Below are 221268 nucleotides of genomic sequence, written 5' to 3' on the forward strand. Positions count from 1 at the left end.
AACTCCAAGGCCGGCCAGGCCATCTTCGCCCTCGACAACATCAAGCCCGGCGACACCGTCAACGGCACCCTGACCCTAAAGAACACCGGCTCCCTCGACGCCAACTTCGGCCTCACCGAGGTCTCCTCCACCAACACCTTCGTCGCCAGCAACCTCACCCTCGTCATCACCGACGCCGCCGGCGGCGAGCCCGTCTACACCGGCACCTTCGGCGGACTCGCCGACGGCATCCGCAAGGACCTCGGCACCATCGCCGCCGACAAGAGCCGCACCTACACCTTCACCGTCGCCCTCGCCCCCAACGCCGGCAACGACAACCAGGGCAAGACCGCCAACGCCGTCTACACCTGGGACTCCGTCCAGCTGGCCGCCCCCACCGGCCAGTGAGCCGCAGCCGCGCCTAGCTCGTCCGCACCAGCCCGCCACGCACCCAGCACCGCAGACCAGGAGTCCCCGTGAACAAGCTCGGCAAGGCCCTCCGCCGGCCCGTACGACTGCTCAACACGGTGCTGCTGGTCGCCGTGATGGCGGGCTGCACCGCCTACCTGGTGCCGTCGTTCTTCGGCTACGAGCGCTACATCATCACGGGCGGCTCCATGGCCGGGACCATCGAGAAGGGCTCGATCGTCTTCGAGAAGGAGGTGCCGGTCGACCAGCTCGCCGTCGGCGACGTCATCACCTACCTCCCGCCGTCCGACAGCGGGGTGACGACGCTGGTCACCCACCGCATCAGCTCCATCGGCACCGACGAGAAGGGCGTCCGGGTCTACCGCACCAAGGGCGACGCCAACCCCGACGTCGACCCCTGGAAGTTCAGCCTGCTGGCCGAGACCCAGCCGGTCGCGAGCTACGACATCCCCTACCTCGGCTACGCCTTCATCTTCCTCGCCGACCCCGACCACCGGAAGCTGGTCATCGGGGTCCCCGCCGGGATCATCGCGCTGATGGCCCTGCGCGACCTGGTCGCCGCCCTGCGCCGCAAGGACGGTCACCCGGACGACGACCGGCAGGCCGACGACCCGGAGCCGGGCGTCGAGCTCGCCGACGTCCGGTCGCTGCGCTCCGCCCCGTCGGAGCGCCTCTCCGCGTAGCAAACGGTGGAACTCCCGGGGTCGTCCTGTGGAAGAGCGGTGGTGGGTCATTCACTAGCGTGGGACCCAGCGCCAGAGACCCACCCCGCTCCGCCCCCACCAGTCCAGCCCCGAGAGGAGGACGCATGAGCAAGGCCTTCCGCCCCGTGAACCTGGTCGGTGCCCTCCTCCTGGCCGGCGTCCTCGCGATCGCCTTCCCCGGCTTCTCCGCCGCGGTGTTCTCGGCGAAGACGCAGAGCACCGCGTCGGTCTCGGCCGCCCACGACTGGACCCCGCCCACCGTCTCGCTCACCGCGCCGACCGCGCCGTTCGTCAGCGGCACCGTCCCGGTCACCGCCACCGCCGCCGACGCCCGCTCCGGGATCGCGAAGGTCACCGTCGAGCTGCTGCCCCCCGGCGGCAGCTGGACCGTGCTCTGCGCGCCCACCGCCGCGCCGTACTCCTGCTCCTGGGACACCACCTCGCGGGGCGCCGGCCAGTACTCCCTGCGCGCGCAGGCGGTCGACAAGGCCGGCTACCAGGCCACCTCGACGGTGGTGCGCACCACGGCGGACAACCTCGGTCCCACCGTCACCATGGTCGACCCGGGCGCCACCATCACCGGGGCCAGGACCTTCGCGGTCACCGGCGTCGCCGACGCCGGCTCGGGGGTCCAGGACGTGGTCATCCAGCACGCCCCCACCGGGACCCAGAGCTACCAGGACCTCTGCTCCGTCACCGCCCCCTCGTGGAGCTGCACCATCGCCTCCCCCCCGCTGGCCGACGGCCACTACGACTTCCGCGCCGTGGCCACCGACAAGGTCGGCAACTCGACCACCTCGACCCCGGTCACCAACCGGACCGTCGACGTCGGCTCACCGCTGGCCGCGGCCGACGTGCAGACGGCGAACGGCGGCGGGACCCCCGGCCAGATCGACGCCGGCGACAGCATCACCTTCACCTTCAACCGGCAGGTCGACCTCACCAGCATCTCGTCGGGGTGGAACGGCAACCCCCTCCCGGTCCAGACGCGGTTCGGCATCGGCTTCTTCACCAGCGACAAGCTCGAGGTCCTCGACGTCAAGCTCGGGGAGGTCAACCTCGCCCAGGACTACGTCTTCCTCCCCTTCACCCTGCGCTCCACCATGACCGCCAGGACCGAGCTCTCCGGTGGCAAGTACCGCACCGTGGTGACGGTGGTCTTCGAGGACTCCTCCGGCCTGGTCAGCGGGGTCGTCACCCGCAGCACGCACATGGTGTGGTCGCCCTCCAACCAGGTCCGCGACCTGCTCGGCCGCCCCTCGTCCAGCGCCTCGGTCACCGAGTCCGGCACGCCCGACCGGGAGTTCTGATGACACGACACCACCCCACCCTGGCCTCGCGGCTCGCGGCCGCGACCACCCTGCTCATCGGGCTCCTGCTGGTGCCGCCGATGCTGGCCGGCCCGAGCACCACCGTCCTCCTGCTGGAGGGCATCGGCCTCGTGGTCTCCGTCGTCGCCGCCACCGCGGTCTGGCTCACCAACTCCTTCGAGTCACGCTTCTTCGCGGCGGTGCTCTCGCTGGCGGTCCTGGGCGGGGTCGTGCTCACCCTGACCTTGGGCATGCCCGGCGCCTCCGGGCCCGAGGAGCTGAACGCCGTCCGCGTGCTGTTGGTCGCCGCGTGCGCGCTGCTCCCCGTGCTGCTCCTCGTGGACTCCCGCGTCCGCCGGGAGCGGAGACAGTCGGCGCGCCGCCCGTATCCTCTCTGACCATGCCCACCCACGTGCTCGTCGTCGAGGACGACGACAAGATCGCCGCTCCGCTGGTCCGCACCCTCGAGCGCGAGGGCTACCAGGTGGAACGGCTCGCCGAGGGGCTGCCCGCCCTGCCTCGCCTCGCCAGCGGCGAGATCGACCTCCTGCTGCTCGACCTCGGTCTCCCCGACGCCGACGGGCTCGACGTCTGCCGTCGTGCCCGCGAGGAGGGCTTCGTCGGCGGGATCATCATCCTCACCGCCCGTGACGGCGAGCTGGACCGGGTGGTCGGGCTCGACGTCGGCGCCGACGACTACCTGGCCAAGCCCTTCGGGCTGGCCGAGCTCCTCGCCCGGGCGCGCGCCCTGCTCCGTCGCAGCGGTCACGGCTCCGGCGCCCGCGCCGAGTCGCCCTCGCAGCCGGCCGCGCCGGCCACGGGCTTCCGCGTCGACGTGGCGGCCCGGCGCATCTGGATCGCCGACCACGAGCTCGCGGCCACCACCAAGGAGTTCGACGTGCTCGCGGTGCTCGACGCGACCCGCGGTGCCGTGGTGGGGCGCGAGCAGCTGATCAACGAGGTCTGGGACGCGAACTGGTTCGGCTCCACCAAGACGCTGGACGCCACCGTCGGCCGCCTGCGCCAGAAGCTCGACGAGGCCTCGGCCCCGGTGGAGATCACCACGGTGCGCGGAGTCGGGTTCCGGCTCGAGGACCGCCCGCATGCGTGAACGGCTCATCGCCGGGTTCATCGGCCTCGCGGTCGCGGTGGTGCTCCTCTACGGGATCCCGCGTGCCTACCTGCTGGCCGACATGGTGCGTGACCAGGAGACCCGCCTCACCACGAACTCCGCCGAGCTCTTCAGCCTGGCCATCTCGGAACGCTCCGCCCGGGACGAGCCCACCACCGAGGAGTTCCTCGAGACCCACCGCAAGCCCGGCTTCACCGTCGAGTACGTCGACCCGGCGGGCCAGGTGCTCCGCGCGGGCCCGGCCCCGAGCGCCGACGACATCGTGGCCTCCCGGCCCGTCGCCGGGGGCGGCACCGTCACCGTCTCGGAGTCCGGGGAGCTGGTCGACGAGCGGGTCTCGGAGGCGCTGCTGCCGCTGGTGCTCATCGGGCTCGGTCTGGTCTCGGTCGCCGGGGCGGTCGGCTACTTCCTGGCCCGGCGCCTCTCCCGGCCCTTCGGGGAGCTCGCCCAGGCTGCCGAGCACCTGGGGCGCGGTCGCTTCGACGTGCACTTCCCGCACTACCGCATCCCCGAGGCGGAGGCGATCGGCGAGGCGCTGCGCCGCGGCTCCAGCCAGCTCGACGAGCTGGTCACCCGGGAGCGTGAGTTCGCCGCCAACGCCTCCCACCAGCTGCGCACCCCGATCACCGCGCTGCGCCTCCAGCTCGAGGACCTCTCCATGTGGCCGGAGACCCCGCCCCAGGTCGCCGACGAGCTGGTCAGCTACCTCTCCGAGCTCGACCGGCTCAGCGGCTCGATCACCGAGATCCTGGAGCTGGCCCGCGGGCGCCGGCTGGGCGACGCCGTCGAGCTGGACCTCGACGTGCTGCTGGAGGACGTGGCGAACCGCTGGCAGCGCCAGGTGGAGGAGCACGGCCACACCCTCGTCCACGAGGAGTCCGTCCCCACCCCGGCCAAGGTGGTGCCGGGCCCGGTGATCCAGGTGCTCGACGTGCTCATCGAGAACGCGTGCTCCCACGGGCGCGGCCGGATCACGCTGAGCCTGCGCGACCGGGGCGACTTTCACCAGCTGCTGGTCTCCGACGAGGGCCCGCGGACCATCGACGACACGGTCTTCCACCGCGGCGCGACGTCGTCGCAGGCGGAGGGACGTGGCCTGGGCCTGGCGATCGCGGCGGACCTCGCCTCGTCGCTGGGCGGGCACCTCGCGCTGGTCGACCACCCCACGACCACCTTCGGCCTCGCGTTGCCGAAGAGCGCGGGCTGAGCGCGCCTAGACTCCGCGCATGCACGGCTACCAGCACGAGGACCTCTCCCCCGACGAGCTCGCACGCCGCGAGGCGCTCTACGGCCCGTTCACCCAGAGCGTGCGGGAGCTGGCCGACGCCACCCTGCGCACCACCGTCGCCGAGGACGAGCTCCGCCGCGCCCAGGCGGAGATCGAGGCGATCACCGCGCGGCTGCGCGCCAGCCAGCTGGACGGCGCGTTCGGCGTCCACTACAGCAGCGACGGCAGCACCCGCGCCTGGGGCAACGCGGTGGTGGGCCTGCGGAACCCGGTGGCTCCGCCCCTGGACTTCGTCCGCGACCCCGAGGGCCGCGCCACCTCCGACTTCGAGCTCGGGGCCGTCTACGAGGGCCCGCCCGGCCTGGTCCACGGCGGCGTCAGCGCCCTGATCCTGGACCAGGCGCTCGGGGAGGCCTGCGGAGCCGGAGGGCGGCCCGGGATGACGGGAGGCCTCACGATCCGCTACAAGCGGCCCACCCGGCTCGGCACGCTGCGCTGCGAGGCGTGGATCGCCGAGCGTGACGGCTACAAGACCGTGGCGCGCGGCACCATCGGCGACCAGGACGGTCCCACGATCGAGGCCGAGGGCGTCTTCATCGTCCCCAAGTGGGCCCGTGGCCTCTTCGACGCCGCCACCGCCGAGAAGCCCGACCGCTTCGAGTAGCCCCGCTCAGCCCGCAACCCGGCTGGGTGCCGCGGTGCCGCGCTGCCCGTCGTCGGTGAGCCGCGCCTCCTCGCGGGCCTGCTCCTCCAGCTCGCTGCGCCGCCGCTCCTCGGCGTCGCGCCGGGCGGCGTCGTACTCGCCCGGCTCGGAGACCAGCCCGGCCACCCCACCATCGAGCCGGGAGAGCGCGGTGCGGGCGAAGATCTGCTGCTCGGTGGTGGTCCGCTCCTGGCGACCGCGGCCCACGAACGAGATGGCCCAGTGCAGCAGCGCGGTGATCCGGTTCTTGAACCCGGTGATGTAGAAGAGGTGGACGAAGAGCCACATCAGCCAGGCCGTCACCCCGGTCAGCCGGAGCCGGCCGACCATCGCGACCGCGTTGAAGCGGCTGATGATCGCCATCGACCCCTTGTCGAAGTACTTGAAGGGCCCCTGCGACGCCTTGCCGCGCAGCCGGCCGTCGATCTCCTTGGCCGCGTGCTTCGCGCCCTGGATCGCCACCTGGGCGACGCCGGGCAGGTTGTCGAGGGAGATCATGTCGCCGACGACGAAGACCTCCGGGTGGCCCGGCAGCGTCAGGTCGGGGTTGACCTTGATCCGGCCGGCCCGGTCGAGCCCGGCGCCGGTCTGCTCCGAGAGCTGCTTGCCGAGGGGCGAGGCCTGCACCCCCGCGGCCCAGATCTTGGTGACCGCGTCGATCCGGTGGGTGCGGCCGTCCTTGTACTTCAGCACCAGTCCGCGCTCGTCGACGTCGGTCACCATCGCGCCGAGCATCACCTCGACCCCCAGCTCCTCGAGCTCGCGGCGGGCGTTGTCGCCCAGCTTGGCGCCGAACGGCGGGAGCACCTGCGGGGCCGCGTCGACGAGGATCACCCGGGCCTGCCGGGTGTTGATCGAGCGGAAGTCCTTGCGCAGCGTGCGATGGGCCAGCTCGGCGATCTGGCCGGCCATCTCCACACCGGTCGGGCCTGCACCGACCACCACGAAGTTGAGCAGGTGGTCGACCGACTCGCCCCGCTTGGCCCCCAGCTCGGCGAGCTCGAAGGCACCGAAGATGCGGCCCCTGAGCTCGAGGGCGTCGTCGATGCTCTTCATGCCCGGGGCGTGCTCGGCGAACTGGTCGTTGCCGAAGTAGGACTGGGCGGCGCCGGCGGCCACGATCAGCGAGTCGTAGGGGGTGACCGACGAGCGGCCGAGCACCTGGGAGGTGACCGTGCGGGCGGTCAGGTCGATCTCGGTGACCTCGCCCAGCAGCACCTGGGCGTTGCGCTGGCTGGAGAGGACCTCGCGGGTCGGCGGTGCGATCTCGCCCTCGGAGAGGATGCCGGTCGCCACCTGGTAGAGGAGGGGCTGGAAGAGGTGGTGGGTGGTCTTGGCGACCAGGGTGACCTCGACGTCGCAGCGACGCAGCGCCTTGGTCCCGAAGAGCCCGCCGAACCCGGAGCCGATCACCACGACACGGTGGCGGTGGGGGGACGCGTCCTCGGCGGACGCGTGGTCGGGGGACTCGTGGGGGGGCACGGCGTGACCTTCCTGGGGAAGAGGCGGGGCCTGGCTGGACGCGTCAGGACGGGATAAGTACCCATTCTCCCGCGCGGGAGCGCCGACACCGAAACGTGGGACGAGTCTTCTCGCTCACAGCGGACGGGCGACTGAGCCGTTATGTTGAAACTTGCAACACGGGGTTCACACCCCCGATGTTTGCGCGGCACGCGACACGGGTAAGCGCGCCTTGCTGGGCTACACCACCATCACCGTCTGCCACTCGAGGACCGACCACTTGCCCCTGAACAAGGATGCGTTGCCTCTCGACCCGGCACCGAGCGCCGTCGCGGACGCTCGGCGCTGGGTGCTGGGGCTGTGCAGGGAGCTGGGGCGCGACGACCTCCTCGACTGCGCCGAGCTGGGCGTCTCCGAGCTGGTGACCAACGCGATCCTGCACGGGCAGGACCCGATCAGCGTCCGGGTCCGTGGCACCCGCGACCATCCCCGCATCGAGGTCTTCGACGGGTCCAGGCGTCCACCGGTCATGGGTGCACCCTCGATGGACGACGCGGGTGACAGCGACCTCGACGAGTTCCTCACCACCTTCGGTCGCGGCCTGTCGATCGTGGCCATGTCGTCGGTGGCGTGGGGGGCCTCGATCGAGCGGGACGGCAAGGTCGTCTGGTTCGAACCGGCCTCGAACCTCGAGGAGGCCGGTCAGCGCGAAGGCGTCATCGACATCGTCGCCGACCCCGACACCGAATGGCGCCAGCCTCCGGGGGCGGTCACCGTCCGGCTGCTCGACGTCGACCTCAAGCTGTTCCTGAGCGTGCTCACCCAGTACAACAACCTGCGCCGCGAGCTGCGCCTCCTCGCGCTCGCCCACGAGGCCGACTACCCGCTGGCCCGCGACCTCTCGCACATGTTCTCCACATTCGAGCGGCAGTTCCCCCCCGAGATGCTCGACCGGGTCGGCCAGGCCCTGCGCACCGGCGACCGCCGGGGCGACCTCACCTTCCAGGCCTCGCCGGAGTCGGCGCAGATCTTCGGCACCATGCTGGAGATGTTCGACCTCGCCGACGCGTTCTGCCGCGCCCAGCGGCTGCTGTCCCTGGCCCGCTCCCCCGAGCAGCGCAACCTCCAGGAGTGGCTGCTCGACCAGTTCATCCAGCAGGTCAGCGGCAAGCCGCCGGTCCCGTGGACCGCCCAGAACGCCCCGGCCGCCAACAGCAACGTCTCCTGACCCGGGCGTCGCACCCCCTGCCGTCCCTGCCGTCCCTGCCGCCCGCGGGGGGCCACACGCCGCTCAGGCGTAGCCGAGCTCGTGCAGCCGCGCGTCGTCGATGCCGAAGTGGTGGGCCACCTCGTGGACCACGGTGATCCGGATCTCCTCGACGAGCTCCTCGGCGTCGACGCACATGTCCAGCAGCGGAGCGCGGAAGAGCAGGATCCGGTCGGGCAGCGCGGCGGAGTGGTTGGCTGGCCGCTCGGTCAGGGAGACCCCGTCGTAGTAGCCGAGCAGGTCGGGGTCGTCGGGGGGCGGCTCGTCCTCGACCAGCACCACCACGTTGTCGATCAGCGCGGTCAGCTCGGCTGGGATCTCGTCGAGGGCCTTCTCCACCAACGAGTCGAACACGTCACGGGAGACCTGCATGGCACCACCCTACGCGGGACGAGAAGATGCCCCGGACCATGTGGTCCGGGGCATCTGGTGGCGACCCTGACGAGACTCGAACTCGCGACCTCCGCCGTGACAGGGCGGCGCGCTAACCAACTGCGCTACAGGGCCAAGCTGTGTAGTTTTCTTTCTCCTTGCGGAGCGGGGGAAACTCTAACCCATCCCCCGGCGGGACTCACAATCGAGGCCGCCCCGGGTCTGGACCGCACCCCCAACGGGATTCGAACCCGTGCTACCGCCGTGAAAGGGCGACGTCCTAGGCCGCTAGACGATGGGGGCCAGCGTGCGCACGCCATCCTAGGGCGCCGCGCGTGGCGCACCCAAATGTCGCCCCCCTGGTGTGCCCCCGCGGCCACCGACTGTTGTAGGCTTCCCTGCGCTTGGGCAGGTAGCTCAGTTGGTACGAGCGTCCGCCTGAAAAGTGGAAGGTCGGCGGTTCGACCCCGCCCCTGCCCACAAGCAAGCGAAGCGCCCGGTTCACGTCCCGAACCGGGCGCTTCGCCGTGGTGGCCCCGGGACCGGCGCCGGGTGGCTGCGATGATGTGCGCGTGCTGCCGCCCCTGGAGATCGTCGCGCGCCAGCGGCCCTTCGCCCTCGTCTCGCCCGCCACCGCGACCACGCTCCCGGTGGACGGCACCTCCTCGTGGTTCGCCGCGCCGCGTCCGGCGCCGTACGCCGCACTCGTGGCCGAGCTCGGCGAGCCGGCCGGCCCCGGGCCCGCCGGGCCGCCGGCCGGGAGCGCCGGCCGGGCCGGTGACCGCGACCGGGTGGAGCTGACCCTCGGCTCCGGACAGACCCGGCTGCGCGGCTGGTACGTCCCCGGGACCGGCGCCGTCGGCCTGGACGTCGTCGACACGGCACTGCGCTCGACCACCCACCGCAGCCGCCGGCACGGCCGGGCCCAGGGGCGGCCCTCGGCCCTGGCGCTCACCCTGACCGGCCTCCACCTGACCCTGCTGTGCCGCGAGGACGGCCGCTGGACCGCACGCGGCCGGGTCGACCTCGCCGGTCGCCTCGACACCCACGACGAGGACTGGCTCGCCGGGATCCACCTGGGCCACCGCTCCGACAGCGCCCTGGTCACCAGCCTGGAGAGCGGCGGGTTCGGCCACCTCGGGCTGCGCGACGTGCGGGTGGTCACCGAGGCCGACGGCAGCCCGGTGCGCCACCGGGGCGACTGGCTGCTGACCGCGACCTCGGCCGGGCCCGGCTTCTTCGACACCGCCCACACCAGCGTGTGGCGCCTGGCCCCCGACTCCTCGCAGCTGACCCACAGCGCCGACCTCTACTTCCGGCGCCCGGACCGGCCGGGGGTCTACGGCGACCACGCCGTCCACCTGCTCCGCGACGACGACCGGTGGCTGGTCGCCACCAGCACCTGGGGCGACTTCGACCGGGTGCGGAACCCGGCGGTGCGCTGCACCCTGGCCGAGACCGACGCCGGGGTGATCGCCGGCGAGCACGTCCTGGACACCCGCGAGCTCCCGCTGCCCACCGACGGCCTGACCTCGGTCGGGGTGTGGGACCCCCACCTGCTGCGCGACGGCGACACCTGGCTCGTCGGCTTCGCCAGCGCCCGGCGGTTCTTCCGTTTCCACCCGTGCCTGGCCACGGGCCCCTCGCTGGAGCGGCTCTCCCTGCGGGCCGCCGCCACCGGTCGGCGGGCCACCGAGGGGGTGACCCTGCTGCGCCTCGACGGCGCCGAGGGGCCGGTCCGGGTGCTGGCCAGCGACGGCCGCGACAACCGGCGCGAGCACCGGGCCCGCTTCCCCGTCTTCGACCTCGACCTGCGCGAGGTCGGCGAGCTCGACGCGCCCTACCCGACCAACCTGCCGTGGCCCACCCTGCTGCCCGGCGGGCAGGGCTGGCGGATGGTGACCTTCAACGGCCGGGGGGCGGGCGGCCAGCTGCTCGGCTACGGCACGCACGGCGACGTGGTCCTGATGGCGCAGACCGGCGCGGGGAGCACCCCGTGTGACCCCGCGGCGGAGCCGCACTAGGCTTCGTGAGGCAGGCCACACACCCCGTGGCCGACCACCCAGCGCCACACCACCGATGTGGCCGCGACGAACCGGCCCTGCCGGAGGAAGCGGGACCTCCCGTGACCAGTCCCTCGATCAGCCCCGACTCCCCCACCACGCCGGGGACGTCCACGCCCGGCGGCGTCGACGTCTTCGCCGAGGGCTCGCACGAGCAGGTGGTCTTCTGCCACGACCCGGCCTCCGGGCTGCGCGCGGTGATCGCCCTCCACTCCACCGCGCTGGGCCCGGGCCTGGGCGGCACCCGCTTCCACCCCTACGCCTCGACCGACGACGCGGTCCGCGACGTGCTGGCCCTCTCCCGGGGGATGTCCTACAAGAACGCGCTGGCCGGCCTCGACCTCGGCGGCGGCAAGGCCGTGATCATCGGCGACCCCCGCACCGACAAGTCCGAGGCGCTGCTGCGAGCCTACGGCCGCTTCGTGCAGTCGCTGCACGGCCGCTACCTCACCGCCTGCGACGTGGGCACCACCTCCGAGGACATGGACCACATCGCCCGGGAGTGCGACTTCGTCACCGGCCGCACCGTCGCCCACGGCGGCGCCGGCGACTCCTCGGTGCTCACCGCCTACGGCGTCTTCCAGGGCATGCGGGCCAGCGCCGAGCACGTGTGGGGCTCGACCTCGCTGGCCGGCCGTACGGTCGGCGTCGCCGGGGTGGGCAAGGTCGGGCGCCACCTCGTGGCCCACCTGCTCGAGGACGGGGCCGACGTCGTGGTGACCGACGTGTGGGCCCCGGCGATCGAGCGGATCCGCCAGGAGCACCCGACCGTGCGGGTGGTGGCCTCGACCGAGGCCCTGGTCGTCGAGGAGCTCGACGTCTACGCCCCGTGCGCGCTCGGCGGCGCGCTCGACGACACGGTGGTCGAGGCGCTGAGCGCGCGCGTGGTCTGCGGCGCCGCCAACAACCAGCTCGCCCACCCGGGGGTGGAGAAGACGCTCCAGGAGCGCGGGATCCTCTACGCCCCCGACTACTGCGTCAACTCCGGCGGCGTGATCCAGGTCGCCGACGAGCTCGAGGGGTTCTCCTTCGAACGCGCCGAGCAGCGCGCAGCCGGCATCTTCGACACCACCCGCTCGGTCTTCGAGCTGGCCGCGCGCGACGGCGTGCCGCCGGCGGTCGCCGCGGACCGGCTGGCCGAACGGCGCATGCGCGACGTCGGCCGCCTGCGCGGCATCCACCTGCCCTGAGAGTCCGTCCTGAGAGCCGGACCTCTGGCCCGCCCTGGCAGTGCCTGGCAGATGCCAGCCAGGCCAGGGCGCGCGTTCTCAGACCTGCCGTGACCGGCGGATCAGGGAGAACCCGGTGACCGCGGTGGCCGCGGCGGCCTCAGTCGCGCCGCGGCGGATCCGCGTAGTCGGACCAGTCGTCGAGATAGTCCACCTCCGCGTCGTCCGCGGTGGCGGTACTACTGCTGTCCGGTTCGCCATGCAGCTCCTTGGCCAGCGCCCCGAAGTCCGTCTCGTGAGTACGGTACTTCAGGTCGCGGGCGACCTTCGTCTGCTTGGCCTTCGCTCGGCCGCGCCCCATAGGGTCCGACCCCCTCGCACGCTTGGCCGGGGCTCTTGGCCCATAGGCCGCGGCGCCCGGTCTCTTGACTGGATACTCGTGGGGATCACGCTACCCGGTGGTGGGGCGTTCTCGCACACCCGGCCCGGCGTTTGGGCGCTCGGAGACCGCGGCGTTCGCTCGCAGCGCAATCCGCGAGCGCCTTCTCACCAGCCCGGGTGCTGCCCCTCCATCAGGACGCGCCCCGCCTCGCCGCTGCCCTGGGCGGCCCGGACGTCGCCGGCGACCCAGGCGCGCATCCCGTGCCGGCCGAGGGTCGCCACGGCGGTGTCCACGTCGTCGGGGTGCACCAGCGCGATCATCCCGACCCCGCAGTTGAGCGTCGCCTCCAGGTCGGGCTGGGAGATCCCGCCGACCCGGCGGACCAGGTCGAAGACCGGCTGGGGCGTCCACGTCGACCGGTCGACCCGGGCGGCCAGCTCCTCGGGCAGCACCCGCTCCAGGTTGGCCGCGAGCCCACCGCCCGTCACGTGGGACATCGCGTGGGTGCGGGTGACGTCGGCCAGTTCGAGGCAGGCCTTGGCATAGATCCGGGTCGGGGTGAGCAGCTCCTCGCCCAGGGTGCCCCCCAGCTCGGGGACCTCCCGGTCCAGCGCCCAGCCGGCACCGCCGTCGGCGGGGTCGCCGAGCAGCACGTGGCGCACCAGCGAGTAGCCGTTGGAGTGGAGCCCGGAGGCCTCGATGGCGACCACCACGTCGCCCGGCCGGACCCGGCCCGGGCCGAGCAGCCGGTCCGCCTCCACCACGCCGGTGGTCGCCCCCGCCACGTCGTACTCGTCGGGGGCCAGCAGCCCGGGGTGCTCGGCCGTCTCGCCGCCGATCAGCGCGCAGCCGGCCTCCACGCACGCCTCGGCGATGCCCTTGACGATCGCCGCGATCCGCTCCGGCACCACCCGGCCGGTCGCGATGTAGTCGGTCATGAAGAGCGGCTCGGCGCCGCAGACGACCAGGTCGTCGACGACCATCCCGACCAGGTCGTAGCCGATGGTGTCGTGGACGTCCATGGCCTGCGCGATCGCCACCTTGGTGCCGACCCCGTCGGTGGAGGTGGCCAGCAGCGGCCGGGTGTAGCGGGTCAGCGCCGAGGCGTCGAAGAGCCCGGCGAAGCCACCCAGCCCGCCGATCATCTCGGGTCGTCGGGCCTTCTCCACCCAGGTCTTCATCAGGTCGATCGCCCGGTCGGCCGCCTCGATGGAGACTCCGGCGGCGGCGTAGGCGTTCTGCCCGGGGGTGGGCTGGGCGTCGGTCACGGCGTACTCCTGGCGGACGGGGCTGGGCTGAGGAGGGGGCTCGGTGTCACGGGCGGCGCAGGGCGTCGGCCGCGCCGGCGCCGCTCAGCGACGCGGTGAGGCCGTCGACGTCGGTCGGGCCGGCGACCGCGAAGCCGCCGCAGGCGTCCCCCGTCTTCTCCAGCACGCCCTTGCCACGCAGCGTCGGGTCGGGCAGCGCGATCGGGTAGTGACCGTCGAAGCACGCCCGGCACAGGTCGTCCTTGGGCACCGTGGTGGCCTCGACGAGCGTGTCGAGGCCGATGAAGCCCAGGGAGTCGGCGTCGATGGAGCGCTGGATCTCTTCGGTGGTCAACCCGTTGGCGATCAGCTCGGCGCGGCTGGCGAAGTCGATCCCGTAGAAGCAGGGCCACTTCACCGGCGGGGAGGAGATCCGCACGTGGACCTCCCGGGCGCCCGCCTCCCGCAGCATCCGGATCAGGGCCCGCTGGGTGTTGCCGCGGACGATGGAGTCGTCGACGACGACCAGGCGCTTGCCCTCGATGACGTCGCGCAGCGGGTTGAGCTTGAGGCGGATGCCGAGCTGGCGGATGGTCTGCGAGGGCTGGATGAACGTGCGCCCGACGTAGGAGTTCTTGACCAGGCCGACGCCGTACGGGATGCCGGACTCCTCGGCGTACCCGATGGCGGCCGGGGTGCCCGACTCGGGCACCGGCATCACCAGGTCGGCCTCGGCCGGGAACTCCCGGGCCAGCCGCCGGCCGATGTCGACCCGCACGCTGTGCACCCGCTGGTCGTTCATCAGGGTGTCGGGACGCGCCAGGTAGACGAACTCGAAGAGGCAGTGCTTGGGGGCGGCCTCGGCGAACCTGCGGGTGCGCAGCCCACCCTCGTCGACGGCGATCAGCTCGCCCGGCTCGACCTCGCGGATGAAGGAGGCGCCCACGATGTCGAGGGCGGCGGTCTCTGAGGCGACCACCCAGCCGCGCTCCAGCCGGCCCAGCACCAGCGGCCGCACCCCCTGGGGGTCGCGGGCGGCGTAGAGGGTGTGCTCGTCCATCCAGACGAAGGAGAAGGCGCCCTTGACCTGGGGCAGCAGCTCCATCGCCCGCTCCTCGACGGTGGAGTCGGGGTGGTGCGCCAGCAGGGCGGTGACCACGCTGGTGTCGTTGGTCGAGACCGGGACCCGCACGTCGAGGAGCCCCTCGAGCTCGCCGGCGGTGACCATCTCGGCGAGCTCGGCGGTGTTGATCAGGTTGCCGTTGTGGGCCAGCGCGATCGAGCCGCTCTCCGTGGGGTGGAAGGTCGGCTGCGCGTTGTGCCAGGTGCTGGCGCCGGTGGTGGAGTAGCGCGCGTGGCCGATGGCCAGGTGGCCGCGCAGGGACTCCAGCGTCGACTCGTCGAAGACCTGGGAGACCAGCCCCATGTCCTTGTAGACGAGGATCTGGCGACCGTTGCTCACCGCGATGCCGGCCGACTCCTGGCCGCGGTGCTGCAGGGCGTAGATGCCGAAGTAGGTGAGCTTGGCGACGTCCTCACCGGGGGCCCAGACGCCGAAGACGCCGCACGCGTCCTGGGGGCCCAGCTCCTGGGGGTCGAGGGCCTGGGAGAGACGACCGTCCCCACCCTTGCGCGTGCTGCTGGACTGGGCCACGGGTCCAGTGTACGGCGGAACGCGGGTGTCGCATGACACAGCCGAATATCGCGATCACGGGGTTGAGAACCCGTTCCGATGGGCACACGTGCGGCGGCGGCGTCAATGTTCGTAATCGGCCGCCCGCTCTCGGGAAGCGCCCTTACTATTCAGTAGGGCATTATCGCAAGAGCCGTACTGCGGCGTTGAGACCGGGAGAACCATCCGCATGAGCGAGACACACGCTGAGGCCGTGTTCGTCGACGCCCTGCACAACATCGCCGTCGGCGTCACCGAGGTGGTCGGCTTCGAGGTCGCCGCCATCAGCGTGGCGCGCGAGGACCGGACCCTGGAGATGGTCGCCGTCGCGGGCAGCATCGAGGCACGCGAGCAGCTGCTCGGCCACCGCACCCCGATCGACGAGATCGAGCTCGAGCTGGCGACCTCGGAGGAGTGGGGCGCGCTGCGCTTCGTCCCGCAGGAGCGGATGAGCCTCGACATCGAGACGCTCGGCTGGGTGCCGGACCTGGAGATCCCCAAGGACCCGGACATGTGGCACCCCCTCGACCTGCTGATGGCGCCCATCTACGACGACGAGGGCGTCCTGCGCGGCCTGCTCTCCGTCGACCTGCCGCTCGACCGCCGCCGTCCCGGCCCCGAGAAGCGCGAGGAGCTGCGCCGCTACGCCGAGCAGACCCGCCGCGCCGTCCTGACCGCCTTCGAGCGCGCCGAGCTCGCCGAGCAGGTGCGGCTGGCCGACGCGGCCCGGATGATCGTGCGGGAGGTGAGCTCGGAGCTCTCCATGGACCGGATCATCGAGGTCTCCCAGCCCGCCCTGACCACCGCCTTCAACTCCTTCGGCATGTGGATCCAGACCTTCGACGAGGACGGCGAGGGCAGCGGCGCGGTCTACGCCTCCAACGGCGCCGAGATCCGGCTCGAGGACGAGCTCAAGGAGATCGCCCGCGCGTCGGCGCGGATGCTGTGGAAGATCCAGGACGTCGTGGTGCTCAACGACGTCATCCCCGCGCTGGGGGTGATGTCGCCGGAGCAGGAGCAGCACATCACCGAGTTCATGAGGACCATCGACGTCACCTCGATGCTCTTCGTGCCGCTGGGCGCGGGCCCGGAGTGCCTGGGCAACCTGGTGCTGACCCGGCGCGGCGGCCGGCTGGACTGGTCGCCGATCGAGAAGCAGGCCGCCCTCGACATCGGTCACGACCTGGGCCGCGCCCTGCTCAACGCGCGCACCTTCGAGCGCGAGCGGCGCCTGATCGACGAGCTCCGCGAGCTCAACGGCTACAAGAGCCGGCTGATCGCCACGATCGCCCACGAGCTGAAGAACCCGCTGACCTCGATCCTGGGCCACGTGGAGATGCTGGAGTCGGTACCGGGGCTGGTCGGCAACGTGCGTGGCTCCATCTCCTCGATGGAGCGCGGGGCGGTGCGGATGCAGCGCCTCATCGACGACCTGCTGGTGCTCGCCCGGGTCGGCGACCCGCACGTGGAGTTCAAGCCGGTGCCGGTCAACGTCACCGACATCGTGCACGACGTGCTCGACCTGCTCCGGGTGACGCTGGAGCGCAAGGAGCTCAAGGTCGTCGTCGAGGCGCCGCGGGAGCCGGTGCTGGCGCTGGCCGAGGAGTCGGGCCTGGACCGGATCTGCGCCAACCTGATCAGCAACGCCGCCAAGTACACCCCCGAGGGCGGCACCGTGACCGTCTCGCTCGAGGCCAAGCGGCGCATCGTCGAGCTGAAGGTCTCCGACACCGGGCTCGGCATCTCCCCCGAGGACCAGGAGAAGCTCTTCCAGGAGTTCTTCCGCTCCACCAACCCGACCGCCGTCGCCCAGCCGGGCACCGGCCTGGGCCTGACCATCGTGCAGCGGATCGTCGAGCGGCACCGCGGCCGGATCACCTTCGAGTCGACCCTGGGCGAGGGCACCACCTTCACCGTCACCCTGCCGCTGGCCCGCTGAAGCGGGCGATCCTCAGCCGGCGAGCTCGGCGAGCTTGGCGAGCATCAGCGCCTCGGCCAGCACCACTCGCTCGAACTCGGCCAGGTGCAGGCCCTCGTTGGCGCCGTGCGCCCGGGTGTCGGGGTCCTCGACGCCGGTGACCAGCACGCTGGCCTGCGGGAAGGTCTCGAGGAACTCCGCGATGAAGGGGATCGAGCCGCCCACGCCCATGTCGACCGGGGCCGTGCCGTCCCAGGCCTCGGTGAAGGCGGCGCGGGCCGCGTCGTAGGCCGGGCCGGTGGCGTCGATCTGGGTCGCCTCGCCGGTGTCGACGACGGTGACGGTGAGCTCCGCACCCCAGGGCAGGTGCCGCTCCAGGTGGGCACGCAGGCACTGCGCCGCGTTGGCGGTGGTGTCGCCGGGGGCGATGCGCATGCTGACCATCGCCCGGGCGGCGGGCACCAGGGTGTTGGAGGCGCCCTCGACCCGGGGAGCGTCCAGGCCGGTGATGCTCAGCGCCGGCTTGGTCCACAGGCGCTCCACCGCGGAGCCGGAGCCGATCCACCCGAGGCCGGGGACGGCCCCGGACTCGGCGCGCAGCCGCTCCTCGGGATAGTCCACGTCGGCGGCGGGCCCGGAGTGGAGGCCCTCGACCGCCAGGTTGCCCTGGTCGTCGTGGAGGCTGGCGATCAGCCGGGAGAGGGTCATCAGCGAGTCGGGGACCAACCCGCCCCACATGCCGGAGTGGACCGCGTGCGTCAGGGTGCGGACCTCGACGGTGGCGCGGACCAGGCCGCGCAGGCTGGTGGTCAGCGCCGGGACGCCGATGTCCCAGTTGCCGGAGTCGGCGATCACGATCACGTCGGCGGCCAGCTCGTCGGCGTGCTGGCGCAGCAGCGGCACCAGCGTCTCGGAGCCGACCTCCTCCTCGCCCTCGATGAAGACGACGACGTTGACCGGGAGGTCGTCGCCGAAGATCCGCAGGGCGGCCAGGTGGGCGACGATGCCGGCCTTGTCGTCGGCCGCTCCGCGACCGTAGAGGCGGCCGTCGCGCTCGGTCGGCTCCCACGGCGGGGAGTCCCAGTCGGCGTGGTCGTTCTCGGGCTGCACGTCGTGGTGGGCGTAGAGCAGCACGGTCGGCGCGCCCTCGGGCCCGGACTTGTGCGCGATCACCGCCGGAGCGCCGTCGTCGCCGTAGCGGGTGACCCGCGCGGTGCAGCCCTCGGCCTCGAAGAGGGCGCGGACGGCCTCCGCGCTCCGCTCGACCTCGCCGGCCCGCTCCGGGTCGGCACTGACCGACTGGATCCGGACCAGGTCCTCCAGGTCGCGGCGGATGCCGGGGAGGACCTGCTGGACCTTGTCACGCAGCTGAGCAGTCATGCCCACCACGATACGTTCAGGGCAGTTGCTCGAGCTCGGTGGTCTGCTCGGTCCCCTCGAAGCCCAGCGACCGGTAGAGCCGGATCGCGTCGTCGTCGGCGTCGGCGACGATCACCAGCCGACCCGCGCCCAGCTCACAGAGCCCGTGCTCGCCGACCCGGTGGACCAGGCTGCCGGCGAGCCCCTGACGGCGGAAGTCGGGGTGGGTCTCCACGACCTGGAAGCGGGCCAGGTCGTGGGTGACCTTGAAGAGGGCTGCGGTGGCGACCAGCCGGTCGTCGAGGAAGGCGCCCCACCGCTGGCCGAGGCCCTGCTGCTCGAGGGCACGCTCGGCGGCGACGCGGCCCCGGGCGTAGGGCTCCACGGTGCGGCGCGACAGCTCGGTGACTGCGAGCGCGAGCGCCACCCGCTGCTCCCAGTCGTCGTCGCCGGCCAGCGGCCGCAGCACGGCGTCGGGGTGCGGGTGGGCCGGCGGCACCAGGGCGGTCGCGGTGAGCGCGACCGAGGTGCTCGCGGTCATCCCGGCGTCCACGAACTCGGCCAGCACCGGGTCGTCGCCGAGCGGCTCGGTGAGGTCGAAGGTGATCGAGCGGTGCCGCGACTGGGGGAACTCGGTGAAGCAGGCCCCCATCACCTCCCGGGCGCCGCCCGGCAGCGGCAGCGCGCGGAGCACCAGGAAGTTGCCCCAGTAGAAGTCGGGGTTGCCAGGGGTGCGGACCACCAGGTGGGTGCCACGGTCCTCCACTTCGGAGCCGCTGCGCTCGAGGAGCGCCAGCTCGGTGCGGAGGTGGAGGGAGCGCAGCGAGAGCACGGGCGAGGTGGGCATGGCTCAATCCTCCACGAGGGGCAGGTAGGGGGTGAGGTCGGCCCGCTGCCCGCTGGCCCGCAGCGAGCCCGCTCCCTCGGCGTCGGCCCAGTGGAGCTTGCCGGTGGCCAGCGCGACCCAGGTGGCGGCGTCCATCTCGACCACCGCGGGCGGGGTGCCGCGGGTGTGCCGGACGCCGGGGATCACCTGCACCGCGGCGTACGGCGGGACCCGCACCTCGACCGAGTTGCCGGGTTCCCGCTCGGCCAGCACCGCCATGAAGTGCTTGGTCAGCAGCTTGAGGTCCGCGGCCGTCGGCTCGGGACGGGCCAGCGCCTCCGCCACGGCTGCGGGGTCGGCTCGGCGGAGTCGGGCGGGCATGGCGTCGACCCTAGCCGTCGGGGCCGGGAGCCGGCGCGCGGAGCCCGCGTCAGCTCGCCCGCGCGAGCGGGAAGCCCGCCCGCGCCAGCATCCGCTCGACGCGCTCGCGCTCCAGGTCGTGCAGGGTGCCCGCGGGGAGCTCGCTGAGCCGCTCCTCGAGCTCGAGCACCCGGCACGCGGTGACCAGCACGTCGTCGTAGGCGGCCAGCCAGCCGCGCATCCGGGCGACGGGCGCGCCCGGTGGGGCCTGCTTGATCTCGGTGCCGATGCGCTGGGCGTCCGCCGCGATCCGCTCGATCGGCGGGTTGACCGGCGTGGGCGGCTCCGGGTCGACGAGGTGGAGCGAGCGGCCCACCCGCCGCGCCCGCTCGCGGTAGCGGGCCCAGTCGGCCAGCACCCAGACCAGACCGAGGACGACGGCCAGGACGACCAGCTTGATCACGAGGTCGGTGTCCATGTCTCGATGATGTGTCGTGCGCGGGCGGAGGACAAGGGCTGGCAGGATCGCGGTCGTGACCGCCTTCCTCGCCTGGACCTCGGAGCCGCCCGAGGACCTCGACGGTCCCTGGCTGGAGGCCAGGGAGATCGCGCCCGGACTGCTGGCCATCGAGAGCACCGAGACTCTCTCGGTCGTCTACCACGCCCTGAAGTGGGCGCTGCCGCAGGAGGCGGCCCTCATCGTGGTGCCGGCACCGCAGACGCCGAAGTCGCGCGGGATGGCACCGGGCACCACGACCTGGTTCCGAGAGCGGACGACGCCGCCCGGCCCGTGACCCGGTGGTGACTCGTCAGGCCCCGGCGGGGTCGTGCACCACGTTGCGAAGCGGGCGCCCGGCCACGTAGGCCTCGATCTGGGCGCGCGCCAGGTCCGCCATCCGCGGCAGCATCGCGGTGGTGCCGCCGGCCAGGTGCGGGGTGACCAGCACCCCGGGGGCCGTCCACAGCGGGTGGTCGGGCGGCAACGGCTCCGGATCGGTGACGTCGAGGGCGAAGGAGAGTCGTCCGGCATGGGCCAGCACGGCCTCGGTGTCGAGCAGCGGCCCGCGGCCGACGTTGACCACCAGCGCACCGTCGGGCAGGCGGGCGAGGAACCCGTCGTCGACCATCCGGCGGGTGTCGTCGGTGAGCGGCAGCACCACCACGACCACGTCCTGGTCCGGCAGCAGGCCGGGCAGCTCCGCGACGCCGTGCACCTCACCGAGCAGGTCGTCGGCCCTCGGGCGGCTCGCCACCGCGGTCACCACGGCCTTGCAGGCGAGCATGCGCTCCGCGATCGCCCGGCCGATGGAGCCGTAGCCCAGCACCAGCACCCGGCTGTCGGCGAGCGAGCGGCGCCCCAGGTCGCGGACCCCCCACTGCCCGCGGTCGCGCACCGCGTCGCCGATCCCCCGCAGGCTGGCCAGGGTGAGCCCGAGCGCCATCTCGGCGGTCGCGTCGTCGTGGACGCCGGTGGCGTTGCACAGCACCACGCCCTCGCCGTGCGCCGGCGACGGCAGCTGCGCGACCATCCCGTCGTAGCCGGCCGACTGCACCTGCACCACCCGCAGGGCGGGGAGGCCGGAGAGGTCCGGGAGCCCACCCGTGTCGTACGGCGCCACCACCAGCTCGACCTCGTCGGCGCGCGGCGGCGGGTCTGCGCCGGCCCAGACCACCACCTCGGCGCCCTCGACCTCGCCCACCGCCTCGCGCAGGGCCGGGGTGGGGAGGACGACGACGGTCATGGCCGGCCCCGTCAGCCCAGCACGGCCGGGAGGGTCGCCGCCCAGGCGTCGCGCAGCTGCGAGACGGGCACGCTGAACTCGCCGTCCACGGCCAGCTCGGCACCGCCGGTGACCCCCAGCCCGGTGAGGCTCACGCCGTGCCGCTCGGCCAGCACCTGCAGGGCCTCGGCCCGGTCGGCGGGTGCGGTGACCAGCACCCGGGCCGCGGACTCGGAGAACAGGGCCACGAAGGGGTCGCCGACCTCGCCCAGCGAGACCTGCGCGCCGATGCCTCGGCCGAACGTCGCCTCGGCCAGCGCCTGGGCCAGGCCCCCGTCGGAGAGGTCGTGCGCGCTGCTCAGCACGCCGCTCCCGACCGCCTCGGCGAGCAGCGCCGCCAGCGCGCGCTCGGCCGCCAGGTCGACGCGCGGCGGGATGCCACCGAGGTGGCCGTGCACGACGTGGGCCCACTCGGAGCCGGAGAGCTCCTCGCGCGTCTCGCCGAGCAGGAAGACCTGCTCGTCCTCGGCGGTGAAGTGGCTCGGCACCCGCTTGGTGACGTCGTCGACCACACCGAGCACCGCCACCACCGGGGTCGGCAGGATCGCGGTCTCGCCGGTCTGGTTGTAGAGGCTCACGTTGCCGCCGGTGACCGGGATCCCCAGCTCGAGGCAGCCGTCCTTGAGGCCGCGGCAGGCCTCGGCGAACTGCCACATCACGTCGGGGTCCTCGGGGCTGCCGAAGTTGAGGCAGTCCGACACCGCGGCCGGGCGGGCCCCGCCGGTGGCGACGTTGCGGTAGCTCTCGGCGAGCGCCAGCTGCGCGCCGGTGTAGGGGTCGAGCTTGGCAAAGCGGCCGTTGCAGTCGGTGGAGACCGCGACACCGAGGTTGGTGTCGGGGTCGATGCGGATCATCCCGCTGTCCGACGGCTGGGCGAGCACCGTGTTGCCGCGCACGTAGCGGTCGTACTGGTCGGTGATCCACGACTTGTCGCAGAGGTTGGGGCTGGCCACCATGCGCAGCAGGGTCTCGCGCAGCTCCTCGCCGCCGGCCGGCCGCGGCAGGGCCTCGGCACCGTCGGCCTGGAGGGCGTCCTGCCAGGACGGACGGGCGAAGGGGCGCTGGTAGGTGGGACCGTCGTGGGCCACGCTGCGCGGCGGGACGTCGACCACCCGCTCGCCGTGCCAGTCGATCTCCAGCCGTCCGGTGTCGGTGACCTCGCCGACCACGACCGCCTCGACGTCCCACTTGGCGCAGATGCCCAGGAAGGTCGCCACGTCCGCGGGCTCGACGACCGCCATCATCCGCTCCTGCGACTCGCTCATCAGGATCTCCTCGGGGGCCAGCGAGGAGTCGCGGAGCGGGACCCGGTCGAGGTGGACGTGCATCCCACCGTCGCCGGCGCTGGCCAGCTCGGAGGTGGCGCAGCTGAGCCCGGCGCCGCCGAGGTCCTGGATGCCGGCGACCACGCCGGCGGCGAAGAGCTCGAGGGTGCACTCGATGAGCAGCTTCTCCATGAAGGGGTCGCCCACCTGGACGCTGGGCCGCTTGGCGGGGCCGGAGCTGCCGTCGTCGTTGGCGTCGAAGGTCTCGCTGGCCAGCACGCTGACCCCGCCGATGCCGTCGCCGCCGGTGCGGGCGCCGTAGAGGATGACCTGGTTGCCGACGCCCGAGGCGTTGGCCAGGTGCAGGTCCTCGTGGCGCAGCACGCCGACGCAGAGAGCGTTGACCAGCGGGTTGCCGAGGTAGGTGGGGTCGAAGACCGCCTCGCCGCCGATGTTGGGCAGCCCCAGGCAGTTGCCGTAGCCGCCGACGCCGGCCACGATCCCGGGGAGCACCCGGTGGGTGTCGTCGGCGTCGAGGGGGCCGAAGCGCAGCGGGTCCATCACCGCGACCGGGCGGGCACCCATCGCCAGGATGTCGCGGACGATGCCGCCGATCCCGGTGGCTGCGCCCTGGTAGGGCTCCACGAACGAGGGGTGGTTGTGGCTCTCCACCTTGAAGGTGACCGCGTAGCCCTGGCCGATGTCGATGACGCCCGCGTTCTCGCCGATGCCCGCCAGCATCTTGCCGGCCGTGGTCTCCTGGGGCAGCTCGCCGAACTGCTTGAGGTGGACCTTGGTGGACTTGTAGGAGCAGTGCTCGCTCCACATCACCGAGTACATCGCCAGCTCGCTGCTGGTCGGACGCCGGCCGAGGATCTCGCGGATGCGCGCGTACTCGTCGGCCTTCAGCCCGAGATCGGACCACGGCTGGGACCGCTCGGGGTCCTGTGCGGCGACGGAAACGGTGTCGAGGTTCTCGAATGCAGCGGCCACGGGCCTCAGCGTAGGCGACCCGGGCGGGGTCACCCGCACGTGCCCAGAAGCACCTTCCAGGTGTCCCGGTCGACCCGACCGGTCACGGGCAGCCCCGCGTCGCGCTGGACGTCGCGGACCAGCGCCTCGGTCTCCGGGCCGAAGGACCCGTCGACGCTCACCTCGAGTCCCACCCCGCTGAGCAGCACCTGGACGTCGGAGACGGCGACGCCGCGGCCCACCCCCGCCCCCTCGACGCCCAACGGCCCCAGGTCGGGGAGCTTGCGGGGGGAGATCAGGCAGGCGCAGGCCAGGCGCGGACCCGCGTCGGGAGCCAGCTGGCGCACGTGCACGTCGCTGCCGCCGATCTCGTCGCGCCGGCGGCACGCCGCCCGGGAGCTCCGGAAGGGCCCCTCGTAGGCGGCGACCGCGCCACTCGTCGCCGAGGCCTCCGCCAGCGCCGCCGCTAGCGCCTCGCAGCTGCGGGGCACGGAGGTCGCAGCCGGCGTCACCAGCACGTACTCACCGGTGCACTCCGCCGGGACGAGATCCTCCGCGGGCCCGCCGTCCTGCTGCTCGGACTCGGGCTTCTCCGACCCCGGCTTCTCCGACTCGAGCGGCGACTCCTCGGACGCGGACTCGGCGGGCGCGGCGGGCAGCCCCGCGCCGGGCTCGACCACCCGGGACGCCGGCTCCCCGACGAGGAAGTGCCAGCCGCCGACCAGCAGGGCCAGCACCACCGCCGTCACGCAGACGGCGCCGAGGATCCTCAGCCCGCGACGTGCCGGCCCGACGGAGCCTCCGTTCCCACTGCTGCCGCCGCTGCCGAGCCCAGCGACCGGGGCACCCTCACTGGCCGGCACGTGCTCGGAGACGTCCGAGAGACCCGGGTAGACCCGGTCTGCGGTGTCGTCGGCCTCGTCGGGCACCGGGGTCTGGAACCACAGGAGCGCGCCGCAGGTGGCGCACGTGGGCGCCAGCTGCTCGGGGCCACCGCAGTGCGGGCAGGCCGTCGTGAGCCGCTCCATGGTCCCCCCCTCACCAGCTCCGGACCGGGTCCGCCCCCGAGGACCGCCGGCTGCGGCGCCGGCCCTCCTGCCGGGCGCCGGGCGCCAGCGTAGGTGAGAACCCGGTCCGGGAGCCCGCACGTTCCATCCCCTGAGGCGCGTGGCGGAACTCCCCCGGTGTAGTTCGCGGCGAAGCCTGTGACCAGTGTGACTGCTGAGGTTAGGGTGCCCAGGACTTCCCTCGTTCTGGAGACCTCATGCGCCCCATCCGCCGTCCCGCCCCGCTGACCGCCGGCCTCGCCGCGCTCACCCTCACCGCCGGCCTGCTGGCCGCCGCCTCCCCGATCGCCGGCGCCGACCCGGGTCCGGCCTCTGCCGCCCCGGCTGCCCCGGCCGTCGTGCCGGCCGGCGACCCCGCACGCGCCACCGGCGTGGCGACCGCCGCGAGCGACGGGACCACCGGCGGGGCCCGGAAGAAGCAGAACGTGGTCACCCCCGGGGACTTCACCGGCTACGGCTTCGACCAGTGCGTCGCCCCCACCCAGAAGGCGATGGACGCCTGGCTGGAGCACTCCCCCTTCCTGGCCGTCGGCATCTACATCTCCGGGGACTCCCGGGCCTGCCGCACCCAGCCCAACCTCAACCCCACCTGGATCGCCACCCAGCTGGCCAAGGGATGGCGCCTGCTGCCGATCGCGCTGGGCCCGCAGGCCTCCTGCGAGCCGCGGTTCCCCCGCTACAAGGACGACTTCAAGATCTCCCCCGCCCCCGGCGACGGCACCTACCCGACGGCGCGCGCCCAGGGCGCCACCGAGGCCGACAAGAACGCCGACGACGCCGCGGCCTACGGGATCACCCCGGGCAGCACCCTGTGGTACGACCTCGAGGGCTTCGACCTCGCCAACACCCACTGCCGGGAGTCCGCGCTGGCGTTCGTCCACGGGTGGGTGGAGCGGATCGAGGCCCGCGGCTACGTGAGCGGGTTCTACTCCAGCGCCGGCTCGGGGATCAAGATGCTCGACGACGCCCGGACCGAGCGGCCCGGACAGTTCCGGCTGCCCCAGCGGATCTGGATCGCCCGGTGGGACGGCCTCGCCAACACCTCCACCACCTACATCGGCGAGGACGGGTGGCGTCCCGGTGGCCGGGTCAAGCAGTACCTCGGCGGTCACAACGAGACGTGGGGCGGCGTCACCATCAACATCGACAGCAACTACCTGGAGCTGGGCCGGGGCAGCGTCGCCGCCCCGGAGACCCGGTGCGCCGGGATGCGGACGACCTACCCCCGCTACCACCTGCTCAAGCCGAAGAAGGCGAACCCCAAGCGGGTCAAGATCCTCCAGTGCACCCTGGCCGAGCAGGGCTACTACGCCCACCGGATCAGCGGCAAGTACACCAAGCGGACCCGAGTCGCCGCCATGGCGTTCCAGCAGGCCAAGGGCCTGACCCCCTCGCCGAAGTTCCGCAAGCGTCACTGGGTGGTGCTGCACGCGACCGGCGACGCCCCCGTGCTCAAGGTCGGCTCAGCGGGTGCGGCCGTCTTCCGCCTCCAGCGGGCGCTCAACGCCGCCGGGGCCGGCAAGCTGGCCGGCACCGGGGTCTACGACCTGGCGACCGAGGCAGCCGTCAAGGCCTACCAGGCCCGGCGCGGGATCGCGGCCAGCGGGATCACCAACGCCGCCACCTGGTCGCAGCTGCAGAAGGGCCGCTTCTGAGCGGCGCCTGCGGGCGGACGGCTCAGAGCCAGACCGAGCTCCTCACAGACGGCCGCGACACCCTCTACACCCCGAAGGGCCGCGCGGTCACCCCCGTCACAACCGTCCTCGTGCTCGCCCTGGCGATGTTCTACGCGGCGACCATGACCGTGGCAGGGCGCGTCATCGGCGAGATGCTGCACGGCAATGGGTGGGTCTGGGCGCTGGCGGCGGCCGCGCTGTTCGCGGTGGCCGCGCTGGGGCTGGGTGTGCGCGCCGTCCGTCACAGCCGCGCAACCGTCAAGGAGCTCGCCGGCATCGGGTACACACGGGCGTCCTACCGGGCCGCCTACGCCGCTCAGGGCTGACACGGCACCCCCCGCGACCGGAGGCGGGCAGGAGGCCCGAGGTCCTCAAGAGCGACTACTGGATCCAGCTCGGGCGCCCCGGGACGAATTCGGAGACCGCCGTATCTTGCTATGTGTTCGTCAATCCTTTGCTTATCGGGAAGTGGAAGGAGGTGGCAGCAATGGAGAAGGCTGTAATTCGTGACGTGGGTGAGCACCTGGACACCCTGCTCGAGAGCTGGGGTCCTGACCTGGAGCAGGACGACCTCGGCCGCGTGACCATCCCAGGCCACAACAACATGGTCGCGCCCACTCAGTTCACGTTGAGCGCCGAGTGAACAACCGCGTGTGAGTCACCGCAAGAGGCCGGGAAGATTTTGCTCCCTCCCGGTCGACCACGGGGCTCGCGGGTGCGGTCGGAGGACGGTCCCAGGGGTCTGGACGGGTCCTTCGGCTCCCGATAATCTGCAGCGCCGTACGTTGACCGATTCTCTGAGGTTGCCGTGCTATCACCAGGTGTCTTGCGTGTCCGAGGGAGTACTGCCCGAGCCGGCCGGATCCTTGGCTCCGCCCTGGGCGTACCTGCCGTGGCTGCCCACGACTCGCCCGCCACCGCCGGACCTCCGACCCGATCCCGGCAGGCGCGACCATGAGTGCCACCGGTCAGGAGCTGGCACCGGACGCCAAGCTGCGAGGACGTGCCGCCATCACCCTCGCCGTGGGCGTCGTCGGGCTCGAGTTCGTCTCGGCCGTGTCGACGTTCGTCGCGGGAGCCCTCCTCCCGCTCATCGAGGCCGACCTGGGTGCCGAACGGCAGGTGCCGTTGCTCGTCGCCGGGACGACCATCGGCATGTTCACCGCGCTCCCTCTCGCCTCCCGCATCATCCGCCGCCATTCACCGGCTCGTGTCCTCATGGCGGGACTGGTCCTGTCGGCAGTCGGCTCCGGCGTGGCGGCCGCCGCGCCGACAGCGTGGGCCTTCGCCGGCGGGCGATTCGTGGCGGGATTCGCAGGCGCGGTGCTTGCCGTCTACGGGATCAGCGCAGCGATCAAGCACCTCGAGGACTCGCTGCGCCTCAAGGTGGTCGCGGCGATGTCGGCGATGTGGATCCTGCCCGCCACCGTCGGCCCCTCGCTCACCTTGGCCCTCGAGCACGCCGTCGGGTGGCGCCTGGCGCTGCTGTCGCCCCTGCCCCTCATGATGATCGCGAGGCTGCTGGTCCTGCGGGTGGTCCCGCCGCAGGTACCGGAGTCCACCAAGGAGCGACCCGTGGGCCGCACGTTGCTGGTGCCGCTCGGCGTGACCGCGTTCGTCGTGTTGACCAACTCGCGCTGGTGGTACCTCGCACCGCTCGCTCTGGTGCCTGCTGTGGTCGGCTTCTTGGCGCTGATGCCCGCGGGCACGGCCCGGCTGGTGCGCGGCGCTCCCGCTGCTCTGGCGGGTCTCACCTTGTTCGGAGCCGGCTACTTCGGCGCGAGCAGCCTGATCACTCTGGTGTTCACCCAGACCTTCGGCACCTCGTTGTTCCAAGCGGGCGTCGCCTTGAGCGTGGCACCGATCGCGTGGGCCCTGGGGTCGATGGCCGCCCCCAAGCTGGGCCATGACGGCGCGCCGCCCGGGTACGGCATGACGCTGGCCGCGGCCGGGGTAGCCGCGGTCGGTATCGCTGGCCTGACCGGGTCGTCCTGGGTCGTGGCTCTCGTGGCGTGGACCCTCGTGGGGCTCGGCATCGGTCTGGGCTACCCGGCCCTCTACGTCCGCGCGACCACCTCGGACGGATCCATGACCGCGACCATGCTGGCCGCGGCGGCCATCACGACCGAGTCGTTCGGTGGTCTCGTCGGAAGCACCGCTGCTGGAGGTCTGGGATCCCTGACCGGTGAGCTGGGGCTCGACCGCGCGACCACCTGGTCCCTGGCCCTACTCGGTCTGGCCTGCTTCCTGTCGGCCGCCGCCGTGGCCGCCTCACGGTCGAGGAGCCCTTCGCGCTCAGCGTGATCGCGGAAGGTGAAGGCGACTTTCGCCTGGAGCTCGACGACACCGAGGACTACACCGCGGAACAGGGGGCGGTGATGGAGAACGCGAAGGAAGGGGTAGCCGAAGCGCTGCGCACCTCAACGCCGTCAGCAAGTGACCACCAGCTCCCGCCCACGGCGAGAGCTCACGCGAGACCCTTCCCGGTGGCGCGACGAGAACCCGGGCGGAAGGTGGCCGTCCTCCCGGCCGGGCAGCACGTCGGCTGAGCGTCCCGCAGACGCGTGAGAACCGCCCCTGGTGGCCTGGCATACCAGCTGCGCCACCTCGGGGCCTTGGCTGCGTTGGCGGCGGCTCAGACCCCACCAGTTCTGCACCTTGGCCTGGGGTGGGCGGTTGATGTTGACGACCCGGTCCTCGCGCAGCGCGAAGACCACGGCCTCGGATTCGCTCGGCGGCTTGGTGAAGAACGCCCACCCTTGCGGAAGGGTCCCGATCGACGCCCGCCGTACCGTGCTGCCGTCACGCAGACTCAGCACGTTGCTCGGCAAGGAGAAGAAGATGGACCCGGCGAGGAGGAAGACCACGACGGCAAGCGACACCACGGCGGTGGCCGCCGTGGTGCGCTCGCTCGTTCCTCCGCGGTTGTTCTCGACCACCCGCGCAGTCAGCTGAGTCGAGCGAGGACGTCATGAGCGAGACCAGGTGGTCGCGCTCGAGCTGGGTCTCCTGACCGTCGGAGTCCATCAGGTAGAACCAGGCCAGCACGAGCGTGGCCACGGCGTTGGTGGCCCCTGCCACGTTGGCGTACACGGCGACGTTGGCCGTCACGTAGAGCGTCAGGGCGAAGCAGCCCTTCCACCCGCAGCCCTTCGCGGCGATACGGTTCGAGGGGTCCTCTGTGAGGGCGGCTCGGCTCTGGAGGAAGTCATGGAAGTTGGCCGTGAAGGTGACCAGCGCCGACTCAACGGCCATCGGGTCGCCGGAAGCCATCGCCTTGGCAGTGGCAAGGACCGCAGCGCAACCTGGTCCACGTCCGGCCGGTCCGGGTTGAAACCGAGGAACTGCACGAGGTCCGGGTTCGCCTCTGCCAGCGGGCCGGTGCCCGCGAGGAGAATCTTTGTGCTCATTTCCGCGCTGGAGCGGGCCGTGCAGGCCCGCTCTTTTCTCCCCCATTGGTGATGGCCTGCCGCGCCGCCTTGTTGGCGCGGCGAATAGCGATCCCGAAAAGGACCACGACTGTTGCGGCGGCGACCGCGCAGGCGGCAGTGAACGCCGCCGTGGGCTCCCCATCCGACGAGGCCTGCCAGAACGCCAGTGGCGCCGCGAGGCCCAGACCCGTGACGGCCGCGGTCAGCAGCGCGGGCTGGGCGGCGTCATGGCCGGCCTTCCACGCGCCGTCTGAAGCGAGAGTCGCCTTGGTCTTGATGCCGGCGAGCCGGTTAGGCCCCATGCCGCTTGTTGCGCCGACCTGAGTCAGGACGAACTGCAGCAGGCAAACGACTGACAGTGCTGCTGTGACGGTGAGCAGCGGAATGTACGCAGAAGTCATACCGGTTTCCCCCCGAGAGCTGGACGTCGCGGAGGACGGTATCGACACCGATCGGGCCGCGCCAGCATCCCGCTCAGACTGGGTGTGTCCCTATTGGGGCCGCGATGTCCGCTGCCGGATGGGACGGAGGACTGGCTGCTTGTCGTCCCACCCAACTCGCCCGAACCTCGAGCCGGTCGGCGACGCCCTGCCGGGCCAGGTGCTCCAGCATCACCTCACTGGCCCGGTTCTCGTGGGTAGAGGCGGGCACGAACACTGCGACCACCGGGAGTCCCGTCACGTCGACTGCGACGACGCGCTTGGCGCCCTTGGTTCGGCCGTCGGGTCCGCCACGGTCGTGGAAGGTGAGCCCACCGTTTGAGGCGCCGCGGGCCAGGTGGGTGTCGATGACGACCATCGACGGTGTCTCGTCGGTCCTGCCGTCCTCGATACGTGCGGCCGCGTGCAGAACCGTCAGGCCCCGCGCCCAGGTGCCGTTGCGCGACCACCGGCGGAACTGCGATCAGACTCGCGTCCATGGACCGAACGACGCCGGGAGGTAGCGCCACTGACACCCGGTCCGGGCGATGTAGAGCATGGCGTCCACCACGATTCGCAGGTCATCGGCATGCTTGCGGCCGCGCCTACTCGGTTACTACCCGTGCAATAGGGACACCCAGTCAGACCGGCGGGCCGGCGAACATCGCGCCGGCGAAGAGCACCGCGACCGCGGCGACGCCGACCACGACGCCCTGGAGCGGCTTGCGCACCAGCCAGGCGGCGAGCTTCTCCAGGACACCGGCCGGCTCCTCGGCGCGGAGCCGCCAGGTGTCGCCGAGCAGCCCCTGCTTCTCGGCGTGCGCCTCGAACGGGACGGTGACGAACGGCGGCACCGCGGACAGCAGTCCGAGCACCAGCTGACGCAGCGACCAGCGCTGGTCGACCCAGAGCAGCACGGTGGTCAGGCAGTAGGCGATGAAGACCGCCCCGTGCAGCATGCCGCCGATCCGCACCCCGAGCTCGGTGGTGTCGGTGACGTACTTGAGGAACATGCCGCCCAGCAGCAGCGCCCAGGTCACGGCCTCGGCGCGGGCGACGGCCCGGTAGAGAGTGGTGGGACTCATGCGAAGACGCTTTCCGCGAGACTGGTGAAGAAGCCGAGCCCGTCGGTGCCGGGACCGCAGAGGTCCTCCACCGCGTGCTCGGGGTGGGGCATCAGGCCGACGACGTTGCCACGCTCGTTGGTGACGCCCGCGATGGCGTTGACCGACCCGTTGGGGTTGGGCCCCAGGTAGCGGGCGACCACGCGCCCCTCACCCTCCAGCCGCTCGACCGTGGCGGCGTCGGCGACGTAGTTGCCCTCGCCGTTCTTGAGGGTGATGGTGACCTCCTGGCCCGCCGCGTAGGACGCGGTCCATGGAGTGCGGTCGTTCTCGATCCGGAGCCGCTGGTCGCGGCAGACGAAGCGCTGGGCCTCGTTGCGGATCAGGGCCCCGGGAAGCAGGTGGGACTCGCAGAGGATCTGGAAGCCGTTGCAGATGCCGAGCACCGGCATCCCGCGCTCCGCCGCCGCGACGACCTCGGTCATCACCGGCGCGAACCGGGAGATCGCGCCGCAGCGCAGGTAGTCGCCGTAGGAGAAGCCGCCCGGCAGCACGACCGCGTCGACACCGCGCAGGTCGGCGTCGCCGTGCCAGAGCGCGACCGCCTCGTGGCCGCCGAGCCGGACGGCACGCTGGGCGTCGACGTCGTCGAGGCTGCCGGGGAAGGTGACGACGCCGACCTTCATCGGGTGGCCTCCGTGGCGACCTGGCCGGCGACCTGGGCGACGGTGTGCTCCTCGACGTGGACCTCGAAGTCCTCGATGACCGGGTTGGACAGCAGCGTCTCGGCCATCCGGCGGACCTCCTCGAGCACCGCCTCGGTGATCTCGCCGTCGACCGTGAGCTCGAAGCGCTTGCCCTGGCGCACCTCGCTGACCCCGGAGAACCCGAGCCTCGGGAGGGCGCCGTGGACGGCCTTGCCCTGGGGGTCGAGGATCTCGGGCTTGGGCATGACGTCGACGACGACTGTGGCCACGGGGCAGCTCCTGGTCAGCGGGGGAAGTCCGCCCTCGAGTCTATCGGGGTCCCTTGGCCGCGACGTAGACGAGGGCGACGCCGAGACCGGCCAGCGCGGGCCCGAGCGTGGCCCGGAAGTCCCGCTCCGCGGTCTCGCCGATCCAGCCGAGACCCTGCGCGGTCCACAACGCCCCGGCCACCACCATCAGCAGCCCGAGGACCACCGCCATCCCACGACCCATCAGTCGAGCTCGCGCTTGAGGATCTTGCCCGTCGCGGTCATCGGCAGCGAGTCCCGGAACTCCACGATCCGCGGGTACTTGTAGGCCGCCATCTGCTCCTTGCCCCAGGCGACCAGCTCGTCCTCGGTGAGGCTCGCTCCCGGGTTGAGGATCACCACCGCCTTGATCTCCTCGCCGTGACTGTCGTGCGGGACGCCGATCACCGCGGCGAGCGAGACGTCGGGGTGGGTGAGCAGGACCTCCTCGATCTCGCGCGGGTAGACGTTGAAGCCGCCCCGGATGATCATGTCCTTCGACCGGTCGACGATGTAGTACCAGCCGTCCTCGTCGCGCCGGGCCAGGTCGCCGGTGCGGAACCACCCGTCCTTCAGCGCCTCGGCGGTGGCGTCGGGGCGGCCGTAGTAGCCCTTCATCACGTTGGGGCCCTTGATCGCGATCTCGCCGATCTCGCCCTCCGCGTCGGTCCAGACCCCCGGCTCGGGGTCGATGAGCCTCATCTCGACGCCGGGGATGGCCGGGCCGATCGAGCCGACCCGGGCGGCCTCGCCGTAGACCGAGAAGCTGGCCACCGGCGAGGTCTCGGAGAGCCCGTAGCCCTCCAGGATGGTGACGCCGAAGCGGCGCTCGAACTCCTTGTGCACCTCCACCGGCAGCGCCGCGCCGCCGGAGACCGCGACCCGCAGGTGCGCGGCGAGCTCCTTGGCGTCGACACCGGCGTCGTCCAGGGCGCCGAGCATCCCCCAGAACATGGTGGGCACGCCCGCGAAGAAGGTGATCTTCTCCTTGGCCATCAGCTGCAGTGCGGCCTCCGCCTCGAAGCGGGGCAGCAGCACCACGGTGCCGCCGTAGGCGAAGGCGCCGTTCTGGATGACGGTCTGGCCGAAGGAGTGGAAGAGGGGCAGCACGCACAGGTAGGTGTCGGGCCGCTCGTGGTCGGCATTGAAGAGCTCCTTGCCGGCCAGCGCGTTGGAGAGCATGTTGCTGTGCCGCAGCTCGGCGCCCTTGGGCTGGCCGGTGGTGCCGGAGGTGTAGAGGATGACCGCGGTGTCGTCGTCGTCGACCTCGACGGAGCGGAACTCCGGCGACTGGGTCGCCATCGCCTGGGCCATCGTCTCGACGCCCTCGAGGGGCGAGTCGGCGCCGAGGTCGGCGGTGATGACGAAGAAGTGCTCGCAGCCGTCGGTGGCCTCGAAGCCCTCGTGGCCCGCCTGGGCCATCGGCAGCTCCGGGGTGCCCTCGAAGCAGAAGTAGGCCTTCGCGTCGGAGTCGGCCAGGTGGTAGGCGACCTCGCGGCCCTTGAGCAGGACGTTGAGCGGGACGACGGTCGCGCCGGCCTTGAGGATGCCGAAGTAGACGATCGTGAAGTAGGGCAGGTTGGGGCAGCTCAGCGCCACCTTGTCGCCGGGCCGGATGCCGCGCGAGACCAGCAGGTTGGCGCACATGTTGGCGAACTGGTCGACCTGGGCGTAGGTCAGCCGGGTGTCTCCCAGCACCACCGCGTCACGGTCGGGGTGCTCGGCTACGGAGCCTTCGAGGAGGGACGCGAGATTCGTCATGACATCAACCTAGGCGATGCCCCGGCGGGCCCGGCGCTCCGCACGTCGCAGGTCGCCGCGGGCGCCCCGCGGGCCGACCAGGTCGAGCAGCCTGCCCAGCGGCCGCCGCCAGCCGGGGGCGTGGGTGACGGTGGTGGCCCGCACCCGGGTCCGGTGCTCGTCGAGCGGGGTGAAGACCAGGTCGAGGGTGACCTCCAGGCCCCGCCACCGGCCGTGCTCGACCCACCGGACGTTGCGCTCCCAGGCGGTGATCTCCATCAGCGGGCGCACCCCCGGCCAGGTCACGTCGTACCACCGGGTGCCGACCCCGGGCTCGGTGTCGCCGGGCCCCATCGGTTCGATCCGGCGCAGGCTGGCCTGCCACGCGGGCCGGTTGCGGGGGTCGGCCAGGTAGTCGAAGACCACCCCGACCGGGAGGTCGAAGTCGTGGCCGACGGTGAACCCCACGGCTCAGAACCGCTCGCCGGTGAGCCGCTCGTAGGCCTCCAGGTAGCGCGCCCGGGTGTGGGCCACGACCTCCTCGGGCAGGGGCGGCGGCGCCTCGCCGGAGGTGCGGTCCCAGCCGGAGTCGGGGCCGGTGAGCCAGTTGCGCACGATCTGCTTGTCGTAGGACGGCTGGGTGCGGCCGGGGTGCCACTGGTCGGCCGGCCAGAAGCGGGAGGAGTCGGGGGTGAGCACCTCGTCACCCAGCACGGTGAGGCCGGCGCCGGTGCCGGAGACCCGGCGGCCGAACTCGAGCTTGGTGTCGGCCAGCACGATGCCGCGCTCCCGGGCGACCTGCTCGGCGCGGGCGTAGACGGCCAGGGTGAGCCGGCGCAGCTCGGCGGCCGGCTCCGCGCCGACGGCGGCCACCACCGCGTCGTAGGAGACGTTCTCGTCGTGGTCGCCGAGCGCCGCCTTGGTGGCGGGGGTGAAGACCGGCTCCGGCAGCCGGGAGCCGTCCTCGAGGCCGGCCGGCAGGGCGATCCCGCAGACCTCGCCGGTGGCCCGGTAGTCCGTCAGGCCCGAGCCGGTCAGGTAGCCGCGGGCCACGCACTCCACGGGGAACATCTCCAGCGGTTCGCAGACCACCGCGCGCCCGGCCACGGCGGCCGGCACGTCGGTGGAGACCACGTGGTGGGGCACGAGGTCGGCCAGCTGGTCGAACCACCACAGCGACATCCGGGTGAGGATCTCGCCCTTGTCGGGGATGGTGGTCTCCAGGACGAAGTCGTAGGCCGAGATCCGGTCGCTGGCGACCATCAGCAGGTTGCCGGCGTACTCGCCCACGTCGAGGCGGTAGAGGTCGCGCACCTTGCCGCTGTGCAGGTGCGTCGCCCCCTCGATCGCCGGCGCGCGAGGGATGCCCAGGGACTCGGGGTGCTGAGGATCGGCCACGGCACGGAGCCTAGTCGTCGGCCCGGCCGTCCCGGTCGCCGTCCTGCCCAGGGGTCGCCCGGCTGACCCGGACCCGCAGGATCCTGGTCTCGCTGGCCTCGACCACCTCCAGCAGCACGCCGTCCACCTCGACGACGTCGCCGACGACGCCGAGCCGGCCCAGGCGGTCCACGACGTAGCCGCCGACGGTGTCGTAGGTGGCGCTGGGCAGCTCCAGCCCGGTCAGCTCGCAGAGCTCCTCGATGTTGAGCGAGCCGTCCACGGTGACGGTGTCGCCCTGCTCGAGCATGGTGTCCTCGGGGTCGTAGCCGGTGTCGTACTCGTCGTAGATCTCGCCCACCACCTCCTCGACGAGGTCCTCGAGGGTGATGATCCCCTCGGTGCCGCCGTACTCGTCGACGACCAGCGCGAGGTGCTGCTGCTCGCGGCGCAGCTGGGCGAGCGAGGCGAGCACCTGGTTGGTGCCCGGCAGCACGGTCAGGGGCCGGGCGAGCCCGGCCACCGGGCTCGCCTCCTGCTCCGGCGTCGCGGTGTAGAGGTCGCGCAGGTGCACGAAGCCGATCACGTCGTCGACGTCCTCGCCGAGCACCGGGTAGCGGGAGAAGGAGGAGTCGGCGACCTCGGCGCGGGCGTCGTGGACCGTCCGGTCGCCGTGCACGAAGACGACGTCGGGCCGCGGGGTCATCACCGCGGTCAGCCGCCGGTCACCGGAGCGGAAGACGTCGGTCAGGATCCGCCGGTGGTAGGGGCGCAGGCCGCGGTGCGTCTCGACGGTGTCGCGCAGCTCCTCGGCCGACATCTCCTCCTCGATCGCGTCGGGGTCGCCGCCGAGCACCCGCACCACCGCGTCGGTCGAGCGGGAGAGCAGCCAGATCACCGGCCGCATGGCGGTGGCGAAGACGTTGAGCGGCGGCGCCAGCACCTTGGTGAAGCCGACCGCCCGCTGCATCGCCAGCCGCTTGGGCACCAGCTCGCCCAGCACCAGCGACAGGTAGGCGATGAGCAGCGTCATCAGCACCAGGGCGACCGTGTCGGCGACCGACGCGGGCAGGCCCCAGCCCTCGAGCACCGGGGCCAGGTCGGGGGCGATGGTCGCGCCGCCGTAGGCGGAGGAGAAGAACCCGGCGACGGTGACCCCGATCTGGACCGCGGAGAGGAAGCGGTTGGGGTCCTCGACCAGGTCGGCGGTCCGCTCGCCGCGCGGACCGCCCGCCCGGATCCGGCGCACCTGTCCCGGACGCAGCGAGACGATCGCCATCTCGGTGCCCGCGAAGACCCCCCCGACGAGCACGAACACGAGCACGAGGAACAGGTTGGTCAGGGTGGTGGTGTCCACGTCCCTCACGCTAGCGAGGTGCTGGTTTGTAGGCTCGGACCATGTCCGTCGTGAAGATCAACGCCATCACCGTCCCCGAGGGCTCCACCGACGAACTGGAGCGCCGCTTCGCCGCCCGCGCCGGCTCCGTCGAGGACTCCCCCGGATTCCTCGGCTTCAAGCTGCTGCGGCCGACGGGCGGGGACAACCGCTACTTCGTCCTCACCGAGTGGGCCGACGAGGAGTCCTTCGTCGCCTGGCGCGACGGCGACGCCCGCACGGCGCACGCCGGCGAGCGGGCCAAGCCCGTGGCCACCGGCGCCGACCTGCTCGAGTTCGAGGTCGTGCTGGACGTCAAGCCCGGCGGCTGACGCCCGCCTCGTCCGAGGCGAGCCAGGCCAACCAGCCGCCGCTGGCCGTGATGTCGCGCCCCGCGGCCACCGCGTCCTGGGCTGCGCCGAAGCCCACCACCCAGCGGCCCTCGGCCAGCTCCACCCGTCCCAGCAGCATGGGGTCGGGCAGGGCGGCGAGGAACCGGCCGAGCGCGCCCTGCGAGAGCGCCCACAGGCCCCCCTCGATCGCCCTGCCCCCCGCCTGGCCGCCGACCCGGGTCAGCCCCGGCTTGGGCGGGACGGTCCCGAGCGCGGTCAGGGTGTAGGCGGGCGCCGTGCGCGCCACCCCGAGCCACCTGGCTCCCAGCCTCCGCAGCTCGCCCTCGAGCGGCTGGCCGGGCAGGTGTGCGCCGACCACGAACAGCTCCGCGGTCGGCACCGCGGGCTCCGGTCCGGCCCCGGTGGCCACCGTCGGCCACGGCAGGGCGGGCGCCGGGAGCGGCGCCGCCGCCGCGACGGCGTCGGCGGGTGCCGCGGTCGGCAGCGCGACCCGGCGGGCGAGGTCCAGGGCCACGGCGTCGTGGAACGCCGGCGCCACCACCGTGACCCCGAACTGGGCCGGCCCGGCCTCGCCCTCGTCGACCGTCCCGGAGGGCACCGCGACTGCGGCCAGGTCGAACAGGTTGCAGAAGTTGGTGAACGTGCCGACGCGGGAGTTGGCGGCCACCGGTTCGGCGGCGACCTCGGCCACGGTGGGGTGGAACGGCGCGGTCGGGACGAGCAGGGCGTCGAAGCCGGCCAGCGCCGCCATCGAGACCTGTCGCAGCTCCTCGAGCCGGGCCGTGTCACGCACCAGCCGGGAGCCGGTCACCCGGCCGGCGGCGCTGATGATCGAGGCGACGACCGGGTCGAGCCCGGCCGCGGGATCCTCGAGGTGCGCGTCGACGAAGTCGCCGACCGCGCCGTGCCGCTCGGCCACCAGGCCGCCCTCGTAGAGCAGCCGCGCGGCCGCGAGGAAGGAGTCGAACGGCACCGGCTCGACCGTGCAGCCGTCGGCGCGGAGCCGCTCGGCCGCCTCCTCGAACGCCTCGGTCCAGCCGGGAGCCATCGCCGGCAGGTGGTCCGGAACGGCCACCCGCGCCGCGGGCGGTGCGGCGAGCGGCGCGTCGGCCGGCCAGGGGCGGGTGCCGGGTCCGCCCGCCATCGCGGCCATCGCCACGTCGGCCGTGTCGAGGTCCCGGGCGAAGATCGTGACCGCGTCCCAGGAACGGCAGGCCGGGACGAGCCCCGAGACCGAGACGACGCCCAGCGTGGGCTTCACGCCGACGATCCCGTTGAAGGCCGCGGGCACCCGTCCCGAGCCGGCGGTGTCGGTCCCGATCGCGAGGTCCGCCTCGCCCAGGGCCACGGCCACCGCGGAGCCCGAGCTGGAGCCGCCCGAGACGTGGCCGGCGCGGTGTGCGGAGCGGACCCCGCCGTACGGGCTGCGCTGGCCGACCAGGCCGGTGGCGAACTGGTCGAGGTTGGTGACCCCGACGACGGTGGCCCCGGCGGCCCGCAGCCGGGCCACCGCGACCGCGTCGGTCCCGGCCGGGCCGTCGCCGAAGCCGGGGCAGCCGGCGGTGGTGACGAAGCCGGCGACGTCGACGTTGTTCTTCACCGCCAGCCGGAGCCCGGCGAGCGGGCCGGAGGCGGCGGCGAGGTCGCGCTCGACCTCCGCGGCGTCGCGCCGGGCGAGGAACGCCTCGGGCCGGGCGCTCACGCCGCTCCCTCCTGCGTCGCCGGGGCGAGCACGGCGAGGGCGTCCCCCGGGGCGACCTGCACCCCGGGCCCGGCCGGCAGCGCCTGCACCACTCCGCCCACCGGGGCGGTCACGGCCGTCTCCATCTTCATCGCCTCCAGCACGACCAGCACCTGTCCCGGCTCGACCACGTCACCGACCTCCACGGCGGCCTTCCACACGTTCGCCACGAAGGGCGCGTCCACCCGGGTGCCCCCCTCGGGCACCTCGACCTCCGTCGGCTCGGGGAGCACGGCGGCCTCGGCGGCCGCCGCCCGCTCCAGCTCGCCCGAGGCCACCCACGCCGTGCGCTCCGCCTCGAAAGCGGCCGCCTGGGTCGCGCGGAACCGCGCGATCGACTCGGCGTTGTCGGCCAGGAACCGTTCGTGCTCGGCGAGCGAGAACGTCCCCTCGGTCGCCTCCAGCGAGGACCGGCCGGCGGCCAGGTCGGCGCGCAGGTCGAGCAGCTCCTCGGGGTCGACCGGGTACCAGCTGATCCGGTCGAAGAACCGCAGCAGCCAGGGGTCCTCGCCGGGCCGCGGGTGGGTCCGCCAGACCTGGGTGGTGCGGCCGACGAACTGGTAGCCGCCCGGGCCCTCCATCCCGTAGATGCACAGGTAGGCGCCGCCGATCCCCACCGAGTTCTCCGCGGTCCAGGTCCGCGCGGGGTTGTACTTGGTGGTGACCAGCCGGTGCCGCGGGTCCAGGGGGGTCGCGACCGGTGCGCCCAGGTAGACGTCGCCCAGGCCGAGCACCAGGTAGGAGGCGTCGAAGACGGTGTCGTAGACGTCCGCCACCGAGCCCAGCCCGTTGATCCGGCGGATGAACTCGATGTTCCACGGGCACCAGGGCGCGTCGTCGCGGACCCCCGCCATGTAGCGCTCGATCGCCTCGCGGGTGGCCGGGTCGTCCCAGCTGAGCGGCAGCCGCACCTCCCGGCTCGGCACCACCAGCTCCGAGACCGGCGGCAGCTCCGCCTCGGCCTCGACCAGCAGGCCGAGCAGGCGCGAGGTGGGCAGCACGTCCGGGTCCACGTGCACCTGGAGCGACCGGATCCCCGGGGTCAGGTCCAGGATCCCGGGCAGCGCACGGGCCGCCAGCGCGGTGTGCAGCGCGTGCACCCGGGCCCGGAGCGCGAGGTCGAGCACCGGCTCGCCGTACTCGACCAGGACGGCGTCGTCGCCCTGCCGGCGGTAGGTCACACCCGGGCCGCCGGTGCCGTCCAGGCGGCGCAGGACGCCGTCGTCGGCGTCCCGGGACGCGACCAGGGCGGCGAGGTCCAGCCCGCGGGCCGGCGGCGCCTGCGCGGCGCGCACCGGCACGAACCGGACGGTGTCGCCGGGCCGCAGCTGGCCCAGCTTCCACCGGTCGCCGGAGACGACGGTGAGCGGGCAGACGAAGCCGCCGAGGCTCGGGCCGTCGGGGCCGAGCAGGATCGGGGTGTCGCCGGTGAAGTCCAGGGCGCCGACCGAGTACGGCACGTCGTGGATGTTCGAGGGGTGCAGCCCGGCCTCGCCGCCGTCGGTGCGCGCCCACGTCGGGCGCGGACCGACCAGCCGGACCCCGGTGCGGGCGCTGTTGAAGTGCACCTCGTAGCTGGCCGCGTAGAGCTGGTCGACGTCGTCGCGGGTGAAGAACTCGGGGGCGGCGTGCGGGCCCTCGGTGACCGCCAGCTCCCAGACGTCGCCGAAGTCGACGCGCCGGGCCTCCGGGACGGGCCCGCCGACCGGGCCGACCGCGGGGCCGGGACGCAGCACGTCGCCGGGTCGCAGCGCCCGGCCTCCGTGCCCGCCGAACCCGCCGAGGGTGAAGGTGCTGGCCGAGCCCAGGTAGGCCGGCACGTCCAGGCCGCCGGCCACCGCGAGGTAGGTGCGCAGCCCGGCGGTGGCGTCCCCCACGGCGAGGGTGGCGCCGGCCGGCACGACGACCGGCTCGTGCATGGGCACCTCGCACCCGTCGACGGTCACCGTCGCGGGCGCGCCGGTGACGCAGACGACCGTCTCGTGGCTCATCGTCAGCTCGGGGCCGGTGGCGGTGCACTCCAGCCCGGCCGCGTTCGGCTCGTTGCCGACCGCGAGGTTGGCGAGCCGCAGCGACCGGTCGTCCATCGCCCCGCTCGGGGGGATGCCGACCTGCCAGTAGCCCACGCGCCCGTCGGCGTCCTGCACGGTGGTCATCAGACCGGCCCGGCCGACGGTGATCCGCGGCCCGGGGTCGCGCACCCCGGTCAGGGTGGAGGTGCTGTGGTTGGCGGCCAGCACGTCGGGGTCGCGGACGACCCCGCGCAGCAGCCCGAGGTTGACCTCGACGCCGTCGACCCGGGTCTCCTCCAGGGCCCGGGCGAGGGTGCGGAAGGCGTCCTCGCGGGTCGGCCCGGTGGCCACCACCTTGGCCAGCAACGGGTCGTAGGCGGTCGAGACCTCGGTGCCGGTCTCGGCCCAGCCGTCGACCCGCACCCCGTCGCCGGCCGGCAGCTCGACCCGGGTCAGGGTGCCGGCGCTGGGCCGGAAGTCGGCGGCCGGGTCCTCGGCGCAGACCCGGGCCTCGACCGCGTGGCCGACCACCGGGACCTCGCCGGTGCGCCGGCCGGCGTCGTCGCCGGTGCCGGGGTCCAGGTGCGGCTCCAGGAAGCTGCTGTCACCGCCGGCCAGGCGGAGCATCCAGGCGACCAGGTCAACCCCCGTGACCTGCTCGGTGACCGGGTGCTCGACCTGGAGGCGCGCGTTGACCTCCAGGAACGAGGCCTCCTCGCGCACCGGGTCGTAGACGAACTCCACGGTCCCCGCCGAGCGGTAGTCCAGCGAGGCGACCAGCCGGCGCGCCGAGGAGTGCAGCCGCTCGCGCACCGCCGGCGGCAGCGCGGGCGCCGGCGCCTCCTCCACCACCTTCTGGTGGCGGCGCTGCAGCGAGCAGTCCCGGTCGCCGAGCGAGACGACGCTGCCCCGGCCGTCGCCGAAGACCTGGACCTCCACGTGCCGGGCGTGCTCGACGTAGCGCTCGGCGAAGACCCCCGAGGAGCCGAAGCTGCGCTCGGCGAGGCCGCGGACCCGGCCGTACGCCGTCCGCACCTCCTCCGCGGTGCGGCACACGCTCATCCCGATGCCGCCACCGCCGCCGGTCGCCTTGAGCATCACCGGGTAGCCGATCCGGCCGGCCTCGACGACCGCCTCGTCGGCGTCGGCGAGCAGGCCGGTGCCGTCGAAGACCGGTACGCCGCAGGCCACCGCCGCCGCCCGTGCGGTGTGCTTGTCGCCGAAGGCGCGCAGCTGCGCGGGCGTGGGACCGACGAACGCGAGCCCCGCGCCCTCCACCGCCTCGGCGAAGTCGGCGTCCTCGGCGAGGAAGCCGTAGCCGGGGTGGACGGCGTCGGCGCCGGTCTCCTTGGCGGCCCGCAGCACCGCCTCCACGTCGAGGTAGGAGCGCTCCGGCGCGGCCGGCCCCAGCAGCACCGCCCGGTCGGCGAGCCGCACGTGCGCGGCCGCCCGGTCCGCCTCGGAGAAGACCGCAACCGTGCCCAGGCCCAGGGCCCGGGCCGAGCCGATCACCCGGCAGGCGATCTCGCCGCGGTTCGCCACCAGGACGGTGGCGAGCGGGCCCGCCGCCGGCCCGCTCGGCTCAGGCATGGTCGTGCACGATCATCTCGGCCCGGCTCGGATCGAACCCGTTGCAGGGGTTGTTGACCTGCGGGCAGTTGGAGACGACGACCAGCACGTCGCGCTCGGCCCGCAGCGCCAGCCCCAGGCCAGGGGCGGAGATGCCGTCGACGATGCCCAGGGCACCGTCGGGGTCGACCGGGACGTTCATGAACCAGTTGACGTTGGAGACCTGGTCGCGCTTGCCCAGGCCGTGCCGCGAGAGCTCGTGCAGGAAGTTGTCGGCGCAGGCGTGCTGGGCGTAGGTGTGGTGCCCGTAGCGCAGCGTGTTGGACTCCTTGGAGCAGGCGCCGCCCAGCGTGTCGTGCCGGCCGACCTCGTCGGCGACCACGGTGAGCAGCGGCGCGGACTCGTTGTCGCGCAGGACGCTCCCGGTGGTGAGGAAGATCGACCCCTGCTCCTGCAGGGTCGCCTGGGCGCTGTAGGCGCGCTCGGGGTCGGCGGCGTCGTAGGCCAGGAAGTCGACGGCCTGGTTGCCGTCGAGGTCGACGATCCGCAGCACCTGGCCGGCGGTGAGCACCCGGGACCAGGGCGCGCGGGGCGCGACGATCTCGCGGTGGACCTCGGGGCCCAGGGCGTACGGCGTGCTGGCGGGTGTGGTGGGGGCGCTCATCGGGTGGCCCGTCCCTTCCGGTGGTCGGCGGTGTTCTCGTAGGCGCGGCGACCTTCCGGGGTCGCGGTCCACTGCGGGTCCTCGGGGGCCGTGACCCGGTCCCGCCAGGCGAGGACCTCCAGCGGCCCGCAGGTCCAGTCGGGGCGCGGGTCGAGGGGGTGCGCGGTGTTGGCGACCAGCAGCACGACCGGCAGCTCGGTGCGCAGGGTCAGGCTCCGCCCGGGCCCGGCGCTGCCGGTCCACCCGGGTCGTCCCTCGTCGTCGACCCGCACGCCCTGGAAGAACGAGACGCTCGGGGCGACGTCGCGGCGGGAGAGCCCGTTCTTGGCCGCGCCGAGCACGAGCAGCTCACGCCCGGCAGGGGTCGGCCCCTCGGGGGCGCCGTCGCCGTAGCGGCGCTCGTTCCGGTCCCGGGTGGAGGTGCCGAAGAGGGTGTCGTGGTGCCCCGAGGTGTCGTCGAGCACGGTGGCCAGGACCCGTCCCTGGTCGCTGAGCAGCAGGTAGCCGCCGCCCGGGTAGACCTGCCACTGGATCTTCACCGTGTCGGCCACGTTGAGCCGCTCCCACGGCATGTCCGCATGGTGCAGCAGGACCGAGGCGCAGGCCTCTCCGTCGGGGTCGGTCAGCCGGACCCGGGTGCCGGCGGCGAGCACCCGGTGCCCGTAGCCGCCGGGCGGCAGCCGGTCGGCCCAGACCACGGCGTCGCCGCTCACCCCCGCCGGCAGGTCGGGGGCGGTGCCGGCGGGCACGGTCGGGCCGTGGTCCACCACGGTGCCCTCCTGGGCCCGGGCGTGGGCGCGGGCGCCCTGCGTGGTGCCCGTCTGGCTGGTGCCGGGATCGGCGGGGGCGGTCTCGTCGGCGGTGCGCACGGCGTCCTCCTGCTGCTTTTCTGTCGAGTGACAGATATTCAAGGTGGCCCGGTCGCGCGTCCGGTCACCACGAGGTGAACGCCATGTAACGAACGGGGCCGGGGGCACCCGCTGGGTAGGGTCCGACGCATGGCAACCCGCGGCCGCCCCAGGAGCACCGGTCCGTCCACCTCCGGACTCAGCACCGAGGAGGAGATCCTGGCCGCGGCGGCCCGGCTCTTCTGCAGCGAGGGGTACGGCGGCACCAGCACCTACCGGATCGCCGAGGCCGCGGGGCTCTCCCAGGCCACGATGTACCACTACTTCCGGGGCAAGCACGAGATCCTGCTCGTCCTCCTGCTGCGCACGGTCCGGCCCTCCCGCGAGCTCGCCGCCACGCTCGCTGACGAAGAGGCGGGCCCGGCCGAGCGGCTGCGCAGGCTCTGCGCGTACGACGCCCACCTGCTGGCGACCAGTCCGGAGAACCTCGGCGTCCTCTACCTGCTCCCCGAGCTCGGGGACGAGCGGTTCGCCCCCTTCCACGCCGAGCGCCAGGCCCTCTTCGACGGCTACGTCGACCTGGTCGCCGCCTGCCGCGGCGTCGGGCGGGAGGAGGCGCTGCCCACGGCCGAGCTGGTCTTCGCCCTGGTGGAGAGCGTGGTCATGCAGCGCCGGCGGACCGGCACCGAGGGGCTCCGGGCCGACCTCCCCGACCGGATCGCGGAGGCCGCCCTGATGCTGGTCGCCGCCGGCTGACCCCTCAGGACTGCGCCGCTCAGACCGCGTCGGGCTCCGGCACCCTGGTCCGGTCGAGGGCGAGCAGGTCGCGCTCCTCCTCGTCGTGGCCGGCGGTGAGCAGGGAGGCCACCACGAAGGCGCCGATCCCGACCGCCGCCGCCAGCAGCGTCGCCCAGCCGTCGAAGTCGGCGGTGAAGACGTCGTTGGGCAGGTGCAGCAGGTCGTTGTCGAAGCCGTAGAGGGTCGGCGTCATCACCAGGAAGAAGAGCCGGACCACCAGGCCCGCCCCGGCACCCACCAGCGCCCCGGTGACGGTGGCTCCCCGCCAGAAGAGCCCCAGCACGAAGGGGGCGATCAGGCAGGCGAGCATCAGGTCGAAGGCGAGGGTCAGCAGGATGCCGGTCTGGCTCACCCGCAGGGCCAGCAGCGCCCCGACGACCACGACCGGCACCATCGCCGCGCGGGTCCAGCGCAGCAGCGGGTCGGCGTGGCCCGGCGCCACCTCGCGGCGCACGCCGAAGAGGTTGCGGACCGCGACGGCGCTGGTGGCCAGGATCGCCCCCGACGCGGTGGAGAAGGAGGCCGCCACCACCCCGGAGAGCACGAGGACCGCCAGCAGGGCCGGCGCGTGGCCGTCGAGGAGCTGGTAGATCACCGGTCCCTCGTCGGCGGTGATGCCGAGCTTGTCGACCCCGCTCAGGGCGATCAGCGACCAGACGGTGCCGATCACCGCGGTCGTGCCGGCGCCGATGAAGCAGGCCTTCTGGGCGATCTCGGGGGTCCGGGCGGCGAAGATCCGCTGCATGAAGTCGATGGCGACGAGGTCGCCGATGCCGAGCGAGACCAGGGTGGCCCAGTTGATCGCGGCGCCCTGACCCGGGTCGGTGAGCTGGCCGAGGTCGAACGGGCCCATGCCCTCGGGCACGGAGAGGCCGAAGGTGGAGGTGAACCAGACCAGCAGGACCACGGTCGCGGCCAGGGTCAGCACCGCCTGGACGACCGAGGTGTAGGCGTCGGAGTAGAGCCCGCCGCCGATCGTGTAGCCGAGGATCAGGAGGACGGCGAGCACCACCCCGACGGCGTACGAGAGCCCGGTGAAGTACTCGACCAGGAACCCCATCGCCACCAGGTTGCCCGCGAGCAGGATGGTGAACGAGGCGATCATCAGCACCGAGGCGCAGACCTCGACCCGGCGGTCGTAGCGGCGGGCGAAGAAGTCCCCCAGGGTGAACAGGCCCATCCGGTTCATCGGCTTGGCCAGGAACAGCCCGGCGAGCAGCAGGCAGACGGCCAGGCCCAGGGCCAGCGAGGCGCCGGCCCAGAAGCCTGCGGTGGCGGAGGTGTCGGTGTTGCCGATGGTGGCGTTGCTGTCCACCGCCGCGGTGGTCAGCGCGACCGCGACCAGGGGCAGCCCGAGCTGGCGGCCGGCCACGAGGTAGTTGGCGCTGTCGCCGTCGACCTTGCGCGCCACCGCGATGCCGACGAAGAGGACCAGCGCGACGGTCAGGCCGATTCCGGTGATGATCATGGCGACTCCTGGGACGGCGGCTTTCTGTCGATCGACAGAAAGTGCTCCCATTTGGCTCCCGGAGGATTTCGGGGGCCGGCCCGGTATCGAACAGCCAGGTAAATTCCTGCTCACTCCCCCGCATCCGGCAGGGAGGAAACACAAGCGTCACACGAGCGACCCACGCCCGCGCCTATCCGCTGATAGGAATGGCTCATGTACGGATACGACACCGGGTTCCACGAGGTCGCCGACCGGGTCTGGCTGGCGCGCTACGAGTGGTACGACGTCTCGATCACCGTGGTCGGTGGCGACGAGGGCCTGCTGATGATCGACACGCACTCCTCCGACCGGGCCGCCCGCGGCGTGGTCCAGGACCTGCGTCGCGCCGGCCTGGGCGACGTCGTGGCCGTGGTCAACACCCACGAGCACTTCGACCACACCTTCGGCAACACCGCGCTGCGCGACCTCTACGGCCCGGTGCCGATCTACGCGACCGCGGTCGCCGCCGCCAACACGCTGCCCTCCGCGGCCCGGTTCAAGAAGCGCTTCGAGGTCTCGCCGGTCTCGGGGGCGTCGGGGACCACCGGCACCGACCCCAGGACCCCCGAGGTGCTCGCCACCGAGGTGACCCCCGCCGACCACCCCTTCGAGGGGCGGACCGAGGTCGACCTGGGTGGCCGCACGGTGACGCTGAGCCACCCCGGCCGGGGCCACACGGCGGGCGACCTGGTGGTCACCGTGCCCGACGCCGACCTGGTCCAGGTCGGCGACCTGCTCGAGCAGACCGGGCCGCCGGTCTACTCCGAGGACAGCTATCCGCTGGACTGGCCCGCCACCATCGACCGGGTGCTGGCCGGGATCGGCCCCGACACCTGCGTGCTCCCCGGCCACGGGATCCCCGTCGGGCGCGAGTGGGTCGAGGCGCAGCGCGACGACCTGCGCCAGGTGGCCGACACCATCCGCGCCCTGGTCGCCGACGGGGTGCCCCAGGAGCGGGCCGCGGCCGCGGGACGCTGGCCGTGGCCGGTGGACGACTGGCGGTTCACCGGGGCGATCGCGCGCGGCTACGCGCAGGCCGGCGGCGCGCTGCTGTGACCAGCGAGCCCTCCGGCCCGTCCGCCGGCCAGTCCGCCGCCCGCGGCGGCCGGCAGCGGATCGTCGACGTGGCGACCGAGCTCTTCGTCGCCCAGGGATACGCCCGGACGACCACCCGCGACATCGCCCGGGCCGCCGGGATCAAGCAGCCCTCCCTCTACGCCCACTTCTCGGTCAAGTCCGACATCCTGGTCGAGGTGCTCCAGCAGACCCTGCGTCCGACCCTCGAGAGCGCGCGGGCGCTGCTCGACGACCCTGCGCTGACCGCCCACGAGCGACTCGCCGTCCTGGTCGACTTCGACGTCCGCGGGCTCTGCGAACCGGCGTTCAACATCGGGCTGCTCGGCTACATGCCGGACGTGCGCGACGAGGTCGGCGACACCCTGCTGGGCGTCGGCAGCGACTTCTGGCGTACCTACGAACGGCTCGTCGAGGACGCCCTGGCGGAGTCGGGGCGGCCCCGCGAGGACACCTCCGCGGTGACCAAGGTCGTGCTGACGCTGATCGAGGGCGTGCTCCTGCGCCGGGTCAACGAGCCCGACCTCGACGCCGCGACGGTGGCCGCGCAGACCTGCGAGGCCGTGCTGCGCATCGTCGGCTGAGCGGCCCGGGGAGTCACGCGGTGACGGTGTACGCCGCCCGCGCGGCGGCCCGGCCGGCGCTCTCCCGCTCGGTCCGGGCCCGGCGGCTGAGCGCCAGGGTCAGGCCGGTGAGGAAGAGCACGACCAGGCAGGAGAGCCACAGCCCTTGGGGTCCGAGGGTGGCCAGCGCCACCCCGCCGAGCAGCGAGGCGAGGGTGCGGCCGACGGTCCAGGTCATGCCGTAGAAGCCCTGGTAGGTGGCCAGCAGCCGGGCCGGCGCCAGGTCGGCCACCACGGTGGCCGCGACGGGGAAGACGCCCAGCTCCCCCAGGCTCCACGCGACGACGGCCACCGCGTAGTGCCACCACTCGGTGGCCACCACCTGGACGGCGTACCCCGCCATCGTCAGCGCCACCGCCCAGCTCAGCGCGGTCGTCTTGGTGACCCGTTCCAGCACCCGCACCAGCGGCATCTGCAAGGCGCAGAGCAGCACCCCGTTGAGGCTGAGCAGCAGCCCGTACTGGGAGATCGAGAAGCCCTCCTGGTCCATCACGATCGGCAGCGTGACGGTGCCCTGGATGTAGACCACCATGTAGGCGGTCATGGTCGCGGTGAAGACCAGGAAGACCCGGTCGCGCAGGACCACCGCGTAGGCGGCGCGCAGGCTCATCCGCTGCGTGGCCGCGGGCCGGGGGTCCCCGCGCAGCGCCCACACGAGCACCCCGAGCACCACCATCAGCAGCACCGCCTCCAGGTAGAAGACGACCGCGAACGAGTACCCCGCGAGCCAGCTCGCGAGCAGGGGGCCGGCGGCGAACCCGGCGTTCATCGCCCAGACGTGGAGGCTGTAGGCCCGCTCGCGCTGGTGCGGGGCCACCCGCTCGGTGACCAGCGAGCTCAGCGCCGGGCTGCCCAGGTGCGAGGCGAACCCGTAGGCGAGCAGGACCGCGGAGAGCTTCGCGACGTCCAGCGACTGCGCCAGCACCACCAGCAGCGCCGCGGAGGAGAGCTGGCCGGCGGCGATGACGCGGAGCCGGCCGAACCGGTCGGCGAGGTAGCCCCCGCCCAGGCTGGCCGCCACCCCGCCGAGCCCGTAGGTGGCGGTGACGAGCCCGATGGTCAGCGCGTCCAGACCGCGCTCGCCGCTCAGCCAGGTCGCCAGCAGCGGTGCGACGAACCGGCCCATCGAGAGGACCAGGACGCCGCACCACACCGCCCAGAAGGCCCGGGGCAGCCGCTCACGGAGCGGCCGGCCCGGGCCTTCGGCGATCGGCAGGGTCACGCGGGCACGGGTACCGAGGAGACCCACTCCATGACCTCGTCGGAGGTCACCAGCGCCTTGCGCTGGAGGTAGTTGATCATCTTCAGCGCGTCGTCGTGGGCCGGCTTGCTCGACCCGGCGACCACGTCGGTGACGACGTTGATGAAGAAGTCGCGCTGGTGGGCGTCCACGGCGGTGTAGAGCACGCAGACGTCGGTGAAGCCGCCGATCAGGATGAGGCTGTCGACGTCGTAGGACTTGAGCACGATGTCGAGCTCGGTGGCGAAGAACGCCGAGTAGCGGCGCTTGCGGATGTGGAACTCCTCCGGCCTCGGCTCGAGCCCGTGGGCGATCACGTTGTTGGGGTCGTTCTCCAGGCAGTGCGGCCCCTCGGAGCCGTCGAGCTCCCGGCCGATGTCGGCCAGGTGCGGCTTGTGCACCTCCTGGATCCAGACCACCGGGACGTCGGCGGCGCGGCAGGCGTCCACCATGTCGATGGCCTTGCGCAGCTGCTCGTGGTCGTAGGTGCAGAAGTCGCCGCTCAGGTCACCGCCCTGGAAGTCGACGACGACGAGTGCGGTACGGCCCTGGATGTTCATGCGATCTCCTCAGCGATCTCAGCGGTGGTGACGGGGGTGACGGTCTCGAGCCAGTCGTGAACGGCCTGGCTGGTGACCAGGGAGTCGCGCTGGAGGTACTTCATGGAGCGCAGCGCCGCCTCGTGCAGCTCCTCGCCGGAGCCGACGACGAGGTCGGTGATGGTGCGGAAGTGGTAGTCGTACTGGTGCGCGTCGACCGCGGTGTAGTGCACGCAGACGTCGGTCATCCCGCCGATCAGGACGACCGTCTGCGCCCCGTAGCCGCGCAGCACCAGGTCGAGCTCGCTGCCGAAGAACGCGCTGTAGCGGCGCTTGCGGATCAGGTACTCCTCGGGCTTCGGGTCCAGGCCCGGGTGCAGCTCGGTGCGCGGGTCGCCCTCGACGCAGTGCACGCCCTCGGCGCCGTCGAGCTCGCGGCCGATGTCGACCAGGGAGGGCTTGTGCACCTCCTGGATGAAGACGACGGGCACGTCCTTGGCGCGGAACGCGTCGACCAGCTCGACGGCCCGCCGGTTGCGGTCCTCGCGGTCGGGCATGAACCCCCCTCCGGGCTCGTGGGGGACGAACGGGTTCTCCCCGCCGCCCTGGATGTCGACGACGACGAGCACGACGTTGCCGACGGGCTTGAGGTCCTCGGCGGGTGTCCAGTCGGTCACGGGTCGGATGACGGGTTGGGTCGTCATGGCAGGTCTCCTTGCGGTGCGGTGAGGGAGGGGATGTGGGGTGAGAGGGGTGGGAGGCGCGCCTGCGAGCAGGCGCGACGGACCGGTCAGCGGAGCCGGACCCGCGGGTCGATCGCTCCCTGGGCGAGGTCGACCAGGGTGTTGATGACCACGTAGAAGGCGCCGAGCACCAGGGCGATGGTGGCGACCGAGTTGGTGTCGGAGGCGTTGATGGCGCGGACCAGGTACTGGCCCAGCCCGTTCCAGGAGAAGATCTGCTCGACCACGACGAGGCTGGAGAGCATCATCCCGATCTGCACCCCCAGCAGGCTCATGGCCGGGCTCACCGAGTTGCGCAGCGCGTGCCGGCGCAGCAGCTGGCCCTCGGTCTCGCCCAGGGCGCGGGCGGTCCGGGCGTAGCCGGAGCCCATCGCGGTGCCGAGGCCGTCGGCGAGCACCCTGGCCAGGGCCACGCCCGGGCCGAGCGCCGCCGCGACCGCCGGGATGAGCAGGTGCGCCACCGCGTCCAGCGCGTAGGCCGCGTTCCCGGTGAGCAGCCCGTCCACCACGAAGAGGCCGGTCAGGCCCTCGCTGGGTCCGTACGACGTCCGCCCCGAGACCGGCAGCCAGCCCAGCTGGGCGAAGAAGAGCAGCACCCCGCAGGTGGCGACCAGGAACGAGGGCGCGCTCGCCGCGCTGTAGAGGACGAACCGCAGGACGCCGGCCAGCCGACCGCCCAGCGTGTAGACCCGGGCCAGCAGGACGCCGATGACCACCGAGAGCAGGATCGCCCACAGCGCCAGCTCCAGGGTGGCCGGGACCCGGGCCGCCAGCTCGTCGGCGACGCTGCGCCGGGTGCTGAGGCTGAGCCCGAAGTCCCCGGAGAGCAGGCGGGTCAGGTAGTCCCAGTACTGCACCAGGATCGACCGGTCCAGGCCGAGCTCGGCGCGCATCTCGGCGACCGCGTCGGCCGACGCGTTGGCGCCCAGGTAGGCCCGCACCGGGTCGCCGCCGCCGAAGCGGCTGACCACGAAGACCAGCACGGAGAGGGAGAGCAGCACGGCGACCAGCGAGCCGAGCCGGGAGAGGGTGAAACGGAGCATGGCCTCAGGCCCCCTTCGAGCGCAGGACGCCACGCAGGCCGTCGCCCACGTAGTTGAACACCAGGGCCAGCACGCCGACGGCCAGGCCCGGCATGATCGGGATCCACCAGGCGTTCAGGATGTAGTCGAGACCGGCGGAGGCCATCAGCCCCAGCTCGGGCGTGGGGGCCGGCGAGCCGAGACCGACGAAGGCCAGCGAGGCCAGGACCATGATCACCGCGCCGATGTCCAGGCTGGCGGTGATCAGGACCGTCGGCAGGACCGTGGGCACCACGTGCCGGCGCAGCAGCCGCCAGCCGGAGGTGCCGTTGATCCGCGCGGCCTCCACGTGCAGGCTGGTGGCGACCCGGCGCACCTCGCCGCGCACGATCCGGGCGTAGAGCGGCCACCAGACGATGGTGATGCCGATCATCGAGGAGGAGAGCGAGGGGCCGAGCCCGGCCACGATCGCCATCGCGACGATGGTCGCGGGGAAGGCGAGGAAGAGGTCGGTGACCCGCATCAGCAGGCCGTCGACCCAGCCGCCGTAGTAGCCGGCGACGGTGCCGACCACCAGGCCGGCGAGGGCGGCCACGGCGGTCACCACCACGGCGGCGTACAGGCTGGTCCGGGCACCCTCGAGGACGCGGGTGAGGATGTCGAGGCCCAGGTTGTCGGTGCCCAGCAGGTGACCGGAGGTCAGGGGCGCCAGGTAGGGCGCACCCGACGGCACGGTCGACCCGTACGGCGAGAGCCACGGCCCCAGGACCGCGGCGAGGACGACCAGGCCCAGCACCGCGAACGAGACCCGCTCGGCGGTGACCCGGCGGGGGCCGGCGGGGCGGGGTGCCACGCCGGGCCGTCCGGGGAGGAGCAGGGCCCGGCGGGGGGCCGCCGGGACCGCGTCGGGCGCGGGAAGGGTGTCAGGCGAGGACCGCATCGAGGAGCCTCCTGCCGTAGTCGCTGGTCATGGTGTCGGTGAGCTGCTCGGCGGGCACCCGCTCGACGATCCGGCCCGCCGAGATGACGTCGACGCGGTCGGCGATCACCCGGGCGGCCGCCAGGTCGTGGGTGACGAAGAGCATCGGCAGCCCGAGGTCGTGCCGGAGCAGGTTGAGCAGGTTGAGCACGCTGGCGGCCACGGAGACGTCCAGGGCGCTGGTCGGCTCGTCGCAGAGCAGCAGCGCCGGGGGGACGACCACGGCCCGCGCGATCGCGACCCGCTGCCGCTGACCGCCCGACAGCTGGCCCGGCCGGCGGTCGAGCACCTCGGCCGGGAGCGCGACCCGCTCCAGGGCGAGCCGGACCCGGTCCTCCTTCTCCGCGCGGTCGAGCCGGGCGTGCGTGGGCGAGTTGCCCAGACGCTCGAGCAGCAGGGCCCGCACCGTCATCCAGGGCGTGAGCGAGGAGCCGGCGTCCTGGAAGACGACCTGGACGCCCTCGCCGCGGTTGCGGTCGACGACCACGTCGCCGTCGTCCGCCGTCTCCAGCCCCGCGGCGATCCGCAGGATGGTGGACTTGCCCGAGCCGGACTCCCCCACCAGGGCCACGCTCTCGCGGGCGCCGATGCTCAGGTCGACCCCGTGCAGCACCTCCTTGCGCCGCCGCCGGCCGAGCCCCCCGGCGGCGAAGGACTTCGTCACCTGCACCATCTCCAGGGCGGGCCGGCGCGGCCGGCCGGTCTCCGCCTCGAAGTCGCCCCAGGTGAGCCGTCCCGCCTGCCAGTGCTGCTCGATCTCGGCTGCGGGGTGCCGCCCGGTCTCGGCCATCGCGGCCACCACCGTCGGCTCCGGCTCCCCGATCGGGCGACTCCGGTCGGTGGTCAGGGTCAGCCGGGAGGAGACCAGCCGCCGGGTGTAGTCGGCGCGCGGGGCGTCGAAGACCTGGTCGGCCGTCCCGTGCTCGACCACCCGGCCGCGCCGGAGCACCGTGACCTCCTGGCACATCGCCCGGGCGACCCCGAGGTCGTGGGTGACGAAGAGGACCCCGCAGCCCAGGCCGGAGCGCTCCCGGGTGAGGAGCTTGAGGATCTCCGCCTGGACGCTCACGTCGAGGGCCGTGGTCGGCTCGTCGGCCACCAGGAGCGCGGGCCGGCGGGCCAAGGCCAGCGCGATCATCACCCGCTGCCGCATCCCGCCGGAGAGCTGGTGCGGATAGCTGCCCAGCACCGCCGCGGGGTCCCGGATCTCGACCTCCTCGAGCCACCGCAGGCTCTCCGCGCGATCCCCGGTGACCAGGCCGAGCATCCGGCCGACGGTCATCATCGGGTCCAGCGAGGACATCGGGTCCTGGAAGACCGTGGTCACCTGCTGCCCGCGCACCCCAGCCCAGCCCGCCTCGGCGGACGGGTCCAGCGTCTGCCCGAGCAGGGTGACGGTGCCGCTGGTGCTGACGCCGGGCTCGCGGGTCAGCAGCCCCTGGACGGCCGCCGCGATCGTGCTCTTGCCCGAGCCGCTCTCGCCGACCAGGCCCAGGCACTGGCCAGGCTCGATCGCGAGCGAGACGTCGTCGACCGCGACGGTGACCGCGCCCCGGCCCCGGTAGCCGACGGTGAGGCCGTCCACCGAGAGCACGGGCCGGCCTGCCGACGGGCCTGCCGTCGGTCCGGCTGCCGGGTCCGCCGGCGAGAGGGTCGCGGGTCCCGCGACGGGTGGGGTGGCGGGCATGGCGTCACTCCTCCGGGTGGAGCAGGTTCAGCTCGAGCACGCCGGTGACCACCGGGTGGGTGGCGTCGGCCACGCCCTGCACCTCGGGCTGGGCCACGACCGTGCCGAGCATCGTGCCGACCGAGTACCAGTAGCCCGACCGGCTGACCATCGAGGCGGCCTCGGCGTAGGCGTCCACGTCGTAGGTCTCCACCGCCGTCGCCAGCGTGTCCGCCAGGCCCGGCACGTCGGCGCCGAAGAGGTCCAGGCCACCCGACGGCGTGTAGAACACGAAGCCCCAGGCGTCCGGGTGGGCGGTGTCGGGGTAGCCGGTGAAGAAGGTCATGTCGGGCGCGTCGGCGCCCTTCTCCAGCACGGAGTAGTACGTGCCGGACGCGAAGCCGACGCTCTCCGCGCGGATCCCGGCGGTGTTGAGGACGGCGGCCAGGTTGTCGCTCAGCGCCTTCGCCGCCGGGGTCGACTCGGGGTAGGCGATCCGGATCGTCCTGCCCTCCAGGGCGCCCTCGGCCAGCCGCTCCAGGGCGCCGGGGTCCTCCGGGATCTGCTGCTGGTTGAGGTCGCTGGGGACCAGGCCCTGCGGGAACACCTCGGTGGTCGGCTCGCCGGTCTCGCCGAGCGCGGCCTTGGTGACCGCCGGGAAGTCGATCCCGCCCAGGAACGCGGTCCGGGTCTTCTGGTCGCTGAGGCTGGGGCTCTTCGGGTTCACGAAGAGCGTCGGGGTCTGCATGGTGCGGTAGGTGTAGGTCGCCAGCCCGTCGTCCTTGCTCATCGCGCCGAAGGTCGGGGCGTCGGTGTAGCCGATCAGCCCGTCGAGCTCGTCGTTCTCGAGCTTGAGCTGGATGGTGGACATGCTGGAGATGACGTCGAAGCGGACCTTCTCGTAGCCCGGCTTCTCGCCCCAGTACTCCTCGTAGGCGTCGAGCTCGTAGGAGACGCCCTGCTCGAACGCGCCGTAGGTGTAGGGGCCGGTGCCCGCCTCGTTGGCGTCGAACCAGTCCTCACCCTTGGCGGTGACGGGGTGCTCGGCCAGCGCCGCGGGGCTGATCATCTTCGGGCCGAAGGGCGAGGCGAGCAGGTCGAGGAAGGAGGAGTTGGGCGCCTCGAGCGTGATCACCACCTCGTGCTCGGAGGGGGTCTCGACGCCGGTGACGCCGGCGACCATGTAGGACGGCCCCTCCCCGACCTCGGTCCGCCGCTCGAACGAGGCCTGCACGGCCGAGGAGTCGAACGGGGTGCCGTCGTGGAAGGTGACGCCCTCGCGGAGCTTGAAGGTGAAGACCGTGTTGTCGTCGTTGGCCGACCACTCGGTCGCGAGCTTGCCGGTGAGCTCCGGCTCGGACTGGCCGGGGACGTAGGCCAGGAGGCCCTCGTAGGCGTTGTTGACGAGGTTGAGCTCGGTGCCGTCGTAGGCGGTGTCGGGATCGGGCGTGGGGATGTCGCCGAGCAGGGCGAGGTTGAGCACGGTGTCCTCCGCCCCGGAGGTCGAGCCCGGGGTGGACCCGCTCGCGCAGGCGGTGAGCGAGGCGGTGGCGAGGGCGGAGACGGCGAGGAGCGAGAAGCGCTTGCTGCGAGTCATGGCGGGGACTTTCTCGACGAAGGGGTGTGGCCGGACCGACCGGTCCCGGAGGGGCCGGTCGAGGGGAGGCAGAGCGCGCCCGCGTCGTTGCGAGCGTGTGCCGGGGACTGGTCAGCCGAGAGTTCCGAGCCAGTCGTGGACCGCTCGGCGATGCACCAGGGCGTCGCGTTGCAGGTACTTGATCGCCCGCAGGGCGGCGTCGTGGCGTTCCTGGGAGGACCCGAGGACCAGGTCGGTCACGGTGCGGACGTGGTAGTCGCGCTGGTGCGCGTCGACCGCGGTGTAGTGGATGCAGACGTCGGTCATGCCGCCGACCAGGAGCACGGTCCGGGCCCGGTAGCCGCGCAGCACGAGGTCGAGCTCGGTGCCGAAGAAGGCGCTGTAGCGGCGCTTGCGGATCAGGTACTCCTCGGGCCGCGGGTCCAGGCCGGGGTGCAGCTCGGTGCCGGGCGCGCCCTCGATGCAGTGCACGCCCTCGGCGCCGTCGAGCTCGCGGCCGATGTCGACCAGGGAGGGCTTGTGCACCTCCTGGATGAAGACGACGGGCACGTCCTTGGCGCGGGCCGCGGCCACGAGCTCCACGATGCCCGCGTTCCGGTCCAGCCGGCCCGACATGTAGCCCATGCCGGTGGAGAGGCTGTCGGGGTCGCCCCCGCCCTGGACGTCGACCACCACGAGCACGACGCGACCCACCGGCCGCAGCTCGGCGGCGGGGGTGGTGTCGGTGACTTGGTCCGGCATGGCGGCTCCTCTGGCGGGGTGACAGCCAGGAACCTATCGACCGATAGTTACGGTCCCGTCGCCCTCACGTTACGTCCAGAAGTCGTCGTGTTTCGCCGGGCTCAGCCCCGGGCGTCGCGCCCCGGCTGCAGGAACCACTGCATCCGCCGGGTCGCCCACGGCATGAAGACGTAGGTCATCAGCGGGGTCATCACGCTGATGATCACCAGCACCCGCGGCACCAGCGGCCAGGCGGGGATCAGGTGCGAGGCCGCCCAGTTGGTGCCGAGGCTGAGCGGGAAGAAGACCAGGAAGATCACCACCATCTGCTTCCACCGCGGAGGGGCCGGGGGCGGCGGCTGCTCGCCGGCCACCTCGGTCGAGGCGGGCTCGTCGAACCAGCCCTCGATACCCGTACGGCGCTCGACCCGCCGCTGCTCCACCTTGCCCTCGGCCGAGTCGAGCCACCACCGGCGCTGCGGCGACGTCTCCCACGCCTCCAGCGACGCACGGTCGGCGAACCGGTAGAGCATGTGCCACTCCGTCGACCGCTCCGAGGGCCGCACCCAGCCGCTGCCCAGGAAGCCCGGGAAGCGCTGGGCGAGGCTGTCACCGGCCTGGAGCCAGGCGTGCATCTCGGCCTCGTGGTCGGGGGCGACGTGCCGGGTCACCGCGACGGTGACGGCTTCGGTGGCACTGCGGGCGGCGGAGGCGGACATGACGCCATTGTCGTGGCCCGCGAGGCTCCCGAGAAACCGGCGGCACCACGGGTCGCGGTCCGGTCAGCGGGCGGGACCGCCGGCGACGACGCGGTCGCGGGCCAGCCTGGCGCCGAGCAGGCGGCCCAGGGTCAGGGCGGGGGTGAGCAGCATCCCGGAGCAGAAGCTGTTGCCGCAGGTGGCGCCCGCCCCGATCACCTCGCCCACGGCGTAGAGGTCCCCGATCACCTCGCCCGAGTCCCCGCGCACCGCACAGTCGGGGTCGATGTCGAGGCCCTGGAAGGTGACCAGGGTGATGGCGTGGTTGCGCAGGGCGTAGAACGGACCGCGGGCGATCGGCGCCGGCAGGTGCGTGCGGCCGTGCTCGGGGTCCTCCCCCGCGGCGACGGCCTCGTTGTAGGCGCGCACCGTCGAGGCGAGGCCCTCGGGGTCGATGCCGGCGAGCTCGGCCAGCTCGCGCAGGTCCGCGGCGGCGTGCACCCCGGGCCGGGTGTTGGCCATCGCGCGCACCTCGTCCGGCTCCTTGCCGACCACGATCTGGTGGCTGCCGGTGGCCGCGTCGAGGGCGGCGTCGTCGAAGACGGTCCAGAAGGTCTGGTCGGGCACGCCGGTCAGCGCCCGCTCCTTCTCGTCGATGGACGGCTCGTCCTCGGCGACCCAGCGCCGGCCCGAGCGGTCGACGTAGATCTCCCACGGGGGCCGCTCGCTGGTGAGCCGCTGCCGGTCGTGCCAATTGGCCCGGCCGGGGGCGGTCGGGTCGGGCAGCCCCCCGAAGGTGGGCAGGTAGGTGCCGGCCCCCTGCAGCGCGGCGCCCACCTCCATCCCCAGGTGGAGGCCGTCGCCGGTGGAGGTCCGGGCCGCCGCGGAGACGAGCGGGGCACCCTCGAGCTCGGCGAAGAGCTCCGGGTCGGCGCCGTAGCCGCCGGTGGCCAGCACCACCGCGCCGGCGCGCACCTCCACCTCGCCGCTGCCGCGCTGCACGCTGACCCCCTCGACGGCACCCTCCGGGCCGGTCAGCAGGCCGGTCACCGCCGTGCCGGTCCACACCTCCAGCTCGGCCTGCTCCCGCACCTGGGCCAGCTCGGCCTGCAGCACGTTGAGGATGGAGAGCCCCTCGTCGACCCCGTAGACGGTGCGGGGGGTGAGGTAGGGCTCGTGGCCGTAGACGATCCGCGGTGTCTCCGCGGCGAAGGCGAACCCGCGCGCGGCCAGCCACGCCACGGTGTCGGGCGCGTGCCTGGTCACCAGCTCGACCAGGTCGGCGCGGGCGGTGCCGCGGCTGATCCGCAGCACGTCGTCGCGGTGGGCCGACCAGGAGTCGTCGATCCCGCGCTCCTCCTGCCGCGCCGTGCCGCCGGCCGCCAGGTGGCCGCCGCTGAGGTGCAGCGTGCCGCCCAGCCGGGTGTCCTTCTCCACCAGCAGGACGCTCGCGCCACCCCGCGCCGCCTCGATGCTGCACGACAGCCCGGCAGCCCCGGCTCCGACGACGACCACATCCACTCGCATGGTCGTAGATGATATATGTTCTGTCCATGGGACCGCTGAACGGCGTGCGCGTGCTCGACGCCTCCACCATCCTGGCCGGCCCCCTGGCCTGCCAGATCCTCGGCGACTTCGGGGCCGACGTGATCAAGATCGAGCACCCCACCGCCGGCGACGGGATGCGCGGCCACGGACCGGCCAAGGACGGCGTCCCGATCTGGTGGAAGGAGATCTCGCGCAACAAGCGCACGATCGGCCTGAGCCTCAAGGAGCCGGACGGCGCCGACATCTTCCGCGCCCTGGCCGCCCAGGCCGACGTGGTGGTGGAGAACTTCCGCCCGGGCACCCTGGAGCGCTGGGGGCTCGGCCCCGACGTCCTGCACGCGGACAACCCCGGGCTCGTCCTGCTCCGGATCACCGGCTTCGGCCAGGTCGGCCCCTACGCCTCGCGCGCCGGCTTCGGCACCCTGGCCGAGGCGATGAGCGGGTTCGCCCACCTCACCGGCCCCGCGGACGGCCCCCCGACCCTGCCCGCCTTCGGCCTGGCCGACTCGATCGCCGGGATCGCCGCCTCCTCGGCGGTCTCGATGGCGCTCTACGCCCGCGAGCACAACGGCGGCCGGGGCCAGGTCATCGACCTCAACCTGCTCGACCCGATCATGGCCGCCGTCGGCCCGGGCCCGTCGGTCTACCAGCAGACCGGCGAGGTCGGGATGCGGCACGGCAACCGCTCCACCAACAACGCCCCCCGCAACGCCTACCGCACCGGGGACGACCACTGGGTGGCGATCTCCACCAGCGCCCAGGCGATCGCCGAGCGGGTGATGCGCCTGGTCGGGCACCCCGAGGTGATCGACGAGCCCTGGTTCGCCGCGGGCCACTCGCGCGCCGCGCACGCCGACGAGCTCGACGAGATGGTGGGCTCCTGGATCGCCGCCCGCAGCCGGGACGAGGTGGTCGCGGCGTTCACCGAGGCCGGCGCGGCGATCGCGCCCGTCTACTCGGCCCGCGACCTCGTCGAGGACCCGCACGTGCGTGAGACCGGGATGCTCGTCGAGGTTCCCGACGACGACCTGGGCCCGGTGCTCCAGCACAACGTGATGTGGCGGATGTCCGGCACCCCCGGCGAGATCCGCTTCACCGGCCGGGCGCTCGGCCAGGACACCGACGAGGTGCTCGACGCCCTGGGCCTGGAGGAGGAGGAGCGCAGCCACCTGCGCGCCCGCCACGTGATCGCCTGACCCGCCAGCCCCACCCGGAGGACGCCGCCCCATGACAAGCCAGACAAGCCAGACACCCCAGACCACCACCACGCCCGTCGGCACGCCCGCCACCGGGGAGGTCACCGCGAGGCTGCTCGACGCGGTGCGCTCCGGCCTGGAGGTCCACGACCTGGGTCGCACGCTCACCGTGGGGATGCCCCAGTCCCCCAACCACCCGGCCTACTGGCACGCCATGCCGCGCCGGCACGGCGACATGGTGCGGGCCGACGGCGGGTCGGCCGCCAACGACATGATCTCGATGGGGACCCACGTCGGGACCCACGTGGACGCCCTGGCCCACGTCTCCCAGGACGGCCGGCTGCACGGCGGCGCCGACGCCGCCGCCGCCCAGGTCGGCGGCCGGTTCGCCGAGCACGGCGCGCACACCATCGACCCGATGCTGCGGCGCGGCGTCCTGCTCGACGTGCCCGCGGCGCTCGGCGTGGAGCGGCTGGCGCCCGGCCAGGAGATCACCGTCGCCGACCTGGAGCGGACCCTGGACGGGCAGGGCACCGAGATCGGCGCCGGCGACGTGGTGCTGGTCCGCTCCGGGTGGGGCCAGCACTTCGACGCCGGGGACGGCGACACCTACCGGGGCCTGACCACCGGGGTGCCCGGTGTCTCGGAGGCCGGCGCGACCTTCCTCGCCGGTCTCGGCATCCACGCCACGGGCGCCGACACCATCGCCTACGAGCAGCTGCGGCCCGGCGCCGGGCACGGGCTCCTCCCCGCCCACCGGGTGCTGCTGGTGGAGAGCGGGATCTACATCATCGAGGCCCTCGACCTCGAGGGGGTGGCGGCCGCCGGGGCCCACGAGTTCCTCTTCGTCATGTCGCCCCTGAAGTTCTTCGGGGCCACCGGCTCCCCGGTCCGGCCGCTGGCCGTGGTGGGCCGGTGAGCGGCTACGCGCCCGCCGTCGGCGCGAACCCGGCGGGCAACGCCACCGGCGAGGCGCACGGCGGCCCCACCCTGGCCCAGCAGCTCGCCTCCTTCGCCGCCCACACCGCCCGCCGCGGCGTCCCCGAGGACGTCCGCGACTCGGTCTGCCAGCGCACCCTCGACGTCCTCGGTCTCTGCGTGGCCGCCCACCGGCTGCCCACCTCCGCCGCCGCGATCGGCCACGTGCTCGACCAGGGCGGGCACGCCCAGGCCGGCATCGTGGGCGAGCCCACCCGGGTGACGGCGGCACAGGCCGCCTTCGCCAACGGGGTGCTGGCGCACTCGCTCGACTACGACGACACCCACCTGCCGTCGGTGCTGCACCCCAGCGCCTCGGTGGTCCCCGCGGCACTGGCCGCCGCCGAGCACGCCGGCGCCTCCGGCGAGGCGGCGGTGCGGGCGATCGCGGTCGGCATCGAGGTCGCGGTCCGGCTCGGCATGGCCGGCTACGACGCCGAGCTCGGCAACTCGGTCTTCTTCGAGCACGGCCAGCACGCGACCTCGATCACCGGCGCCATGGGCTCCGCGGTCGCCGCCGCGACGGCCTACGGCCTCGACGAGCGGGGCATCGCCGACGCGCTCGGCCTCACCGCCTCCATGGCCTCGGGCGTGATCGAGGCCAACCGCACCGGCGGCACCGTCAAGCGGCTGCACTGCGGCCTCGCGGCCCAGGCCGGCGTCACCGCCGCCCAGCTGGTCCGCCGCGGCTTCACCGGACCGCCCACCGTGCTGGAGGGGCGGTTCGGGTTCTTCCAGGCCTGGCTGCACGGCCGGTTCCGGGCCGAGGCGGTGACCGAGGGCCTCGGCCAGGAGTGGTCAGTGCCGGGCATCTTCTTCAAGCCCTACCCGGCCAACCACTTCACCCACACCACGGTCGACGCGGGCCGGGCCTTCCGCGCCCGCGGGATCACCCCCGAGCAGGTGGCCCGGGTGGTCGTCGGCGTGGCCGGCTCGACCGTCCGGACGATCGGCGAGCCGATCGAGGTCAAGCGGACCCCCGAGACCGGCTACCAGGCCCAGTTCTCCGGGCCCTACGCGTTCGCCGCCGGCCTGCTCGGCGGGGGCGGGCTCGGCACCAGCCTGGAGGACTACTCCGACGCGCTCGCCCAGGACCCTCTGCGCCGGGAGCTGATGGCCAAGGTCGAGGTCGTCGCCGACGAGCAGTGCGACCGGATCTACCCCTTCCAGTTCCCCGCGGTGGTGACCCTGACCACCACGACCGGGGAGGTGCTGGTCGAGGAGGTGCTGGCCAACCGGGGCGGCCCGGCCCGCCCCCTCTCCGCCGACGAGCTCGCCACCAAGTTCCGCGACAACGTCGCGGGGCGCCTGTCCGCGCGGGCCGCCGACGCCGTGCGCGACGACGTCCTCTCGCTTCACACCGCGACCGACCTGGCCGCGCTCCTCAAGCCGTTGTCCGCCTCCATGCAAGGAGAGTCCCAGTGACCGAGTTCGACGTCCTCCTCACCCACGTGTCGGCGGTGCTGCCCGGCCACGACGCTCCGCAGCCCGTCGACCTGGCCGTCAAGGACGGCCGGTTCGCCCTGATCGAGGCGGGGATCGACCCCGCGCGCGCCGCGCGGGTCGTCGACGGCCGCGGCCGGGTCGCGTTCCCCGGCGTCGTCGACGCCCACCAGCACTGGGGCATCTACAACCCGCTGCCCGACGACGTGACCAGCGAGTCGCGCGCCTGTGCGCAGGGTGGCGTCACCACGTCGCTCTCCTACATGCGCACCGGGCAGTACTACCTCAACAAGGGCGGCTCGTACGCCGACTTCTTCCCCGAGGTGCTCGCCCTGACCGAGGGCCGGGCGCTGGTCGACTACGCCTACCACCTGGCGCCGATGAGCCGCGAGCACATCGACGAGATCGGTTCGCTGGTCACCGACCACGGGGTGACGTCGTTCAAGGTGTTCATGTTCTACGGCAGCCACGGGCTGCACGGGCGCAGCGCCGACCAGTCGCAGTTCCTGATGACCCCCGAGGGCGAGCGGTACGACTACGCGCACTTCGAGTTCGTGATGCGCGGCATCCAGAAGGCACGCGAGGAGAACCCGGAGATCGCCGACCAGATCTCGCTCTCCCTGCACTGCGAGACGGCCGAGATCATGTCGGCCTACACCAAGATGGTGGAGGAGGACGGGACGCTGACCGGGCTCCCGGCCTACAGCGCCTCCCGCCCGCCGCACTCGGAGGGGCTGGCGGTGACCATCGCGTCCTACCTCGCGCACGAGACCGAGCTGCCGACGATCAACCTGCTGCACCTGACCTCGCGGAAGGCCGTCGAGGCGGCGCTGACGATGGCGGCGGCGTTCCCGCACATCGACTTCCGCCGCGAGGTGACCGTCGGCCACCTCCTCGCCGACTGCGACACCGCCCACGGGGTGGGCGGCAAGGTCAACCCGCCGCTGCGCCCCCGGGAGGACGTGGAGGCGCTGTGGGGCTACCTCCTCGACGGGAAGATCGACTGGGTGGTCTCCGACCACGCCTGCTGCAAGGAGGAGCTCAAGTTCGGCGAGCCCAAGGACGACGTCTTCCTGGCCAAGTCCGGCTTCGGCGGCGCCGAGTACCTGCTGGCCGGCATGGTCAGCGAGGGCGGCCGGCGCGGGCTCTCCTACGGCCGGATCGCCGAGCTCACGGCCACCAACCCGGCCCAGCGCTACGGCCTGGGCTCGCGCAAGGGCGCGATCCGGGTCGGGCTGGACGCCGACCTCGCCCTGGTCGACCCCGACTCCACCTGGACGGTGCGCGCCGAGGAGTCGCTCTCCACCCAGGAGTACACGCCGTTCGAGGGCGCCAAGCTCACCGCCCGGGTGACCGACACCTTCCTGCGCGGCACCGCGATCATGACCGACGGCACGGTCACCGACGCCGCTCCGACCGGGAGGTTCCTGTCGCGCCCCGCGGCGGGGTGAGCCTCAGCCGCGCTCGACGACCAGGTGCGGCGCCGCGAAGGGCGGCGTCAGCACGCTGGCCCGGACGACCCCGAACGGGGCCAGGTCGACGGTGACGACCTGCGCCCCGCCCCCGGCGCGGGCCACCAGCGCGTCCAGCTCGTCGGTGAGCACGACGAGGCCGAGCAGCCCGCGCCGCGGTGCCACCGAGCAGCCGAGCAGCGAGCCGCCCTGCTCGGCCTGGCCGTAGTCGACGATGTTGACGTAGGTCTGCTGCCGGCTCGGGCCCACGGTGCTGGACCTGACCCGCAGCTCGGCGTCCACGCCGACCAGCTCGGAGAAGGACGCGTCCACGAAGTCGTACTCGTAGACCACCCCCCACCCGAAGACCCGCTCGTACCAGGCGAGGATGGGCCCGGCGTCGCTGAGCGGCAGCGAGATGCTGACCGGTTCGCTGGAGACCCGGTCGCGGACCTCGGCGAAGTCGGTGAAGAACTCCTCGGGACCGTTCAGGAACGCGGTCACCAGGTGGTCGGCGCCCAGGTGGTGCGCCTCCCGGAAGCCGCCGTCACCGGTCTCGTACGACGCCTCCTTGCCGATCATCGGGAAGCCCGCCTCCCGGGCGTGGGCCAGCGCGCCCTCGAAGTCCCGCGCGTAGAAGTCGATCACCCGGAAGGCGTCGCGGTGGAGCCGGGTCCGGTCGTCGCGGATCGTCTGCGCCGCCTCGGGCAGCTCGGAGTCGAAGCGGCAGAGCACGGCGCCGGCCGCCACGCCGGGAGTGCGCAGCACCACGACGTCGGTCGCGCACGCCGTGCCGAAGAGCGCGCTGGTGGAGGCCGCGGGCAGCCGGGTGCCGCTCTCGACGCGCATCCCGAAGACGTCGGTCAGCAGCGGCACGTGGTCGTCCGGGGAGCCGGTGGAGATCAGCGGACCGTAGATCCGGGAGGAGGACATTCGTATATTATATCTTTATGTCAGCCTCGGCTCCGGCCGCCACCCGTGTCGTCGTCGTCGCCTCGTCACCTCGGGGGGTCCCGGTCGCCGCGGACTTCGCGGTCCGCGAGGAGCCACTCCCCCCGCGTGCGCCCGGCCAGCTCCTGGTGCGCGTCGACGCACTGTCGCTCGACCCCTACCTGCGCTCCCTGCTGGGCCAGGGGCACCTCGACGACCCGCCGCTCGGGCCGGGGCAGGTGATGCCCGGGCGGGCGATCGCCACCGTCGTGGAGTCCGACGACCCGTCGCTGCCGGCGGGCTCGCTGGTGCTGGGTGAGACCGGCTGGCGCGAGCACGCCGTGCTCCCGGCCGCCCTGGCCTCCCCGGTACGCGTCCCCGACGGCGTGCCGGCCTCCGCGGCCCTGGGGCTGCTCGGCATGCCGGGGCTGACCGCCTACGCCGCCCACGTGCGTCACCTCGCGCCCGGTCCCGGGGAGACGATGGTCGTCTCGTCGGCCACCGGCGGCGTGGGCTCGCTGGCCGGACAGCTGGCCTGCCGCAGCGGGGCTCGCACCGTCGGGATCGTCGGCAGCCGCGAGAAGGTCGCGCTGGCGCACGACCTGGGCTACGACGAGGTCGTGGTCCGCACCGAGGCCGACTGGACCGACCAGCTGCACGCCGCCTGCCCCGACAAGGTCGACGCCTACCTGCACATGGGCGACCAGGCCACCTTGGACGGCGTGGTGGAGTACCTCGCCCTGGGCGCCCGAGTCTCGCTCTGCGGCCTGATCGACCAGTCCAACGGAGCGCCGCCCACCCGGATCCGGGCGGGCGCGCTGATGATCGCCCGGGCCACGGTGCGCGGACTCGTCGTCCACGACCACGCCGACCTCGCCGACGAGCACGTCGAGCACGTCGGCACGCTGCTCGCCGCCGGAGCCCTCCGGCTGGTCGAGGACACCTGGAACGGGCTCGAACAGGCCGGCGCCGCGTTCGAGGCACTGATGTCCGGCCGCAACCGCGGCAAGGTCGTGGTCCAACTTCACCGGGAGGGTGAATGACGAAGAACGTCGTAGTCACAGGAAGCACCAAGGGGATCGGCCGGGCGATGGCCCGCGAGCTGCACCGACGCGGGCACCACGTGGTGGTCAGCGGACGTGACGAGGAGGCGCTGCGCTCCGTGGTCGCCGAGCTCGAGGCGGCCGAGGGAGGCACGGTCGTCGGACAGGTCGTCGACGTCAGCGACGCCGACTCCGTCGAGGAGCTGTGGTCCACCGCCGTCGGCAAGCTCGGCAGCGTGGACCTGTGGGTCAACAACGCGGGGGTCGCCCACACCACGCAGCCCATCGTGGAGACGTCCCCGGCGGCCGTGCGCAGCATGGTGGAGACCAACATGCTGGGCACCATCTTCGGCTCCCAGACCGCGGTGCGGGGCATGACCGCACAGGGAGGCGGCCAGCTCTTCAACGTGCTGGGCGGCGGCAGCGACGGCAAGATCCGCCCCGGCATGGGCGTCTACGGCGCGACCAAGCGCGGCCTCGACATGTTCACCCGCGCCCTGGTCAAGGAGGTGGACGGCACCGGCGTGCTGGTGGGGCAGGTGCGCCCCGGCATCCTGATCACGGACGGCTGGCTGCGCGAGGCGGCCGCCGCACCCGAGCAGGTGGCCCAGCAGCGGCGGACGCTCAACATCCTGGTCGACCACGTCGACGAGGTGGCCCCCGAGCTGGTCGCCCGGATGCTGGCCAGCACCCGGAACGGCGACGAGATCGCCTGGCTCACCTCCACGAGGCTGGCCATGCGCTTCATGAACCCCGGCTACGCCAAGAAGAACGACAAGCTCGCCCGCTACGGACTCTGAGCACGACGGCCGGCACACAGCACCGGCAGTCAGCACCGGCACACAGCACTGGCACACAGCACTGGCCCCGACGGAGAACCGTCGGGGCCAGTGTCCTGGAGGGGTCCGGGGGTCAGATCTTGAAGGAGCCCTTGGCCTTCGAGGCCAGGTGAGCGGCGTCGCCGCCGTAGCTCACGTTGACCTTGTAGGCGCCCTTCTTGAGCTTCTTGAGGGTGACCTTGCCCTTGCCGTTCTTGATCGTCACCGTGACGGTCTTGAACTTCTTCTTGCCCAGCTTGATCACGACCTTGGCCTTGCCGGTCGCCTTCGCGTCAGCGCCCTTGACCGAGACCGTGAGGACGGCCTGCTTCTTCTTCTTGTTGGCCTTGATCTTGACCGTCGTCTTGGACGACTGGGCCACCGGCACGGTCGGCGTCGGCGTCGGCGTGGCGGTCGGCTTCGGCGGGGTGGTCGGCGCCGGCGGGGTGGTCGGAGCCGGCGGGGTGGTCGGAGCCGGCGGGGTGGTCGGCGTCGGCGTCGGCGTCGGGGTCGGCGTCGGCGTCGGGGTCGGCGTCGGGGTCGGCGTCGGCGTCGGCGCCGGGGTCGGGGTCGGGGTCGGGGTCGGCGTCGGCGTCGGCGTCGGCTCAGGGACGACCTTGACGCAGGCGATGGGGTTGTCGCTGCCCATGGCGTTCATGGTCAGGGCCAACGTCTCGATGGAGAGCGCCGAAGGAGCGGCGGTGCCGACCCGACTCCCGGTGACGGTGGGCATCTCGAAGGAGCTGCTGCCCGGCAGGGGCGGGGTGTAGGTCTTCGAACCCTCGAGAGCGACCGCCTCGGCGTCGAGCGTGATACCAAGGTCCACATCCATGCGGCTCACGGTGACGAACGCGGGCATGCCCGGCGTGAAGGTGTTCTCGAGCGTGGCGCTGACGCCCGTGCCGTCGACCGACACCTCCGTCTTGACCTCGTAAGGCAGCTTCCACGACTGGAAGGTGCACTCGAACGCCTGGGTGCCGGTCAGGACGACCGGGGCTGCGGACGCGGTGGTGGTCAGGGCCGGCACTGCCAAAGCCCCGAGCACCAGGGCTCCGGATGCTGCTCCGGCGAGTCTTCGAAAACGCATGGGTTCCTCCTCGGTGGCCGCACCCTCGGGTGGTGTGGCCTAGGTCTCAATCAGATAAGATATATGATCGCCCCGGTCAGGAATAGGGCTACACGCAGATTTTTGTGATCCGTAACACTCTCGAAACACTCGAGACCTCGGCGGGCCGCGATAGGGCCGCGTCACCGCCGCCGGGCGAGCACCAGCCGCGCCTGCCGGGCCACGGCCTCGTCGATCATCCGGCCGCGCGCGTCCAGCGCCACGCCGGAGCCGGCGGCCGCCAGCGCCGCCAGCAGCTCCTCGGCGTCGGCCACCGCCTCCGCGGTGGGGGTGAAGACGTCGTTGACCGTGGCCACCTGCGCGGGGTGGATGCAGGCCCGCCCCATGAAGCCCAGCCGCGCCAGCGCCTCGGTCGAGGCGCGGAGGGCGTCGAGGTCGCGGAAGTCGGTGGAGACGGGGGCGATCGGCGGGGCGATGCCGGCGGCCGCGGAGACCAGCACCACCTGGGAGCGCACCCAGAGCAGCTCGCGCTCGTCGGGCCCGAGCGTGACCCCCAGGTCCGCGCGCAGGTCGGCCTCCCCCACCTGGAGCCGGTGCACCCGGGGCGCGGCGGCGATCTCCGCCGCCCGCAGCACGCCCCTGGCGCTCTCCAGCAGCGGCACGATCCGGGCGGGGGAGCCCAGCTCGTCGAGCAGCGCGGCGGCCGCCGCCACCTGCTCGGGCGTCTCCACCTTGGCCAGGGTCACCCCGGCCAGGCCGCTGGCGGCCGCGACGGCACGGATGTCGTCGAGGGCCGCCGTGCCGGAGTTGACCCGCACCCAGACCTCGACGTCGGTGGGCGGGAGCCCGTCGAGCCAGGTGGCCACCAGGTCGCGCGCCAAGGCCTTGCGGTCCGGGGCCACCGCGTCCTCCAGGTCGACGATCAGCTCGTCGGCGCCGCGGCCCAGGGCACTGCGGAGCTTGTCCGGCGCGTCCCCGGGGACGTAGAGCGCGGAGCGCGACAGCCTCGCTCCCTGACCGGGAGCCCGTCCGGTGAGCTCAGCCGACACGGGTCTCCCCCTTGATCAGCGACTTCGCCACCACCGTGCGGAGGATGTCGTTGGTGCCCTCGCCGATGCTCATCAGGATCGAGTCCCGGTAGAGCCGCTCCACCTCGAACTCCGTGGAGTAGCCGTAGCCCCCGTGCACCTTCATCGAGTCGATCGCCGCCTGCAGCGCCACCTCCGAGCAGAAGATCTTCGCCATCCCGGTGGCCCCGTCCGCGCGCCCGCTGCGCACCGCGTCGGCGGCCCAGTAGGCCATCAACCGGGCCGCCTGCACCTGGGTGCCGAGCTCACCCAGCTTGAGCTGGATCGCCTGGAACTCCGCGATCGGCTGGCCGAACGCCTTGCGCTGCTGGGCGTAGGCGAGCGCCTCGTCGTGCGCCCGCTGCGCGATGCCCACCGAGCGGGCGGCGATGTTGACCCGGCCCCACTCCAGGGCGGAGAGCACCTGCTGCATGCCGCGCCCCTCGACGCCCCCGACCAGCTGGGAGACCGGCACCCGCACGTCGTCGAGCACGACCTCGCATGACTCGGTGCCCTTGTAGCCGAGCTTGCCGATGTCCTTGGTGACCTCGAAGCCGGGGGTGCCGGCCTCGACCAGGAGCACGCTCATCCCCCGGTGCGCCGGGGAGGCGGCCGGGTCGGTCTTGACCAGCACGGGCAGCGGGTCGGCGTAGCGGGCGTTGGTGATCCAGGTCTTGGACCCGTTGACCACGTAGTGGTCGCCGTCGAGCCGGGCGGTGGTGCGGATCCCCTGGAGGTCGGTGCCCGCGTCGGGCTCGGTGAGGCCGATCGCGGTACGGCGCTTGCCGGTGGCCAGGTCGGGGAGGTACTTCTCCCGCTGCTCCGGCGTGCCGTGCATGTGGATCAGCCGGCAGGCCAGCGAGTGGCTGCCCAGGATGCCGGCGATGCCCATCCAGCCCCGGGCCAGCTCCTCGAAGACCAGGGCGAAGGAGATCGGGTCCAGGTCGAGACCGCCGTACTCCTCCGGGACGGTGATGCCGAACAGACCCATGTCGGCCATCCCGGCGACGATCTCGGTGGGGTAGCGACCGCTCTGCTCCCACTCCCGGGCGACCGGGATGATCTCCCGATCCACGAAGTGGCGCAGCAGCGCCTTGAACTCCGCCTGGTCCTCGTTGAGCGTGAAGTCCATCTGGTGCCTCTCAGGTCTCGGTGCGGGGGGTGAAGTAGGGGACGGCCCGGCCGTCGTCGAGGTCGGCCCAGGCCACGACGACGGGGTCGTCGATCCGCCAGCCGCCGTCCGCCGGCTCCGCGGGCTCCAGGCGGGCGAGCACGACCGGGCCCTCGGCCAGGCGGACGCGCGCCACCGTGTAGGGCACCTCGACCTCGGGCCGGGGCGCCCGGTGCACCACGGTGAAGGTGTCCACGACCCCGGTGCCCGCGACCTCGGCCTGCGCCAGGTGGTCCATCGAGCCGCAGCCGGTGCACAGCGCCCGCGGCGGGTGCTGCACGTGCCGGCAGGCCGCGCACTGCTGCACCGTGAGCCGGTGGCGCTCGGTCGCCGCCCAGTAGTCGCCCGTGTTCTCGTCGGCGGGCGGGACCGCGCCGGGGGTCCAGGTGACCAGGTGCCGGCTCATCGGTCCACCCCCAGGACGACCGTGGCGTGGGTCGAGAGGATCCCGCCGGTGCCGTGCGCGACGGCCACCTCGGCGCCCTCGACCTGACGGGCGCCGCACTCGCCGCGCAGCTGGCGCACCGCCTCGACGAGGAGCAGGACCCCGAACTGTCCCGGGTGGCAGTAGGAGAGCCCGCCCCCCGAGGTGTTGAGCGGGAGGTCGCCCCCGGGTCGGATCCGGCCTCCCTGGATCAGCTCGAGCGCCTCCCCCTCGCCGCACAGGCCGAGCGCCTCGACGCTGAGCACGGTGGTGAGGGTGAAAGAGTCGTAGACCTGGACGACGTCGACGTCGGCGGCGGTGACGCCGGCGCGGGCGTAGGCGTCCTGGACGGCGCCCCGCGCCCCCGGGACGGTCAGGTCGCTCACCGCGGTGAACGAGGTGTTCGTGGTCCGCTCGCCGTAGCCGAGCACCTCCACCGGCCGCCGGGCCAGGTCGCGGGCGCGCTCCAGGGAGGTCACCACCACCGCTCCCCCGCCGTCGGTGACCAGGCAGCAGTCCGCCGCCGTCAGGGGCGAGGAGATCATCGGGGAGTCGACCACGTCGGCGACGCTCAACGAGCCCTTCTGGTGCCGGAAGGCCTTGGGGTTGAGCAGCGCCCACTCCCGGGCGGCGACGGCGACCTCGGCCAGCTGCTCACGGGTGCCGCCGTAGCGGTGCAGGTAGGCCTGCGCCGCCATCGCGTAGTACGACAGCGGGAACAGCGGGTCGTAGGGCTCCTCGAAGGCCGCCTCCGGCACCCAGGGCTCGTGGACGCCGCCGAGGCGGCGCGAGCGGGCCGAGCGCTGGTTGGAGGCGAAGGAGATCACCACGACGCTGGCCTGGCCCGACTGGATCGCCTGGGTGGCGCGGGCGAGGTACATCTCGAAGGCGCTGCCGCCGGCGAAGGTCGAGTCGGTCCAGGTGGGCACCACGCCGAGGTAGTCGGCGAGCTGGGTCGCGGAGAAGCGGGAGATGCCGTTGGTGGCGAGGCCGTCGACGTCGGCCAGGGTCAGCCCGGCGTCGGCCAGCGCCCGGGTGACCGCCTGGGCCTGCAGCGTCAGGATCGACTTGCCAGTGACTCCCAGGTCGCACTCCGCCGCCCCGGCGATCGCGACGCCGGTGCTCATGCGGCCCCCGGCCCGTCGGGCGTGCCGAGCAGCACCTCGGCGCGGGCCGGCGCGGCGGCCGCCCGCCCGTCGGTCCCGTCCTCGGCGACCACGACGACCTTCAGCTCCACGGTGAGGCGCTCGGCGCCCACCTCGGTGACCGTGCCGCTGCAGCGCAGCCGCTCACCGGCGAAGACCAGGTTGCGGAAGGTGAACTCCAGCCGGTGCACGAACGACTGGGGGCCGAGCCAGTCCTGGAGCATCTCGACCAGCAGCGCGCCGTAGACCTGGCCGTCCACGATCGGGCCGGGGAGTCCCTTCTCCGCGACGTACGCCGTGTCGTAGTGCAGCCGGTGCCAGTCCCAGGTGGCGCCCGCGTAGGCGACCATGTCGGTGAGCCCGATCGTGCGCTCCAGCGGCGGGACCGGGTCGCCGACGGCGATGCTCGCGTGGTCGGCGAAGACGGTCGGGAAGCCCTCGCTCATGCCTGCTCCGTCCCGCTGCGGGCGAGCTCGACGAAGATGATCGTCTCCGCGTTCTCCGCCAGCAGCTCGTCGTCCTGGTTGGTGTAGGTCGCGGTCGAGGCGATGACCAGCATCGCGCTGCCCGAGCCGGTGACCTTCTCGGTGACCGAGGTGATCCGCCAGGTCGCGGTGACCACGTCCTCGGGGCGGATGCGGCGGTGGAAGGTGTAGGAGTTGCCGCCGCGGACCTGGCGGGTGTGCGGGATGTCGAGGTCCCAGGTGTGCCCGGCGTAGCCCTCGTGGTCCATCGGGAGGCCGGCGTACTGGTTGGTCTCGCAGACCAGCGTCAGGGGTGCGGTGACCCCCGCCAGGCCCTGGGCGCGGGCGTAGTCGGGGTCGGAGTACAGGGGGTTGGCGTCGCCGGTCGCGAGCCCGAAGTAGCGGCCCGCGGCGGCCCCGAACGGCTCCGGCGCGGTGTAGACCTTGGTGCGGCCCTCGAGGGCGCGCACCTCGTCGGTGAGCAGGCTCATGGGCGGGCCTCCTGGGTGACGGCCCCGGCGGAGGCCGGGTAGAGCGCGGTCGGGAAGACCTCCAGCAGGAACTCGGGGCGCAGCAGGCTGTGGCACAGCGCCCCGGTCGAGGCCGGCCACGGGGGCCCGAGGAGCCGCTCGCGGACCTCGGCGACCGCCTTGTAGTCGCCGACGGCCGACTCCACGCAGTACTCGGTGGTCTCCAGCAGGTCCGCGGGCCCCAGGCCCGCGTGCTCGAGCAGGTGCAGGATCGCGCCGTAGGTCGCCTCCGCCTGCTTGCCCAGGTCGCCGGCGTGCAGCGCCTGCTGGGACTCCATGTCGAGGGCCGCGAAGCCGGACATGAACAGGGTGCGCCCCGCCTTGACGCCCGGCGCGTAGGTGAGCGTGTCGTAGCGCGACCAGCCGGGGTTCACCAGCTCGAGCGGGTGCCGCGAGGCGGTCACGTCGATGGCCACCAGCGCGCCGGGGGCGTGCAGCCGGCTCATCAGGATGCCGCCGGCTCCCGGGTAGACGCCCCCCTCGTTGTCGCCCAGCAGCTCCTTGCGGACCTTGTGGGTGCCGCGGTAGACCGCGCGAGTCTCCGGGGTCGAGTAGTCGTAGGTGGTGACCGCGTGGCCGAGGGTGAGCCCGACCGACTCCAGCAGCACGCCCGCCCGCTCCAGCACGTAGCGGTACTGGGAGACGAAGTCGCCCTCGAAGACCACGTCGCCGTGCTCGTCCACCGGCGTCACCGTCGGCAGGTAGACGACGCCGTCCTCGCCCTCGGTGATCGAGGAGGCCTGCCAGGTGCCGGCGTCGCGGACCTCGGAGGCCACCCGGAGCTGCCGCCCGCCGCCGCGCACCGCGTGCAGCTCGACCTCGAGCCAGGCGGCACGCCGCACCAGGCGCTCGACCACCACGGTGCGCACGGTCGGCCGGTCCCCCAGCAGCTCGCGGCGCACCCCGGCCGCGTCCTGGTAGGCGTGCAGCCCGGCGATCGTGACGTTCTCGCTCACCCGGGTGACGTCCTCGGGGCCGAAGCCGGCGCCCTCGAGGATCGCCAGGCACTTGGCGTAGGCGATCCGGGCCTGCTGCTCCATGGTGCCCTCGACCGTCATCTTGCCGAGCGCGGGATCGTGGCGCGCCGAGGTGTGCCCGGAGGTCCAGGCGGAGTCGCCCTCGGTGAGACCGAGGCAGAAGGTGTAGCCCTGGTAGGGGAACCAGTCGAACGTGTCGGGCTCGATGGCGGAGAGCGTCATGCGGGGACCTCCAGGGGTGCGTCGGCCGCCGCGGCGGCACGGGTGAGGAGCAGGGTCAGGTCGGTGGCGCCGGGCAGGGCGAGGACCGCCTCGGCCAACGCGTCGGCCAGCGGGCCGGCGTTCCCGGCGAGCTTGGCGCGCAGGTCGGCGTCGGCCAGGGGGGCCGACCCGCCGCCGGGGCTGCGGTCGACGTGGCCGGTGACGGTGCGCCCGTCGGCCAGCGTCAGGACCACGTCGCCGGCGGCGTCGGCGGCGACCCCGTGGCCGGGGGTCTCCTCCCAGGTGATCCGTGCGGCGAGCGCGCTGATCTCCGGCCGCTCGAGCTGGGCGGGTGCGTAGGTCTCCACCCCTACGTGGCCGTCCAGGAGCAGGGCGGCGACGCTCCACGGCAGGCTGAACTTGGCGGCGTACGGGCTGGCGGGGTGGGCCAGGTCGCGGTCGGCGACGCAGACCACCGACGCGGAGTCCGGGTGCACGGAGGCGTGCAGCGCCACCACGTCGTCGGCGCCGGCGCCGGCGCCGGCGAGGCCCTGGGCGGCCGCGGCCATGGTGGCGTGGGCCAGCTGGCAGGTCGGCCACGGCTTGATCCCGATCCGGGTGGTCTCCCACACCGAGCCCAGGTCGCGCAGGATGACCCGGACGTCGACCGGTCCGGTGGCCAGGGCGTCGTAGACCCCGTGCGGGCCGTCGAAGACGGTCTCGGGGCCGGTGGCCCCGGCGGAGGCGAGACGGGCCGCCAGGATGCCGGACTGGGAGGCGAAGCCGGGGTGCAGCTGCTTGGTGCTGGCGCCGGTGGCCAGGAAGGCCAGCAGGCCGCCGGCCTGGCTGCCGGCGATCCCGAGGGCGTGGGTGGTGGTGGCGGCGTCCAGCCCGAGCAGCCTGGCGGCGACCGCCGCGGAGGAGAAGACCCCGGCCACCATCGTCGCGTGCAGACCCGCCGCGTGGAAGCCGTGCGGGGCGGCGGAGGCGACCCGGCAGGCGACCTCGTAGCCCACGACCGCAGCGTCGAGGACCGCGCGGCCGCCGGCACCGACCTGCTCCCCCACCGCGAGCGCGGCAGGGAGCACCACGGCGGTGGCGTGCACCAGGCCGCCGGCGTGCGTGTCGTCGAAGTCGAGCGCGTGCACGAGCGTGCCGTTGGCCAGCGCCGCCGCAGGCGCCGAGATCCGGGTCGAGGTGCCCAGCACGGTGGACTCCGCCGGGCCGCCGAGCCCGGTGGCCACGGCGAGCGCCGGGGCGGCGGCGTCGGCACGTACGGCGGCGACCGCGGTGCCCAGGCCGTCGAGCAGGTGGCGCAGCGCGGCGGCGTCGACCTCGGCGGGCACCGCCAGGTCGCCGGTGACCCAGCGGGCCAGCTCGGCGGCGGTGCTCAGGGTGTGGTGCGCGGGCATCCTCAGGCCTCCGCAGCCCCGGACGCCTGGGCCACGTTCACGTGCTCCTCGGCCTGGGGTGCCGCGCCGAAGGCACCGGCGGCCTCGAGCTCGGCGATCCGGGCCGCGTCGTAGCCGGCGACCTCGGTGAGCACCTCGAGGGCGTGCTCGTTGCGCTGCGGGGCACGGCGGTAGTCGGGCAGCTCGGCGCCCACCCGCACCGGGGAGGCGACCTGGGTGACGGTGCCGTAGCGCGGGTGCTCGGTGGTGACCAGCATGTTGCGGGCGACCAGGTGCTCGTCCTTGAGGGCGGCCTCGACGTCGTTGATCGGGCCGCACGGGATCGCGGCCGGGTAGCACAGCGAGAGCCAGTGGTCGACGGTCTCGGTCGCGAAGATCGCCTCCAGCGCGGCGGTCAGCTCGGCGCGGTTCTGCTGGCGCAGCGTGAAGGTCGCGTACGGCGACCCCTCCTGCGCCCACTCCGGGTGGCCGATGACCTCGGCCAGCCGGACCCAGAACTTCTCCTTGGCGCACCCCACCACGAACCAGCCGTCCCGGGCCTCGAAGGCCTGGAAGGGGACGAGCGAGGGGTGGGCCGAGTGGCTGATCCGCTTCGGCGTGTAGCCGGCGTTGAGGTGCCAGGTGGCGGGATAGGTGAGCATCGCCATCGCCGTGTCGTAGAGCGAGACGTCGCAGTCCATGCCGACGCCGTCGCGCCGGGCGGCGTGCAGGCCGGCCATCAGCGACAGCGCGGCCACGTAGCCGCCGGAGAAGTCGACCAGCGAGAGACCCGACTTCGTCGGCGGGCCGTCCGGCTCCCCGGTGAGCTCCATCCAGCCGGCCAGGCCCTGGAGCACGTAGTCGTAGCCCGGCTCCTGCTGCCGCGGCCCGGTCATCCCGAAGCCGGACAGCGAGCAGCAGACGATCGCGGGGTTGAGGTCCTTGAGCTGGTCGTAGGTGATGCCGATCTTCTCCGGCACGTCGCCGCGCAGGTTGGAGTAGACCGCGTCGGCGTTGCGGACCAGGTCCTCGAAGACCGCCCGCCCCTCGGGCGTCTTGATGTCCAGCGAGATGGACCGCTTGTTGCGGTTGAAGGTCTCGAAGAAGAGCGAGTCCTCGCCCTCGAAGTACGGCGGCACGTAGCGGCCGACGTCGCCGCCCACCCGCGGGTCCTCGATCTTGATCACGTCGGCGCCGAGGTCGGCGAGGTGCACGCTGCCGAAGGGTCCCGCTCCGTACTGCTCGAGCGCGATGATCCTGACGTCCTGGAGCGGCTTCATGCGCTGGTCCGGCTGCTGGCTCATGTGCGTCATCCTTTGGTGAGGGTCTCGATGAGGCCGATGACCTCGTCCTGGCCGGCCCGGACCTGCGCCGGGGTCAGGCCGTGGGTGGGGGCCGACAGCTTCACCGCGTCGGCGAGGCCGCGGTAGCCGTCGATCTGCTCCATCACGCGGTCCCGGTCGCCGTTGAGGGTGATCGCGTCCACCATCTCGGGGGTGACCGCGGCCGCCAGGTGCTCGGCGCCCCGGCCGGAGCCGAAGACCTCGATCACCTCCTGCTGGGCCTCGCCGAGGCCGTGGAACTCGAAGAAGTCCGCGTAGGAGCGGACGCTGGCGTAGAAGCCCACGTGGCCGCGCACCCGGTCGACGGCGACGCGGGGGTCCGGGTCCACCGAGCAGCAGGCCGAGACGACCAGCTCGATGTCGGAGCGGGTGCGCCCCTCGACCGCGGCGAGGCCCGCCTCGATCTCGGGGAGGGTGCGCTCGGCGAGGTACTTCGGGGAGCAGAGCTCGTGGCTGATCCAGCCGTCGCCGATGCGCCCGGCCAGCCGGGTCATCGCCGGGCCCATCGCCGCCAGGTAGACCGGGATGCGGGTCCTGCGGACCGGGTAGGGACGCTCGTAGCCGCGGATCCGCATCGGCTCGTGCTCGCCCTCGAGCCGCATCTCCTCGCCGCGCGTCGCGTGGGAGACGAAGTGCCGGACGTTGCGGACCACCTCGTCCAGGTGACCCACCGGCTTGCCCCAGCGGGCGTGGTGCCACTCCTCGTTGAGGCGCTTCACCCCCGTGCCCAGGCCCAGGATGAACCGGCCGTCGGCCAGCTCGTCGAGGTCCAGGGCCTCCAGGGCGGTGACCATGGGGCTGCGCACGAAGGCCAGCTGGATGGCCGTGCCGACCTGGGCGGTGCTGGTGGCCTGGGCGATCGCGGCCGCGCTCACGCTGGCGCTGCGGTGCAGCTCGGGCACCCAGATCACCTCGGCGCCGGCCTCCTCCGCGCGGCGCGCCGCGTCCACCAGCTCTGCCAGGGTCTCGCCCCACGGGGCGAAGGTGATCCGCATCGTCGTCGCCTCAGTCCTCGGCGAGGTCGGTGCCGGCCAGCAGCGAGCGCTTGCCCTCGGGGAAGATCCCCTCGAGCTGTTCGGCCCCCTGCTTGTAGACGTAGAACATGCGCTTGAAGGAGCACACCTCGTCGCCGTGCTGGTTCAGGGTGCGGGTCTTGACCGTGACGATGCCGGCGTGCGGACGCTTGGCCGACTCGCGCTTGTCCAGCACGACGGACTCGCTGAAGAGGGTGTCCCCGGCGAAGACCGGGTGGGTCATCCGGATGTCGTCCCAGCCGAGGTTGGCGAAGGCGTTCTGGGTGAGGTCGGTGACCGACTGACCCACCGCGATGGCCACCGTCAGCGTCGAGACGACCAGCGGCTTCCCGAACTCCGAGCGGGCGGCGTACTCGCTGTTGAAGTGCATCTGGTTGGTGTTCATCGTGAGCAGCGAGAAGGAGATGTTGTCGTGCTCGGTGAGGGTCCGGCCGAGCGGGTGCTGGTAGACGTCACCCACCTCGAAGTCCTCGAAGAACCGGCCCTGCCACCCGGGCTTGAGGTTGGCTGCGGAGGATCCCTGCTCGGAGGTGGTCATCGGAGACCTTTCGTGATCGGGTGCGTCGTGCTGGTCGGGTGCTGGTCGGAGGGGTCGGGTACCTGCGCCAGGAGCAGGGCGGCGACGAGCTCGGGCGCGGTCAGGGGCGCGTCGTGCCCGGCGTCCAGCACGGTGGGCTCGGCCCCCTGCGCCTCGAGCCGGGCCCGGGTGTGGGTCGAGGGGTAGCCGGCGGGGGTGCGCGCGCAGAAGGCGAAGACCTCGCGGACCTCGGCCGGCACCGCGGGCACCGGGTCCAGCGCCGGACCCACCGGGCTGGCGCTCAGGCGCGCGTCGATCCAGCGGGCCGTCTCCTCGTCGTACTCGCCGGAGTCGGTGGGGACCGGACGCGCCGGGACGAGGTCGCCCCGCTCCGGGAGCCGGGCCGGCGGCGGGCCCAGGTCGACGGCGCGCTCGCCCGCGACGGGCACGGCCGCGTCGAGATGGACCACGCAGGCGATCCGGTCCGGGATCCGGGCCGCCACCGACGAGGTGACGAGACCGCCCTGGCTGTGCCCGACCAGGATCACCTCCCGCAGGTCCTCCAGGAGGATCAGTCGGCTGACCTGGTCCGACCAGACCTTGAGGCCGGTGACCTCCCGGACCCGCTCGTGGTGCTCGCCGGCGCCGACCAGGCTGGGGGCGTGCACGTCGTGACCGGCGGCCACGAGGTGCGGCCGGACTGCGCGCCAGGCCCAGCCGCCGCGGAACGCGCCGTGCACCAGGACGAACGTCGTCATGCCCCCGCCTGGGGGTCGGCCTCGTCGAGGACTACCTCGAGGTACTCGCGGGGGTAGGAGTCGTAGGGCTCGAGGTGCTCGTACATGAGCTCGGTGTGCTCGACGTAGCCCTCGGCCCGCGTGCACGCCTCGTAGCTCTCGACGGAGTCGAACCAGCGCAGGTGGGTGAAGTGCTGGCGGTCCTCCACGCCGCGCACCAGGCGCCTGCCGCGGAAGCCGGGCTGCCCGGTGAAGAACCGTCCGAACTCTCCGCTTAGCGAGATGTAGGCGCTCGCGTGCTCCTCACCCGGCTTGGTGCGGGCCTGACTCACCACCACGATCATCGCGTCCACCTCCTGACAGAATAGATCATATATCTATACTCTGTCGGCATGAGCAGCAGCGCCCAGACCAGGACCATCCACGAGTTCCTCGCAGCCAACCCGGACGTCGACAGCTCCGAGCTCTGGGCCGAGTTCTGGCAGATCCTCGGCGAGGCCAAGGAACGGATCGTGGCCGAGCTCCCGGTGCAGCCCCACCCGGCGAGCGAGGGCCTGGACTACTGGGCCACCGAGGACGAGAGCTACGAGGGCTCGATGAGCACCTTCGTGGGCGATCGTTCCGCAGCGGGTCCGGACGCGGAGGGCCCGGCCGTGGAGTGGCTGGTCCACTCCTGGATCGGCAACCGCAGGAACTCGATCCTCGACATGAACCTGCAGGTCTGGCTCGGGCCGGAGATCGACGTCCCGCACCTGATCCTCGTCTTCGGCACGATCCCGCAGATCTTCTTCTACAGCGAGCTCGTGGCGCGGCGGGACCTGATGGTCGACGCCGACTACCTCGCCCGCTACTACGAGCCGGAGAACGAGAAGTTCCTGGCCCTGCGCGGCGACGACCGGTTCACCTGGTCGGTCAGCCACGGCACCTACATGCGCGCCTTCCTCTCCCCCGTCGCCCACTCCTACGTGGCCGACCGCACCGAGGACGTCGTGGAGACGCTGCGCCAGGTGGTCCGGGACCGGGTGGACACCTGGCTGGGCTGGGTGCGCGAGGCCGTGGCGACCCCGGTGGAGGAGCGCGCCGCGCTCCGTGCCCGTGACCACCGCGTCCGCACCCTCGGATACACCCTCGACCCGATGAACGAGCTGTCCAAGAAGTTCCTGGGCGCCGAGCGGGTCGATGAGCTGGTCGCGGTCCGCGCCGGCTTCACACAGATGGAGGAGAACGCATGAAGGTCCTTGTCATCGGAGCCGGGTTCGTCGGCTCCGCCGCGGCCGACCAGCTGGGCGCGCTCGGGCACGAGGTGACCGTCACGGCCACCAGCCCCGAGAAGGTCGCCACGCTCCGCGAGCGCTTCCCCCGCGCCGTCGTGCTGCGCGGCTCCGACGAGGCGACGGTCCGCGAGGCCGTGGCCGGCCAGGACGTCGTCGTGGTCACCGCCGGCCCCTCGGCGTCGGGCTCCATGACCCCCGAGGGCCGGGCGAAGACCTACCGCGACGTGCTGGTCACGACCGCCGAGAACGTGGTCGCCGCCGCCGACCCCGGGACGCGCCTGGTGGCGCTCTCCTCGCTCTCGGTCTACGGCGACGCCGCCAACCACCTCGACCTCATCGACGAGTCGGCCCCGGTGACCACCTCCGACGACCCGAGCCCGAGCAACTTCCTGGCCATGGAGCGGGTCTACGCCTCGACCGGCGCCCGGGCCACCATCTTCCGGTGCGGTGACATCTTCGGTCCCGGCGACCCGCCGATCGCCGAGAAGGTCGCGATGGCGCACAAGTTCCTGGGCGGGTCCGTGCCGTTCTCCGGTGAGGCCCTGCTCTACCGGCTGCACGTGGCGGACGCCGCCGACGCGGTCGTGCACGCGGTGCACGCCGAGACCGACGGGCTCTTCAACCTGACCCACGCGCAGGTGCCGCCGACCAACGCCGAGCTCTTCGACCGACTCTCGGCCGAGCAGGGGCTGCCGGCCCTGGAGTACCGCGGCGAGATCGCCTCGCCGTCCTCGCCCATCTCGGTGGAGCGGCTCACCGCGAGCGGGTTCGAGGCCTCCCGGTCGTTCGACCCGGCGCTCGCCGCCCTGGCCTGAGGCACGCCGGCCTCAGGCACGCCGGGGCCCGCGGGCCGCGCAGACAAAGACCACCGGGGTGGGCCGTCGGCCCACCCCGGTGGTCTTTGTCGTGGTACTGCGCCTGTCGTGGCGCGCCGGTCAGGCTCCCTGGCGGCGTCGCGGCAGGTGGAGGAACAACGCCACGCCCGCCAGCACGAGCGCGCTGGACCACAGCCCCAGCATCGCCAGCGGCGCGCCCGACCCGGTCTGCGGCAGGGTGCTGGTGCTGGGAGTGCCGCCGGCCGGCGTGCCACCACCCGGCGTGCCACCACCTCCGGGGGTGCCACCACCCGGGCCGGACTCGGCCAGGTCGCCCACGCCGAAGGTGGCCGCGCCCAGGGCGCCGTCGCCCTTCACCGTGCACTCGGCGCTGATCTTCACCCCGGACATCTCGCCGAAGGCGAACGAGAAGCCGGTCACCTCGACGTCCGCCTCGTCGGCCGAGCTGTTCATCTGCGCGGTCAGCGTCGGCACCGGCACCGTGCCGTACGGCTCGGCGTTGACCGTCGAACGTCCCTTCAGCGCCACGGCCGTGCCGCCCATCTTGGCGTTCATGGTGACGTCCATGGTGCCGTTCTCGATCGGCACCGGGGCCAGGCCCGGGATCTCGCTCAGGCTCGCGGCCAGGGAGACCTTCTGGTCACCGTCCTTGGCGCGCGAGCCGGCCAGCCGGACGCTGGGGGTGTAGTCGAAGTCGCTCGCGAAGGGCTGCAGCAGGCAGCCGTAGGTCACCTTCCCCGACGCGGGGCTCCCCTTGCTGCCCGAGCTCTTCGGCTCCTTGCCCTTGCCGGAGTTCTTGGTGGGCTCCGGCTTCTTGCTGGGCTTCTCGGTGGGTGTGGCCGTCGGCGTCGGGGACGCCGACGGGGCCGGGGCCGGGGTCAGCGTCGGGACCGGAGTCGCCGTCGGCAACGGACCGACCGCGCCGTCCACGCCGACATCGCCGACCGCCCAGGCGAGGGTGGTGCCCTCGACCGGGCAGTAGGTGGGCAGCACGTAGCCCATGGCCGCCGCGTCGATCTGGATGTTCGTGACCACCACCGCGAGGGGGGTCGCCGCGCCCGGGATCGTGGCGGACACCTTCGGCACCGGCACCGGCGCGTTGGCCGGGACGTCGACGGGTCCGCCCGCACCCTCCAGCGTGACCGGCGTGCCGTTGACCGTCGCGGTGATCTTGGCGACGGTCTTGGCGTCCTTGAGCCCGATCGGCACGATGCCGGCCCCGCCGGGCTTCGCCAGGTCGTTGGCCTGGATCTCGAGGTAGGTGTTGGTCCCGTCGGTCTGCGCGGCCACCGTGAGGGAGGCCGCCCAGTCGAACGACGGGAAGTAGGGCCGCTCCGGCGTCGGGGCGAGGTGCGCGGTCTGGCACGTGACCGTCTGCGAGGAGGTGACCGGTGCGGCCGAGGCGGGCGCGGCGATGCTCAGGCTGAGGGCGGCCAGCGAGGTGGCGGCTGCGCCGGCCAGCAGGCGACGCGCCCTCACGCGACGCCCCCCAGGCGACGGGCACCGAGGCCCAGACCGGCCCCGGCCAGCAGCAGCACGACCGCGCCGAGCACGGAGAACGCCACGACCTCGCCGGCACCCGTCTTGGGCAGGGTGTCGTCACCACCGACGGGGGCCGCCTCGTTCCCGGTCGCGGTCTCCTCCTCGACCTCCTCGCCACCCGCGTCCTCGGTGGCCGGCTCGGTGGACCCGCCGCCGAAGGTGATCGGGATGACCACCTGGTTGGCCGCGACCGTGGCCGCGTCCTGGACGGTGGGCAGCGGGGCGGCAGCGATCACGCACTGCACCTTGGTGCAGTCGTAGGAGCCGAACTTCTCCTTGACCACGATGGTGAAGGTCCCGATCGAGCCCGATCCGTCGGCGTTGCGGAACGTCGCCCCGCCCTGGAGGTTGCAGTGGCTCGGGCCGGTGTAGCCCTCGATGCACTGCCCGGCTGCGATCTGACCCATCCCGGGTGCGAAGCCCTTGCCGGTGAGTGTCACCTCCTGGCCGTCGGTGAGACCGTCCTTCGCGCTCACGTCGAGCGAGGGGCCGGCGGCGAAGCCCGGCGGGGCGCCGACGAGCGCCACCACGAACAGCGCGATCGTGGCCGCCAGGGCCTTGGCGAGTCTGGCTGTGCTTCGCATGGTGGTTCTCCTCGGGTCGGCCTTGGCTCAGGGGTGGTACTGGGGGGCGTGTGCGGACAGGGGGTCGAGCGGCGTCGTGGGGACGGTCGGGAGCGCGCTCGCGCGGACGGTGGAACGGGAGATCGCGCTCTCGTCGGTGCCGAGGTAGGACCTGATCACCTCGGGATGGTCACGCACCTCGTCCGGGGTGCCGACCGCGACGACCCGGCCGAGGTTCATCGCGACCATCCGGTCGCACAGGTGGGAGAGCAGCGGAAGGTCGTGCTCGATCACGATCATCGTGGTGCCGAGCTCGCGGCGGATCCCGTGCAGCAGCTCGCCGAGCGACTCGCTCTCGCTCTGCGCGATGCCGGCCGACGGCTCGTCGAGGAGCAGCACCCGCGGCTCCAGCGCGAGCAGGCTGGCCAGCTCGACCACCCGGCGCGTGCCGGTCGACAACTCGGAGATCTGCCGGCGGGCGAAGGGGGTGAGGGCCATCCGCTCGAGCAGCTCCGCGGCCTTCTCCTCCTTGCGCCGCTCGGACTCCCGGGCACCCATCATCGCGGTCCAGAGCCGGGACGGCTCGAGCCGCTCCTGGGCCAGCATCAGGGTCTCCTGGACGGTCAGCGTGCCGAAGAGGGCGGCGTCCTGGAACGACCTGACCAGCCCGACGCGGGCCCGTTGCTCGGGCGTGCGGCCGGTCACGTCGCGGCCGCCGTAGCCCACCCGACCGCCGTCGGGGGCGGTGAAGCCCGCGATGATCTCGAAGAGCGTGGTCTTGCCGGCCCCGTTGGGCCCGATGATGCCGACGATCTCGCCCTGGACCGCCTCCAGGCTGACGCCGTCGACGGCCACCACGCCGCCGAAGCGGCGGGAGACGCCGTCCACCGAGAGCACGGGCAGTCCGTCGGGCTGGGGCTCGTGACGACCCTCGGGGCGCAGCCCCTCCAGACGGAGCGTGGAGGAGAGCGGCGAGGGCGGCTTCTCGTCGGTGCCGTACCGGGCCTGCCGCACGTCGATGCCGGCCCGGCGCGCGACGCCGTCCGCCCACCAGTCGCGGGCCCGTGCGATCAGGCCGCCCAACCCGTCGGGCAGCAGCACGACCACCAGGAGCCAGCCGACCGACAGCGCGGCGCTCCCGATAAGGCCCAGGCTGAACATGCTGGGGATGCCGATGATGATGATCGCCCCGAGGATCGGTCCGCCGGTCAGCACGAGCCCGCCCACGACGGCGATCGCCACCACGTCGATGCTCGCCGCGGCCGGGAACGAGTTGACGGTGAGCTGCGTCTGGCCGTGCCCGATCACGGCCCCGCCCAGCCCGGCCACGGCGCCGGAGATCGCGAAGACCTGCAGCTTCCGGATCCGCGCGCTGACCGTGAAGGCCCGCGCCGCGTCCTCGTTGTCACGGATCGCCTGCAGGGTGCGGCCGAAGCCGCTGTGCCGCAGGTTGCCGACCAGCCAGGTGGCCACCACCAGCATCAGCAGCGCGAAGAGGTAGTAGTCGACGGCCAGCGTCAGGGCGTAGCCGAAGACCGTGGGCTTGGATGGCTGGACGCCGAAGCCCAGGAAGCTGTCGAGCCGCAGCAGCCAGCTCGTGGTGGCCAGCGCCAGGGCCAGCGTGGAGACCGCGAGCGCGAGGCCCTGGAGCCGCATCGCCGGGATCCCGACCAGGGCCGAGGAGGCCGCCGCAGCCGCGATGCCGGCGGCCAGGCCGAGGACGAAGCTGCCGGTGTTCTGCACGGCGTGCACCGAGACGGCGGCACCGATGCCGGCGTAGGCGAACTGGCCCAGCGAGAGCTGGCCGGAGACGCCGGTGAGCAGTCCGACGGAGAGGCCGACGAGGGCGAAGCCGACGACGTTGGTCATCGCCGAGGCCGTGGAGTTGGAGACCACGTAGGCGGCGCCGACCGCCGCGCCGATCAGGGTGGCGCCCATGACCCGGGGGAACCAGCGGACCGCCCACAGCCTGCGGTACTCCGCCGGCAGCGGCCTCATCACGATCCGCTGCCAGCCGACCCGTTCGCGGGCGGCGCGGCCCAGGGCGGGCTGGCGGAGCAGCGCGACGACGATGACCAGGCCCAGCGCCAGCGGCACCGCGTTGCGGGTGTCGGGGTTGGAGAGGAGCAGCTGCTCGAGCACGCCGACGCCAAGCGAGGCGACCACGGCGATCGGGATCGAGGACATCCGGGCGATGACGGCACCGGCCAGGCCCTTGAGCAGGATGTCCGGGCCGAGGGTGTCGATCGACTGGCCGGCGGTGGTCGGGGTGACGAGCATGGCGGAGAAGGCCGCGACGGCGCCGGCGATGGCCCAGGCCAGCGTGGCCATCCGACGCGCGGGGATCCCCTCCAGCAGCGCCGCGTCCTCGTCGTCGGCGGCCGCGCGGATGGCGACGCCGATCCGGTGCTCGCGCAGGAACCAGGCCAGCCCGACGAGCAGCACCGGACCGAGGAGGACCATCGCGACGTACGGCGTGCTGATCGTGGTGGCGCCGAGCTCGAACTGCGGCAGGCCGGGCGGGCGCGGGAAGGTGAAGCCGCTGACGCCGTCGGCGTTGATGATGAGCGCGGCGATCAGGATGAACTGGGAGAGCCCCAGCGTGGCGATCATCCCGATCATCGTGGGGCGCCCGGTCAGGCGCCGGACCACCAGCCACTCGATGCCGGCCGCCAGCCCGGCGGCCACCGCCATGGCCAGCACGAAGGAGAGCCAGTACGGCACCCCCCAGTCGGCCGCGAGGAGCCCCAGGATGGAGGCGCCGAAGACGCCGATGGAGCCGTGGGCGAAGTTCACGAACCGGCTCGACCGGTAGACCAGCACCAGGCCGATGGCCAGCAGGCCGTAGGTCAGGCCGGCGAAAAGGCCGAGCAGCAGCCGGTCGACGCCGAAGTCGAAGCCGGCCAGCGAGAACCGCACGTCGGTCACGGCCATCACCAGGGGGACGTCCAGCACGGGACTCATACCGCCTCCGCCACGTGGCCGCCGAGCATCAGCGTCCGGATCCGGTCGGGGTCCGCGGCGAGCGCTGCCGCGGTGTCCTCCGCGATGACCTCGCCCTTCTCCATCACGTAGGCCCGGTGGACCAGGGAGAGGGCGACGTTGACCGACTGCTCGACGACGAGGACCGAGGTGCCCCGTTCGTTGAGCCGGCGCACCAGCTCGCAGAGGCCGCCGACCACGACGGGCGCCAGACCCAGCGAGAACTCGTCGATCACCAGCAGCTCGGGGTCGTTCACGATCGCCTTGGCCAGCGCGAGCATCTGCCGCTCACCGCCGGACAGCGTGGAGGCGGGCTGGTTACGACGGGCGTCGAGCCGCGGGAAGATCACCAGCGCGGCCTCGACGGCCTCCTTGACCCACTTCTTGTCCTTGGCCGCGTAGCCGTGCATCGTCAGGTTGTCCACGACGCTGAGCGAGCCGAAGGTGGACTGCCCCACCACCTGGCTGAGCCCCGCCTGCACCCGCTTGCGCGGCGACCACGAGGTGACGTCGAGACCACCGAGGTGGACCGAACCCGCGCTGGGGGCGAGGAGCCCGCCGATCACCCGGAGGGCGGTGGACTTGCCCACCCCGTTGGGGCCGAGCAGGGCGACCATCTCGCCACGCTCCACCCGGAACGAGGCACCGAAGAGGACCTGGACCGGACCGTAGGACGCGTCGATCCCCTCGCACCTCAGCGCGGGGGCCGCGTCACTTCGTGTCGAAAGGGACATCGTCGCCCTCGTATCGGAAGCACTTGCAGTCCTCGGCGAACCTCATCACCCGGTAGGCCCCCGCGGCGGCGCGGGTGCCGTCGCCCATCGCGTTGCCGAAGCCGGACGCGGTCTGGAAGTCGCCGCCCTCCCGGTCGACGACCTCGCCCCAGGCGGCCGCGTTGAGGGGACCCTCGACGCCGTCCGCGCCGAGCTTGAGCAGCTTGACCGCGTCGCAGTAGGGCAGCGCCACGCGCGCGGCCTCGCGGGTCTCGAAGGTCTCCCCGACCTCGGCGAAGATGTCGAGGCACTCCTGCTCGGCGCCCTCGGCCGGGAACGGCATCACGTCGTCGGCGACGTCCTGGGGCGGGTGGAAGCCGATGCCCACCATGCCCTTCATCGTGTCGCTGGGGACGGTGCCCGGGTTGTTGACGAAGAACGAGGGGTTGTCATAGCTGGAGATCGCGTAGGTGGCGTCGAAGTCCTTCGAGCCGGCGATGGTGGCGAACATCGAGGCCAGCCGGGAACCCCCCAGGAACAGCACCCGGTCGATGCCGGCGGTGGCGAAGGTGATCGCGCCCTGCTCCAGGCCCATGTACAAGGTGCCGATGTCGGTGGTGTCGACCCACGCCACCTCGGCGTCGATCCCGAGCTTCTTCAGCTGCGGCACCCCCTGGTTCTTCACGGTCCGGTCGTTGACCGGCGAGTCGGCCGCCACGATCGCGACCTTGTCGCGGCCCTCGAAGAAGCCCTCCTTGTCGAGCGCCTTGATGTAGGAGGAGACGAAGGCGTCGTACTCGGGGAAGCTCGGGGCCCACAGGTAGGGGGCCAGCTCGTCGTAGAGCGCGCGGTCGTTGGCCACCAGCGAGATGTCGAGCATCAGGGTCTTGCGCTGGGCGTAGCAGGGACGGGCGTTCGACTGGTACTGGCCGGTGAGCACCACCGCGAACGCCTTCTCGTCCTGGGTGACCTCGTTGCAGAGCTGCTCCTCGGTCGCCGGGGAGTCGGTCTCCGCGTCGTACCACCGGAAGACCGCGTCGAGCGAGCGTCCACCGAGGCCGCCGTTGTCGTTGACCCAGTCCTCCAGGGCCTGCACCTGCTTCTCGGGGTCGCCGATCGAGGCGGTCGTGAAGCCGGTCGTCTCCTTGACCTTGTCGAGGTCGACCCCGACGAAGACGACCTTGACCGACTCGTCGGTGGTGCCGGGCCCCGCCGTGGCGGTGTCCACCTCGTCACCACCGCCGGGCATCATGGCGCCGCAGCCCACCAGGGCCAGGGAGAGGGCGGCGCACGTCAGTCCGGAGCGCACTAGCAGCGAGCGGTCTGTGCGTCGTGGACGGCGTTCCCTTGCGTGACCCATGGCTCCCTCTCGATCGGCCGTGGCGAAACTATATACGATATCTGTTTCAGCGCCAGAGCGTCGTCACGCTTTCTGAACAGGCGTGAGCTCCCTGGACGCCATCCACCGGTCCAGGGCTTCGAGATCGATCACCGCGTCGTCCGCGGCCGGGGCAGCATCGGCGGCGGCCCCGACGCCCGTACCGGCGGCACGCGCCGCCTGCAGCTCCCACCACCGCGCGAGGGTGGCCAGGTCGATGACCGCCTCCCCGTCCCGGGCGGGCGGCGCTCCGGCCGCGACCGGGGCCGCGAGGGCCATGGCCAGGTCGGGACTGGTGCGCCGGCTGCGACGCCGCACCGCCCAGGCGATCAGCACCACCCCGAGCAGGTTGACCGCGAGCAGCCCCCAGGGGTAGGTCTGCCAGCTCAGGGCGAAGCCGCCGATCTCGCCGTCACCGATCCGCCCGGTGACCTGGTAGGTCCCGAAGGCACCCGTCGGCAGCGAGATCGGAACCTCGATCACCCGGGTCTCCCCCGGGGCGAGCGTGCCGATCCCGTCGCTGAGGTAGACCGGGTCGGCCTTCTCGTCCTTGCCCACGGCGATGGTCAGCCCCGGAGCACGTGCCTCGTCCTGGCCGACGTTCTCCAGCGTCAGCCTGAGCACCCGCGACGGCGCCCCGCCGAAGAAGTCGCCCAGGTCGGACGAGCCCACCAGCACCGCCTCGGTGACCGCGACCTCCCCGCCTCCGGCCACCGTCTCGGGGGTGCCCGCGACCTCCTCCTCGACCTCCTCCTCGACCTCTCCGTCGACCACGTCGACGTCGAGGTCGAGCGGGGCGGGGATCTCGACCGGCGTCACGACCGACGGGGTCACCGAGCGCGGCACCGTGGTGGGGGGTGCGGCCTGCTGCTGGGGCGGCCCTCCGCCCCCGCCCTTCCGCGGTCCGGCCTTGGCCCCGGGCTCGGAGGCGGTCAGCCCGGCGTCGGCGAGGTCGAGGGTGGCCGAGAGGGCGCCACCCGAGCGCTGCACGGCCCTGATCTCGACGACCTCGCGGCGCGACGCCACCGGGAGCCGGGCGCGGATCCGTCCGCGCGGGCCGGCCTCGACCACCACCCGGGGGCCCATCTGCTTGCCGTCGGCGTCACGCATGGTCAGCCGGACCGGCTTGCCCGGGTCCCACTGGTCCCCCACCAGCCGCCACTTCTTGGGTCCGGCCTTCTCGTGCGGCGAGACCGTCGGCTCACCGAGCAGCTGGACGGGTGTCTCGAGCACCATCGCGACGTCGCCGAGGACCGAGGCGCGCACCAGGCCGTCGCCGGGGACGACGTCGTCCGGCACGGGGATCCAGGCGACCGACGAGCCGTCGGCCGCTGTGGGGACGGTGACCGGGAGTCCGCACGCGGGCGGCACCGCCGGGTCCTCGGCCCCCCCGCACAGCACGAGGTCGACGGGACGCTCGGAGGGGAAGCCGCTCAGGGTCACCCCGATCGTGTCGCCCGCCCGGGCGGCGCCGGCGACCCGCTGGCCGGCGACCTCGGAGACCAGCAGGGCGGTGGCCGGCGAGACGACGAAGGGGGTGGCCACTGCGGGGTCCAGCGGCATGGTGGCCGGATTGACACCGCCGGGCACCCCCTCGGTCTGCCCGTTGCAGACGATCCGCTGCCCGAGGGCCGGCAGGTCGTAGACCACCCCGCGCAGGACCAGGGAGAAGGAGCCCGGCACCGTCAGGGGCAGGGCACCGGTGGCGCTGGTCGCCGGGATCGCGGTCGCCCCGGGGGCGAGCGTGAAGGCCGCGGCCGCCGACGGCAGGGCGGTCCGGACCCCTGCGGAGTCGAGGGCGTCGAGGAGGTACGTCGCCGTCCCCGTCGTCTCCTCCGGCCGGGCGGCGACGGCCGGGCCGCCCGAGGCGGCCACCGTGAGACCCCGGGCGCCGCCCACCGCGGTCGCCCCGCTGGTGGCGAGGCGGACCTCGGGCAGCACCGGCGCGACCGTCCAGGGCTCCAGCTGCGTGCTCACGTCGACGTGTCCGGCAAGGTCCTCGACCCCGGCCATCGGGGCCGGGACGTAGGTCCAGCAGCCACCCGTGGGCACCATCGCGGGCACCTCGGCCGCGGCGCTGCCCGAGGCGAGCCCGGGCACCGCCGAGCCGATGACGACCGCGAGCGCGACGAGGCCGCGGAGACGTCTTTTCGGCATGCACACTCCTGAGCGACTGGACAGCGCGCGGGGACCGGGATCACCCGGGACCGCAGACTCTAGATGATATATTGATGTGGTGTCGAGCACGTGGAAGTCCGCGCCCGCCACCGCCGTGCGTCTCCTCGCCGAGCTGATGCTGACCGCCGGAGCACTCCTCGCGGCCCTCGCCTTCTACCTCCTGGTCTGGACCAACGTGCAGACCAGCTACGCCCAGGCCGGCCACCTCGAGGAGTTCCGCGCCGAGCAGCGCGAGCACCCCCAGGGGCGCAAGGTGGAGCCCCGCACCGGCGACGGCCTCAACGTGCTGCACATCCCCCGGCTCGGCGCCGACTGGGAGTGGGTGGTGGTCGAGGGCGTCGACCTCGAGACGCTCAACGACGGCCCCGGCCACTTCCCCGGCACCGCGCTGCCCGGCAAGGTCGGCAACTACGCCGTCGCCGGCCACCGCGCCACCCACGGCGAGCCGTTCGCCGCCCTCGACCAGCTGGCCGAGGGCGACAAGGTCTACGTGGAGGCGGCGGACGGCTGGTACACCTACCAGGTGACCTGGTCCCGCATCATCGCCCCGACGCAGGTCGACGTCGTCGCCCCGGTGCCCGGCCAGCCCGGCCGCAAGCCCACCGCCCGGACCATGACGCTGGTGACCTGCCATCCACGGTGGGGCTCGACGGAGCGTCTCGTGGTCGGCGCGCAGCTGGTCGAGCGGCGATCCCCCGCGGCCGGTCCCCCGGACGAGCTGGAGGCCTGAGGTGTACGCGTGGATCTGGCGGATGCTGCCGGGCTCGCTCCCGGTCAAGGTCGTGCAGGGCGTGCTGCTGGTGCTGCTCGTGCTGGTGGTCCTCTTCGCGTGGGCCTTCCCCGCCCTCGAGCCCCACCTGCCGATCGACCAGGTCGTCGTGGGCTGAGCCGCGGCCGAGCGGGCGGGTCAGAAGTCCCGCAGCAGAGACCCGTAGCCGTGCAGGCGGTCCTCGATGCCGTTCTCACGCAGCGCCATCCACCAGGTGGCCGCGTTGATCGCGATCACCGGCTTGCCCAGCCAGCGCTCCGCCTCGTCGGCGAGCTCGGTCATGCAGAGGTTGGTGCCGCACTGGACGATCGCGTCCACGTCGTCCTCGTCGACCTCGCACAGCGCCTCGCGCAGGGTCTGCTCGCTCACCTGGGCGATCGACACCGCGCTGGGACAGCTCAGCCCCTTGATGCGACCCACCTCGAAGCCGAGCTCGGTGAAGAAGCGGCGCACGTTCGCGTCCCCGAGGGGGGTGTACGGGGTCACGACCGCGATCTTCCGCGCACCGAACAGGTGCAGCGCGCGCTCGCAGGCCTCCGCGCCGGTGGCCACGCCCAGACCGCCCGACAGCTCCTGGATCTGCTGCACGAACTGGCGGTTGCCCTCCACGCCGTCCCAGAAGGTCTCGGCGCTCATCCCCATCACCAGGTAGTCGGGCTCCATGGTCATGATGCCCTCGACGCAGTCGGCCATCGAGGCCCGGATCTGCTCGAGCAGGGCCTCCATCCCCTCGTCGTCGCCGATCCGACCGTCGCGGATCAGGATCCGCCCGTAGTGGGAGGTCACCCCCGGCACCCGCATCATGTCGAACTCCGGCTGAACGATGGTGTTGGTGCTCGGCGCGATGACGCCGAACTTGCGGCGCCAGCCCAACCGGTCGATCCCGCTCATGCCGTGATCTCCTGCTGCTCGTCGGTGGCCGCCCGTTCGGGACGCCCGGTCAGCTGCTGGTGCAGCCACAGCGCACCCAGCAGGAAGCAGAGCTGCACCGCCGAGTTGGTCAGCTGCTCGGCCCACTGCAGCTCGGCGGACTGGTTCGGTTGCGCGGCCAGGGGCGGGAGCACGTTGGTGCCCAGCACGTAGACCACGAAGAGCACACCCACCGACCTCTTGCCCTGCCGGAAGGCGTGGACCGCCGCCGTCAGCCCCAGGAAGGTGGCGCCCACCGCCGCCGCGATCAGCAGCGGCCAGGTGTCTCCCATCCACAGGGCGCCCACGGCCGCGGCGACGGGGAAGGCGGCGAACGGCCACGGCGTCACCGTGCTGCCGCGGACCGCGCTGAGCAGTGCCCAGGACAGGGCCGCGAACCCGAAGGAGAGGCAGGGGAAGAGGAGGTTCTCCAGGATCGGGTACTCCCAGCACCCGGCGGCCACCAGGAGCTTCCAGACGGCCTTGCCCAGCCCGCCCAGGGTGACCACCAGGGCGCCGGCGAGGGCGACCGGGAAGGCGCTGGGCACCCGCCCGTGCACCGCCCGGGCCACGAAGACCAGGGCCGCGCCGGCCAGCACGACCGGGACGAAGTCCTCGAGGGCGAGCGCGAGGCCGTACTCGGCGCAGACGTCCACCCCGCCGGCGGCCGCCATCAGCGGGCCTCGGCGAAGATGTCGCGCTTGGTGAAGGAGGCCGTCATGAAGCGGCGCGCCGCCTTGCCGCGCGTCAGCCAGGCGACCCGGACGCCGTGCTTGGTCGCGGCCAGGACATGGTCGGCCAGCCAGGGGGTCACCGTCTCGACCCGGTCGCCCAGGATGTTGAAGATCTTCTTGACCTTCTCGAACCCGTCGGGGTCCTCGGCGTAGTCGCCCACCAGCAGGTCGGTGGCCACGATGCCGGGCGAGAGGAACCCGACCTTGACCGGCGTGCCCTTCGTCTGACGCACCAGGGCCTCGGTGAGGTACTGCACGGCTCGCTTGGAGGCGCCGTAGACGGCCATGCCGTCCTGGTGCTCGCCGCGGGAGCCGAAGCCCTCCATGTTCCAGATCCAGCCACCACCGGGCTGCGCGGCCATCCCCTCGGAAGCCACGGCGCAGCCGTTGATCACCCCCGCGACGTTGACCGCCAGCACGGAGTCGACCTCGTCCGGGTCGCTCTCGTGCAGCGGGCCCCGACGGGTGGAGAGACCGGCGTTGTTGATCCACACGTCGACCCGGCCGAAGGTGGCCGCGGCGTGGCCCCAGAGCAGCCGCACGGCCTCCCGGTCGGAGACGTCGGCGGCCAGCCCGGTGGCCCGCTGCCCCGCGCCGAGCTCGGCCAGCGCCTTGGCGACCGCCTCGGGCGTCCGGCCGCAGACGACCACCCGGCACCCGCGGGCCAGCAGCTCACGGGCGAGGCCGAGACCGATGCCACGGGTGCCGCCGGTGACGACGACCACCCGCCCCTCGCCGCTCATCGCGGCTCCCAGGCCAGGGAGCCGTGGACGAAGTGGGTGCTGGTGTCCCCGCGGAACAGCTGCCAGACGACGGCGAGCTCCCGGGTGTCGGGGTCGATGAGGAACTCGCGCCCCTTGATCTTCTCCACCCCCGTCGCGTCCGGACCGACCAGGTGCTGGCTGGTGAAGAGCGCGCGGCCGTAGGCGGTCGCGTTGCCGTAGACCTCGGGACCCTCGTACATCGTGCGCGCCCCGTCGCGGTAGCGGTCGAAGGTGTACTGCCGGTCCAGGTCGCCGACCCAGGTGACGCGCTGGCGTGCGGAGCGCAGCGACGTCGGGTCGTGCTCGATCGTCACCTCGACCTTGCCCTCGCTCACCTGGTCGGCGCCGTTGACGAAGAGCGTCCCGACCCAGGCACCCGCCTGCTTGGTGGGCAGCACCTGGGGCCGCGAGCCGCGCTCCTGCTCCAGCTCGCGCCACTCGTCGACGAACCGCTGCGTCTCCGGGTTGGTCTGCCGGTCCAGGGTCCGCTTGTAGACGCCGTTGAAGACCGCGCACACCGACCAGCCGTCGTGGAGGACCGAGGAGTACACCTGGGTCTCCCCGTCGGCCAGCACCTGGTTCCAGGTGCGCAGGTCGGCCTGCCACCCCGGGGAGTAGTAGTGCGCGTCGACGAAGAGCCCGTAGGGCTGCCCGGTCCCGTAGAAGTCGGGACCGGTGTAGACCCGGTTCTCGTCGGAGTCCACGACGCCGAAGTCGAACTGGGCGCCCAGCTCGAAGCGGCTGCGCAGCGGGCCGGAGCCCGACAGCCTGGACTCCATCCAGTAGCGGGTCCCCTGCTCGGTCACCTCACTGGCACGGGCGATTGACTCGAAGCCGACGTGGTTGCCCTGCGCGTCGAAGAGGCCGGGGATCCCGTGCCACTCCCCCTCGATCCGCTTCTGCCACTCACTGGCCTCGGCCTGTGTCATGCCGGCAGCTCGTTGCTCACCAGCTGCGCCCGGATCCCCTCGGCCACGGGCTCGGTGATGAGGCGGGAGATCTGCGCCCACACCTTGTCCACCTCGGGGCTGAAGAGCAGGGCCCGGTTGCGGGCGTCGCGCGCGGCCAGGTCGGTGTCGGCCAGGTCGGCCTGCACCTCGGCCGGCACCTCGCCCTCGACCAGCGAGAACCAGTGCTCCAGGTAGGCGGCGACCGGCTTGTCGAGCTGGCCGAAGGCCTCCGGGGTGGCGCGGCTCGCCAGCATCCAGGCCGACATCACGGTGAGCTGGCGGTTGTCCAGCTCCGCGCGGGAGAGGCCGTCGAGTGCGACGACCTCCTTGTAGCTGTCGGTCAGCGGGGTGTGCGCCCAGTCGTTGTAGACCATGTGGGTCCCCGCATCGGCCCGCTGGATCAGGTCGAGGTGGAAGGCCAGGTGGCCGCCCGCCGCGACCGAGTCCAGGGTGAAGTGCGGGACCGGGCTGTCCTCGGGCATGAAGGCGAAGACCATGTGGCTGTCGAGCCCGATCTGCGGCACCACGATCCCCACGTAGACGGCCTTGGCGATCCGGTCGCCGGAGAAGATGCGCACCGACCCGACCGGGTCGGGGCCCATCGCGGAGTGCAGGACCTGGTAGGCCCCGCCGTCCGCGCCGGTGACCTCGGTGAGGCCACCGCGGGCGACCAGGGTCTCGAGGGTGCTGGTGCAGAGGGCTTCGGGGAGGCTCATGCCTTCACTTCCTTGTCCTGGGCGGAGTCCTGGGCGGAGTCCTGCGCGGAGTCCTGCGCGGGGTCCTGGATGGGGTCCTGGATGGGTGCCGGGGTCGGCTGGTCGGCGGTCGGCGGCTCCGGGTCGTCCATCACGAGCCGGCGCTCCTTGCGCAGCGGCACCTCGGACTCTCCGCGACCCATCCGCAGCTCGCGGCTGCGGACCTCCTTGTAGTTCCAGGCACTGGCGAGCTCGGGGACCTCCTTGCGCACCGGCGACGGGATGACCCGCGCCTCGACCCGGGCCGGACCCTCACCGACGATGGTGTTGTCCTCCACGCCCCACCCGGCCTCGATCAGCTCCTGGCGGCGACGGCGGTACTTGATCGCGTTGTAGTCGCTCTTGACGTGCAGCTCGGCGGAGAGGTCGAACGGCAGCAGCTCCGGGCGGACGGCGTCGACGATGGCCTGGTCCTCGTAGAGGACCTTGAAGATGCGACGACGGGCGTCGCGGTCGGCCCAGGCGCCCTTGAAGAAGGACCGCAGCGCGACGAACTTGACGAGGGTGGTCTCCTCGTCGATCGGGATGTTGACGTCGAAGATCTTCAGCGCCCCCATCGGGGTGCCGATCTCGAGCAGGATCATGTTGGGCAGCCACCAGGTGGTGGAGACCGGCACCGGAGGCCGGTCGGCCAGGGCCTGCTTGTTCGGGTTGATCATGCCCCACAGGCCCTTGGAGCGCGGCGGGTTGAGCTCGATCGACACCTTGCAGTGCCACTCGGACTCCTCGATCTGGAACTCGGGGACCTCGGGCTTCTCCTTGTTGCCGAAGACGCCGCCGTGCACGAACGGCGTGTGCGCGACGTCCACGCCGTTCTCGAGGATCCGCTCGTAGTTCGACTTCCACAGGAACTGTCCGGTGACGGCGCGGTAGTTGACGTCGTCGTCGATGACCGACCAGTCGGGGAGCGGCGGCCGCTCCTCCTCCGGCAGGTCGCCCATGTAGACCCAGACGAACTTGTACTTCTCCTGGGTCGGGTAGGAGTCGACGCGCGCCTTGCGCGGGATGCCCTTGTCGGGGTGCGCCGGGATCGTCTCCACGACGCCCTCGGGGTTGTACTCCCAGCCGTGGTAGGGGCAGACCACGCAGTCGCCCTTGAGCTCACCGTCGGAGAGCGCCGCACCACGGTGCACGCACAGGTCCGAGAGCGCCACGACGGAGTTGTCGCTGTGCTTGCGGTACAGCACCAGCTGCTGACCCAGGAGCTTGACCTTCATCGGCTTCCCGGGCTTCACGTCGGAGCTGAACTCCACCGCGTACCAGAAGTTCTTGAACATTCGGTTCCTCCTAGCGACGACTTACGTCGGCGATCTCGGGTCTGCGATGGTCGTCCCATCGATCCAGCGCGGCCTTGGACTCGGTGTCACCGATGAGCCCGGCAGCGAAGAATGTGGTCACGAGCTCGGCGAGCACGCCGCGCAGGTGATCCTGGTCGGCGTGGGTGGGCTCCTCCAGGAAGCCGCGCGCCGATGTCGCGTCCTCCGGAGCCGCCGGCAGCATGTGGCCGGCTCCGGCGAGCCTCACCAGCCATGCCTCGGCGGCCAGGGGCAGCGCCTCGCGCCAGGTCCGCTGCACCGGGTCGTGGCCGGGCGCGCCGGCCTCCTCCCCGTAGCGGACGGCACTGGCGGCGACCACGCCGTCGGCCGTGCCGGCGACGAGCATCACGGCCGCCTCGGTCGGGGAGGCCAGCAGCGTGCCCGCCTCGAAGCCGAGCTGCTGGGAGGCCATGGTGTGGGCACCGTAGGTGACCACCGCGCGGATCTGGGGGAACCAGGCCGCGCGAGCCGACTGGAGCGCCACCGTGCCGCCCGCGGAGTGGCCGAAGACGCCGACCCGGTCCAGGTCCAGGAGACCGGCCAGCGGGCCCGCCTCCTGCGCCCCCGACAACGCGGACAGCACGGCACCGAGCGCGGGCGTGGTCGGACGCGATCCGTAGCTCTCGGGCGTGACCGCCTCGAGGTCGACGCCGGGGGTGAGCCCGTGCTGGCCGGGGAAGAGCTCGCCGACCCAGTCGAAGGTCACGCAGACCATGCCGGCCCGGGCGAGCGTGACGGCCAGCTCCAGGTATCCGGAGGAGGCCACGTTGATCCCGGGCAGCACGACGACGACCGGGTAGGGAGCGCCGACCGGGTCGGCGGGCAGCACGCCGCTCATCCGCTCGAGCTCGGTGCGCGCCGCGAGCGCCGGGTAGCGCACCGTGACGTGCATCGTGTCGAACGGCGCCGCCGCGCCCGGCACGCGCACGGCCGTGCGGTGGCTGCGCACCAGTCCCGGGTCGGCGATGTCCATGGAGCTGCCCTCAGCGCTGGTGGGGCCGGGGAAGCTGACGGTCCCCGCCCCAGAGGGCACGCACCAGCTGCTGGGTCATCTCCGGCCCGAAGAACCGGTCCCCCATCTCGTTGGCGGGGTCGCGCTCCGCGATGTTGCGGCGCACCAGCTCGTCCTGGGCGGCGAGCTCGGCCTGCTCCTCGGCGGGGACCTGCCGGGCCTCGTCGACCCATCCCAGCCAGCGGTCGAGGTGACGCTCGGCCAGCTCGGTGACGAGCTCGGTGGTGCGGCTGTCGCCCGGGCCCATCATGCAGTAGGCGGTCGGCGAGAGGCTGGCGCGCACGAAGGCGCTGCGGCTCACGAAGGGCTCCAGCCAGTCGTTCTCCGCCTGGACCCGCTCCCACTCCGCGTTGAGCGGCTCGTAGTAGGCGTCGAAGGACTCGGTGTCGACCAGCAGGTTGGACCGCGGCACGGAGTCGAGGAAGAGCCACCCCTGCGGGAAGGCGCCCAGGGCCATGCCGAAGTGCGGTACCCGCACCTGCGGGCCGAGCCAGATGGTCAGGTGCACGTTGACGAAGCCGGCGGCGGCGTTCTCCATGTGCGAGTGGACCATCCAGTCGATCTCGGGCCCGGAGTAGCCGCGGACGCTGCCCGAGGGCCCGTTCTCGCTGGTGAACGCCTCCAGCTCCAGGGTCGAGGGGTCGCGCTCGAGGGCGAACCGCTCCTGCACCTTGGCGCTGAGCCGGTCGACCAGCGCCTTCCAGTCGGCGAAGAGCGCCGTGACGTCGGTCGGCCCGGCGTCGTCGAAGTACTCCTGCACCGACTTGAGGTTCTGGGTCATGCGTCTCCCTCTCGTGAACTGCCTGCTCAAATAATATATTCTATCAACATCGCCCGTGAGGCAACGGCCCAGCGAACTCGTCTCAATCCCCCGGACTCGGGTACGCGGACGCGGAGAGCCCCGCCGCCCCGGCCCGGAAGGCGCCCGGCAGGTGGGTCACGCACGGCTGGACGTACTCCAGCAGCCCGTCGTCGCCGTACTCCCGGCCCCAGCCCGAGCGCTTGACGCCGCCGAACGGCGCGTGCAGCGCCATCCCCGTGCGGTTGTGGGTGTTGACGAAGGTGAACCCCGCCTCGAGCCGCTCGGCGACCTCGAAGGCCCGCTCCTCGTCGGCCGACCAGACCGAGGCGCCCAGGCCGAGCTCACCGGAGTTGGCACGCGCCACGGCCTCCTCGACCGAGTCGTAGGCCAGCACGGGCAGGGTCGGGCCGAACTGCTCGGCAGCGACCACCGGGCTGTCGTCGTGCGCCCCGAGGACCAGCGTGGGCCGCACGTAGTGCCCGTGCGACAGGTCGCCGGCCACGGTGCCGATCTCGACCACCTCGGCGCCCTCCGCGGCAGCCCGGGCGACCAGCCCGCGGACCCGTTCGGCCGACTCCGCGCTGACCACCGGCCCCATGGTGACTCCGGTGGTCAGCGGATCGCCGACGTGCAGCACGCGGTCGGCCGCCCGCACCAGGCCGGCGACCACCTCCTCGAGCCGCGACGCAGGAACATAGAGGCGCTTCAGCGCCATGCAGACCTGACCGCTGGTGGCGAACGCCGCCATCACCAGGCGCTCGTACGCCGCGTCGTCCAGGTCCGCGTCCGGCAGCAGCAGCGCGGGGTCGTTGCCGCCGAGCTCGAGCACGCTCGGGGTCAGGCTGCGCCCGGCCAGCGACGCGACCGCCCGGCCGGCGACGTCGCCCCCGGTGAAGGCCACCCGGGAGACCAGCTCGTGCCCGACCAGCGCGGTGGCCGTCTCGACCTCCCCGTGCACCACGCTCACCAGGTGCTCCGGCACCACCGCCGCCACCGTCTCCAGGAACCGGCCGACGGCGAACGGCGCCAGCGGCGACGGCTTCACCACGACGGCGTTGCCGGCCACCAGCGCGGGTGCCAGCTTGAGCGCGGCGAGCACCAGGGGCGCGTTCCACGGGGTGATCGCCGCGACCACCCCGAACGGACGGTGCCTGGTCCGCAGCCGGCCGCGGTCGTCGTCCTGGTGCCGGTCGGCCAGCACCTCGACCGCCCGCCCGGCGTACCAGCGCAGCACGGCGACGGCGAACCCGGCCTCGCCGCGGGCGTCGCCCAGCACCTTGCCGGTCTCCCGGGCGGCGAGCTCGGCGACCTCGTCGAGCAGCGGGTCGAGGGCGTCAGCGGCGCTGCGCAGCAGGGCCGCCCGCTCGGCCACCGGGGTCCTGGCCCACTCGACCTGCGCGAGCGCGGCCGCCCGGACCTGGGCGTCCACCTGGGCGGGGGCGGTGACCTCGACCGTCCCGACCACCTCGTCGGGACGGGCCGGGTTGCGGCGGGTGATCACGGCCGCGTCCCACCCACCATCGCCACCGGGCGTCCGCCCCGCAGCGAGTTGATCATCGAGGTGTTGAGCAGGTGCGCGCGCATCCTCGCCGGGTCGGCGGCCAGCGCGCGCAGCTCGTCGTGGTAGGCCCGCTGCGCCTCCGGGTCGTTCTGCCGCAGCCGCTCCCAGTTGTCGTGGGTGATGGTCTTGACGTAGGAGAGCGCCACCTGTCGCCGCGCCTCGCACGCCTCGTCCAGGTCGGCCAGCGTGCCGGCGCCGGTCAGCAGCCGCACCAGGGCGGTGGCCTCCAGGACGGCGTCGTGCAGCCCGCTGTTCATGCCCATCCCGCCGAGGGGGTTGTTGATGTGGGCCGCGTCGCCGACCAGGAGCAGGCGTCCCTTGCGGAAGGTGTCGGCCACCCGCTGGTGCACCCGGTAGAGCGTCGTGTGCAGGACGTCCCAGTCGCGGCCCAGGTCGGCGACGCCGGCCAGGCGCGCCTGGATCCGCGCCGGGTCGATCTCCACCTCGTCGGCGGTGTCGGGGTCCGTCGGGAAGAGGATCCGCCAGTGCTCGGGGGTGCGCAGGAGCACCAGCCACTCGTCGGGGTCGAAGACGTAGTTGACCGCCGCGACGCCCGGCAGGATCGAGGCCAGGTCCTCGGTGGTCGAGGCCACCAGGAAGCGCTCGGGGTAGGTCATCCCGTCGAACTCGAAGCCGGCGCTCTGCCGCACCGCGGAGCTGGCGCCGTCCGCGCCGATCACCCAGTCGGCGGTGAACACGTCGCCGGCGTCGGTGGTGACCCGCGCGCCCTCTTCGAGGGTCTCGGCCCGCACCACCCGCTGGGAGAAGTCCACCCGCACGTGGTCCAGCTCGCCCAGGGCCGCCAGCAGGATCGGGGTCAGCTTGCTCTGCTCGCACTGCACCCGGAACGGGAACCGGGTGTCCTGCGCCAGCACCCCGAGGTCGAGGTCGGCGATCGGACCGGTACGGCGGTCGCGGTACTGGAAGCCGGTGGAGACGAGCCCGCGCTCCATCAGCGGCTCGAGCACCCCGAGGTCGTCGAGCATCTCCAGGCTCGGCGGGTGGTAGGTCGAGGCGCGGGACTCGGCCGCCAGGCCCTCGCCGGCCTCCAGCACCCGCACGCCGATCCCGGCGCGGGCCAGGACGAGGGCCGCCGTCAGGCCGACCGGCCCCGCGCCGACCACGATGACCGTCTGCTGGTCGTCACTCATGCTTCGCTCCTCACACCGGCCGCCACAGGGGCGGCGTAGCGCTGTTCGTCGTCGAGCAGCCCGGGCAGTCCGACGAGGTCGTTCAGCTCGGGCCAGGCCAGGCGGTCGACCCGCCCGGAGTGGCCGGTGGCCAGGATCTGTTCCATGGTGCGGCGCACGGCGTGCGCCGCGGCCAGCAGCGCGGAGACCGGGTGGATCACCAGCCGCACGCCGACCTGGTGGAGCTCGTCGTCACCGGGGCCGGCGTCGATCGCGCCCCCCGCCTCGGACCGGTTGTAGACCTGGGGGATCCGGTGGCCGCGGGCATCCAGGGCGGCGGCGACCTCACCCAGCTCGGCGAGCCCGGCGCCCTCCACGAAGACGGCGTCGGCGCCGGCGTCGGCGAAGGCCAGGCAGCGCTCCACCACCGAGTCCAGCCCCTGCACCGAGAGCGCGTCGGTCCGGGCCACGATCACCAGGCCGGTCCCTGCCTCGACGGCGGCCCGGACCCGGCCGGCGGCCTCGGCCACGTCGACCACCGACTTGCCCGCCAGGTGCCCGCACCGCTTGGGGGACTCCTGGTCCTCCAGGTGCAGCCCGGCGATCCCGGCGGCGGCGTAGGCCCTGGCGGTCTGCTTGGCCTGGAGGGCGTTGCCGTAGCCGGTGTCGGCGTCCGCGAGCAGCGGCACCCCGCCCAGGGACGGCATCAAGGAGGCCGCCCGGTGCGCGATGTCGGTGCCGTGCACGAAGCCGAGGTCGGGGGCCCCCAGGTCGACCGCGGAGACCGTGGCCCCCGAGAGGCAGACCGCGGAGGCACCGGCCCGCGCGGCCAGGGCCGCGCTGACGGCGTCGAAGACGCCGGGGAGCCGGACCACCGTCGGACCGTCGAGAAGGTCCCTCAGCCGCTGGCTGGAGGGAGTCGCGCCAGTCATCTTCCGTGCAGCGCGAAGCCGCCCTCGACGCCGACGACCCGGGCACAGGTGAAGATCCGGATCGTCTCGGTGGTGCCCTCCTCGCCCATCCCCGAGAGCCCCCAGGCCGGACGCGGCGTCATCAGGTGGAGGCTCATGATCGTGGAGCCGTTCACCTTGACCTCGCCGGCGTGGACCTGGCGGGCCACCGCGAGCGCCGCCTCGGTGTCGGTGCCCACGACGTAGCCCTCGAGGCCGAACGGCGTGTCGTTGGCCAGCGCCACCGCCTCGTCCAGGTCGGCATAGGGGTGCACCGTCGCGACGGGTCCGAACATCTCCTCCTCGGCCGCCTCGGCCGGCACGCCGGTGAGCAGCGTGGGGGCCAGGAAGTTGCCCTCCGACGCGGGAACCGGCGTGAAGGAGTGCTCGGTGCCGCCCGCGGCGACCCGGGCCGCGATCTCGGCACGCAGGCGGGCCAGGTGGTCCGGGTGCACGATCGGCCCCAGCTCGGTGGCCGGGTCGAGCGGGTCGCCGACCCGGAGGTCGGCCAGCCGGTGGCCGATCCGCTCGAGCAGGTCGTCGGCCACCTCCTGCGGCACGACCAGGCGGCCCAGCGCCCGGCACCACTGGCCGTTGAGCGTGGTCAGCAGGTCGGCCGCGGCACGCGCCGCGTCGTCGACCTCGGCGTCCGGCATGACGACGAGCGGGTTGTTCCCGCCGAGCTCGAGCTGGAGGGCGGTGAAGTTGGCGGCACAGGCGGCGGCGATCGCGCGACCCGCGGCCAGCCCGCCGGTGAACGAGACCGCGCGCACCCGCCGGTCGTTGACCAGCCGGCCACCGACCGACGCCCCGCCTTGGAGCAGCTGGAACGCCCCGGGGTCCACCTCGTGCTCGGTCAGCACCCGGTTGACCACGCGGGCCAGCTCGGTGGTGCCCCAGGGCGCGTACTCGCTGGGCTTGAGCATCGTCGGCGCACCGGCCGCGAGCGCGGAGGCGATCTTGTGGGCCGCCATCGGGGCGGGGGCGTTCCACGGCACCAGGCAGAGCGCAGGACCCAGCGGGAGCCGGTGCACCTCGACCGGGTGACCGGACTCGCCGACCTGGGTCTCCAGCAGCACGCCCGCGCGCAGCATCTCGGCGGCGAGGTGGAAGGCACCGGGGACGATGACGCCGACGATGCTGGTCTGCGAGATCGGCACGCCGGTGGCGAGCGACTCCAGCGCCGCCAGCCGCGGCAGCTCGGCCGCGAGCGCGCCGCCCACGGCGTCGAGGATCTCGGCCCGCCGCTCCACCGGGACGCCGCTCCACCCGCCGGTGACGTGCACCCGGTGCGCAGCCGCGAGCGCGGTCTCGACGTCGCTCTCGGTGCTGGCGACCGCGTCGCCCAGCGCCTCGCCGGTGAAGGGGTCCACCAGTGCGAGCCCCAGCAGGTCACCGGGCGCGGACCAGACGCCGTCGACGAGCTGCTCCACGGCCGGGACCACCAGGCCGGTGCGTGCCACCGGGCTCACCGCCGTCTGGCTCATGCGCGCTCCCCGGCCGGCTTCTGGAAGCTGTCGGTCGTGGTGAGGCCGGCCCAGCCCTCGTTGTCCACGATCATCTTGGCCAGGTCCAGCTTGCCGCGCTCCGCCGGGAACGCCTGCACCAGGCCCATGGCGGTGTCGCGCACGGCCCGGCCGGTCGTGTTGCCCATCAGGGCGCCGGAGGTGCCGCACATCTTCAGGGCCGCGAGGGCGACGTCGTGGGCGTGCTCGCAGATGGCGCCCTTCGCGAGCTTCCAGGACTGCACGACCTCGTTCTTGGGCAGCAGCGGCGGGTCGCTGGCCTCAAGGTCGACCTGACGGCGCAGCCACAGGTGTGCCTCGGCCAGGTGCCGCTCGCCGTCCCCGATGATCACCTGGTGCATCGGGCTGGACGCGATCGGCTTGCCGGTGTCGGCGAAGGTGGCCCGCATGGTGCGATCGAGCGCGAAGGTCCACGCGCCCTGGGCGATCCCGGCGTAGATGGACGCGATGGCGATCTGGTTGCCGACCCAGGAACCCCGTGACATCTGGGTGGCCCGGGTGAAGGCGCCCGGCACGGCCAGCGCCAGCTCGTCGGGGACGAAGCAGTCCTCCAGGACCAGACCGTTGTTGTCCGAGGCGCGCATGCCCAGGCCGGTCCACGGTGCCCGCGGGCGGGCACCGGCGGTGGCCCGCGGCACCAGGAAGAGCGTCAGCGCGTCCAGCCCCTCGACGTCGTCGCGGCGAGCCGTCACCAGGTAGTAGTCGGCCGACCCGGAGAGGCAGCCGAACGACTTCTCGCCGTTGAGCAGCCAGCCGCCCTCGGTGCGGGTCGCGGTGGTGCGGATCAGCACGTTGGCGTTCGAGGCCTTGACCGCCTCGCTGGCGAAGTTTCCGATGGCCTTCTTCTCCGTCCCCATCAGGTGCAGCACCTTGTGCGCGAAGGCCCGGACCGCCGGGATCTCCTCGTCGCTGTAGAGGCCGGCGTCCAGCGCCGCCAGGGGAAGCATGCCTCGTGAGGAGGACGAGCAGTGGAAGAAGAAGGCAAGTGCGGTGGAACCGCACACGGTGCCGAGGGCGTAGGTCGTGGCCGCGAGGTCGCGCAGCCCTCCCCCCAGACCACCGAACTCCTCGGGCACCACCAGGCCGAGCAGCCCGGCGTCGCCGAGCAGCTTGATGTGCCCCTCGGGCAGCGCACCCGCCTCGTCGGCGGCCTCGGCGGCCGCGGCGATCGTCGGGAGCACGGACTCGACGCGCCGGGCCCGCTCCCGCTCCGCGTCGGTGAGGTCCGGGAACACGAGCTCTGCGGTGGTCTTCGACGTCATCCTGCTGCTCCTACGATCTGGGGGCCGCTGGGCTCTGCCAGCGACGGCGGGGTCAGGGGGGTGGGGGCGCCCGCACGGAGGTCCCGGGCCAGGAGCGTCAGGGCGGCGGAGTCGACGGGGGTGTGGACGTCGACCTCCTCGAGGAGGCGGATCAGGTCCTCGGTGGCCACCGCCCCGTCGATGCCGGCGAGGGTGGTGTCGAAGTGGCGCACCCCGCTCTTGAGGGCGATGATCGCCTTGACCAGTCCGAGACGGTCCCGGTCGTGCAGGCCCATCCGCAGCGGCACGGGACGCGCCAGCGCCACCGCCTCCTGCAGGAAGGCCCGCACCCGCAGCGGGGTGGCGGCGCCCGCCGTGTCGGGGACGGCGATCTCGAGCACGCGCAGTGCCGCGAGCCGCTCGACGGCGTCGAGGACGGCGTCGAGGCGCTCCGGGGCGAACGGGTCCAGGATCCGCACGGCGGCGCGGGCGGCGATGCCGTCCAGCGCCGCGAGCAGCTCCTCGGTCCGGCCGGGCTCCGCGGGGTCGAGCGAGAGCTCCACCGTGCTGACGCCCGCGGAGAGGACGAGGTCGGCCTGGGCCCGGTCGGCGACCAGCACGCTGGCGGTCTCCAGCGGCAGGGTGCGGGGCACCATGGCGCCCGCCTCCTCGAGGCTGGCGGCGCCCGTCAGGTCGGCCACCCGCACCCGGGCGCCGGCGGCTGCCACGCCGGCGGCGACGTGGGCGATCTCCTGGTCCCGCGCGGCGGCTGCCAGGCCGCTGACCACGCCGGAGTCGGAGAGGGTCGCCAGGTCGGGCAGCACGTCGGCGAACTGGCCCCAGCCGCGGGCGTGGAAGAGCAGGGGGGCCGAGCGACGGGCCGCCCTCGCCCCGACCACCTCGCCCACGAAGATCGTGTGGTCCCCGCCCGGGTAGGCGTGGACCACCCGGCAGTCGAACCAGCCCAGCGCCGAGTCGAGCAGCGGCACCCCGGTCTGGTCGGTCGACCACGTCTCCCCGCCGAACCGGTCGGCGCTGTCGTCCAGGCCCGCGAACCGCCTGCCCACATCGGTCTGGTCCTTCGCGAGGACGTTGACGCCGAAGATCCCGCTCGCCGCGATCAGCTCGTGGGAGTAGAGCGTCTTGGTGAGGCAGATCGAGACCAGCGGCGGCTCCAGGCTCACGCTGGAGAACGAGCTGGCCGTCATCCCGTGCCACGCACCGTCGCCCGACAGCGTCGTCACCACGGTGACTCCGCTGGGCCACTGGCTCATGACGTCTCGGAACGTCGTCGTGTCGACCATCTCGGCACCTCCTGGGGACAGAATATACGATATCTGTTTTTGAAGCGAGGGGGTGTCGGGGGATCATGGAGGCGGATCCGGGGCTGCGGAATATATGATCGACGCCGGTGGCTGCCGGAGCACCACACCTACGTTCTTGGGAGCACCAGATGAGTCCTCGAGTCAGCGCTGCCAAGGGAGTCCGTCCGATCGAGCACCACTCGCTCGTCGACCGCGTCACCGACGAGCTGCACCGCGCGATCCTCAACGGCGACCTCGCCCCCGGCTCCACCGTCTCGATCGTCGACCTCTGCCAGCGCTTCGACATCAGCCACATCCCGGTGCGTGAGGCTCTGCGCCGTCTGGAGAGCGAGGGCGTGATCAGCCTCCGGCCGGGTCGGTCCGCCCTGGTGGCGTCCCTGACCAGCGAGGAGCTGGCCAACATCTACGCGCTGCGCAAGCTGATCGAGGGCGACCTGATCTCCCGCGCCGGCAAGGAGTTCTCCGAGGAGCGTCTGGCCGAGGCCGAGGAGGCGCTGGCCGAGTACATCGGCATCGAGCGCGAGCCCGCCGCCCTCGCCGCGAAGCACCACGCCTTCCACGAGGCCGTGCTGCACGACGCGATCGGTCCCGCCGACGCCAACGTGCTGAGCCTGCTCTGGAAGGCCTCCGACCGCTACCTGCACCTGCTCATGCAGGACCTCGACCACCACCCCGAGACCCAGCAGCGACGCATCGACGAGCACCGCGAGCTGCTCGACCTGGCCCGGGCGGGCAAGTCCTCGCAGCTGCGGGAGGCCTGGATCGCCCACCTCGAGAGCACCGAGACCGCGCTCCTCGACGCCCTGGCCGCCCACGAGGCCGCGGCCGCGGGCTGAGCCTCCGGCGCGGGCCCGGCGCTACCGGACCAGCGCGTCGAGCAGGCGCCAGGGACGACCGTCGACCACGTCGGTGCCCCTGCTGACGAACCGGTTCGTCGCACAGGCGGGTCGCAGGACGCCGGTGACCAGCGAGCCCTGGGCCTCGATCGGCTCGGGACGGCTGATCACGCCGGCGAACGGGTTGCGCCAGGCACCCCACAGGGTGAAGTCGGCCGAGAGCGGGATCAGGGCGGCCCCGCCGAAGCGCCCGGCCCGGGCGGAGACGGCGAGGTTCAGCCGGTTCTCCGCCGCCCGCTCCAGCAGCAGCAGGTCCAGGTCGTGCGGCTCGGCCACGGTGAACGGGACGGCGACCACGTCGGCGTCGGCCAGCGCGGCGAGCCGGAAGGTCTCGGGGTAGAGCGCGTCGTCGCCGACCACCACCGCGAGCCGGCCCCAGGGCACCTGGTGCACCACGACGGCCGGGTCGGGAAGCGCCGGCTCCGGCAGCTCGCCGTGGCGGCGGCTGCGGTGCAGCGCCGGCTGCACCAGCTCGACGCCGGCTGCCGAGACCACCACTCCCACATGCGCGCCGCGGGCGTCGAGCACGCTGGTGACGACCAGGGTGCTCGTGCCCGCCAGGGCCTGGCTCAGGGCCTCGGGCGTCAGGGCGGGGTCGACGTGGCCGCCGGCGAGGCCGTCGGCGTGCGCGGCGAGCTCGGGCAGCACCACCAGGTCGGCACCGTCGGCGATCGCCGCGGCCACCAGCGCCGCGACGTCGTCGTCCGGGGACGGCGAGAGGGCGCAGGCCCGGATCTCCTCGGCCCCCGCCGGCGCGCGCCGTCCGTGCGGCTCCGCGGCCAGGGGCGCGTACGCCGCCGGGCGGCGCGCAGCCATCACGTCCGTGCCGTCCGGGCGAGCCTTGTCGTCGGCCAGGGACAGGTCGATGTCCGCCACGACCACGGCCTCGCCGGTGCGCGGCCCGATCGCCACCACGGTGCCGTCGGGGGCCACCACCTGGCTCTCCCCCGCGCCGTGCAGCCGGTCGACCGGGACGCCGACCTGGGCCGCCACCTTCTCGATGCTGTGCTCGGGGACCAACGGGCCGACCTTGTTGGCCGCGACCACCCAGACCTTGTTCTCCGCGGCCCGCACCGGCACGTGCAGGGACGCCTCGTCGAGGGCGAAGGAGTTGAGGCTGTTGAGCAGCAGCTGGGCGCCCTCGACGGCGAGCGTGCGCGGCGTCTCGAAGATCACCCCGTCCATGCAGGAGTAGAGCCCGACCCGGCCGATCGAGGTCTCCACGACGCCGGCCCGGTCGACCGCTCCGTCGAGGTGGTCGCGCTCGGAGCCCATCAGCACCTGCTTGTCGCTGACCGCCAGGACGGCACCGTCCGGCCCGAAGAGGAGGTTGCTGCCCGCCACGCGCCCGTCCTCGCGGGCCAGCGTCACGTTGGCCATCAGGTGGATCGCGTGCTTGCGGGCCCGTTCGGCGAGGGCGGCGACGAACTCGCCGTCGAGGCTCTCGGCGTGCCGGCGGGCGTGCTCGCGGTCGGCGTACCAGGAGACGTGGTTGCCGAACTCCGGCAGCACCACCACCTCGGCGCCCTGCGCGACGGCGCTGTCGATCATCCGTAGCGCGGTCTCGAGGTTGACCCCCGCGTCCTCGCCCACGGCGTACTGCACGGCGGCCACACGCACCATCCTCGGCACCCCAATCCATATATCTTGTACGATTCTCCCATCCTAACGCCGGCCCCCGGCGCTGAGCAGAGGAGATCGTCGTGACGGACATCCAGCCAGACGAGCCCCTGCTCCACCAGGGGGGCACGGCGCGGCTGCGGGTGCACGCCCGTGGCGACGTGCAGGAGGTCGACCTCGACCGCGACGCGCCGTTCGGCTGGTGGCCCGCGATCGCCATCGCCCTGGTCGCCTTCATCGACCGCGTCGAGATCAACCTGATCGCCGGCGCCCTGCCCGTGATCCAGGACCACTTCGGGTTCAGCGACACGGTGGGCGGCCTGATCCCGACCGCGGCCAGCATCGCCGCGGCGGTGCTGCTGCTCCCCGCCGGCCGCCTCGCCGACCGGGCCCCCCGGGTGGGGACGATCGTCATCGTCGTGCTGATCTGGTCGCTCTGCTCGGTGCTCAGCGGCCTGGCCACCACGTTCCTGATGTTCTTCATGGTCCGCATCGCCATCGGCGCCGCCGGCCAGCTCTACAACCCGCCGGCCTCCAGCCTGCTGGCCGACTACTACCCCAACCGCAGTCGCGGGAAGGCGTACGGCTTCGAGCGGGCCGGCTACTACATGGGGCTCCCCGCCGGGGTGATCATCGGCGGGGCCGTCGCGGAGGCCCTGGACTGGCGGGCGGTCTTCTTCATCGCGGCCGTGCCCGGCCTGTTCATCGCCGCCCTGATGCTGACGGTGAAGGAGCCGGTCCGCGGGCTCGGCGACACCATCGACCGGCTGCGCGCCCAGCGCGTCGGCGTCGCCCCGCCCGAGTCCGAGGCCCACGTGGACCTCTCGGCCTCCAGCGCCAGCCTCTTCGCGGACGCCAAGGAGCTGCTCCGGATCCGCACCCTGCGCGGCGTGATCCTGGCCCAGGCGATGCTCGCCCTCGGGGTGGCCGGGCTCTTCTACTGGCTGCCGACCTTCCTCGAGCGGCTCGAGGACCTCGACACCGACACCGCGTCCGGCCTGGCGGGCGGGGTGGGCGGCACCGGCATCGTGATCGGCATCATCATCGGCTCCCGGCTCGGCGACCGGCACGAGTCGGAGGGGTGGCGCATCAAGCTCTCCACCGTCTGCCTGCTGGTGGGCGCGATCGGCCTGAGCCTGGCGGTGCTGCTCCCCGGGGTCGGGCTCCGGATGGCGATGGTGGCGCTGGCCTGCGCCGGCTTCGCCGGGGCCATGCCCAACCTCACCGCGGCCGCCGCCAACGTGGTCCCGGCCGCCAGCCGCGGCATGGGCTTCGCCCTGCTCCAGTTCCTGACGACCCTGGGCGGCGCCTTCGGCCCGCTGCTGGTCGGCGCGATGTCGGACGTGACCGGCTGGATCGGCTACGGGATGCTCTTCCTGATCCCGCCGCTCTTCCTCTCCGTGATCTTCCTGTGGCTGGTGCGCGGCTCCTACGACGCCGACGCGGCGCGGGCCTCGGGGTCGTTCACCGGGTGAGCCCTGCCGCGCCGCGCGCGGGCGGTCAGCGGGTGTGCACGACCGCCGGCCCGGCGACGTCGGGCACCGGGGTGCCGGCCGGGACGTCGGCCCAGCGCCGGGCCTGCGGCCACAGCACGTCCACGTCGGTGTCGAAGACCAGGCCGGCCGCCGAGGCCAGCCCACGCAGGGTGCCGACCAGGCCGTCGCGCGGCCCGCGGTCCAGGGTCTCGTCCGCCGCGAGCACCTCGGCGGTGCCCGGCTGCTCGGCCTCACCGTCGGCCCAGCCGCCACCCGCGCCGGAGAACCACACCACCGCGCGCGTGCCGTCGGCGGTGGAGGTGGCCGACCGGGTGGCGTGCGGCTGGACCACGAGTGCCTGACCGACGCCGCACGTCAGCCCGCTGATCCTCAGCGCGCCGGAGAGCACCACCATCTCCTCGCCGGCGGGCTGGTGCCCGGTGGCCTCGCGGCTCCACCCGTCGGGGAACTCCACCAGCACGGTGCGGGTCCCGGCCGCGGCGTCGGCGCCCAGCATCACGATGCCGGCCGGCTGGGCGGCGCCCGCGATGGCGTGCTGACCGCGCACCAGCTCCTCGGAGTCGAGGTCGACGACGGTGACGGGCTGGCTCATGCGGGCTCCTAGAGGGTGGTGAGATAGTCGAGGACGTCGGACTCGGAGACGACGTCGGCGTACTTCGCGTCGAGGTCGAAGAGGTTCTGGTCGTGCGCGGCGGCGTCCCGGTCACCGCAGGCCTCACGGACCACCAGCGGGCGGAACCCGTGCTGCAGCGCGTCCAGGGCGGTGGCCCGCACGCAGCCGCTGGTGGAGAAGCCCACCACGATCGCGGTGTCCACGCCCGAGGCCCGCAGGGTGCTGGCCAGGCTGGTGCCGAAGAACGCGGAGGCGTACTGCTTGGTCACCATCGTCTCCCCGGGCAGCGGAGCCGGGTCGGGCGGAGGTTCGATCCACTCCGAGCCCTCCTCGAAGGCCGCCAGGCCGGGGACCTTGACCGCGAACCAGCCGGCGTCCCGCCCGCCGGGTGCCAGCACCACCCGGGTGAACACGACCGGACGCCCGGCGGAGCGGGCCGCCGCGACGACCCGGGCCGCGCTGGCCCGGGCCGCCTCGAAGCGGCCCTCGCCGTCGCTGAACGGCCCGCCGGCCAGGTAGGCGCGGCAGACGTCGACGACCACAACCGCCGGGACCCGGCCGGGCCCGATCCTGCTCGCGAAGCCGACCGAGGCGTAGTCCTCGGCGCGCCCGTCGCCTGCGCCTGCACCCGTGGGCGTCATCGGAGTCAGATCACTCCGCGCTCGGCGAGACCGGCGCGCTGCTCGACGCTGAGACCGAGCAGGTCGCCGTAGACCTCGTCGTTGTGCGCCCCGAGCGCCGGTCCGGTCCACCGGATCGAGCCCGGGGTCGCCGACATCTTGGGCACGACGTTCTGCATCCGCAGCTGGCCGAAGGTCTCGTCGGGGACCTGGACGATGGCCTCGCGCGCCTGGAAGTGCGGGTCGCTGATCATGTCCTCGGCCTTGTAGATGCGCCCGGCCGGCACCCCGCCCTCGTGCAGCAGCTTGAGCAGCGTGTCGGCGTCGTACCGTCCGGTCCACTGCGAGATGTGGTCGTCCAGCTCCTGCTGGCGGTCCCCCCGCCCGACGTGGTCGGCGTAGACGCTGCCGGGAGCCGAGAGCTCGGGCTCGCCCATGAGCGCCGCGAGCCGGCTGAAGACCGAGTCCTGGTTGGCCGCGATCAGGATCAGCTGGCCGTCGGAGGTCGGGTAGACGTTGGACGGCGCGACGTTGGGCAGGATCGCGCCGGTGCGCTCACGCTGGTACTTCTGCACGTCCCACTCGGTGACCGTCGACTCCATCATCGCCAGCACCGCCTCGTAGATGGCACTGTCGACCACCTGGCCCTCGCCGGTGACGTCGCGGTGCCGCAGTGCCGCCAGCGCCCCGATGCAGGCGTGCATCGCCGCGAGCGAGTCACCGATCGAGATGCCGGTGCGGGAGGGCTGCCGGTCGGGCTCGCCGGTGATGTAGCGCAGACCGCCCATGGCCTCGCCGATCGAGCCGTAGCCGGCCCGTCGCGAGTAGGGGCCGGTCTGCCCGTAGCCCGAGACGCGGACCAGGATGATCCGCGGGTTGACCTCACGCAGCCGCTCGTAGTCCAGGTTCCACTTCTCCAGCGTGCCCGCGCGGAAGTTCTCCACCACGATGTCGGCCGTCGCGACCAGTCGCAGGAAGAGCTCCTGCCCCTCCTCCTCGCGCAGGTTGAGGGTGACCGAGCGCTTGTTGCGCCCGACCACCGGCCACCAGAGGTAGGCGCCGTCCACGCTCTCCCGGCCCCACTTGCGCATCGGGTCGCCCGTGCCGGGCGACTCCACCTTGATCACGTCTGCGCCCTGGTCGCCCATCAGCGTGGCGGCGAACGGCCCCGCCAAGAGCTGACCCGCCTCGATCACTCGGACGCCGGACAGGGACCCCGTTGCTTGCACCGCACTCTCCATGGGTGGATCATATATCCGATATCTTGTAGTCGACAGCAGCAGTCTCTTCGAGGAGTGGGCAAACGTGCCGCAAGAGCAGAACCGTGCAGCTGTGGTGGAGATCGTCGAGGTGTCCCCGCGCGACGGTCTGCAGAACGAGCGTCGGGTGCTCCCGACCGGCACGAAGGCCGAGCTGGTCCGGCGCAGCATCGCCGCGGGCCTGCGGCGGATCGAGGTCACCGCGTTCGCCCGGCCCGACCGGGTCCCCCAGATGGCCGACGCCGAGGCGCTGCTGGCCGAGCTGCGCGACGAGCCCGGGCTCAGCCGGATCGGCCTGGTGCTGAACCGACGGGGCCTGGACCGGGCGATCGCCGCGGGCTGCGACGAGATCACCGCCGTGGTGGTCGCCTCGGACGGGCTCGCGATGCGCAACCAGGGCGCCGACACCGCCGCCCAGCTGGAGTCCTGGCGCACGATCGCGGCCGACGCCCGGTCGGCCGGCCTGCGCACCAGCGTCATCATCGCGGCCGCGTTCGGCTGCCCCTTCGACGGTGAGGTCGCCACCGAGCGCGTCCTGGAGGTCGCCCGGGGCTGCCTGGACGCCGGTCCCGACGAGCTCGCGATCGCCGACACCATCGGCGTCGGGGTCCCGGCGCAGGTGAGCGAGATCGTCACCGGGTTGCGCGCGCTGGACGCCGACGTGCCCCTGCGTGCCCACTTCCACAACACCCGCAACACCGGCTACGCCAACGCCGTCGCCGCGGTCGCCGCCGGCGTCACGGTGCTCGACGCCTCGGCGGGAGGCATCGGCGGCTGCCCCTTCGCCCCGGGAGCCACCGGCAACATCGCCACCGAGGACCTGCTCTACCTGCTGGCCCGCAGCGGCATCGGCGTCCGCTCCGAGCTGGCCGGTGGCCCCGACCCGGCGCAGGTCGCCGCGACCGGCACCTGGATCGCCGAGGAGCTCGGCCTCCCCCAGGCGCCGGCGATGCTCGGCCGCGCCGGCTGGTTCCCCTCCGCCTGATCCCCCCCGAACCCCCAGGAGCTGCAGATGGTCATCAAGTCAGGCGGATCCCCGTTGTCGATCGTCAGCGGCCTGCGCGAGTACGCCGCGGCCACCCCGGGCGCCACCGCCGTGATCGACGGCGACCGGCGGCTGACCTACGCCGAGGTCCACGACCGCTCCAGCCGGCTGGCGCAGCACCTGCTCTCCCTGGGCCTGGCCACCGGCGACCGGGTGGCGGTCCTGCTCGGCAACCGGCTGGAGTACCCCGAGGTCGCGGCGGGGATCGCCAAGGCCGGGCTGGTGGCCGTGCCCCTCAACCCCCGGCTCACCCCGGCCGAGGCGAGCTACATCCTCGAGCACAGCGGCGGCCGGACGGTGGTGCTCGACGCCGCCCTCGGCCCGATCGTCGCCCAGCACGCCGGGGAGCACGGGCTCACCCTCCTGACCCTGGCCGCTCCGGGCGAGGGCGTGGGCGGCAGCCCCTACGAGTCCGCCCTGGCGGCCGCCTCGCCGAGCGACCCCGCCGTCGAGGTCGCGGAGAGCGACCCGTTCTGCATCACCTACACCTCCGGCACCACCGGCCGCCCCAAGGGCGTGCTGATCTCCCACCGCAGCCGGGCCCTGACCTTCATGATGAGCGCGCTGGAGTGGGGGTTGGCCAACGGCCGCGTCTCGGCGGCGGTCGCCCCGATGTACCACGGCGCCGGCTTCGCGTTCGGCTACGCCCCGGTCCACACCGGCGGCACGGTGAGCATGCTGAGCCGCTGGGACCCGGAGGCCTTCCTCGACCTCGTCGAGCGCGACCGCGTGCAGTCGGCCTTCCTCATCCCGACCCACGCGCAGGGTCTGCGCGCGCTGGGCGAGGAGGCGTTCGCCGGCCGGGACCTCTCCAGCCTGGACACGCTCTACTTCAACGCGGCGGCGCTCCCGTGGGGGCTCAAGCAGTGGGTGATGGAGCGCTTCCCCGCGTGCGGGGTGCACGAGCTCTACGGCTCGACCGAGTCGGGGATCATCACCAACCTGCGTCCGGTGCACATGCGCGAGCGCCCCGGCTCGGTCGGCCACCCGTGGTACCTGACCCAGGTCCGGATCGTCGACGACGCCGGGCAGGAGGTCGGTCCCGGCGAGCCGGGCGAGCTGTTCAGCCGCTCGCCGTTCCTGATGAACGGCTACCTCGGCGACGACGCGGCCACGGCTGCCTGCACCACCGACGACGGCTTCGTGACCTGCGGCGACATCGCGGTGCGCGACGAGGACGGCTTCATCTCGATCGTCGACCGGAAGAAGGACCTGATCATCTCCGGCGGCACCAACGTCTACCCGCGCGAGATCGAGGAGGTGCTCGCCTCGCACCCCAGCGTGCTGGAGAGCGCGGTCGTCGGGGAGCCCGACGAGCGGTGGGGCGAGACGGTGGTCGCCCACGTCGTGCTGCGGCCGGGTGCGGCGCTGGACGCCGCGGCCCTCGAGCAGCACTGCCGCGACCAGCTCGCCGGCTACAAGATCCCGCGGCGCTGGTACCCGATCGCCGTGCTGCCGCGCAACGCGGGCGGCAAGGTGCTCAAGCGGGAGCTCACGGCACCTGTCCTCACCTGATCGGGCCGGGCCGTTCCCGCGGCTCGGGCTGCATGGTTAGATATCATATATTCCCACTTTCGAGCGACGGAGGCGTACGTGCGACCCCATGTGGAACTGATCCAGGAAGACGACTACGTCTGGCATGCCGCCGAGCTGCCCGGTGGTGAGGGGCGCGCCAGCGAGCGCCGCCTCTCCGTCGACGAGGAGGACGGTTCCTCCTCGCTGCGCGTCGACTTCCACACCGACTGGGGCCGCGGCCCGGGCATCCACCACGCCAACACCGAGTACTACGTGCTCGAGGGCGAGATCGACTACGGCGGCCGCAAGATCGGCAAGGGCGGCTACGTCTACGCGCCGAAGGGCGTGCCCAACGACTACCTGCGCATCGCCGAGGGCACCAAGATCCTGCACTACCGCGAGTACGGCGACGCCGGCTTCGACCCGGTCGACTCGCTGGCCGGCGCCACCGCGTGGGCGGACGCACGCGAGGAGGTCATCGTCATCGACTCCGAGGCGATGACGTGGGACGCCGTGCCCAACCCCGGCCCGATGCCCGGGCTCTTCATCAAGTACCTCCACGTCGACCCGACCACCGGGTTCTACACCCGGCTGGTGCACGCGCAGGAGGGCTGGGCCGACCACCGCCTGGCCCACCACCCCTGCTACGAGGAGGCCTACACGACCCAGGGCCACATGGAGTACAACTTCGGCACCCTGGACCTCGGCACCTACTTCTTCCGCCCCGCGCGGGTCAAGCACGGCCACTTCACCACCATGGAGGGCGGCGCCACCTGGTTGCTGCGCTCGGACGGCGAGCTGGCCAACTGGTACACCCAGAACGAGTGGGTGCGCTGGGGCGGCGAGGGCGTCAACTACGGGCCCGAGGGCCTCGACGACAGCCCGCACCCCGCCCTGCGGTGGTCGAGCTCCACCCACGACCTGGCGGAGCCGTGGCGCACCGACGAGGACATGCGCCAGCTGACCGCCTCGTGGCAGTTCCAGAAGGACCAGGGCCGCTACGACACTCCCGTCCGGCACCACGGCTCCGGCGCCGACCGCTCCGCGATCGCGATCGCCAAGGCGCTCGACGCCTTCAACCTCCAGGGCGGGCACGGCGGGCACGAGGGTCACTCGCACGACCACGACCACGACCACGACCACTCGCACGACCACGACCACTCGCACGACCACGCGGACGAGGGGCACACCCACGAGCCGGAGGCGCGCGAGGTGATCGACCTCGACTGGGGCTGGAGCGGCCGGGAGACCGAGCACGCCGACGAGCGCACCGACTCCGGCGCCCACAACTGGGGCCAGGGCCGGCCGTGGAAGAAGGGCGACCCGATCCCCGCCCCGATCATCTCCAGCCTCCCGGTGCGCAGCCGCTCCCGCGGGCGCTGGGACGGCGACGGGATGTGAGGTGGAGGTAGCCCACGGCCTCAACGGACACACCCTGGCGATCCTGCTGCACATCCTGCTCTTCGTGTACTGGCTCGGGGGCGACCTCGGGGTCTACTACTCGAGCCGGTTCATCATCAAGCCGGAGCTGCAGCCGGAGACCCGGGCCATCGCCGCGAAGATCATGGTCGGATGTGACATGGCGCCCCGCGTGTCACTGATCCTGTTCGGCGCCAGCGGCCTGACCCTGATGTACTACGGGCCGCTCGGCGACGAGTTCTTCCTGACCGGCTGGATGCTCGCGCTGGCATGGGTCGGCACGCTCGCCTGGCTGACCGTCTCGCTGCTCGAGGCCCGCGGCGGCAACAGCCGGCGCGGGCACGTCTACCACCAGGCGGACCTCTACGTGCGCTGGGCGCTCTCCTTCGCCCTCGTCGCGGCGGGCGGCTACGCCATGGTCGTGGCGGAGCCGTTCGGGGTCGACACCAACCCGAAGTGGCTGGCCGCCAAGGTGCTGGCCTACGGCCTGTGCATCCTGTGCGGGGTGATGATCCGCCGGGCGCTCCGCCCGTTCGGGCCCGCGTTCGGGGCGCTGATGACGACCGGCTCGACTCCCGAGGTCGAGCAGGGCATCGTCGGCTCCATTCGCCGCAGCGAGCCCTGGGTCTACGGCATCTGGGCCATGGTGGTGCTGGCGGCGGTGCTCGGCGTGATCAAGCCGGGCTCCACCGCCTTCTGAGACGGCGTCCGTTGAGCGCACCGCCTGCTGGCAGGCGGTGCGCTCAACGGCGTCCGGGGCGCCTCGCGACCCCTCAGACGTCGGTGGGCATCAGGTTGGTGCCGCTCTTCATCCGCTCGCGGAAGCTGCCGGTGGGGAACTCCCGGTCCTTGAGCTTCTCCATGAACCCGCGCAGCGTCCGCTCGCCGTACGCCGGGGCGACGTGGTCGACCACCGACCAGTACTTGGCCGCCTCGAGGTAGTAGGCCACCGGCTCCAGCTTCTTGACCACCTTGCCCATCCGGGTGAGCCGGGCGATCTTCTTGTCCCAGGTGGCCATCGGGACGACGTCCCAGTCGGGCTCGCGGCCGGTCACGTCGAACATCATCTGGCCGGCTGCCTTGAGGGTGACCACGTTGTCCGGGTCCCAGGGGCCTCCGACGGGCAGCACCCGGCCGAGCGCGTCGGGGTCCAGGACCTGGTTGACGATGAACTCGGCCAGGTCCTCGCGGGCGATCGGGTTGACCACGTTGTACTCGCCGTGGTCGAAGATCCGGTACTTCTCGCCGTTCTTGACGTCGCCGAACGTCATCGAGAGGTACGGGTAGTAGGCGGTCGGCCGGATGATCGTCCAGGGCAGCGGGCCGTGGTGCTGGCCGATCAGCTCGCCCTCGACCTGCAGCTTGTAGACCTGCGGGATGAGCTCGGGCCGGTAGGCGCCGAAGTCGCTGATGTGGATGAACTGCTCGACCCGGTGCTCGACCGCGGCCTTGATCCCGTTGACCACGGCCTCGTGGTCGACCAGGCGGCACTCCTCGGCGTCGTTGGGGCGACGGCCGCTGAGCAGCGAGATGACCACCGACGTCGGGGCGGAGGCCACCGCGTCCAGCACGTCCTGCGCGCGGGTGGGGTCGCCCACCACGACCTCGACGCCGGCGAACTCGGGCTCGTCCTTCACCGCGGCGGAGCGGGCCAGCACGGCCGGCGCGTAGCCCCGGCGAGCGAGCTCCGGCAGCAGCGCGCGGCCGATGTAGCCGGTGCCGCCGAGGACGAGGACCCGCTGCCCCGTCCCGGAGCCGCGCGGCCCCGTCACGTAGGTCTGGGAGTCGGTGGTGAGCAGGCGGTCGATCAGGGCGCGACTGCGCTCCTGGGCGGATGCCACGTCAAGGTCGGTGATCGTTGAGAAGGCCATTCATAGATCATATATTGTTCTGCTCCCGGCGCCAGGGCCTCAGCCCACCGAGGTCGTCCGCACCGCGGAGTCGTCGTACTGCACGAAGGCCTTGGCGGCCAGCACGGGGGCGATGTGCTCCTTGACCACCGCGACGTGCTCGGGATGGGTCCGGTAGCCCTCCCAGTCGGAGCGGCTGTCGAACCGCATGTGGAACCGCAGGTGGGCGTTGCCCTCGATGAGCCCGGCGTCGCGGACGACCTCGGCGCCCACCAGTCCCGGGATCCGGCCGGGCAGGGCGAGCAGCCCGGCGACCACCCCGTCGACCTGGGCGTCGGTGACGCCGGCGGCGAGGGTCAGGTGACCTACGTGGTTGAACATGGCGCGTCCTCTTCTGTGGGTGGAGCGGGTCAGTGCAGCTCGAGCAGCGAGCCGTGGCCGTGGATCTTGTCGGTGATCTTGTTGACCCGGAACGCGTGCCAGGCGGTGGCCACGTTGATCGCGATCACCGGCTTGCCCAGCTCGCGCTCGAGCTCGGCGGCCACCGCGACGCACTCCAGGTTGGTGCCGCACTGGATCAGCGCGTCGACGTCCGGGCCGTCCACGGAGAGGAAGGCCTCGCGCAGGGTCTCCGGGGTCTCGTCGGCGATCGAGGTGGCCGACTCCGAGCAGAGACCGGTGATCGCGGCGACCTCGTAGCCGAGCTCGGTGAAGTAGGCGACGACCTGCTCGTCCCCCACCGGCTGGTAGGGCGTCACCACCCCGATGCGCCGCGCGCCGAACGCCTTGAGCGCCTCGCCGGCGGCGGTGGCGCCCGTCGTCACCTCGAGCCCGGTCATCTCACGGACGCCCTGCTCGAACGCCGCATTGCCGGCCACCCCGCCCCAGAAGGTCTCCGCCGACATCCCCATCACCACGTAGTCGGGCTTGCAGGTCATCACCACCGACAGCGCGTCGGGCAGCGCCTCGTTGAGGCACTCGCGGAAGGCGCCGAACGCGTCGGCGGAGTCGAGCGCCGGCGCCTTGATCATGATCCGGCCGGTGTGCCAGGAGCAGTCCTGCGGGCGCAGGTGGTGGAGCTCGCGCTCCACCGAGGTGTTGGTCGAGGGCAGGACCAGCGCGAACCGGGTCCCCTTGGTCTCGGGGGTACGCAGCACGGCGCCCTGGGCTTCAGCGACGGTCATCACGAGCTCCTCACCTCGAGCAGCCCGAGGGATCGGCGCCGCAGGTGAATAGATCATATATGCATCACCGCGCGGACGCCGGCGACAGCATGGCGCCGGGCACGTCCCGATGCCGCAGAGCGCGGTGGGCTCAGGCGTCGCGGCTGCGGCGACCGGCGGCCCACGCAGCCGCGGCGACGGCCACCAGGCCCGGGCCCGACCAGAAGGGGAGCAAGTCCCCGAAGCCGACCTCCCCGAAGCCCAGCGACTCCAGGCAGTCGGCGCTAGCCGCGCCCCACAGGAGGAGCAGCCCCGTCACCAGCACCACGACGGCGGCCGCCGGCCGGGCCGCCCTCGCGGAGAGACCCCCGGGCACCAGGAGGGTGAGAGGCACACCGAGGACCAGGCCCAGCACGGCCCCGATGAGCCCGCCGACAACTCCGAAGACCACCATCCCGGTGAGGGTGGAGGCACGCTGTGGGTCCACCACCAGCAGGGGCACCAGCCCGACGATCGGATACAGGGCGCCAAGGACGAACCCGAGGGACAGACCGGTCGGGAGCCACCACGTGTCGGGTCGCCGGGTTGAGGTCATCGCGGGCACGACCTCCACTCTTGAGCATCTGCTCAAATTCGTCAACCACCGGGGCGTACGCCGCGGCCTCGGGGTGCCGCTGCGCCAGCGCGAGCCTCCGCCGACTCCTGGGTCAGGCGTCCTCGGCCGGGCCCTGGTCGCGGCCCTGCTCGAGCTCCTTGGCGGCACGCTTCCTCGCCTTGCGCTCCAGGCGACGCACCTCCTCGGCCACCATGTCCTGGCGGTCGAAGACCGTGCGCCCGTAGTTCAGCCCGGTGCCCAGCAGCACGAACAACGGCCACGGGAAGGCCGGGTCGAAGCTCCAGCCGGACTCGATGCCCGCGGCCGCCCAGATCACCGTGCAGATCAGGGTGGCGGAGAGCATCGACCACAAGGCGTTGCGCCGCTGGTGCTCGTAGTTCTCCAACGCCTTGGCGCGGATCGTCTCGGGCGAGCCCGCGCCGGCCCGCGCGAGCCCGGTGCCGGCGCGGGGAGGCGGGGGGACCAGGTCGGCGACCAGGCCCGGCAGCTCACCCAGGGTGCGGGCGCCGGCGAGCGCCTCCGACCGCTGGTCCAGCTCGTCGCGGTCCATCCGGCCCTCGGCGTAGGCCTGGGCCAGCACCTGCGCGACGGCGTCGCGGTCACGGTCGCCGGCGCGGAGGTGGGCGTGCGCGGGCACGGTCGGGTCCAGGGGCAGCTCCGCCCACGGATCAAGACTCATCGCGGCGCCCCATGCGCCCCATCCTAGGTGGCGCCGATCACGTGCCGCGGTCGCGCTAGAGAATCGCGCCGGGGGCGTACGCCGCGGCCTCGGGGTGCCGCTGCGCCAGCTCGGCCACGCGCCGGCAGACCTCCTGGGCCTGGCCGAGCGCCGCACCGGTGAACTCGAGCGGGTCGGCGACCAGGCCGTCGATCTGCTCGCGCGTCAGGCCCAGGCGGGTGTCGGCGGCGAGCCGGTCGAAGACGTCGTTCTCGACCTGGCCCTTGCGCATGTCGAGGGCGACACCGACGGCGGCCTCCTTGATGGCCTCGTGGGCCACCTCGCGGCCGACGCCGTTGCGGACCGCCGCCATCAGCACCTTGGTGGTGGCCAGGAAGGGCAGGTAGCGGTCGAGCTCGCGCTGGATGACCGCCGGGAAGGCGCCGAACTCGTCGAGCACGGTGAGGAAGGTCTGGAAGAGCCCGTCGGCGGCGAAGAACGCGTCGGGCAGCGCGACCCGGCGGACCACCGAGTCGGAGACGTCGCCCTCGTTCCACTGGTCGCCGGCGAGCTCGCCGATCATCGACAGGTAGCCGCGGGTGACGACCGCGAGACCGTTGACCCGCTCGCAGGAGCGGGTGTTCATCTTGTGCGGCATCGCCGAGGAGCCGACCTGGCCCTCCTTGAACCCCTCGGTGACCAGCTCGATGCCGGCCATCAGCCGGATCGTGGTGGCCAGGTTGGAGGGCGCCGCCACGAGCTGGACGAGCGCGGAGAGGACGTCGAAGTCGAGCGAGCGGGGGTAGACCTGCCCGACCGAGGTGAGCACCTGGTCGAAGCCGAGGTGGGCCGCCACCCGGCCCTCGAGCTCGGCCAGCCGGCCGGCGTCGCCGTCGAGCAGGTCGAGCATGTCCTGCGCGGTGCCCATCGGGCCCTTGATACCGCGCAGCGGGTAGCGGGCCAGCAGCTCCTCGACCCGCCGGACGGCGATCAGCAGCTCGTCGGCGACGGTGGCGAACCGCTTGCCCAGCGTGGTGGCCTGGGCGGCGACGTTGTGGGAGCGGCCGGCCATCACGGTCGTCTCGTGCTCGGCGGCCAGCCGGGCGAGCCGGGCCAGGGCGGCCACCGCCCGGTCGCGGAGCAGCTCGAGGGACTGCTTGAGCTGGAGCTGCTCGACGTTCTCGGTGAGGTCGCGCGAGGTCATCCCCTTGTGGATGTGCTCGTGGCCCGCGAGCGCGCAGAACTCCTCGATCCGGGCCTTCACGTCGTGCCGGGTGACCCTTTCGCGCGCGGCGATGGAGCCCAGGTCGACCTGGTCGACGACGGCCTCGTAGGCCTCGATGACACCCTCGGGCACGTCGATGCCGAGGTCGCGCTGAGCGCGGAGCACCGCGATCCAGAGCTGGCGCTCGAGCACGATCTTGTGCTCGGGCGACCAGATGGCGGCCAGGTCGGCCCCGGCGTAGCGGTTGGCCAGGACGTTGGGGACGGTCATCGGTTCTCCTGATCGGTGGGAGCGAGGGCGGCGGCGCCCTCGACGACGCCGAGCGGCTCGGCGGCGATGTCGCGGCGCCACTGGGCACCCGGGAACGAGACGGTGGCGACCCCCTCGAAGGCCTTGGCCCGGGCGTCGGCGACGTCGGTGCCGACGGCGCGGACCGCCAGCACCCGGCCGCCGGCGGTGACCAGCTCGGTGGCTCCGCCGGCCGTCGGGCGCAGCGCGGTGCCGGCGTGGATCACGTCGACCGCGGGGTCGGCGTCGAGGGTCTCGGTGCCGACGATGACGTCACCGGCCGAGGAGGACTCCGGGTAGCCGGCCGAGGCCATCACCACGCTGACCGCGGCGCCGTCGCGGAAGCGGGGCGGCGCCACCTGGGAGAGCTCGCCGCGGGCCGCGGCCAGCAGCAGCTCGCCGAGACCGGAGTCGAGGAGGGCGAGCACGGGCTGGACGTCGGGGTCGCCGAAGCGGCAGTTGAACTCGATCACCCGCGGCCCGGCCGCGGTGAGCGCGAGGCCGACGTAGAGGCAGCCGCGGAACGGCGTCCCGCGCCGGGCCATCTCGCCGAGCGTCGGGCGGACGACGGTCTCCATCACGGTCTCGGCCAGGTCGGCCGGCGCCCAGGGCAGCGGCGAGTAGGCGCCCATGCCGCCGGTGTTGGGCCCCAGGCCGCCGTCGTAGATCCGCTTGAAGTCCTGGGCCGGCTGCAGCGGGTGGGCGGTGGTGCCGTCGCAGACCGCGAAGAGGGAGACCTCCGGGCCGTCGAGGAACTCCTCGACCACCACCCGGCCGCAGGCCGCGGCGTGGGCCAGCGCCTCGACCCGGTCGCCCGTGACCACCACGCCCTTGCCGGCCGCGAGCGCGTCGTCCTTGACGACGTACGGCGCCCCGAAGGCGTCCAGCGCGGCGGCGGCCTCCTCGGGGGTCTCGCAGACCCGGGAGCCCGCGGTCGGCACCCCGGCGGCGGCCATCACCTCCTTGGAGAACGCCTTCGACCCCTCCAGCCGGGCGGCCTCGCGGCTCGGCCCGAAGCAGGCGATCCCCCGCGCGGTGACCGCGTCGGCGACCCCCGCGACCAGCGGCGCCTCGGGGCCGACCACGACCAGGTCGACGCCCAGCCGGACAGCGAGCTCGGCGACCGCGTCGCCGTTCATCGCGTCGACGGCGTGCAGGGTGGCCACCGCGCCGATCCCGGGGTTGCCCGGCGCGGCGTGCACCTGGCTCACGGCCGGATCCCGGGAGAGGGCGAGTGCCAGGGCGTGCTCGCGGCCGCCGGTGCCGATGACGAGGGTCTTCACGTGGCGCAAGACTACGTGTCCGGGGACCCGCTCGCGTGCGCTGCTCGCGCCGGCGGGCACGAACGGCCGCTACCCTCGCCCCCCGAGGGGGGAGACGATGAGGCACAGACGCAGGACGGTCGTCGCGGTGGTCGTCGCGGCGCTGCTGGGCGGCTGCAGCTCCACGGTCGACGCCCCGGAGGCCCTGGCCGGGGTCTCCGGCGTGGCGGAGGTCGACGAGACCTGCCTCAAGGGCTCCTGCCAGGTCACCCTCGCCCTCGAGCCCACCGCCGGGGTCGACGAGGTCGTCTCCGTGCTGCGGGCCGCCCGCGACCTCGACGCCGACCAGGTCGACGTGACGGCCCAGGCCGTCGGCGGCAGGCCCGCGCAGGTGAGTCTCCTCGCGGGCTCGGCCGACACCTGGGACGCGGCGGTCGCCGAGCTGCTGCTCGACTACCGGAGAGCCTCGACGCTGGAGCGCGCGGAGATCCTCCTCAGCAGCACCGGCGCGGGGGTGGACCTGCGCAGCGACGCCGGTGCCGAGGCCTGGGAGGTGGCCGAGGACCTGTGGCCCGACGCCGACCTCGGGAAGGGGACGGTCGAGTTCTACGGCTCCTTCACCCGTGTCGACCGGTCGGTCGTGGGGCGCAGCGGCGAGTTCCCGGCCGCGCAGGTCGCACTCGCCCGCGACCTGGAGCGCGAGCTGGGCGACGCGCTGACGGGCGTCGCGGTCCGTCCCACGACGACCTACGTCGGGGTGCGCCACGCGCGACTGACCGACCGGGTCCGCAAGCTGGCCGCGCGCACCCCGGGGGCGCAGGACGCCGGGCCGCCGGAGGTCTTCGCCACCGACGCGATCCACGACTTCGCCGAGCTGGCCGACGACCCGGACGACACTCAGGCCTGACGGGCCTCCGCCTCGTAGGAGGCCCGCGCTCCCGCGTCGGCGTGGGTGAGCACCTCGTCGGCCCCCATCAGCCGGCGGGCCGCGGTCTGGAAGGGCCGCGGCAGCGCCTGGGAGAGCTTGGTGACGGGCTGGCCCCACCGCGGCGCCCACGCCTCGGGAACCGGACGGCGGATCACGTCGACGACCACCTCGGCGACCTGCTCGGGGTCGAGCGTCGGCACCCCCCGGGTGCGCGCCACCCCGGCACCCAGAGCGGTGTTGACGATCACCGGCAGCACCATCGAGACCTCCACCCCGGCAGGGGCGAGCTCGGCGCGCATCGCCTCGGTGAAGCCGACGACGGCGTGCTTGGAGGCGGAGTACGACGCCCCGTTGGGCAGGGCCACCCGCCCCACGGCCGAGGCGATGTTGACCACGTGGCCGCGGCCGCGCGCGACCATGCCCGGGGCCACGGCCCGGGTGCCGTTGATGACCCCGAAGGTGTTGACCTCGAAGATCTGCCGGGTGACCGCCGGGTCCTCGGAGAGGAACTCCCCGACCGGCATGATCCCGGCGTTGTTGACCAGCACGTCGATCGGGCCCGCGGCCGCGACGAACCGCTCCCACTCCTCGGGCTTGGTGACGTCGAGGGGGTGCCAGCGCACGCCGAGCTGCTGCGCCGCCTGCTGGAGGTGGGAGATGTCGCGGTCGCCGATGATCACCTCGGCACCGGCCGCCCGGGCCAGCCGGGCGGTCTCGGCGCCGATGCCCCGGGCCCCTCCGGTGATCGCGACGACGCGTCCCTCCAGGAAGCGGGCGCCCCCGCGGCGGCGGGTGCTCGGCGTACGGCTCATGCAGGACTCCTCGGGCGATCTGACAGGGGGCCCTGTCAGTTTCACTGTGACCCAGGTCGCTGTCAACGGGTGTCCACCGGCCGGGTTCGGGCAGGATGGGCACGTGGTCGCACCGGAGCGCAGCTATCGAGGCAGGTCGACGAGCGAGCGCGTGGCGACCAGGCGGGCCCAGCTGGTCGAGGCGACCATCGAGGTGCTCGCCCGGGAGGGCGAGTCCGGCACCACGATGACGGCCATCTGCGTGGAGGCCGGCCTCACCGAGCGCTACTTCTACGAGTCGTTCAGCAACCGCGACGACGCGATGGTCACCGCGCTGGAGACGGTCGCCGCCGAGATCGCCGACACCGCGCTGGCCGCCATGGCCGCCCACTCGCCGGAGCCCACCGCGCAGGTCCGCGCCGCCATCTCCGCGGTGGTCGACCTCCTCGCCGACTCCCCGGCGAAGGGCCGCGTCGCGGTGGTGGAGTCGACCGGGAACGCCGCGCTGCGGGCCCGCCGGCACCAGGTGCTGGCCGGGTTCGCCGACCTGGTCGGCGAGCAGGGCCAGCGGATCTTCGGCGACGCCGCCTGGCCGCCGGCGCGCGCCCGGCTCCACGGTCTCCTCTTCGCCGCGGGCTTCACCGAGGTCCTCGCCTGCTGGCTGACCGACGAGCTGCCCCTGGGCCGCGACGAGCTCGTCGAGCTGGGCAGCGACCTGATCCACGCGGTGCAGCGCCGGTAGCGGGCGAGCCCCCGGGCTCGCCATACTGCGGCGCATGTCCCTCCTCGGTCGCCTCTTCGGCGCGAAGCCCCCGACCCGCACCGCCCCCGCCGCCCCCGAGCCGGCGCTGGACCCTGAGGAGAAGGAGGGTCTGCTGGAGCACCTGCGCGAGCTCGCGGCCGTGGAGTTCCTGACCACGACCGAGCCGCTCGAGGAGCACCTCGCCGAGCTGACCTACGACGCGGTGGCCGAGGGCGTGCCGCGGGCCGAGGCCGAGGCCGCGGTCCGGGAGGAGTGGGACCGGCGGGTGCTGCTGTCCGCCGAGCGCGGCGACCAGGACATGTCCGCGGCCCTGCTGCGGGCCTTCGCCGCGCTGGAGCGCGACGGCGTCCTCGCCCGGGCCCCCCTCGGCTGGGACAACTCCGAGGGCCACCTCCTCGGCACCGAGGCCGCCCAGGAGGCCGGGGCGCACGGCTACGTCTTCTTCCACCACCAGGACGCCACCAGGCTCCTCGACGGCCCCTTCACGCTCTTCCTCCGCTACGGGGCGGCCAGCCACTCCTCCACCGAGCCGGGCAGCCGGCTCGAGGAGGACGCGGCGGTCGGCCGCCAGGTCGCCGCGGCGCTCGCCGCCGAGGGGCTGCCGGTCGACTGGGACGGCCGGGCCGAGGGAGCCATCGAGGTGCCGCAGATGGCCTGGTACGCCGCCCCCGGGCCGCGGTGACCTGGGGCGGTCGCGCTCAGTCCGGGTGGATGACCACGGTCTCCTCGCGACCCGGGCCCACGCCGACGGCCCAGATCCGGGTGCCGCTCATCTCCTCCAGCGCGGTCACGTAGCGCTGGGCGTTGACCGGCAGGTCGGCCAGGGTCCGGCAGCCGGAGATGTCCTCGCTCCACCCGTCGAGGTACTCGTAGACCGGCTTGGCGTGGTGGAACTCGGTCTGGGTCATCGGCATCTCGTCGTGCCGGACGCCGTCGATCTCGTAGGCCACGCAGACCGGGATGCGCTCCCAGCCCGAGAGCACGTCGAGCTTGGTCAGGAAGAGGTCGGTCAGGCCGTTGACCCGGGTGGCGTAGCGGGCGATCACCGCGTCGTACCAGCCGCAGCGGCGGTCCCGCCCGGTGGAGACCCCGACCTCGCCGCCGACCCGCCACAGCTTCTCGCCGTCCTCGTCGAAGAGCTCGGTCGGGAACGGCCCGGAGCCGACCCGGGTGGTGTAGGCCTTGATGACGCCGATGATCCGGTCGATCCGGGTGGGCCCGACCCCCGCGCCCACGCAGACGCCGCCGGCGACCGGGTTGGAGGAGGTCACGAAGGGATAGGTGCCGTGGTCGACGTCGAGCATCGTCGCCTGCGCGCCCTCGAAGAGGACGGTCTTGTCGTCGTCGAGCGCCTTGTTGATGAGCAGCGAGGTGTCGGCCACCATCGGCCGCAGCCGCTCGGCGTACGACGTCAGCTCCTCGACCACCGCGTCGACCTCGATCGCCCGGCGGTTGTAGACCTTGGTCAGCAGCTGGTTGCGCACGTCGAGGGCACCCTCGACCTTCTGGGTCAGGATCTTCTCGTCGAAGAGGTCGGCGATCCGGATGCCGAGGCGGTTGACCTTGTCGGCGTACGCCGGGCCGATGCCGCGACCGGTGGTGCCGATCTTGTTCTTGCCCAGGAACCGCTCGGTCACCTTGTCGATGGTCGAGTGGTAGGACGCGATCACGTGGGCGTTGGCACTGACCACCAGCCGGGCGGGCTCCACGCCGCGCTCCAGCAGGGCGTCGAGCTCGCGGAAGAGCGCCTCCGGGGAGACGACGACCCCGTTGCCGATCACGCAGGTGGCCCCCGGGGTGAGGATGCCGCTGGGCAGCAGGTGCGTGGCGAACTTCTCGCCGCCGACCACGATGGTGTGGCCGGCGTTGTGGCCGCCGCTGGTGCGGACCACGAAGTCGATGTTGTCGGTGGTGGCAGCGAGCAGGTCCGTCGCCTTGCCCTTGCCCTCGTCGCCCCACTGGGCGCCCAGGATGATGATCGCGGGCATCGCAGCCCCCCTGACTCGTAGTGCAGGACGGTTCGCACCGACCCGCACAAAGAAAACAGCTCCGGCACAAGTGCACCGGAGCTCTTGCGCCAGGACTCTACCAAACCGGTCGCAACCCCCGCCCGGGGCGAGGCCGCCGCCGCGGGACGCCGGGCCGCAGCCGTCCCTCTCCGATACTGTCCGACCCCATGGACTCGTTCCTCGTGATCACCAACTCCGGAGCCGGCACCGCCGACCAGGAGGCGCTCGACACCGCCCTCACGGTGCTCCAGGGCAAGGTGTCGGTCGAGGTGACGGCGACCAGCAACCCCGGCGAGCTCGACGGCGTCCTCCACCGCGCCGGCTCCCGGCCGATCGTCGTGGCCGGGGGCGACGGCAGCCTGCACGCGGTGGTCTCGGTGCTGCACCGCCGCAACGAGCTCAAGGACAAGGTGCTGGGCCTGCTGCCGCTCGGCACCGGCAACGACTTCGCCCGCGCCATGGGCATCCCCCTGGACCCGGCCGAGGCGGCCGACGTGCTGGTCTCCGGCTCCGACCGGCCCGTCGACCTGCTGGTCGACGAGGTCGGCGGCGTGGTGGTCAACCAGGTCCACGTCGGCGCGGGCGCCCAGGCCAGCCGCCGTGGCGCCCGCTGGAAGGAGCGGCTCGGCTCGGTGGGGGCCGGCAAGGTCAACCTCGGCAGGCTGGGCTACCCGATCGGCGCCCTCCAGGCGGCCTTCCTGCCCCCGTCGCTGCGGATGCGGGTCGAGGTGGACGGCCGGGTGGTCAACGACTTCGACCGTCCCGTGCTGATGGTGGCCGTGGGCAACGGCACCTCGGTGGGGGGCGGCACCGAGCTGACCCCCGACGCGGACGCCGAGGACGGGCTCATCGACGTGATGATCTCCGGCGCGGTCGGCCCGGTCGAGAAGCTCAGCTACGCCCTCCAGCTGGTCCGCGGGCGCCATCGTCAGCACGACGAGGTCACCTACCTGCGCGGCCGGGTCGTCACCGTCTCGGGCGAGGAGTTCTTCGCCTCCGCCGACGGCGAGATCTACGGCCCGGAGCGGAGCCGCACCTGGCGGCTCGAGCAGGCGGCGTACTCCATGATCCTGCCCTGAGCCTCGCCCCCGGCCCGCTCAGATCCAGCCACGGCGGGCCGCCTCCACCCCCGCCTGGAAGCGGGTGTCGACCCCGAGCTCGATCATCACCTCGGCGATGCGCCGGCGCACCGTGCGCAGGCTGACGCCCAGCGTCCGGGCGATCTGCTCGTCGCGGGCCCCGGCGGCCAGCTCGCTGAGCAGCAGCCGGCGTCCGGGGTGCCTGGCCTCGCCGCCGGTCAGGGCCGGCAGCGGCACGGCCTGGTCCCAGAGCCGGTCGAAGTAGCCGATCAGCAGCTCGACCACCGCCGGGTGACGCATCACGATGCGGCGGTCGTTGGAGACCCCGGGCGGGTCGGGGAAGAGCGCCCGGTCCTCCCCCACGATGGCCAGCCGGGTCGGCACCTCGGGGAGCACCCGCACCTGCTCCCCCGCGGCCAGACGGGCCAGCAGCACCTGCGGCACCTCCTTGACGGCGCGGACCGGATAGATCGTGCGCACCGCCCGGCCCTGGTGCAGCGCCTTGGCCACCGCCGCGAACATCACCGGCTCGCTCGGCAGCTGCCACTGGTCCGGGCGCAGGATGAGCACGTCACCGGTGCCCTGCTCGATCCAGGGCACCAGGACCGAGCCGACCGACGCCCCCTCGAGGACCTCACCGTCGACCCACTCGTGGCCGGCCCTCACCACCTGGCGCGGTCGCTCGACCAGCGAGGTCGGGATCGCCTGGACCAGCTGGTCCAGGCGCGCGGCGGCCGCGGTCAGCGTCCGGCTCTCGTGGAGCAGCAGCTCGGCCACCGCGGCACCCGGCAGGGCGATCCGGAGCACCCCCTCGTCGACGCGCACCATTCCCTGGGCGACCAGCGGGCCGATCTCGGCCAGCAGCTCCCCGGGCTCGCGCATCAGGCTGCGGGCGACGTCGGCCACGTCGGCCCCGTCGGCGGCGCGCAGCTGGTGGTAGAGCCGCAGCGCGGCGGGGGTCAGCTGGAGCGCGGTGGCCAGGGCCCGGTCCTTCATGTTGGCACTTTAGTGCCAATGGCAATAAGTCCCCGAAGGTCGGCGCGCGCCCGTGCTCACAATGGGTTCCACGCGGCTCGTGGGGACAAGCGCCGCGGAGGTCCGGCATCCGGGGGGAGCCGGACCGTCAAACGTCTCGGGGAGCGTGCGCGGCAGCGCCGGAATCGAGCAGGGGACGATTCCGGCGCCGCGACGCCCGCCCGGTAGCGTGAGCGGCCCACCCGCACACAGCAGGAGCAGCCCTCGTGTCACGTCGCACCCCACAGGCAGAGCCCAGGCCCGGGCAGAGCACCGGCCCGGTCGACTGGGTGACCCGCGCCGCCGACGAGGCCGTCCGCCACGCGGGGCCGGAGACGATCAGCGAGGACAACCCGGTGACCTGCGCCTCGGGCGCCTCGCCGTCGGGCCCGGTCCACCTGGGCAACCTGCGCGAGTTCCTCACCGTCCACTTCGTCGCCGACGAGCTGCGCCGCCGCGGCGTCCCGGTGCGCCACCTCCACTCGTGGGACGACTACGACCGTCTCCGCAAGGTGCCGGCCGGCGTCCCGGCCTCCTGGTCGGAGCACATCGGCCGGCCGCTCTCCGCCGTCCCGGACCCGTGGGAGTGCCACGAGTCGTGGGCCGAGCACTTCAAGGCACCGCTGCGCGACGCCCTGGCCGAGATGGGCGTCGAGATGGAGGAGGTCTCCCAGACGCAGATGTACAAGTCGGGCGCCTACCGCGAGCAGATCCTCACCGCCGTCCGCAACCGCGACCGCATCGAGGACGTCCTCTCCCGCTACCGGACCAAGGCGAAGCCGCCCGAGCCGGTCTCCGAGCAGGAGGCCGAGGCGCTCGAGGAGTCGGTGGCCGAGGCCGACGAGACGGCCGCCGCGGAGGCCGCCGTCCCGGGCACCGGTCCCGACCTGGCCCGGTTCCCGTTCAAGCCCTACTGCCGCGAGTGCGGCCGCGACACCACCACCGCCACGTCGTACGACGACGACACCACCGACCTCGCCTACACCTGCTCGTCCTGCGGCTTCACCGGCGTCACCAACCTGGCCACCCAGGACGAGGGCAAGCTCGTCTGGAAGGTCGACTGGCCGATGCGCTGGACCTTCGAGGGCGTCAACTTCGAGCCCGGCGGCGCCGACCACGCCACCCCCGGCTCCTCCTACACCGTCGGCAAGGACGTGGTGAAGGTCTTCGGCGGCAAGGCGCCGTCGTTCGTCGCCTACGGCTTCGTCGGCTTCGCCGGCATGCAGAAGATGTCCTCGTCGGCCGGCGGCGTGCCGACCGCCACCGACGCCCTGCGGGTGCTGGAGGCGCCGATCCTGCGCTGGCTCTACGTGCGCCGCGCGCCCAAGCAGACCTTCAACATCGACTTCGGCCCCGAGGTCGTCCGGCTCTACGACGAGTGGGACGCGCTGGGCCGCAAGGCGGCCGACCCCGCCAAGCGCGACGCCGCGGTGCTCGCCCACGAGCGGGCCGTCGGCCCGGCGAGCGGCCCGCTGCCCACCTCCGCGGTCAACGTGCCCTTCCGCACCCTCTCCTCCGTCGCGGACGTGACCGCCGGGTCGGCCGACCTGATCAGCGCGGTGATCGGGCGCGTCGGGTTCGCCCACGACTCGGTCGCCGACCTCGAGCCGCGCCTGTCCAAGGCCATGCAGTGGACGAGCGAGTTCGTCCCGGCCGAGGACCGCACCGTCGTCCGGGAGACCCCCGACACCGAGCGGCTCGCCGCCCTCGAGCCGCGCGAGCGGCAGTGGCTCGACCTGCTGCTCGAGCACCTGCCCGCCCAGCTGGAGCTGGAGCCGGTCACCACCGTGGTCTACGGCGTGCCCAAGCTGGCCCACGGCCTGGCGGTCGACGCCGCCCCCACCGACGAGGTCAAGGCCGACCAGAAGGAGTTCTTCCGGCTCCTCTACAACCTGCTGGTCGGCAAGGACCGCGGACCGCGCCTGCCCACGCTGATCGTCGCGCTCGGCGCGGAGAAGGTGCGCACGCTGCTCTCCATGCCATCCTGAGGGCCGACGAGCCAGGCCGCAGAGCCAGGCCGAGCGAGGCGAGGAGCACAGCATGGGCGGGGACCCCCTTCACCCCCTCGACGTCCCCGCGGACACCAGCAACGCCGGCGTCTTCGGCTGGATGGCGGAGTCGCTCGGGCGCTCCTACGCCCTGCGGCTGGCCGCCTTCGTCGCCCTCCTCTCGGCCGTCGTGGCTGCCCTGAGCACGGACGCTCCGGGCGCCCTGAGGGTGGCGACCATCGTGGTGGGGGTCGCCCTCACCTTCGCGCTGCTCCTCTCCCAGCTCGGCAGCTGGCGGCGCAGCTACCAGTGGTTCCTCATCCTGGCCGTCCTGCTGACGACCGGGGCGCTCTTCGCCTCCGTCGTCCGCCTGGGCTGAGCGGCGGTCCTCGCCCCTTCCGCCACCGCGGGTTTCAGGCAGCCCGGTGCGGGTATTCCCGGCGCATCGACGATGCGTGACGGGGGAGTCGGATGAGCGCAGGCATGAGAGTCGAGCTGGCCGATCTGCGCGGCTACGCCGACGTGATCGACGAGATCGCCGGGTACCTGAAGAAGATGGCGGCGCACGCGGAGTCGCACTGCTCGCGCACCGACTTCGGCCCGCTCCTCGACCCGATGTACGCCGCCTACGGCTCGCTGGTGCCCCAGATGCACGCGATGCTCGCGGACCAGACCGCCCTGATGGGCTCGTGCGCGAGCGCGGTCGACGCGACGCTGCTCGACCTGCGCAGCACGGACGCGGCCGAGGCCCGGCGCTACGGCGGCACCGGCGCGGTCAGCGACGACGGGCGCAGCGCCGCGTTCTACGGCAACCCCTTCACCGACTTCAAGGCACCCTCGCCGAAGGAGGGAGAGCTGCCGGAGATCAGCCTCGGCTTCCCCTTCGACCAGCTGGCGTGGGCCCTGGAGAAGGTCTGCGGCTTCGACGTGCGTCGCGAGCTCACCGACCTGCTCGTGGGCGACGTCGTCGAGGTCTCCAAGCAGGCCTCGGCCTGGTACGCCGTCGGCTCGGGGGCCTCCAGCTACTCCTGGTACCTGAAGAACGCCAACACCACGATCTCCCGCACCTGGCGGGGCGAGGCCGCCGAGACCACCCGGGCGACCATGCAGACCTGGGTGGAGACCCTGGACCGGCAGGGGGCCGACTTCGACCAGGTGGCCAAGCACCTCGAGGAGGTCGCCGCCGACGCCGTCACCATGGCCCAGCTCGCGGTGGACGTCATCAAGATGGCGATGGACCTGATCGCCAGTGCCTGGTCGGTGCAGTGGATCCCGGTCTACGGGCAGGCCAAGTTCGCGAAGAAGGCGTGGGACGCCTTCCACCTGGTCAAGAAGGGCTGGGACAAGCTCCAGGAGTTCCTCGACGTCCTCGGTCTCGTCGTGGGCGCGCTCGAGGTCCTCTACGACGCGCTCAACCCCGCCGAGCTGCCGAAGGCGGTGGGCCGTGGCTGAGCGGCGGCCCGAGCTGCCCGCCGAGCTCGTGTCGGCCCGGCAGCGGTTCCGCCGCGAGGCCGCGGAGCTGCGCGCGGAGCTGGCTGCCCTCAGGGAGCGCCCGCTCCTCACCGAGGAGGAGAAGGCGCAGCTGACCGAGATCGCCGAGCGCGGCGAGATGGGCGACCGGATGCGCGACTTCGCCCGGGAGGTGCGCGACGGGGAGGCCGACTGGGAGGGCTTCGTGCGGCGTACCGACGGGCGTGCCCCGCTCTTCGAGGACCTCGTCGCAACGTCGGAGGAGCGGTTCCGCGACGAGGTCGAGGAGGCCCTGGTCCGCTCCGAGCCACCGCCGTGGATCGCCGACCCCCGCCCGGCGACGTGGCCGCCCGGCGGGTGACATGCTGGGGCGCATGAACACCGATCTCCCCCGCCAGGACCTGATGGCCGGTCCCCCCGCCACCCGCCTCCCCGAGGACCCGGCCGCCGCCGAGCTCGCCGCCGGTGAGGCCCCGGCCACCGCGGTGCGCCACCACCCCGCCTCCCCCTTCGCCTGGGCGGCGATGGCCGAGCAGGCCCGCGACGCCGGCGCCGACGACGTGACGGTCTACGCCTACTCCCGCGTCGGCTACCACCGCTCGCTGGACATGCTGCGCCGCAACGGCTGGAAGGGCCACGGCCCGGTGCCGTGGGAGCACGAGCCCAACCGCGGCTTCCTCCGCTCGCTCGCCCTGCTGGCTCTCTCGGCTCGCGCGATCGGCGAGACCGAGGAGTGGGAGCGCTGCTCGGAGTTCCTGCGAGACTCCAGCCCCGCGGCGTACGACGCGCTGCTGGGCTGAGGAAACTGGGGGCGGGGGACGGACGTGGTGACGATCACGCGCAGGAATCACGGTGCGGCCCTCCGCGCCTCCCGGCGCGTCGGCGGCGGACTCGTCGTCGGTCTCGTGGCCCTGCTGCTGGGTGCATCGACCGCGCTGCCGGCGGCCGCGACCCGGGCCGAGCCCGGCGACCCGACGTGGCGGAGCACCCCCCGGATCCAGGGCTGGTTCACGCCCGCGCCCCTGTTCGAGGACTCCTCCGCCCCCGCCCTCGACCCGCGCTCCGGGGACCTGTTCGTCCCCACCGTCGAGGGCTCCGGACTTGGCCGACCGACGATCTCTCGGATCGACGGACGCACCGGTCGGGTGGAGTGGACTCGCCGCCACGGCCCCGACGCAGCTCACATCCACCACTTCGTGCTCGACCCCACGCAGCAGCGGCTGGTGGCCGGCGGCACCGAGCCCGACGCAGAGGGCTACGCCCACGGCGCGGTGACGGTGCGCGACCTCGAGGGCCGGCTGCTGTGGCGGGTCGTCGACCCCACGGGCCTCCGCCCGGCCATGACCCACCAGGTGGCCACCGACCCGGTCAGCGGCCAGGTCTGCATGCTCTCCCGGAACTTCTCCCTGATCGCTCACTCGGACCCCACCTGGAGCCTGGCGTGCTTCACCGGCACCGGGTCCCTGGTCTTCGCCCGCACGGGGTTCTCCCCCGACCCCCCGGACCGCCTGGTCATCGACCCCGTGACCCACCGGGTCGTGGTCGTGGGAGGCCCGCGGGGACACCGCCCCGGCGTCATGGTCCTCAGCGCGGACGGCGAGCTGCTGTGGCAGCACGAGCTCGAGCGAGGCTTCTCCGTCCGGGACGTCCGGCTCGACCCCGAGCGCGGCCTGCTCCACGTCGCGGGAGCCCGCGGGCGCGTCGCCCGACTCGTGACGAGCGACCTGGACGGCACGGCCGTCCGCCGCGTCGGACTGCGAGCGGCGGCCTCGCTCGACTCGAGCGTGATCACCGCGTCGGTGCGACCCCGCGACGGTCGCGTCGTCGTGGCCGGCGCCAGCGCGGGGTCGCTGCACCTGCTGACCGTCCGCCCCGGCGGGGGCGTGCGGCGGACTTCGACGCCCGGCTTCACCTGGCAGGCGCGGGTCACTGCCGACCCGGTCACCGGACGGCTCTACGCAGTCGACCGACGGCGCCGCGAGCTCGTCGTCACCGCGCTCAGCCGCTCCGGGCGACGCCTCTGGGAGCACCGGATGCCCGAGGGCAAGAGCTACGGCGGAGCCTCCGGCGGGGTCCTGGACGTGCGACGCGACCGCTTCACCTTCGCCCGCAACCGGACCTACGTCACCGAGCTCGTCCAGCTGCGAAGCTGACCTTCGGGCCCCTCCTCACCGGGGACGAGGCATGATCTGTCGGTGACCCAGACCGTTCGCCCGGCCGCAGCGCCGTCGCTCCCCGAGAACCCCTGGCCCGCCCTGTGGGCCCTCTGCCTGGGGTTCTTCATGATCCTGGTCGACACCACGATCGTCACGGTCGCGACCCCGTCGATCATGGAGGACCTGGACGCCGACGTGAACTCGGTGGTGTGGGTGACCAGCGCCTACCTGCTCGCCTACGCCGTCCCGGTGCTGATCACCGGGCGGCTGGGCGACCGCTACGGCCCCAAGCGGCTCTACCTCGTCGGGCTGGTCGTCTTCACCCTCGCCTCGCTGTGGTGCGGGCTCACCGGCACCATCACCGGCCTGGTGCTCGCCCGGGTCGCGCAGGGGCTGGGGGCGGCGATGATGACGCCGCAGACGATGGCGGTGATCACCCGGATCTTCCCGGCCGACCGCCGGGGCAGCGCGATGGCGCTGTGGGGCGCCACCGCCGGCGTGGCCACCCTGGTCGGCCCGATCCTGGGCGGCGTGCTCGTGGACGCGGCGGGCTGGGAGTGGATCTTCTTCATCAACGTGCCGGTCGGGATCGTCGCCTACGTGCTGGCCTGGCGGCTGGTCCCCCAGTTGGACACCCACCCGCACCGGTTCGACTGGCTCGGCGTCGCGCTCAGCGGGGCGGGAATGTTCCTGCTGGTCTTCGGCCTCCAGGAGGGCCAGACCTACGACTGGGGCACGATCACCGGGCCGATCACGGTGTGGGGGCTGATCATCACCGGGCTGGTGGTGCTGGGCCTCTTCGTCTGGTGGCAGGCCCGCAACCGACGCGAGCCGCTGGTGCCGCTGAGCCTGTTCGCCGACCGCAACTTCTCCCTGGCCAACCTGGCGATCGCCACCGTCAGCTTCGGCTTCACCTCCATGGGCTTCCCGTTGATGCTCTACGCCCAGCTCGTCCGGGGCTGGTCCCCCACCCAGTCCGGCCTGCTCCTGGTCCCGCTGGCCGTGGGCTCGATCCTGCTCGCTCGACCCGTCGGCCGGCTGAGCGACCGGGTGCACCCGCGCCTGCTCACCTCGTTCGGCTTCCTGGCCATGGGTGGGGCGCTGATCTGGCTCGCGACGATCATGGCCCCGCGCACTCCCGTGTGGCAGCTGCTGGTCCCGCTCGCCCTGCTGGGTGTCGGCAGCTCCTTCCTCTGGTCGGTGCTCAGCACCACCGCCAACCGCAACCTGCCGGTCCAGCAGGCCGGCGCCGGGGCGGGCGTCTACAACGCCACCCGCCAGGTCGGCGCCGTGCTGGGCTCGGCCGCGATCGCCGTCCTGATGCAGTCCCGACTCGCGGCCAACGGGCTCGGTGGCCACGGCGGAGGCTCCCCGGAGACCGCGATGGCGGGCGGCGGACTTCCCGAGCAGGCCTGGCCGGCCTTCAGCCAGGCGATGGGTGAGTCGCTGCTGCTGATCCCGGCGGTGCTGGTGCTCGGCCTGCTCGCCGCCGTGTCCTTCGAGGGGATGAAGCACCAGCGCTGAGAGACAGGGACCGGGACGGGTTTTCGACGACCCCGTCCCGGGGACAACCCCTGGGACCACCCGCGAGTCTCCCTGTGACTCGCACCGATCTCGGAGGTTCCGATGAGACCCACCACCGCCCGCACGCTGGTCGCGGCAGCCCTGCTTCCCGGCCTGCTCGGCCTGGGCCTGTCCGGCGTCGCCGCACCCGCGGCCGGGCAGGAGGGCGAGGACCGCGCGCCGCTGTGGCGCACCGATCTTCCCGGCGTCCTGCACTCCTACGACCTGGGGTTCGAGGACGGGGCGGTGCTCGACCCCGCGACCGGCGACGTCCTCGCGCACTTCCACGACACCTCCGTGCCGACCGCCCGCACCCGGGTCCGGCGTACCGACGGGGAGACCGGCGAGACGGTCTGGGAGCTCGGACTCGGAGGCGTCGGGTCCTCCAGCACCGAGATGACGATCGACCCCGACGGGGGCCAGGTCGTGGTCTCGACGGGCTCGAGGGTCTACGGGATCGGGCTGGACGGCGAGGTGCGCTGGACCGTCCGGTCGCGCCTGATGGGATTCGGGGCCGACCTCGTGACCAACCCGGCGACCGGCATCAGCTGCCTGACCGGCCACTACGACAACGCCGAGGTCGGCAGGAGGGCCCGCGCCACCTGGTACCTGGCCTGCTACGACCGGGACGGCAACCCCGTGGTCACCCGCCGCTTCGAGCACCGTGGGCTCACCTCCGGGCCCACCGCACTGGGGGTGGACCCCGAGCGAGGCACCTGGTACGTCGCGGGCACCCACCACGTGGTGGGAGGCGGCTCCCGGACGGTGCTGCTCGCCTATCGCGAGGGCGGCAAGCGCCTGTGGCAGGCGACCCGGGACCACCGAGACCGGCGCGCGCGGGTGACCGACCTCGAGGTCGGCGCCGGCGGCGTGGTCCACGTGGGGGGCGGTCGCCGGGCCGGCGCCACCCTGGTCAGCTGGACCGCCGACGGGCGACCGTGGGGCGAACGGAGCTGGAAGTCGGGCCGCATCGTGGAGGACCTGGCCGCCGACGCCCCTGGCCGGCGCGTCGTCGCCGCGCTGGACACCCGCAGGGGGACGCAGGTGCGGGTGCTGCGCCCGCGCGGCCGGACCCTGAGCACGTTCGAGCAGGTGGACCGCTGGGGCGAGGACGCGGTCCTGGCCCTCGACCCGGGCAGCGGCCGGATCTTCGTCTCCGACGGCCACGTGGCCGCCTACACCTGGGAGGGCACGGCCCAGTGGCAGGGCGCCGAGCGGAGGCTCCGCACCGAGGCGCTTCTGGTCGACCCGGCACGCGACCGGGTGATCGTGCTGGCGAACTCGTTCGACCCGTTCGCCCAGATGCACCTGAGCGCCTACCAGCGCTGACGCGCCGACGCCCCCCGGGAGACCCGGGGGGGCGTCGGCGTGCTGGGGGCCGGTGCGGGCTCAGGCGCCCAGCGTCGTGCCGGCCGAGCGCAGGTTCTCGCAGGCCTCCACGATCCGCGCGGCCATGCCGGCCTCGGCGGCCTTGCCCCAGGCGCGGGGGTCGTACTGCTTCTTGTTGCCGACCTCGCCGTCGACCTTGAGCACGCCGTCGTAGTTCTGGAACATGTGGGCGGCCACCGGCCGGGTGAAGGCGTACTGGGTGTCGGTGTCGACGTTCATCTTGACCACGCCGAAGTCGACCGCCGCGCCGATCTCCTCGGCGGTGGAGCCGGAGCCACCGTGGAAGACCAGGTCGAAGGGCTTGGCGCCGGCCTCCAGGCCGAGCTCGGCCACGACCGCCTCCTGGGCGGACTTGAGGATCTCCGGGCGCAGCTTGACGTTGCCCGGCTTGTAGACGCCGTGCACGTTGCCGAAGGTCAGGGCGGTCAGGTAGCGGCCGTTCTCGCCCGTGCCGAGCGCCCGCACGGTGGCCAGCGCGTCCTCGGGGGTGGTGTAGAGCTGCTCGTTGATCTCGTTGGCGACGCCGTCCTCCTCGCCGCCCACGACGCCGATCTCGACCTCGAGGATGATGTGGGCCGCGGCGCACTTGGCCAGCAGCTCCTCGGCGATCTGCAGGTTCTCCTCCAGCGGCACCGCGGAGCCGTCCCACATGTGCGACTGGAACAGGGGCGACTCGCCGCGCGCGACCCGCTCGGCGGAGATCTCGAGCAGCGGGCGGACGAAGCCGTCCAGCTTGTCCTTCGGGCAGTGGTCGGTGTGCAGCGCGATGTTGACCGGGTAGTTCTTCGCGACCTCGGCGGCGTACGCCGCGAAGGCGACCGAGCCGGTGACCATGTTCTTGACCGACGGGCCGGAGAGGTACTCCGCACCGCCGGTGGAGATCTGGATGATGCCGTCGGAGCCGGCGTCGGCGAAGCCCTTGAGGGCCGCGTTCAGCGTCTGCGACGACGACACGTTGATGGCCGGGTAGGCGAAGCCCTTGGACTTCGCGGCATCGAGCATCTCGGCGTAGCGCTCGGGGGTTGCGATAGGCATCTGCTGGCTCCTCGGATCTCTTCGCGGTCGACGCCACCCAGCCTAGTCGTCCGGCCGTCGCCGCGCTCAGTCGGCGGGCCCGCCGCCCATCCCGAGCTCGTCGCGCAGCCTGCCCGCCCACGCCGGCTCCGCGCCGTACCGCTGGAAGCCGACCAGGATCCCGCGCGAGCAGCAGGCGACCAGCTCGGCCAGCCGCTTGGCCCGGGTCTCCTCCCGCTTGGCCGAGACGACCCAGTGCACGACCGCACGCCGGTAGGACGGGGTCGCGCCCGCCCAGAACGCCGCCGCCACCGGCACCCCCTCCAGCTCGGCCTGCAGCGGGCCGGGCAGCTCGTCGTCGCGGCCGCCCTCGAAGGAGTAGACACCGGTCCGGTCGTCGCGCCGGGCCTCGAACGCGGCCAGCCCGGCGGGGCGCATCCGGCCCTCGGCGACCAGCCGCTCGACGTGGGCGACGTTGACCTTGCTCCAGTTGCTCCCGCGGCGTCGCGGGGTCCAGCGCTGGCGGCGCGCGTCGTCGTCGATGCGCTGGGAGACCGAGTCGATCCAGCCGAAGCAGAGCGCCTCGGGGACGGCCTGCGCCCAGGTCAGCCCGCGATCCGGGACGTGGCTCTTCCACAACCCCATCCAGAGCTCGTCCGCGGTGTCGTGGTGGGCCTCGAGCCAGGCGCGGAACTCCTCCGGCCCGGAGAAGAAGAGGGCCGGCTTCTCGGGCGTTCCCCCTGGTGTGCCGATCATGGGCCCACGCTAGCCCCGCCAGGCGGCCTCGTCGGAGAGGTCGGCGTGCTCCCGGATCCAGCCGTGCATGGCGATCGCCGCCGCGGCACTGGCGTTGATCGACCGGGTGGAGCCGAACTGGGCGATCGAGAAGGTCCCGTCGCAGGCCTCCCGTGCCCCGGCGGAGAGCCCCGGACCCTCCTGGCCGAAGAGGAAGCAGACCCGGCGCGGCATCGCCATGGTCTCCAGGTGCGCCGAGCCGGGCAGGTTGTCGATGCCCAGCAGCCGCACCGGCTCCTCGAGGGAGTGCAGGTATGCGGCCAGCGCCGCGGCGTCCTCGTGGTGGCGCACGTGCTGGTAGCGGTCGGTGACCATGGCGCCGCGCCGGTTCCACCGCTTGCGCCCCACGATGTGCACCTCGGCAGCCAGGAAGGCGTTGGCGGTGCGGACGATGGTGCCGATGTTGAAGTCGTGCTGCCAGTTCTCGATCGCCACGTGGAAGTCGTGGCGGCGGGTGTCGAGGTCGGCGACGATCGCCTCGACGGTCCAGTAGCGGTAGCGGTCGACCACGTTGCGCCGGTCGCCCTCGGCGAGCAGGACCGGGTCGTACTGCGGGCCGGTCGGCCACTCCCCCGGCCACGGACCGACGCCGACCTCGGCCTGCCCGTGGGGCATCGGGTCGTACGGCGCGCGGGGCGCGTCCACCTCTGGGTCCACGCCCGACACGTTAGGCGCCGCGGCCGGCCGGCGGCCGAGCAGGTCCGGGTCTCAGCGGGCATGCGGTTCAGTTGGTGGCCCCGTTAGGGTGGCGCGCGTGACCTTGCTCCTGGACCTCCAGCTCCTTCTCCAGCCCCTTCTCCTGGGCATGGACTGGATGGATCCCGACTGGCTGCTGGACCGCTTCGGCGAGGAGCTGTTCTGGCTGAGCCTCGTGATCATCTTCGTGGAGTGCGGGCTCTTCTTCCCGTTCCTGCCCGGCGACAGCCTGCTCTTCGCGATGGGGCTCTTCATCGCCGGCGAGAAGATCGACATCTTCCCCGGCGGCTCGTTCGTCGAGCTGCTGGTCGCCCTCGGCCTCTTCGCCCTGGCCGGCTTCCTGGGCAACGTCGCCGGCTACGAGATCGGCCGGGCGATCGGGACGCCGCTCTACAACCGGCCGGACGGCAGGATCCTCAAGCGCAAGTACTTCGACCAGACGCAGGCCTTCTTCGACAAGCACGGCAACAAGGCCCTGGTGATCGGCCGGTTCGTGCCCTTCGTGCGGACCTACATCACCGTGGTCGCCGGCGTCACCAAGATGAGCCGCCGCCGGTTCTTCACCTGGAGCGCCGTCGGCGCCGTGCTCTGGGTCGTCAGCATCACCATGCTCGGCTACTTCCTCGGTACGGCGTTCCCCGCGCTCGGCGACAACATCGACAAGGCGATCATCGCGATCATCGCCTTCTCGGTGATCCCGATCGCCTGGGAGTGGTGGCGCCACAAGCGGACCAACGCCCCCGGCGCCGAGATCGGCCCCCAGGACGGCGGCCCCGACCGCGACATCCTGGGCCAGGACGTCGACTGACCTCAGCCCGTCAGGACGTCCAGCAGCACGAACACCCACGCGGCGACGAAGCTGACCACCTGGGGCAGGGCCATCAGCCACCGGTGGGCACCGCCCCCTGCGGCGTCGTCCTGGAGGGGCTCCACCACCGGGTCCTCCTCGACACGTCCGGTGAGGGCGCGGACCAGCTCGGCCACCAGGATCACCAGGCCGACGGCCGCCAGCGGCCAGGCCGGGACACTGACCAGCTCCCGCTCGCCGAGCGCGAGGATCGAGGCCGTCTGCACACCGAGGAGCAGGAAGGACCCGGCGAAGATCTTCCAGGGGGCGGCCCGCATCACCCCCGGCAGCAGCCGGGGGGTGGCCAGCACCAGCACGAGGACGACGAGGACGACCGCGGCGAGCCCGGCGTCGAGGGAGAACTCCTCCCCCCGCCATGCCTCTCCCCCGGCCAGTGCGAACGCGAGGAAGCCGAGGACGCCGATCACCGCGTGCACGATCGTGCCCGTGAGGAGGGTGCGGTCCTCGGGCGCCGGCTGCAGGCCGAGCTCCTCGGCGTAGGTCCGGGGCGAGCCGAACGCCTCCTCCGCCGGCACCCCGGCGTCGGCGAGGAACTCCCGGGCGCTCGCCACCGCGTCCCCGATCCGGTGTCCGTCGACGTCGAGCAGCCGCAGCTCGAGAGTCAGCTCGGCGAGCCAGCGCTGGTGGTCCTTGTGCAGGTCGGCGGTCGTCATGCGGTCCCTCCCGGTCGGCGCAGGTGGTCGCCCACCATGCGGGTGAAGTCGGCCCACTCCTGGCTCTGGCGGCCCAGCTCGGCGGCGCCGGCGGCGGTCAGGGCGAAGTACTTCCGCCCGGGGCCGCCCTCGCCGGCGCGCCACTCGACACTGACCCAGCCGGCGGTCTCGAGGCGGCCGAGGAGGGGGTAGAGGGTCCCTCCCTTGACCGAGCCGAAGCCCGCCTCCTCCAGGGCCCCGGCGACGGCGTAGCCGTAGGTCGGCCCGTCGGCGAGCACGCGCAGCACGCACAGGGCGAGCGTGGCGCGGACCCAGTCACTGGGCCAGGCGTGGGCAGGCATGACTAGATAGTGTCACTAGTTAGTGAGACTGTCTAGCCGCCCCGCAGGAGCCGTCAGCGGGTGACCGCGTCCAGCTGTGCCTTGGTGAGCACCGGCCGCACCTCGAGCCCGACGTCGGCCAGCGGGTTCTCCCCCGCGGGGCTCCGGTCGATGGCACAGATCACGACCTCGACGATCGCGCCGGCGGCGCGCAGCTCGCGCGTCGCGTCACGGACGGCCCCGCCGGTGGTGATCACGTCCTCGATCAGGGTGATCCGGCGCCCCGCCACGTCGGGACCCTCGGCGAGCTTGCAGGTGCCGTACTCCTTGGCCTTCTTGCGCACGAACAGGGCCGGCAGGCCGGTGCGGGCGCTGACCATCGTGGCGATCGGTACGCCGCCGAGCTCGAGGCCGCCGAGCAGCTCGGTGTCCTCGGGTAGCAGCGGCACCATCTGCTCGGCCACCCGGGCGAGCAGGGTGGGCTGGGCCTCGAAGAGGTACTTGTCGAAGTACTCGCTCGCCTGCTGTCCCGACCGGAGGGTGAACTCACCGGTCAGCCGGCAGGTCGCGTCGATGTCGGCGGCCAAGCCGGGGTCGTGCAGCGCGGGGGTGTGGAGGGCGTCGCTCATGCCCCGATCCTCCCACTGCGCGGGGGCTACCCTCGCAGGCATGCGCGCGCAGGCGAGACGGCTCGACGGCATCCCCCCGACCATCTTCACCCGGATGTCGGCGCTGGCGACCCGCACCGGAGCCCTCAACCTGGGCCAGGGGTTCCCCGACGAGGACGGCCCGGCCTCGGTGGTGGAGGCGGCGCGCCGGGCGCTCGCCGAAGGGCGCAACCAGTACGCCCCCGGGCCGGGAGTCCCCGAGCTGCGGGCCGCGATCGCCCGCCACCAGCAGCGCCACTACGGGCTGGAGCCCGACCCCGACGCCGGCGAGGTGGCGGTCACCACGGGCGCCACCGAGGGGATCGCCGCCGCGCTCCTGGGCCTGGTCGACCCGGGCGACGAGGTCGCGGTGCTCGAGCCCTACTACGACTCCTACCTGGCGATGATCCAGATGGCCGGCGGGGTGCGCCGCCCGGTCACCCTGCGGGCTCCCGACTTCCGGCTGGACGCCGCGGCGCTGCGGGCGGCCATCACCCCGCGCACCCGGGTGCTGCTGCTCAACACCCCGCACAACCCGACCGGCACGGTGCTGACCCGCGCGGAGCTGGAGGAGGTGGCCCGGGTCGCGGTCGAGCACGACCTCGTGGTGGTCACCGACGAGGTCTACGAGCACCTGGTCTTCACCGGCCACCAGCACGTCCCGCTGGCCACCCTGCCCGGCATGTGGGAGAGGACCCTGACGCTGTCCAGCGTCGGCAAGAGCTGGTCGTTCACCGGGTGGAAGGTGGGCTGGGCGACCGGCCCGGCCGACCTGGTCGGCGCCCTGGTGGGGGCCAAGCAGTGGCTCACCTTCACCTCCGGCGCCCCGCTGCAGCCGGCGGTGGCCCACGCCCTGGACGCCGAGGCCGGTTGGCCCGCCGAGCTGGCCCGGGCCCTGGAGGGACGCCGCGACCTGCTGGTCGAGGGGCTCGCGGCGGCTGGGCTGGCGCCGTTCACTCCCGAGGGCACCTACTTCGCCCTCACCGACATCCGCGCGCTCGGCTGGCCTGACTCGACGGCCTTCTGCGAGGCGCTCCCCCAGGTGGCGGGCGTGGTCGCGATCCCCCTCCAGCCCTTCTACGACGACGTCGAGGCGGGGCGCCACCTGGTGCGCTGGGCCTTCTGCAAGCAGCCCGAGGTCATCAGCGAGGGGGTACGCCGCCTGGCCGCGGCCGACCTGCACTTCGGGGCCCGGCAGCAGACCGGACCGTCGGCGTCCCGGGTTCAGCGGTAGAGCTGGGCGAAGACCCTGTCCCCGGGGCTCGAGGTCAGGGCGTGGACGAGCACGCTCTGGTCGTGCAGGTAGACGTGGGCGGCGTCCAGGTCGTAGCGGGCCGCCCCCGTGGCGAGGTCGAAGGACCCCACGGACGGCTCGGTCGCGTCGCTCGAGAGGGGACTGACGACCTGGGAGTCGCCCAGGTGCAGCCGAACTCGGGGTTGCCGGGCGCCCGGAGCGCGCCGACCGGCTGGAGCCGCTCGGCCTCCAGGGGTTCGGCGACCATCCCGGTGTGGTCCGCCACGGCGGTCGGCGACGCGGTCGTGGCGTCGGGCCCCCATGGTGTTCCCCCTCGCTGAGACAGCAGGGAGGAGGCTACTGAGGGGGCCGCGGACCTGCGAGCCAGGTCCGGACGTCGGTGCGGCGCAGGATCACCACCACCATCAGGGCGGCGAGCGCCGGCAGGGCCAGCACCGGGTTGGTCAGCGCGGCGATGAAGCAGGCGACCGAGGCACCGATCGAGAGCACCAGCAGGAGCGTGCCGGCCCAGCGCACGCCGCGCACCAGCAGCACGGCGGCGACCACGGCGGCCAGCGACCAGAGCGCGGCCACCGTGCCGAACGCGTAGGTGGTGGTGAGCAGCATGTCCTCGGTGATCCCCTGCTCGAGGAGGTCGGGCTGCTGCCGCTCGACCTCGGCCATCAGCTGGTCGGGCGAGGCGGCCAGCACCGCCACCCCCAGCGCGGTGATGAGGAAGGTGAGCCCGGCGAAGAGCCAGGTCAGCAGGGCGGCGACCAGCACCACGTCGGGGCGCTTGCCGCGCGGCGCCGGCTGACCGGGCGCGCCCGGGGCCTGCTCGGGCAGCCAGCCGGGCCGGTCGCCGAACCCCTGCACGGGGCGGCCCTCGGTCGCCCCGGCCTCACCGCCCGGGACCGAGGGGGCGGAGGGAGTCGGGGGCAGGACGGGCGCCTGAGGGCCGGCCTGGCCCCGGGCGGTCTCCTTGGCGGAGCCGGGCGGGCTCCACTCCTTGCCGTTGAACCAGTCCCGGGCGGGCTGGAGCCAGAGCATCAGCGACGCCGCGGCCACCAGCGAGGACATGAAGCCGCCCGTCACCACGCCGGCCACGAAGAGCGGGCCGGCCAGGACGGTCAGGCCGATCCGGGCGCCGCGGTGGCGGCGCAGCACATGCCACCCGAGCACGGCGGCGGCGGTGGCGCAGCCGGCGGTGACCATGGCGGCGGCCCGCAGGAAGGTCATCACCGTCTCCGGCGTCCAGCCCAGGGTGTCGCCGGGCGGGTCCGAGAGGAAGGAGTCGATCGCCTCCCGGGTCTCGAGCGAGCGCATCCCGGAGACGATCTCGAACACGCTGCCCACCACCAGCACGGAGCCGACGATGATCATCCAACCGGCGAGGGTGACCTGGGGCGGGCGGGGATGGGTTGGAGAGCTCACGCCGCCATTGCACCATGTCGCCCCCAACCCGATCCCGGGCGCGGTCGACGCCCGCCCCGGCCGGTCCCGCTCAGCGGTGCAGGACCAGCCCGCCGTCACCGACGTCGACCCGGACGACGTCGCCGTCGGTGACCTCGCCGGCGATCAGCATCCGGGCCAGCGGGTCGCCGATCGAGGTCTGGATCAGCCGGCGCAGCGGTCGGGCGCCGTAGGCCGGGTCGAAGCCGGTCTCCGCCAGCCACTTGCGCGCCGGGTCGCTGACCTCGATGGTGATCCGCCGGGCCGCCAGCCGCTGCTCGAGCAGCACCAGCTGGAGGTCGACGATGTGCGCGAGCTCCTCGGGGGTGAGCGCCTCGAAGATGACGATCTCGTCGAGGCGGTTGAGGAACTCGGGCTTGAACGAGGAGCGCACCACCGCCATCACCGAGTCGCGCTTGGCGTCGTGCTCCAGGGTCGGGTCGACCAGGAAGTTGGAGCCCAGGTTGGAGGTCAGGATCAGCAGGGTGTTGCGGAAGTCCACGGTGCGCCCCTGGCCGTCGGTGAGGCGGCCGTCGTCGAGCACCTGGAGCAGGATGTCGAAGACCTCGGGGTGCGCCTTCTCCACCTCGTCGAGCAGCACCACGCTGTAGGGGCGACGCCGCACGGCCTCGGTGAGCTGGCCGCCCTCGTCGTAGCCGACGTAGCCGGGAGGGGCGCCCACCAGCCGGGAGACCGAGTGCTTCTCGGAGTACTCGCTCATGTCGATGCGGATGATCGCCCGCTCGTCGTCGAAGAGGAAGTCGGCCAGGCTCTTGGCCAGCTCGGTCTTGCCGGTGCCGGTGGGCCCGAGGAAGAGGAAGGAGCCGGTGGGCCGGTTGGGGTCGGCGATGCCGGCCCGCGAACGGCGCACCGCGTCGCTGACCGCCTCGACCGCCTCGCGCTGGCCGACCAGCCGCTTGCCGATCTCGGCCTCCATGTCGAGCAGCTTGGCGGTCTCCCCCTGGAGCATCCGGCCGGTGGGGATGCCGGTCCAGGCCTCCACCACCTCGGCCACCTGCTCGGCGCCGACCTGGTCGCCGACCAGGGGCTCCGCGGCGGAGCCCTCGGCGTCGACGGAGTCGGCCAGGGCCCGCTCGAGCTGCGGGATCTGGACGTAGAGGATCTCGGAGGCCTTCCGCAGGTTCTCCTCACCGCCCTCGCGCTGCAGCTTCTCGGCCTGCACGCGCACGCTGTCGAGGCGGCGGCGCAGCTCGCCCTCGCCCTCCAGGGACGACTTCTCCCGCTCCCAGCGGGCCTCGAGGGCGCGCAGCTCCTCCTGGACGTCGGCCAGCTCGGTGCGCAGCGCCGCCAGCCGCTCGAGCGAGGCCTCGTCGGTCTCGCGGGCCAGCGCGAACTCCTCCATCCTCATCCGCTCGGCGCGGCGGCGCAGCTCGTCGATCTCCTCCGGGGAGGACTCGATCTCCATCCGGAGCCGGGAGGCGGCCTCGTCGATCAGGTCGATCGCCTTGTCGGGCAGCTGACGACCGGTGATGTAGCGGTCGCTGAGCGTGGCGGCCGCGACCAGGGCGCCGTCGGTGATCCGGACGCCGTGGTGGGCCTCGTACTTCTCCTGGATGCCACGCAGGATCTGGATGGTGTCCTCGACGCTGGGCTCGCCCACGAAGACCTGCTGGAAGCGGCGCTCCAGGGCGGGGTCCTTCTCGATCCGCTCGCGGTACTCGTCGAGCGTGGTCGCGCCGATCATGTGGAGCTCGCCGCGGGCCAGCATCGGCTTGAGCATGTTGCCGGCGTCCATGCTGGAGTCGCCGCCGGCGCCCGCGCCCACGACGGTGTGCAGCTCGTCGATGAAGGTGATGATCTGGCCGCCGGCGTCCTTGATCTCCTCCAGGACCGCCTTAAGCCGCTCCTCGAACTCGCCGCGGTACTTCGCGCCGGCCACCATGGCGGCCAGGTCGAGGCTGAGCACCCGACGCCCCTTGAGGGAGTCGGGGACGTCGCCGTCGACCACCCGCTGGGCCAGGCCCTCCACCACCGCGGTCTTGCCGACGCCGGGCTCGCCGATCAGCACCGGGTTGTTCTTGGTGCGGCGGCTGAGCACCTGCACCACCCGGCGGATCTCCGCGTCGCGGCCGATGACCGGGTCGAGCCGGCCCTCCGAGGCCGCGGCGGTGAGGTCCACGGAGTACTTCTCCAGCGCCTCGTACGTCGACTCCGCGTCCTGGCTGGTCACCCGGCGGTTCCCGCGGACCGCGGTGATGCTCTCGCGCAGGCCGTCGGCGGTGACGCCGAGGTCGGTGAGCACCTTCTGCGCGGTGGACTCCACCGTGACCAGGCCGATCAGCAGGTGCTCGGTGGCGACGTAGTCGTCCTTGAGCGAGCCGGCGAGGTCGATGGCGGAGGCCAGCACCCGGGTGAGCGCGGCCGAGGCGGCCGGCTGCTGCACCGTGGACCCGGTGGCGCGGGGCAGCGCGCTCTCGGCCTGCTCGGCCGCGGCCAGGGCCACGTCGGGCTCGACGCCGGCCTTGGCGAGCAGGCTGCGGGCGATGCCGTCGCCCTGTCGCAGCAGCGCGACCAGCAGGTGGACCGGCTCGGTCTGGCTGTTGCCGGCGGTGGTGGCGGCGAGCTGGGCGGCCTCGATCGCCTCCCGGCTCCTGGTGGTGAACTTGTCGGCTCCGAACTGGCTCACGGGTGACCTCCTGCTGATCTGCGAAAACGGGTCGACGCGGGTGGGACGTCATACTTCTCAACGCGGGAGAAGTTGAGTCTGTTCCACTCAACTTTGTGTTTTAGCCGGATCATCCTGCGGCGGGGGTGCCCACATGGCACCATGGGTCCGCTGACCCACGACACGTGGAGGAATTGGTGAAGCTGTTTCGAGGCAACTCCGAGGCCGGGCGCGTCCCGGAACCGGCGCCGCCCGCTGAGGAGACCCCTGAGTCCCCCCTCGTCCCCGACAACGACCGGGGCCCCATCCGCGTGGTCATCGTGGACGACGACGAGGAGGTCCGCTTCGTGCTGCGCATCGCCCTCGACTCCTCCGGGTTCGAGGTGGCCGGGGACGCCGGCGACGCCGAGTCCGCGATGGCGATGATCGCGACCGAGAAGCCGGACATCGTGCTGCTCGACCTGCACATGCCCGAGATCGGCGGCCTGGAGATCATCCCGCTCATCGCCGAGGACTCCCCCCTGAGCCGCGTCGTGGTCTGCTCGGCCATCAGCGCCACCTACATGACCGAGGCCGCCCTCAAGGAGGGCGCCTGGGGCTACATCGTCAAGGGCGTGTCGGCCAAGACGATCACCGAGCACCTGCTCCGCGTCTACGAGGCCGGCGCCGTCCGCCCCATCCGCCCCTACCCCCTGGGGCGCGACTTCGAGCACCGCGACCACGGGGTCCGCGTCGGTCGGTGAAGCCGCTGGAGCTCGTCGCCGACTGCAGCCGGTGCACCGGGCTCTGCTGCGTCCTGCTCCCCTTCCGGGCCGCTGACGGCTTCGGGGTCGACAAGCCCGGCGGACCGCCCTGCCACCACCTGGCGGCGGACGACCGCTGCTCGATCCACGCCGTCCTGCGCGAGGAGGGGTGGCCCGGCTGCACGGTCTTCGACTGCTTCGGCGCGGGCCAGCACCTCACCGAGGTGACCTACGCCGGGCGGTCCTGGCGCGACCCCGGCGCCGACCGTTCCGAGATGGCGGCGGTGCTGTCGGTGATGCGGCTGCTGCACGAGGCGGCGAGCCACCTCCTCGAGGCGGAGCGCCGCGCGCCCGCCCCCGAGGTCGCGCAGCTGCTGGCGCGGGTCCTGCCGCTCACCGAGGGCACCCCCGAGGAGCTGTTGGCCCTCGACCTCGACGAGGTGATGACCGAGGTCTCCGCGGCGCTCCGGGCGGCCTCCGGCCGGGTCCGCGACCCCGGTGCGGACCTGGCCCGCGCCGACCTGGCCGGCCAGGACCTGCGGGGCCGCGACCTGCGGGGCGCCGACCTGCACGGCGCGCTCCTCATCGCCGCCGACCTGCGCGGGTGCGACCTCGACGGCGCGGACCTCCTCGGCGCCGACCTGCGGGACGCCGACGTGCGCGGGGCCGCACTCGCCGGCGCCCTCTTCCTGACCCGCCCGCAGGTGGCCGCGGCGCGCGGGGACCGCAGCACGACGCTGCCGCCGGGCTTCACCGCGCCCGGCCACTGGCGCTGAGGCGTCAGGAGTAGCGGTGGCTCTTGGCCGCGTGGCCCTTCTCGCGGGTGCACGACTTGCCGCCCATGTTGCGGTGACCGCAGAGCTCCTCGGCGGCGGCGTCGGTCGCCGGAGCGTCCGAGGCAGGCTCCGCCCGCGGCGTCTTGGCCGCGGCCGGCGTCGCCGGGGACTTCGCCTTGGGCTTGGCCGGCGCGCTCCCGGCCCTCTTCATCGTCTGCTCGTAGCGGGCCTCGCGCATCGCCCGCAGGTTGTCCATCTTGCTCATCGGCGTCTCACGGGCTAGAGGCTACGGGAACCCACCGACAGTCCGGGACGCGGCGCGCGACCGGCTCGGTGCCCGGCTCGGTGCCCGGCTCAGTGCCCGGCTCAGTGCGGCGTGCGCCGCCACACCACCACGGCCGCCTGCCGCTGGGGCTGGCGCAGCACCGGCAGCCGGTCGGAGCCGCGGTCCAGGTGGCCGTCGCGGCTCCGGCCGGTGGCGCGCCGCAGCGCCTCGCGGGTCGCGGCCAGCTCGGCCTCCAACCCTTCGGCGCGCGCCTGCAGGGCCAGCACCTGGTCGTCGAGCTCGAGGATGCGGCGTACGCCCTCCAGCCCGATGCCGGCCCGGCTGAGGTCGGCGATGCGCCGCAGCAGCTCGAGGTCGCGGGAGGAGTAGCGGCGTCCGCCGCCACCGGTGCGGCCGGGGGTGATCAGCCCCATCCGCTCATAGCTGCGCAGCGTCTGGGGATGGAGGCCGGTGAGCTCGGCCGCCACGGAGATGACGTAGACGGCCGCCTCGGGGGACGGCGACCCGAATCCGTCCCTCATCCTCAGGCTCCCTCGAACAGGTTCGTCCTCAGCGGCCGGCCGGCCGTCGCGGCCCGGTAGGCCTCGACCGCCTCGCGGGTCGGGCCGTCGACGCTCGCCGGCACGTGCACCTCGACGGTGGCCAGCAGGTCACCGCGAGTGCCGTCGCGCCGGGTGACGCCCTTGCCGCGGACCCGGAAGGTGCGCCCGTTGGGCGTGCCGGCGGGAATCTTGAGCGTGACCGGGGCACCGCCCAGGGTGGGGATCTTGATCTCCGCGCCCAGCACCGCCTCGTCGAAGGAGACCGGCACCTCGAGGGTGAGGTTGTCGCCGGAGCGGCCGAAGACCCGGTGCTTGCCCACCTTGACGGTGACGAAGAGGTCGCCGGCCGGGCCGCCGTTCTCGCCCGGCGCCCCCTTGCCCTTCAGCCGGATGCGCTGGCCGTCCTTGACCCCCGCGGGGATCCGCGCCTGGATGGTGCGCGAGGAGGTACCTCGACCCGACCCGTGGCAGGTCGGGCAGGGCTCGTCGTAGACCAGCTGGCGGCCCCGGCACGCGGGGCACGGCTCGTTCATCGAGAAGGCGCCGCCCACCGAGGAGACCACGAAGCCGGTGCCCTCGCACTCGGGGCAGACGTGGGGCTTGGTGCCCGGCTTGCCGCCGGTGCCCTGACAGGTGGGACAGGCGGCGTCGGAGGTCAGCCGCAGCGAGATGGTGACCCCGTCGATGGCGTCGGTGAAGCCGATCGTCGCGGTCGTCTCGACGTCGGCGCCCTTGCGGGCCCGGCTCTGCGGCCGGGTGCGGGCGCCACCGAAGAGGTCGCTGAAGACGTCCCCGAAGCCGCCGCCCCCGGCGGGCCCACCCCGGCCGCGGTCGCCGAACAGGTCGTTGAAGTCGAACCCGCCGGCGCCGCCCGGGGCGCCGCCGCCGAAGCCCACGCCGGACCCGTAGAGCGAGCGCATCTCGTCGTACTTCTTGCGCTTCTCCGGGTCCCCGATGACGTCGTAGGCCTCGGCGACGGCCTTGAAGGTGTCCTGCTTGGACTGATCACCGGGGTTGGAGTCCGGGTGGTTCTCGCGGGCGAGCTTGCGGTAGGCCTTCTTGATCGCGGCCTGGTCGGCGGTCTTGTCGACGCCCAGCACCTTGTAGAAGTCCTTGCTCGCCCAGTCGGCTCGCATGCCGTCGTTGCTCACGTGCTCACCCTCCTCCCGTCGTCATCGACTGTGATCAGTGGTGCCGTGCGCCCTCAGGCGTCCGGCTCGGCCGGGCCGTCCTCGACGGAGGCGGCCTCGTCCTGTGGTGCGGTGCCGCCGGCCGGCGGGTCGACGACCAGCACCAGGGCGGCGCGGACGACCCGCTCGCCCATCCGGTAGCCCGCCTTGGCGACGACCTTGACCGAGGTCTCGGTGACCTCCGGGTCCTCGCCGAGGTGGCTGAGCGCCTCGTGCAGGTTGGGGTCGAAGGCCTCGCCGGGCGCCCCGAACCTCACCAGGCCCGACTGAGCCACCGCCCGCTGGAGGTGGTCGGCGACCATGGCGAAGCCCCCCTCGACCTCGCCCGCCTCCCGGGCCCGGTCGATGCCGTCGAGGACCTCGATCACCGGGACCAGCGCCTTGTAGGCGGCGTTCTCCGCGACGAGCTGGCGGTCCCGCTCGACCCGGCGCTTGTAGTTGAGGAACTCCGCCTGCAGGCGCTGAAGGTCGGCGGTCAGGGTGACGACGTCCTCCTTGGCCTTGGCGGCCTCGGCGCCGGCCGCCTCCAGGTCGGAGGCGATCGCCTCGTCCGCCGTGCCCGACTGCTCGGCCTCACCCGGGCCGGACCCACCGGCCGGGGCCGGGGCCCCCTCCTGGGAGGGGGCCCCGGCCTGGGAGCCGTCGGTCTCGGGACGGTCCGGCTGGACGCTCGGGTCGGAGGACTGGGTCACTTGGACTCACCCTCGTCGGTGGCGTCGTCGACGATCTCGGCGTCCACGACGTCCTCGTCGGCCTCACCGGTGGAGCCGTCGCTGCCCCCGGCCGCGGCCTGGTCGGCCTCGGCGGCCGCATACATGGCGGCCCCCATCTTCTGGCTGGACTCACCGAGCTTGGTGACTCCCGCCTGGATGGTGTCGGCGCTCGCGGACTCGTCGGCCAGCGTGGCCTTGAGAGCATCCAGGTCGCCCCGGACCTCGGTCTTGACGTCCTCGGGAAGCTTCTCGTCGTTCTCGGAGAGGAACTTCTCGGTGGTGTAGACGAGGCTGTCGGCCTGGTTGCGGGCGTCGACCGCGGCACGCCGCTGGGCGTCCTCCTCGGCGTACTGCTCGGCCTCCTTGACCATCCGGTCGATCTCGTCCTTGCTGAGCGCCGAGCCACCGGAGATGGTCATCGACTGCTCGCGGCCGGACGCGTGGTCCTTGGCGGAGACGTGGACGATGCCGTTGGCGTCGATGTCGAAGGTGACCTCGATCTTCGGCACCCCACGCGGGGCCGGCGGCAGGCCGGTGAGCTCGAAGTTGCCGAGCGGCTGGTTCTGCGCCCACATCTGGCGCTCGCCCTGCGCGACCTTGATCTCCACCGACGGCTGGTTGTCGTCGGCGGTGGTGAAGATCTCCGAGCGCTTGGTCGGGATGGTGGTGTTGCGCTCGATCAGGGTGGTCATCACGCCGCCCTTGGTCTCGATGCCCAGGCTCAGCGGGGTGACGTCGAGGAGCAGCACGTCCTTGACCTCGCCCTTGAGGACGCCGGCCTGCAGCGCCGCACCCAGGGCCACGACCTCGTCGGGGTTGACGCCCTTGTTGGGCTCCTTGCCGCCGAGCAGGTCCTTGACGACCTCGGCCACGGCCGGCATCCGGGTGGAGCCGCCGACGAGGACCACGTGGTCGATGTCCTTGATCGCGACGCCGCCGTCCTTGAGCACCGACTGGAAGGGCTTCTTGGTCCGGTCGAGCAGGTCGGAGGTCATCCGCTGGAACTCGGCGCGGGTCAGCTTCTCCTCGAAGTGGAGCGGGCCGGACTCGCCGTGGGTGATGTAGGGCAGGTGGATCGTGGTCTCGCTGGAGCTCGACAGCTCGATCTTCGCCTTCTCAGCGGCCTCCTGGAGGCGCTGCTTGGCGATCTTGTCGGCGGCCAGGTCGACGCCGTTGTTGTTCTTGAAGCGCTCGACCATCCACTCCACGACGCGGTTGTCCCAGTCGTCACCACCGAGGTGGTTGTCCCCGGAGGTGGCCTTGACCTCGACCACGCCCTCGCCGATCTCCAGCAGCGAGACGTCGAACGTGCCGCCACCGAGGTCGAAGACGAGGATGGTCTGGTCGTCGCCCTTGTCGAGGCCGTAGGCCAGCGCGGCCGCGGTGGGCTCGTTGACGATCCGGGAGACGTTGAGGCCGGCGATCTCGCCCGCCTCCTTGGTGGCCTGGCGCTGGGCGTCGGAGAAGTACGCCGGGACGGTGATCACCGCGTCGGTGACCGGCTCGCCCAGGTAGGCCTCGGCGTCGCGCTTGAGCTTCTGGAGCACGAAGGCGCTGATCTGCTGGGGGGTGAAGGACTTGTCGTCGATCTTGGTGGTCCAGTCGGTGCCCATGTGGCGCTTGACCGAACGGATGGTCCGGTCGACGTTGGTCACCGCCTGGCGCTTGGCGACCTCGCCGACCAGCACCTCGCCGGACTTGGCGAACGCGACGACCGACGGGGTCGTGCGGGCGCCTTCTGCGTTGGCGATGACGGTGGGCTCGCCACCCTCCAGGACGGCGACGACGCTGTTCGTCGTACCGAGGTCGATGCCGACAGCACGTGCCATGTGAGTTACCTCCGTTGTTGCGTTCTCTCCGGGGTCCCCCGGGAAAGTCTGGTGAAGCCATCCTGCGCCACCGACGGCGAGTCTGACAAACTAGTTGAGTCGACTCAACTCAACTTCGCTCACATCACACAACGCAGGAAGGGACCGGGATTGTTCCGGCGCGGAGGAACTATTTCCACACCTAGGCGCGATCACCGGGGCGGGACCGCGGCCGGGCCGCGACCTTGCGGTCGGTGGAGACGATCCAGACCGTCAGCGCGACGCCGGCGAGCACCGCCAGGGTGAAGAAGGTGAGCGCCACCCCGGGCACGCCGAAGATCGTCGGCCCTTCGTCGACCCGCATCATCAGCGAGGCGCCGACCAGCATCGCCGCGATCACCAGACCCAGGGTGAGCCGGTTGGCGACCCGCTGAAGCACCGTGTGGAGCCGCTCCTCGTCGATGGCGTCGACGCGGATCACGAACTCGCCGTCGGCGAGGTTGTCCATGATCCGGTTGGCCCGCTTGGGCAGCAGCTTGGTGAACTCCTTGGCCTCGATCGCCGAGGCCATCAGCCCGCCCGCGCTCACCTTCATCCCGCTGGTCAGGAGGCTGCTGACGTTGTCGCGCAGCGCCGCGGCCGGCGAGAAGTCCGGGTCCAGCCGCAGGGTGGAGGCGTCGAGGTTGAGCAGCGCCTTGCCGATCATCGACATCTCCGCCGGCGGGCGCAGCCCGTGCACGCCGGAGACCCGGCTGAGCTCCACCAGGACCGACCCGGCCTGCAGCTCGGGGCCGGCGTTGACCGCCTCGGAGACCAGGTGGGAGACGTCGTTGCGGAAGGCGCCGGCGTCGTAGTCGGAAAGCTGGTGGCCCATCTCGGCCAGCACGGTGGCGACCTCCTCGCCGTCGCCGTCGGTGATCGCCAGCAGCAGCCGCACCACCTTCTCCTGCAGCTTGGGCGCGACGGTGCTGACCATCCCCAGGTCGAGCAGGGCCAGCCGGTCGTCGTCGGTGAGCAGCAGGTTGCCCGGGTGCGGGTCGGCGTGCAGCACGCCCTCGGAGAGCATCAGCTCGAGGTAGCAGGCGAAGAGCTGCTCGACCACGGGCGTGGTGTCCCGCTCGACCTGGGAGAGCCGGCCCAGGTCGGTCACCTTGCGGCCCTCGATCCGGTCCATGGTGAGCACCCGGCGGGTGCAGTGGGTCGGCACCGGCTGCGGGACGACGAGCAGGTCGTAGCCCGCGGTGAGCTCGCCGAAGCGGACCAGGTTGCGCGCCTCGCGTCGGTAGTCCAGCTCGCCGGCGAGGGTCTTGCGGAACTCGGTGACGAGCTTCTCGAAGCCGTAGCGGCGCCCCACGTCGGTCCGCTTGTCGGCGAGGTGGGCCAGGCTGGTGAGCGTCTCCATGTCGCCGCGGATCGCGTCCCGGGCCTCGGGTCGCTGGACCTTGACCACCACCTCGCGGCCGTTGCGCAGGGTGGCCGCGTGGACCTGGCCGAGCGAGGCCGCGGCCAGCGGCTCGGGGTCGAAGCTGCCGTAGAGGTCCTCCAGCGTCCCGCCGAGCTCCCCCTCGACGATCTCGCGCACCTCCTCGAAGGCGAAGGGCGCGACGTCGTCCTGGAGCCGGGCGAGCGCCTGCGTGTAGGCGGCCGGGAGCAGGTCGAACCGGGTGGAGAGGAGCTGCCCGAGCTTGATGTAGGTCGGCCCCATCGCCTCCAGGTCGCGGGCGAAGGCCTCCGCCCGGGCGTCGTCCCCGCCGGCCAGCGGCTCGTCGTCGACGCTGAACTCGTCGAGCTCCATGCCGCGCAGCAGGTCGGAGCGGCCGTGACGGTAGGCCAGCCGGGCCAGCCGCGCGTAGCGCCGGGCCGGGGAGGGAGGCGTGGTCGCGGTCCGCGGGGAGCTGCTCATGGGCTCAGAGAATGCCACTAAACACCGACTGCCCCGGTTCCCATCCGCCCAGCGGCGCGGCTCGGTACGGTGGCCGGATGGTGGCACGGCTCGGTGGGCGGCCCGCCGCCCTGGCGGGGCTGGTGCTCGTGCTGCTGGCGGGACTCGCCGTGGCGGGCGCCGTCCTGGTCACCCGCGACGGCCGCGCCGACCGGCCCGGCGGACGCGAGGCCACACCGGCCGCCGAGCTCCCGCCCGACCTGCCCGTGGTGGCGCGGTTCGACCTCGACGAGGCACCGGGGGCGCGCGTCTTCCGCGACCGGGTCGGCGGTCTGACGGGGCGGGTGGGCCCCGACGTCACCACCACCGGCCGCCACCACCTCTTCGGATGGGTCCAACCGCACTCGGGGGTCTTCCCCGGCCACACCGACCTGGTGCCGGCGGGACGCCGGCTGCACCGGCTGCTCAACCCCGGCTCGGCGTCGTTCTCCTTCACCATCCGCTACCAGACCCGGCACCGGTTCGGGAACATCATGCAGAAGGGCCAGGGCGAGGCCGAGGGCGGATACTGGAAGCTCGAGAACCCCGAGCGGGCACCGCGCTGCATGTTCCGCGGGGCGGACGGGCGGACCCGCACCGGCTACCTCGACGGCTTCGACGAGGGCGCCCGCCTCTCCCCCGGCTGGCACACCCTGACCTGCGTCCGCACCCCGGAGTGGGTGCAGATGTGGGTGGACGGGGTGGCCCAGCCGCGCGCGTACGGCGCCACCGGGGTGATCCGCAACGACCGGCCGCTCTCCCTCGGCGGCAAGTCGGCCTGCGACGCCCGCCGGATCACCTGCGACTACTTCTCCGGCCGGATCGACTGGATCGAGTTCCGCAAGGGCTGACTCCGGGTGAGGCAGACTTCCCCGGTGCCCTCCGACCAGCCGCCGTTCCGCCTGCGGGACGTCGCCCTCACCGCCTACGGCCCGACGATCGTCAACTCGATCGGCCACGGCGCCGTGCTGCCGGTGCTGGCCCTGCGGGCGCGCGAGCTCGGGGCGGACGTGCCCACCGCCGCACTGGTGGTCGCCCTGGTCGGCCTGGGCAGCCTGGCCACCGCCCTGCCCGTCGGCGCGCTGATCGCCCGGATCGGCGAGCGCCGGGCCCTGGTGCTGTCCGGGTTGCTGGACGCCGCGGCGATGGTCGCCGCGGCGCTGGCCACCTCCTGGCCGGCGCTGGCGGTCGCGGTCACGGTCAGCGGGATGGCCTGGACCACCTTCCTGGTGGCCCGCCAGGGCTACCTGATCGACGTGGTGCCGCAGTCCTACCGCGCCCGGGCCATGTCGGGGCTCGGCGGCAGCCACCGGATCGGGCTGCTCGTCGGCCCGCTGCTCGGCGCCGGGCTCATCCACCTGACCGACCTGCGGGCCGTCTTCGTGCTCGCCGCGGTCGCGTCGCTGGCGAGCGCGGCGATGGCCCGGCTGATGCCCGACCTCGGCGGCGAGGAACGGGCCCGCGCCAAGGAGACCGGTCACCTCTCCGTGCTCGGCGTCGTCCGCCGGCACCGCCGGGTGCTGGCCACCCTGGGCGTGGCGGTGGTGGTGATCAGCGCCAGCCGGGCGCTGCGCACCGCCCTGCTGCCGCTCTGGGCCGAGCACGTCGGGATGAGCGCCAGCACCACCTCGCTGGTCTTCGCCGTCGCGGCGGCGGTCGACGTCGCGTTCTTCCTCCCGGGCGGCTGGCTGATGGACACCCGGGGCCGGACGGCGGTGGCGGTCCCGGTGGTCGGCGCGGTGGCGCTGGCCTGCTTCCTGCTGCCGCTGGCCACCAGCACCTGGTCGGTCGCGGCCGTGATGGTGCTGATCGCGGTCGGCAACGGACTCGGCTCGGGGATCAACATGACCCTCGGCGCGGACGCCGCGCCCACCGCCGGCCGCTCGCAGTTCCTCGGCGCGTGGCGCCTGTGCGGCGACCTCGGGGTCAGCGGCGGCCCGTTGCTGGTCGGGGCGGCCGCCGCGCTGCTGCCGCTGGCCGGCGTGAGCCTGGCGCTCGGGGCGCTGATGAGCGTGGGCACCGTCTGGGTCGGGTACTGGACCGCCCGGGTCGACGCCCGGCGCCGGGCCGACGCCGCCGACGCCGCCGGCGGGGCACGACCCTGAGGCCGGGTCAGCCGACCTGGACGACGACCTCGTTGGACTCCAGCCCGGTCTCGGAGTCGACGACGCGGAACTTGTTCTCCCCGGTCTGGCCGGTCATCACGTAGGTGCCGAAGCTCTCGCCCTCGACCGAGACGGTGACGGGGAAGTTGCTCCACGCGCCGTCCTCGAAGCGCTGCACCTGGAGGATCGACCCGCCGCCCTGCACGTAGGTCCCGGACAGGTCGATCTGCTGCATCGCCCCGACGGCGCTCTGGCTGGCGGTGAGGGTGATCGCCTTCTCCGGGGCCGCGGTCTCCGACGCGGTCTCGGAGGACTCCGGGGCCGCGGTCACCGAACCCGTGGGGACCGGGCCGTTGGGGTCGAGGGTGATCTGCGGGCCGCTCGGGCTGGCCGTCTCGGAGAACTGCGGCAGCGTCAGCGTCTCGCCCGCGGTGGCCCCGACCTTCGTCTGGCCCTCACCGCCGTCCAGGCCGAGCATCTTGGTGCCGACCAGCACCATCACACCGGCCAGCACGCCCACGACCAGCGCGACACCGGCCAGGGCGAGCAGGCCCGTGAGCACGGGGCGCTCCTCGGACTCGGGACGGTCGCTCACCTGGTGCTCCTGATCGATCGGGCGGGTCTGTGCCGCTCTGGCCGGTCTGGCCGGTCTGTGCTCTGCGGGCCCGTGTCGGCGACCCGCGGGTCATTGTTCCATCCCGACGCGAAGGCGGTCACCTGCTCGGACCAGATGGCGCCCGCCCGGCCGCCACCACCTCGTGGACGGAGGCCGGCTTGGCCTTCAGATCGGCGCAGCTGAGCCGGCGCGGCTCGCCCCGCCGGCTGACCACGCCCACCTGCCAGGGCTCGCCGTCGGCCAGCAGCCGGACCACCCCGTCGCGCTCCCCCACGACCACCACGTCGCCCAGCTCGTCGTGGCCGGTCTCCTCGACCACGTGCAGCTGCGCCACCTGGGCCGCCGGGCTGAGCCCCACCCGGCCGCGCGAGAAGCCGACCGGGTGCCGGCCGGCCCCGAGCTCCTCGACCGCCAGGACCGCCGACTCCGGGTCGAGGCGGCCCAGGGTGATCGCGCTGGGGAGGGCCAGCAGGGTGGCGGAGAACCTGTGGCCGCCCAGGTGGGTGGTCTCCCAGGTCTCCTCCGGCCAACGGGCGGCCAGGGCTGCGGTCACGGGGCGGCCGCGCTCGGCGCAGCACAGGTCGCGGCGGCCGTTGGTGCAGACCAGCAGCAGCTCCCCGTCGTACGGCGTGAGCCCGGGGCTGCGCCCCTGCGCGAGGGCCGCCAGGTCGAGGCCCAGCACCTCGGCGGCGTCGGCCAGCACGGTCGTCTCGATGCTCACCCGCTCCGGCTCCACCACGACGGTGAAGACCCGCACCCCAGGCCCCGAGATCCCGCCGTGGCGGCGGATCAGCTGGACCCGCACCCCGGGCAGGCCGTCGAGCCCGGCGCGCACCTCCTCGGGCAGGCGACTCTGGGCGAGCGCCTTGGAGCCCCAGGACCCGGCGTGCTCCAGGAGGAGGAAGGCCCGCTCGGTCGGCGCGGTGCCCGCCAGCGGCTCGCCGTCGCGACGGCTGGCGGTGGTGCAGCGGAAGGTCGGGTCGGGGGCCGGGGAGGGTGGCACCCGGCCGATTCTGCCGGACCTCAGGTGAGCAGCCCGCGGCGGCGGGCCACGGCGACGGCCTCGGTCCGCGAGGCGGCGCCCAGCTTGCCGAGGATGTTGGAGACGTGGACGCTGACCGTCTTGGTGGCGATGAAGAGCTGCTTGCCGATCTCGCCGTTGCTGCGCCCCTCGGCGACCAGCGCGAGGATCTCGCGCTCCCTCGGGGTGAGGGCGGCGCCGGCCCGGCCCGGGGCCCGGGCGCCCTGCGGGGCGGCACCGAGCGCGTGCAGCGCGGCGAGCAGCGGTGGGGCCTCCAGCACCGCGGCCGCCTCACGCACCTGGTCGGCCACCTCCCGGGCAGCCTCCAGGTCGCCCTCGTGGCGGAGCACCTCCACCAGCCGCAGCCGCGCGCGGGCCAGCTCGTGGACATGGCCGAACGCCGCGAGCTCGGTCTCGGCGCGGCGCCAGGCGGCCAGCAGGTCGGCGCAGCGGACCGGCTCGCTCCCGGGCGGGTCCACCTGCGCGAGCCAGCGCCAGCGCAGGTGCTCGGCCTCCAGCCGGACCGCCCAGGCCCGGGTCTCCGGCCCGTAGGTGAGGTCCTCGTCGTGCAGGTAGCCGACCACCTGGCGCCCGTCGTCGAGGAGCCGGTCGGCGGCGGCCCGGTGCTCCTCACGCTCGGCCGCGGACTGCCGGGACGCGGCGGTGCCCAGCACGCCGAGCGTCTGCGCGGCGAGCCGCAGCCGGGCCTGGAAGAGCTCGCGCCACAGCCGGCCGAGGTTGGCCACGACCTGGCCGTAGGTGGCCAGGGCGGCCGCGGCGTCGCCGGCCTGCTCGGCCAGCTCCAGCTCCGCACCGGCCGCGTGCAGGGCGACCAGCCCGTCCTGGCCCCAGAAGTCGCGCAGCTCGGCCAGCCGCTCGGCCGTGCCGGAGAGCCCCCGGGCGGCGCCCACTCCCGCCCCGAAGGTGTCGAGGGTCGCGGCGATCAGCGGCGAGGGGGCCTGCCGGGACTGCGCCGCCGCCTCCAGGACCTCCGCCCAGCGGCCCCGCACGTAGCGCGCGGCGGTGGCCATCACCAGCGCGTCGAAGGAGTACGGCGCCCAGCGCAGGCCCACCTCGCGCCCGAGCGCGAGACCCGCGTCGAAGAGCTCAACCGCCTCCTCGAGCTCGCCGCGATCCTGGTGCAGCCGCCCGAGCGTGTAGTGACCGCGCATCTCGGCCTTGACCGCGCCGCTGGCCCGGGCCTGGGCGATGACCTCGCCCATCGCCTCGACCACGTCGTCGCCGAGGTGCTCCTGGCGCAGGCCGGCCAGGGTGGTCAGGATGTCGGCGCTGAGCCTCGGCAGGTCGAGCCGCTGGGTCATCGCCAGGGCGGCGGTGCCGACCTCGCGGGCCTCGTCCTCGAAGCGGTGGCCGGAGAGGATGCGGGCGTAGATCGCGTGGGTGCGCACCTGCTGGGCCTCGGTGCCGTCGGCGACGAGCGCCATCGCCTGGCGGATCATCCCGAGCTCGTCGTCGTTCTCCTCGAACTGGTAGACGTTGATCGCCAACTGGGCGAGGATCCGGCCCTTGTCCACGGCGCCGACGCCGTCGGGCAGGTCGGCCAGCGTGGAGCGGAGCAGCGCCTGGGCACGCTGGGCGTGGCCGGCGCCGGTGAGGGCGTCGCTGGCCCGGAGCACCAGGTCGGCGTGGTTGATCCCGACCTCCTGCTCCAGCGCGGCCACCAGCGCCGGGTCGGCGGCCAGCTCGAGCGCCTGCAGGTAGTGCTGGGCCGCCTCGTCGGGGCCACCCACCTGCATGGCGGCCGCTCCCGCCTCGACGCTGGCGCGCAGCGCGGTCGGGAGGTCCTGGCCGAGGCGGGCGTGCCGGGCCAGCTCCGCGGAGGTCCCGGGAGTCTGCCCCTGCTGGAGGACCCGGGCGTACGCGGCGTGCCGGCGCACCCGCTCACCGGGGAGCAGGTCGTCGTAGACCGCCTCGGCCAGCAGCGCGTGGCGGAAGGAGTAGGTGTCGTCGCGCTCCGCCTCGAGCACGTGGCGCTCGACGGCCGTGCGCAGCGCCTCCTCCAGCGCCCGCTGGTCGAGCCCCGAGACCGCGGCGAGCAGCTCGTGCCCCACCCGGCGGCCGGCGACCGCGGCGGTGCGCACCACCTCCTGGGTGTCGGCGTCGAGCCGGTCGAGCCGGACCAGCAGCAGGTCGGCGAGGTCGGCCGGCACACCTCCGGTGGCCCAGGTCGCGCCCACCAGCTCCTCCACGAAGAAGGCGTTGCCCTCCGCCCGGTCGACGATGTCGTCGACGTCGGTCGCGGTGATCGGGTCGGGGTGCAGGGCGTGCACCAGCGAGCGCACCGCACCGGCGTCCAGCGGCTCCAGCACCATCCGGTCGACCCGCAGCCGCGACCACTCCGCCACCTGCCGGCGCAGCGGGTGGCGGCGGTGCAGGTCGTCGACCCGGTAGGAGACGACGACGGCGACCCGGCCGGTGAAGGTCCGCGCGAAGAGGAAGCTGAGCAGGTCCCGGGTGGACTGGTCGGCCCAGTGCGCGTCCTCGACGACCACCAGCAGCGGCTGGCTCTGCGCGGCCCGGTCCAGCAGGAGGTGCATCGCCTCGTAGAGGTCGCCCCGCTCGAGCGAGCCGTCGGCTCCCGTGTCGCCGCCCGCACGCACCCGGCGGCCGGGTTGGAGCCGGCGCAGCACGGGCCGGTCGCTCGTCGTCGCCTCGACGACGGCCGGGGCCTCGGCGGAGAGCCGGCCCAGGATCTCGGAGAACGGGAGATAGGGCAGCGCCGAGTCGGAGAGGTCGAGGCAGTGCCCGGCCACCACCTGCCAGCCCGCCCCCACGGCCCGGTCGCGCAGCTCGGTCAGCAGCCTGGTCTTGCCCACGCCGGCGTCGCCGCCGAGCAGGAGCGCGGTCGTGGGAGAGGCGGGGGGCGTGGCCGGTGCGGCGATGCCGAGCCGGGCGCAGAGCTCTCCCAGCTCGGCCTCGCGTCCGACCATCTCGACGCTTCGATGAGGCACGTCGTCCATCATGGCGTGCCGCGCCGACACGCGCTGACTCAGCGCATGTCCTCGGAGCCGCGCAGCGGCCCCTGCCAGCGGCGGAGGCGGCGAGACCCCTTCCTGCGACCCTGGCCGAAGGTGCGGCGCGCCCGCTCGGTGCGGTAGGCGACCTCGCTCTGGATGAAGTAGTCGTTGGTCTGCATGACGGGTTCCCTTCCTCGTGGTGACGAGGACGAATCTCCGCTCCTGAGGTAGGGCGTCACATCGGGCTGGTGCCCTAACCGCGGCGGCCGCCCCTGCCCCACGCGCTGCCCCCGCTACCTCAGAGCCGCCTCACGGCTACCTCAGCGCTGCCTCAGGCGAGCAGGCGGCGGACCACCGCGTCGAGCTCGTGGCCCACCTCGGCGACCTCCCGCGCGACGACCCAGCCGTCGACGACCACGTGGGTGACGTCGGCCGCCGCGGCGGCGAAGACGACGGTGGCTGCGTCCGCACCGGTGCCCGCGGTCCGGACGCTGCGGCTGTCGAGGGTGACCAGGTCGGCCCGGCGACCCACCGCGATCTCACCCGCGTCGTCCCAGCCCAGGGCGGCGTGGCCCCCCACCGCGGCGGCCACCAGCTCCTCGGCCCGCCAGTGGCCCCGCCGCTGGGTGGCGAGCCGCTCGTGCAGCTCCACCGCCCGCATCTCCTCGAAGAGGTCGACCACCGCCTGGCTGCCGGAGCCCAGGGTGACCGGGGAGCCGGCCTCGAGGATGCGGCGGGCCGGCCCCACCCCGTCGGCCAGGTCTCGCTCGGTGGTCGGGCACAGCGACACGGAGGTGCCGGTGACGCCGAGCAGGCCGACGTCCCAGGTGTCCACGTGGGTGGCGTGCACGGCGGTGGTGCGGGTGCCCAGCACCCCGGCCTCGTGCAGCAGCCGCGTCGGGGAGACGCCGTACGCCGCCCGGCAGGCCTCGTTCTCCGCCGCCCGCGCCGAGAGGTGGACGTGGAGCGGCCGGCCTGCCGCCGCCTCCGCGACGAGACGCAGCTGGTCGCGCGGGACCGCCCGCACGGAGTGGATCGCCGCACCGACCCGTGCGTGGTCGAGCCCGGAGAGGGACTTCGCCTGCGCCTCCATCCGCAGCGCCCACCGGTCGGCGTCACCGTCGCTGCAACGGAGCCGGGCCCCCTGCACCGGCTCGCCGAAGTCGCCGGCGAGGTAGCAGGAGTCGAGCAGGGTGATCCGGATGCCGGCCTCGCGGGCCGCCTCCACCAGCGCCGTCCCCATCACGTTGGGGTCCTCGTAGGGCCCGCCCCCGGGCTGGTGGTGCAGGTGGTGGAACTCCCCCACCGCGGTGATCCCGGCCGCCGCCATCTCCCGGTAGACCCCCCGTGCCAGCTCGAACATCGAGTCGGGGTCCAGCCGCTCGGCGACGTCGTGCACCTGCTCGCGCCACCCGGGAAGTCCGCCCCCGCGGTGCGTGCGGCCGCGCAGCGCCCGGTGGAAGGCGTGGCTGTGGGTGTTGGCCAGGCCGGGCAGGGTCAGCCCGGCGCGCGGGGTGGGGTCCGTCTCCCCGGCCGACTCCGAGGAGCCCGGGGAGACCTCCACCCGGGAGAAGCGGCCGCCCGTCACCTCCACCAGCACGTCGTCCTGGAACCGGCCACCGACCCAGGCCCGCTCCAGCAGGTAGGAGGTGTCGGGGCCGGGTGCCGGCGTCGGCCACGTCTCCTCGAAGGTCACAAGCCCAGTGCACCGCGCGCGGCGACCGGGGTCAATCGACACGACGGAGCGCGGACCGGGAGGATGGAGGGGTGGAGTTCTCCGAGGTCGTACGCCGTCGCCGCATGGTCCGCCGCTACGCCGACGCCCCGGTGGCCCCGGAGCAGGTCGACCGGATGCTCGCGCACGCCGTCCGGGCCCCCAGCGCCGGCTTCTCCCAGGGCTGGGCGTTCCTGCGGCTGGACCGCCCCGAGGACGTCGCGCGGTTCTGGCGCGCCACCTCGCCCGACCCCGGCGCCACCAGCGCCTGGCTGGAGGGGATGCGCACCGCGCCGGTGGTGCTGGTGCCGCTGGCCTGCCGCGACGCCTACGTGGCGCGCTACGCCGAGCCCGACAAGGGGTGGGACCCCGGCGCCGAGGAGCGCTGGCCGGTCCCGTGGTGGTTCACCGACACCGCGATGGCCTCGCTGCTGATCCTGCAGACCGCGGTCGACGAGGGCCTGGGCGCCTGCTTCTTCGGCATCCCACCGGAGCGGGTGGCGGCGTTCCGCGAGGAGTTCGGGGTGCCGGCCGACCACGCCCCGCTGGGGGCGATCACCGTCGGGCACCCCGACCCCACGACCCCGCCCGGCGGCTCCCCGACCCGCCGGCGGCGCCGGCCGCTCGACGACGTGGTGCACCGCGGCCACTGGTGAGGCGCGGATCCCCGCCTCAGGGCGCCCCGCGCCCGCCGTCCCAGTCGTGCTGGTTCTCGGTGAGCTCGTCGACGACGAGCAGGTCCTCGCGCACCTGACCGGCCCGGAACGAGGCCCGGCCCACCATGTGGCTGGAGACCACGCTGGTGGCCATCTGCAGGATCACCACCAGGGCCAGCATTCCGAGCACCGACGGGTCGCGCAGCCGCAGCGCCAGCCCGAGCACCACGAAGGAGAGGCCGATCACCTGCGGCTTCGTCGCGGCGTGCATCCGGCTCAGCAGGTCGGGCAGCCGGACCACGCCGATCGCGGCCACCAGGGCGAACCCGGCCCCCACCAGCAGGCAGACCGCGGAGGCGACGTCCAGCACCGTCTCGAGGCTCATGGCTGACCACCCTCCTCCTGCTGGTCGTTCTCGGCCTCCACGTCGTCCACGCCGCTGGCGTAGCGGGCCACCGCGACCGACCCGACGAAGCCGACGGCGGCCAGGCACAGGAGCGCGGGCAGCGCCACGACGCTCTCCTGCTGCGCCGACCACACCGCCATCCCGCAGACCATCACCGACATCATCACGTCGAGCGCCATGCTGCGGTCCAGGATGGTGGGGCCGACCGTCACCCGGACGATCAGCAGGCCGGCGGCCACCACCAGGATCCCCGCGGCGACCATGAGGACGACCGTCATCGGGCCTCCTCCTCCTCGGTGATCGGCTCGAAAGCCGCCAGGAAGCGCGCCTCGACCGCCAGGGCCTCGCGCCGGAAGCGCTCCACGGCCTCGAGGTCGGGCACGTCGAGCACGTGCAGGTAGAGGGTGTGGGTGGAGCGTCGCGCCTCCACCACCACGGAGCCCGGCACCAGGCTCAGCATGGCCGCGACGCCGGTGAGCACGAAGTCGGAGGAGCTGTGCAGGTCGACCGCGATCACCGCGTTGCGGACCTGGCGGCGCCGCAGCACCACCAGGGTGACGTCGATGCTGGCCCGGACCACGTCGACCACGAACCGCAGCGCCAGCAGGAGCAGGCGGAACGGGTGGACCCTGGCCTCCAGCCGCACCGGCGGCAGCGGGAACGCGAGGCAGACCAGCACCGCCACGAGCAGCCCGGAGACGACCAGCAGCGGCGACACGTCGCCCCACAGCGCCAGCCAGACCAGCGTCAGCCAGATCAGGGCGAACGGCTGGAGCGGGCGGTAGCGGGCCGGCCGCACCGATCCGTCGCGGCGCACGCGCGTGCGGGGGCTCACCGGCCACTCTCCGGGAGGACGGCCGAGAGGTACGGCGTCCGCTCGACGAGGTCGCGGGCGGCCCGGTCGGTGAACTCGAAGAGCGGCCCGGCCACCACGGTCAGCAGCACCGAGAGCGCCACCAGGGCGGCCGCCGGCGCGGTCATGCTGGGCGGGGTGGTGCGGCTGTCCTCACCGGCCTCGATCAGCTGGTAGAAGTCCCGCTCGGGCTCGTCGTCGTCGGCGAGCCGTCGCGACTCCGAGAGCACCTGGGCGCTGAGCACGCCACCGGAGGTGTGCACGTGGCCGCGGTGCTCGACCCGGGGCCGGGTGTCGTGGCCCGGCAGCGGGTCGGCGCCGACGTCCTCGATGTCGGCGAGCGCCTCGTGGGCCTCCAGCGGCGTGCGCCAGAAGGCGACCGCCCAGGTCTTGGCCACGGCGTACAGGGTGAGCAGGCTGGTGGCCACGCCCGCGACGATCAGCGTCCAGGCCAGCGGGGTGCCGAGGTCCTGGGCGGCCTGGAGCAGCCCGACCTTGCCGATGAAGCCGGAGAACGGCGGGATGCCGGCCAGGTTCATCGCCGGGATGAAGAAGAGCACCCCGAGCAGCGGCGCGATCCGGGCGAGGCCGCCGATCCGCACCAGGGAGGTGCTGCCGGCGCGGCGTTCGACCAGGCCGATGACGAGGAACAGCGCCGTCTGCACCGTGATGTGGTGGACGACGTAGAACATCGTCGCCGACGCCCCGGCGACCCCCGCCACCGCGATGCCGAGCACCAGGTAGCCGATGTGGCTGACCAGGGTGAAGGAGAGCATGCGCTTGACGTCGGACTGCGCGATGGCGCCGAGGATGCCGACGACCAGGGTCAGCAGGGCCACCCAGAGCAGCATGTCGGTCAGCGGGCTGTGCGGGAAGATCAGCATCTGCATGCGCAGGATGGCGTAGATGCCGACCTTGGTCAGGAGGCCGGCGAAGACGGCCGTGACGGGTGCCGGCGCGGTGGGATAGCTGTCGGGCAACCAGAACGACAGCGGGAAGATCGCCGCCTTGATGGCGAAGGTGGTCAGCAGCAGCAGCTGGAGCATCAGCGAGACGTGCGGCGGCAGCTCGGCGACCCGCTCGGCCAGGTGGGCCATGGTCAGGGTGCCGGTGGCGGCGTAGGTCGCGGCGATCGAGATCAGGAACAGCGACGAGGAGAGCAGCGCCACCAGGACGTAGATGGTGCCGGCCCGGATCCGGGGGCCGGTGCCGCCGAGCGTCAGCAGCACGTAGCTGGCGAAGAGCAGCATCTCGAAGCTGACGAAGAGGTTGAAGAGGTCGCCGGCCAGGAAGGCGTTGGCCACGCCGGCGACCAGCACCAGGAACGTCGGGTGGTAGATCGACAGCGGCGCGGACTCCTCGTCCTCGACCATGCCCTGGCCGATCGAGTAGCCGAGGACGGCCAGGGTCACCAGGGAGCTGACCAGCACCATCAGCGCGGCCAGCCGGTCGGCGACGAGCACGATGCCCACCGTCTCGGGCCACTGCCCCACCCACATCACCTGCGGGCCGGACTGGTCGGCCTCGACCAGGAGCACCGCGGCGATCACGGCGTTGGCCACCAGCACGACCAGGCTGAGCCAGCGCTGGAGCCGGGGCTTGTGGGTCATCACCAGGCTGATGCCGGCTCCGAGGAGGGGCAGCAGGACCGGCAGCGGGACCAGGAGGCTCATGAGTGACCCACCCCGTCCTCCTCCTCGCGCCGGGCCACGACGGCCACGTCGCCCTCGGCGCCGAGGCCGGGCTCCGGCTCGTCCACGAGCTCTCCTTCTGCGAAGTCGCTGGACTGGTCGACCTCGTCGGGGTCGTCGCTCGCCGCCGAGTAGGCCTGCGAGGTGACGTCGGAGGCCGCGAGCCGCCGGATCATGGCGTCCTCGACGTCGTCCTGGACGTCGTCGTGGCCGGTCAGCTGCCAGCTCCGGTAGGCCATGGCCAGCACGAAGGAGACGGTGGCCAGGGTGATCACGATGGCGGTCAGCACCAGGGCCTGGGGAAGCGGGTCCGAGATCGTCTCCTCGGACCCCTCGACCACGATCGGGGCGGCCCCGCCGGGCCCCCCGGAGACCAGGAAGGCCAGGCTGACCCCGTTGCCCATCATCATCAGGCCGACCAGGACCCGCGACAGGCTCCGCTCGAGCAGCAGGTAGACCCCGCAGCCGATCAGCGCCGAGGAGGTCAGCACCAGGGTCAGGTTGACGTCGTTCATCGGCCCTCGCTCTCCGCGGTCTCGGCCGCTCGCAGGTCGCGGATCACGTGCCGGTCGATCTGGGAGCCGAGGGCGCGCAGCAGGTCCAGGACCAGCCCGACCACGACGAGGTAGACCCCGATGTCGAAGAAGACCGAGGTGACCAGGTGGATCTTGCCCAGCAGCGGGACCGTGAGGTCCACGATCGCGGTCTGCAGCACCGCGGCACCGAAGGCCAGCGGCACGATGGCGGCCACCGCGGCCACCGCCAGGCCCCCGCCGATCAGCTTGCCGGCGTCGACCGGGGCGGCCTCGTCGAGCTCGTAGCGGCCACCGGCGAGGTAGCGCAGCACCAGCGCCAGCCCGGTCACCATCCCGGCCGCGAACCCACCGCCGGGATCGTTGTGGCCGGCCAGCAGCAGGTAGATCGAGATCATCAGGATGGTGTGGAAGACCAGCCGGGTGATGACCTCGAAGATGATCGAGCGGTTCTCCGGCGCGAGGGTGCGCGGGGCGGGGAGCCAGGCGCGCTTGCCGGCGACCTTGGGCTCCTTGCGGACGCCCGCGGGGTAGGGGATCTCGTGCACCCGGCGGATGCCGGTCCCCCGGGTGTCGAGGAAGACCAGGCTGGCCACGCCGGTCGCGGCGGCCACCAGCACGGCGATCTCGCCGAGGGTGTCCCAGGCCCGGACGTCGACCAGGATGACGTTGACGATGTTGTGGCCACCGCCGTAGTCGACGGCAAGCTCGGGCAGGACCGACGAGACCGGCTCGGCGGTCCGGGACGAGGCCCCGACCAGCAGGAACCCGGCGACCGAGACAGCCACGCCGAGGCCCAGCGCCATCCGCAGGTAGCGGCGGCGGGTCAGCGGGCGGTCGGTGAAGTACTCCGGGAGGCGGCGCAGCGCCAGGACGGCGACCACGACCGTGACGGTCTCGACCAGCACCTGGGTCAGCGCCAGGTCGGGCGCTCCCTGGAGGATGAAGAAGAGCGCGGTGCCGTAGCCCGTCGCCCCGGCCAGCAGCACCGCCCGGAGCCGGCGCCGGGCGCGGGTCGCCATCACGGCCGCGACGGCGATCACCACGCCGATCCCCGCCTGAGCCGGTGTCTGCCAGGCGGTCACGTGGATCACGTCGGTGGTCTGCAGCAGCGTGGACCCCGGGACCAGCACCACGACGAGCAGGATCAACGCCAGGTAGGCGGCGGCCGAGCCCCGCTGGACCACACCGGTGACCTCCACCGCCGTCCGGTCGACCGAGCGCATGGTCCACCGGTAGGCACGCTCGAAGGAGAGCTGGTGGGTGAAGGAGAGCTGCCAGCGCAGCACCGCCCCGCGGGCCGCGAAGAGGAGGCCGCCGAGGAGCAGGGCGACTGCGGTGGCGCCCAGCGGGAGCCCGACCCCGTGCCACAGCGAGAGCTCGGCGGTGTGCGCGCCGGGCGGGAACAGGTCGGCCTGCAGCCCGAGCAGCTCGGTGAGCGGCCGGCCGGCGAAGCCCAGGACCAGGGTGAGCGCCGCCAGCAGCACGGGCCCGGCGGCGAAGCCCCAGGGGACGGCCCGCACGGCGGGCTCCTCGGCGACCTCGCGGTTGCCGAAGGCGCCCCACACGAAGCGGGCCGAGTAGGCGACGGTGAGCACCGAGCCCAGCACCACGCCGGCCAGGACGAGCCAGCCCACCGCGGGCGGCAGCCCGGTGCCGTCGCCCTTCTCCGCGACGTCGACCAGGGCGACGAAGACGCTCTCCTTGGCCACGTATCCCAGCAGCGGCGGCACCCCGGCCATCGAGGCGGCCGCCACGGTGGCGGCGACCGCCACCACCGGCATCCGCCGGGCGAGACCGGTGAGGCGGCGCAGGTCGCGGGTGCCGGTGGTGCGGTCGACGAGGCCGACCACCAGGAAGAGGCAGGCCTTGAAGAGGGCGTGGGCCAGCAGCAGTGCCAGGCCGGCCAGCGTCGCGCTGCGGGTGCCGACGCCCAGCACCAGGATCATGAAGCCGAGCTGGCTGACCGTGCCGAAGGCCAGCAGCAGCTTGAGGTCGTGCTGGACCAGCGCCCTGATCCCGCCGAGCAGCATGGTGGCCAGACCCAGGACGATCAGCACCGAGCGCCACCCGGGCACGTCGGCGAAGGCCGGGGCGAGCAGCGCCACCAGGAAGACGCCCGCCTTCACCATGGAGGCGGCGTGCAGGTAGGCCGAGACCGGTGTGGGGGCGGCCATCGCGGCGGGGAGCCAGAAGTGGAAGGGCACCAGCGCCGACTTGCTGATCGCCCCGACCAGCAGCAGGTGGACCGCGACGGTGACCGCCGTCCCGGCCGGCGGGTCGGCCAGGATGGCGCTGATCTGGTAGGTGCCCGCGGCGTTGCCGAGCATGATCGCGCCCACCAGCATCGCCAGGCCGCCGAGCGTGGTCACCAGCAGCGCCTGGATGGCCGCCTGCCGGCTGCTGCGGCGCGTCGGGTCGTGGCCGATGAGCAGGAAGGAGAAGACCGTGGTCAGTTCCCAGAAGACGTAGGTGAGCAGCAGGTCGTCGGAGAGGACCAGGCCCAGCATCGCCGCGACGAAGGCGGTCAGCACGCCGGCGAAGCGGGGCACGCCCGCACTGTCGTCGTGGAAGTACCAGGTGCAGTAGGCCAGCACCACGGCGCCGATGCCCAGCACCACCATCGCGAGCACCCACTGGAGCGCGCCCAGCGAGAAGGACATCTCCATCCCGATGCTCGGCACCCAGCTCCAGCTCTCGGCCCGGTGACTGCCGTCGAGCACGTCCGGACCCAGGGTGGCCATCCAGGCCGTGCCGGCCAGCACCACCGCCGCGATCGGCGCGAACGCACGACGGCCCCACGCCAGGACCATGGGAGGGCTCACCAACGAGAGACCGAAGAGTCCGGCGATCAGGATCAGCAACAGGGTCGCCCGTCGGGTGGTGGGTGGCTCGTTGGCGTGCGCGCCGCGGCGCGTGGGGTGATTCTACTGAGGCGGCGCTCAACCGCTGCGGCGGTACCGTCCGCCGCGAGGTGGGGGAGTTCAACGCCGCGCTGCGCCGGTGATCACCCGGCAGCGCGACGTCGAGACGGAGGTGGAGCGGTGGCGCGAGCGGCGTCCGGCTCGGGTGGCGGCCCACCGGCGCCGGGAGTGAGCCGGGCGGTCCACCGTGCGAGGTCCCGGCCCCGGCTCGGGCACTCGCTGTTATCTTCCGCCTCATGCGCTCAGCCAAGGACTTCTTCGCCCCCCTCGCCGTCGGCGCCCCCGCGCCGGTGCGCGAGATCCCGGCCCGGCCCAGCCGCGCCATCCACTTCTTCGACCCGGGCAACCCCAAGATGGCGGCCAAGGTCCCCGACATGGTCGGCAAGGTCGACGTGCTCCTGGGCAACCTGGAGGACGCCGTCAAGGCCGAGAACAAGGAGATCTCCCGCGAGGGGCTGGTCAAGATCGGCCAGTCGGTCGACTTCGGCCCGACCCAGTTCTGGACCCGGATCAACTCCCTGGACAGCCCCTGGGTGCTGGACGACCTGACCACGCTCGTCCCGGCCATCGGCGACAAGCTCGACGTCATCATGGTGCCGAAGGTGCAGGGCGCCGAGGACATCCACTACGTCGACCGGCTGCTCGCGCAGCTCGAGGCCAAGGCCGGCATCAAGAAGCCGATCCTCATCCACGCGATCCTGGAGACCGCGCGCGGCGTGGCCAACATCGAGGAGATCTGCGCCGCCTCCCCGCGGATGCAGGGCCTCTCGCTCGGTCCGGCCGATCTGGCGGCCGACCGCCGGATGAAGACCACCCGCGTCGGCGGCGGGCACCCGGGCTACCTGGTCCGGGCGGACGCCCCGAAGAACGACACCGGCGAGACGCAGTACGACGCGGACCGGACGATCTACCAGCAGGACCTGTGGCACTACACGATCGCCCGGATGGTCGACGCGTGCGCGATGCACGGCATCTACCCCTACTACGGGCCGTTCGGCGACATCAAGGACACGGTCGCCTGCGAGGACCAGTTCCGCAACGCCTTCCTGCTCGGCTGCGTCGGCGCGTGGAGCCTGCACCCGGTGCAGATCAAGATCGCCAACCGGGTCTTCTCCCCCAGCGTGGAGGACGTCGCCCACGCCCGCCGGGTGATCGCGGCCATGGGCGACGGCACCGGCGCGGTGATGATCGACGGCAAGATGGAGGACGACGCCTCCGTCAAGCAGTGCCAGGTGATGGTGCGCCTCGCCGAGGATCTCGCGGCCATCGACCCGGAGCTGAAGGCCCAGTACGACGCCATCGAGGTCGAAGGAGTGCCGGCATGAGCGAGTTCACCCCCCTGAGGTCCGTCCTCTACATGCCCAGCTCCAACGAGCGGGCCCTGGAGAAGGCCAAGAGCATCCCGTGCGACGGCCTGATCCTCGACCTCGAGGACGCCGTCGCCCCCGACGCCAAGACCGCCGCCCGCGACGCTGCCTGCGCCGCGGTCGCCTCCGGCGAGTACGGCCGTCGCACCGTGACCATCCGGGTCAACGGGATCGGCACCGAGTGGCACGACGCCGACATCGCCGCGGCCAGCAAGGCCGGCCCCGCCGCGATCGTGGTGCCCAAGGTCAACAGTGCCGCCGAGGTCGAGCAGCTCGTCGCCGCGATGGAGGCGGCCGGCGCCCCGGCGCACACCAAGCTGTGGGCGATGATCGAGACCCCCGTCGCGATCCTCGACTGCCTCTCCATCGCCCGGGCCTCGGAGCGGCTGACCGCCTTCGTGCTCGGCACCAACGACCTGGTCAAGGAGCTCTACGCCGAGCACGTGCCCGGCCGGGCCCCGATCCTGCCGAGCCTGCACACCGCCCTGCTGGCCGGCCGAGCCGCCGGCATCGCGGTGATCGACGGGGTCTACAACAACGTCAAGGACACCGACGGCTTCCTCGCCGAGTGCGAGCAGGGCCGGCAGATGGGCTTCGACGGCAAGACGCTGATCCACCCCGGCCAGGTGGAGGGCGCCAACGCGGCGTTCGCCCCCTCCGAGCAGGCGGTCGAGGACGCGCGCGGGCTGATCCAGGCCTGGGAGGACGGCAAGGGCTCCGGCGTCGTCACCTACAACGGCCGGATGGTGGAGAACCTCCACGTCGAGTCGGCCCGCCGCACGCTGAGCATCCACGAGGCGGTCCAGGCCCTCCAGGCCTGACGAGGGTCAGCGCCGGGTCAGCCAGGGGGTGCCCTTGCTGGCCCGGGCGGCCCGCCGCCCACCGGCGGGGGCCCGCTGCTTCGGCACGGCGAGGTCCGCGTCGTCCTGCCCGGCCTCGGCACCACGACGGGCGGCCGCCTGCTCCCTGGTGTCGGCGAAGCGCTCGATGGCGGCCAGGGCGCGGGCCTCCACCTCGGCCGAGGAGACGAGCGGAGCCGGTCCCGGCGCGGGACGGCCGGGCACGGTGGACAGCGACGCCGGCGAAGCGGGATCCTCGTCGGCCGTGTCGTCGTCGTCCATCCGGGTCATCGCCCAGCGGGTCCACAGGGCCGACCCCGCGAGCAGCAGGACCACCGGGAACCCGTAGAGGCCCCACGGGATCAGCCGGACCGAGGCCTCGACCGGACTCTCGCGTTCGCCGTCCCGGACCACCCCGGAGACGATGTGCTCGCCGTGCGCGAACCCCGCGAACTCCACCGGCAGCTCGACCGTGACGCGGGTGCCGGGGGCGAGGGGGGCCAGCGCGGGCGCGTCGACGGGCGTCGCCCGGCCGCTCCCGTGCCGCCAGACAAGGTCGAGCGAGGGCGCGGTCTCGGTCTGCCCGTTGTTGTAGAGCACCAGCTCGAGGAGCGGGGTGGGCGCGGCCCCGAACCAGGTCTCGAACGAGCTCGCACCGACGAGCCGGGCCGACTGGACCACGATGCGGGGCTCCTCGCCGCTCTCCGCGTGGGCGGCGGGCGCGGCCCCCGCCAGCGCGAGGCCGATGAGGAGACCCGTCAGCGCCGGCACGAGCGTGCGGAGCCGGGCGCGTGCGGTGCTGCAGACGAACATCTTGCTCCCTCCCGGGCCGGAGGCTCGCAGCGATGCGCTGCGAGCGTCAACCCGGACGATGCCGGTACGCCGAAGCGATGGGCGGATATACCCGATTCTCGGTAGCGGGTGGTGGTGAAGGTGGCGCGGGCCGTGCGGGGGACCCGGCCCGCGCCACGTGAGACGAACCAAGAACCAACCCGAGAGGATCGCCCGGTGTCCGTCTCCTTCTCGGCCCTCCTCCCAAAGGGCCAGGAGCCTGCGTCAGTGGCTTCTCCCAAGCAGCGCCGACGACCTCCCAGATGCCGGCGCTTCTCCTGACGAGCTCCTGTGACGAAGTTGACACCGACTCGGGCCCACGTCAACGGGGTCACCCAGCAGTTACCTAAAGGTAGGTATTCAAGATGGCAGGTCAGCGGGCTGGAGAGGCCGGCGAAGAAATTGGGTGAAAGTCGAAGGGTTTGGGATCCGTACCCCCGGGTACAACCACGTCACCTGCGGCCGTAACCCGGACGCTCTTAACCAAGGAGGAACAGAAATGGTCGTTCTCGGCCTGATTCTGCTCATCGTCGGCCTCGTTGCCAACATCAGCATCCTGACCACGATCGGCGCCATTCTCCTGGTCGTCGGCCTGATCTTGAACTTCGTCCCGATCGGCGGCAACGCCCGACGGGTCTGGTAGCAGGACCCACTTGTGACCGTGCCTTGCACGGAGTGATGACCCGAGGCCCCCGCGCACGCCGTGGGGGCCTCGGGTCTTCTCGTGCGCCGGTGCGGGGCCGAGAGGCCGCCCACATGTGCTCGACTCGCCGTGGGTACTGACCGGTCATGAACACTGAAGAGATCGTCTGGCTCGTCGTCGCCATCGTGGTCGTGCTGGCGCTGGTCGCCCTCGCCGCCTGGCTCCTCAACAAGAAGAAGCAGGAGCGGGACCAGGCCGAGCGGGCTCAGCGGGCCGCCGAGCTGCGCAATGAGGCCGACCGCCACGCCGCGGCGCTCCCCGACGCCGAGCTGCGCGCCAAGGAAGAGGCCGTCAAGGCCGAGAAGCTCCGCCTCGAGGCGGAGCGCGCCGAGGAACGCGCCCAGGAGGCGCAGGTCGGCTACCAGCAGCAGGCGGCCCACCACGAGGACCGGCTCCGCGAGGCCGACCGCCTCGACCCGGACGGCACGGCGACGACCACCTCGAGCTCCTCGACCACGGCGACCACCTCGGCCGCCGCGACGAGCGAGGGCACCGACCCGATCCCGGGGCCGGACGCGGCGACCCAGTCCCCGCCCGACTCCTACGAGGAGGGCTACCAGGACGGCCGGCGCGACGAAGCCCCCGGCTCGCACCGCTCCTGAGCCCCCCACACGGGGGTCACCGCCGGTGACCCCCGTGTGTGCGCCGCCTCAGCGGCAGTCACCCCAGGAGCCGCGCTGGTGGGTGCGCGCGCTCCGCTGCGCCTTCCGGTAGGACGCCTTGCGGGAGAAGGCCCCCTTGGCCACCCGCAGGCTCCCCTGGCGCACCAGCTGGCGACCGAGGTCCTTGCCGCCGACCATGACGTAGCTGGCGGCGGAGGCCGCCTTCGCGCGGGGGTCGCGCACCAGGACCGCCTCGGTGCCTCGGGCCAGCTTCTTGCGGACCGCCTTGCGGGCGGCCGGACGACAGGCGGCCGGCGGCTGGGTCACCCCGGCGATCGGGACCACGCGCGTGCCGGCCCCGGCGATGCGCACCTTCACCCGGTCCGGCCGCGGGCTGCGCAGCACGGTGACGCGGACGCGCAGGGGCTCGGTCGGTCCCACGATCGGGGTCTGGGGCGTCACCGATGAAGGCTCCTGGGTCGAGGGCTCGGTCGCCACAGGCTCCTGGCTCGCGGGCTGGGCGTCGTCCGGTCCGGGGCCGGCGGGCGGCTGGTCGGGGCCGTAGACCTCGAGGTCGAAGAGCGAGACGCCGTAGCCGGTGGCTCGCTGCTCAGCCACCATCCGCACGTAGCGCGCGGAGGTCGGGTGGAACGACGCGGTGTCGTGGCCCCCGTCGCCGTTGATCGTCGACCAGACGGTGCGCCACGTGACGCCGTCGTCGGAGACGTCGATCCGGTAGGCCTTGGCGTAGGCCTTCTCCCAGTTGAGGACCAGCCGGTCGACCCAGCGCGATTCGCCGAGGTCGACCTGCAGCCAGGCCCCGTCGGCCCACTCGCCACTGGCCCACCGGGTAGAGGTGTCGTGGTCGACGGCGTACGACGGGGCGTAGCCGTGCTCGGTGCCCGACGCCAGCACAGTCCTGCCGCGGGCGAGGTCCTCACCCATCAGGGTGTCGTAGACGAGCCGGGCGCTGGCCTCCATCCCCGAGGCGAACGGGTGGTACTCCATCGCCTTGAGGAAGTCGATCCACTTGCCCTGCACCCAGGCGTCCTCGCCCGCGCAGGCGTCGTGCCCGCGCGACGGACCGTAGGTGTCGACGTAGCGGGCCCCCCGCTCGGCGGCGGCCTCGGCGAGCGCGTCGTTGAGCTGGCGCTGGAGGCTGTCGGCCCAGCGCATGTCGGCCGCCGTCATCGGGACCGCGCCGTTGGTGCAGGAGCCGCTCTCCGGCATCAGCCGCAGGTAGCCGACCACGGCGACCTCGGCGTGGGGCGAGCGCTCCCGGATGCCGTCGAGAACCCCGAGCACGTCCTGCTTGGTCTGCACGATCTTGGCGGCCATCAGGTCGACGCCGTCCTGGGTGAACTCGTCGCGGCACGGCGAGCCCTGCGGGTCCGTCTTGGCTGCCTCGGGGCAGCGGTCGATCAGCGTGCCGAAGAGTCCCCCGTCGTTGCCGCCGATGCCCAGCGTCACCAGGTCGGTGTCGGGGCGCAGCGCGTCGAACTGCGGCGGGGCGGTGCCGAGGATCCCCTCCTGCGGCCCGGCCATGTGCTCGGTGCGCGCGGAGGAGCAGGAGACGTCGGTCAGCTCCAGACCGAGCCGGTCGGCCAGGATCCGCGGGTAGTTGTTGGTGGAGCGGGCGCAGGGGACCAGGGTCGTCGGCGGGATCAGCGGCCCGGCCGTGAAGGAGTCGCCCAGGGCGACGTAGTGGTCGTAGGGACGGGTCGGCACGGCGGCCTGCGCCGTCGTGGTGCCGACCAGGACGGTGGCCAGCGAGCCGATGAGGGTGAGCACCACGGTGGCGCAGAGGCGTGACAAGACAGGGACCTTCCGAGAGGCGTACGAATCCGGTGATGTGACAGCACGGTGACGACTGTCACGTCGACCGCTGCAAAGTACGTGACGGGCACCACGGATCTCAAAGTGGTCCAGACCGGCCCAGCCCGCGGCCCTGGCCCTGGCCCTGGCCCTGGCCCTGACGGATGTTTTGAGCATATGCTCAAAACATGTCGAAGATCCCCCCGATGGAGCCGTTCCCCGCCCCGGAACCCGGGCCGCCGGACCCGCCTCCGCGTACCGGCTGGGCGGCGCGGGCAGGCATGCTCGCGCTCGTCCTCGTCTTCGCCGTCCTCGGGGTGGTCATCTCCGCGGCCACCGGACGCCTCGACTCGGCGCTGCTCTTCGTCGGTATCCCGTGCGCCCTGGCCCTCGCCGTCGGGTGGATCGACACCAGCCGCAGCGGCGCCGCCACCGCCTTCCAGATCACCACCGTCCTGCTGCTGCTGGCCTCGGCACTGCTTCACGAGGGAGCGCTCTGCGTGCTGATCGCCGCACCTCTGGTCTACGGCGTGGTCTTCCTGGTCTTCGGAGTGGTCTCCGCGGCCCGGGGCGCCTTCACCAAGCACCTCGGCGTGCTGCCGCTGCTCGCCGTGCTCGCGCTCGAGGGAGTCGTCCCGGGCCTGCGGGTCAACCCCGACCAGAGCTCGTCGGCCACCGCCACGGTGGCGCCGACCTGCGCGGAGTTCGAGTCGGCGCTGGCCCGGGGCCCCCGGATCGACCCCGACGACGACCGGGGCCTGCTGCTCCGGCTCGCGCAGTACCCCACCCCCGTCGCCGCCGACGGCGGCGGCCTGGCGGTGGGTGACACCTGGGAGCTCACGATGCCAGCCGGCACGATCGCCACCCGGGTGACGGCCAGCGAGGTCACCACCGGCGAGCGCGGCCGACTCTCCTTCGACGTCACCGAGGACACCGCCCGCACCACCCGCTGGGTCACCCTGCGGACCGGCTCGCTGACCTGGGGGCAGGCCGGCGACGGGTGCCACGCCACGCTGCAGGTGGACTACACGCGCAAGCTCGACCCCAGCTTCTGGTTCGGCCCGATCACCGACCTCTTCATGGGCGCCGGCGCCCGGGCGTTCCTCAACGCGCTGGACTGAGTCGTGGCCCCCGACCCCGGCACGGACGTGCTGCGCAACCTGACGCTCGTGGTCCCGCTGGCGGGGCTGGGTCTCGTGGTGGCGCTGCGCCACGCAGGGGTGCTGCGAAGGCGGCGCCACGACGTCCCGTACGCCGCCCTGGCCGCACTGCTCGCCTGGGTGGGGATCCTCGCGGTCGAGCAGGCCACGGGGCTGTGGACGTTCGCCGCGGGCCCGACGGACCTGCTGGGGATGCCCCTGGAGACCAGCCTCGGGTGGGCGCTGGCCTGGGGTGCGCTGCCCGTGCTCGCCGGCGGCCGGCTGCTGCTCTGGTGGGGCGCCCTGGCCTGGGCGGACCTGCTGGTGATGCCACGGCTGGAGCCGCTGGTCGTCCTCGGTCCCCACTGGTGGGTCGGCGAGCTGCTCCTCCTCACCTCAGTGCTGGCCCCGGCGCTGGTGCTGGGCCGCACCATGCAGCAGCGCTCCCATCTCTGGCTCCGGGTGACGCTCCAGGGACTCACCGTCACCGGCGCCTGCCTCTGGCTCGTGCCCACCCTCGCCTTCCGGCGCGACGGCGGCAGCTGGGAGGCCGTGGTGGCCCACCCGCTCCCGGTCCGCACCGCCCTGCTGGCCACTGCGGTGCTGCTCGGCGTCCCGGTGCTTGCCGCAGTCGCCGAGCTGGCCCGCGTCGGCCGTGGCACGCCATACCCGTGGGACCCGCCGGAGAGGCTGGTCACCACCGGTCCCTACGCCTACGTGGCCAACCCCATGCAGCTGGGCGTCACCGGGATCCTGCTGCTGCTCTCCCTCGCCGCCGGTTCGCCGCACCTGCTCCTCGCCGCGCTCTGCGCCGGCACCTTCTCGGTGACGGTCGCCGGCCGCCACGAGGCGGCGACGATGCGCGACTGGCCCGGGTACGCCGACTACCGCCGCACGGTGCGCGCCTGGCTGCCCCGACGCACCCCCTACGTGCCCGTCGGCTGCGACCTGTGGGTGAGCCGGGAGTGCGGGATCTGCCGGAGCACCGGGGAGGCGATCGTCGCCATGGAGCCGCACGGCCTCACCGTGCGAGCCGCAGAGGAGGCCGGGATCCGCCTGACCCGGATGCGGTGGGTCGGACCCGGTACGGTCGACCGCGGGGTGGCTGCCTTCGCCCGGGCCCTGGAGCACGCCGGTCTCGGCCGCGCCTGGCTCGGGTGGCTGATCCGGCTCCCCGCGGTCACCTGGGTGGTGCAGACTGCCGCCGACGCCTGCGGGCTGGGGCCCCGCGAGGTGGTCCCGTCCCAGGAGCAGAGGAGCACGGCGTGAGCAGCGCGCAGACCCGGCAGAAGCTGATGGACGCGGCCGTCCGGCTGGTCTCCCGGGAGGGGGTCCGTGCGGTGACCGCCAGGGCCGTCGCCGCGGAGGCAGGGGTCAACCAGGCGCTCGTCTTCTACCACTTCGACGGCCTCGACGGGCTGCTGCGCGAGGCCTTCGAGGAGGCCACCGCCCGGATGGTCGCCGGCTACGTCGCCGAGCTCGAGCAGGCGACCACCTTCGCCGACCTGCACGGCGTCGGGGTGCGGCTCGCCGAGAACAGCCGGGCGGACGGCACCGCCTCACTCCTCTCCCACGTGATCGCCGCCTCGCACACCGACGAGACGATGGCGCGACTCCTCGGGGAGCTGCTGCAGAAGTGGCGGACCGCGCTCTCCGAGACGGTCCGCCGGATCCTCCTGGCCCGGGGGCTTGAGGACTCCCTCGACGTCGACTCGTTCACCGACGCCCTGGCCGCGGCATCAATCGGGATGATCACCCTCGACGCCCTGCCAGGACAGCCGCTCGGCTCCACGCTGCCTTCGCTCAGCGGCGTGGCGACGCTGGTCGACCGGGCGGTGCGGCTGCTGCCCGCTCCTCTGGTCCGGCGCCTCCTCGGCCGGGCCCAGCGCTGACCTGGCGGAGCTGGACGGCGACCACGATCTCCACCGCCGCGAGGATCCCCTCCGGCGCTCACACCGTGACGCACGGCACCCGGCCGCCCCGCTCAGGGGTGACCGACCTGACTGGACCAGCGCGAGACGCCCCGCGACCTGGGCCATCATGAGCACCATGACCTCCCGCGCCCTCGCCCTGCTCGGCGTCCTGGTGTCGACCACCGCCCTCCTGGGCGCCGCCGCGCTGCCCGCCGCCGCCGCGCCGCCCGCCGACGGCACCCGGCTGTCGTTCTCCTTCGACAAGGGGCCAGCGCTGGGCCACGGCGACCCCGTCCTCGGCAGCCCTCGTCGGGCCTCCGGCACAGCCGTCACCGACGGCAGCGCCCGGATCAAGCGCGCCAAGGGAGTGACGGGGCGGGCCATGCGCTTCCCGTGCCTGAGCTGTGGCCGCGCCATCATCGAGGTCCCCGACCGCAACTCGCTCGACCCTCGCCAGAACACCTTCGTCTTCGGCGCGTCGGTGCGGCTCACCGCCAACCAGGCGGCCGGCTCCATGAACGTGGTGCAGAAGGGCTGGTACGACGAGGTCGGCGGCCAGTACAAGCTGCAGGTCGACGACGGCGTACCCAGCTGCGTGGTCAACGGCTCGGCCGGGCGCGCCACCGTGCTGGCGACGGCCTCGGTGGCCGACGGCGCCTGGCACGCGCTGGCCTGCCAGCGCGAGGGCAGCGTGGTGGCCCTGCTGGTCGACGGCGCCGTGGCGGCCCAGGTCGCGGTCGAGACGGGCAACCTCGCCAACGCGGCGCCGGTCTGGATCGGCGGCAAGGCCGTCGGCACCAGCGACCCCGACCAGTTCCGCGGCCGGATGGACGACGTCTTCGTCCGCATCCTCCGCTAGCCGGACGGCCGGCCCGGCCTCAGCGCTCGCAGCCGGACTCCTGCTCGGCGCGTGCCCCCCACGATCAGCTCCTCGTCCGCCTCGGAGCCCACGAAGGGGAGGGGACCGGGGAGATCAGTGCAGCATCCGGCTACGGGCGACCGCCTCGTAGTAGCGGCTCGACTCGGGCTTCCAGAGCAGGAACAGGATGGCGACCGCCAGCACGACCGAGATCAGGTTGAAGACGAGGCCGATCCCTGTGGTGCCCGGCTGGGTGAAGCTGAGCAGGGTCAGGAGCACGTTGAGCACCCCCAGCACGGTGGCGACGATCCGGGCCCAGGAGCGGCCCTGCCCGTTCTTCCAGGCCATCCAGGCCCAGAGCACCACGGCGACCATGCCCACCAGGAAGACGAAGATGAGCGCGCCGGCGTAGGCCGCGTCGATCGTGCTCTGGGTGGCGTTGGGATCGGTCTCCCGCACGGACTCCTCGATGTCCTCCTTGAGGCCGCCGAGGGTGGCCACCCCGAGGATCAGCGAGAGCAGGCTCAGCGCGGCGCCGGCGTACATCAGCTTCACCGCGGTGGCGAGGCTGCTCGGCTGCTGCGGGGCGGCCGTCTGACCTGGCGCCTCGCCCGCCGGGTACCCGGGGTACTGGGGGTACTGGGGGTACTGCGGGTCGGGCTGCTGCGCGTCCGGATCGGACGGGTACTGCTCGGACATGGATCTCCCTCGACCGTGGGTGTGGGCGTGCTCGTCAGTGTCCGACCCTCCCACGCCCGGCCCCCGGTCATCAACGACCGGGCGGGGTCAGGGCTGGGGCGCCCCGTCCTCGGAGGTGTTGGTCGCGCACGTCGCATTGGTGCAGACCCGGTCGTCGATGGTGCCGTCGGGGTCCTTCTCGTGGCGGGAGCGATGCTCACGCAGCCTGACCTCGGCGCCGCACACCCGGCACGGCTGGTTGTCGAAGTACACCGCTGACCCTCCTGCCAAGTTACTGAGCGGTAGACTCTATGGACGGGACAGTGCTGACTCGTGCACGGCCACGACATAGGCTCCGCCCTGACGCGTCGTCGTAGGACAGCGCGTGCTGACACCCACGAGGAGCCATCCTTCCATGTTGCAGACCATCGCGATCGTCGTCTCGTTCGCCCTGACCGCCGCGGCCATCGCCATGCTGGTCCCCGCGATCAGGAAGATGCTCGGCGTCATCCGCACCGGCCAGCCCGCGCCGGGCCGCAGCGGCAACCCCGTCGGCCGCACGGTCACCATGCTCAAGGAGACGTTCCTCCACACGCGCATGCTGCAGTGGACGTGGATCGGCATCATGCACTGGTTCGTCTTCGCGGCGTTCCTCTTCCTGTCCACCGCGGTGCTGGCGGCGTACTTCCAGCTCTTCAAGCCGGACTTCGCCTGGCCGATCATCGGTCACTGGTACCCCTACGAGTGGTTCAGCGAGCTGATCGGCCTGCTGAGCACCGTCGGCATCGCCTGGCTGATCGTCTACCGCCAGAAGCACCACCCGCGGACCGAGGGCCGCAAGAGCCGCTTCTTCGGCTCGACCATGTGGCAGGCGTACTTCGTGGAGTTCCTGGCGCTCTTCGAGGGCTCCGCGATCCTCTTCGTCCGGGCCGCCGAGTGGAAGCTCGACGAGGAGGCCGGTCGCGCGCACTACCCGATCACCTCGTGGATGGGCGACGTCCTCTACCCGACCGAGAACCTGGCCACGATCCACAACATCATCTTCTTCATCGCGATGTTCAAGATCGCGCTGGCGATGGTCTGGCTGATGGTGATCGCCCGCAACATCACGATGGGCGTGGCCTGGCACCGCTTCACCACCTGGTTCAACATCTGGTTCAAGCGCGAGGACGACGGCAGCACGGCGCTCGGCGCGATGAAGCCGCTGATGTCCAACGGCAAGGCGATCACCCTCGACGACATCGACGACCTCGACGAGGACTCCGTCCTCGGGGTGGGCAAGCTCGAGGACTTCTCCTGGAAGGGCATCCTCGACTTCACCACCTGCACCGAGTGCGGTCGCTGCCAGTCGCAGTGCCCCGCCTGGAACACCGAGAAGCCCCTCTCCCCCAAGCTGCTGGTCATGGGCCTGCGCGACCACGCCTACGCCAAGGTCGAGGGCACGGAGTCGCACGCGGAGCGGGCCCTGGTGGGCAGCGGCTCGAAGGGTGAGAGCGCCGGCGCCGGGACCGACGTCCTGGACTACTTCTACAACCCCGCCGACGGCGACTTCGTCATCGACGAGGACGTGCTCTGGTCGTGCACCTCGTGCGGCGCCTGCGTGCAGCAGTGCCCCGTCGACATCGAGCACGTCGACCACATCATGGACATGCGGCGCTACCAGCTGCTGGTGGAGTCCAACTTCCCCTCCGAGCTCAACCAGCTCTTCAAGGGCCTGGAGAACAAGGGCAACCCCTGGAACATGTCGCCCAACGCGCGCATGGACTGGGCCAAGGACCTGCCCTTCGACGTCAAGGTCGTGGGCGAGACGATCGAGTCCCTCGACGAGGTCGACTGGCTGTTCTGGGTCGGCTGCGCCGGCGCCTACGAGGACCGCGCCAAGAAGACCACCCGCGCGGTCGCCGAGCTGCTCGACATCGCCGGGGTGAGCTTCGGCGTGCTGGGCAACGGAGAGACCTGCTCGGGCGACCCGGCCCGCCGGGCCGGCAACGAGTTCGTCTTCCAGGGGCTCGCGCAGCAGAACGCGGAGACCTTCAAGGAGTACAAGGTCAAGAAGGTCGTCTCGACCTGCGCCCACTGCTTCAACACGCTCAAGAACGAGTACAAGGACTTCGGCGTCGAGCTCGAGGTCGTCCACCACACGCAGCTGCTCAACCGCCTGGTGCGCGACGGCAAGCTGACCCCGGTCAAGGACGGCGCGGGCGCTGCGAAGCGCTCCATCACCTACCACGACCCCTGCTACCTCGGGCGCCACAACAAGGTCTACGAGCCGCCGCGCGAGCTGCTGCAGATCCTGCCCGGCGCCGAGTACGTCGAGATGGAGCGGAGCAACGAGCGGTCCTTCTGCTGCGGCGCCGGCGGTGCCCGGATGTGGATGGAGGAGAACCTCGGCGAGCGGATCAACGTCAACCGCACCCAGGAGGCCGTCTCCACCGGGGCCGACCAGATCGCGGTCGGCTGTCCCTTCTGCCGGGTGATGCTGGCCGACGGCCTCACCTCGGAGCAGGCCAAGGGCAACGCCCGCGAGGAGGTCGAGGTCCTCGACGTCGCGCAGATGCTGCTGGCCTCGGTCAAGGGCGAGCAGGCGACCAAGGCCGCCCCCGGCTCGTCGAAGAAGGCCGCCGCTGTGGGCGCCAGCGCCAAGGCCAGCCCGGCGACCGACGACGTCGCAACCAAGGACGAGCCCGAGGTCGGGGACGTCACCCAGACCGAGGAGACCGTCACCGAGACCGCGGACGTCGGCCCCAACGCGAAGGCCAGCGGCGGCTCGTCGCTCTTCGACACCCCGGCGTCGGAGCCCACCGCCAAGCAGGAGTCCGGCGGCTCGCTCTTCGACACCCCGGCCGAGCCCGCCGCCAAGCAGGAGTCCGGCGGCTCACTCTTCGACACCCCGGCCCCGGCCGATCAGAAGACCGAGACCAAGGCCGACACCAAGCCCGAGGCCGCGTCCGACCTCGGCGGCGGTTCGCTCTTCGACCTCGGCTCCGAGACCCCGGCCCCCGCCGAGGCGAAGGCCGAGAAGAAGCCGGAGCCGGAGGCGGAGGCGAAGGCCGCCCCTGAGAAGCCCGCCGCCGACCTGGGTTCTGGCGGGTCGCTCTTCGACCTGGCCGCCCCTGCCGAGGCACCCGCCGAGGCGGAGCCGAAGGCCCAGCCCGAGCCCGAGCCCGAAGCCAAGGCGGAGCCGAAGGCCGAGGCACCGAAGGCACCGAAGGCAGCGCCTACGGCGGCCACCCCGACGCAGTCGATCCCCGAGGGCGGCTCGCTCTTCGACATCGCCGCCCCCGAGCCCACCGCCCCGGCCGAGCCCGAGGCCAAGCCGGAGCCGAAGGCCGAGGCCGAGCCCAAGCCCAAGGCCGAGCCGGAGCCCGAGGCAGAGCCGGAGCCGGAGCCGAAGGCTGAGTCCGAGCCCGAGGCCAAGGCGGAGCCGAAGGAGACGCCCAAGGCAGCGCCGGCACCGACGCAGTCGATCCCCGAGGGCGGCTCGCTCTTCGACATCGTCGCGCCGGTGCCCGCCGCCAGCGCGGCGCCGAAGGCACCCGAGCCCGAGGTCAGGACCGAGGCCGAGGCACAGCCGGAGCCCGAGGCCACGACGGCGCCCTCGGCGCCGGACGGGGCAGCCCTGAGCCAGGCGGCAACCGCCGCCGCGTCGTCCGACGACACGACGGCTGACACGGTCGCGGAGCAGACCCCGGAGCCGGCAGAGCCGACCGAGGCACCCGCCCCGGAGAAGGAGCCGCAGCCGTCCAACGGCGAGGCCCACCAGCCGAAGACGGACGTCGACATCCACGGATCGAGCTCGCTCTTCGACCTCTGAGCCGGACCCCGGCGCCGAACAGCCGCAACCGCCCCGCGCGGTTGCGGCTGTTCGTTTTCCCGAGCAACAACCGAGGTGCTGTCATCGCTGACATCAAACCTCTTGACGTTGACGTCATAGTGACGTCATAGTGATGCTCATGGACATCACGCCGTACGTCGACCACCTCCGCCGGGACCTGACGTCCGCAGCCGAGGCCGGCGGCGACGAGCTCCGCTCCGCCGCCGAGCGGCTCGCGTTCGCCCTGGAGCCCGCCGCCCGCCTCGCCCTGATGGAGGCCATCAGCCAGGCGGCCGCGGAGATCACCACCGAGATGCCGTCCGGCAGCGTCGACGTCCGGCTCAACGGCCGCGAGCTCGACTTCGTGGTCGAGCTCGCACCTCCGGCGCACAGCGCCGTGCCACCGCGACCCGTCGCGCCGCCGCCCTCCCCCGAGGACCCCGACGAGGGTCTGGCGCGGGTGACGCTCCGGCTGCCGGAGTCGGTCAAGGCGAAGGCCGAGGAGAAGGCCGCGCAGGCGGGGCACAGCCTCAACACCTGGCTGGTCAACCTGGTGCGCCGGGCGACCGACGAGGACGCCATCAACATCGACATCGACCTGTCGAGCATCCCGTTCCTCGGCGGCGTGGACCCCTTCGGCCGCCCCGGACGCGGTGGCCGCGGCACCAAGCGCATGACCGGCTGGATCTGACCCGCCCCCTACCCCACCTCACCCCCAACCTCACGGAGCCGGCCCGCCGGCGCCGCGGACGAGCACACCCGGAGGCATCCATGTTCCATCGACTCCCCACCCCCGACCCGGTCCAGCTGCGCGTCGAGGTCGGCCGCGGCAGCATCACCCTCGACGCCACCGGCACCCGCGCCCAGGGCGAGACCTTCGTCGAGATCGAGGGACCGCAGGCGGAGCTCGTCGAGGTGGTCCAGGACGGCGGAAGCATCTCCATCAAGGCGCCCCGCCCGCGATTCGGCTTCGGCTCCTCGGACGAGCAGCCGCTCCACGTCACCGTGGCCCTGCCGCCCGGCAGCGACGCGGTGGTGCGCAGCGGCAGCGCCCGCACCAAGGTCTCAGGCTCGCTGGTCACGCTCGCCGTCAAGAGCGGCTCCGGAGACGTGCTCGTCGACCGGCTGGCCGGACAGGCACTGCTCGAGACCGGCTCAGGCGCGATCAAGATCGACGTCGTCGCCGGCGAGCTGCAGGCCAAGAGCGGCTCCGGCGACATCTTCCTCGGCCACGTCGGCGCCCCGGCGAGCCTCTCGACCGGGTCGGGCGACGTCACCGTGCAGACGGTCGAGGCCGAGCTCGCCGTCAAGACCGGCTCGGGCGACCTGCACGTCGCCGAGGCCGGGGCCGGCACCGATCTCACCATGTCGACCGGCAGCGGCGACGTGCGGCTCTCCAAGGTGCTGTGCGGCCGGGTCGGCGTCCGCGGCGCCTCGGGCGACGTCCGCCTCGGGATCCCGGGCGGCACCCCCGTCTGGACCGACCTCACCACCCTCACCGGGGCGATCCGCTCCGACCTCGCCCCGACCGGTGAGCCCGCCGAGGGCCAGGACCACGTCGAGGTGCGCGCCAAGACCGCCTCGGGGGACATCGTGCTCACCCAGCTGTGAACGAACCGACCCGACCGACCCAGCCTCCAGGAGGAGACATGGACTACACACCCGCCGACATCGAGCTCATCGTCCACAACCGGATCCGCACGCGGACGCCGCAACACCCGCGCCCACCCGTCGTACGCCGGCGGACGCGGCTCGCGCGCCAGCTGCGCCACCTCGCCGACCGGCTCGACGGCTGAGCGCCCTGCGCGTCCGCGCCACACTGGAGCCATGAACCCCGAGGACGCCCGCGCCCTGCTCGAGGAGGAGCGGGCCGTCGCGGTACGCCGGCTGGCCGGCCTGACCGAGGACTTCGACGCCATCGTCGCGGCGTCGCAGGACACCAACGCCGACGACGAGCACGACCCGGAGGGCGCCACGATCGCCTTCGAGCGCTCCCAGGTCGATGCCCTGGTCGGCCAGACCCGGCGCCGCCTGGTCGAGGTCGACGACGCGCTGGCCAGGGTGGAGCGGGGCGACTACGGCACCTGCCGGGTCTGCGGCCGGGCCATCCCCGACGACCGGCTCGCGGCACGCCCGACCGCGCTCACCTGCGTCGGCTGCGCCGCCGGCTGAGCCCTGGCCTCAGGAGCGCATCGCGACGCCACGACGCCAGTAGCCCATGAAGGCGACCTGTCGCCGATCGACCCCGAGACCCTTGACCAGGTGGCGCCGCAGCCCGGTGACCATGCCCGACTCGCCCGCGATCCAGGCGTAGAGCCCCTCGTGGGGCACCGGGTCGTCGGCGACGGCCTCACCGGAGGAGGAGTAGCTCGGCGTCTCCCACAGGTCGGGGTCGACGTCGTCGGGCTCCACCGCGGGGGAGGCCGCCGAGACGCCCGAGACGCCGAGGTGCTCGACCACCGCGGCGTGCAGCCGCTCCCCCAGAGGCGCCTCCTCGCGGGCGATCCAGGTCAGCTCGATGCCGGCGGGGGCGATCACGTCGGGCAGGAAATCGCCCTCCACGGGCACCTCCAGGAAGGCCGCGCCGAGGGCGTCGGCGGGCAGGTCGCGCAGGATCCCGGCGACAGCCGGGACGGCCGTCTCGTCGCCCACCAGCAGCACCTCGGTGGCAGCCCCGGGGACGAACTCGACCCCGCCGAAGGGCCGGCCGCGCCGCGGGGCGAGGGTGACCACCCGGTCGCCGGGCTTCGCCTGCGACGCCCAGTCGGAGCCCGGGCCGTGCTCGCCGTCGCCGACGTGCAGGACCACGTCGACGACCAGCCGCGTGTCGAGGCCGCTGCCGCGCACCTCGCGGATCGTGTAGGTCCGCATGTGCCCCCGCTCCTCCGCGGGGATGTCCAGCCAGCTGGCGAACCACGACTCGTCGACCCCGGAGAGGTCCGGCAGCTCACCGCCGGCGTGCGGGAAGACGAGCTTGAAGCGCTGGTCGAGGAGCGGCCCGTCGGTGCCGAAGTCGAGGAGGCAGTCGCCCCCCAGCTCGATCCGCACGAAGGTCGGTGAGAGGCGGTGCACGTCGACCACCTCGAGGACGCCGAGCACCAGCGGGAGATCGGGGGCGGTGGTGACAGTCATGGCTGGTCCGTTCGGGGTCGGGTCAGTGGTGGTGGCGGCCCATCGGGACCACCAGCGGGGTGTGGGAGACGGGGTCGTCGATGACCCGGCACTCGAGGTCGAAGACGCGGCGGACCACGTCGGGGGTGACCACCTGGGACGGCGGGCCGGCCGCGACCACCTGCCCGGCCTGCATGGCGACCAGGTGGTCGGCGTAGCGCGCGGCCATCGTCAGCTCGTGCAGCACCATCACGATCGTGGTGCCGCGGGCGGCGTTGAGGTCGCGCAGCACGTCGAGCAGCTCGACCTGGTGGGCCAGGTCGAGGTAGGTGGTGGGCTCGTCGAGGAGCAGCAGGTCGGTGCGCTGGGCCAGGGCCATCGCCACCCAGACGCGCTGCCGCTGGCCGCCGGAGAGCTCGTCGACGTTGCGCTCGGCGAGGTCGAGGGTGCCGGTCAGCGCCAGGGCGTCGGCCACCGCCTCGTCGTCCTCCCGGCTCCACCGGTGCAGCAGGCCGCCGTGCGGGTGCCGCCCGCGCGAGACCAGGTCGGTGACGGTGAGCCCCTCGGGAGCCACGGCACTCTGCGGCAGCAGGCCCAGGGTGCGCGCCACCTGGCGCGAGGGGAGCTTGTGGATCGCCTGCCCGTCGAGCAGCACGCTGCCGCCGGTCGGCTTGAGCAGCCGGGCCATCCCCCGCAGCAGAGTGGACTTGCCGCAGGCGTTGGCGCCGACGATCACGCTGACCCGGTGGTCGGGCACCACCAGGGACAGGTCCTGCACCACGGGACGGTCCCCGTAGCCGAGGCTGACGTGGTCGGCGACGAGGCGCGACGTCCTGCTCTGCTCCACGGTGACCTCCGGACGTTCGTGGGTGATGGTCACGCGACTCTCCTTCCGGTGCGGCCGCTGGCGAGCAACCAGAGCAGGAACGGGGCCCCGAGAGCGCCGGTGACGACGCCGGTGGGGAAGTTGATGTCGGCCAGCAGGTAGTCGGCCACGTAGTCGGCGCCCACCACGATGATGGCGCCGACCAGCGCGGAGCCGACCAGCGTGGTGCGCCCTCCGAGCAGCAGCCGGGCGATCGGGCCGGCCAGGAAGGCGACGAAGGCGATCGGTCCCGCCGCTGCCACCCCCACCGCGGTCAGCAGCACCGCCAGCATCAGCACCAGGTCGGAGCGGTGCGAGCCGACGCCCAGCCCGGTGGCGGCGTCCTCGCCCAGCTCGAGCAGCGGCAGCGCGCGGGTGGCCCACACGACGGCGGGGAGCAGGACCAGCAGGGCCAGGGTGAGCAGCCGGATCGTCGGCCAGTCGGCGGAGCTGACGCTGCCGGTGAGCCAGCGCAGCACCAGCTGGGTGTCCCAGACGCTCGCGCGGGTGAAGACGTAGTGGACCACCGAGAGCAGAGCGGCGGCCATGCCGATGCCGGCCAGCACCAGGTGGTGGGTGCCGCCCGGCCCGGCGACCAGCCGGACCAGCAGGGCGGCCGCGACCGCACCGAGGATCGCGGCCAGCGAGACCGGGGCACCTTCGAGGTCGAGGAGCACGATCGCGACCACGGCGCAGGCACTCGCACCCATCGAGACGCCGATGACGTCGGGGCTGGCCAGCGGGTTGCGCAGGGTGGCCTGGAAGACCGCACCGGCCACGCCGAAGGCGACGCCGACCAGCACCCCCAGCACCGCCCGCGGGAGCTTGGCCTCCATCAGGATGAACGACGCGCCGGGGATCTCGGCGCCGAAGAGGATCCGGAAGAAGTCCGGGACGGTGAAGGTGAAGTCCCCCAGCAGGACCCGGGCCGCGAAGACGGCGAAGAGGAGCGCCGAGAGCCCGCCGAGCACGAGGCGGCGCCGCCGGCGCGGAGTCCGGCGCGCGCGGCGCACCACGGCGGCCCGCTCGTCCGCGGTGCCGTCGAGCTGCTGCTCGAGCAGCAGGGAGCCGCTCACAGCGCACCCATCCGTCCGCGGCGTACCAGGACCAGGAAGAACGGCACGCCCACGGCGGCCGCCATGATCCCGACCTGGACCTCGCCGGGCGGGAGCACGATCCGCCCGACCGTGTCGGCCAGGACCACCAGCGTCGCACCGACCAGGGCGGCCAACGGCAGGAGCCGGGTGTGCGCGGGACCGACCAGGGCGCGGACCGCGTGCGGGACGACCAGGCCGACGAAGGCGATGGGGCCGGCCAGGGCGGTCGCGGTGCCGGCGAGCAGGACGATCGCCAGGCCCACCAGGGCACGGTCCAGGCCGGCCCGTCGGCCCAGGGCCCGCGCCGTGTCGTCGCCGAGGACCAGCGCGTCGAGCAGCCGGGCACCGAGGACGGCCAGCACCGCGCCGACCAGGAGGAAGGGCAGCCCGGTGCCCAGCACGCCCAGGTCGCGCCCGCTCACGTCGCCGACCTGCCAGAAGCGGAACGACTCCAAGGTGGCCCGGTCGACCATGAGCACGGCGGTGCTCCAGCTGGTCGCCGCCGCGGTCACCGCGGCACCGGCGACCGCCAGCTTGACCGGAGTGGCGCCGCCACCGCCCAGCGACGCGATCCCGTGCACCAGCACGGCGGCGACGGCCGCGCCCGCGAAGGCGAACCAGATGTAGGTCTGGAGGGCGTTGATGCCCACGAGCGAGATGCCGAGCACCATCGCCAGCGACGCGCCCGCGTTGATGCCCAGGATCCCGGGGTCGGCCAGCGGGTTGCGGGTCAGTCCCTGCATCAGAGCGCCGGCCAGCCCGAGGGCGGCGCCGACGGCCGCACCGAGGAGCGTGCGCGCCAGGCGAGCCTCGAAGATCGGGCGGAGCGGGTCGTCGCCGTCGAGGAGCACCGCGGGCGAGAGCGGCCGGGAGCCGATGAGCAGCGAGGTGATGCCCGCCAGGAGCAAGACCACGACCGCTGCCACGCCGAAGCGGGCAGCGGTCGAGGCGCGGCCGCGGGGCCGGTCAGCCGCAGACGGCTGGCCGGCACCCGGGGCCTGGAGCAGGGTCACGAGCCGTTGGCTCCCGCGGCGGCCTCGGCGACCTTCGGCAGGTAGTTCTCCACGATGAAGGGGATGGAGATCGGCGTCGGGTTGGTGATGGAGAGGCCGATGTGCTTGTCGGGCTCGGCGTAGACGTTCCCGGCGGCGAGTGCGGGGATCCGCCCGAGCAGCTTGTCCTTGCGGTAGGTCTCCAGCTCGTCGTCGGACTCCACGTAGGTCAGCAGCAGGTCGGAGTCGAGGCTGTCGGCGTCCTCCGCGGCGACCGCGCCGTAGAACTGGCCGTCCTTGACCGTCTCGCCGACGACGTCGGCGACGACGAGGCCGAAGCGCTCCAGGATGGCGACCCGCGGGTCCTGGGGGCCGTAGATGTCGACCGTCGCCATCTTGGCGGGCGTGAAGTAGGCGAAGACGAAGGAGGTGCCCTGCAGCTCGGGGTGGTCGGCCTTGGCCTCCTCGATCGTGCTGTTGGTCTCCTCGATGACCTCAGCCGCCAGCTCGGAGCGGCCCAGGGCCTGGCCGGCGAGCTCCATCTGGGTCTCCCACGGGGTGACGAACGGAGCCTCGGGATAGGGGACGACCGGCGCGATCTTGCTGAGCTTCTTGTACTCCGCCTCGGTGATCCCCGAGTTGGTCGCCAGGATCAGGTCGGGGGCGGTCTCTGCGATCTCCTGGACTGGGGCGCCGGCGGAGTCGTCGTAGCGCACCGGCGCCTCGCCGCCCACCTCGGCCAGCTCGGCGTCGAACCAGTCGGTGGAGCCCCGGTCGTTGCCGCCCCAGCTGATCTTGACCGACCCGACCGGCACCACGCCCAGAGCCAGGGCGTTGTCCTGGTCGGTCCAGCCCAGGGTGGCCACCCGGGTGGGCTCCTCCTCGATGGTCGTCTCGCCGAAGGCGTGCTCGATGGTGACCGGGAAGGCGTCGGCGTCGGCCGACGACGCGGCCTGCGGGGCCGCCTCCTCCGCGGTGTCGGTGGAACCGGTGCTGCAGGCCGTGAGAAGGCCGAGGCCGGCCAGGGCAGCGGCCAGCCGAAGAGTCGTGCGTCGCATGGGGATCCTCGTGTTAGGGAAGCCTTACCTTTCCAAGGTAGACCCTGCGCGCACCCCACACCAGCCCGGGTGACGTGGTGCACACCCGGGAGCCGGAAGGATCCTCAGATCGGGGTGCGGTGGAACCGTGCGAACGACTTCGACGGGGTCGGCCCGCGCTGGCCCTGGTAGCGCGACCCGTACTTCTCCGACCCGTAGGGGTGCGCGGCGGGCGAGGAGAGCCGGAAGAAGCAGAGCTGCCCGATCTTCATCCCCGGGTAGAGCTTGATCGGCAGGGTGGCGACGTTGGCCAGCTCGAGGGTCACGTGACCGGAGAAGCCCGGGTCGACGAAGCCCGCCGTCGCGTGGGTCAGCAACCCCAGCCGCCCGAGGGAGGACTTGCCCTCCACTCGCGCCGCCACGTCGTCGGGCAGGCTGCAGACCTCGTACGTCGACCCCAGGACGAACTCCCCCGGGTGCAGGATGAACGGCTCGTCGCCCTCGGGCTCCACCATCCGGGTGAGGTCGCTCTGGTCGGCGGCGGGGTCGATGTGGGGGTAGCGGTGGTTCTCGAAGACCCGGAAGAAGCGGTCGAGTCGGATGTCCACGCTGGAGGGCTGGAGCATCTCCTCGTCCCAGGGGGTGAGGCCGATGCGGCCGGCGTCGATCTCGGCCAGGATGTCGCGGTCGGAGAGCAGCACGCAGGCACCCTACCGTCGAGAGGCCTTGGGCCGATGCCGGAGAATCCGGCCATGACCTTCCACCGCTACGTCGCACTCGGGGACTCCTTCACCGAAGGCGTCGGCGACCCCGACCCCACCCGGCCCAACGGCCTGCGCGGGTGGGCCGACCGGGTCGCGGAGCACCTCGCGCTGGAGACCGACGACTTCGGCTACGCCAACCTCGCGATCCGGGGTCGCAAGCTGCCGGTGATCCTGGCCGAGCAGCTCGAGCCGGCCCTCGCCCTCGAGCCCGACGTGGTCACGATTCACGGCGGCGGCAACGACGTGCTGCGGCCCAAGGTCGATCTCGACGCCCTCGCCGAGCAGTACGACGAGGCCATCGGCCGGCTCACCGCGAGCGGCGCCCGGGTGGTGATGTTCACCCTCCTCGACCCCGGCCGCAGCGGCATCTACTCGGCGGTGCGCGGCCGGTTCGCGATCTTCAACGAGTGGGCCCGGGAGATCGCCGACAAGCACGGGGCGACCCTGGTCGACATGTGGCGGATGCGCGACGTCGACCTGGCCGCGCACATGGACGAGGACCGGATGCACCTCAACCCCGCCGGGCACCACTACATGGCCCTGCAGGTGCTCGACGCGCTGGGCGTGGAGCACCCGCTGGAGCCCCTGGAGGTGGCCGCGCTGCCGCTGCGCGGACGGCGCGAGCAGCTGCGCGAGAACGTCCGCTGGACCCGCGAGTTCCTCGGGCCGTGGGTGCACCGCCGGATCACCGGGCGCTCTTCGGGCGACGGGGTGCAGCCCAAGCACCCGACTCTCGACAGGATCCGGTAGCATCCACCACCGTCGGCGCAGCACCACCGCGGCCGGCACTGCGGACGTAGCTCAGTTGGTAGAGCGCGACCTTCCCAAGGTCGATGTCGCGAGTTCGAATCTCGTCGTCCGCTCCATGGATTCCACGGAGTTCACCGGCTTCCCGGTCGCGGCCCTCGACTTCTACGACGATCTCGAGGTCGACAACACCCGGGCCTTCTGGGAGGCCCACAAGCAGGTCTACGCCGAGGCGGTCCGCCGGCCGATGGAGGCGCTGGTCGCCGCCCTGGAGCCGGAGTTCGGCGCCCCCAAGGTCTTCCGCCCCTACCGCGACGTGCGCTTCAGCAAGGACAAGACGCCGTACAAGACCCACCAGGGCGCCTTCGTCGCCGCCGGGGAGGCCACCGGCTGGTACGTCGAGCTCTCACCCCGCGGCACCCGGGTCGGCGCCGGCTTCTACGACGCCTCCGGCCCGCGACTGGCCGCGATCCGGGAGGCGATGGCGCGGGAGACCTCGGGCGCGGCTCTCGCCCGGCTGCTGAAGCGCTACGCGAAGGACGGCTGGGAGATCGGGGGCGACCGGCTCAAGACCTCGCCGCGCGGCTACGCCGCCGACCACCCACGGATCGAGCTGCTGCGGCACAAGCAGCTCTTCGTGGGCCGCCCCTACGGCTTCGAGGCCGACGCGCTGGGCCCCGGGCTGGTCGACCGCGTCCGCGACGACTGGCGCGCCCTGCGCCCCCTCGTGGAGTGGATCGCCGACGCCGCACGCGGCGCCTGAGCGGTGCCGCTCAGTGCGGCTGCCAGGCGTCCTCGTCGCCGGTGCGCGAGGTGACGGCCTCGGGCAGCTCGCGTCCCGCGAGCTGGGCGATGGAGACCTGCTCGAAGACCTCGCGCAGCGAGCTGCGGGCCGCGATCCAGACGTGCTGGAGCACCTCGGCGGAGGCGTTGTAGGAGACCGCCTCGGGGCGCAGCCCGTAGACGGAGACCAGCGGACCGTCGACGGCCCGGATGACGTCGGCCACCGAGACCTCGGCAGGGTCGCGCGCCAGGCGCCACCCCCCGGACTGGCCGCGCTGGGAGACCACCACACCACCCTTGCGGAGGTCGGCGAGGATGGCCTGGAGGAACCCGTGGGGGATGTCCTGGGACTTGCCGAGCTCCTCGGCGCTGACCGGTTTGGCGTCGGCGCGCGCCGCCATCTCGATGAGGGCCCGAAGGGCGTAGTCGGACTTGGCGGAGACGCGCATGGGGCCATTTTGGCAGACCCGGCCGCCGGCCGGGTCGGACAGCCTGTTTCCGGGCCTCCGCGCCCCCCTTGAAGGCCCGCGCGAAGACCCCTCACGCAACGCCGGTGCGACGTAGGATTGCGCCTCGTTGCAAAGATCACCACCGAACCGCTTGCAGGGCGCTGTCCGCCGAGGCACAATATGTTACTGGCTGGTAGGACGCGTGTGCCTCCAGTCGCCCCGTTACAGGACCGGACCGTCAGGCTCCGGTCACCCCATGAGACCGGATAAGGGTGGGTCAGTGAGCCACTACAAGAGCAACCTGCGCGACATCGAGTTCAACCTCTTCGAGGTGTTCGGCCGAGGCGAGATCCTCGGTCAGGGCCCCTTCGCGGAGGTCGACGCCGAGACCGCCCGCGAGGTGCTGGCCGAGGTCGACCGCCTGGCGCGCGAGGACCTCGCCGCCTCCTACGAGGACAGCGACCGCAACCCCCCGGTCTTCGACCCGAAGACCCACTCCGCGCCGCTGCCGGAGTCGTTCAAGAAGAGCTACCGCGCCTGGATGGACGCCGAGTTCTGGCGTCTCCAGATCCACGAGGAGCTGGGCGGCACCCCGGCGCCGTCCAGCCTCAACTGGGCGATCGGCGAGATGGTGCTCGGCGCCAACGCGCCGGTCCACATGTACGCCGCCGGCGCGCCGTTCGCCGGCGTGCTCTACAAGAACGCAAACGGCGTGGAGCGCGACCAGCGCGTCGCCCAGATCATGGTCGAGCGCGAGTGGGGCTGCACCATGGTCCTCACCGAGCCCGACGCCGGCTCCGACGTGGGTGCCGGCCGCGCCAAGGCCGTCCCCAACGAGGACGGCTCCTGGAACATCACCGGCGTGAAGCGCTTCATCACCTCCGCCACCAACGACATGACCGAGAACGTCATGCACCTGGTGCTCGCCCGCCCCGAGGGCGTCGAGGGCGCCGGCGGCCCGGGCACCAAGGGCCTCTCGCTCTTCTGGATGCCCGAGCACCACTTCGACCACGAGACCGGTGAGCTGACCGGCGAGCGCAACGGCGTCTACGTCACCAACGTCGAGCACAAGATGGGCATCAAGGTCTCCAACACCTGCGAGCTCACCTTCGGCGACCCGCAGGTCGGCGGCGGCGAGCCCGCCAAGGGCTGGCTGGTGGGCGAGGTCCACAACGGCATCGCGCAGATGTTCGACGTCATCGAGAACGCCCGGATGATGGTGGGCACCAAGGCGATCGCCACCCTCTCCACCGGCTACCTCAACGCGCTGGAGTACGCCAAGGAGCGGATCCAGGGCGCCGACCTCACCCAGTCGGCCGACAAGACCGCCCCCCGCGTCACGATCACCCACCACCCCGACGTCCGTCGCTCGCTGATGGTGCAGAAGTCGTTCGCCGAGGCCATGCGCGCCCTGGTGATCTACACCGCCACCTGGCAGGACAAGGTGATGATCGCCGAGCACGAGGGCGAGCACGACAAGCTCGCCGAGGCGGTCAACGACCTGCTGCTCCCGATCGTCAAGGGCTACGGCTCCGAGCGCTCCTGGGTGCTGCTGGGCACCGAGTCGCTGCAGACCTTCGGTGGCTCCGGCTTCCTGCAGGAGTACCCGCTGGAGCAGTACGTCCGCGACGCCAAGATCGACACCCTCTACGAGGGCACGACCGCGATCCAGGGCCAGGACTTCTTCTTCCGCAAGATCGTCAAGGACCAGGGCCGCGCGCTGGGCCACCTGGCCGGCGAGATCGAGGGCTTCATCAAGTCCGAGGCCGGCAACGGCCAGCTCAAGAACGAGCGGGCCCTGCTGGCCAAGGCGCTCGAGGACGCCAACGCCATCGTCGGTCACATGATCAACGACCTGATGTCGGCCGACGCCTCCGCCGAGGGCGGCGACCTGCGCAACATCTACAAGGTGGGCCTCAACACCACCCGCCTGCTGATGGTGCTCGGCGACGTCGTCTGCGCCTGGCTGCTGCTGCGCCAGGCCGAGGTCGCCCTGGGCAAGCTCAACGGCGAGGTCTCGGCCAAGGACAAGGCGTTCTACGAGGGCAAGGTCGCGGCCGCCCAGTTCTTCGCCGCCACCAACCTGCCCCGCCTGACCGCCGAGCGCGCCATCGCCGAGAGCATCGACCTCTCGCTGATGGACCTCGACGAGGCCGCCTTCTGATCCACGCCTGAACCAGGCAGCGACACGAAGGGCCGCACCCGGCTGGGTGCGGCCCTTCGTCGTCCTCGGGTGAGGGTCAGGCGGTGCCGCCCAGCGGCAGGGTGAGCGCCACCTCGCCGGTGGCGCTCACCCGCACCGGGACGCCCCAGTCCTGCTGGTGCACGTGGCAGGCCGCCCCCTCGCCCGGCGTCCCGTCCTCGACGACGTCGCAGGAGGCCGCCCGCGCCGCGACGTGGAGCACCCCCTCCCCCACCGCCGGGTCGAGCTCGAGTGGACGGGTCAGGCCGGTGGAGCGGCCCTGGCCGGCACGCAGCAGCGCGGCCGGCGTCGCGGTCACCATCAGCTGGGTCGCGGGACCGTAGCGGTCGTCCACCTTCTGCCCCGGCGGCGGGGTGAAGACCGCCTCCAGCAGCACCGAGGCGGCCACCTCGGTGACCGGCCGCTGGGTGCGGTGGCTGAAGTCGGCCGCCTGCGCCGACGCGCCCAGCGGTACCCGGGTCAGCCGGTGGGCGGTCGACTCCACGACCACCAGGTGCTCGCCGTCGACGTACGCCCCGCTCGGCTCGGAGAGCCCGGTGGCCAGGGTGGTGAGCTCGCCGGCCGCCGGGTCGAAGCGGCGTACGGCGCCGTTGTAGGTGTCGCAGACGGCCACCGACCCGTCGGGCAGCGCGCTCACCCCGAGCGGGTGCTGGAGCAGCGCCTGGTCGGCCCTGCCGTCGCGGAAGCCGAAGTCGAAGAGGCCGGTGCCGACCGCGGTGCCCACCTCGCCGTCCTCGACCCAGCGCAGTGCCGAGACCTCGCTGTCGGCGAGCCAGAGCCGGTCGCCGACGACGGCCAGCCCGCTGGTCTGCGCCAGCCAGGCCTGGTCCAGGGGCCCGTCACGCAGCCCCTCGTGGGTGGTGCCGGCCGCCACCTCGACCACCCCCGTCCCGGGGTCGAAGGTCCAGAGCTGGTGGATGCCGGCCATCGCCACCCAGACCCGGCCGCGCCACCACGCGACGTCCCAGGGGCTGGAGAGTCGCTCGGGGCCGTCGCCGGGCATCCACTGCTCCCCGTCGCCGGCCAGCACCCGGACCTCGCCGCCGGCCAGGGCCAGCCCGCGGAGCTGGTGGTGCACGGTGTCGGCGACCACCACGTCGTAACCCACCTCGGCGGCCACCTCCTCGGGCAGCAGGCAGAGCCCGTTGGGTTCGGCGAAGCCGCCGAACCGGCGCAGCACCGGCCCGTCGGCCGAGGCCAGCTCGACCACCTCGTCGTGACCGGCGTCGGCGACCAGCACCCGGCCGTCGGGCAGCGACAGCGCCTTGGCCGGGAACCGCAGGTCGGTCGGCTCCACCACCGGCGGCACGTACGGCGAGTCGCCCGGCTGCAGGGTGCCGCGCTCGCGGTGCTCGGCGACCAGCTCGGCGAGCAGCCGGTCCAGGGCGTGCACGTGCCCCTCGCCGGCGTACTGGGCCACCACGTAGCCCTCCGGGTCGATCAGCACCAGCGTGGGCCAGGCCCGCGCGGTGTAGGCCGACCAGGTGACCAGCTCGGGGTCGTCGAGCACCGGGTGGTGCACGCCGTAGCGCTCGACCGCGGCGACCAGCGCGTCCGGGTCGGCCTCGTGCACGAACTTCGGCGAGTGCACGCCGACGACCACCAGCTCCTCGGCGTACCTCGCCTCCAGCGGCCGGAGCTCGTCGAGGACGTGCAGGCAGTTGACGCAGCAGAAGGTCCAGAAGTCGAGCAGGACGAATCGCCCACGCAGGTCGGACAGCGACAGGGGGCCGGGGGTGTTGAGCCAGCCGCGACCGGTGAGCTCGGGGGCACGCACGCGCATGTGCCCATTCTCCTGGTCGGCCCCTGAGCCCTAGGCTTCCGGCATGACGCAGAGCGGTTTGGTCCAGCACGTCGACATCTGGTGGCAGGCGATCAGCGACTTCACCGCGCTGCTCGAGGAGCTCGCCCCCGAGGAGTGGTCGGCGCCCACCGACCTCCCCGGCTGGGACGTGCACGCGGTGGTCGCCCACACCGCCCACCTGGAGTCGCTGCTCGCCGGCGGCCGGCACGAGGAGGTCGAAGTCGGCGAGGTGCCCCACGTGAGGAGCCCGATGGGCACCTTCACCGAGCAGGGCGTCCTGGCCCGACGCAACCGCACCCCCGACGACATGCTGATCGAGCTGCGCGAGTCGACCACGCAACGGCACACCGCCCTGCTCCAGGACCCGCCGACCGACCCCGACGCCCCGGCCCCGGGGGTCTTCGGTGCGCTGGGCTGGTCGACGCTGACGCTGCTGCGCAACCGTCCGCTGGACGTGTGGATGCACGAGCAGGACGTGCGCCGGGCGGTGGGACGCCCCGGCAACCTGGACGGCCCCGGCGCCCGGCACACCGTCGACTACCTCTCCGAGACCCTCGCGCTGGTGCTGGCCAAGCGGGCCGGTGCGGCCCCGGGCTCCACGCTGGCGCTGCGGGTCCAAGGGCACCAGGAGCGCCGGTTCGGCGTCGGGGACGACGGCCGCGGCCGCGAGCTCACCGGCGGGGCGACCGAGGAGGAGCCGACCACCACCCTCGACATGTCGGCGGAGGCGTTCGCGCTGCTCGCCGGGGGCCGGCGCAGCCCCGAGCCGGGAACGGTCCGGGTCTCCGGCGACTCCGCCCTCGGCGAGCGGGTGCTGGCCGCGATGGCCGTCACCCCGTGAGCGCCACCTGGTCGGTCGACGACATCGGTGACCAGCACGGACGGACCGTCCTGGTCACCGGAGCCAGCCCGGGCGGGCTGGGCCACCACACGGCCCTCGAGCTGGCGCGGCGCGGCGCCCGGGTGGTGCTCGCGGGCCGGAACCAGGCCAAGCTGGAGGCGACCGCCGAGGTGATCCGCGAGCAGGCGCCCGAGGCCGCTCCGGAGCAGCTGCTCGTCGACCTCGCCTCCCTGGAGTCGGTCCGCGCGGCGGCCGGCCGCGCCCGCGATCTCGGCGCCCTGCACGTGCTGGTCAACAACGCCGGGGTGATGGCCACCCCCCAGCAGGTCACCGGGGACGGCTTCGACTTGCAGATGGCGACCAACCACTTCGGTCCCTTCCTGCTGACCGGCCTGCTGCTGCCGCAGCTGGTCGCCAGCGGCGACGGCCGGGTGGTCACGGTGAGCTCGCAGATGCACCGGATGGCCCGGCACGCCCCGCTGGGCGACCCCCGGGCCCACCACGAGCGCTACCGCCGCTGGCCGCGCTACGCGGAGTCCAAGCTGGCCAACCTGTTCTTCACCTTCGAGCTCGAGCGGCGGCTGCGACAGCGCGACCTGCCGGTGCGGGCGCTGGCCGCACACCCCGGCCTGGCGGGCACCCACCTGACCGCCAACGGCCAGTTCGGGCGCTCCTCGGGGGGAATGGCCTCGATCCTCGACGCCGCGGTCCGGGCCGTCTCCCAGTCGGCCGCCCAGGGCGCCTGGCCTCTGCTGATGGCCGCCACCGCGGACCTGCCCGGCGGCTCCTACTGCGGCCCCGCGGGTCGCCAGCAGATGTCCGGTCCGCCGCGCCTGGTGGGCACCGCCCCGCTGGCCCGCGACGAGGTGGCGCAGCGCCGGCTCTGGGAGCTCAGCGAGGAGGCCGTGGGTCTGCGCTGGCCCTGAGCCGGGTTCAGCCCTTCTTGGCGGACTTGCGCACCACGTCGCGCACCCGGACCAGCCCGCCGACGGTGCCGACGTACGCCGCTCCCTGCGGGCCGAGCGTGACTGCGGAGTAGTGGTTGTTGTAGAGCACCCCGGTGCCGGCCCGGACCGAGAATGCCGTCTCGCCGGTGTGCGCGTCGATCGCGGTCAGGTACCAGGCGGAGACTCCCCACAGCGTGGGTCGCTTGGTCCAGGTGTAGAGGAGGCCGGTCTCCCAGGAGACCGTCGGCAGGGCGGAGGGGGCGACCTCGTCGTTGGTCCAGGAGACCCGGCACTCGCCGTCGACGTGGTCGACCCGCGCCAGGCCGGGCGAGGAGGAGAAGCCCATCGCAGTGGAGCGTGGGCCGGCGTAGCCGTGGTTGTTCTCCACGATCACCCCGGAGCCCACGGAGGCCAACGACGTCTCGGTCGCCGACTCGCCGCCGTCGAAGACGGCCGCGCTGCAGACCTCCTCGCCGGTGGCCCGGTCGACGAAGACGACGTGCAGCCGAGGCTCGGCGTTGTCGGCGATCGCCACCAGGTCGTGGTCGAGCAGGGTCGGCGAGGTGCCGCTGCCCTGCACGAACTGCCCGACCTTCTGCTCGACGCCGCGGTCGTACTCGGTCCGCCAGGAGACCGCCGGCGCACCCTCGGCGTCGACGGTCATCCGGTAGAGCGCGGCGTCGGTGACCAGGAAGACCCCACCTGCCTCGTCGACGGCGAAGGTGTTGGTGATCCGCTCGCCCTCCAGGTGGGTGCCTCGCACCATCCCGGCGACCGGATCGACCACGCCGACGCGACCGTCGCGGCTGGCCCACCAGATGCGGCCCGTCCAGTCGGGCTTGACCGCGACCAGGCAGTCGGTCTCCGGCACGTGCTCGGCCACGCTCCACGACTCCTCGACCGTCAGGTCGGGATGGCCCTCGGCGTCGGCCGTGCCGATCGCCTGGATCCGCCGCTCCGTAGTCGTCACCACCGCCCGGTCGCCGTTGTCGAGGTAGAACTGCGAGCCGTTGCAGACGTCCTGCCAGGCCGAGGTGCCGGTCTCGGCGCGGGCCGGCAGCCGAGTGGTGCTCAGCGGGCGCATCGAGTCGGGGTCGATGACCCGCAGGACCGCGCCTCGCCGGTCGTGGCAGAGAGCGACGATCCGGCCGTGGGAGTCGAAGGCGACTCGCCCGCACTTCTCCAGTCCGTACCAGGCGGTGTCCACCTCGGGACGGTCGCCCAACGGCCCCGCTCCCCGCAGCGCCCCGCTGGACCACGCGTCGTTGTTGACCGCGTCGGACCCCGCCTGGGCCAGCCAGGGGTTCTGCGGCGGCTCCTCGGCTGCGATGGGGTGGGCGGAGACCTGCTGCCCCTCGTAGCGGGGAGCCACCAGCAGGCCCCCGGCGGTCGGCACCGGCAGGCGCCCGTCGGGCACCACCCACACCAGCAGGGAGGCGGCGACGGCCACGCCGACGCCGATCGCCACCCCGCGGACGGTCACGTGCGGTCGCGGCACGCGGTCGCGCACCCGCGGCACGGCCAGCAGCACCGCGACCAGCACCAGGGTCCACGGACCCACCAGCAGGTAGATGAGCCCCAGCAGGACCACGAGCAGCCAACCCACGTCTCAGAGGCCTCCGAAGCCGGGTGCGCCGAGGCGGATGGGGGAGCTCATGGGCACGAGGATAGTTCCCGTGCCGGGGGGTCAGGTCAGGCGGCCAGCCGGGCGTCCTTCGCGTCCTTGGCGCGGCGGGCCTCCTGGGCCAGGCGGGCCTGGAGGGCACGGCGGGTCTTGCGGTCGCCGGTGGCCATCTTGAACAAGCGCACCAGCTGCTGCGGGGCGTTGCGCACCGTGGTGGTCTCCACGAAGCCGTTGGGCAGGCTGAGCCGGACCACCTTGTGCCAGGCGCTGTAGACCTGCTGGGGCAGCGGACGCTCCAGGTAGGTGAGGCCGTACTTGTCGAAGATCGCCTTCACCTGCGGGGCGACCTCCTTGTAGCGGTTGCTCGGCAGGTCGGGGAAGAGGTGGTGCTCGATCTGGTGGCTCAGGTTGCCGGTCAAGATGTGCATGCCCTCGGAGCCGGAGATGTTGGCGGAGCCGAGCATCTGGCGCAGGTACCACTCGCCGCGGGTCTCCTTCTCGGGGATCGCGGCACGCTCGAAGGTCTCGACCCCCTCGGGGAAGTGGCCGCACATGATCACCGAGTGCGACCACAGGTTGCGCACCAGGTTGGCGGTGAAGTTGGCGGCCAGGGTCGGCAGGAACGAACCGGTCGGGATGGCCAGCGCGGGGTGCACGACGTAGTCCTTCGTCATCTGCTGGCGGATCTTCTTCACGGTGTTCTTCGCCCGGCGGGTGAACTCGGGGTCGCGGCGCTCCTTGGGGGTGCGCAGGTTCTTGCCGAGCTCGAGGTCGTAGGCGGCGATGCCGTACTCGAAGAAGCAGGCGTTGATGAAGTTCCACAGCGGCTGGCCGAGGTACATCGGGTGCCACTTCTGGTCCTCGTCGACCCGCATGATGCCGTAGCCGAGGTCGTTGTCCTTGCCCACGATGTTGGTGTAGGTGTGGTGGATCTCGTTGTGGCTGTGCTTCCAGCCCTCGGCGGTGGAGGCGTTGTCCCACTCCCAGGTGCTGGAGTGGATCTTGGGGTCGCGCATCCAGTCCCACTGGCCGTGCATGACGTTGTGGCCGATCTCCATGTTCTCCAGGATCTTGGCGACGCTCAGGCCGGCCGTGCCGACCACCCAGGCGGGCGGGAGGGCGGAGAAGAGGAGCACGGCGCGGCTGCCGAGCTCGAGGTAGCGCTGGGTCTTGACCATGCCCCGGATGTAGGCGGCGTCGTTGGCGCCGCGGTCGTCGAGGACCTCCTGGCGGATCCGGTCGAGCTCGCGACCGATGTCCTCGATGTCCTCGGGGGTGAGGTGGGCGGTGGGGTTCTCGGACTTCTTGGTGATGGTCGTCATGTCGACTCCTTGGGGGGTGGGATCGAGCAGGTCAGTGGTCGAGGGTGCACGGGCCGGCAGCGGCGCTGATGCAGGTCTGGATCTTGATGCCGCCCGGGTCGGTCTCGCCGGGGACGGCGGTGGTCAGCGCGCCGTTGCGCAGGTCGCGGACGGTGCCCTCCTTGAGCGGCAGGACGCAGCCCATGCAGATGCCCATGCGGCACCCGGAGGGCATCAGCACGCCGGCCTCCTCGGCGGCGTCGAGGATCGGGGTGGCACCGTCGTCCTCCACCTCGACCCCCGTGCGGGTGAAGGTGACGATGCCGCCTTCCCCAGCCTCGACGCGGGAGACTCGGAACTGCTCGACGGTGAGGTCGAGACCGCGGGAGGTGTGGTGCTCCTCGAGGGCGTCGAGCAGGGCGGCCGGCCCGCAGGCCAGGGTCTGCCGCGCGGCCAGGTCGGGGACGAGCGACTCCAGGTCGTCGACGTCGAGGACCCCGTGCACGTCGTCGTAGCGGGGCACCAGCCGGATCAGGCCCGCGGCGTCGAGCGCCTTGAGGTCGCGCAGGAAGATCGAGTCGGGCTCGCTGGGGGCCACGTGCACGACGGTGATGTCGTAGGGGGCGCTGCGCTCGAGGCGTACGACGCCGGAGTCGGCGACCGGGAAGAGGTTGCGCAGCATCCCCACCACGGGGGTGACCCCGGAGCCGGCCGTGACCATCAGGAACTTGCCACCCTCGGGCGGGAGCACGAACTCGCCGTCGGCCTGCTCGAGGTGGACCAGGGTGCCGGGGCTGGCCTCGCGGACCAGGTGGCTGCTGACGACGCCGTCCTGGACCGCCTTGACGGTGATCGAGATGTTGCCGTCGGCGCGCGGACCGTGGGTCAGCGAGTAGGCCCGCCAGTGGCGGACCCCGTCGACGTCGATGCCGACCCGGGTGTACTGACCGGGGACGTGGCCCGCCCAGTCGGCGCCGGGACGGATCACGATGGTGGCGGCGTCGGCGGTCTCCGGCTCGACCGAGACGATCCGGCCGCGCAGCTCGGCGCCGGAGCGCAGCGGCGCGAAGAGGTCGAGGTAGTCGGCCGGCATCAAGGGCGTGGTGGCGGCCTCGACGAGCCTGACCGCGCGGTCCCGGAGGCGCAGCGGAGCGCCACTGCGGTGGCGTCCCCGGCGCGGGGACCCGTTGGTCTCGTTGAGAAGCATGGCCATGGACCCATCATGTCTGGTCGAACGGGGTAGATTCCTGACCACCAGACGTGAAGTTTCGCGTCACAATTGTTCGCAGACGCCAAAAAGGAGCCTCCGATGGCGCGACACGCCGGTCGTCTCGGTAACGACCACGGTCTGGAGCTCTCCGCCGCCGAGGTGGAGGTGATGCGCAACAGGCTGCCGGCGGTCGCCGACGCGGCCGTCGGCGCCATCATCGCCGAGGTCCCGACGTATGCCAATGCCCTCTCCGGCACGATGGGCGAGACGATCCGCAGCGCGGTGCAGCTGGCACTGGGTGGCTTCATCCAGCTGGCCTCCCGACGCGCCCGGGCCGGCACCCGTCCCACGGCGCCGGCGATGGAGGGCGCCTACCAGCTCGGCCGGGGCGAGGCGCGTTCCGGCCGGAGCATGGAGGCGCTCCTCGCGGCGTACCGGGTCGGCGCCCGCGTCTCCTGGAGCGAGATGTCGGCCGGGCTGCTCGCCGACGGCGTCGACGCCGAGACCCTGGCGAAGTTCGCCGGTCTGGTCTTCGCCTACATCGACCAGCTCTCGGCCTCCAGCGTCGCGGGCCACAGCGACGAGTCAGCGACCACCGGGCGGATGCGTCAGCAGCTGCGCGAGGCGCTCGGCAACGCCCTGCTCCGGGGTGACGCGCCCGACCTGCTGGTGCGGGCCGCGGCGCGCGCGGAGTGGGAGCTCCCGGAGACGTTGACGGCCGTCGTCCTGCCGGAGGCGCACCTGCGGGCGGTGTCGTCGGCGGTCGACCCGCGGACCATCACGGTGGCCGACCCCGGCACCGAGGAGCTGGTGGTCCTGCTGGTGCCGGACGCCACCCGGAGCCTGCTGCTGCGGGCGGTGGTCGGCGTCCCGGCGGTGGTCGGTCCCACCCGGCCCTGGCTCGAGGCCAGGTCCTCGTGGCAGCGGGCGAGCCGGGCCGCCGACCTCGATCCGGAGATCACCGACACCGAGAAGCACCTCGCTGAGCTTCTCGTGCACGCCGACGCCGAGGCGTTGGCCGACCTCCGCGCCCAGGTGCTGGCTCCGCTGGACGAGCTGGGCCCGGCGGCGCGGGAGAAGCTGACCGACACCCTGCGCGCCTGGTTGCTCCACCAGGGCCGGCGCGAGGCGGTCGCCGAGGCGCTCTTCGTGCACCCCCAGACCGTGCGCTACCGGGTGGGCCAGCTCCGGTCGGCCTACGCCGAACGCCTCGAGGACCCGACCTTCATCCGGGACGCCACCATCGCCCTGGCATGAGCGCAGGCACCGGGGTGATCTATCTCGGGCTCTTCCTCTACACGGTGTGGCAGTGGCTGCCGGGCCGCGCGACCGACCCGCGGATGCGGGCCACCGGCTGGCTGGCCGCCGTCGTCCTGGCCGTCGTCGCTGCTCTCGCGGCGTTCTACGCCTGGCGCCTGGGCGCAGCCACGCCACCTCCCCCGACACCGCCTGAGCGAGACCTCCTGGGCGACCCTTCCCGCGCAACTGGTGGACCGATGTCGTCCTGGCCCCGTGTCGCCGACATCAACCCACCAGTTCATCAGGGAACGAGCACGGCCGGGCGCTTCGGGCGCGGATCGCTCTTCTCCTGCGCGGGAGGGCTGCCTCAACCTACGCTCGCCCGGTGTTGTGGACAACGAGCCGAGCCGGGCTGCGAGCCCTGGTGGCTGCCCTGGTACTGACCCTCCCCGCCACCGCCCTCGGCGCGAGTGCCGCCGTCTCGGCGCCCGAGCGGACGGCGTCCGGGGGCTCCGCCCGACCCTCCGGCCCGCCCGAGGCGCAGACAGACGGGAAGCGGGTGCGCCTGCGTGGTGCCGTGCCGCGCCTGCGCCGCGCCCCGGTGGTGCTCCAGCGGCACGCGAACGGCCGGTGGGTGCGGGTCGCCGACGCCCGGACCCGCGCCCGCGGTCGCTACGTCTTCACCCGCAAGGTCCACTCGCCCACCAGGTTCCGGGTGGTGGCCCCCGCCCACCGCGGCCGGCCGGCATGGCGCAGCAAGCCGGTCCGGGTGGTGCCTCGTCGCGTCGTCCCGCCCACCCAGCCGCCCACGCCCACACCCACGCCGACACCCACGCCGAGCCCCACGCCGAGCCCGACGCCGACACCGAGCCCGACGCCCACCCCGACGCCGAGTCCGAGCCCGACTCCGACGGCAGCGCCCACCACCACGCCGACCCCCACGCCGACCCCCACGCCGACGGTCGCCCCGATCGAAGCCGACCCGGAGTTCTTCGGGACGCTGCCGGCTCTCTCGATCACCACCGACGACGGGCTGCCGATCGTCGACGACGAGGTCTACTCGCGCGCCGACATGGTGTTCGACACCGACGGCACGACTGACCGCGACGGCGACCCGGTGCCCGCCACGGAGCTCTCGGCACGGCTGCGGGTCCGCGGCAACTCCACCTCCTGGGTGCAGGACAAGCTGCCCTACAAGGTGAAGCTCGACGAGCGCGTCTCCGTGCTGGGGCTGCCCGCCTCCAAGGACTTCGTGCTGCTCGCCAACGCCTACGACCGCTCCCTGCTGCGCAACACCGCGGCGTTCGCCCTGGCCCGCCGCCTCGCCATGCCGTGGGCCGCCCGCCTGCACGACGTCGAGGTGTGGCTCAACGGCGAGTACAAGGGCGTCTACCTCTTCGGCGAGGGCGTCGAGGTCGAGCCCGACCGGGTCGCCATCGAGCTCGCCGAGCCCGGCTCCGTCCCCGTGGACGGCGGCTTCCTGCTCGAGGCCGACCTGTGGGAGGACGACGACCCCAGCTTCCGCACCCCCAACGGCATCAACGTGTTCATCAAGGAGCCGGGCGACATCACACCCGAGTTCGCGGCCGAGGTCGAGCGCCAGCTCACGCACTTCGAGTCGGTGCTCTACTCCGACGAGTGGCTCGACCCCGAGCACGGCTACCACTCCCTGGTCGACCTCCGCTCCTTCGCCGACTGGTACCTGCTCCAGGAGACCACCAAGAACCAGGACTCCCACTTCCGCGGGAGCGTCTACCTGCAACGCAGCCGCCACGGGCTGCTCTCGATGGGGCCGCCCTGGGACTTCGACATGACCGCGGGCATCAGCACCGGGTGGGGCCTGGACGACCCCGAACGATGGTTCATGTACCCCGACCCGGATCCGGACGCGCCCTCCAACGAGCCCTGGCTCAGCCCGAGCACCCACCCTCATGGCCACTGGGTGCGCCGGATGCTCCGCGACCCGGAGTTCGTCGAGCTGATCCGCCGGCGCTGGACCCAGGCGGCGCCGGACGTGGCCACCCTCGGCCCCTTCCTCGCCGAGCGGGTGGAGTGGCTGGCGCCGGCGGCGGAGCGCAACTTCGCCCCTGCCCCGGAGGGCGGTGGCCACCTGCTGACCCCTTACTGGTCCGAGGGGACGCAGTTCCAGCTGGACTTCACCACCTGGCGCGAGCACGCCGACCTGGTGACCGAGTGGTACGCGGATCGGATCCGCTGGCTCGACGACGCCATCGCCACCATGAGGCCAGTCGGCGAGTGAGCCGCGGCGGTCAGCCGCCGGTCGCGTCGAAGACCTGCCGCCCGGCCACCCAGGTGGCGGCCACGTGCTCGCCGGTACGGCGCAGGTGGGCGGCGACCTCGGCGGTGCCCCCGGAGCCCGCGAGCGGGTCGAGGTCGAGCAGGACGACGTCGCCGGGGTGGCCGGGGGCCACCGCGCCGCGGCCGTCGACGGAGGCGGCCAGCGCCTCCTGCGCGGTGATCGCCTGCTCGGGGTGCCACGGCTCCCGCTCGTCGGCGGAGCGGTGCACCGCCGCCGCCATCGCCAGCCACGGGTCGAGGGCCGCGACGGGAGCGTCGGAGCCCATCGCCAGGACCACCCCGTCCTCGAGCATCCAGCGGAGCGCGAAGCAGCGGTCGCCGCGACCGGGCCAGAGCCGCTCGCTGACGTCGCGGTCGTCGAGCAGGTGGGAGGGCTGGACGCTCGCCACCAGGCCGAGGCCGGCGATCCGGCGTACGTCGTCGCGCAGGATCAGCTGGGCGTGCTCGATGCTGCCGCGGGCCCCGGTCGCCTCGAAGGCGTCGAGCGCCACGGTGACCGCACGGTCGCCGATGGCGTGCACCGCCGCGGTCAGCCCGTGGGCGGTGCTCCGCTCGAGCAGCTCGCGGAGCTCCTCGGGCGACTGGTTGGGGTTGCCGTGCGGGAAGCCGAGCGGCGCCGGGCCGGAGTAGGGGTCGCAGCACCAGGCCGTCTTGGTGTTGAGCGAGCCGTCGCTGATGATCTTCAGCGACCCCATCCGGGCCAGGTCGCTGCAGCCGGGCAGGACGTCGCCGGTGCGCAGGCCGGCCGCGATCACCTCCTCGAGGCCGGCGGCGTAGGTCGACATCCGGATCCTGAGCAGGTCCGCGCCGCCCTGCCAGCGGCGGGCCCAGTCCTCGTGGCCGCCGCTGAACTCGTAGTCGACCAGCCCGACCACGCCGAGGGAGGCGGCCTGCTCGAGGGTGCGGCGATAGGCGTCGGGGCCGGTGCCGTCGTCGCCGATCACCGCGGAGAGACGCCCGTAGGCGTCGAACCACTCGCGCTCGGAGACGACGCCCTCGCGCAGCGGCAGGTGCAGGATGTTGAGCGCGACGGTGTTGAGCCAGGCGTGGTGGCCGTCACCGGCGATCAGCACGATCGGCTGGTCGCCGCCCAGCGCGTCGAGCATGGAGACGACCGGCGCCTCCGGCCACGCGGTGGACCGGTGACCCCAGCCGATGACCGGTCGCCCGGGCACCTCGGCGAGGCGGTCCGCGACCATCCGCACGGCCTCGGCGGCCGAGCGCACGGGGGTCAGGTCGAGGCGCGAGCTGGCCAGCGTCCACTGGCCGAGGTGGACGTGCTGGTCCCACAGGCCGGGGACGAGCCAGCGTCCCTCGGCGCGTGTCTCCTCCGCGCCGTCGCGGTCCAGCCCGGGACCGACCTCGACCACCTCGCCGGCGCGGATCCGGACCCCGACGGGCCCGTCGGGCACCTCGTCGCGGGGGCGCAGGGGCACCAGGCGAACGTCGCGCAGGAGCAGGTGGTTCATGGACGAACTCTAGACCCCACCGCGAGCCACGCCTCCCAGGTCTGGAGGGCCCAGAAGGTGCCGAAGAGCACGAGGAGCAGTGCCTCGACGACCAGGACCCACCCCGGCGCCGCCCCGCCGGCGAGGAGGACGGCGGCGACGACGACCACCACCACGAGCATGCCGACCGCCACCGCCGTGTAGACCGCGTCCAGTCTCGTCATCCGGGTCTGCGTCCTCCTGGCCTCGCACAGGTGCGAGAAGCTGACGGAGTCGTCGGCGGGGGTGTCGCCGATCCGCTCCAGGAACCCGAGCCCGAGCGTGGTGCGCAGCAGCACCACGCAGCCCAGGAGGAAGAACATCACCACTGCGGCCGGCTCGTGGACGTGCGTGGCGAGCCAGGTGCGGTCGAGGAGGAACAGCACGCTCAGGCCCACCACCAGGACGGGGCCGAGGGACTGCAGGACCCCCCGGGCGGCACCCGTCACCTGCCAGCCGTCCCCCAGCATCGCGGCGGGCAGCAGCGCGCCGACCACCCAGGCCACCGCCGCCACCACCAGCAACGCCGCGATGGCGTACTCGTTGAGCCGGGCGACGGCGGGGTCGAAGGAGGCGAGCGGCTCTCCCGACCCGTCCTTGGGCCAGCACGCCGCGCCCGCCACCAGCAGGCCGAGGCCGCCCGCGACGTTGAGCAGGGTCTGCTCCGTGAGGGTGTCGCCCCGCACCACGACCAGCAGGCAGGCGGCCGCGGCCAGGCCCAGGACGAAGACGGTGCGCGCGTCGGTGTACCAGGCGTCGGAGATCGAGGGCGGCCAGGAGCCGTCGCCGACCCGGGTCGCCAGCGGCGCCAGGAGAACGGTCACCGCCGAGAGGACCAGGCCGAGGCGGAGCGCGAAGTACGTCGCTCTGAGCTCAGCCGAGTCCTGGCGGTGCATCGGCTACCGCCGTCCGCCCATCCGGAGCAGCAGCCACATGCCCACGGCGGTCCCGACGACCATGATCAACCCGAGGATCAACGCGTGCAGGGTCGGGTTCGACGTCGGCGACGTGTCGGCGGCACTGATCAGCAGGAGTTCGGGGCTCACTCCAGGCACGCTAGACCACGGGGGCAAGAGGGGCGGCGCTACCGTCTGACCATGCCTCGCTCGATCGCCACCACCACCCGCGTCGACCTCGACGGCCTCCTGGAGTTCGTCCGCCCCCGGCACCGGTTCCTGCTGGTCACCCGCCGCGCCGACGGCAGCCCGCAGGCCTCGCCGGTGACCGGCGGGGTCGACGACGCCGGCCGCCTGGTGGTGGCCACCTATCCCGAGCGGGCCAAGACCCGCAACGCGCGGCGCCGCCCGGAGGTCGACGTCGTGGTCGTCTCCGACGACTGGAACGGCCCCTGGGTCCAGGTCACCGGAAGCTGCGAGGTGCTCGACGCCGCGGACGGCGGCGAGGCGCTGGACGCCTTCGTGGAGTACTTCCGCAACATCTCCGGGGAGCACTCCGACTGGGAGGAGTACCGGCAGGCGATGGTCGACCAAGGCAAGTCGCTGCTGCGGATCACGCCGACGGCGTGGGGCCCGGTCGCCACCGGCGGCTTCCCGGCCCGCCTGGCCTGAGCGTCACTTCCCGGCCTCGGCGTAGGAGCGCACCACCGCGGTGCTGAGCGGGAAGTCGACCCCCTGCTCGCCGAAGAGCAGCCGCGCCGCGGTGGCGGCCGCGTCGCCGGCCGCCGCCACCACCTCCTCGGCCAGGGCCGCCGGGGTGTGCACCACCACCTCGTCGTGGAGGAAGAAGACCAGGTGCGGCCGCGACTCCAGCGGGCCCTCGCCACCGAGGCGCCAGAGCCGGTTGCGCAGGTCGGCGATCCAGGCGAGCGCCCACTCCGCCCCGGTGCCTTGCACCACGAAGTTCCGGGTGAAGCGGCCGTAGGCGCGGCGGAAGCGGGCCTGGCTGTCGGCGTCGGGCTGCGGGGCGTCGGGATCGACCTCCCACGCCTCGCCCAACCCGGGCGAGCCGCGGCCGAGCAGCGTGCGCACCACCTCGCCCCGCTCGCCGGCCCGCGCGGCAGCCTCCACCAGGCCGAAGGCGGCGGGGTAGCGCCGGGTGAGGTCGGCGACCATCCGGCCGCTCTCGCCGCGGGTGGCGCCGTACATCGCGCCGAGCAGCCCCAGCTTGGCGTGCTGGCGGGTCGGCACCGCGCCGGAGTCGACCATGCCCTGGTAGAGGTCGGCGCCGCGCGCCGCTGCGGCCAGCGCCCGGTCCCCGCTCATCCCGGCCAGCACCCGCGGCTCCAGCTGGGCGACGTCGGCGACCACCAGCGTCCAGCCGTCGTCCGCGACGACCGCGGGACGCACCTGGGCGGGGAACGACAGCGCGCCGCCGCCGTTGGACGACCAGCGCCCGGTGCTCGAGCCCGCCGGCTGGTACGACGGCCGGAAGCGGCTGCCCTGGACCCACTCGTCGGCCCAGGCCCAGCCGTTGGTGGAGAAGAGGTGGGCGAGCTGCTTGTGGCGCAGCAGCGGCTCGATGGCGGGATGGTCGATCGCGCGGAGCGTGGAGGCGCGGATGTCGGCGACCTCGTGGCCCGCGCGGCGCAGCGCCGCCATCAGCTCGGTCCGTGAGTCGGGGTTGAGGCCGGGCGTGCCGAGGGCCCGGCCCACCTCGGCGGCCAGCTCGTCGAGCCGCTGGGGCCGCGACCAGGCCGCGGGGCGCGGTCCGAGCAGGTCGGTCAGCAGCCGTTCGTGGACCTCGGCCCGCCAGGGCACCCCGGCGTGGGTCATCTCCGCCGCCACCAGGGCGCCGGCCGACTCCGCGGCGAGCAGCAGCCCCAGCCGGCCCGCCTCCGGGGAGTCCGCGACGCAGGCCCGCTGGCGCGCGTCCTCGACGTCGGCCCGGAGGTGCTCCGCCTCGTCGTCGGCCGCGAAGAGCCCCGGCTCGGACGGGACGCTGGGGCCGAGCCTGTCCCACACCCCCGACTCGGGACCCGTCAGCAGCGAGGTGTCCGCAGCGGGGGCCCGGCGGAGCAGGTGGTGGCTCAGGCGCAGGTCGTGGCAGCGCTCCACCCGGACACCGGCCGCCAGCAGGGGCGGGTACCACCGGGCCGTGTCGTCCCAGACCCAGCGCGGCCGGTCGATCTCCCGCCGGGCGACGTACGCCGGCAGCTCAGCGGCCGGCAGCTCGAGGCTCTGCCCGGCCTCGACGGCCAGCACCCCCTCCCCCGGCAGGCGGGAGAGGGAGATGCGGGTCATGGCGACAGCCTCCCAGGTCACCCACGCCGCTACGTTGGCACTCATGAGGTGGCAGACGGCTGCGGCGACCGCGGTCCTGGTGGCGGTCGGCGGGGGCGCGGGCTGGGCGGCCCAGCGCGCCACCGACGCCCCGGCCGAGGGCTCCGGACCGGCCCGGCCGGCGCCCGCAGCCGCCCCGCCCCTGCCGTTCCTCACCACCGACGAGCTCACCGAGGACCCGCCGCAGCCGGCGCTGCCCACCGGCCTCCCCCTGGAGGAGACCTCGTTCGGCACCTCGCCGACCCGGTTGGTCTTCCCGGTCCCGGCCGGGTGGAAGCGGCTCACCAACGCCTCCAACGAGTTCCGGTGGAAGGTCCCGGGGCACCCGCAGGACACCTACGTGCTCCGGGTCACGCAGGTCTCCAGCCAGAAGCGGACCATCGCGCAGCACCGGGAGGAGCGGATCCGCTCGGTCCGCGAGCGCGAGCACGGGCTCCGGCTCCTCGACACCGGCTCCAGCGGGCTGGAGTACACCTACGTCGACGACCTCGGGCAGCGCCGCCACCTCTTCGTGCGCTGGCTCGACCTGGCCGGCAACCCGCACGCCGAGGTGGAGATCAACGTCTCGGCCCGGGAGCGCGATGCCGAGGGTGCGGCCGAGCTGATCGACAAGGTGGCCGGCGGGATGCGTCAGGAGTAGAGGTCCGTCACCTCGACGGCGTCCAGCACCCGCTGGGCACCGGCGGTGTCCTCGCCGCGCACCTGGACCCACAGCACCCGGTCGTCGGCGACCCGGGAGACCCGCTCCACCACCACCGGTGCCGGCGCCGGGCACCCGGTGTGCAGCACCGTCATCGACTCCCGGCCCTCGCCGACGGCCGCGGCGGAGCCGCGCTGCGCCCGGCACTCGGGGTGGCCCGGCGCGTCGGCGGGCAAGTCGTGGCCCTCGAAGAGCGCGACGAAGACGCCCTGGCCCTCGGTGCGCCAACCGGGCCCGGTGCCGACCGCCAGCGCCGGGAACTCCCGGTCCGACTCCGGCGGGGTCCAGCCCGCGTCCTGGACCGACCGGGTCCACCCCGCCGGCACGGTGACGGCGAGCGCCCCCGCGGCGTCGTCGACGCGCACCTCGCCCCCGGTCGCCCCGGCGATCCCCCAGCCGGTGGCGACCCCGACCAGGAGCGCCGCGCCGGCCCCGGCCAGCGGCCGGCCCCAGTGCCGGCGCGGGACGACGGGTGTTTGAGCCAGGGGCGCCCCGCGCAGCGTCACGTCGTCCTCGCCGGTCGCCCGCACCAGCTGCTCGACGAACTCCGCGACACAGGTCTGGCGTTCCTCGCGGTCGGTGGCCAGGCCGCGGGTCACCACCGCGGCCAACGACGGCGGGACGGCGTCCCCCAGGGGCGGTACGGCGGGCGGCTCCTGGGCGTCGGCCATCGAGAGCTGCTCCCGCGCCGGTCGGCCGGCGAGCAGCAGGTAGGCCACCGCCGCCAGGGAGAAGAGGTCGGCACGGACGTCGAGCGCCTCGCCGCGGGCCTGCTCGGGGGCGACGTACGACGGGGAGCCGGCGATGACGGTGAGCCGCGAGGCGACCTCGAGCTCCTTGCCCAGGCCCAGGTCGGCGAGCATCGCCCGGACCTGCCTCCCGTCGGGCCCCTCGTCGCCGCGGAGCAGCACGTTGCCGGGCTTCACGTCCCGGTGGAGGACGCCGCGGGAGTGCAGCGCCTCGAGCCCGGCGCCGATCTCGGTCAGCACCCGGAGGGCCGCCGCGCGCGAGAGCGGCCCCTCGGCGAGCCGGTCGGTCAGGGTCCCGGCGTCGGCGTAGGCCATCACCAGGAAGGGGCGGCCGTCGTCGAGCTCGCCGGCGTCGTAGACGGGGACGACGTACGGGGAGTCGACCTTGCGCAGGAAGCGCCCCTCCTCCACGAAGCGGCGGCGCACGTGGGCGTCGCCGGCCCAGTTGTCGGCGAGCACCTTGATCGCGACCGGGGAGTCGAGCTCCTCGTCGTGGGCCAGCCAGACGGTCGCGAACGCCCCGGCGCCGAGTCGACGGCGCACTGGGTAGCGACCGAGGCGGGAGGGCTGGGACATCGGCGTCAGTCTTGCAGCATGGCTCGCCCCCGCCGGGGTACGAACCGCACATGAGCGAGCCCAGCACTGCATCCTCCAGGCCCCTGGCGCTGGTCACCGGCGCGAGCAGCGGCATCGGCCTCGAGCTGGCGCGCCAGTTCGCCGAGCACGGCTTCGACCTCGTGGTCAACGCCGAGGACGCCGCCCTGGAGCAGGCGGCCCAGGAGCTGCGGAGCACCGGCGCACAGGTCCAGGCCGTGCAGGTCGACCTGCGCCGCCCCGACGGGGTCAGCGAGCTGATGACCGCGGTCCGCGAGACCGGCCGCCCGCTCGACGCGGTGGCCCTCAACGCCGGGGTCGGTCACGGCGGCGCCTTCGTCGAGACCGACCTGGCCCACGACCTGGGGATCATCCAGCTCAACATCGTCTCCACCGTCCAGCTGGCCAAGCTGGTGCTGACCGAGATGGTCCGCACCGGTCACGGCAAGGTGCTGGTCACCTCCTCGATCGCCTCGGAGATGCCCGGCGCCTTCCAGGCCACCTACAACGCCTCGAAGTCGTTCCTCCAGTCCTTCACCCAGGGCCTCCAGGAGGAGTTGAAGGAGACCGGCGTCTCGCTGACCCTGCTGATGCCCGGGCCCACCGACACCGAGTTCTTCGAGCGCGCGGAGATGGAGGACACCCCCGTCGCCAAGGGCGCCAAGGACGACCCGGCGAAGGTCGCCCGCCAGGGTTTCGAGGCCCTGATGTCCGGGGAGTCCCGGGTGGTCGGGGGCGGGTGGCGCACCCGCGTGCAGGAGGCGGCCAGCAAGGTGCTCCCCGACCGGGCGAAGTCGGTCCTGCACCGGCGGATGGCCGAGCCGGAGTGACGCCAGAGGAGATCGACGATCTCGCCCGCCGGGCGCAGGACGGCGACCGGGCGGCGATGGAGCAGCTGCTGGGCGAGGTCCGGCCCCGGGTGCTCCGGATCTGCCAGGGGGTGCTGCCCTACTCCGACGACGCGGAGGACGCCTGCCAGGAGGCGCTGATCAGCCTCGCCGACAAGCTCGGTCAGTGGCACCGGCGGGGCCGCTTCACGACGTGGCTGCACGTGGTGGCGCTCAACAGCGCGCGCACGACGTACCGCCGGCTCAGGAGCCGGGCCACGCCCACCGACACCGTGCCGCTGGAGCAGCCGGACCCGCGCACCACCAGCGTGATCGCCGGCACCCGGCTCGACCTCCTCGAGGCGTTGGAGACCATCGAGGCCGAGCACCCGGCCTTCGTGCAGCCCCTGGTGCTGCGCGACGTCTACGGGCTGGCCTACGACGAGATCGCCACCCAGCTCGGCGTCCCGCTCGGGACGGTCAAGGCGCAGATCCACCACGGCCGGAAGCTGGCCCGGCCGCTGCTGCGCGACCAGGCCTGAGGCGGCGGCACGGCCCGCCTGGCATAGCCTTCGGCCCGTGACCGAACGCCTCTCCGCCCGCGAGCTCGCCGACCTGGTGCTGGACGCGGGGTCCTGGTCCTCCTGGGACACCCCGCCCGACCACGGCGAGGTCGACCCGGCGTACGCCGACCAGCTGGCGCGGGCCCGCGAGAGGTCGGGCGCCGAGGAGGCCGTCATCACCGGCGAGGCGCGGCTGGACGGGCACCGGGTCGCCGTCGTGCTCGGGGAGTTCTCGTTCCTGGCCGGCTCCATCGGCCGGGCCACCGCCGACCGGCTGGTCGCCGCGATCCGGCGCGCCACCGCCGAGCGGCTCCCGCTGCTCGGCGCCCCGGCCAGCGGAGGCACCCGGATGCAGGAGGGGACGGCCGCCTTCGTGCAGATGGTCCGGATCTCCGAGGCGGTGGCGGCGCACAAGGCCGCCGGGCTGCCCTACCTGGTCTACCTGCGCCACCCCACCACCGGCGGGGTGATGGCCTCCTGGGGCTCCACGGGTCACCTGACCGTGGCCGAGCCGGGCGCCCTGGTGGGCTTCCTGGGCCCGCGGGTCTACGAGGCGCTCTACGGCAAGCCGTTCCCCGAGGGCGTGCAGACCTCGGAGAACCTCTACGCCCGCGGCATCGTCGACGGGGTGATCGAGCCCGCCGGGGTGCGCAACATCCTCGGGCGCACGCTCGACATCCTGGAGCGGGCACGGTCCCCGCTGCCGACGGCCCCCGACCCGGGCGAGGAGGAGGTCGGCGAGATCGACGCGTGGGACGCGGTCATCCGGTCGCGGCGTCCCGACCGCCCCGGGGTGCGCCGCCTGCTGCGCTACGGGGCCACCAACGTGATCCCGCTCAACGGCACCGGCCAGGGCGAGAGCGATCCCGGGCTGCTCTTCGCGCTGGCCCGGTTCGGCGAGGCGCCGTGCGTCTTCCTGGGCCAGGACCGCCGGGGTCAGACCACCGACCACCCGATGGGACCGGGAGCGCTGCGCGAGGCCCGCCGCGGGATGCGGCTCGCCTCCGAGCTGGGGCTGCCCCTGGTGACGGTGATCGACACGCAGGGGGCGGCGCTCTCCGCCGAGGCCGAGAACGGCGGGCTGGCCGGCGAGATCGCCCGGTCACTGGAGGACCTGGTCACCCTCCGGGCCCCCACCCTCTGCCTGATGCTGGGTGAGGGCAACGGTGGCGGGGCGCTCGCGCTGCTCCCCGCCGACCGGGTGGTCGCGGCGCAGCACGCCTGGCTCTCCCCGCTGCCGCCCGAGGGGGCGAGCGCCATCGTGCACCGTGACACCGAGCACGCCCCGGAGATGGCCCGCGCCCAAGGGATCCGCGCCCTCGATCTCAAGCGGCTCGGCATCGTGGACCGGATCGTCGCCGAGCACCCCGACGCCGCCGACGAGCCCGCGGCGTTCTGCCGTCGCGTCGGGGCCGTGCTGGAGCACGAGCTGCTCGGCCTGCTCGCCAACGGTCCGGGGACGCCGGAGGAGCGGGCGCAGCGGATCCGCTGACCGCCCTCAGTCTCCTCTGCCGAGATCCGATCGACTGGCGCCGACCCATCCGGACCAGCCGCTACGTTCGTCGAATGTCGACCTCGGAGCGCGTACTCGTCAGCCATCAGGGTGCTGCGTGGCTACCGGCTCACGGTCGAGCCGACGTCGTACTTGCCGAGGTGCCCGCCGTCGCTCCTTCACCCATCTGTCTGGTCCGACTCCTAGTGACCCGTGGCAACAGCATTCTCGTGGAGGCTCGTTCTGACGGCAGAGGGCTCGACATCCCAACCCGTGAAACCCGCGATGGGGCATGGGAAGAACCGCTTGAGGACCTGCTGCGCCGGACAGGGACCGGCGATGGGCACTACGCCCGGTTGCTGGGATACGTGCGCAACGACGTGCCCGGAGCGCCTGACGACTATCCATGGCCCGCACCGCACGCCTACTTCGCGGTCTGGCACTTCCCGTTGCCCCCGCACCGAGACGCACCTGGGATGTGGCTCGACGCGGTTGAAGCCGAAGCGGAGTTGCGTGACCGCCATTGGTGGCCGCTGGCTGCGCATGCGACGCACGCCAAGCCGTAGACCGCGGAGCACCCAATGTGCGCTCAACTCAACGTCTGCCAAGATCCGGATGTCGGATAGGTGGGTGAGATGGCCCACCCCCACCTGCAGATCTGAGATGGCTGCTCCAGCATCCTCGACGCCGCAGGCGTCACCATCCGGATCTGCGGATGAGTGCGGCCCGCACGGCGTGCTCGCCTGCCGGGCCCGTTGAACACGTTCCACTGCTCATTGGTCAGACCGGGAGCGGGGGCGGCTTGCCGTGATAGATGCGGCCGTTGCTGGTGAAGCCGCGGATCTCGGGGCCACCGGCGGAGAAGCCGACCCAGCTTGTCCAGCCGGGTGCCTCCTTGACCTGGTTGCAGGCCTCGCAGAGCCCCTGACCGTTCTCGAAGCTGGTCGGACCGCCCTCGCGGTCCGGGACCACGTGGTCGAGGTGCCGGATGGGGGCGTCGCACCACGGCGTCCGGCAGGTCCCGCCGTCGCGCAGCCGGATCATCTCCGCGAGCAACCCGTCGAAGCAGCGGCTCGGGCGCTCCATGGCGACCAGCTGTCCGTCGTCGGGGAGGGCGAAGAGGCGCCGCACGGTGACCTCGTGCCGCGCGAAGGCCTCCCCGAGCAGCTGACGGCAGACCTCCACCGGCAGGTGGCCCGACTCCGGGACCCAGGCCGGGTCGTCGCAGTCACCCCACAGGCTGGAGAGGCTCATCACGAGCCGCAGGTCGATCCGACGCGGAGCTACCGGGTCGAGGCCGGTGACCCGCTCGACGAGGACGTCGGCGCGGACCTGGTCGGCGGTCCGCGGGTCCCCGGCGGCCCGGGCGGAGGCGGCGGCCTCCTGGAGTGCCTTCATCACCGGCCCGTAGTGCTCGGAGCGGACCACCGCGGTGATCCGCCCGGTG

At 73.0% G+C, this 221268-nt stretch carries 216 protein-coding genes, 4 tRNA genes and 2 pseudogenes (1 of these 222 only partly in view); 84 read left to right on the forward strand and 138 right to left on the reverse strand.

Features of this window, described 5'->3' with window-relative positions; all coding sequences use genetic code 11:
• From AC4BG9_RS08520 to AC4BG9_RS08550, 7 genes are all read left to right on the forward strand, one after another.
• A partial coding sequence (locus tag AC4BG9_RS08520) for a hypothetical protein (RefSeq protein ID WP_490570664.1) occupies window positions 1-387 on the forward strand: 387 nt, incomplete at its 5' end.
• 68 nt (window positions 388-455) lie between these two features.
• Complete coding sequence (locus AC4BG9_RS08525; RefSeq protein ID WP_490570665.1) at window positions 456-1091, forward strand: signal peptidase I; 636 nt, start codon at window positions 456-458, stop codon at window positions 1089-1091.
• A 125-nt stretch (window positions 1092-1216) separates the two neighbouring features.
• Window positions 1217-2422: an Ig-like domain-containing protein gene (locus AC4BG9_RS08530; protein ID WP_490570666.1), complete on the forward strand. Its 1206-nt coding sequence runs from the start codon at window positions 1217-1219 to the stop codon at window positions 2420-2422.
• Window positions 2422-2820 (forward strand): hypothetical protein, encoded by a 399-nt coding sequence (locus AC4BG9_RS08535; RefSeq protein WP_490570667.1) that lies wholly within the window; start codon window positions 2422-2424, stop codon window positions 2818-2820. Before AC4BG9_RS08530 ends, AC4BG9_RS08535 begins: the two co-directional genes overlap by 1 nt.
• 2 nt (window positions 2821-2822) lie before the next feature.
• Entirely contained in the window at window positions 2823-3533 is a 711-nt protein-coding gene (locus tag AC4BG9_RS08540; protein WP_490570668.1) for a response regulator, read from the forward strand.
• Window positions 3526-4761, forward strand: coding sequence for an ATP-binding protein (locus tag AC4BG9_RS08545; protein WP_490570669.1), 1236 nt, complete (start codon window positions 3526-3528; stop codon window positions 4759-4761). Before AC4BG9_RS08540 ends, AC4BG9_RS08545 begins: the two co-directional genes overlap by 8 nt.
• Window positions 4762-4780: 19 nt before the next feature.
• Window positions 4781-5446 (forward strand): PaaI family thioesterase, encoded by a 666-nt coding sequence (locus AC4BG9_RS08550; RefSeq protein WP_490570670.1) that lies wholly within the window; start codon window positions 4781-4783, stop codon window positions 5444-5446.
• A gap of 6 nt (window positions 5447-5452) precedes the next feature.
• Here AC4BG9_RS08550 and AC4BG9_RS08555 read toward each other — a convergent pair whose 3' ends face one another.
• Window positions 5453-6967 (reverse strand): NAD(P)/FAD-dependent oxidoreductase, encoded by a 1515-nt coding sequence (locus AC4BG9_RS08555; protein WP_490570671.1) that lies wholly within the window; start codon window positions 6965-6967, stop codon window positions 5453-5455.
• 259 nt (window positions 6968-7226) lie between these two features.
• Here AC4BG9_RS08555 and AC4BG9_RS08560 point away from each other — a divergent pair, with 259 nt between their 5' ends.
• Window positions 7227-8174 carry an ATP-binding protein gene (locus AC4BG9_RS08560; protein WP_490570672.1) on the forward strand — a complete coding sequence of 316 codons (948 nt, stop codon included), beginning with the start codon at window positions 7227-7229 and terminating at the stop codon, window positions 8172-8174.
• A 63-nt stretch (window positions 8175-8237) separates the two neighbouring features.
• Here the strand turns inward: AC4BG9_RS08560 and AC4BG9_RS08565 are convergent, their stop codons facing one another.
• The 3 genes from AC4BG9_RS08565 to AC4BG9_RS08575 all read right to left on the reverse strand — a co-directional run bounded on the left by AC4BG9_RS08565 (window position 8238) and on the right by AC4BG9_RS08575 (window position 8888).
• A complete protein-coding gene (locus tag AC4BG9_RS08565; protein ID WP_490570673.1) occupies window positions 8238-8585 on the reverse strand; it encodes a metallopeptidase family protein in 348 nt (115 codons plus the stop codon).
• A gap of 58 nt (window positions 8586-8643) precedes the next feature.
• Window positions 8644-8720, reverse strand: a tRNA-Asp gene (locus AC4BG9_RS08570).
• Window positions 8721-8815: 95 nt separating this feature from the next.
• Window positions 8816-8888, reverse strand: a tRNA-Glu gene (locus AC4BG9_RS08575).
• A 103-nt stretch (window positions 8889-8991) separates the two neighbouring features.
• On the opposite strand from AC4BG9_RS08575, the gene AC4BG9_RS08580 reads away from it, so the two are divergent.
• From AC4BG9_RS08580 to AC4BG9_RS08590, 3 genes are all read left to right on the forward strand, one after another.
• Window positions 8992-9065, forward strand: a tRNA-Phe gene (locus AC4BG9_RS08580).
• Window positions 9066-9157: 92 nt separating this feature from the next.
• Window positions 9158-10609 carry a hypothetical protein gene (locus AC4BG9_RS08585; RefSeq protein ID WP_490570674.1) on the forward strand — a complete coding sequence of 484 codons (1452 nt, stop codon included), beginning with the start codon at window positions 9158-9160 and terminating at the stop codon, window positions 10607-10609.
• Window positions 10610-10710: 101 nt separating this feature from the next.
• Entirely contained in the window at window positions 10711-11838 is a 1128-nt protein-coding gene (locus tag AC4BG9_RS08590; RefSeq protein WP_490570675.1) for a Glu/Leu/Phe/Val dehydrogenase dimerization domain-containing protein, read from the forward strand.
• 139 nt (window positions 11839-11977) lie between these two features.
• Here the strand turns inward: AC4BG9_RS08590 and AC4BG9_RS08595 are convergent, their stop codons facing one another.
• The 3 genes from AC4BG9_RS08595 to purF all read right to left on the reverse strand — a co-directional run bounded on the left by AC4BG9_RS08595 (window position 11978) and on the right by purF (window position 15100).
• Window positions 11978-12178, reverse strand: a complete 201-nt coding sequence (locus tag AC4BG9_RS08595) for a DUF3073 domain-containing protein (protein ID WP_490570676.1) — start codon at window positions 12176-12178, stop codon at window positions 11978-11980.
• Window positions 12179-12363: 185 nt separating this feature from the next.
• Window positions 12364-13467 (reverse strand): phosphoribosylformylglycinamidine cyclo-ligase, encoded by a 1104-nt coding sequence (purM, locus tag AC4BG9_RS08600; protein ID WP_490570677.1) that lies wholly within the window; start codon window positions 13465-13467, stop codon window positions 12364-12366.
• 46 nt (window positions 13468-13513) lie between these two features.
• A complete protein-coding gene (gene purF, locus AC4BG9_RS08605) occupies window positions 13514-15100 on the reverse strand; it encodes an amidophosphoribosyltransferase (protein ID WP_490570678.1) in 1587 nt (528 codons plus the stop codon).
• A gap of 208 nt (window positions 15101-15308) precedes the next feature.
• Between purF and AC4BG9_RS08610 the strand changes: the two genes are divergently transcribed.
• Window positions 15309-17057: a sensor histidine kinase gene (locus tag AC4BG9_RS08610; RefSeq protein ID WP_490570679.1), complete on the forward strand. Its 1749-nt coding sequence runs from the start codon at window positions 15309-15311 to the stop codon at window positions 17055-17057.
• A 12-nt stretch (window positions 17058-17069) separates the two neighbouring features.
• On the opposite strand, the gene AC4BG9_RS08615 is transcribed toward AC4BG9_RS08610, so the two are convergent.
• From AC4BG9_RS08615 to AC4BG9_RS08630, 4 genes are read right to left on the reverse strand one after another with little or no spacing between them, the layout of a single operon-like run.
• A complete protein-coding gene (locus tag AC4BG9_RS08615; RefSeq protein WP_490570680.1) occupies window positions 17070-18416 on the reverse strand; it encodes a dipeptidase in 1347 nt (448 codons plus the stop codon).
• 16 nt (window positions 18417-18432) lie between these two features.
• Window positions 18433-19242 carry a GNAT family N-acetyltransferase gene (locus AC4BG9_RS08620; protein ID WP_490570681.1) on the reverse strand — a complete coding sequence of 270 codons (810 nt, stop codon included), beginning with the start codon at window positions 19240-19242 and terminating at the stop codon, window positions 18433-18435.
• A 3-nt stretch (window positions 19243-19245) separates the two neighbouring features.
• Window positions 19246-19602 (reverse strand): sterol carrier family protein, encoded by a 357-nt coding sequence (locus tag AC4BG9_RS08625; protein ID WP_490570682.1) that lies wholly within the window; start codon window positions 19600-19602, stop codon window positions 19246-19248.
• Between the two features lie 49 nt (window positions 19603-19651).
• Entirely contained in the window at window positions 19652-20059 is a 408-nt protein-coding gene (locus tag AC4BG9_RS08630) for a hypothetical protein (RefSeq protein ID WP_490570683.1), read from the reverse strand.
• 55 nt (window positions 20060-20114) lie between these two features.
• Here AC4BG9_RS08630 and AC4BG9_RS08635 point away from each other — a divergent pair, with 55 nt between their 5' ends.
• Window positions 20115-20375, forward strand: coding sequence for a hypothetical protein (locus tag AC4BG9_RS08635; protein WP_490570684.1), 261 nt, complete (start codon window positions 20115-20117; stop codon window positions 20373-20375).
• A 15-nt stretch (window positions 20376-20390) separates the two neighbouring features.
• On the opposite strand, the gene AC4BG9_RS08640 is transcribed toward AC4BG9_RS08635, so the two are convergent.
• Genes AC4BG9_RS08640 through AC4BG9_RS08650 form a run of 3 tightly spaced genes read right to left on the reverse strand, consistent with a single transcriptional unit; the run spans window position 20391 to window position 24627 of the window.
• Entirely contained in the window at window positions 20391-21323 is a 933-nt protein-coding gene (locus AC4BG9_RS08640) for a 2-hydroxyacid dehydrogenase (RefSeq protein ID WP_490570685.1), read from the reverse strand.
• An 11-nt stretch (window positions 21324-21334) separates the two neighbouring features.
• A complete protein-coding gene (gene purL, locus AC4BG9_RS08645) occupies window positions 21335-23620 on the reverse strand; it encodes a phosphoribosylformylglycinamidine synthase subunit PurL (protein ID WP_490570686.1) in 2286 nt (761 codons plus the stop codon).
• 29 nt (window positions 23621-23649) lie between these two features.
• Window positions 23650-24627: a peptidoglycan-binding domain-containing protein gene (locus tag AC4BG9_RS08650; protein ID WP_490570687.1), complete on the reverse strand. Its 978-nt coding sequence runs from the start codon at window positions 24625-24627 to the stop codon at window positions 23650-23652.
• 236 nt (window positions 24628-24863) lie between these two features.
• Here AC4BG9_RS08650 and AC4BG9_RS08655 point away from each other — a divergent pair, with 236 nt between their 5' ends.
• From AC4BG9_RS08655 to AC4BG9_RS08670, 4 genes are all read left to right on the forward strand, one after another.
• Window positions 24864-26321: a glycoside hydrolase domain-containing protein gene (locus AC4BG9_RS08655; protein WP_490570688.1), complete on the forward strand. Its 1458-nt coding sequence runs from the start codon at window positions 24864-24866 to the stop codon at window positions 26319-26321.
• A 110-nt stretch (window positions 26322-26431) separates the two neighbouring features.
• A complete protein-coding gene (locus AC4BG9_RS08660; protein ID WP_490570689.1) occupies window positions 26432-26668 on the forward strand; it encodes a hypothetical protein in 237 nt (78 codons plus the stop codon).
• A gap of 185 nt (window positions 26669-26853) precedes the next feature.
• A complete protein-coding gene (locus AC4BG9_RS08665) occupies window positions 26854-26985 on the forward strand; it encodes a hypothetical protein (protein WP_490570690.1) in 132 nt (43 codons plus the stop codon).
• Between the two features lie 311 nt (window positions 26986-27296).
• Window positions 27297-28646: an MFS transporter gene (locus AC4BG9_RS08670; protein WP_490570691.1), complete on the forward strand. Its 1350-nt coding sequence runs from the start codon at window positions 27297-27299 to the stop codon at window positions 28644-28646.
• Window positions 28647-28771: 125 nt separating this feature from the next.
• Here AC4BG9_RS08670 and AC4BG9_RS08675 read toward each other — a convergent pair whose 3' ends face one another.
• From AC4BG9_RS08675 to AC4BG9_RS08735, 13 genes and pseudogenes are all read right to left on the reverse strand, one after another.
• Complete coding sequence (locus AC4BG9_RS08675; RefSeq protein WP_490570692.1) at window positions 28772-29281, reverse strand: SdpA family antimicrobial peptide system protein; 510 nt, start codon at window positions 29279-29281, stop codon at window positions 28772-28774.
• Between the two features lie 31 nt (window positions 29282-29312).
• Window positions 29313-29798: pseudogene (locus AC4BG9_RS08680) on the reverse strand (sporulation delaying protein family toxin); the annotation flags it as partial.
• Entirely contained in the window at window positions 29749-30174 is a 426-nt protein-coding gene (locus AC4BG9_RS08685; RefSeq protein WP_490570693.1) for an SdpI family protein, read from the reverse strand. The gene AC4BG9_RS08685 and the pseudogene AC4BG9_RS08680, both read right to left, overlap by 50 nt.
• Window positions 30175-30247: 73 nt before the next feature.
• Window positions 30248-30571 carry a transposase gene (locus AC4BG9_RS08690; protein ID WP_490570694.1) on the reverse strand — a complete coding sequence of 108 codons (324 nt, stop codon included), beginning with the start codon at window positions 30569-30571 and terminating at the stop codon, window positions 30248-30250.
• A 105-nt stretch (window positions 30572-30676) separates the two neighbouring features.
• Window positions 30677-30787: pseudogene (locus AC4BG9_RS08695) on the reverse strand (transposase); the annotation flags it as partial.
• Window positions 30788-30833: 46 nt separating this feature from the next.
• The gene (locus tag AC4BG9_RS08700) at window positions 30834-31277 is read right to left on the reverse strand and encodes a DUF3817 domain-containing protein (RefSeq protein WP_490570695.1); all 444 of its coding nucleotides are present in this window, start codon (window positions 31275-31277) and stop codon (window positions 30834-30836) included.
• Entirely contained in the window at window positions 31274-31942 is a 669-nt protein-coding gene (gene purQ, locus AC4BG9_RS08705) for a phosphoribosylformylglycinamidine synthase subunit PurQ (protein ID WP_490570696.1), read from the reverse strand. The genes AC4BG9_RS08700 and purQ overlap by 4 nt, the downstream gene beginning before the upstream one ends.
• Window positions 31939-32232 (reverse strand): phosphoribosylformylglycinamidine synthase subunit PurS, encoded by a 294-nt coding sequence (purS, locus tag AC4BG9_RS08710; protein ID WP_490570697.1) that lies wholly within the window; start codon window positions 32230-32232, stop codon window positions 31939-31941. Before purS ends, purQ begins: the two co-directional genes overlap by 4 nt.
• Before the next feature lie 40 nt (window positions 32233-32272).
• Complete coding sequence (locus AC4BG9_RS08715) at window positions 32273-32443, reverse strand: hypothetical protein (protein WP_490570698.1); 171 nt, start codon at window positions 32441-32443, stop codon at window positions 32273-32275.
• A gap of 11 nt (window positions 32444-32454) precedes the next feature.
• Window positions 32455-34011 (reverse strand): long-chain-fatty-acid--CoA ligase, encoded by a 1557-nt coding sequence (locus AC4BG9_RS08720; RefSeq protein ID WP_490570699.1) that lies wholly within the window; start codon window positions 34009-34011, stop codon window positions 32455-32457.
• A gap of 9 nt (window positions 34012-34020) precedes the next feature.
• A complete protein-coding gene (locus AC4BG9_RS08725) occupies window positions 34021-34458 on the reverse strand; it encodes an SRPBCC family protein (RefSeq protein ID WP_490570700.1) in 438 nt (145 codons plus the stop codon).
• A 3-nt stretch (window positions 34459-34461) separates the two neighbouring features.
• Entirely contained in the window at window positions 34462-35388 is a 927-nt protein-coding gene (locus AC4BG9_RS08730) for a phosphoribosylaminoimidazolesuccinocarboxamide synthase (RefSeq protein WP_490570701.1), read from the reverse strand.
• A gap of 10 nt (window positions 35389-35398) precedes the next feature.
• Window positions 35399-36724 carry a hemolysin family protein gene (locus tag AC4BG9_RS08735; protein ID WP_490570702.1) on the reverse strand — a complete coding sequence of 442 codons (1326 nt, stop codon included), beginning with the start codon at window positions 36722-36724 and terminating at the stop codon, window positions 35399-35401.
• Window positions 36725-36765: 41 nt separating this feature from the next.
• On the opposite strand from AC4BG9_RS08735, the gene AC4BG9_RS08740 reads away from it, so the two are divergent.
• Window positions 36766-37074, forward strand: a complete 309-nt coding sequence (locus AC4BG9_RS08740; protein ID WP_490570703.1) for an antibiotic biosynthesis monooxygenase family protein — start codon at window positions 36766-36768, stop codon at window positions 37072-37074.
• Here the strand turns inward: AC4BG9_RS08740 and atzF are convergent.
• From atzF to AC4BG9_RS08760, 4 genes are read right to left on the reverse strand one after another with little or no spacing between them, the layout of a single operon-like run.
• The gene (gene atzF / locus AC4BG9_RS08745) at window positions 37058-38797 is read right to left on the reverse strand and encodes an allophanate hydrolase (protein ID WP_490570704.1); all 1740 of its coding nucleotides are present in this window, start codon (window positions 38795-38797) and stop codon (window positions 37058-37060) included. The genes AC4BG9_RS08740 and atzF overlap by 17 nt on opposite strands.
• On the reverse strand, window positions 38794-42438 hold the full coding sequence (gene uca / locus AC4BG9_RS08750) for an urea carboxylase (RefSeq protein WP_490570705.1): 3645 nt from the start codon (window positions 42436-42438) through the stop codon (window positions 38794-38796). The genes atzF and uca overlap by 4 nt, the downstream gene beginning before the upstream one ends.
• Window positions 42431-43081, reverse strand: coding sequence for an urea amidolyase associated protein UAAP2 (locus tag AC4BG9_RS08755; protein ID WP_490570706.1), 651 nt, complete (start codon window positions 43079-43081; stop codon window positions 42431-42433). Before AC4BG9_RS08755 ends, uca begins: the two co-directional genes overlap by 8 nt.
• Complete coding sequence (locus AC4BG9_RS08760) at window positions 43078-43950, reverse strand: urea amidolyase associated protein UAAP1 (protein WP_490570707.1); 873 nt, start codon at window positions 43948-43950, stop codon at window positions 43078-43080. Before AC4BG9_RS08760 ends, AC4BG9_RS08755 begins: the two co-directional genes overlap by 4 nt.
• Window positions 43951-44079: 129 nt before the next feature.
• Here AC4BG9_RS08760 and AC4BG9_RS08765 point away from each other — a divergent pair, with 129 nt between their 5' ends.
• Window positions 44080-44685, forward strand: a complete 606-nt coding sequence (locus tag AC4BG9_RS08765; RefSeq protein ID WP_490570708.1) for a TetR/AcrR family transcriptional regulator — start codon at window positions 44080-44082, stop codon at window positions 44683-44685.
• A 19-nt stretch (window positions 44686-44704) separates the two neighbouring features.
• Here AC4BG9_RS08765 and AC4BG9_RS08770 read toward each other — a convergent pair whose 3' ends face one another.
• Entirely contained in the window at window positions 44705-46195 is a 1491-nt protein-coding gene (locus AC4BG9_RS08770) for a high affinity choline transporter 1 (protein WP_490570709.1), read from the reverse strand.
• Between the two features lie 195 nt (window positions 46196-46390).
• Between AC4BG9_RS08770 and AC4BG9_RS08775 the strand changes: the two genes are divergently transcribed.
• Together AC4BG9_RS08775 and AC4BG9_RS08780 are read left to right on the forward strand one after the other, a co-directional pair.
• Window positions 46391-47272, forward strand: coding sequence for an MBL fold metallo-hydrolase (locus AC4BG9_RS08775; protein ID WP_490570710.1), 882 nt, complete (start codon window positions 46391-46393; stop codon window positions 47270-47272).
• A complete protein-coding gene (locus AC4BG9_RS08780; RefSeq protein WP_490570711.1) occupies window positions 47269-47874 on the forward strand; it encodes a TetR/AcrR family transcriptional regulator in 606 nt (201 codons plus the stop codon). Before AC4BG9_RS08775 ends, AC4BG9_RS08780 begins: the two co-directional genes overlap by 4 nt.
• A gap of 13 nt (window positions 47875-47887) precedes the next feature.
• Here the strand turns inward: AC4BG9_RS08780 and AC4BG9_RS08785 are convergent, their stop codons facing one another.
• The 10 genes from AC4BG9_RS08785 to AC4BG9_RS08830 all read right to left on the reverse strand — a co-directional run bounded on the left by AC4BG9_RS08785 (window position 47888) and on the right by AC4BG9_RS08830 (window position 58644).
• Window positions 47888-49135 (reverse strand): MDR family MFS transporter, encoded by a 1248-nt coding sequence (locus AC4BG9_RS08785; RefSeq protein WP_490570712.1) that lies wholly within the window; start codon window positions 49133-49135, stop codon window positions 47888-47890.
• Window positions 49132-49713, reverse strand: a complete 582-nt coding sequence (locus AC4BG9_RS08790; protein ID WP_490570713.1) for a cysteine hydrolase family protein — start codon at window positions 49711-49713, stop codon at window positions 49132-49134. The genes AC4BG9_RS08785 and AC4BG9_RS08790 overlap by 4 nt, the downstream gene beginning before the upstream one ends.
• Window positions 49710-50396 carry a cysteine hydrolase family protein gene (locus AC4BG9_RS08795; RefSeq protein WP_490570714.1) on the reverse strand — a complete coding sequence of 229 codons (687 nt, stop codon included), beginning with the start codon at window positions 50394-50396 and terminating at the stop codon, window positions 49710-49712. Before AC4BG9_RS08795 ends, AC4BG9_RS08790 begins: the two co-directional genes overlap by 4 nt.
• Before the next feature lie 86 nt (window positions 50397-50482).
• On the reverse strand, window positions 50483-51478 hold the full coding sequence (locus AC4BG9_RS08800) for an ABC transporter permease (RefSeq protein ID WP_490570715.1): 996 nt from the start codon (window positions 51476-51478) through the stop codon (window positions 50483-50485).
• 4 nt (window positions 51479-51482) lie between these two features.
• Window positions 51483-52397, reverse strand: a complete 915-nt coding sequence (locus tag AC4BG9_RS08805; protein WP_490570716.1) for an ABC transporter permease — start codon at window positions 52395-52397, stop codon at window positions 51483-51485.
• Window positions 52381-54123: an ATP-binding cassette domain-containing protein gene (locus AC4BG9_RS08810; protein ID WP_490570717.1), complete on the reverse strand. Its 1743-nt coding sequence runs from the start codon at window positions 54121-54123 to the stop codon at window positions 52381-52383. Before AC4BG9_RS08810 ends, AC4BG9_RS08805 begins: the two co-directional genes overlap by 17 nt.
• A 4-nt stretch (window positions 54124-54127) precedes the next feature.
• Window positions 54128-55699, reverse strand: a complete 1572-nt coding sequence (locus AC4BG9_RS08815) for an ABC transporter substrate-binding protein (protein ID WP_490570718.1) — start codon at window positions 55697-55699, stop codon at window positions 54128-54130.
• Between the two features lie 111 nt (window positions 55700-55810).
• Window positions 55811-56440, reverse strand: coding sequence for a cysteine hydrolase family protein (locus tag AC4BG9_RS08820; protein WP_490570719.1), 630 nt, complete (start codon window positions 56438-56440; stop codon window positions 55811-55813).
• A gap of 101 nt (window positions 56441-56541) precedes the next feature.
• Window positions 56542-57138 carry an antibiotic biosynthesis monooxygenase gene (locus AC4BG9_RS08825; RefSeq protein ID WP_490570720.1) on the reverse strand — a complete coding sequence of 199 codons (597 nt, stop codon included), beginning with the start codon at window positions 57136-57138 and terminating at the stop codon, window positions 56542-56544.
• A 63-nt stretch (window positions 57139-57201) separates the two neighbouring features.
• Window positions 57202-58644 carry an FAD-dependent oxidoreductase gene (locus AC4BG9_RS08830; protein ID WP_490570721.1) on the reverse strand — a complete coding sequence of 481 codons (1443 nt, stop codon included), beginning with the start codon at window positions 58642-58644 and terminating at the stop codon, window positions 57202-57204.
• 26 nt (window positions 58645-58670) lie between these two features.
• On the opposite strand from AC4BG9_RS08830, the gene AC4BG9_RS08835 reads away from it, so the two are divergent.
• Genes AC4BG9_RS08835 through AC4BG9_RS08850 form a run of 4 tightly spaced genes read left to right on the forward strand, consistent with a single transcriptional unit; the run spans window position 58671 to window position 63733 of the window.
• Window positions 58671-59861 (forward strand): CaiB/BaiF CoA transferase family protein, encoded by a 1191-nt coding sequence (locus AC4BG9_RS08835; RefSeq protein WP_490570722.1) that lies wholly within the window; start codon window positions 58671-58673, stop codon window positions 59859-59861.
• A gap of 31 nt (window positions 59862-59892) precedes the next feature.
• Entirely contained in the window at window positions 59893-60780 is an 888-nt protein-coding gene (locus tag AC4BG9_RS08840) for a cyclase family protein (RefSeq protein ID WP_490570723.1), read from the forward strand.
• Window positions 60777-62264 (forward strand): MmgE/PrpD family protein, encoded by a 1488-nt coding sequence (locus tag AC4BG9_RS08845; RefSeq protein WP_490570724.1) that lies wholly within the window; start codon window positions 60777-60779, stop codon window positions 62262-62264. Before AC4BG9_RS08840 ends, AC4BG9_RS08845 begins: the two co-directional genes overlap by 4 nt.
• The gene (locus AC4BG9_RS08850) at window positions 62261-63733 is read left to right on the forward strand and encodes a dihydroorotase (protein WP_490570725.1); all 1473 of its coding nucleotides are present in this window, start codon (window positions 62261-62263) and stop codon (window positions 63731-63733) included. Before AC4BG9_RS08845 ends, AC4BG9_RS08850 begins: the two co-directional genes overlap by 4 nt.
• Before the next feature lie 3 nt (window positions 63734-63736).
• Here AC4BG9_RS08850 and AC4BG9_RS08855 read toward each other — a convergent pair whose 3' ends face one another.
• The gene (locus tag AC4BG9_RS08855) at window positions 63737-64666 is read right to left on the reverse strand and encodes a hypothetical protein (RefSeq protein WP_490570726.1); all 930 of its coding nucleotides are present in this window, start codon (window positions 64664-64666) and stop codon (window positions 63737-63739) included.
• Between the two features lie 17 nt (window positions 64667-64683).
• On the opposite strand from AC4BG9_RS08855, the gene AC4BG9_RS08860 reads away from it, so the two are divergent.
• Both AC4BG9_RS08860 and AC4BG9_RS08865 read left to right on the forward strand, forming a co-directional pair.
• On the forward strand, window positions 64684-65706 hold the full coding sequence (locus AC4BG9_RS08860; RefSeq protein WP_490570727.1) for an MDR family NADP-dependent oxidoreductase: 1023 nt from the start codon (window positions 64684-64686) through the stop codon (window positions 65704-65706).
• On the forward strand, window positions 65703-66506 hold the full coding sequence (locus AC4BG9_RS08865) for an SDR family oxidoreductase (protein WP_490570728.1): 804 nt from the start codon (window positions 65703-65705) through the stop codon (window positions 66504-66506). Before AC4BG9_RS08860 ends, AC4BG9_RS08865 begins: the two co-directional genes overlap by 4 nt.
• Before the next feature lie 112 nt (window positions 66507-66618).
• On the opposite strand, the gene AC4BG9_RS08870 is transcribed toward AC4BG9_RS08865, so the two are convergent.
• The 14 genes from AC4BG9_RS08870 to AC4BG9_RS08935 form a co-directional block, all read right to left on the reverse strand.
• Window positions 66619-67611, reverse strand: a complete 993-nt coding sequence (locus tag AC4BG9_RS08870) for a hypothetical protein (protein ID WP_490570729.1) — start codon at window positions 67609-67611, stop codon at window positions 66619-66621.
• Between the two features lie 161 nt (window positions 67612-67772).
• Window positions 67773-68639, reverse strand: a complete 867-nt coding sequence (locus AC4BG9_RS08875; protein ID WP_490570730.1) for an HpcH/HpaI aldolase/citrate lyase family protein — start codon at window positions 68637-68639, stop codon at window positions 67773-67775.
• Window positions 68629-69789 carry an acyl-CoA dehydrogenase family protein gene (locus tag AC4BG9_RS08880; RefSeq protein ID WP_490570731.1) on the reverse strand — a complete coding sequence of 387 codons (1161 nt, stop codon included), beginning with the start codon at window positions 69787-69789 and terminating at the stop codon, window positions 68629-68631. Before AC4BG9_RS08880 ends, AC4BG9_RS08875 begins: the two co-directional genes overlap by 11 nt.
• Window positions 69790-69799: 10 nt before the next feature.
• Entirely contained in the window at window positions 69800-70234 is a 435-nt protein-coding gene (locus AC4BG9_RS08885; protein WP_490570732.1) for a Zn-ribbon domain-containing OB-fold protein, read from the reverse strand.
• Entirely contained in the window at window positions 70231-71379 is a 1149-nt protein-coding gene (locus tag AC4BG9_RS08890) for an acetyl-CoA acetyltransferase (RefSeq protein ID WP_490570733.1), read from the reverse strand. The genes AC4BG9_RS08885 and AC4BG9_RS08890 overlap by 4 nt, the downstream gene beginning before the upstream one ends.
• Window positions 71376-71843: a MaoC family dehydratase gene (locus AC4BG9_RS08895; RefSeq protein WP_490570734.1), complete on the reverse strand. Its 468-nt coding sequence runs from the start codon at window positions 71841-71843 to the stop codon at window positions 71376-71378. Before AC4BG9_RS08895 ends, AC4BG9_RS08890 begins: the two co-directional genes overlap by 4 nt.
• On the reverse strand, window positions 71840-72352 hold the full coding sequence (locus AC4BG9_RS08900; RefSeq protein ID WP_490570735.1) for an FAS1-like dehydratase domain-containing protein: 513 nt from the start codon (window positions 72350-72352) through the stop codon (window positions 71840-71842). The genes AC4BG9_RS08895 and AC4BG9_RS08900 overlap by 4 nt, the downstream gene beginning before the upstream one ends.
• A complete protein-coding gene (locus AC4BG9_RS08905; protein ID WP_490570736.1) occupies window positions 72349-73590 on the reverse strand; it encodes a Rid family hydrolase in 1242 nt (413 codons plus the stop codon). The genes AC4BG9_RS08900 and AC4BG9_RS08905 overlap by 4 nt, the downstream gene beginning before the upstream one ends.
• Window positions 73587-74981, reverse strand: a complete 1395-nt coding sequence (locus tag AC4BG9_RS08910; RefSeq protein WP_490570737.1) for an MmgE/PrpD family protein — start codon at window positions 74979-74981, stop codon at window positions 73587-73589. Before AC4BG9_RS08910 ends, AC4BG9_RS08905 begins: the two co-directional genes overlap by 4 nt.
• Window positions 74982-74983: 2 nt before the next feature.
• The gene (locus AC4BG9_RS08915; RefSeq protein WP_490570738.1) at window positions 74984-76264 is read right to left on the reverse strand and encodes a CaiB/BaiF CoA transferase family protein; all 1281 of its coding nucleotides are present in this window, start codon (window positions 76262-76264) and stop codon (window positions 74984-74986) included.
• Window positions 76265-76269: 5 nt separating this feature from the next.
• On the reverse strand, window positions 76270-77298 hold the full coding sequence (locus AC4BG9_RS08920; protein WP_490570739.1) for an LLM class flavin-dependent oxidoreductase: 1029 nt from the start codon (window positions 77296-77298) through the stop codon (window positions 76270-76272).
• A gap of 10 nt (window positions 77299-77308) precedes the next feature.
• A complete protein-coding gene (locus AC4BG9_RS08925; protein ID WP_490570740.1) occupies window positions 77309-77875 on the reverse strand; it encodes a MaoC family dehydratase in 567 nt (188 codons plus the stop codon).
• A complete protein-coding gene (locus tag AC4BG9_RS08930) occupies window positions 77872-78612 on the reverse strand; it encodes an alpha/beta fold hydrolase (protein ID WP_490570741.1) in 741 nt (246 codons plus the stop codon). Before AC4BG9_RS08930 ends, AC4BG9_RS08925 begins: the two co-directional genes overlap by 4 nt.
• Entirely contained in the window at window positions 78609-78935 is a 327-nt protein-coding gene (locus AC4BG9_RS08935) for an antibiotic biosynthesis monooxygenase family protein (RefSeq protein ID WP_490571069.1), read from the reverse strand. The genes AC4BG9_RS08930 and AC4BG9_RS08935 overlap by 4 nt, the downstream gene beginning before the upstream one ends.
• Window positions 78936-78983: 48 nt before the next feature.
• On the opposite strand from AC4BG9_RS08935, the gene AC4BG9_RS08940 reads away from it, so the two are divergent.
• Together AC4BG9_RS08940 and AC4BG9_RS08945 are read left to right on the forward strand one after the other, a co-directional pair.
• Complete coding sequence (locus tag AC4BG9_RS08940; RefSeq protein WP_490570742.1) at window positions 78984-79823, forward strand: hypothetical protein; 840 nt, start codon at window positions 78984-78986, stop codon at window positions 79821-79823.
• Window positions 79820-80680 (forward strand): NAD-dependent epimerase/dehydratase family protein, encoded by an 861-nt coding sequence (locus AC4BG9_RS08945; protein WP_490570743.1) that lies wholly within the window; start codon window positions 79820-79822, stop codon window positions 80678-80680. The genes AC4BG9_RS08940 and AC4BG9_RS08945 overlap by 4 nt, the downstream gene beginning before the upstream one ends.
• 120 nt (window positions 80681-80800) lie before the next feature.
• On the opposite strand, the gene AC4BG9_RS08950 is transcribed toward AC4BG9_RS08945, so the two are convergent.
• The 6 genes from AC4BG9_RS08950 to AC4BG9_RS08975 all read right to left on the reverse strand — a co-directional run bounded on the left by AC4BG9_RS08950 (window position 80801) and on the right by AC4BG9_RS08975 (window position 90036).
• Window positions 80801-82180: a hypothetical protein gene (locus tag AC4BG9_RS08950; RefSeq protein ID WP_490570744.1), complete on the reverse strand. Its 1380-nt coding sequence runs from the start codon at window positions 82178-82180 to the stop codon at window positions 80801-80803.
• Window positions 82177-82827 (reverse strand): neocarzinostatin apoprotein domain-containing protein, encoded by a 651-nt coding sequence (locus tag AC4BG9_RS08955; protein WP_490570745.1) that lies wholly within the window; start codon window positions 82825-82827, stop codon window positions 82177-82179. Before AC4BG9_RS08955 ends, AC4BG9_RS08950 begins: the two co-directional genes overlap by 4 nt.
• Before the next feature lie 27 nt (window positions 82828-82854).
• Window positions 82855-85770: an ABC transporter permease subunit gene (locus tag AC4BG9_RS08960; protein ID WP_490570746.1), complete on the reverse strand. Its 2916-nt coding sequence runs from the start codon at window positions 85768-85770 to the stop codon at window positions 82855-82857.
• Window positions 85767-86522: an ABC transporter ATP-binding protein gene (locus AC4BG9_RS08965; protein WP_490570747.1), complete on the reverse strand. Its 756-nt coding sequence runs from the start codon at window positions 86520-86522 to the stop codon at window positions 85767-85769. The genes AC4BG9_RS08960 and AC4BG9_RS08965 overlap by 4 nt, the downstream gene beginning before the upstream one ends.
• Window positions 86500-87810, reverse strand: coding sequence for an ABC transporter substrate-binding protein (locus AC4BG9_RS08970; RefSeq protein ID WP_490570748.1), 1311 nt, complete (start codon window positions 87808-87810; stop codon window positions 86500-86502). Before AC4BG9_RS08970 ends, AC4BG9_RS08965 begins: the two co-directional genes overlap by 23 nt.
• Window positions 87811-87924: 114 nt before the next feature.
• Window positions 87925-90036 (reverse strand): hypothetical protein, encoded by a 2112-nt coding sequence (locus AC4BG9_RS08975; protein ID WP_490570749.1) that lies wholly within the window; start codon window positions 90034-90036, stop codon window positions 87925-87927.
• Window positions 90037-90115: 79 nt separating this feature from the next.
• On the opposite strand from AC4BG9_RS08975, the gene AC4BG9_RS08980 reads away from it, so the two are divergent.
• Both AC4BG9_RS08980 and AC4BG9_RS08985 read left to right on the forward strand, forming a co-directional pair.
• Window positions 90116-90787, forward strand: a complete 672-nt coding sequence (locus AC4BG9_RS08980; protein ID WP_490570750.1) for a class E sortase — start codon at window positions 90116-90118, stop codon at window positions 90785-90787.
• 1 nt (window position 90788) lies between these two features.
• Complete coding sequence (locus tag AC4BG9_RS08985) at window positions 90789-90944, forward strand: hypothetical protein (RefSeq protein WP_490570751.1); 156 nt, start codon at window positions 90789-90791, stop codon at window positions 90942-90944.
• 20 nt (window positions 90945-90964) lie between these two features.
• On the opposite strand, the gene AC4BG9_RS08990 is transcribed toward AC4BG9_RS08985, so the two are convergent.
• From AC4BG9_RS08990 to AC4BG9_RS09055, 14 genes are all read right to left on the reverse strand, one after another.
• Entirely contained in the window at window positions 90965-91717 is a 753-nt protein-coding gene (locus tag AC4BG9_RS08990) for a maleate cis-trans isomerase family protein (protein WP_490570752.1), read from the reverse strand.
• The gene (locus AC4BG9_RS08995) at window positions 91714-92409 is read right to left on the reverse strand and encodes a hypothetical protein (RefSeq protein WP_490570753.1); all 696 of its coding nucleotides are present in this window, start codon (window positions 92407-92409) and stop codon (window positions 91714-91716) included. The genes AC4BG9_RS08990 and AC4BG9_RS08995 overlap by 4 nt, the downstream gene beginning before the upstream one ends.
• Window positions 92409-93212, reverse strand: a complete 804-nt coding sequence (locus tag AC4BG9_RS09000) for an SDR family oxidoreductase (protein WP_490570754.1) — start codon at window positions 93210-93212, stop codon at window positions 92409-92411. Before AC4BG9_RS09000 ends, AC4BG9_RS08995 begins: the two co-directional genes overlap by 1 nt.
• Complete coding sequence (locus AC4BG9_RS09005) at window positions 93209-94162, reverse strand: hypothetical protein (RefSeq protein ID WP_490570755.1); 954 nt, start codon at window positions 94160-94162, stop codon at window positions 93209-93211. Before AC4BG9_RS09005 ends, AC4BG9_RS09000 begins: the two co-directional genes overlap by 4 nt.
• Window positions 94159-94899 (reverse strand): hypothetical protein, encoded by a 741-nt coding sequence (locus AC4BG9_RS09010; protein ID WP_490570756.1) that lies wholly within the window; start codon window positions 94897-94899, stop codon window positions 94159-94161. Before AC4BG9_RS09010 ends, AC4BG9_RS09005 begins: the two co-directional genes overlap by 4 nt.
• The gene (locus AC4BG9_RS09015; protein ID WP_490570757.1) at window positions 94896-96215 is read right to left on the reverse strand and encodes an aromatic ring-hydroxylating dioxygenase subunit alpha; all 1320 of its coding nucleotides are present in this window, start codon (window positions 96213-96215) and stop codon (window positions 94896-94898) included. Before AC4BG9_RS09015 ends, AC4BG9_RS09010 begins: the two co-directional genes overlap by 4 nt.
• 10 nt (window positions 96216-96225) lie before the next feature.
• Entirely contained in the window at window positions 96226-97227 is a 1002-nt protein-coding gene (locus AC4BG9_RS09020) for an alpha/beta hydrolase family protein (protein WP_490570758.1), read from the reverse strand.
• A gap of 10 nt (window positions 97228-97237) precedes the next feature.
• The gene (locus AC4BG9_RS09025; protein WP_490570759.1) at window positions 97238-98047 is read right to left on the reverse strand and encodes a hypothetical protein; all 810 of its coding nucleotides are present in this window, start codon (window positions 98045-98047) and stop codon (window positions 97238-97240) included.
• A gap of 82 nt (window positions 98048-98129) precedes the next feature.
• A complete protein-coding gene (locus AC4BG9_RS09030; RefSeq protein WP_490570760.1) occupies window positions 98130-99569 on the reverse strand; it encodes an aldehyde dehydrogenase family protein in 1440 nt (479 codons plus the stop codon).
• Window positions 99566-100780, reverse strand: coding sequence for an FAD-dependent oxidoreductase (locus AC4BG9_RS09035; RefSeq protein ID WP_490570761.1), 1215 nt, complete (start codon window positions 100778-100780; stop codon window positions 99566-99568). The genes AC4BG9_RS09030 and AC4BG9_RS09035 overlap by 4 nt, the downstream gene beginning before the upstream one ends.
• Window positions 100777-101691: an isocitrate lyase/PEP mutase family protein gene (locus AC4BG9_RS09040; RefSeq protein ID WP_490570762.1), complete on the reverse strand. Its 915-nt coding sequence runs from the start codon at window positions 101689-101691 to the stop codon at window positions 100777-100779. Before AC4BG9_RS09040 ends, AC4BG9_RS09035 begins: the two co-directional genes overlap by 4 nt.
• Window positions 101688-103196, reverse strand: coding sequence for an aldehyde dehydrogenase family protein (locus AC4BG9_RS09045; RefSeq protein ID WP_490570763.1), 1509 nt, complete (start codon window positions 103194-103196; stop codon window positions 101688-101690). Before AC4BG9_RS09045 ends, AC4BG9_RS09040 begins: the two co-directional genes overlap by 4 nt.
• Window positions 103193-104497, reverse strand: coding sequence for an acyl-CoA dehydrogenase family protein (locus tag AC4BG9_RS09050; RefSeq protein WP_490570764.1), 1305 nt, complete (start codon window positions 104495-104497; stop codon window positions 103193-103195). The genes AC4BG9_RS09045 and AC4BG9_RS09050 overlap by 4 nt, the downstream gene beginning before the upstream one ends.
• Window positions 104494-105780 (reverse strand): flavin reductase, encoded by a 1287-nt coding sequence (locus AC4BG9_RS09055; RefSeq protein ID WP_490570765.1) that lies wholly within the window; start codon window positions 105778-105780, stop codon window positions 104494-104496. The genes AC4BG9_RS09050 and AC4BG9_RS09055 overlap by 4 nt, the downstream gene beginning before the upstream one ends.
• Window positions 105781-105929: 149 nt before the next feature.
• Here AC4BG9_RS09055 and AC4BG9_RS09060 point away from each other — a divergent pair, with 149 nt between their 5' ends.
• Complete coding sequence (locus tag AC4BG9_RS09060) at window positions 105930-106637, forward strand: GntR family transcriptional regulator (RefSeq protein WP_490570766.1); 708 nt, start codon at window positions 105930-105932, stop codon at window positions 106635-106637.
• Window positions 106638-106658: 21 nt separating this feature from the next.
• On the opposite strand, the gene AC4BG9_RS09065 is transcribed toward AC4BG9_RS09060, so the two are convergent.
• Window positions 106659-108311, reverse strand: coding sequence for a carbon-nitrogen hydrolase family protein (locus tag AC4BG9_RS09065; protein ID WP_490570767.1), 1653 nt, complete (start codon window positions 108309-108311; stop codon window positions 106659-106661).
• 89 nt (window positions 108312-108400) lie between these two features.
• On the opposite strand from AC4BG9_RS09065, the gene AC4BG9_RS09070 reads away from it, so the two are divergent.
• Window positions 108401-109792: an MFS transporter gene (locus AC4BG9_RS09070; RefSeq protein ID WP_490570768.1), complete on the forward strand. Its 1392-nt coding sequence runs from the start codon at window positions 108401-108403 to the stop codon at window positions 109790-109792.
• 25 nt (window positions 109793-109817) lie between these two features.
• Here AC4BG9_RS09070 and AC4BG9_RS09075 read toward each other — a convergent pair whose 3' ends face one another.
• From AC4BG9_RS09075 to AC4BG9_RS09085, 3 genes are read right to left on the reverse strand one after another with little or no spacing between them, the layout of a single operon-like run.
• On the reverse strand, window positions 109818-110405 hold the full coding sequence (locus AC4BG9_RS09075) for a hypothetical protein (protein WP_490570769.1): 588 nt from the start codon (window positions 110403-110405) through the stop codon (window positions 109818-109820).
• Window positions 110406-110413: 8 nt separating this feature from the next.
• Window positions 110414-111067, reverse strand: coding sequence for an isochorismatase family protein (locus AC4BG9_RS09080; RefSeq protein ID WP_490570770.1), 654 nt, complete (start codon window positions 111065-111067; stop codon window positions 110414-110416).
• A 5-nt stretch (window positions 111068-111072) separates the two neighbouring features.
• Window positions 111073-112287: a CaiB/BaiF CoA transferase family protein gene (locus AC4BG9_RS09085; RefSeq protein ID WP_490570771.1), complete on the reverse strand. Its 1215-nt coding sequence runs from the start codon at window positions 112285-112287 to the stop codon at window positions 111073-111075.
• 64 nt (window positions 112288-112351) lie between these two features.
• Here AC4BG9_RS09085 and AC4BG9_RS09090 point away from each other — a divergent pair, with 64 nt between their 5' ends.
• The 4 genes from AC4BG9_RS09090 (at window position 112352) to AC4BG9_RS09105 (ending at window position 116984) form a co-directional block, all read left to right on the forward strand.
• The gene (locus AC4BG9_RS09090) at window positions 112352-113290 is read left to right on the forward strand and encodes a hydroxymethylglutaryl-CoA lyase (RefSeq protein WP_490570772.1); all 939 of its coding nucleotides are present in this window, start codon (window positions 112352-112354) and stop codon (window positions 113288-113290) included.
• 27 nt (window positions 113291-113317) lie between these two features.
• On the forward strand, window positions 113318-114865 hold the full coding sequence (locus tag AC4BG9_RS09095) for a class I adenylate-forming enzyme family protein (protein ID WP_490570773.1): 1548 nt from the start codon (window positions 113318-113320) through the stop codon (window positions 114863-114865).
• Window positions 114866-114943: 78 nt separating this feature from the next.
• Window positions 114944-116266: a DUF4437 domain-containing protein gene (locus AC4BG9_RS09100; RefSeq protein ID WP_490570774.1), complete on the forward strand. Its 1323-nt coding sequence runs from the start codon at window positions 114944-114946 to the stop codon at window positions 116264-116266.
• A gap of 1 nt (window position 116267) precedes the next feature.
• On the forward strand, window positions 116268-116984 hold the full coding sequence (locus AC4BG9_RS09105; RefSeq protein WP_490570775.1) for a hypothetical protein: 717 nt from the start codon (window positions 116268-116270) through the stop codon (window positions 116982-116984).
• Between the two features lie 73 nt (window positions 116985-117057).
• Here the strand turns inward: AC4BG9_RS09105 and AC4BG9_RS09110 are convergent, their stop codons facing one another.
• The 7 genes from AC4BG9_RS09110 to purD form a co-directional block, all read right to left on the reverse strand.
• Window positions 117058-118155 carry an NAD(P)H-binding protein gene (locus tag AC4BG9_RS09110; RefSeq protein ID WP_490570776.1) on the reverse strand — a complete coding sequence of 366 codons (1098 nt, stop codon included), beginning with the start codon at window positions 118153-118155 and terminating at the stop codon, window positions 117058-117060.
• Window positions 118156-118194: 39 nt separating this feature from the next.
• Window positions 118195-118515: a Dabb family protein gene (locus AC4BG9_RS09115; protein WP_490570777.1), complete on the reverse strand. Its 321-nt coding sequence runs from the start codon at window positions 118513-118515 to the stop codon at window positions 118195-118197.
• Between the two features lie 29 nt (window positions 118516-118544).
• The gene (locus AC4BG9_RS09120) at window positions 118545-119318 is read right to left on the reverse strand and encodes a maleate cis-trans isomerase family protein (RefSeq protein ID WP_490570778.1); all 774 of its coding nucleotides are present in this window, start codon (window positions 119316-119318) and stop codon (window positions 118545-118547) included.
• Between the two features lie 130 nt (window positions 119319-119448).
• The gene (locus AC4BG9_RS09125; RefSeq protein ID WP_490570779.1) at window positions 119449-119901 is read right to left on the reverse strand and encodes a hypothetical protein; all 453 of its coding nucleotides are present in this window, start codon (window positions 119899-119901) and stop codon (window positions 119449-119451) included.
• Between the two features lie 103 nt (window positions 119902-120004).
• Complete coding sequence (locus tag AC4BG9_RS09130; protein WP_490570780.1) at window positions 120005-120592, reverse strand: DUF1707 SHOCT-like domain-containing protein; 588 nt, start codon at window positions 120590-120592, stop codon at window positions 120005-120007.
• Window positions 120593-120647: 55 nt separating this feature from the next.
• Complete coding sequence (gene purB / locus AC4BG9_RS09135) at window positions 120648-122066, reverse strand: adenylosuccinate lyase (RefSeq protein ID WP_490570781.1); 1419 nt, start codon at window positions 122064-122066, stop codon at window positions 120648-120650.
• Window positions 122063-123367: a phosphoribosylamine--glycine ligase gene (purD, locus tag AC4BG9_RS09140; protein WP_490570782.1), complete on the reverse strand. Its 1305-nt coding sequence runs from the start codon at window positions 123365-123367 to the stop codon at window positions 122063-122065. Before purD ends, purB begins: the two co-directional genes overlap by 4 nt.
• A gap of 97 nt (window positions 123368-123464) precedes the next feature.
• Here purD and AC4BG9_RS09145 point away from each other — a divergent pair, with 97 nt between their 5' ends.
• Window positions 123465-124253, forward strand: coding sequence for a hypothetical protein (locus AC4BG9_RS09145; RefSeq protein ID WP_490570783.1), 789 nt, complete (start codon window positions 123465-123467; stop codon window positions 124251-124253).
• Here the strand turns inward: AC4BG9_RS09145 and AC4BG9_RS09150 are convergent.
• Complete coding sequence (locus AC4BG9_RS09150) at window positions 124244-125086, reverse strand: SDR family oxidoreductase (protein ID WP_490570784.1); 843 nt, start codon at window positions 125084-125086, stop codon at window positions 124244-124246. The genes AC4BG9_RS09145 and AC4BG9_RS09150 overlap by 10 nt on opposite strands.
• Window positions 125087-125189: 103 nt before the next feature.
• Between AC4BG9_RS09150 and AC4BG9_RS09155 the strand changes: the two genes are divergently transcribed.
• Window positions 125190-125807, forward strand: a complete 618-nt coding sequence (locus AC4BG9_RS09155; protein ID WP_490570785.1) for a TetR/AcrR family transcriptional regulator — start codon at window positions 125190-125192, stop codon at window positions 125805-125807.
• A 34-nt stretch (window positions 125808-125841) separates the two neighbouring features.
• Window positions 125842-126510, forward strand: a complete 669-nt coding sequence (locus AC4BG9_RS09160) for a DUF6891 domain-containing protein (protein WP_490570786.1) — start codon at window positions 125842-125844, stop codon at window positions 126508-126510.
• Window positions 126511-126526: 16 nt separating this feature from the next.
• On the opposite strand, the gene AC4BG9_RS09165 is transcribed toward AC4BG9_RS09160, so the two are convergent.
• The gene (locus AC4BG9_RS09165) at window positions 126527-127816 is read right to left on the reverse strand and encodes an adenylosuccinate synthase (RefSeq protein ID WP_490570787.1); all 1290 of its coding nucleotides are present in this window, start codon (window positions 127814-127816) and stop codon (window positions 126527-126529) included.
• 188 nt (window positions 127817-128004) lie between these two features.
• Here AC4BG9_RS09165 and AC4BG9_RS09170 point away from each other — a divergent pair, with 188 nt between their 5' ends.
• Window positions 128005-128916: a diacylglycerol/lipid kinase family protein gene (locus tag AC4BG9_RS09170; RefSeq protein WP_490570788.1), complete on the forward strand. Its 912-nt coding sequence runs from the start codon at window positions 128005-128007 to the stop codon at window positions 128914-128916.
• A gap of 18 nt (window positions 128917-128934) precedes the next feature.
• Here AC4BG9_RS09170 and AC4BG9_RS09175 read toward each other — a convergent pair whose 3' ends face one another.
• Window positions 128935-129912 (reverse strand): DNA-binding response regulator, encoded by a 978-nt coding sequence (locus AC4BG9_RS09175; RefSeq protein WP_490570789.1) that lies wholly within the window; start codon window positions 129910-129912, stop codon window positions 128935-128937.
• A gap of 245 nt (window positions 129913-130157) precedes the next feature.
• Between AC4BG9_RS09175 and lysS the strand changes: the two genes are divergently transcribed.
• The 8 genes from lysS to AC4BG9_RS09215 all read left to right on the forward strand — a co-directional run bounded on the left by lysS (window position 130158) and on the right by AC4BG9_RS09215 (window position 138436).
• Window positions 130158-131918, forward strand: coding sequence for a lysine--tRNA ligase (lysS, locus tag AC4BG9_RS09180; RefSeq protein ID WP_490570790.1), 1761 nt, complete (start codon window positions 130158-130160; stop codon window positions 131916-131918).
• 52 nt (window positions 131919-131970) lie between these two features.
• The gene (locus tag AC4BG9_RS09185) at window positions 131971-132297 is read left to right on the forward strand and encodes a hypothetical protein (RefSeq protein WP_490570791.1); all 327 of its coding nucleotides are present in this window, start codon (window positions 131971-131973) and stop codon (window positions 132295-132297) included.
• A gap of 104 nt (window positions 132298-132401) precedes the next feature.
• Window positions 132402-133370, forward strand: a complete 969-nt coding sequence (locus AC4BG9_RS09190) for a hypothetical protein (RefSeq protein ID WP_490570792.1) — start codon at window positions 132402-132404, stop codon at window positions 133368-133370.
• On the forward strand, window positions 133363-133749 hold the full coding sequence (locus AC4BG9_RS09195) for a hypothetical protein (protein ID WP_490570793.1): 387 nt from the start codon (window positions 133363-133365) through the stop codon (window positions 133747-133749). The genes AC4BG9_RS09190 and AC4BG9_RS09195 overlap by 8 nt, the downstream gene beginning before the upstream one ends.
• 13 nt (window positions 133750-133762) lie before the next feature.
• Entirely contained in the window at window positions 133763-134188 is a 426-nt protein-coding gene (locus AC4BG9_RS09200) for a DUF3151 domain-containing protein (protein ID WP_490570794.1), read from the forward strand.
• A 27-nt stretch (window positions 134189-134215) separates the two neighbouring features.
• Window positions 134216-135541, forward strand: coding sequence for a hypothetical protein (locus AC4BG9_RS09205; RefSeq protein WP_490570795.1), 1326 nt, complete (start codon window positions 134216-134218; stop codon window positions 135539-135541).
• Window positions 135542-135583: 42 nt separating this feature from the next.
• On the forward strand, window positions 135584-137068 hold the full coding sequence (locus AC4BG9_RS09210) for a DHA2 family efflux MFS transporter permease subunit (protein WP_490570796.1): 1485 nt from the start codon (window positions 135584-135586) through the stop codon (window positions 137066-137068).
• Window positions 137069-137170: 102 nt separating this feature from the next.
• A complete protein-coding gene (locus AC4BG9_RS09215) occupies window positions 137171-138436 on the forward strand; it encodes a hypothetical protein (RefSeq protein ID WP_490570797.1) in 1266 nt (421 codons plus the stop codon).
• A 60-nt stretch (window positions 138437-138496) separates the two neighbouring features.
• Here AC4BG9_RS09215 and fbaA read toward each other — a convergent pair whose 3' ends face one another.
• The 3 genes from fbaA to AC4BG9_RS09230 all read right to left on the reverse strand — a co-directional run bounded on the left by fbaA (window position 138497) and on the right by AC4BG9_RS09230 (window position 140920).
• Window positions 138497-139531, reverse strand: coding sequence for a class II fructose-bisphosphate aldolase (gene fbaA, locus AC4BG9_RS09220; protein ID WP_490570798.1), 1035 nt, complete (start codon window positions 139529-139531; stop codon window positions 138497-138499).
• Between the two features lie 66 nt (window positions 139532-139597).
• A complete protein-coding gene (locus AC4BG9_RS09225) occupies window positions 139598-140266 on the reverse strand; it encodes a YdeI/OmpD-associated family protein (protein ID WP_490570799.1) in 669 nt (222 codons plus the stop codon).
• Between the two features lie 9 nt (window positions 140267-140275).
• Window positions 140276-140920: a TrmH family RNA methyltransferase gene (locus AC4BG9_RS09230; RefSeq protein ID WP_490571070.1), complete on the reverse strand. Its 645-nt coding sequence runs from the start codon at window positions 140918-140920 to the stop codon at window positions 140276-140278.
• A 139-nt stretch (window positions 140921-141059) separates the two neighbouring features.
• Between AC4BG9_RS09230 and AC4BG9_RS09235 the strand changes: the two genes are divergently transcribed.
• Window positions 141060-141809, forward strand: coding sequence for a DedA family protein (locus tag AC4BG9_RS09235; protein WP_490570800.1), 750 nt, complete (start codon window positions 141060-141062; stop codon window positions 141807-141809).
• Between the two features lie 2 nt (window positions 141810-141811).
• On the opposite strand, the gene AC4BG9_RS09240 is transcribed toward AC4BG9_RS09235, so the two are convergent.
• Genes AC4BG9_RS09240 through pyrE form a run of 3 tightly spaced genes read right to left on the reverse strand, consistent with a single transcriptional unit; the run spans window position 141812 to window position 143471 of the window.
• Window positions 141812-142522 (reverse strand): hypothetical protein, encoded by a 711-nt coding sequence (locus tag AC4BG9_RS09240; protein ID WP_490570801.1) that lies wholly within the window; start codon window positions 142520-142522, stop codon window positions 141812-141814.
• Window positions 142519-142863: a PadR family transcriptional regulator gene (locus AC4BG9_RS09245; protein ID WP_490570802.1), complete on the reverse strand. Its 345-nt coding sequence runs from the start codon at window positions 142861-142863 to the stop codon at window positions 142519-142521. Before AC4BG9_RS09245 ends, AC4BG9_RS09240 begins: the two co-directional genes overlap by 4 nt.
• Before the next feature lie 53 nt (window positions 142864-142916).
• A complete protein-coding gene (gene pyrE / locus AC4BG9_RS09250; RefSeq protein ID WP_490570803.1) occupies window positions 142917-143471 on the reverse strand; it encodes an orotate phosphoribosyltransferase in 555 nt (184 codons plus the stop codon).
• A 40-nt stretch (window positions 143472-143511) separates the two neighbouring features.
• On the opposite strand from pyrE, the gene AC4BG9_RS09255 reads away from it, so the two are divergent.
• On the forward strand, window positions 143512-144723 hold the full coding sequence (locus AC4BG9_RS09255; protein WP_490570804.1) for a pyridoxal phosphate-dependent aminotransferase: 1212 nt from the start codon (window positions 143512-143514) through the stop codon (window positions 144721-144723).
• On the opposite strand, the gene AC4BG9_RS09260 is transcribed toward AC4BG9_RS09255, so the two are convergent.
• The 3 genes from AC4BG9_RS09260 to clpB form a co-directional block, all read right to left on the reverse strand.
• Complete coding sequence (locus AC4BG9_RS09260; protein ID WP_490570805.1) at window positions 144714-144854, reverse strand: hypothetical protein; 141 nt, start codon at window positions 144852-144854, stop codon at window positions 144714-144716. The two genes, AC4BG9_RS09255 and AC4BG9_RS09260, sit on opposite strands and share 10 nt — an antisense overlap.
• A 226-nt stretch (window positions 144855-145080) precedes the next feature.
• A complete protein-coding gene (locus tag AC4BG9_RS09265; protein WP_490570806.1) occupies window positions 145081-146157 on the reverse strand; it encodes a hypothetical protein in 1077 nt (358 codons plus the stop codon).
• Window positions 146158-146227: 70 nt separating this feature from the next.
• The gene (clpB, locus tag AC4BG9_RS09270; protein WP_490570807.1) at window positions 146228-148822 is read right to left on the reverse strand and encodes an ATP-dependent chaperone ClpB; all 2595 of its coding nucleotides are present in this window, start codon (window positions 148820-148822) and stop codon (window positions 146228-146230) included.
• A 176-nt stretch (window positions 148823-148998) separates the two neighbouring features.
• Here clpB and AC4BG9_RS09275 point away from each other — a divergent pair, with 176 nt between their 5' ends.
• Together AC4BG9_RS09275 and AC4BG9_RS09280 are read left to right on the forward strand one after the other, a co-directional pair.
• Window positions 148999-149544: a response regulator gene (locus tag AC4BG9_RS09275; protein ID WP_490570808.1), complete on the forward strand. Its 546-nt coding sequence runs from the start codon at window positions 148999-149001 to the stop codon at window positions 149542-149544.
• Window positions 149541-150320 carry a pentapeptide repeat-containing protein gene (locus AC4BG9_RS09280; protein ID WP_490570809.1) on the forward strand — a complete coding sequence of 260 codons (780 nt, stop codon included), beginning with the start codon at window positions 149541-149543 and terminating at the stop codon, window positions 150318-150320. The genes AC4BG9_RS09275 and AC4BG9_RS09280 overlap by 4 nt, the downstream gene beginning before the upstream one ends.
• 4 nt (window positions 150321-150324) lie before the next feature.
• On the opposite strand, the gene AC4BG9_RS09285 is transcribed toward AC4BG9_RS09280, so the two are convergent.
• From AC4BG9_RS09285 to AC4BG9_RS09310, 6 genes are all read right to left on the reverse strand, one after another.
• The gene (locus AC4BG9_RS09285) at window positions 150325-150585 is read right to left on the reverse strand and encodes a hypothetical protein (protein WP_490570810.1); all 261 of its coding nucleotides are present in this window, start codon (window positions 150583-150585) and stop codon (window positions 150325-150327) included.
• Between the two features lie 101 nt (window positions 150586-150686).
• Window positions 150687-151127 (reverse strand): heat shock protein transcriptional repressor HspR, encoded by a 441-nt coding sequence (locus tag AC4BG9_RS09290; RefSeq protein WP_490570811.1) that lies wholly within the window; start codon window positions 151125-151127, stop codon window positions 150687-150689.
• A gap of 2 nt (window positions 151128-151129) precedes the next feature.
• Window positions 151130-152284: a molecular chaperone DnaJ gene (gene dnaJ, locus AC4BG9_RS09295; protein WP_490571071.1), complete on the reverse strand. Its 1155-nt coding sequence runs from the start codon at window positions 152282-152284 to the stop codon at window positions 151130-151132.
• 68 nt (window positions 152285-152352) lie between these two features.
• Window positions 152353-153030, reverse strand: coding sequence for a nucleotide exchange factor GrpE (gene grpE / locus AC4BG9_RS09300; RefSeq protein ID WP_490570812.1), 678 nt, complete (start codon window positions 153028-153030; stop codon window positions 152353-152355).
• Entirely contained in the window at window positions 153027-154880 is a 1854-nt protein-coding gene (dnaK, locus tag AC4BG9_RS09305; protein ID WP_490570813.1) for a molecular chaperone DnaK, read from the reverse strand. The genes grpE and dnaK overlap by 4 nt, the downstream gene beginning before the upstream one ends.
• Window positions 154881-155061: 181 nt before the next feature.
• The gene (locus tag AC4BG9_RS09310; protein ID WP_490570814.1) at window positions 155062-156762 is read right to left on the reverse strand and encodes an ABC1 kinase family protein; all 1701 of its coding nucleotides are present in this window, start codon (window positions 156760-156762) and stop codon (window positions 155062-155064) included.
• 77 nt (window positions 156763-156839) lie between these two features.
• Between AC4BG9_RS09310 and AC4BG9_RS09315 the strand changes: the two genes are divergently transcribed.
• Window positions 156840-157631 carry a hypothetical protein gene (locus AC4BG9_RS09315; RefSeq protein WP_490570815.1) on the forward strand — a complete coding sequence of 264 codons (792 nt, stop codon included), beginning with the start codon at window positions 156840-156842 and terminating at the stop codon, window positions 157629-157631.
• A 24-nt stretch (window positions 157632-157655) separates the two neighbouring features.
• Window positions 157656-158885, forward strand: coding sequence for an MFS transporter (locus tag AC4BG9_RS09320; protein WP_490570816.1), 1230 nt, complete (start codon window positions 157656-157658; stop codon window positions 158883-158885).
• A gap of 7 nt (window positions 158886-158892) precedes the next feature.
• Here AC4BG9_RS09320 and AC4BG9_RS09325 read toward each other — a convergent pair whose 3' ends face one another.
• The 5 genes from AC4BG9_RS09325 to AC4BG9_RS09345 all read right to left on the reverse strand — a co-directional run bounded on the left by AC4BG9_RS09325 (window position 158893) and on the right by AC4BG9_RS09345 (window position 165196).
• Window positions 158893-159480 carry a hypothetical protein gene (locus tag AC4BG9_RS09325; protein ID WP_490570817.1) on the reverse strand — a complete coding sequence of 196 codons (588 nt, stop codon included), beginning with the start codon at window positions 159478-159480 and terminating at the stop codon, window positions 158893-158895.
• A 118-nt stretch (window positions 159481-159598) separates the two neighbouring features.
• Window positions 159599-160504 carry a ferredoxin family protein gene (locus AC4BG9_RS09330; RefSeq protein WP_490570818.1) on the reverse strand — a complete coding sequence of 302 codons (906 nt, stop codon included), beginning with the start codon at window positions 160502-160504 and terminating at the stop codon, window positions 159599-159601.
• A 20-nt stretch (window positions 160505-160524) separates the two neighbouring features.
• A complete protein-coding gene (locus AC4BG9_RS09335; protein WP_490570819.1) occupies window positions 160525-163494 on the reverse strand; it encodes a helix-turn-helix transcriptional regulator in 2970 nt (989 codons plus the stop codon).
• 38 nt (window positions 163495-163532) lie between these two features.
• Complete coding sequence (locus tag AC4BG9_RS09340; RefSeq protein WP_490570820.1) at window positions 163533-163679, reverse strand: hypothetical protein; 147 nt, start codon at window positions 163677-163679, stop codon at window positions 163533-163535.
• A gap of 152 nt (window positions 163680-163831) precedes the next feature.
• Window positions 163832-165196, reverse strand: coding sequence for a formimidoylglutamate deiminase (locus tag AC4BG9_RS09345; RefSeq protein WP_490570821.1), 1365 nt, complete (start codon window positions 165194-165196; stop codon window positions 163832-163834).
• A 71-nt stretch (window positions 165197-165267) separates the two neighbouring features.
• Between AC4BG9_RS09345 and AC4BG9_RS09350 the strand changes: the two genes are divergently transcribed.
• On the forward strand, window positions 165268-165870 hold the full coding sequence (locus tag AC4BG9_RS09350) for a nitroreductase family protein (protein ID WP_490570822.1): 603 nt from the start codon (window positions 165268-165270) through the stop codon (window positions 165868-165870).
• Window positions 165871-165886: 16 nt separating this feature from the next.
• Here the strand turns inward: AC4BG9_RS09350 and mnhG are convergent, their stop codons facing one another.
• The 6 genes from mnhG to AC4BG9_RS09380 are packed head-to-tail and all read right to left on the reverse strand — an operon-like array spanning window position 165887 to window position 172217.
• Window positions 165887-166255: a monovalent cation/H(+) antiporter subunit G gene (mnhG, locus tag AC4BG9_RS09355; RefSeq protein ID WP_490570823.1), complete on the reverse strand. Its 369-nt coding sequence runs from the start codon at window positions 166253-166255 to the stop codon at window positions 165887-165889.
• The gene (locus tag AC4BG9_RS09360) at window positions 166252-166554 is read right to left on the reverse strand and encodes an MrpF/PhaF family protein (RefSeq protein WP_490570824.1); all 303 of its coding nucleotides are present in this window, start codon (window positions 166552-166554) and stop codon (window positions 166252-166254) included. Before AC4BG9_RS09360 ends, mnhG begins: the two co-directional genes overlap by 4 nt.
• The gene (locus AC4BG9_RS09365) at window positions 166551-167111 is read right to left on the reverse strand and encodes a Na+/H+ antiporter subunit E (protein ID WP_490570825.1); all 561 of its coding nucleotides are present in this window, start codon (window positions 167109-167111) and stop codon (window positions 166551-166553) included. Before AC4BG9_RS09365 ends, AC4BG9_RS09360 begins: the two co-directional genes overlap by 4 nt.
• Window positions 167108-168802 carry a Na+/H+ antiporter subunit D gene (locus tag AC4BG9_RS09370; protein WP_490570826.1) on the reverse strand — a complete coding sequence of 565 codons (1695 nt, stop codon included), beginning with the start codon at window positions 168800-168802 and terminating at the stop codon, window positions 167108-167110. The genes AC4BG9_RS09365 and AC4BG9_RS09370 overlap by 4 nt, the downstream gene beginning before the upstream one ends.
• The gene (locus AC4BG9_RS09375) at window positions 168799-169335 is read right to left on the reverse strand and encodes a Na(+)/H(+) antiporter subunit C (protein ID WP_490570827.1); all 537 of its coding nucleotides are present in this window, start codon (window positions 169333-169335) and stop codon (window positions 168799-168801) included. Before AC4BG9_RS09375 ends, AC4BG9_RS09370 begins: the two co-directional genes overlap by 4 nt.
• On the reverse strand, window positions 169332-172217 hold the full coding sequence (locus tag AC4BG9_RS09380) for a Na+/H+ antiporter subunit A (protein WP_490570828.1): 2886 nt from the start codon (window positions 172215-172217) through the stop codon (window positions 169332-169334). Before AC4BG9_RS09380 ends, AC4BG9_RS09375 begins: the two co-directional genes overlap by 4 nt.
• Before the next feature lie 296 nt (window positions 172218-172513).
• On the opposite strand from AC4BG9_RS09380, the gene AC4BG9_RS09385 reads away from it, so the two are divergent.
• Complete coding sequence (locus AC4BG9_RS09385) at window positions 172514-173602, forward strand: HpcH/HpaI aldolase/citrate lyase family protein (RefSeq protein WP_490570829.1); 1089 nt, start codon at window positions 172514-172516, stop codon at window positions 173600-173602.
• Entirely contained in the window at window positions 173599-174465 is an 867-nt protein-coding gene (locus AC4BG9_RS09390; RefSeq protein WP_490570830.1) for an HpcH/HpaI aldolase/citrate lyase family protein, read from the forward strand. The genes AC4BG9_RS09385 and AC4BG9_RS09390 overlap by 4 nt, the downstream gene beginning before the upstream one ends.
• Window positions 174466-174471: 6 nt before the next feature.
• Here the strand turns inward: AC4BG9_RS09390 and AC4BG9_RS09395 are convergent, their stop codons facing one another.
• Window positions 174472-175296 carry a hypothetical protein gene (locus tag AC4BG9_RS09395; RefSeq protein WP_490570831.1) on the reverse strand — a complete coding sequence of 275 codons (825 nt, stop codon included), beginning with the start codon at window positions 175294-175296 and terminating at the stop codon, window positions 174472-174474.
• A gap of 517 nt (window positions 175297-175813) precedes the next feature.
• Here AC4BG9_RS09395 and AC4BG9_RS09400 point away from each other — a divergent pair.
• The gene (locus AC4BG9_RS09400; RefSeq protein ID WP_181309788.1) at window positions 175814-175957 is read left to right on the forward strand and encodes a hypothetical protein; all 144 of its coding nucleotides are present in this window, start codon (window positions 175814-175816) and stop codon (window positions 175955-175957) included.
• Window positions 175958-176103: 146 nt separating this feature from the next.
• Window positions 176104-176619 carry a hypothetical protein gene (locus AC4BG9_RS09405; RefSeq protein WP_490570832.1) on the forward strand — a complete coding sequence of 172 codons (516 nt, stop codon included), beginning with the start codon at window positions 176104-176106 and terminating at the stop codon, window positions 176617-176619.
• 48 nt (window positions 176620-176667) lie between these two features.
• On the opposite strand, the gene AC4BG9_RS09410 is transcribed toward AC4BG9_RS09405, so the two are convergent.
• On the reverse strand, window positions 176668-178434 hold the full coding sequence (locus tag AC4BG9_RS09410) for a GDSL-type esterase/lipase family protein (RefSeq protein WP_490570833.1): 1767 nt from the start codon (window positions 178432-178434) through the stop codon (window positions 176668-176670).
• 188 nt (window positions 178435-178622) lie between these two features.
• Here AC4BG9_RS09410 and AC4BG9_RS09415 point away from each other — a divergent pair, with 188 nt between their 5' ends.
• The 4 genes from AC4BG9_RS09415 to AC4BG9_RS09430 all read left to right on the forward strand — a co-directional run bounded on the left by AC4BG9_RS09415 (window position 178623) and on the right by AC4BG9_RS09430 (window position 182345).
• Window positions 178623-179555, forward strand: coding sequence for a hypothetical protein (locus AC4BG9_RS09415; protein ID WP_490570834.1), 933 nt, complete (start codon window positions 178623-178625; stop codon window positions 179553-179555).
• A 3-nt stretch (window positions 179556-179558) separates the two neighbouring features.
• Window positions 179559-180842, forward strand: coding sequence for a methyltransferase (locus AC4BG9_RS09420; protein WP_490570835.1), 1284 nt, complete (start codon window positions 179559-179561; stop codon window positions 180840-180842).
• A complete protein-coding gene (locus AC4BG9_RS09425) occupies window positions 180839-181465 on the forward strand; it encodes a TetR/AcrR family transcriptional regulator (RefSeq protein ID WP_490570836.1) in 627 nt (208 codons plus the stop codon). Before AC4BG9_RS09420 ends, AC4BG9_RS09425 begins: the two co-directional genes overlap by 4 nt.
• Before the next feature lie 157 nt (window positions 181466-181622).
• Window positions 181623-182345 (forward strand): LamG-like jellyroll fold domain-containing protein, encoded by a 723-nt coding sequence (locus AC4BG9_RS09430; protein WP_490570837.1) that lies wholly within the window; start codon window positions 181623-181625, stop codon window positions 182343-182345.
• 114 nt (window positions 182346-182459) lie between these two features.
• Here the strand turns inward: AC4BG9_RS09430 and AC4BG9_RS09435 are convergent, their stop codons facing one another.
• Window positions 182460-183044 (reverse strand): hypothetical protein, encoded by a 585-nt coding sequence (locus AC4BG9_RS09435; RefSeq protein WP_490570838.1) that lies wholly within the window; start codon window positions 183042-183044, stop codon window positions 182460-182462.
• A gap of 87 nt (window positions 183045-183131) precedes the next feature.
• Window positions 183132-183296 (reverse strand): hypothetical protein, encoded by a 165-nt coding sequence (locus tag AC4BG9_RS09440; RefSeq protein WP_490570839.1) that lies wholly within the window; start codon window positions 183294-183296, stop codon window positions 183132-183134.
• Between the two features lie 142 nt (window positions 183297-183438).
• Between AC4BG9_RS09440 and AC4BG9_RS09445 the strand changes: the two genes are divergently transcribed.
• The 5 genes from AC4BG9_RS09445 to AC4BG9_RS09465 all read left to right on the forward strand — a co-directional run bounded on the left by AC4BG9_RS09445 (window position 183439) and on the right by AC4BG9_RS09465 (window position 189009).
• Entirely contained in the window at window positions 183439-186837 is a 3399-nt protein-coding gene (locus tag AC4BG9_RS09445) for a (Fe-S)-binding protein (RefSeq protein ID WP_490570840.1), read from the forward strand.
• A 139-nt stretch (window positions 186838-186976) separates the two neighbouring features.
• Window positions 186977-187528, forward strand: a complete 552-nt coding sequence (locus AC4BG9_RS09450) for a toxin-antitoxin system HicB family antitoxin (protein ID WP_490570841.1) — start codon at window positions 186977-186979, stop codon at window positions 187526-187528.
• An 80-nt stretch (window positions 187529-187608) separates the two neighbouring features.
• The gene (locus AC4BG9_RS09455) at window positions 187609-188448 is read left to right on the forward strand and encodes a DUF4097 family beta strand repeat-containing protein (RefSeq protein WP_490570842.1); all 840 of its coding nucleotides are present in this window, start codon (window positions 187609-187611) and stop codon (window positions 188446-188448) included.
• A gap of 38 nt (window positions 188449-188486) precedes the next feature.
• On the forward strand, window positions 188487-188633 hold the full coding sequence (locus AC4BG9_RS09460; RefSeq protein ID WP_490570843.1) for a hypothetical protein: 147 nt from the start codon (window positions 188487-188489) through the stop codon (window positions 188631-188633).
• A gap of 31 nt (window positions 188634-188664) precedes the next feature.
• Window positions 188665-189009, forward strand: coding sequence for a TraR/DksA family transcriptional regulator (locus AC4BG9_RS09465; RefSeq protein ID WP_490570844.1), 345 nt, complete (start codon window positions 188665-188667; stop codon window positions 189007-189009).
• A 9-nt stretch (window positions 189010-189018) separates the two neighbouring features.
• Here AC4BG9_RS09465 and AC4BG9_RS09470 read toward each other — a convergent pair whose 3' ends face one another.
• From AC4BG9_RS09470 to dcd, 6 genes are all read right to left on the reverse strand, one after another.
• Window positions 189019-189969, reverse strand: a complete 951-nt coding sequence (locus AC4BG9_RS09470) for a siderophore-interacting protein (RefSeq protein WP_490570845.1) — start codon at window positions 189967-189969, stop codon at window positions 189019-189021.
• Window positions 189970-189991: 22 nt separating this feature from the next.
• A complete protein-coding gene (locus AC4BG9_RS09475) occupies window positions 189992-190822 on the reverse strand; it encodes an ABC transporter ATP-binding protein (RefSeq protein WP_490571072.1) in 831 nt (276 codons plus the stop codon).
• A 2-nt stretch (window positions 190823-190824) separates the two neighbouring features.
• Window positions 190825-191889: a FecCD family ABC transporter permease gene (locus AC4BG9_RS09480; RefSeq protein ID WP_490570846.1), complete on the reverse strand. Its 1065-nt coding sequence runs from the start codon at window positions 191887-191889 to the stop codon at window positions 190825-190827.
• Window positions 191886-192923 carry a FecCD family ABC transporter permease gene (locus tag AC4BG9_RS09485; RefSeq protein WP_490570847.1) on the reverse strand — a complete coding sequence of 346 codons (1038 nt, stop codon included), beginning with the start codon at window positions 192921-192923 and terminating at the stop codon, window positions 191886-191888. Before AC4BG9_RS09485 ends, AC4BG9_RS09480 begins: the two co-directional genes overlap by 4 nt.
• Window positions 192920-193960 carry an iron-siderophore ABC transporter substrate-binding protein gene (locus tag AC4BG9_RS09490; RefSeq protein ID WP_490570848.1) on the reverse strand — a complete coding sequence of 347 codons (1041 nt, stop codon included), beginning with the start codon at window positions 193958-193960 and terminating at the stop codon, window positions 192920-192922. Before AC4BG9_RS09490 ends, AC4BG9_RS09485 begins: the two co-directional genes overlap by 4 nt.
• Before the next feature lie 104 nt (window positions 193961-194064).
• A complete protein-coding gene (gene dcd, locus AC4BG9_RS09495; RefSeq protein ID WP_490570849.1) occupies window positions 194065-194640 on the reverse strand; it encodes a dCTP deaminase in 576 nt (191 codons plus the stop codon).
• 51 nt (window positions 194641-194691) lie between these two features.
• Here dcd and AC4BG9_RS09500 point away from each other — a divergent pair, with 51 nt between their 5' ends.
• The 3 genes from AC4BG9_RS09500 to AC4BG9_RS09510 all read left to right on the forward strand — a co-directional run bounded on the left by AC4BG9_RS09500 (window position 194692) and on the right by AC4BG9_RS09510 (window position 196213).
• Window positions 194692-195453 (forward strand): SGNH/GDSL hydrolase family protein, encoded by a 762-nt coding sequence (locus AC4BG9_RS09500; protein WP_490570850.1) that lies wholly within the window; start codon window positions 194692-194694, stop codon window positions 195451-195453.
• Between the two features lie 40 nt (window positions 195454-195493).
• A tRNA-Gly gene (locus AC4BG9_RS09505) sits at window positions 195494-195569 on the forward strand.
• Window positions 195569-196213, forward strand: a complete 645-nt coding sequence (locus AC4BG9_RS09510) for a DUF2461 domain-containing protein (RefSeq protein ID WP_490570851.1) — start codon at window positions 195569-195571, stop codon at window positions 196211-196213. Before AC4BG9_RS09505 ends, AC4BG9_RS09510 begins: the two co-directional genes overlap by 1 nt.
• Window positions 196214-196223: 10 nt before the next feature.
• Here the strand turns inward: AC4BG9_RS09510 and AC4BG9_RS09515 are convergent, their stop codons facing one another.
• Complete coding sequence (locus tag AC4BG9_RS09515; protein WP_490570852.1) at window positions 196224-196682, reverse strand: RrF2 family transcriptional regulator; 459 nt, start codon at window positions 196680-196682, stop codon at window positions 196224-196226.
• A 280-nt stretch (window positions 196683-196962) separates the two neighbouring features.
• Here AC4BG9_RS09515 and AC4BG9_RS09520 point away from each other — a divergent pair, with 280 nt between their 5' ends.
• Window positions 196963-198846 carry an acyl-CoA dehydrogenase gene (locus AC4BG9_RS09520; protein ID WP_490570853.1) on the forward strand — a complete coding sequence of 628 codons (1884 nt, stop codon included), beginning with the start codon at window positions 196963-196965 and terminating at the stop codon, window positions 198844-198846.
• Between the two features lie 76 nt (window positions 198847-198922).
• Here AC4BG9_RS09520 and AC4BG9_RS09525 read toward each other — a convergent pair whose 3' ends face one another.
• Entirely contained in the window at window positions 198923-200668 is a 1746-nt protein-coding gene (locus tag AC4BG9_RS09525; RefSeq protein ID WP_490570854.1) for an NHL domain-containing thioredoxin family protein, read from the reverse strand.
• A 43-nt stretch (window positions 200669-200711) separates the two neighbouring features.
• Between AC4BG9_RS09525 and AC4BG9_RS09530 the strand changes: the two genes are divergently transcribed.
• Both AC4BG9_RS09530 and AC4BG9_RS09535 read left to right on the forward strand, forming a co-directional pair.
• Window positions 200712-201530: a maleylpyruvate isomerase family mycothiol-dependent enzyme gene (locus AC4BG9_RS09530; protein WP_490570855.1), complete on the forward strand. Its 819-nt coding sequence runs from the start codon at window positions 200712-200714 to the stop codon at window positions 201528-201530.
• On the forward strand, window positions 201527-202456 hold the full coding sequence (locus AC4BG9_RS09535; RefSeq protein ID WP_490570856.1) for an oxidoreductase: 930 nt from the start codon (window positions 201527-201529) through the stop codon (window positions 202454-202456). The genes AC4BG9_RS09530 and AC4BG9_RS09535 overlap by 4 nt, the downstream gene beginning before the upstream one ends.
• A gap of 7 nt (window positions 202457-202463) precedes the next feature.
• Here the strand turns inward: AC4BG9_RS09535 and AC4BG9_RS09540 are convergent, their stop codons facing one another.
• The 3 genes from AC4BG9_RS09540 to AC4BG9_RS09550 all read right to left on the reverse strand — a co-directional run bounded on the left by AC4BG9_RS09540 (window position 202464) and on the right by AC4BG9_RS09550 (window position 206615).
• Window positions 202464-204083 carry a hypothetical protein gene (locus AC4BG9_RS09540; RefSeq protein ID WP_490570857.1) on the reverse strand — a complete coding sequence of 540 codons (1620 nt, stop codon included), beginning with the start codon at window positions 204081-204083 and terminating at the stop codon, window positions 202464-202466.
• An 86-nt stretch (window positions 204084-204169) separates the two neighbouring features.
• Complete coding sequence (locus AC4BG9_RS09545) at window positions 204170-205423, reverse strand: fatty acid desaturase family protein (protein ID WP_490570858.1); 1254 nt, start codon at window positions 205421-205423, stop codon at window positions 204170-204172.
• 31 nt (window positions 205424-205454) lie between these two features.
• Window positions 205455-206615, reverse strand: a complete 1161-nt coding sequence (locus AC4BG9_RS09550; protein WP_490570859.1) for a ferredoxin reductase — start codon at window positions 206613-206615, stop codon at window positions 205455-205457.
• A gap of 96 nt (window positions 206616-206711) precedes the next feature.
• Here AC4BG9_RS09550 and AC4BG9_RS09555 point away from each other — a divergent pair, with 96 nt between their 5' ends.
• From AC4BG9_RS09555 to AC4BG9_RS09565, 3 genes are read left to right on the forward strand one after another with little or no spacing between them, the layout of a single operon-like run.
• On the forward strand, window positions 206712-207869 hold the full coding sequence (locus AC4BG9_RS09555) for a PucR family transcriptional regulator (RefSeq protein ID WP_490570860.1): 1158 nt from the start codon (window positions 206712-206714) through the stop codon (window positions 207867-207869).
• Window positions 207866-208294: a hypothetical protein gene (locus AC4BG9_RS09560; protein WP_490570861.1), complete on the forward strand. Its 429-nt coding sequence runs from the start codon at window positions 207866-207868 to the stop codon at window positions 208292-208294. The genes AC4BG9_RS09555 and AC4BG9_RS09560 overlap by 4 nt, the downstream gene beginning before the upstream one ends.
• Entirely contained in the window at window positions 208276-210111 is a 1836-nt protein-coding gene (locus AC4BG9_RS09565) for a CotH kinase family protein (RefSeq protein ID WP_490570862.1), read from the forward strand. Before AC4BG9_RS09560 ends, AC4BG9_RS09565 begins: the two co-directional genes overlap by 19 nt.
• A gap of 10 nt (window positions 210112-210121) precedes the next feature.
• Here AC4BG9_RS09565 and AC4BG9_RS09570 read toward each other — a convergent pair whose 3' ends face one another.
• The 3 genes from AC4BG9_RS09570 to AC4BG9_RS09580 are packed head-to-tail and all read right to left on the reverse strand — an operon-like array spanning window position 210122 to window position 212703.
• Window positions 210122-211639: an amidohydrolase gene (locus tag AC4BG9_RS09570; RefSeq protein ID WP_490570863.1), complete on the reverse strand. Its 1518-nt coding sequence runs from the start codon at window positions 211637-211639 to the stop codon at window positions 210122-210124.
• Window positions 211636-212553, reverse strand: a complete 918-nt coding sequence (locus AC4BG9_RS09575) for a hypothetical protein (RefSeq protein ID WP_490570864.1) — start codon at window positions 212551-212553, stop codon at window positions 211636-211638. Before AC4BG9_RS09575 ends, AC4BG9_RS09570 begins: the two co-directional genes overlap by 4 nt.
• 3 nt (window positions 212554-212556) lie before the next feature.
• Complete coding sequence (locus AC4BG9_RS09580; RefSeq protein ID WP_490570865.1) at window positions 212557-212703, reverse strand: hypothetical protein; 147 nt, start codon at window positions 212701-212703, stop codon at window positions 212557-212559.
• Window positions 212704-212754: 51 nt separating this feature from the next.
• Between AC4BG9_RS09580 and AC4BG9_RS09585 the strand changes: the two genes are divergently transcribed.
• On the forward strand, window positions 212755-213225 hold the full coding sequence (locus tag AC4BG9_RS09585; protein WP_490570866.1) for a PPOX class F420-dependent oxidoreductase: 471 nt from the start codon (window positions 212755-212757) through the stop codon (window positions 213223-213225).
• Window positions 213226-213228: 3 nt separating this feature from the next.
• Here the strand turns inward: AC4BG9_RS09585 and AC4BG9_RS09590 are convergent, their stop codons facing one another.
• Window positions 213229-214857, reverse strand: coding sequence for a bifunctional 3'-5' exonuclease/DNA polymerase (locus AC4BG9_RS09590; RefSeq protein ID WP_490570867.1), 1629 nt, complete (start codon window positions 214855-214857; stop codon window positions 213229-213231).
• 43 nt (window positions 214858-214900) lie between these two features.
• On the opposite strand from AC4BG9_RS09590, the gene AC4BG9_RS09595 reads away from it, so the two are divergent.
• Window positions 214901-215536 (forward strand): hypothetical protein, encoded by a 636-nt coding sequence (locus tag AC4BG9_RS09595; RefSeq protein ID WP_490570868.1) that lies wholly within the window; start codon window positions 214901-214903, stop codon window positions 215534-215536.
• Here the strand turns inward: AC4BG9_RS09595 and AC4BG9_RS09600 are convergent.
• The gene (locus tag AC4BG9_RS09600) at window positions 215527-216921 is read right to left on the reverse strand and encodes a serine/threonine-protein kinase (RefSeq protein WP_490570869.1); all 1395 of its coding nucleotides are present in this window, start codon (window positions 216919-216921) and stop codon (window positions 215527-215529) included. The two genes, AC4BG9_RS09595 and AC4BG9_RS09600, sit on opposite strands and share 10 nt — an antisense overlap.
• A gap of 50 nt (window positions 216922-216971) precedes the next feature.
• Between AC4BG9_RS09600 and AC4BG9_RS09605 the strand changes: the two genes are divergently transcribed.
• From AC4BG9_RS09605 to AC4BG9_RS09620, 4 genes are all read left to right on the forward strand, one after another.
• On the forward strand, window positions 216972-217769 hold the full coding sequence (locus AC4BG9_RS09605) for an SDR family NAD(P)-dependent oxidoreductase (RefSeq protein ID WP_490570870.1): 798 nt from the start codon (window positions 216972-216974) through the stop codon (window positions 217767-217769).
• Window positions 217766-218308 carry an RNA polymerase sigma factor gene (locus AC4BG9_RS09610; RefSeq protein WP_490570871.1) on the forward strand — a complete coding sequence of 181 codons (543 nt, stop codon included), beginning with the start codon at window positions 217766-217768 and terminating at the stop codon, window positions 218306-218308. Before AC4BG9_RS09605 ends, AC4BG9_RS09610 begins: the two co-directional genes overlap by 4 nt.
• A gap of 37 nt (window positions 218309-218345) precedes the next feature.
• Complete coding sequence (locus tag AC4BG9_RS09615; RefSeq protein ID WP_490570872.1) at window positions 218346-219821, forward strand: carboxyl transferase domain-containing protein; 1476 nt, start codon at window positions 218346-218348, stop codon at window positions 219819-219821.
• A gap of 74 nt (window positions 219822-219895) precedes the next feature.
• Window positions 219896-220387: a hypothetical protein gene (locus AC4BG9_RS09620; protein ID WP_490570873.1), complete on the forward strand. Its 492-nt coding sequence runs from the start codon at window positions 219896-219898 to the stop codon at window positions 220385-220387.
• A 214-nt stretch (window positions 220388-220601) separates the two neighbouring features.
• Here AC4BG9_RS09620 and AC4BG9_RS09625 read toward each other — a convergent pair whose 3' ends face one another.
• Window positions 220602-221268: the 3' portion of an HNH endonuclease gene (locus AC4BG9_RS09625; RefSeq protein ID WP_490570874.1), read on the reverse strand. 635 nt of this gene lie beyond the right edge of the window; 667 of the gene's 1302 nt are visible here — the last part of the coding sequence; its start codon lies off the right edge, out of view; its stop codon occupies window positions 220602-220604.

Source organism: Nocardioides sp. Z40_12 (assembly GCF_058215795.1).

Bases quoted from the DNA above. Each gene is read 5' to 3' on its own strand.
- AC4BG9_RS08815 (WP_490570718.1), bottom strand. From the start codon at position 55,699: ATGACTCGCAGCAAGCGCTTCTCGCTCCTCGCCGTCTCCGCCCTCGCC.
- AC4BG9_RS09185 (WP_490570791.1), top strand. From the start codon at position 131,971: ATGGGCGGGGACCCCCTTCACCCCCTCGACGTCCCCGCGGACACCAGC.
- AC4BG9_RS08935 (WP_490571069.1), bottom strand. From the start codon at position 78,935: ATGATCGTGGTGGTGAGTCAGGCCCGCACCAAGCCGGGTGAGGAGCAC.
- fbaA (WP_490570798.1), bottom strand. From the start codon at position 139,531: ATGCCTATCGCAACCCCCGAGCGCTACGCCGAGATGCTCGATGCCGCG.
- mnhG (WP_490570823.1), bottom strand. From the start codon at position 166,255: ATGAGCCTCGAGACGGTGCTGGACGTCGCCTCCGCGGTCTGCCTGCTG.
- AC4BG9_RS09560 (WP_490570861.1), top strand. From the start codon at position 207,866: ATGAGCGCAGGCACCGGGGTGATCTATCTCGGGCTCTTCCTCTACACG.
- AC4BG9_RS08930 (WP_490570741.1), bottom strand. From the start codon at position 78,612: ATGACGACGTTCGTCCTGGTGCACGGCGCGTTCCGCGGCGGCTGGGCC.
- AC4BG9_RS08620 (WP_490570681.1), bottom strand. From the start codon at position 19,242: ATGCCCACCTCGCCCGTGCTCTCGCTGCGCTCCCTCCACCTCCGCACC.
- AC4BG9_RS09500 (WP_490570850.1), top strand. From the start codon at position 194,692: ATGACCTTCCACCGCTACGTCGCACTCGGGGACTCCTTCACCGAAGGC.
- AC4BG9_RS09510 (WP_490570851.1), top strand. From the start codon at position 195,569: ATGGATTCCACGGAGTTCACCGGCTTCCCGGTCGCGGCCCTCGACTTC.
- AC4BG9_RS08865 (WP_490570728.1), top strand. From the start codon at position 65,703: ATGACGAAGAACGTCGTAGTCACAGGAAGCACCAAGGGGATCGGCCGG.
- AC4BG9_RS08720 (WP_490570699.1), bottom strand. From the start codon at position 34,011: ATGACGAATCTCGCGTCCCTCCTCGAAGGCTCCGTAGCCGAGCACCCC.
- AC4BG9_RS09450 (WP_490570841.1), top strand. From the start codon at position 186,977: ATGGACATCACGCCGTACGTCGACCACCTCCGCCGGGACCTGACGTCC.
- AC4BG9_RS09055 (WP_490570765.1), bottom strand. From the start codon at position 105,780: ATGGTCGACACGACGACGTTCCGAGACGTCATGAGCCAGTGGCCCAGC.
- AC4BG9_RS09040 (WP_490570762.1), bottom strand. From the start codon at position 101,691: ATGACTGGCGCGACTCCCTCCAGCCAGCGGCTGAGGGACCTTCTCGAC.
- AC4BG9_RS09545 (WP_490570858.1), bottom strand. From the start codon at position 205,423: ATGACGACCATCACCAAGAAGTCCGAGAACCCCACCGCCCACCTCACC.
- AC4BG9_RS09395 (WP_490570831.1), bottom strand. From the start codon at position 175,296: ATGTTCGTCTGCAGCACCGCACGCGCCCGGCTCCGCACGCTCGTGCCG.
- AC4BG9_RS09230 (WP_490571070.1), bottom strand. From the start codon at position 140,920: ATGCCCCACGGGCAGGCCGAGGTCGGCGTCGGTCCGTGGCCGGGGGAG.
- AC4BG9_RS08995 (WP_490570753.1), bottom strand. From the start codon at position 92,409: ATGGCGGCCGCCGGCGGGGTGGACGTCTGCGCCGAGTACGGCCTCGCG.
- AC4BG9_RS08640 (WP_490570685.1), bottom strand. From the start codon at position 21,323: ATGACCGTCGTCGTCCTCCCCACCCCGGCCCTGCGCGAGGCGGTGGGC.
- AC4BG9_RS08925 (WP_490570740.1), bottom strand. From the start codon at position 77,875: ATGACCACCTCCGAGCAGGGATCCTCCGCAGCCAACCTCAAGCCCGGG.
- AC4BG9_RS08910 (WP_490570737.1), bottom strand. From the start codon at position 74,981: ATGCCCGCGCACCACACCCTGAGCACCGCCGCCGAGCTGGCCCGCTGG.
- AC4BG9_RS09525 (WP_490570854.1), bottom strand. From the start codon at position 200,668: ATGCGCGTGCGTGCCCCCGAGCTCACCGGTCGCGGCTGGCTCAACACC.
- AC4BG9_RS08535 (WP_490570667.1), top strand. From the start codon at position 2,422: ATGACACGACACCACCCCACCCTGGCCTCGCGGCTCGCGGCCGCGACC.
- AC4BG9_RS09050 (WP_490570764.1), bottom strand. From the start codon at position 104,497: ATGACGTCGAAGACCACCGCAGAGCTCGTGTTCCCGGACCTCACCGAC.
- AC4BG9_RS09170 (WP_490570788.1), top strand. From the start codon at position 128,005: ATGGACTCGTTCCTCGTGATCACCAACTCCGGAGCCGGCACCGCCGAC.
- AC4BG9_RS09080 (WP_490570770.1), bottom strand. From the start codon at position 111,067: ATGACGCCCACGGGTGCAGGCGCAGGCGACGGGCGCGCCGAGGACTAC.
- AC4BG9_RS08880 (WP_490570731.1), bottom strand. From the start codon at position 69,789: ATGGACTTCACGCTCAACGAGGACCAGGCGGAGTTCAAGGCGCTGCTG.
- AC4BG9_RS09620 (WP_490570873.1), top strand. From the start codon at position 219,896: ATGTCGACCTCGGAGCGCGTACTCGTCAGCCATCAGGGTGCTGCGTGG.
- dnaJ (WP_490571071.1), bottom strand. From the start codon at position 152,284: ATGCGAGCCGACTGGGCGAGCAAGGACTTCTACAAGGTGCTGGGCGTC.
- AC4BG9_RS09415 (WP_490570834.1), top strand. From the start codon at position 178,623: ATGTCGAAGATCCCCCCGATGGAGCCGTTCCCCGCCCCGGAACCCGGG.
- AC4BG9_RS08965 (WP_490570747.1), bottom strand. From the start codon at position 86,522: ATGTCCCTTTCGACACGAAGTGACGCGGCCCCCGCGCTGAGGTGCGAG.
- AC4BG9_RS09590 (WP_490570867.1), bottom strand. From the start codon at position 214,857: ATGACCCGCATCTCCCTCTCCCGCCTGCCGGGGGAGGGGGTGCTGGCC.
- AC4BG9_RS08565 (WP_490570673.1), bottom strand. From the start codon at position 8,585: ATGCAGGTCTCCCGTGACGTGTTCGACTCGTTGGTGGAGAAGGCCCTC.
- AC4BG9_RS08990 (WP_490570752.1), bottom strand. From the start codon at position 91,717: ATGAGCGGGATCGACCGGTTGGGCTGGCGCCGCAAGTTCGGCGTCATC.
- AC4BG9_RS08610 (WP_490570679.1), top strand. From the start codon at position 15,309: ATGAGCGAGACACACGCTGAGGCCGTGTTCGTCGACGCCCTGCACAAC.
- AC4BG9_RS09255 (WP_490570804.1), top strand. From the start codon at position 143,512: ATGCGCGCGCAGGCGAGACGGCTCGACGGCATCCCCCCGACCATCTTC.
- AC4BG9_RS08960 (WP_490570746.1), bottom strand. From the start codon at position 85,770: ATGAGTCCCGTGCTGGACGTCCCCCTGGTGATGGCCGTGACCGACGTG.
- AC4BG9_RS09490 (WP_490570848.1), bottom strand. From the start codon at position 193,960: ATGCGACGCACGACTCTTCGGCTGGCCGCTGCCCTGGCCGGCCTCGGC.
- AC4BG9_RS09200 (WP_490570794.1), top strand. From the start codon at position 133,763: ATGAACACCGATCTCCCCCGCCAGGACCTGATGGCCGGTCCCCCCGCC.
- AC4BG9_RS09075 (WP_490570769.1), bottom strand. From the start codon at position 110,405: ATGAGCCAGCCCGTCACCGTCGTCGACCTCGACTCCGAGGAGCTGGTG.
- AC4BG9_RS09435 (WP_490570838.1), bottom strand. From the start codon at position 183,044: ATGTCCGAGCAGTACCCGTCCGATCCGGACGCGCAGCAGCCCGACCCG.
- AC4BG9_RS09085 (WP_490570771.1), bottom strand. From the start codon at position 112,287: ATGGAGAGTGCGGTGCAAGCAACGGGGTCCCTGTCCGGCGTCCGAGTG.
- AC4BG9_RS09240 (WP_490570801.1), bottom strand. From the start codon at position 142,522: ATGACGACCGCCGACCTGCACAAGGACCACCAGCGCTGGCTCGCCGAG.
- AC4BG9_RS08690 (WP_490570694.1), bottom strand. From the start codon at position 30,571: ATGGTCGTCATCGACACCCACCTGGCCCGCGGCGCCTCAAACGGTGGG.
- AC4BG9_RS09120 (WP_490570778.1), bottom strand. From the start codon at position 119,318: ATGACCGTCGCTGAAGCCCAGGGCGCCGTGCTGCGTACCCCCGAGACC.
- AC4BG9_RS08685 (WP_490570693.1), bottom strand. From the start codon at position 30,174: ATGACTTCTGCGTACATTCCGCTGCTCACCGTCACAGCAGCACTGTCA.
- AC4BG9_RS08860 (WP_490570727.1), top strand. From the start codon at position 64,684: ATGTCAGCCTCGGCTCCGGCCGCCACCCGTGTCGTCGTCGTCGCCTCG.
- AC4BG9_RS08940 (WP_490570742.1), top strand. From the start codon at position 78,984: ATGAGCAGCAGCGCCCAGACCAGGACCATCCACGAGTTCCTCGCAGCC.
- AC4BG9_RS08955 (WP_490570745.1), bottom strand. From the start codon at position 82,827: ATGCGAAGCACAGCCAGACTCGCCAAGGCCCTGGCGGCCACGATCGCG.
- AC4BG9_RS09360 (WP_490570824.1), bottom strand. From the start codon at position 166,554: ATGACGGTCGTCCTCATGGTCGCCGCGGGGATCCTGGTGGTGGCCGCC.
- AC4BG9_RS08855 (WP_490570726.1), bottom strand. From the start codon at position 64,666: ATGTCCTCCTCCCGGATCTACGGTCCGCTGATCTCCACCGGCTCCCCG.
- AC4BG9_RS09005 (WP_490570755.1), bottom strand. From the start codon at position 94,162: ATGACACAGGCCGAGGCCAGTGAGTGGCAGAAGCGGATCGAGGGGGAG.
- AC4BG9_RS08795 (WP_490570714.1), bottom strand. From the start codon at position 50,396: ATGACGACCCAACCCGTCATCCGACCCGTGACCGACTGGACACCCGCC.
- AC4BG9_RS09370 (WP_490570826.1), bottom strand. From the start codon at position 168,802: ATGAGCCTCCTGGTCCCGCTGCCGGTCCTGCTGCCCCTCCTCGGAGCC.
- AC4BG9_RS08920 (WP_490570739.1), bottom strand. From the start codon at position 77,298: ATGCGGATCACCTTCGCCCCGTGGGGCGAGACCCTGGCAGAGCTGGTG.
- AC4BG9_RS09025 (WP_490570759.1), bottom strand. From the start codon at position 98,047: ATGACCCAGAACCTCAAGTCGGTGCAGGAGTACTTCGACGACGCCGGG.
- AC4BG9_RS09555 (WP_490570860.1), top strand. From the start codon at position 206,712: ATGGCGCGACACGCCGGTCGTCTCGGTAACGACCACGGTCTGGAGCTC.
- AC4BG9_RS09310 (WP_490570814.1), bottom strand. From the start codon at position 156,762: ATGAGCAGCTCCCCGCGGACCGCGACCACGCCTCCCTCCCCGGCCCGG.
- AC4BG9_RS09375 (WP_490570827.1), bottom strand. From the start codon at position 169,335: ATGAACGACGTCAACCTGACCCTGGTGCTGACCTCCTCGGCGCTGATC.
- AC4BG9_RS08885 (WP_490570732.1), bottom strand. From the start codon at position 70,234: ATGAGCCGGCACCTGGTCACCTGGACCCCCGGCGCGGTCCCGCCCGCC.
- AC4BG9_RS09045 (WP_490570763.1), bottom strand. From the start codon at position 103,196: ATGAGCCAGACGGCGGTGAGCCCGGTGGCACGCACCGGCCTGGTGGTC.
- AC4BG9_RS09165 (WP_490570787.1), bottom strand. From the start codon at position 127,816: ATGCCCGCGATCATCATCCTGGGCGCCCAGTGGGGCGACGAGGGCAAG.
- AC4BG9_RS08915 (WP_490570738.1), bottom strand. From the start codon at position 76,264: ATGAGCCAGCAGCCGGACCAGCGCATGAAGCCGCTCCAGGACGTCAGG.
- AC4BG9_RS09115 (WP_490570777.1), bottom strand. From the start codon at position 118,515: ATGTTCAACCACGTAGGTCACCTGACCCTCGCCGCCGGCGTCACCGAC.
- AC4BG9_RS08900 (WP_490570735.1), bottom strand. From the start codon at position 72,352: ATGAGCCTGCTCACCGACGAGGTGCGCGCCCTCGAGGGCCGCACCAAG.
- AC4BG9_RS09145 (WP_490570783.1), top strand. From the start codon at position 123,465: ATGAGGCACAGACGCAGGACGGTCGTCGCGGTGGTCGTCGCGGCGCTG.
- AC4BG9_RS08550 (WP_490570670.1), top strand. From the start codon at position 4,781: ATGCACGGCTACCAGCACGAGGACCTCTCCCCCGACGAGCTCGCACGC.
- AC4BG9_RS08615 (WP_490570680.1), bottom strand. From the start codon at position 18,416: ATGACTGCTCAGCTGCGTGACAAGGTCCAGCAGGTCCTCCCCGGCATC.
- AC4BG9_RS09035 (WP_490570761.1), bottom strand. From the start codon at position 100,780: ATGAGTGACGACCAGCAGACGGTCATCGTGGTCGGCGCGGGGCCGGTC.
- AC4BG9_RS08740 (WP_490570703.1), top strand. From the start codon at position 36,766: ATGTCCGTCGTGAAGATCAACGCCATCACCGTCCCCGAGGGCTCCACC.
- AC4BG9_RS09290 (WP_490570811.1), bottom strand. From the start codon at position 151,127: ATGAGGGACGGATTCGGGTCGCCGTCCCCCGAGGCGGCCGTCTACGTC.
- AC4BG9_RS08765 (WP_490570708.1), top strand. From the start codon at position 44,080: ATGGCAACCCGCGGCCGCCCCAGGAGCACCGGTCCGTCCACCTCCGGA.
- AC4BG9_RS09095 (WP_490570773.1), top strand. From the start codon at position 113,318: ATGGTCATCAAGTCAGGCGGATCCCCGTTGTCGATCGTCAGCGGCCTG.
- AC4BG9_RS08830 (WP_490570721.1), bottom strand. From the start codon at position 58,644: ATGCGAGTGGATGTGGTCGTCGTCGGAGCCGGGGCTGCCGGGCTGTCG.
- AC4BG9_RS08625 (WP_490570682.1), bottom strand. From the start codon at position 19,602: ATGCCCGCCCGACTCCGCCGAGCCGACCCCGCAGCCGTGGCGGAGGCG.
- AC4BG9_RS09385 (WP_490570829.1), top strand. From the start codon at position 172,514: ATGCGCTCAGCCAAGGACTTCTTCGCCCCCCTCGCCGTCGGCGCCCCC.
- AC4BG9_RS08825 (WP_490570720.1), bottom strand. From the start codon at position 57,138: ATGTCCGCCTCCGCCGCCCGCAGTGCCACCGAAGCCGTCACCGTCGCG.
- AC4BG9_RS09150 (WP_490570784.1), bottom strand. From the start codon at position 125,086: ATGAGCCGTACGCCGAGCACCCGCCGCCGCGGGGGCGCCCGCTTCCTG.
- AC4BG9_RS08890 (WP_490570733.1), bottom strand. From the start codon at position 71,379: ATGAGCACCGGCGTCGCGATCGCCGGGGCGGCGGAGTGCGACCTGGGA.
- AC4BG9_RS09110 (WP_490570776.1), bottom strand. From the start codon at position 118,155: ATGGCCTTCTCAACGATCACCGACCTTGACGTGGCATCCGCCCAGGAG.
- AC4BG9_RS09570 (WP_490570863.1), bottom strand. From the start codon at position 211,639: ATGAACCACCTGCTCCTGCGCGACGTTCGCCTGGTGCCCCTGCGCCCC.
- AC4BG9_RS09460 (WP_490570843.1), top strand. From the start codon at position 188,487: ATGGACTACACACCCGCCGACATCGAGCTCATCGTCCACAACCGGATC.
- AC4BG9_RS08895 (WP_490570734.1), bottom strand. From the start codon at position 71,843: ATGAGCGAGGGCTTCCCGACCGTCTTCGCCGACCACGCGAGCATCGCC.
- AC4BG9_RS08905 (WP_490570736.1), bottom strand. From the start codon at position 73,590: ATGACGCTCTCCGCCATCGAGCCCGACACGTTCGACTGGTTCCCCTAC.
- AC4BG9_RS08810 (WP_490570717.1), bottom strand. From the start codon at position 54,123: ATGCCCGCCACCCCACCCGTCGCGGGACCCGCGACCCTCTCGCCGGCG.
- AC4BG9_RS09175 (WP_490570789.1), bottom strand. From the start codon at position 129,912: ATGAAGGACCGGGCCCTGGCCACCGCGCTCCAGCTGACCCCCGCCGCG.
- AC4BG9_RS08790 (WP_490570713.1), bottom strand. From the start codon at position 49,713: ATGAACATCCAGGGCCGTACCGCACTCGTCGTCGTCGACTTCCAGGGC.
- AC4BG9_RS08530 (WP_490570666.1), top strand. From the start codon at position 1,217: ATGAGCAAGGCCTTCCGCCCCGTGAACCTGGTCGGTGCCCTCCTCCTG.
- AC4BG9_RS09000 (WP_490570754.1), bottom strand. From the start codon at position 93,212: ATGAGCGGCGAGGGGCGGGTGGTCGTCGTCACCGGCGGCACCCGTGGC.
- AC4BG9_RS09315 (WP_490570815.1), top strand. From the start codon at position 156,840: ATGGTGGCACGGCTCGGTGGGCGGCCCGCCGCCCTGGCGGGGCTGGTG.
- AC4BG9_RS08670 (WP_490570691.1), top strand. From the start codon at position 27,297: ATGAGTGCCACCGGTCAGGAGCTGGCACCGGACGCCAAGCTGCGAGGA.
- AC4BG9_RS09400 (WP_181309788.1), top strand. From the start codon at position 175,814: ATGGTCGTTCTCGGCCTGATTCTGCTCATCGTCGGCCTCGTTGCCAAC.
- purQ (WP_490570696.1), bottom strand. From the start codon at position 31,942: ATGAAGGTCGGCGTCGTCACCTTCCCCGGCAGCCTCGACGACGTCGAC.
- AC4BG9_RS09010 (WP_490570756.1), bottom strand. From the start codon at position 94,899: ATGAGCCTCCCCGAAGCCCTCTGCACCAGCACCCTCGAGACCCTGGTC.
- AC4BG9_RS09595 (WP_490570868.1), top strand. From the start codon at position 214,901: ATGAGGTGGCAGACGGCTGCGGCGACCGCGGTCCTGGTGGCGGTCGGC.
- AC4BG9_RS09225 (WP_490570799.1), bottom strand. From the start codon at position 140,266: ATGATCGGCACACCAGGGGGAACGCCCGAGAAGCCGGCCCTCTTCTTC.
- AC4BG9_RS08545 (WP_490570669.1), top strand. From the start codon at position 3,526: ATGCGTGAACGGCTCATCGCCGGGTTCATCGGCCTCGCGGTCGCGGTG.
- AC4BG9_RS09390 (WP_490570830.1), top strand. From the start codon at position 173,599: ATGAGCGAGTTCACCCCCCTGAGGTCCGTCCTCTACATGCCCAGCTCC.
- dnaK (WP_490570813.1), bottom strand. From the start codon at position 154,880: ATGGCACGTGCTGTCGGCATCGACCTCGGTACGACGAACAGCGTCGTC.
- AC4BG9_RS08840 (WP_490570723.1), top strand. From the start codon at position 59,893: ATGACAAGCCAGACAAGCCAGACACCCCAGACCACCACCACGCCCGTC.
- AC4BG9_RS09585 (WP_490570866.1), top strand. From the start codon at position 212,755: ATGCCTCGCTCGATCGCCACCACCACCCGCGTCGACCTCGACGGCCTC.
- AC4BG9_RS09515 (WP_490570852.1), bottom strand. From the start codon at position 196,682: ATGCGCGTCTCCGCCAAGTCCGACTACGCCCTTCGGGCCCTCATCGAG.
- AC4BG9_RS08975 (WP_490570749.1), bottom strand. From the start codon at position 90,036: ATGCCGAAAAGACGTCTCCGCGGCCTCGTCGCGCTCGCGGTCGTCATC.
- AC4BG9_RS09160 (WP_490570786.1), top strand. From the start codon at position 125,842: ATGTCCCTCCTCGGTCGCCTCTTCGGCGCGAAGCCCCCGACCCGCACC.
- AC4BG9_RS08870 (WP_490570729.1), bottom strand. From the start codon at position 67,611: ATGCGTTTTCGAAGACTCGCCGGAGCAGCATCCGGAGCCCTGGTGCTC.
- AC4BG9_RS08650 (WP_490570687.1), bottom strand. From the start codon at position 24,627: ATGGAGCGGCTCACGACGGCCTGCCCGCACTGCGGTGGCCCCGAGCAG.
- AC4BG9_RS08775 (WP_490570710.1), top strand. From the start codon at position 46,391: ATGTACGGATACGACACCGGGTTCCACGAGGTCGCCGACCGGGTCTGG.
- AC4BG9_RS08655 (WP_490570688.1), top strand. From the start codon at position 24,864: ATGCGCCCCATCCGCCGTCCCGCCCCGCTGACCGCCGGCCTCGCCGCG.
- AC4BG9_RS09060 (WP_490570766.1), top strand. From the start codon at position 105,930: ATGAGTCCTCGAGTCAGCGCTGCCAAGGGAGTCCGTCCGATCGAGCAC.
- AC4BG9_RS09130 (WP_490570780.1), bottom strand. From the start codon at position 120,592: ATGAGTCTTGATCCGTGGGCGGAGCTGCCCCTGGACCCGACCGTGCCC.
- AC4BG9_RS09470 (WP_490570845.1), bottom strand. From the start codon at position 189,969: ATGACTGTCACCACCGCCCCCGATCTCCCGCTGGTGCTCGGCGTCCTC.
- AC4BG9_RS09405 (WP_490570832.1), top strand. From the start codon at position 176,104: ATGAACACTGAAGAGATCGTCTGGCTCGTCGTCGCCATCGTGGTCGTG.
- AC4BG9_RS08805 (WP_490570716.1), bottom strand. From the start codon at position 52,397: ATGCGGTCCTCGCCTGACACCCTTCCCGCGCCCGACGCGGTCCCGGCG.
- AC4BG9_RS09530 (WP_490570855.1), top strand. From the start codon at position 200,712: ATGACGCAGAGCGGTTTGGTCCAGCACGTCGACATCTGGTGGCAGGCG.
- AC4BG9_RS09015 (WP_490570757.1), bottom strand. From the start codon at position 96,215: ATGTTCAAGAACTTCTGGTACGCGGTGGAGTTCAGCTCCGACGTGAAG.
- AC4BG9_RS08770 (WP_490570709.1), bottom strand. From the start codon at position 46,195: ATGATCATCACCGGAATCGGCCTGACCGTCGCGCTGGTCCTCTTCGTC.
- AC4BG9_RS08630 (WP_490570683.1), bottom strand. From the start codon at position 20,059: ATGGACACCGACCTCGTGATCAAGCTGGTCGTCCTGGCCGTCGTCCTC.
- AC4BG9_RS09605 (WP_490570870.1), top strand. From the start codon at position 216,972: ATGAGCGAGCCCAGCACTGCATCCTCCAGGCCCCTGGCGCTGGTCACC.
- AC4BG9_RS09215 (WP_490570797.1), top strand. From the start codon at position 137,171: ATGAGACCCACCACCGCCCGCACGCTGGTCGCGGCAGCCCTGCTTCCC.
- AC4BG9_RS08595 (WP_490570676.1), bottom strand. From the start codon at position 12,178: ATGGGGCGCGGCCGAGCGAAGGCCAAGCAGACGAAGGTCGCCCGCGAC.
- AC4BG9_RS09190 (WP_490570792.1), top strand. From the start codon at position 132,402: ATGAGAGTCGAGCTGGCCGATCTGCGCGGCTACGCCGACGTGATCGAC.
- AC4BG9_RS08540 (WP_490570668.1), top strand. From the start codon at position 2,823: ATGCCCACCCACGTGCTCGTCGTCGAGGACGACGACAAGATCGCCGCT.
- uca (WP_490570705.1), bottom strand. From the start codon at position 42,438: ATGCCTGAGCCGAGCGGGCCGGCGGCGGGCCCGCTCGCCACCGTCCTG.
- AC4BG9_RS08820 (WP_490570719.1), bottom strand. From the start codon at position 56,440: ATGCCGGACCAAGTCACCGACACCACCCCCGCCGCCGAGCTGCGGCCG.
- pyrE (WP_490570803.1), bottom strand. From the start codon at position 143,471: ATGAGCGACGCCCTCCACACCCCCGCGCTGCACGACCCCGGCTTGGCC.
- AC4BG9_RS08800 (WP_490570715.1), bottom strand. From the start codon at position 51,478: ATGCTCCGTTTCACCCTCTCCCGGCTCGGCTCGCTGGTCGCCGTGCTG.
- AC4BG9_RS09575 (WP_490570864.1), bottom strand. From the start codon at position 212,553: ATGCACCGCCAGGACTCGGCTGAGCTCAGAGCGACGTACTTCGCGCTC.
- AC4BG9_RS09430 (WP_490570837.1), top strand. From the start codon at position 181,623: ATGACCTCCCGCGCCCTCGCCCTGCTCGGCGTCCTGGTGTCGACCACC.
- purB (WP_490570781.1), bottom strand. From the start codon at position 122,066: ATGACCGTCCCCAACGTCCTGGCCAACCGCTACGCCGGGGCCGACCTG.
- AC4BG9_RS08835 (WP_490570722.1), top strand. From the start codon at position 58,671: ATGGGACCGCTGAACGGCGTGCGCGTGCTCGACGCCTCCACCATCCTG.
- AC4BG9_RS09600 (WP_490570869.1), bottom strand. From the start codon at position 216,921: ATGTCCCAGCCCTCCCGCCTCGGTCGCTACCCAGTGCGCCGTCGACTC.
- AC4BG9_RS08945 (WP_490570743.1), top strand. From the start codon at position 79,820: ATGAAGGTCCTTGTCATCGGAGCCGGGTTCGTCGGCTCCGCCGCGGCC.
- AC4BG9_RS09465 (WP_490570844.1), top strand. From the start codon at position 188,665: ATGAACCCCGAGGACGCCCGCGCCCTGCTCGAGGAGGAGCGGGCCGTC.
- AC4BG9_RS09550 (WP_490570859.1), bottom strand. From the start codon at position 206,615: ATGGCCATGCTTCTCAACGAGACCAACGGGTCCCCGCGCCGGGGACGC.
- AC4BG9_RS09245 (WP_490570802.1), bottom strand. From the start codon at position 142,863: ATGCCTGCCCACGCCTGGCCCAGTGACTGGGTCCGCGCCACGCTCGCC.
- AC4BG9_RS09340 (WP_490570820.1), bottom strand. From the start codon at position 163,679: ATGCAGACCAACGACTACTTCATCCAGAGCGAGGTCGCCTACCGCACC.
- AC4BG9_RS08715 (WP_490570698.1), bottom strand. From the start codon at position 32,443: ATGGCGGTGGTCCTCGGGCTGCTGATGGTGGTGGCCGGGGCGTTGTGG.
- AC4BG9_RS09020 (WP_490570758.1), bottom strand. From the start codon at position 97,227: ATGGACATCGCCGACCCGGGACTGGTGCGCAGCCACCGCACGGCCGTG.
- AC4BG9_RS08700 (WP_490570695.1), bottom strand. From the start codon at position 31,277: ATGAGTCCCACCACTCTCTACCGGGCCGTCGCCCGCGCCGAGGCCGTG.
- AC4BG9_RS09285 (WP_490570810.1), bottom strand. From the start codon at position 150,585: ATGAGCAAGATGGACAACCTGCGGGCGATGCGCGAGGCCCGCTACGAG.
- AC4BG9_RS09445 (WP_490570840.1), top strand. From the start codon at position 183,439: ATGTTGCAGACCATCGCGATCGTCGTCTCGTTCGCCCTGACCGCCGCG.
- AC4BG9_RS08755 (WP_490570706.1), bottom strand. From the start codon at position 43,081: ATGAGCGCCCCCACCACACCCGCCAGCACGCCGTACGCCCTGGGCCCC.
- AC4BG9_RS09455 (WP_490570842.1), top strand. From the start codon at position 187,609: ATGTTCCATCGACTCCCCACCCCCGACCCGGTCCAGCTGCGCGTCGAG.